148 protein-coding genes and 8 pseudogenes are annotated in these 182899 nt (G+C 70.8%); 85 read left to right on the top strand and 71 right to left on the bottom strand.

Going from position 1 to position 182899, the window contains the following annotated elements:
• Positions 1 to 229 precede the first annotated feature (229 nt).
• From ACWCRJ_RS22285 to ACWCRJ_RS22230, 12 genes are all read left to right on the top strand, one after another.
• Complete coding sequence (locus tag ACWCRJ_RS22285; protein ID WP_450940900.1) at positions 230 to 2665, top strand: amino acid adenylation domain-containing protein; 2436 nt, start codon at positions 230 to 232, stop codon at positions 2663 to 2665.
• 30 nt (positions 2666 to 2695) lie between these two features.
• Positions 2696 to 5887: a non-ribosomal peptide synthetase gene (locus tag ACWCRJ_RS22280; protein WP_450940899.1), complete on the top strand. Its 3192-nt coding sequence runs from the start codon at positions 2696 to 2698 to the stop codon at positions 5885 to 5887.
• A 79-nt stretch (positions 5888 to 5966) separates the two neighbouring features.
• Positions 5967 to 6722, top strand: a complete 756-nt coding sequence (locus tag ACWCRJ_RS22275) for an aspartyl/asparaginyl beta-hydroxylase domain-containing protein (protein WP_450940898.1) — start codon at positions 5967 to 5969, stop codon at positions 6720 to 6722.
• Positions 6723 to 6772: 50 nt separating this feature from the next.
• Positions 6773 to 8002: a cytochrome P450 gene (locus ACWCRJ_RS22270; protein ID WP_450940897.1), complete on the top strand. Its 1230-nt coding sequence runs from the start codon at positions 6773 to 6775 to the stop codon at positions 8000 to 8002.
• Between the two features lie 387 nt (positions 8003 to 8389).
• Positions 8390 to 9895, top strand: coding sequence for an AMP-binding protein (locus tag ACWCRJ_RS22265; RefSeq protein ID WP_450940908.1), 1506 nt, complete (start codon positions 8390 to 8392; stop codon positions 9893 to 9895).
• 138 nt (positions 9896 to 10033) lie between these two features.
• Positions 10034 to 10240: an MbtH family protein gene (locus ACWCRJ_RS22260; RefSeq protein WP_450940896.1), complete on the top strand. Its 207-nt coding sequence runs from the start codon at positions 10034 to 10036 to the stop codon at positions 10238 to 10240.
• Complete coding sequence (locus ACWCRJ_RS22255; RefSeq protein ID WP_450940895.1) at positions 10237 to 11187, top strand: fatty acid desaturase; 951 nt, start codon at positions 10237 to 10239, stop codon at positions 11185 to 11187. Before ACWCRJ_RS22260 ends, ACWCRJ_RS22255 begins: the two co-directional genes overlap by 4 nt.
• 45 nt (positions 11188 to 11232) lie before the next feature.
• Entirely contained in the window at positions 11233 to 12303 is a 1071-nt protein-coding gene (locus ACWCRJ_RS22250; RefSeq protein ID WP_450940894.1) for a class I SAM-dependent methyltransferase, read from the top strand.
• A gap of 3 nt (positions 12304 to 12306) precedes the next feature.
• On the top strand, positions 12307 to 14952 hold the full coding sequence (locus ACWCRJ_RS22245) for an amino acid adenylation domain-containing protein (RefSeq protein WP_450940893.1): 2646 nt from the start codon (positions 12307 to 12309) through the stop codon (positions 14950 to 14952).
• Between the two features lie 43 nt (positions 14953 to 14995).
• Positions 14996 to 16237 (top strand): condensation domain-containing protein, encoded by a 1242-nt coding sequence (locus ACWCRJ_RS22240; RefSeq protein WP_450940892.1) that lies wholly within the window; start codon positions 14996 to 14998, stop codon positions 16235 to 16237.
• Positions 16234 to 17886: a condensation domain-containing protein gene (locus ACWCRJ_RS22235; RefSeq protein ID WP_450940891.1), complete on the top strand. Its 1653-nt coding sequence runs from the start codon at positions 16234 to 16236 to the stop codon at positions 17884 to 17886. The genes ACWCRJ_RS22240 and ACWCRJ_RS22235 overlap by 4 nt, the downstream gene beginning before the upstream one ends.
• 27 nt (positions 17887 to 17913) lie before the next feature.
• Positions 17914 to 18993, top strand: coding sequence for a cytochrome P450 (locus tag ACWCRJ_RS22230; RefSeq protein ID WP_450940890.1), 1080 nt, complete (start codon positions 17914 to 17916; stop codon positions 18991 to 18993).
• 348 nt (positions 18994 to 19341) lie between these two features.
• Here the strand turns inward: ACWCRJ_RS22230 and ACWCRJ_RS22225 are convergent.
• Positions 19342 to 19506: pseudogene (locus ACWCRJ_RS22225) on the bottom strand (IS701 family transposase); the annotation flags it as partial.
• Here ACWCRJ_RS22225 and ACWCRJ_RS22220 point away from each other — a divergent pair.
• From ACWCRJ_RS22220 to ACWCRJ_RS22210, 3 genes are read left to right on the top strand one after another with little or no spacing between them, the layout of a single operon-like run.
• On the top strand, positions 19505 to 20287 hold the full coding sequence (locus ACWCRJ_RS22220) for a Mu transposase C-terminal domain-containing protein (protein WP_450940889.1): 783 nt from the start codon (positions 19505 to 19507) through the stop codon (positions 20285 to 20287). The pseudogene ACWCRJ_RS22225 and the gene ACWCRJ_RS22220 overlap by 2 nt on opposite strands.
• Positions 20284 to 20433 carry a hypothetical protein gene (locus tag ACWCRJ_RS22215; protein WP_450940888.1) on the top strand — a complete coding sequence of 50 codons (150 nt, stop codon included), beginning with the start codon at positions 20284 to 20286 and terminating at the stop codon, positions 20431 to 20433. Before ACWCRJ_RS22220 ends, ACWCRJ_RS22215 begins: the two co-directional genes overlap by 4 nt.
• Positions 20430 to 21104: an ExeA family protein gene (locus ACWCRJ_RS22210; RefSeq protein WP_450940887.1), complete on the top strand. Its 675-nt coding sequence runs from the start codon at positions 20430 to 20432 to the stop codon at positions 21102 to 21104. Before ACWCRJ_RS22215 ends, ACWCRJ_RS22210 begins: the two co-directional genes overlap by 4 nt.
• A 123-nt stretch (positions 21105 to 21227) precedes the next feature.
• Here ACWCRJ_RS22210 and ACWCRJ_RS22205 read toward each other — a convergent pair.
• Positions 21228 to 21383 (bottom strand): annotated as a pseudogene (locus tag ACWCRJ_RS22205) (IS1380 family transposase); the annotation flags it as partial.
• An 88-nt stretch (positions 21384 to 21471) separates the two neighbouring features.
• On the opposite strand from ACWCRJ_RS22205, the gene ACWCRJ_RS22200 reads away from it, so the two are divergent.
• The 5 genes from ACWCRJ_RS22200 (at position 21472) to ACWCRJ_RS22180 (ending at position 25391) form a co-directional block, all read left to right on the top strand.
• Positions 21472 to 21630, top strand: coding sequence for a hypothetical protein (locus tag ACWCRJ_RS22200; RefSeq protein WP_450940886.1), 159 nt, complete (start codon positions 21472 to 21474; stop codon positions 21628 to 21630).
• A gap of 41 nt (positions 21631 to 21671) precedes the next feature.
• Positions 21672 to 22601, top strand: a complete 930-nt coding sequence (locus tag ACWCRJ_RS22195) for a hypothetical protein (protein ID WP_450940885.1) — start codon at positions 21672 to 21674, stop codon at positions 22599 to 22601.
• 88 nt (positions 22602 to 22689) lie between these two features.
• Positions 22690 to 24150, top strand: coding sequence for a helix-turn-helix domain-containing protein (locus ACWCRJ_RS22190; protein ID WP_450940884.1), 1461 nt, complete (start codon positions 22690 to 22692; stop codon positions 24148 to 24150).
• Positions 24137 to 24622, top strand: coding sequence for a DUF2087 domain-containing protein (locus ACWCRJ_RS22185; RefSeq protein ID WP_450940883.1), 486 nt, complete (start codon positions 24137 to 24139; stop codon positions 24620 to 24622). The genes ACWCRJ_RS22190 and ACWCRJ_RS22185 overlap by 14 nt, the downstream gene beginning before the upstream one ends.
• On the top strand, positions 24615 to 25391 hold the full coding sequence (locus ACWCRJ_RS22180; protein ID WP_450940882.1) for a thioesterase II family protein: 777 nt from the start codon (positions 24615 to 24617) through the stop codon (positions 25389 to 25391). Before ACWCRJ_RS22185 ends, ACWCRJ_RS22180 begins: the two co-directional genes overlap by 8 nt.
• A 965-nt stretch (positions 25392 to 26356) precedes the next feature.
• Here ACWCRJ_RS22180 and ACWCRJ_RS22175 read toward each other — a convergent pair.
• Positions 26357 to 29350 (bottom strand): BTAD domain-containing putative transcriptional regulator, encoded by a 2994-nt coding sequence (locus ACWCRJ_RS22175; RefSeq protein ID WP_450940881.1) that lies wholly within the window; start codon positions 29348 to 29350, stop codon positions 26357 to 26359.
• Between the two features lie 357 nt (positions 29351 to 29707).
• On the opposite strand from ACWCRJ_RS22175, the gene ACWCRJ_RS22170 reads away from it, so the two are divergent.
• Complete coding sequence (locus ACWCRJ_RS22170) at positions 29708 to 30043, top strand: ankyrin repeat domain-containing protein (RefSeq protein ID WP_450940880.1); 336 nt, start codon at positions 29708 to 29710, stop codon at positions 30041 to 30043.
• Here the strand turns inward: ACWCRJ_RS22170 and ACWCRJ_RS22165 are convergent.
• From ACWCRJ_RS22165 to ACWCRJ_RS22155, 3 genes and pseudogenes are all read right to left on the bottom strand, one after another.
• Positions 30015 to 30818, bottom strand: a pseudogene (locus ACWCRJ_RS22165) (IS5 family transposase). The gene ACWCRJ_RS22170 and the pseudogene ACWCRJ_RS22165 overlap by 29 nt on opposite strands.
• A gap of 553 nt (positions 30819 to 31371) precedes the next feature.
• On the bottom strand, positions 31372 to 31863 hold the full coding sequence (locus ACWCRJ_RS22160) for a flavin reductase family protein (RefSeq protein WP_450940879.1): 492 nt from the start codon (positions 31861 to 31863) through the stop codon (positions 31372 to 31374).
• Entirely contained in the window at positions 31860 to 33041 is a 1182-nt protein-coding gene (locus ACWCRJ_RS22155) for an acyl-CoA dehydrogenase family protein (RefSeq protein WP_450940878.1), read from the bottom strand. Before ACWCRJ_RS22155 ends, ACWCRJ_RS22160 begins: the two co-directional genes overlap by 4 nt.
• 792 nt (positions 33042 to 33833) lie before the next feature.
• Here ACWCRJ_RS22155 and ACWCRJ_RS22150 point away from each other — a divergent pair.
• Positions 33834 to 34784, top strand: a complete 951-nt coding sequence (locus ACWCRJ_RS22150; RefSeq protein WP_450940877.1) for an AraC-like ligand-binding domain-containing protein — start codon at positions 33834 to 33836, stop codon at positions 34782 to 34784.
• A 195-nt stretch (positions 34785 to 34979) separates the two neighbouring features.
• On the opposite strand, the pseudogene ACWCRJ_RS22145 reads toward ACWCRJ_RS22150, so the two are convergent.
• Positions 34980 to 35149, bottom strand: a pseudogene (locus ACWCRJ_RS22145) (IS110 family transposase); the annotation flags it as partial.
• A gap of 39 nt (positions 35150 to 35188) precedes the next feature.
• On the opposite strand from ACWCRJ_RS22145, the gene ACWCRJ_RS22140 reads away from it, so the two are divergent.
• On the top strand, positions 35189 to 35335 hold the full coding sequence (locus ACWCRJ_RS22140; RefSeq protein ID WP_450940876.1) for a hypothetical protein: 147 nt from the start codon (positions 35189 to 35191) through the stop codon (positions 35333 to 35335).
• Between the two features lie 405 nt (positions 35336 to 35740).
• On the opposite strand, the gene ACWCRJ_RS22135 is transcribed toward ACWCRJ_RS22140, so the two are convergent.
• The 3 genes from ACWCRJ_RS22135 to ACWCRJ_RS22125 form a co-directional block, all read right to left on the bottom strand.
• The gene (locus tag ACWCRJ_RS22135; protein WP_046918944.1) at positions 35741 to 37270 is read right to left on the bottom strand and encodes a helix-turn-helix domain-containing protein; all 1530 of its coding nucleotides are present in this window, start codon (positions 37268 to 37270) and stop codon (positions 35741 to 35743) included.
• A 115-nt stretch (positions 37271 to 37385) separates the two neighbouring features.
• Positions 37386 to 37583 (bottom strand): DUF4236 domain-containing protein, encoded by a 198-nt coding sequence (locus ACWCRJ_RS22130; protein WP_391004308.1) that lies wholly within the window; start codon positions 37581 to 37583, stop codon positions 37386 to 37388.
• Between the two features lie 144 nt (positions 37584 to 37727).
• Positions 37728 to 38450: a VOC family protein gene (locus ACWCRJ_RS22125; RefSeq protein WP_450940875.1), complete on the bottom strand. Its 723-nt coding sequence runs from the start codon at positions 38448 to 38450 to the stop codon at positions 37728 to 37730.
• A 914-nt stretch (positions 38451 to 39364) separates the two neighbouring features.
• On the opposite strand from ACWCRJ_RS22125, the gene acnA reads away from it, so the two are divergent.
• Positions 39365 to 42082, top strand: coding sequence for an aconitate hydratase AcnA (acnA, locus tag ACWCRJ_RS22120; protein WP_450940874.1), 2718 nt, complete (start codon positions 39365 to 39367; stop codon positions 42080 to 42082).
• Positions 42083 to 42193: 111 nt separating this feature from the next.
• Here the strand turns inward: acnA and ACWCRJ_RS22115 are convergent, their stop codons facing one another.
• Together ACWCRJ_RS22115 and ACWCRJ_RS22110 are read right to left on the bottom strand one after the other, a co-directional pair.
• Positions 42194 to 43210 (bottom strand): response regulator transcription factor, encoded by a 1017-nt coding sequence (locus ACWCRJ_RS22115; RefSeq protein ID WP_450940873.1) that lies wholly within the window; start codon positions 43208 to 43210, stop codon positions 42194 to 42196.
• A 59-nt stretch (positions 43211 to 43269) separates the two neighbouring features.
• Positions 43270 to 46965, bottom strand: a complete 3696-nt coding sequence (locus ACWCRJ_RS22110) for a S8 family peptidase (RefSeq protein ID WP_450940872.1) — start codon at positions 46963 to 46965, stop codon at positions 43270 to 43272.
• A 744-nt stretch (positions 46966 to 47709) separates the two neighbouring features.
• Between ACWCRJ_RS22110 and ACWCRJ_RS22105 the strand changes: the two genes are divergently transcribed.
• Positions 47710 to 48198: a hypothetical protein gene (locus ACWCRJ_RS22105; protein WP_450940871.1), complete on the top strand. Its 489-nt coding sequence runs from the start codon at positions 47710 to 47712 to the stop codon at positions 48196 to 48198.
• Between the two features lie 559 nt (positions 48199 to 48757).
• Positions 48758 to 49831 carry a lytic polysaccharide monooxygenase auxiliary activity family 9 protein gene (locus tag ACWCRJ_RS22100; protein ID WP_450940870.1) on the top strand — a complete coding sequence of 358 codons (1074 nt, stop codon included), beginning with the start codon at positions 48758 to 48760 and terminating at the stop codon, positions 49829 to 49831.
• Positions 49832 to 49931: 100 nt separating this feature from the next.
• Here ACWCRJ_RS22100 and ACWCRJ_RS22095 read toward each other — a convergent pair.
• Both ACWCRJ_RS22095 and ACWCRJ_RS22090 read right to left on the bottom strand, forming a co-directional pair.
• Positions 49932 to 50428 (bottom strand): annotated as a pseudogene (locus ACWCRJ_RS22095) (GH92 family glycosyl hydrolase); the annotation flags it as partial.
• A 19-nt stretch (positions 50429 to 50447) separates the two neighbouring features.
• Positions 50448 to 51243 (bottom strand): annotated as a pseudogene (locus ACWCRJ_RS22090) (discoidin domain-containing protein); the annotation flags it as partial.
• 472 nt (positions 51244 to 51715) lie between these two features.
• Here ACWCRJ_RS22090 and ngcE point away from each other — a divergent pair.
• The 9 genes from ngcE to ACWCRJ_RS22045 all read left to right on the top strand — a co-directional run bounded on the left by ngcE (position 51716) and on the right by ACWCRJ_RS22045 (position 63982).
• A complete protein-coding gene (ngcE, locus tag ACWCRJ_RS22085; protein WP_450940869.1) occupies positions 51716 to 53188 on the top strand; it encodes an N-acetylglucosamine/diacetylchitobiose ABC transporter substrate-binding protein in 1473 nt (490 codons plus the stop codon).
• A gap of 136 nt (positions 53189 to 53324) precedes the next feature.
• Positions 53325 to 54254 carry a carbohydrate ABC transporter permease gene (locus ACWCRJ_RS22080; RefSeq protein WP_005481845.1) on the top strand — a complete coding sequence of 310 codons (930 nt, stop codon included), beginning with the start codon at positions 53325 to 53327 and terminating at the stop codon, positions 54252 to 54254.
• Positions 54255 to 54275: 21 nt separating this feature from the next.
• A complete protein-coding gene (locus ACWCRJ_RS22075; protein WP_020114177.1) occupies positions 54276 to 55208 on the top strand; it encodes a carbohydrate ABC transporter permease in 933 nt (310 codons plus the stop codon).
• Between the two features lie 202 nt (positions 55209 to 55410).
• Positions 55411 to 56610: an ROK family transcriptional regulator gene (locus ACWCRJ_RS22070; protein ID WP_450940868.1), complete on the top strand. Its 1200-nt coding sequence runs from the start codon at positions 55411 to 55413 to the stop codon at positions 56608 to 56610.
• A gap of 124 nt (positions 56611 to 56734) precedes the next feature.
• Positions 56735 to 57838, top strand: a complete 1104-nt coding sequence (locus ACWCRJ_RS22065) for a sugar ABC transporter substrate-binding protein (RefSeq protein ID WP_450940867.1) — start codon at positions 56735 to 56737, stop codon at positions 57836 to 57838.
• 210 nt (positions 57839 to 58048) lie between these two features.
• The gene (locus ACWCRJ_RS22060; protein ID WP_078531497.1) at positions 58049 to 58840 is read left to right on the top strand and encodes an ATP-binding cassette domain-containing protein; all 792 of its coding nucleotides are present in this window, start codon (positions 58049 to 58051) and stop codon (positions 58838 to 58840) included.
• Positions 58837 to 60159 (top strand): sugar ABC transporter permease, encoded by a 1323-nt coding sequence (locus ACWCRJ_RS22055; protein ID WP_450940866.1) that lies wholly within the window; start codon positions 58837 to 58839, stop codon positions 60157 to 60159. Before ACWCRJ_RS22060 ends, ACWCRJ_RS22055 begins: the two co-directional genes overlap by 4 nt.
• Before the next feature lie 230 nt (positions 60160 to 60389).
• Positions 60390 to 62309 carry a 1-deoxy-D-xylulose-5-phosphate synthase gene (dxs, locus tag ACWCRJ_RS22050; protein ID WP_450940865.1) on the top strand — a complete coding sequence of 640 codons (1920 nt, stop codon included), beginning with the start codon at positions 60390 to 60392 and terminating at the stop codon, positions 62307 to 62309.
• Between the two features lie 146 nt (positions 62310 to 62455).
• Positions 62456 to 63982, top strand: coding sequence for an amino acid permease (locus tag ACWCRJ_RS22045; protein ID WP_450940864.1), 1527 nt, complete (start codon positions 62456 to 62458; stop codon positions 63980 to 63982).
• A gap of 75 nt (positions 63983 to 64057) precedes the next feature.
• Here the strand turns inward: ACWCRJ_RS22045 and ACWCRJ_RS22040 are convergent, their stop codons facing one another.
• The 5 genes from ACWCRJ_RS22040 to ACWCRJ_RS22020 form a co-directional block, all read right to left on the bottom strand.
• Positions 64058 to 64432, bottom strand: coding sequence for an NTP pyrophosphohydrolase (locus tag ACWCRJ_RS22040; protein ID WP_450940863.1), 375 nt, complete (start codon positions 64430 to 64432; stop codon positions 64058 to 64060).
• A 293-nt stretch (positions 64433 to 64725) separates the two neighbouring features.
• Complete coding sequence (locus tag ACWCRJ_RS22035) at positions 64726 to 66864, bottom strand: 3-hydroxyacyl-CoA dehydrogenase NAD-binding domain-containing protein (RefSeq protein WP_450940862.1); 2139 nt, start codon at positions 66862 to 66864, stop codon at positions 64726 to 64728.
• Complete coding sequence (locus tag ACWCRJ_RS22030; RefSeq protein WP_381197657.1) at positions 66861 to 68087, bottom strand: thiolase family protein; 1227 nt, start codon at positions 68085 to 68087, stop codon at positions 66861 to 66863. Before ACWCRJ_RS22030 ends, ACWCRJ_RS22035 begins: the two co-directional genes overlap by 4 nt.
• Before the next feature lie 216 nt (positions 68088 to 68303).
• The gene (locus ACWCRJ_RS22025; protein WP_450940861.1) at positions 68304 to 69344 is read right to left on the bottom strand and encodes a LacI family DNA-binding transcriptional regulator; all 1041 of its coding nucleotides are present in this window, start codon (positions 69342 to 69344) and stop codon (positions 68304 to 68306) included.
• The gene (locus ACWCRJ_RS22020; protein ID WP_450940860.1) at positions 69341 to 71707 is read right to left on the bottom strand and encodes a glycoside hydrolase family 2 protein; all 2367 of its coding nucleotides are present in this window, start codon (positions 71705 to 71707) and stop codon (positions 69341 to 69343) included. The genes ACWCRJ_RS22025 and ACWCRJ_RS22020 overlap by 4 nt, the downstream gene beginning before the upstream one ends.
• 161 nt (positions 71708 to 71868) lie before the next feature.
• Between ACWCRJ_RS22020 and ACWCRJ_RS22015 the strand changes: the two genes are divergently transcribed.
• The 3 genes from ACWCRJ_RS22015 to ACWCRJ_RS22005 are packed head-to-tail and all read left to right on the top strand — an operon-like array spanning position 71869 to position 75010.
• Positions 71869 to 73185: an ABC transporter substrate-binding protein gene (locus ACWCRJ_RS22015; RefSeq protein ID WP_450940859.1), complete on the top strand. Its 1317-nt coding sequence runs from the start codon at positions 71869 to 71871 to the stop codon at positions 73183 to 73185.
• The gene (locus tag ACWCRJ_RS22010) at positions 73185 to 74156 is read left to right on the top strand and encodes a carbohydrate ABC transporter permease (RefSeq protein WP_450940858.1); all 972 of its coding nucleotides are present in this window, start codon (positions 73185 to 73187) and stop codon (positions 74154 to 74156) included. The genes ACWCRJ_RS22015 and ACWCRJ_RS22010 overlap by 1 nt, the downstream gene beginning before the upstream one ends.
• Complete coding sequence (locus ACWCRJ_RS22005; protein ID WP_450940857.1) at positions 74153 to 75010, top strand: carbohydrate ABC transporter permease; 858 nt, start codon at positions 74153 to 74155, stop codon at positions 75008 to 75010. The genes ACWCRJ_RS22010 and ACWCRJ_RS22005 overlap by 4 nt, the downstream gene beginning before the upstream one ends.
• 36 nt (positions 75011 to 75046) lie before the next feature.
• Here the strand turns inward: ACWCRJ_RS22005 and ACWCRJ_RS22000 are convergent, their stop codons facing one another.
• The 3 genes from ACWCRJ_RS22000 to ACWCRJ_RS21990 all read right to left on the bottom strand — a co-directional run bounded on the left by ACWCRJ_RS22000 (position 75047) and on the right by ACWCRJ_RS21990 (position 78143).
• Entirely contained in the window at positions 75047 to 76348 is a 1302-nt protein-coding gene (locus ACWCRJ_RS22000; RefSeq protein WP_450940856.1) for an HRDC domain-containing protein, read from the bottom strand.
• 176 nt (positions 76349 to 76524) lie between these two features.
• Positions 76525 to 77184, bottom strand: a complete 660-nt coding sequence (locus ACWCRJ_RS21995) for a helix-turn-helix transcriptional regulator (RefSeq protein ID WP_033529424.1) — start codon at positions 77182 to 77184, stop codon at positions 76525 to 76527.
• Between the two features lie 329 nt (positions 77185 to 77513).
• Entirely contained in the window at positions 77514 to 78143 is a 630-nt protein-coding gene (locus ACWCRJ_RS21990; protein ID WP_050398061.1) for a DUF3000 domain-containing protein, read from the bottom strand.
• A gap of 240 nt (positions 78144 to 78383) precedes the next feature.
• Here ACWCRJ_RS21990 and hemE point away from each other — a divergent pair, with 240 nt between their 5' ends.
• Entirely contained in the window at positions 78384 to 79463 is a 1080-nt protein-coding gene (gene hemE / locus ACWCRJ_RS21985; protein WP_450940855.1) for a uroporphyrinogen decarboxylase, read from the top strand.
• A gap of 9 nt (positions 79464 to 79472) precedes the next feature.
• Here hemE and ACWCRJ_RS21980 read toward each other — a convergent pair whose 3' ends face one another.
• Entirely contained in the window at positions 79473 to 80282 is an 810-nt protein-coding gene (locus ACWCRJ_RS21980) for a rhomboid family intramembrane serine protease (protein WP_450940907.1), read from the bottom strand.
• Between the two features lie 138 nt (positions 80283 to 80420).
• On the opposite strand from ACWCRJ_RS21980, the gene ACWCRJ_RS21975 reads away from it, so the two are divergent.
• Positions 80421 to 80759, top strand: coding sequence for a hypothetical protein (locus tag ACWCRJ_RS21975; RefSeq protein ID WP_450940854.1), 339 nt, complete (start codon positions 80421 to 80423; stop codon positions 80757 to 80759).
• Positions 80760 to 80821: 62 nt separating this feature from the next.
• Here ACWCRJ_RS21975 and ACWCRJ_RS21970 read toward each other — a convergent pair whose 3' ends face one another.
• Positions 80822 to 82222 (bottom strand): FAD-dependent oxidoreductase, encoded by a 1401-nt coding sequence (locus ACWCRJ_RS21970; protein ID WP_450940853.1) that lies wholly within the window; start codon positions 82220 to 82222, stop codon positions 80822 to 80824.
• A 44-nt stretch (positions 82223 to 82266) separates the two neighbouring features.
• Positions 82267 to 83280 carry a DUF4349 domain-containing protein gene (locus ACWCRJ_RS21965; protein ID WP_450940852.1) on the bottom strand — a complete coding sequence of 338 codons (1014 nt, stop codon included), beginning with the start codon at positions 83278 to 83280 and terminating at the stop codon, positions 82267 to 82269.
• Positions 83281 to 83493: 213 nt separating this feature from the next.
• Between ACWCRJ_RS21965 and hemG the strand changes: the two genes are divergently transcribed.
• Together hemG and hemQ are read left to right on the top strand one after the other, a co-directional pair.
• Positions 83494 to 84981, top strand: coding sequence for a protoporphyrinogen oxidase (gene hemG / locus ACWCRJ_RS21960; protein ID WP_450940851.1), 1488 nt, complete (start codon positions 83494 to 83496; stop codon positions 84979 to 84981).
• A 4-nt stretch (positions 84982 to 84985) separates the two neighbouring features.
• Positions 84986 to 85717 carry a hydrogen peroxide-dependent heme synthase gene (gene hemQ / locus ACWCRJ_RS21955; RefSeq protein WP_450940850.1) on the top strand — a complete coding sequence of 244 codons (732 nt, stop codon included), beginning with the start codon at positions 84986 to 84988 and terminating at the stop codon, positions 85715 to 85717.
• A gap of 52 nt (positions 85718 to 85769) precedes the next feature.
• On the opposite strand, the gene ACWCRJ_RS21950 is transcribed toward hemQ, so the two are convergent.
• The 7 genes from ACWCRJ_RS21950 to ACWCRJ_RS21920 all read right to left on the bottom strand — a co-directional run bounded on the left by ACWCRJ_RS21950 (position 85770) and on the right by ACWCRJ_RS21920 (position 93603).
• Positions 85770 to 87353, bottom strand: a complete 1584-nt coding sequence (locus ACWCRJ_RS21950; protein WP_450940849.1) for an alpha/beta hydrolase — start codon at positions 87351 to 87353, stop codon at positions 85770 to 85772.
• Positions 87354 to 87458: 105 nt separating this feature from the next.
• Complete coding sequence (locus ACWCRJ_RS21945; RefSeq protein ID WP_450940848.1) at positions 87459 to 88226, bottom strand: TIGR04222 domain-containing membrane protein; 768 nt, start codon at positions 88224 to 88226, stop codon at positions 87459 to 87461.
• 142 nt (positions 88227 to 88368) lie between these two features.
• A complete protein-coding gene (locus tag ACWCRJ_RS21940) occupies positions 88369 to 89142 on the bottom strand; it encodes a DUF4142 domain-containing protein (protein ID WP_450940847.1) in 774 nt (257 codons plus the stop codon).
• A 249-nt stretch (positions 89143 to 89391) separates the two neighbouring features.
• Positions 89392 to 90750 carry a DUF692 domain-containing protein gene (locus ACWCRJ_RS21935; protein WP_450940846.1) on the bottom strand — a complete coding sequence of 453 codons (1359 nt, stop codon included), beginning with the start codon at positions 90748 to 90750 and terminating at the stop codon, positions 89392 to 89394.
• Positions 90751 to 90911: 161 nt separating this feature from the next.
• Complete coding sequence (locus ACWCRJ_RS21930; protein ID WP_450940845.1) at positions 90912 to 91718, bottom strand: DUF4142 domain-containing protein; 807 nt, start codon at positions 91716 to 91718, stop codon at positions 90912 to 90914.
• A gap of 120 nt (positions 91719 to 91838) precedes the next feature.
• Complete coding sequence (locus tag ACWCRJ_RS21925; RefSeq protein WP_450940844.1) at positions 91839 to 92447, bottom strand: DUF4142 domain-containing protein; 609 nt, start codon at positions 92445 to 92447, stop codon at positions 91839 to 91841.
• Positions 92448 to 92862: 415 nt separating this feature from the next.
• The gene (locus tag ACWCRJ_RS21920; protein ID WP_450940843.1) at positions 92863 to 93603 is read right to left on the bottom strand and encodes a peptidyl-tRNA hydrolase; all 741 of its coding nucleotides are present in this window, start codon (positions 93601 to 93603) and stop codon (positions 92863 to 92865) included.
• A gap of 103 nt (positions 93604 to 93706) precedes the next feature.
• Between ACWCRJ_RS21920 and ACWCRJ_RS21915 the strand changes: the two genes are divergently transcribed.
• Together ACWCRJ_RS21915 and ACWCRJ_RS21910 are read left to right on the top strand one after the other, a co-directional pair.
• Positions 93707 to 94633: an ABC transporter ATP-binding protein gene (locus ACWCRJ_RS21915; protein WP_450940842.1), complete on the top strand. Its 927-nt coding sequence runs from the start codon at positions 93707 to 93709 to the stop codon at positions 94631 to 94633.
• On the top strand, positions 94633 to 95304 hold the full coding sequence (locus tag ACWCRJ_RS21910) for an ABC transporter (RefSeq protein WP_450940841.1): 672 nt from the start codon (positions 94633 to 94635) through the stop codon (positions 95302 to 95304). The genes ACWCRJ_RS21915 and ACWCRJ_RS21910 overlap by 1 nt, the downstream gene beginning before the upstream one ends.
• On the opposite strand, the gene ACWCRJ_RS21905 is transcribed toward ACWCRJ_RS21910, so the two are convergent.
• The 12 genes from ACWCRJ_RS21905 to zapE all read right to left on the bottom strand — a co-directional run bounded on the left by ACWCRJ_RS21905 (position 95296) and on the right by zapE (position 105192).
• Positions 95296 to 95487: a hypothetical protein gene (locus ACWCRJ_RS21905; RefSeq protein ID WP_450940840.1), complete on the bottom strand. Its 192-nt coding sequence runs from the start codon at positions 95485 to 95487 to the stop codon at positions 95296 to 95298. The genes ACWCRJ_RS21910 and ACWCRJ_RS21905 overlap by 9 nt on opposite strands.
• Positions 95488 to 95521: 34 nt before the next feature.
• Entirely contained in the window at positions 95522 to 96409 is an 888-nt protein-coding gene (locus ACWCRJ_RS21900; RefSeq protein ID WP_450940839.1) for a polysaccharide deacetylase family protein, read from the bottom strand.
• Positions 96410 to 96460: 51 nt separating this feature from the next.
• On the bottom strand, positions 96461 to 96721 hold the full coding sequence (locus tag ACWCRJ_RS21895; RefSeq protein ID WP_450940838.1) for a DUF397 domain-containing protein: 261 nt from the start codon (positions 96719 to 96721) through the stop codon (positions 96461 to 96463).
• Positions 96721 to 97533 carry a helix-turn-helix domain-containing protein gene (locus ACWCRJ_RS21890; protein WP_450940906.1) on the bottom strand — a complete coding sequence of 271 codons (813 nt, stop codon included), beginning with the start codon at positions 97531 to 97533 and terminating at the stop codon, positions 96721 to 96723. The genes ACWCRJ_RS21895 and ACWCRJ_RS21890 overlap by 1 nt, the downstream gene beginning before the upstream one ends.
• Before the next feature lie 139 nt (positions 97534 to 97672).
• A complete protein-coding gene (locus ACWCRJ_RS21885; RefSeq protein WP_351402464.1) occupies positions 97673 to 98014 on the bottom strand; it encodes a hypothetical protein in 342 nt (113 codons plus the stop codon).
• A 28-nt stretch (positions 98015 to 98042) separates the two neighbouring features.
• Positions 98043 to 98510: an AbfB domain-containing protein gene (locus tag ACWCRJ_RS21880; protein WP_450940837.1), complete on the bottom strand. Its 468-nt coding sequence runs from the start codon at positions 98508 to 98510 to the stop codon at positions 98043 to 98045.
• Positions 98511 to 98664: 154 nt separating this feature from the next.
• Positions 98665 to 100032 (bottom strand): PhoX family protein, encoded by a 1368-nt coding sequence (locus ACWCRJ_RS21875; protein WP_450940905.1) that lies wholly within the window; start codon positions 100030 to 100032, stop codon positions 98665 to 98667.
• A 114-nt stretch (positions 100033 to 100146) separates the two neighbouring features.
• On the bottom strand, positions 100147 to 100983 hold the full coding sequence (locus ACWCRJ_RS21870) for a slipin family protein (RefSeq protein WP_450940836.1): 837 nt from the start codon (positions 100981 to 100983) through the stop codon (positions 100147 to 100149).
• 197 nt (positions 100984 to 101180) lie between these two features.
• Positions 101181 to 102695, bottom strand: coding sequence for a SulP family inorganic anion transporter (locus tag ACWCRJ_RS21865; protein WP_450940904.1), 1515 nt, complete (start codon positions 102693 to 102695; stop codon positions 101181 to 101183).
• A 56-nt stretch (positions 102696 to 102751) separates the two neighbouring features.
• Positions 102752 to 103330, bottom strand: coding sequence for a carbonic anhydrase (locus ACWCRJ_RS21860; RefSeq protein ID WP_450940835.1), 579 nt, complete (start codon positions 103328 to 103330; stop codon positions 102752 to 102754).
• Between the two features lie 81 nt (positions 103331 to 103411).
• Complete coding sequence (locus ACWCRJ_RS21855) at positions 103412 to 103810, bottom strand: hypothetical protein (protein WP_450940834.1); 399 nt, start codon at positions 103808 to 103810, stop codon at positions 103412 to 103414.
• Positions 103811 to 104046: 236 nt separating this feature from the next.
• The gene (zapE, locus tag ACWCRJ_RS21850) at positions 104047 to 105192 is read right to left on the bottom strand and encodes a cell division protein ZapE (protein ID WP_450940833.1); all 1146 of its coding nucleotides are present in this window, start codon (positions 105190 to 105192) and stop codon (positions 104047 to 104049) included.
• Between zapE and ACWCRJ_RS21845 the strand changes: the two genes are divergently transcribed.
• The 7 genes and pseudogenes from ACWCRJ_RS21845 to ACWCRJ_RS21815 all read left to right on the top strand — a co-directional run.
• Positions 105191 to 106021, top strand: a complete 831-nt coding sequence (locus ACWCRJ_RS21845) for a pyrimidine reductase family protein (protein ID WP_450940832.1) — start codon at positions 105191 to 105193, stop codon at positions 106019 to 106021. The genes zapE and ACWCRJ_RS21845 overlap by 2 nt on opposite strands.
• 121 nt (positions 106022 to 106142) lie before the next feature.
• Entirely contained in the window at positions 106143 to 106598 is a 456-nt protein-coding gene (locus ACWCRJ_RS21840) for an indole-3-glycerol phosphate synthase (protein WP_450940831.1), read from the top strand.
• 190 nt (positions 106599 to 106788) lie between these two features.
• Positions 106789 to 108174, top strand: a complete 1386-nt coding sequence (gene murC / locus ACWCRJ_RS21835; protein ID WP_450940830.1) for a UDP-N-acetylmuramate--L-alanine ligase — start codon at positions 106789 to 106791, stop codon at positions 108172 to 108174.
• A 13-nt stretch (positions 108175 to 108187) separates the two neighbouring features.
• The gene (gene msrB / locus ACWCRJ_RS21830; protein ID WP_450940829.1) at positions 108188 to 108595 is read left to right on the top strand and encodes a peptide-methionine (R)-S-oxide reductase MsrB; all 408 of its coding nucleotides are present in this window, start codon (positions 108188 to 108190) and stop codon (positions 108593 to 108595) included.
• A gap of 196 nt (positions 108596 to 108791) precedes the next feature.
• Positions 108792 to 110048 (top strand): MAB_1171c family putative transporter, encoded by a 1257-nt coding sequence (locus tag ACWCRJ_RS21825; protein ID WP_450940828.1) that lies wholly within the window; start codon positions 108792 to 108794, stop codon positions 110046 to 110048.
• Positions 110049 to 110242: 194 nt separating this feature from the next.
• A complete protein-coding gene (locus ACWCRJ_RS21820) occupies positions 110243 to 110905 on the top strand; it encodes a hydrolase (RefSeq protein WP_450940903.1) in 663 nt (220 codons plus the stop codon).
• Between the two features lie 49 nt (positions 110906 to 110954).
• Positions 110955 to 111137 (top strand): annotated as a pseudogene (locus ACWCRJ_RS21815) (DUF1275 family protein); the annotation flags it as partial.
• A gap of 164 nt (positions 111138 to 111301) precedes the next feature.
• Here ACWCRJ_RS21815 and ACWCRJ_RS21810 read toward each other — a convergent pair.
• From ACWCRJ_RS21810 to sigJ, 4 genes are all read right to left on the bottom strand, one after another.
• Entirely contained in the window at positions 111302 to 112174 is an 873-nt protein-coding gene (locus tag ACWCRJ_RS21810) for a helix-turn-helix domain-containing protein (RefSeq protein ID WP_450940827.1), read from the bottom strand.
• Positions 112175 to 112277: 103 nt separating this feature from the next.
• Positions 112278 to 114626 carry a BTAD domain-containing putative transcriptional regulator gene (locus tag ACWCRJ_RS21805; protein ID WP_450940826.1) on the bottom strand — a complete coding sequence of 783 codons (2349 nt, stop codon included), beginning with the start codon at positions 114624 to 114626 and terminating at the stop codon, positions 112278 to 112280.
• Positions 114623 to 117538, bottom strand: a complete 2916-nt coding sequence (locus ACWCRJ_RS21800) for an AfsR/SARP family transcriptional regulator (RefSeq protein ID WP_450940825.1) — start codon at positions 117536 to 117538, stop codon at positions 114623 to 114625. The genes ACWCRJ_RS21805 and ACWCRJ_RS21800 overlap by 4 nt, the downstream gene beginning before the upstream one ends.
• 434 nt (positions 117539 to 117972) lie before the next feature.
• Positions 117973 to 118941 carry an RNA polymerase sigma factor SigJ gene (sigJ, locus tag ACWCRJ_RS21795; RefSeq protein ID WP_450940824.1) on the bottom strand — a complete coding sequence of 323 codons (969 nt, stop codon included), beginning with the start codon at positions 118939 to 118941 and terminating at the stop codon, positions 117973 to 117975.
• A 171-nt stretch (positions 118942 to 119112) separates the two neighbouring features.
• Here sigJ and ACWCRJ_RS21790 point away from each other — a divergent pair, with 171 nt between their 5' ends.
• Positions 119113 to 120117, top strand: a complete 1005-nt coding sequence (locus tag ACWCRJ_RS21790) for an NAD(P)H-dependent oxidoreductase (RefSeq protein WP_450940823.1) — start codon at positions 119113 to 119115, stop codon at positions 120115 to 120117.
• A 422-nt stretch (positions 120118 to 120539) separates the two neighbouring features.
• Here the strand turns inward: ACWCRJ_RS21790 and ACWCRJ_RS21785 are convergent, their stop codons facing one another.
• Positions 120540 to 121082 (bottom strand): GNAT family N-acetyltransferase, encoded by a 543-nt coding sequence (locus ACWCRJ_RS21785; RefSeq protein ID WP_450940822.1) that lies wholly within the window; start codon positions 121080 to 121082, stop codon positions 120540 to 120542.
• Positions 121083 to 121290: 208 nt separating this feature from the next.
• Here ACWCRJ_RS21785 and ACWCRJ_RS21780 point away from each other — a divergent pair, with 208 nt between their 5' ends.
• The 4 genes from ACWCRJ_RS21780 (at position 121291) to ACWCRJ_RS21765 (ending at position 128277) form a co-directional block, all read left to right on the top strand.
• The gene (locus ACWCRJ_RS21780; protein WP_450940821.1) at positions 121291 to 122652 is read left to right on the top strand and encodes an MFS transporter; all 1362 of its coding nucleotides are present in this window, start codon (positions 121291 to 121293) and stop codon (positions 122650 to 122652) included.
• Positions 122649 to 124424 (top strand): glycoside hydrolase family 35 protein, encoded by a 1776-nt coding sequence (locus tag ACWCRJ_RS21775; RefSeq protein ID WP_450940820.1) that lies wholly within the window; start codon positions 122649 to 122651, stop codon positions 124422 to 124424. Before ACWCRJ_RS21780 ends, ACWCRJ_RS21775 begins: the two co-directional genes overlap by 4 nt.
• Entirely contained in the window at positions 124424 to 126844 is a 2421-nt protein-coding gene (locus tag ACWCRJ_RS21770; protein WP_450940819.1) for a beta-galactosidase, read from the top strand. Before ACWCRJ_RS21775 ends, ACWCRJ_RS21770 begins: the two co-directional genes overlap by 1 nt.
• A gap of 353 nt (positions 126845 to 127197) precedes the next feature.
• Positions 127198 to 128277, top strand: a complete 1080-nt coding sequence (locus ACWCRJ_RS21765; RefSeq protein WP_450940818.1) for a LacI family DNA-binding transcriptional regulator — start codon at positions 127198 to 127200, stop codon at positions 128275 to 128277.
• A 142-nt stretch (positions 128278 to 128419) separates the two neighbouring features.
• Here ACWCRJ_RS21765 and ACWCRJ_RS21760 read toward each other — a convergent pair whose 3' ends face one another.
• The 3 genes from ACWCRJ_RS21760 to ACWCRJ_RS21750 all read right to left on the bottom strand — a co-directional run bounded on the left by ACWCRJ_RS21760 (position 128420) and on the right by ACWCRJ_RS21750 (position 130496).
• Entirely contained in the window at positions 128420 to 129235 is an 816-nt protein-coding gene (locus ACWCRJ_RS21760) for an SAM-dependent methyltransferase (RefSeq protein WP_450940817.1), read from the bottom strand.
• A 123-nt stretch (positions 129236 to 129358) separates the two neighbouring features.
• A complete protein-coding gene (locus ACWCRJ_RS21755) occupies positions 129359 to 129619 on the bottom strand; it encodes a DUF397 domain-containing protein (RefSeq protein ID WP_005481932.1) in 261 nt (86 codons plus the stop codon).
• A 1-nt stretch (position 129620) separates the two neighbouring features.
• The gene (locus ACWCRJ_RS21750; protein WP_450940816.1) at positions 129621 to 130496 is read right to left on the bottom strand and encodes a helix-turn-helix domain-containing protein; all 876 of its coding nucleotides are present in this window, start codon (positions 130494 to 130496) and stop codon (positions 129621 to 129623) included.
• A 477-nt stretch (positions 130497 to 130973) separates the two neighbouring features.
• Here ACWCRJ_RS21750 and ACWCRJ_RS21745 point away from each other — a divergent pair, with 477 nt between their 5' ends.
• The gene (locus tag ACWCRJ_RS21745) at positions 130974 to 131432 is read left to right on the top strand and encodes an ATP-binding protein (RefSeq protein ID WP_450940815.1); all 459 of its coding nucleotides are present in this window, start codon (positions 130974 to 130976) and stop codon (positions 131430 to 131432) included.
• A 131-nt stretch (positions 131433 to 131563) separates the two neighbouring features.
• Positions 131564 to 132478, top strand: a complete 915-nt coding sequence (locus tag ACWCRJ_RS21740) for an adenosine kinase (protein ID WP_450940814.1) — start codon at positions 131564 to 131566, stop codon at positions 132476 to 132478.
• Between the two features lie 28 nt (positions 132479 to 132506).
• Here ACWCRJ_RS21740 and ACWCRJ_RS21735 read toward each other — a convergent pair whose 3' ends face one another.
• From ACWCRJ_RS21735 to ACWCRJ_RS21725, 3 genes are all read right to left on the bottom strand, one after another.
• Entirely contained in the window at positions 132507 to 133109 is a 603-nt protein-coding gene (locus tag ACWCRJ_RS21735) for a GTP-binding protein (protein ID WP_450940813.1), read from the bottom strand.
• Between the two features lie 44 nt (positions 133110 to 133153).
• Positions 133154 to 133582 (bottom strand): roadblock/LC7 domain-containing protein, encoded by a 429-nt coding sequence (locus tag ACWCRJ_RS21730; RefSeq protein ID WP_020114192.1) that lies wholly within the window; start codon positions 133580 to 133582, stop codon positions 133154 to 133156.
• A 73-nt stretch (positions 133583 to 133655) separates the two neighbouring features.
• Positions 133656 to 133937 (bottom strand): hypothetical protein, encoded by a 282-nt coding sequence (locus ACWCRJ_RS21725; protein ID WP_450940812.1) that lies wholly within the window; start codon positions 133935 to 133937, stop codon positions 133656 to 133658.
• A 777-nt stretch (positions 133938 to 134714) separates the two neighbouring features.
• Between ACWCRJ_RS21725 and ACWCRJ_RS21720 the strand changes: the two genes are divergently transcribed.
• A complete protein-coding gene (locus tag ACWCRJ_RS21720) occupies positions 134715 to 135956 on the top strand; it encodes an acyl-CoA dehydrogenase family protein (protein ID WP_450940811.1) in 1242 nt (413 codons plus the stop codon).
• 267 nt (positions 135957 to 136223) lie between these two features.
• Here the strand turns inward: ACWCRJ_RS21720 and ACWCRJ_RS21715 are convergent, their stop codons facing one another.
• The 6 genes from ACWCRJ_RS21715 to ACWCRJ_RS21690 all read right to left on the bottom strand — a co-directional run bounded on the left by ACWCRJ_RS21715 (position 136224) and on the right by ACWCRJ_RS21690 (position 141553).
• Positions 136224 to 136808 carry a GAF domain-containing protein gene (locus ACWCRJ_RS21715; protein WP_450940810.1) on the bottom strand — a complete coding sequence of 195 codons (585 nt, stop codon included), beginning with the start codon at positions 136806 to 136808 and terminating at the stop codon, positions 136224 to 136226.
• A gap of 38 nt (positions 136809 to 136846) precedes the next feature.
• The gene (locus ACWCRJ_RS21710) at positions 136847 to 137449 is read right to left on the bottom strand and encodes a GTP-binding protein (protein WP_059079807.1); all 603 of its coding nucleotides are present in this window, start codon (positions 137447 to 137449) and stop codon (positions 136847 to 136849) included.
• The gene (locus tag ACWCRJ_RS21705) at positions 137427 to 137795 is read right to left on the bottom strand and encodes a DUF742 domain-containing protein (protein WP_005481943.1); all 369 of its coding nucleotides are present in this window, start codon (positions 137793 to 137795) and stop codon (positions 137427 to 137429) included. Before ACWCRJ_RS21705 ends, ACWCRJ_RS21710 begins: the two co-directional genes overlap by 23 nt.
• Before the next feature lie 5 nt (positions 137796 to 137800).
• On the bottom strand, positions 137801 to 138235 hold the full coding sequence (locus ACWCRJ_RS21700) for a roadblock/LC7 domain-containing protein (protein WP_046919249.1): 435 nt from the start codon (positions 138233 to 138235) through the stop codon (positions 137801 to 137803).
• The gene (locus tag ACWCRJ_RS21695; protein WP_450940809.1) at positions 138222 to 140027 is read right to left on the bottom strand and encodes a sensor histidine kinase; all 1806 of its coding nucleotides are present in this window, start codon (positions 140025 to 140027) and stop codon (positions 138222 to 138224) included. The genes ACWCRJ_RS21700 and ACWCRJ_RS21695 overlap by 14 nt, the downstream gene beginning before the upstream one ends.
• Before the next feature lie 554 nt (positions 140028 to 140581).
• Positions 140582 to 141553, bottom strand: a complete 972-nt coding sequence (locus ACWCRJ_RS21690) for an AraC family transcriptional regulator (RefSeq protein WP_450940808.1) — start codon at positions 141551 to 141553, stop codon at positions 140582 to 140584.
• Between the two features lie 362 nt (positions 141554 to 141915).
• Between ACWCRJ_RS21690 and ACWCRJ_RS21685 the strand changes: the two genes are divergently transcribed.
• The 5 genes from ACWCRJ_RS21685 to ACWCRJ_RS21665 are packed head-to-tail and all read left to right on the top strand — an operon-like array spanning position 141916 to position 145984.
• On the top strand, positions 141916 to 143292 hold the full coding sequence (locus ACWCRJ_RS21685) for an ATP-binding protein (RefSeq protein ID WP_450940807.1): 1377 nt from the start codon (positions 141916 to 141918) through the stop codon (positions 143290 to 143292).
• Entirely contained in the window at positions 143289 to 143702 is a 414-nt protein-coding gene (locus ACWCRJ_RS21680; protein WP_450940806.1) for a roadblock/LC7 domain-containing protein, read from the top strand. The genes ACWCRJ_RS21685 and ACWCRJ_RS21680 overlap by 4 nt, the downstream gene beginning before the upstream one ends.
• Complete coding sequence (locus tag ACWCRJ_RS21675) at positions 143699 to 144058, top strand: DUF742 domain-containing protein (RefSeq protein ID WP_450940805.1); 360 nt, start codon at positions 143699 to 143701, stop codon at positions 144056 to 144058. Before ACWCRJ_RS21680 ends, ACWCRJ_RS21675 begins: the two co-directional genes overlap by 4 nt.
• A complete protein-coding gene (locus ACWCRJ_RS21670; protein ID WP_450940804.1) occupies positions 144036 to 144644 on the top strand; it encodes a GTP-binding protein in 609 nt (202 codons plus the stop codon). The genes ACWCRJ_RS21675 and ACWCRJ_RS21670 overlap by 23 nt, the downstream gene beginning before the upstream one ends.
• A gap of 50 nt (positions 144645 to 144694) precedes the next feature.
• Positions 144695 to 145984, top strand: coding sequence for a cytochrome P450 (locus ACWCRJ_RS21665; protein ID WP_450940902.1), 1290 nt, complete (start codon positions 144695 to 144697; stop codon positions 145982 to 145984).
• A 23-nt stretch (positions 145985 to 146007) separates the two neighbouring features.
• Here the strand turns inward: ACWCRJ_RS21665 and ACWCRJ_RS21660 are convergent, their stop codons facing one another.
• On the bottom strand, positions 146008 to 147255 hold the full coding sequence (locus ACWCRJ_RS21660; RefSeq protein WP_450940803.1) for a cytochrome P450 family protein: 1248 nt from the start codon (positions 147253 to 147255) through the stop codon (positions 146008 to 146010).
• A 196-nt stretch (positions 147256 to 147451) separates the two neighbouring features.
• On the opposite strand from ACWCRJ_RS21660, the gene ACWCRJ_RS21655 reads away from it, so the two are divergent.
• The gene (locus ACWCRJ_RS21655; protein WP_450940802.1) at positions 147452 to 147865 is read left to right on the top strand and encodes a hypothetical protein; all 414 of its coding nucleotides are present in this window, start codon (positions 147452 to 147454) and stop codon (positions 147863 to 147865) included.
• 80 nt (positions 147866 to 147945) lie between these two features.
• Here ACWCRJ_RS21655 and ACWCRJ_RS21650 read toward each other — a convergent pair whose 3' ends face one another.
• Complete coding sequence (locus tag ACWCRJ_RS21650) at positions 147946 to 148353, bottom strand: DUF6114 domain-containing protein (protein ID WP_450940801.1); 408 nt, start codon at positions 148351 to 148353, stop codon at positions 147946 to 147948.
• The gene (locus tag ACWCRJ_RS21645; protein ID WP_450940800.1) at positions 148350 to 149012 is read right to left on the bottom strand and encodes a DUF6230 family protein; all 663 of its coding nucleotides are present in this window, start codon (positions 149010 to 149012) and stop codon (positions 148350 to 148352) included. Before ACWCRJ_RS21645 ends, ACWCRJ_RS21650 begins: the two co-directional genes overlap by 4 nt.
• A gap of 739 nt (positions 149013 to 149751) precedes the next feature.
• Here ACWCRJ_RS21645 and ACWCRJ_RS21640 point away from each other — a divergent pair.
• On the top strand, positions 149752 to 150402 hold the full coding sequence (locus ACWCRJ_RS21640; RefSeq protein ID WP_450940799.1) for a Tat pathway signal sequence domain protein: 651 nt from the start codon (positions 149752 to 149754) through the stop codon (positions 150400 to 150402).
• A 139-nt stretch (positions 150403 to 150541) separates the two neighbouring features.
• On the opposite strand, the gene ACWCRJ_RS21635 is transcribed toward ACWCRJ_RS21640, so the two are convergent.
• Positions 150542 to 151531 (bottom strand): lytic polysaccharide monooxygenase auxiliary activity family 9 protein, encoded by a 990-nt coding sequence (locus tag ACWCRJ_RS21635; protein ID WP_450940798.1) that lies wholly within the window; start codon positions 151529 to 151531, stop codon positions 150542 to 150544.
• A gap of 402 nt (positions 151532 to 151933) precedes the next feature.
• Between ACWCRJ_RS21635 and ACWCRJ_RS21630 the strand changes: the two genes are divergently transcribed.
• From ACWCRJ_RS21630 to cyc2, 4 genes are all read left to right on the top strand, one after another.
• Complete coding sequence (locus ACWCRJ_RS21630; protein WP_450940797.1) at positions 151934 to 153745, top strand: S8 family peptidase; 1812 nt, start codon at positions 151934 to 151936, stop codon at positions 153743 to 153745.
• Between the two features lie 136 nt (positions 153746 to 153881).
• Positions 153882 to 154538, top strand: a complete 657-nt coding sequence (locus ACWCRJ_RS21625) for a hypothetical protein (RefSeq protein ID WP_450940796.1) — start codon at positions 153882 to 153884, stop codon at positions 154536 to 154538.
• Complete coding sequence (locus tag ACWCRJ_RS21620) at positions 154531 to 155691, top strand: damage-control phosphatase ARMT1 family protein (protein ID WP_450940795.1); 1161 nt, start codon at positions 154531 to 154533, stop codon at positions 155689 to 155691. Before ACWCRJ_RS21625 ends, ACWCRJ_RS21620 begins: the two co-directional genes overlap by 8 nt.
• Positions 155692 to 155824: 133 nt before the next feature.
• Complete coding sequence (gene cyc2 / locus ACWCRJ_RS21615) at positions 155825 to 158032, top strand: germacradienol/geosmin synthase Cyc2 (RefSeq protein WP_450940794.1); 2208 nt, start codon at positions 155825 to 155827, stop codon at positions 158030 to 158032.
• Between the two features lie 36 nt (positions 158033 to 158068).
• Here cyc2 and ACWCRJ_RS21610 read toward each other — a convergent pair whose 3' ends face one another.
• The gene (locus ACWCRJ_RS21610) at positions 158069 to 158833 is read right to left on the bottom strand and encodes a CTP synthase C-terminal region-related (seleno)protein (RefSeq protein WP_450940793.1); all 765 of its coding nucleotides are present in this window, start codon (positions 158831 to 158833) and stop codon (positions 158069 to 158071) included.
• A 111-nt stretch (positions 158834 to 158944) separates the two neighbouring features.
• On the opposite strand from ACWCRJ_RS21610, the gene ACWCRJ_RS21605 reads away from it, so the two are divergent.
• The 4 genes from ACWCRJ_RS21605 (at position 158945) to ACWCRJ_RS21590 (ending at position 162805) form a co-directional block, all read left to right on the top strand.
• Positions 158945 to 159829, top strand: coding sequence for a LysR family transcriptional regulator (locus ACWCRJ_RS21605; RefSeq protein ID WP_450940792.1), 885 nt, complete (start codon positions 158945 to 158947; stop codon positions 159827 to 159829).
• A 79-nt stretch (positions 159830 to 159908) separates the two neighbouring features.
• Positions 159909 to 160526 (top strand): PDZ domain-containing protein, encoded by a 618-nt coding sequence (locus tag ACWCRJ_RS21600; protein ID WP_450940791.1) that lies wholly within the window; start codon positions 159909 to 159911, stop codon positions 160524 to 160526.
• Between the two features lie 170 nt (positions 160527 to 160696).
• Positions 160697 to 161818: a M24 family metallopeptidase gene (locus ACWCRJ_RS21595; protein WP_450940790.1), complete on the top strand. Its 1122-nt coding sequence runs from the start codon at positions 160697 to 160699 to the stop codon at positions 161816 to 161818.
• Between the two features lie 48 nt (positions 161819 to 161866).
• Entirely contained in the window at positions 161867 to 162805 is a 939-nt protein-coding gene (locus tag ACWCRJ_RS21590; RefSeq protein ID WP_450940789.1) for an aminoglycoside phosphotransferase family protein, read from the top strand.
• Between the two features lie 31 nt (positions 162806 to 162836).
• Here ACWCRJ_RS21590 and treZ read toward each other — a convergent pair whose 3' ends face one another.
• Complete coding sequence (gene treZ, locus ACWCRJ_RS21585) at positions 162837 to 164582, bottom strand: malto-oligosyltrehalose trehalohydrolase (RefSeq protein WP_450940788.1); 1746 nt, start codon at positions 164580 to 164582, stop codon at positions 162837 to 162839.
• A 241-nt stretch (positions 164583 to 164823) separates the two neighbouring features.
• Between treZ and ACWCRJ_RS21580 the strand changes: the two genes are divergently transcribed.
• The 3 genes from ACWCRJ_RS21580 to ACWCRJ_RS21570 all read left to right on the top strand — a co-directional run bounded on the left by ACWCRJ_RS21580 (position 164824) and on the right by ACWCRJ_RS21570 (position 167297).
• A complete protein-coding gene (locus tag ACWCRJ_RS21580) occupies positions 164824 to 165375 on the top strand; it encodes a DUF1707 and FHA domain-containing protein (RefSeq protein ID WP_046918062.1) in 552 nt (183 codons plus the stop codon).
• A gap of 195 nt (positions 165376 to 165570) precedes the next feature.
• Positions 165571 to 166893 (top strand): M14 family zinc carboxypeptidase, encoded by a 1323-nt coding sequence (locus ACWCRJ_RS21575; RefSeq protein WP_450940787.1) that lies wholly within the window; start codon positions 165571 to 165573, stop codon positions 166891 to 166893.
• Positions 166890 to 167297, top strand: coding sequence for an SSI family serine proteinase inhibitor (locus tag ACWCRJ_RS21570; protein WP_450940786.1), 408 nt, complete (start codon positions 166890 to 166892; stop codon positions 167295 to 167297). Before ACWCRJ_RS21575 ends, ACWCRJ_RS21570 begins: the two co-directional genes overlap by 4 nt.
• A 4-nt stretch (positions 167298 to 167301) precedes the next feature.
• On the opposite strand, the gene ACWCRJ_RS21565 is transcribed toward ACWCRJ_RS21570, so the two are convergent.
• The 3 genes from ACWCRJ_RS21565 to glgX form a co-directional block, all read right to left on the bottom strand.
• Positions 167302 to 168555, bottom strand: coding sequence for a M14 family zinc carboxypeptidase (locus tag ACWCRJ_RS21565; RefSeq protein WP_450940901.1), 1254 nt, complete (start codon positions 168553 to 168555; stop codon positions 167302 to 167304).
• Between the two features lie 195 nt (positions 168556 to 168750).
• Positions 168751 to 171099 carry a malto-oligosyltrehalose synthase gene (gene treY / locus ACWCRJ_RS21560; protein ID WP_450940785.1) on the bottom strand — a complete coding sequence of 783 codons (2349 nt, stop codon included), beginning with the start codon at positions 171097 to 171099 and terminating at the stop codon, positions 168751 to 168753.
• A gap of 105 nt (positions 171100 to 171204) precedes the next feature.
• A complete protein-coding gene (gene glgX, locus ACWCRJ_RS21555) occupies positions 171205 to 173349 on the bottom strand; it encodes a glycogen debranching protein GlgX (RefSeq protein WP_450940784.1) in 2145 nt (714 codons plus the stop codon).
• Positions 173350 to 173676: 327 nt separating this feature from the next.
• Here glgX and ACWCRJ_RS21550 point away from each other — a divergent pair, with 327 nt between their 5' ends.
• The 3 genes from ACWCRJ_RS21550 (at position 173677) to ACWCRJ_RS21540 (ending at position 176252) form a co-directional block, all read left to right on the top strand.
• Entirely contained in the window at positions 173677 to 174924 is a 1248-nt protein-coding gene (locus ACWCRJ_RS21550; RefSeq protein WP_450940783.1) for an SAV2148 family HEPN domain-containing protein, read from the top strand.
• Positions 174925 to 175050: 126 nt separating this feature from the next.
• Positions 175051 to 175770 (top strand): exonuclease domain-containing protein, encoded by a 720-nt coding sequence (locus tag ACWCRJ_RS21545; RefSeq protein WP_450940782.1) that lies wholly within the window; start codon positions 175051 to 175053, stop codon positions 175768 to 175770.
• Positions 175767 to 176252: a GNAT family N-acetyltransferase gene (locus ACWCRJ_RS21540; protein ID WP_450940781.1), complete on the top strand. Its 486-nt coding sequence runs from the start codon at positions 175767 to 175769 to the stop codon at positions 176250 to 176252. Before ACWCRJ_RS21545 ends, ACWCRJ_RS21540 begins: the two co-directional genes overlap by 4 nt.
• Before the next feature lie 11 nt (positions 176253 to 176263).
• Here ACWCRJ_RS21540 and ACWCRJ_RS21535 read toward each other — a convergent pair whose 3' ends face one another.
• Positions 176264 to 177127 (bottom strand): phosphotransferase enzyme family protein, encoded by an 864-nt coding sequence (locus ACWCRJ_RS21535; protein WP_450940780.1) that lies wholly within the window; start codon positions 177125 to 177127, stop codon positions 176264 to 176266.
• Between the two features lie 143 nt (positions 177128 to 177270).
• Here ACWCRJ_RS21535 and ACWCRJ_RS21530 point away from each other — a divergent pair, with 143 nt between their 5' ends.
• From ACWCRJ_RS21530 to ACWCRJ_RS21510, 5 genes and pseudogenes are all read left to right on the top strand, one after another.
• Positions 177271 to 178218 carry a carbohydrate ABC transporter permease gene (locus tag ACWCRJ_RS21530; protein WP_450940779.1) on the top strand — a complete coding sequence of 316 codons (948 nt, stop codon included), beginning with the start codon at positions 177271 to 177273 and terminating at the stop codon, positions 178216 to 178218.
• A complete protein-coding gene (locus tag ACWCRJ_RS21525) occupies positions 178215 to 179048 on the top strand; it encodes a carbohydrate ABC transporter permease (RefSeq protein WP_450940778.1) in 834 nt (277 codons plus the stop codon). Before ACWCRJ_RS21530 ends, ACWCRJ_RS21525 begins: the two co-directional genes overlap by 4 nt.
• Positions 179048 to 180331: an ABC transporter substrate-binding protein gene (locus ACWCRJ_RS21520; protein WP_450940777.1), complete on the top strand. Its 1284-nt coding sequence runs from the start codon at positions 179048 to 179050 to the stop codon at positions 180329 to 180331. The genes ACWCRJ_RS21525 and ACWCRJ_RS21520 overlap by 1 nt, the downstream gene beginning before the upstream one ends.
• 19 nt (positions 180332 to 180350) lie before the next feature.
• A pseudogene (gene mgt, locus ACWCRJ_RS21515) lies at positions 180351 to 181593 on the top strand (macrolide-inactivating glycosyltransferase).
• A gap of 245 nt (positions 181594 to 181838) precedes the next feature.
• Complete coding sequence (locus tag ACWCRJ_RS21510; protein WP_005481997.1) at positions 181839 to 182783, top strand: CDP-alcohol phosphatidyltransferase family protein; 945 nt, start codon at positions 181839 to 181841, stop codon at positions 182781 to 182783.
• The last annotated feature ends 116 nt before the right edge of the window (positions 182784 to 182899 follow it).

Here is a 182899-nt window from a genome sequence, read left to right as displayed (position 1 = left end):
CTCCTCCGGATACGGAGACTTGCGCCCCACCTGGACATCCCTCCCTGGACCATCAAGATCCACTACCAGGGTGGCCACTCCAAAGGATCATCCTCGGTAATGGTCCGGCCCCCTCCTTGAGCTGCCGGTCTGCTGCCGAACAGCTGCCGACCAATGGGGATGCCGATCCCTAGGCTGGTTGGTGTGTCCCCTTCCGCCGGTGCGGGACGAGCGAACGGAACCCGAGACCATGGCTGTTGCAGAAGTGCTTTCCGACAACGAAGAGATGGCGTCCGTCTTCCCGCTCGGCGGTTCGTGCTCGCTGCGAGGAGAATGCCGGACATTGCGGCGCACCGTTTTCCTGCCAGAGGAGTACGAGCATCGGGCAGCCGATTTGTTGCCTGCGGCGGCACTGGTCCTGGGTCGAAAATACAGCAACAGTGAAGCCTTCCGCATCGGCGTGCGACGTTCCTCGTGGTCTATGGGCGACCGGAGTAGCGCCCTCTCCGTCGCCATGCCGCCGTCAAAGACAGTACGGAAGGTGCGCGAGGAAGTCGCGGAAGCGCTCGTCGGCTTGACCCCGGCGTCTGCCTCGTATCCCGGCGCTGCGCCGGCGACGCTGCAGTGCGTCCTGGACGGACCCGTCGGCGGACGAAACGGATTCGACCTATCCCTTTCCATCGAGTCCCGGCCCGGGCGGCGGACCGCATTGCATGTGGACTGCCATGAGCACGTTTACGGATCCGGCTTCGCGGATCGACTGCTGGCCCATCTCGTCAACATCTTCCGACAATTGGATGCTGAGCCGGATGCGACGATCGCCGGCCTCCAGCTGCTGACTGAACCTGAGCGAACCAGGTTGCGGGAACTGGGCAGGGGTAGCAGCCGGCAGCCGTATCCGAGTGAAAGCTCCATCTACTCGCTCTTCGCCGAGCAGGCCGCCGCTCACCCCGACCGTGAGGCGGTCAGCCACGACGACGGCAACTTGACATACGGGGAGTTGCGAGATCAGGCCAGAGATCTAGCCCTGGCGCTGCACGCCCGAGGCGTGCGTCCGCACGACCGAGTCGCGTTCCTCCTGGGCAAGACCCCGCGACTTTTCATCACTCTCCTGGCCATTCTTCGCCTGGGCGCGTCCTACGTGCCCATCGCCGCTGACATCCCGGAAAAGCGACGCGCCTTCCTGCTTGCCGACAGCGGCGCCTGCCTTCTGTTGTCCGAGGGTCCGGTGCCGGCTGTAGATGTTCCCGTCCTTGACCTGACGCAGTCGTATGTGATCGCTGACACCGCGCACCAGGAGCTGCCGGACCCGACCATCGGCCCGTTGGACGCTGCGTACGTGATGTATACGTCCGGTACCACCGGTCGGCCGAAGGGCGTGCTGGTAAATCAGCGCGCGGTTGTCCGGCTGGTCAAGAACACCGACTATGTGCGCCTTTCTTCCGATACCCGGATCCTGCAGACGGGCGCCGTCGCCTTCGACGCCACCACCTTCGAGTTCTGGGGAGCACTACTCAACGGTGGGACCGTCGCCCTCGTCCCGAACGAGGAGGTCATAAGCGCGGCTGGCCTCGGTGCCGCCCTCAAGCGGCACCGGGCCGATACCCTCTTCCTGACCACGGCCCTGTTCCACCGAGTCGTGGAGCAGGAACCCTCCGTTCTGGCGGGATGCCAGGTGCTCATCGGGGGCGACAACCTCTCAGCGATGCACGTGGCCAAGGCGATCGACGCCTGCCCTGGCAGCGAGTTCGTCAATGGCTACGGGCCTACGGAGAACACCACTTTCTCCACGGCCCATTCCATCACCACGGGGTACAAAGTCAGGGTGCCGATCGGTCGCCCGATCGCCCGGTCCACGGCGTACGTCCTGGACCGAGATGGAAACCCGCAGCCCTTCGGTGTACCCGGCGAGTTGTACGTCGGTGGCGACGGCCTTTGCGACGGGTATCTCAACCGTCCCGAGCTCGACGCTGCCGCCTTCGTGTACGGCGGACTCGGGGAAGAGCCCGAGCGGCTCTACCGCACCGGTGACCGCGCGCTCTGGAGCGAAAGCGGTCAGCTGGAGGTCCTCGGCCGCAGCGACCACCAGGTCAAGATCCGAGGCTTCCGCGTCGAACTGCCCGAGATTGAAGCTCAGTTGACGCAGCTGCCTGGGGTTCGTGAAGCTGTGGTCCTGCTGCGCCGCCGTGACACGGGCCTGTCCGTGCTCTGTGCCTACGTCACCGCCGACGAGCCCGTGAGCGGGGAGGTGCTCCGTGCCCAGCTACTCAAAGAGCTCCCCGCCCACATGGTGCCTGCTGAGTTCACGCAGGTTGACGAGATGCCGCTGAATCGCAACCAGAAGATCGACCGAGCCGCGCTGGCTGAGCTGCTTCCCGTCGTCGCCCAGGCTTCGATGGGGGCGCAGTCCCGCCCCCCTCGCACAGCGACGGAGGTAACGGTGGCCGCCGTATTTGCCGAGGTACTCGGGCTGCCCTCGGTGACCCTGGACGACAACTTCTTTGACCTCGGTGGTCATTCACTGCTCGCGAGCCAGCTTTGGAGCCGTCTCCGGTGCGCGCTCGGAAAGGAGTTCCAGCTTCGGCAGATCCTCGATACCCCGACGGTCGGAGGACTCGCGGCGAGCCTCGAGCGGGGCGATGGGGCCACAGTCGCACGTCCGAGACTGGTCCGCCGGTCGTCTTGACAGCTAATTTCTCGAATTGGAGTGGTAAGCATGTTTCCGTTGTCATTCGCCCAGCAGCGGTTGTGGTTCTTCAACCGGCTTGAAGGACCGAGCCACACCTACAACGTCCCCGTTGTGATTCGAATGTCTGGCGCGCCGGACATCGCTGCCCTGGAGACAGCTCTCGCCGATGTCATCAGTCGGCATGAGAGCCTGCGTACCGTGTTCGGCGAGGCGGACGGCGAGCCATGCCAGCGCGTCCTTCCGGCAGATGAGGCCAGGCTGGTGCTGGAGCGGCGTGATGTCGACCCGGAGAAGGCCGACTCCGTACTGCGCGAACTGGCGGAGCTGCCCTTCGACCTGGACGGAGGTATCCCGCCGGTCCGGGCACACCTGCTGCGGATAGCTGAGGACGAGCAGGTGCTGGCGCTGGTTCTGCACCACATCGTTTGCGATGGATGGTCGATGACGCCACTGCTGCGGGACCTCGGTCAGGCGTACGCCGCGCGAGCCGACGGCCGGGCGCCGGTGTGGGAACCGCTGCCGGTGCGGTACTCCGACTACACCCTGTGGCAGCGTGAACTGCTCGGCAGCGAGGCCGATCCGCAGAGCCTCGTCTGTCGGCAGCTGCAGTTCTGGCGGGACTCCCTGGAGGGGCTCCCGGACGAGTTGGATTTGCCCCTGGACCGGCCGCGCCCGCAGGCTGCGAGCTACCGCGGCAGGGAGATCGGCTTCCGCATCACCCCGATGGTCCACACCGGACTCACGGACGTAGCCCGGCAGACGCACAGCACCCTGTTCATGGTGGCGCAGTCCGCTATCTCGGCGCTGCTCTTCCGTCTGGGCGCCGGTACCGACATCCCCCTGGGTACGGCCATCGCTGGCCGTACCGACAACGCGCTCGACGATCTCGTCGGCCTCTTCATCAACACCCAGGTGCTGCGCACCGACGTGTCCGGCCGGCCGACGTTCCGGGAGCTGATTCAGCGGGTACGGGAAGCCAGCCTGGAGGCGTACGAACACCAGGACCTACCCTTCGAGCGGATCGTGGAGGAACTCAACCCCCTTCGCACCCGATCTCGACACCCCCTCTTCCAGGTCGGCCTCGAATTGCACGGCGGCGCACTGGAGCTGGAGCTGGCTGGCGTGCACACGCAGGTCGAGCTGTTCAAGATGGCACTCTCGAAGTTCGACCTGTCCTTCGTCCTCGTGGAGCAGAAGGCGCCGGACGGCACCCCAATGGGGATCGCCGGCACCCTCGAGTACGCGGCGGACCTGTTCGACGAAGGCACCGCGGCCACTCTCGTGGAGCGGTTCGTCAGCTACCTCGGACAACTGGCAGCCGAGCCGGACAGCGATCTCGCGACCGTCGATATCCTTACTCCGGCCGAGCGCGACACGCTGCAGCAGCGGACCGAGACAGCCTCGGAGCTGCCGGACAAGACCATCGGCATGATCTTCGAGGAACGGGCGGCCGCCACACCCGACGCGCTTGCCCTCGTGGCAGGCGACATCCGGCTCACCTACCGCGAACTCAACGCCTGGGTGAACCGTTTCGCCCACCACCTGCTGGCACTCGGCATCGTGGCCGACGACTTGGTGGCCGTCGCCCTGCCGAGGACCGCCGAGGCGATCGTCGTCTGGCTCGCGGTCATCAAGGCGGGCGGCGTCTACACCCCGATCGACCCACAGAGTCCGGCCGAGCGGATCCGCACCGTCCTCGCTGAAGCCCGTCCTGCGGTGCTCGTCACTACTGAGGACATCTCGGTCGGCATACGTACTGCCGTACGGCTACCGACCCTGGTTACCGAGCACAGGCAGCAAGACCAGCCGGAGCACAACCCGACCGACGCGGACCGTCCTGTGCCGCTCAGCCTTGATCACGCCGCGTATGTGATCTACACATCCGGGTCCACCGGGCGGCCCAAGGGCGTGACAGTGCTCCACCGCGCCCTGACCAATCTGTGGCAATACCACACCGGCGTCACGTTCCCGCAGCCCACTGGCCCCCAGGACCGCCGACGGGTATCTCTTTCGGCCTCGCTCGCCTTCGACACGTCCTGGGAGGGCGTGCTGGCCATGATCGCCGGTCATGAGCTCCACCTGCTGGACGAGCCGACCCGCCGCGACCCCGCCCGTATGGTCGACTACATCGTGCGCCACGGTGTCGCTCAGATCGACGTGACTCCGAGCTACGCGCAACAACTGCTCGCCGAGGGCCTGCTGGACGGCGACACCCCGCTGCGGACGCTGATGCTCGGCGGAGAGGCTGTCAGCCAGGCGTTGTGGAGCGAACTGCGCACCGCACAGACCACCACCGTCTTCAATTACTACGGGCCCAGCGAATTCTGCGTCGAAGCGTCCGGCTGCGCGCTGGCCGACTACGAGAGTGCCAGCATCGGCCGCCCCGTCCACAACACCCAGATGCACGTGCTCGACGAACAGCTCAACCCGGTGCCACCGGGTGTGCTGGGCGAGCTCTACCTCGCGGGCGCAAACCTCGGCCGCGGCTATGTAGGGCGTGCGGCGCTGACCGCGGAGCGGTTCGTCGCCAACCCGTACGGCGCGCCCGGCGAGCGCATGTACCGCAGTGGCGACCTGGCCCGCTGGACGACTGACGGCTCTCTGCACTTCGCCGGTCGCTCCGACGATCAGATCAAGCTGCGCGGCTTCCGCATCGAGCTGGGCGAGATCGAGACGGCCGTCCACGCCCACTCCACGGTGGCGGACTCCGCTGTGATCCTCCGCGAGGACGTACTGGGCGACAAGCGCTTGGTTGCCTACGTTGTCCCGGAGAAGGGCCACACGGTGGACGTGGCCGCACTGCGTGCTGAACTGGCGCTGGTACTACCTGACTACATGGTGCCGGCCGCCTTCGTCCCCCTGGACGTGCTGCCGCTGAACCGCAATGCCAAGCTCGACAAGCGCGCTCTGCCGGTCCCGGACTACGGATCGCTGTCTGCCGGCCGGGCCGCGACCACCGAGCGGGAGAGGGCGGTTGCCGGACTGTTCGCCGAGATCCTCAAAATCGAGTCGGTGTCCTTGGACGACAACTTCTTCGAGCTCGGCGGGCACTCGCTGCTCGCGACCCGCCTGGTGAACCGGATCCGCGCTGTCCTGGGCGCCGAGGCCAATCTGATGAAGCTCTTCGACAACCCCACTGTCGCCGGCGTGGTCGCGAGTCTGGAGCAGGAGCCGAGCGCCGGGGCCGAGCGACCCAAGTTGGTACGCCGCACGACGTGATCGACGGTCACGGGGTGGGTGCGGTAATGCGGCACCCACCCACTTTCATGCAGGACAGACCCGCTCAGTCAGGAGAGTAATGACACCGGAGATCGACGGCCATTTCGCGGCCCTGAAAGCGCGGTACGGGACGGACTCGCTGGACCGAGTCGAAGAGATGCTGGAGCCGCGCCGCCGGACCGACCTCCGCCACCCCCTGCAGCAGGCGGCCAAGTGGGTACTGCCCGGTATCCCACAGCAGCCGTGGCACGACCCGTACGCCTATCCGGAGCTGCTGCCCTTGGTCGTGGCGCTCGAAGAGAACCATCCACAGATCAAGGCGGAACAGGAGCAGGCCTGGGCGCAGCGCCGGACGAGCTTCACGGACTACGAGCACTACCTCGCCCGCCAGCGCGATTGGCAAGCACTCTACCTCTACCGCGACGGCGAACTGGTGGCGAACTCTCAGCCGCTAGCCCCGACGGCCTACAAGGTGCTCAGCGAGAACGCAGTTGACACGGGTGTGATCTGCCCGCTCCTCGAATCGCATTTCTCGACGCTACTGCCCGGCGGGGCCATCAAGCCGCACTGCGACTTGTGGAACTTCAGCATCAACCTGCATCTCGCCATCGACATTCCGGAGGGCGCCGGAATCAGAGTGGCCGAGGAGACCCGGACCTGGGAGGAGGGCAGGACCCTGCTCTTCGACTACTCCTTCGAGCACGAGGCGTGGAACCGCGGAGACCGTACGCGGACCTGTCTGCTCGCCGACCTGTGGCACCCCAACACCACGGTGCCCGAGCGGGCGGCTCTGACCGTACTCATGACCGAGATCCAGAAGATGATGACCGCCTGAACACGACCCTGCCACGCGATTGGTAGACCTGATTCTCATAAGGGGCACCTGTGACGTTGACCTACTCCGCCAAGGCGGCGCTCGACCAGATCGATCTCGCAGATCCTCAGCTATTTTCAGACCCGGGGCACCATCGGGTGTTCCGGCTCCTGCGCGACTATGCCCCGGTGCACTGGAACCCGGAGCAGTCCGAGCCTGGCTTCTGGTCGGTCACGCGATACGAGGACTGCCTCGCGGTGCAGAAGGACGGAGCCACCTTTAGCTCGGCCGGCACCAACACGCTCGGTGCGCAGCGATGGACCGGGGACGAGGGTTCGGGCCGGATGCTCACCCACACCGACGGGCCCCGCCACAACGAGCTGCGGCAACTGGTCAACCGGGCCTTTACGCCGCGCGCGGTTGCCAGGCTGGAGCCGTACATACGGTCGGTGATCCGGCAGTCGCTCGACGAGGCTCTGGAGCAGGGCGAGGTCGACTTCGTCGACACCGTCGCGCTGCTGCCCGTCGCCTCGATCGCGGCGCTGCTCGGCGTACCGCAGGAGGATTGGGTGCTGTTGCTGCGCCTGACCACGGCCGCGTTCGGATCGGCCGACCAGGACCTGCAGACTTCCCCGAGCGCTCGTGCCAGTGCCGCCGCAGCTCACGCGCAGCTGCTGCTGTACTGCCAGGACCTGATGAGCCAGCGCCGGGCTTCGCCGCGGGAGGACATCGTGACCTCTCTGGTCGAAGCACAGGACAGGGGGCTGTTGGATGAGGAGAGCGCCATGCTCTTCTTCGACCTGCTGCTGCTGGGCGGGAACGAGACCACCCGGCACGGCGCCGTTGGCTCACTGATCGCCCTCATCGAGCACCCGGAGCAGTGGCAGCGGCTGCGCGCGGACCGGGGCCTGCTGAACACCGCGGTCGCAGAGGTTCTGCGGTACGTGTCGCCTAGCCAGCACGTGCTGCGCCGGGCGGAGTGCGACGTGGAACTGCACGGCCAGAAGATCAAGGCCGGCCAGGATGTGGCGATCTGGCACTTCTCGGCCAACCGGGACGAGCGCGTGTTCGTGGATGCCGACCGATTCGACATCGCCCGTATGGACAACCCGCACCTGGCGCTCGGATCGGGCCCGCACTACTGTCTGGGGGCCTCCTTGGCCACCATGGAGCTGCGCTTGTTCCTCGACGAGCTGTGCGAACGGGTGGGCTCCGCCGCCATGATCGAGCCGCCGGTGCGGCTCGCGTCCACGGTCATCAGCGGGTTCAAGCACCTGCGTGTCCAGCTGCTTCCCGGATGAGTCCGCAAGGACCGATAGAGGGAACGACTCGGTGACTGCTTCTGTGCCGTCCGCCGGGCCCGTGCTCTTGATCGCTGCCCGCCTGAATCCTCGCCGACCGGGTCGATCAGCGGAAGTTGATGATCGTCGGCCTCTGCAACATCGCGGCGCCCTCGTACCAGCATCAGATCACCCCCACCCACCTGCTCGGGCGGGTCAACGCTGCCTTCATGTGGACCTGTCCGGCTTCCTGATCGGGGCACTGTTCGGTGGCAACCCTGGAAGCAGGCTGGGCCTGCGCACCACGCTGTGGATTTGTGTGTGGGGAACCTGGAGTGCCGCGCTCTTCGTCGTTTTCTCACTGCTGCGGACGATGCGGGACATGCCCGCGGAAGGGGTCTCATCACCGTGACTGCCAAGACACTGCATGCCTGGTTCACGGACAGCGTCCGTCGGGTGCCCGACGAGCCTGCGCTGGTTATCGACGGGCAGAGCCTCACCTACGCCGAACTGGACGCGGTCTCTCGGGACGTCGCGGGCCGCGTGACGGGGGCGGGTCCCCGGGTGAGGCGCGTCGGGCTCTTGGCTTCGCGCAGCGTGGCGTCCTACGCGGGCTATCTCGGCACCCTGTTGGCCGGAGCCACCGTCGTGCCGCTCAACGAGGCGTACCCGGCTGAGCGCAACCGGAAGATCCTTGACATCGCCGGTCTGGACGCCGTCCTGGCCGATGCCGGGGGGGATGCCTCGTTCGCGGACGGAACAGGGATCCCGGTCGTGCGCATCGGCGCCGATGACGTGGGACGGGCTCTGCAGGAGCGGGGTCCGGCGTCGACCCTCGCGGGGGAACCGGGTGATCCCGACGACACCGCCTACATCCTGTTCACCTCGGGATCCACAGGCATGCCCAAGGGCGTGCCCATCCGGCACCGCAATCTCGACGCGTTCCTCCGCCACAACATCGCCCACTACGACGTGGGGCCTGGGTGTCGGCTCTCGCAGACTTTCGGCCTGACCTTCGACCCCTCGGTGTTCGACATGTTTGTCGCCTGGGGTGGCGGGGCGGCGCTTGTGGTGCCCACCATCGAGGAACTCCTCGACCCGGCCTCCTTCGTGGCCGACAACGCGATCACCCACTGGTACTCCGTACCGTCGATCATCTCGCTCGTCCGGATGGGGGGCTTGCTGACACCGGGCAGCATGCCCTCGCTACGCCGGAGTCTGTTCGCCGGCGAGCAGCTGACCCTGGAGCAGGCTCAGGCCTGGAAGGACGCGGCACCAGGGAGCACGGTCGAGAACCTGTACGGGCCGACCGAGCTCTCGGTGACCGTGACGGCGTACGAACTGCCGGGCGACCCATCGCGCTGGCCGACCACGTCCAACGGGACGGTGCCCATCGGCACCATCTACCGGCATCTCGAACACCAGATCGACTCAGATACGGGCGAGCTCCAGGTACGGGGACCGCAGCGGTTCGACGGCTACCTTGACCCGGCGGACAACCAGGGCCGCTTCGTGGAGCCCCGTCCGGACTGCCGGCCGCAGACGCCGAGTACAGACGCCTGGTACCGCACTGGGGACCGGGTAGGACTGGAAGACGGGCAGCTCGTCCATCTCGGCAGACTCGACCAACAGATCAAGATCATGGGTCAGCGACTGGAACTGGGTGACGTCGAGTCGGCCGTCCGGATTTGGGGCGGGCTGGGGGACGTTGTGGTCGTCGCCGTGCCGGGGGCCTCGGGGGATTACCGGCTGACGGCGGTGTACAGCGGCGAAGAGGCAGCGCCCGCAGAGATCCGCGCCCGTCTGCGGGCGCACCTGCCTTCCCACATGATCCCCAAACGCTTCGTCCACCGTCCCGCGCTACCGCTCAATGCGAATGGGAAGTTCGACCGCAATGCGTGCATTCTGTTCTGATGCGCGAGGCCCGCACGTTGGCGGGCGAGGCTGATGACGCCTCCCAACTGCCGGTAAGCCACCGCCTATGGTGCCTGATCTGGGCTTCCTTTCTCTCTAGGCTTGGGGTATTCCAGGAGATTGCGAGAAGGGGATGAAATGGTGAATCCATTCGACGATGAAGAGGGTGTTTTTCTCGTCTTGGTGAACTCCGAGGGCCAGCACTCCCTGTGGCCCGTGACGCGCGCCGTTCCAGTGGGTTGGGAGTCGACGTTCGGGCCTGATTCCAGACAGCGCTGCCTCGACCACATAGAGAAGAGCTGGACCGATCTGCGGCCGGCGAGCCTGGCGCGGTCGGCCGGGTGAGCGAGGTGACAACAGGCACACCGCAGCGCATCTTCGAGCGTTCCCGCGTTACCGCGCGCGACCAGGGGGCCTTCGTCGCAAAACTTGCCATAGCCCTGGCGATGGGCGCGGCCGGCGCTCTCCTGGTGCTGACACAGAATCCTTTTCTGGTAATGGCAGGTATTCTTCTGCTGGGAATTCTCTATACTCATATGGTCGAACTCCAACACCAGTGCCTGCATCATTCCGCATTTCTGACGGTCGGGCTGCACCGCGCGGTCGGCGTCGTACTGGGCCTGCCGATGCTCGTCGCGTATAGCCACTACCGGATTCGGCACCTGCAGCACCACCGTTTCTTGGGAACTGACCACGACACCGAATTCTTCGGCTTCGACACGCGCCAGCCACTGACTCTGGGGGTCATGCTCCGGGCCCTGTTCGACTACCAGCGGCTGGGCACAGTAGCCGCCGAGAGCTACCGCAGTTGGCGGGGCACTTGGCAGTACGGCAACGGCCAGGTGTCCGAGCGGCTTCGCCGCAATAGCGTGATCGAGTACCGCCTGATGGCCATCCTCGCCGGCGCCGCGGTGGTGGCCAGCGCCGCAGGCCACGGTGTGCTGGTGCTGGAGCTGTGGGTGGCGCCCCTGCTGCTCGTCGCGACTCCGATGCACTTCCTCGTCGAACTACCCGAGCACATCAAGTGCGAGAACGACACCACCGACGTGCTGCTCAACACCCGCTCCATCAGCGGCAGCTGGTTCAGCACGTGGCTGACCAACGGCAATAACTTGCACGTCGAACACCACGCTGCGATGACGGTGCCGATCAGCCAGCTGCGTGAACGCCACGACGAGGTGAAGGAATTCGCCAAGTTCGTCGACCGCAGCTACTGGACCTTCTACCGCGCGGTGATCCGCGAGGTGCTGGCCAACGCGGAACCGCGCCGTCGTACCGGGGGCCAGGGGTAACCCTCCCGGACGCCGCAGCTCATCAGGCCCAGGACCACAGACTTCATGAAAGGCAACGCTGCGATGCTCACTGCCCCCGCCAAGGCGGCGTACACGGCGTACCCCCAGGATTCCCTGGGGACCGTGCGCTACCTGCCGTCCCTGTCGCTCGATGCTTACCGGAACGACGTCGTCGCCGACAGCGCGCTCCTGCGCTCGGTGGTCGACTTCGGGCGGTCGGGGTCCGAGCTTGCCCTGGCAGTTCTGGAACGGACGGTCACGGAGTTCGACACCGACGAGACCGGCCGTGGAAACTCGTACCGAATTGCGCAGAGGGACGCGTCGGTCCGCTGGACAGGCGTCGAGCAGCTGCTGGGGCTGTGCGCCCCGGAGGGTCCAGCCGTGGTGCTCGACATCCTCGGCGGGGACGGGACCCTGGCCCGCGCCGTCGCGGAACTGGGCGGCAAGGCCACCTCGGGGATAACCATGCTGACTTCGGACATCTCCGGGGAAATGATCAAGGAGGCGCTGACCCAGGGCCTGCCCGCCGTCAGGCAGGCGGCGGACTTTCTCTTTGTGTGTGAAGGTTCGGTGGACGCGGTCCTCCTCGCCTACGGCACCCACCATATCGCCAGTCAGGACCGCCCGGCCGCGGTTCGGGAGGCGCTTCGGGCGGTCCGGCCCGGCGGACGGGTCGTGCTCCACGACTTCGACGAGGCCAGCCCGATGGCCCGGTTCTTCACACAAGTAGTCCACCAGTGGTCGCCCGGCGGGCACGACTACCCCCACTTCACGCGCGACGGGCTCGTACGCCTCTTCGCCGAGTCCGCCACGCCGGCGCAGGTGCTCGACGTGTATGACCCGCTGATCGTCCGGGCCGACTCCCAGGAGGCCGCACGGGTGGCCATGTGCGACTACATCGGCAATATGTACGGGGTCTCCCGATTCTTCGAAGAGCTGGGCGTCCTGAAGGCCTGGAGTTTGCTGGAGGAGGTCTTCGATCACACCGGGTACCTGGCGGGGCTGGGCCACACCGTTGACTTCCCCGCTGTTCCGCGCATCCGCGAGGCGGGTGGCTCCTTCGTCGCCGAGGTTCCGCGCGCATCTATCGTCGCCGTCGCTCAGAAGGCAGTCTGAGCCATGACCCACTCGAACCTCCTCGACCTGCTCAAAGCGTCGGGCACGCTCGGCGATGAGCGCACGGCGATCGTCAGTGCCGACGGCGAACTGGGCTACCAGGCCCTGTGGCGCCGAGTGGATGAGACCGCCGCTCTACTTGCCCGATCCGGCGTAGGCGCTGGCGACCACGTGGGGCTCTACTTCCTGCGTTCGGCCGACTACGTGACCTCCCTGCTGGCGACTCTGACCGTGGGCGCGGTCGGCGTGCCGCTCGACCCGGAGTACCCGGCCGAGCGCATCGACCAGATTATCGAGGCCGCCGATCCCCGCATCATCCTGCGCAACCGCGCGAGCCGACACGCTGACGAGCTGCTGCGGCCCAGCCGCTGGGTCGACGTCGACAGTCCGGACCCCACTGCCGCATCCCCCGTGCCGGGCACTGTGTCCCGGCTAGCCCGCGCGGACGCGCAGGACCCGGCCCTGATCCTCTTCACCTCCGGGTCGACCGGGAAGCCCAAGGGCGTCGTGCTCCAGCACGGCGGCCTGTCCAACCGCTTGGCCTGGGGCCACGAGCGGTACGGCATCGCTGCTTCCGACCGGGTCCTACACAAGGCTTCGATCGCCTTCGACGCCTCTTTGCACGAGATCTTCTCGCCGCTCATCGCGGGTGGCACGCTGGTCCTTGCTCCGCCGGGGCTGCAGTTCGATAGCCGCGGCCTGATCCGGCTCATCCAGGACGCCGGGATCACCACGGCGCACTTCGTGCCCTCGATGCTTCGGCACATGCTGGAGGAAGTCGACCTGGAGTTCTGTGACGACCTCCGCCGGGTCTTTTGTGGCGGTGAGGCCTTGGACATGGACATGGTTAGCCGCTTCCGCAAGACGCTGCCGCTGTGCGACCTGTTCAACCAGTACGGCCCCACCGAGTGCTCGGTCAGCGTCACGTACTGGGACACCTCGGAGGAGTTCTACGGCGCCATCGCACCTATTGGCCGCGCGGTCGCCGGAGCCGAACTCCACGTGCTGGACGAGGATATGACCCCGGTCGCCGACGGCCAGACCGGAGAGCTGTGGATCGGTGGCACTCCGGTGGCGGCGGGATACTTGGGCGACGACGAACGAACCCGGGAGCGCTTCCTGCCCGACCCGTTCGGTCCGGTCGGCCGGATCTACCGCACCGGCGACCTCGTACGCCGGGCCGCCGCCGGCTACTTGGAGTTCTGCGGGCGCGTCGACGACCAGGTGAAGGTCCGGGGCATTCGCGTGGAACCCGGCGAGGTCGGGGCCACCCTGCGCCGGCACCCGATGGTCCAGGACGCGGCGGTCGTCGCCGTACCCGACGAGGAGAGCGGCGTGCGCCTGGTCGCCTACGTCGCTGCGAAGCGGAGCCACGCGCCCGTCGTCGACGGCATCCAGCGCTTCCAGCTGCCCGGCGGCCTGGCCGTTGCCGCGCCCTCCGCTGACGAGGCGCTCTTTCTCCACCGTCAGATCTTCGAGGAGGACGAGTACTCCCGCTTCGGCGTCTACCTCGGCGAGGGCGCTGTGGTTGTTGACGTCGGCGCCAACATCGGGCTGTTCTCCCTGTGGGCCCATAAGCAGGCCGACGGCGTCCGACTGCTCTCGGTCGAGCCCAATCCGGACGTTTTGCCCTTCCTCCGCTCCAACCTCGAACTGCACTCCGTGGCGAGCGAGGTCGTCCCCGTGGCGCTGACGGACCGCATCGGGAGCGAGGAGCTGACATCCTTCCCGCAGCTCACCTACCTGTCCGGGCTCGGCACCGGCCGGGAGCGAGCCGCGGCCGGACTGGTCCAGTCGCACTACCGGAATACCGTCATCGGCGACGGCGACCTGGCCGATGAAGAGCTGTCGTCCCTTCTCGTGGCCGCCGAGAGCCGACTCGCCGCCACCTCGCACACCGTCGAGACCACAACCCTGTCGACCCTCTTCGAGGAGCACGGTCTCGACCGGGTAGACCTACTCAAGATCAACACCGAAGGGGCGGAACTCGAAGTCCTGCGGGGCGTTCGACCTGAGCACTGGTCCCGGGTCCGCCAGGTGTGCCTGGAAGTCGAGCGCGCGAGCGTGGTCGGTGCGGAGATCAAAACTCTGCTGGCCGACGCCGGTTTCGAGGTGAACGAGGTCAACGACTGGTGCGTCGGGACCGACGCCGATGTCACCTACGTCTACGCGACACGCAGGGCCGACGGAGCCGCCCGGTCCGCTGCCCCAGTGGTGGCTACCGCCGGGGAGCCTGACACCCTGCTCACCACGCGCGCCGTTCGGGCCTACCTGACGAACGCACTGCCGCCGGCCATGTGCCCGGAACAGATCGTCTTCCTGGAGGAGCTGCCCCGCCTGCCCAACGGCAAGGTCTCCAAGCTCGGCCTCCCCGAGCCTCCGGCGCCCCTCCGCGACACCGAGGCGGATACTACGGGGACGGGAAGCACCCCGGACCGGCTACGCGAGATCTGGCGCCGGATCCTCAAGGTCGACGCGGTCACGGATGACGACGACTTTATCGCTCTCGGCGGACACTCTCTGACGGCGCTGCGCATCTGCGGCCGCGTCCGCGAGGAGACCGGCATCCACATAGCCCCGGACAGCTGCCTGCGTGCCCCGACCTTCGCGGTCTGGGTCGCCGAGGCGACCCAGCCGATGGGCGTGTGACGCAGTGTCCGTCATTCCGCAGCGAAGCAGACGGCTCTCGGACATGCAGCAGTCCATGCTGGCCCACGAGTCCATCGGAGCACTGCCCGTCTACAACATGCCGCTGTGCTTCGAGATCAGAGGGGCGGTCGACGCCGCAGCCCTGGAGACGGCGCTGCACAGCGTCATCCGTCGGCATCCGGTGCTCAGCTCCACATACGCGGACGGCCAGGCCATTCCGGACTCCGCACCACTGCCCCTGCTTGATACAGCCGTTGAGCGGTGTCCGGACGGAGCAACCCCGACCTCCCTGTCCCGGCTGTGGGAACAGCCCATGGACCTACGGGCCCAGGGCCCTGTGCGGGCCAAGCTCGTGTCCGCGTCACCTGAGCGCCACTACTTCGGCCTCTGCGTGCACCATGTCGCGGGCGACAGCTGGTCCCTCGCAATGCTGTTGGACGAACTCGGATCCGCGTACGGCGCCCTGCGTCGCCGCACCGAGCCCGAGGCACGGCCGCTGGCGCCGGATTTCTTCGACCACGCGGCCGAGGAGCAGGACCAGAACTGGGACGCCACCTGGTGGCGAGCTCAGCTGGAGGGCGTACGACCGCAGCCCCACCCACGCGTCGATCCGCCGGCCCCGGCTGCACGGGGCATTCTCGTCGAAACAGAACTGGAACTCGATGCTGCGGTCACCCGGGGAGTTCGGGAACTGGCTCGTAGCGCACGAGTATCGCCGACCGCGGTGCTCTTGACCGCTGTCAGCCTGGCCGTCGTGGATTCCGGCACAAGGAACGATGCGAAGCGCTCCTCCACGGTCGGGCTCCCAGCCGTACAACGCGACACGTACGCACTCCAGGCAACCATGGGGCCCCTGCTCACCACTCTTGCGGTGCGCACCGGATGGCAGGACGGGGCGACGAGCAGGGAGCTGGTCCAAGCGCACGCGGAGGCGATCAGCGGGGCGCTCGCTCACAAGGATGTTCCCTACTCCCGTGTCCTCAAAGCGGCTGGCATCCGGCGCAGGCCTGGGAACGCCCCGCTCTTCCTGCACGTGGTCAACGCCGATAACGAGGCGCCACGCCTGCGCCTCTCCGGGGTGCGCACCGTGCTGCGGCCGATTACTCCCAAGTGGGCCATCTTCCCAGCGCAGTGGGAGTTCCGATGGAAATCGGTCGGGAATATCCGCGGTGTCCTCCAGGTCTCGGCAGACTCCTTCACCGCAGAACAGGCAGCAGTCTGCGTCAGCAGGTTCCGTTCGAGCCTCACGCGCCTGCTGAGGTCAGAAACGAAGGGTCTTACGTGAGTTCCTCGCCAAACACCGCATACCCGTCCGCCGTCGAGCGACATCTGGAAGAGGTCCTGAGCGGTTTGTTCGCTGAGGTGCTCGACCTGCCACAGGTCGAGACCGACGAGGACTTTTTCGATCTCGACGGCGACTCGCTGTCGGCCATGCGGTTGATCAGCAGGGTCCGGGCGGTCCTCGGGATGGAGCTGAACATCCGTACCATGTTCACTGCCCCAACGGTGCGTGGCGTTGCCCGCGCCCTGGCAGAGGCTGTGGCTGAGACCTCCCCGGCGGCACCGCCGCCCACCACACCGGAGCGCGGTGTCCGCCCGGAGCGGGTGCCGCTGTCCTTCACACAGCAGGGTCTCTGGTATCTGTCGCTGCTCCAGGGGGCGAGCGCCACCTATAACATGCCCCTCACCGTGCGGCTGACGGGCCGTGTCGATACCGAAGCTCTTGAGATGGCGCTTGGCGACCTGGTAGAACGCCACGAGTCCCTGCGCACCTTGTACCCCGAAGAGCTCGGGGTGCCCTACCAGCAGGTGCTGCCCGCCAAGACGGCGCGCCCCGCTCTACTCAACGTGTCGTGCGAACGGGCGGAATTAGATTCGGCCATCGCCGACGCCGCGCAGGAGGTCATCGACATCATGACCGATGTGCCCCTGCGGACCTGGCTGTTCACCGTCCAGGACGAACCCGACGAACATGTCCTGCTGTTCCTCCTGCACCACATCTCGGGTGACGGCTGGTCCCTGCGGCCCCTGATGCGAGACCTGACCCAGGCCTACTTGGCCAGGCTGGAGGGGTTGGCTCCAGCGTGGGAGCCGCTGCCCGTGCAGTACGCGGACTACGCACTCTGGCAGCGCGATGCACTAGGTAAGGCAAGCGACCCGGTCAGCCGCATGTCACGGCAGATCGCCTACTGGCAGAGGGCGCTAGACGGGCTCCCGGAACGGGTCGAGCTGCCGGCGGACCGCCCGCGCCTCGCCGTCCCCAATTATAAGGGCGATGCTGTCGACGTCGTTGTCGAGGGCTCGGTGCACGAGCGACTCGCGCAGCTGGCCCAAGCGCGCGGCGCCACCCTCTTCATGGTCCTCCAAGCTGCCTTGGCCCTGGTACTCACCCGTTCCGGAGCCGGCGAGGACATCCCGATCGGCACGCCCGTGGCGGGGCGCGGGGACGAGTCTCTCGACGGCTTGGTTGGCTTCTTCGTGAACATGCTTGTGCTGCGCACGGACACCTCGGGGGACCCGACGTTCGGGGAGCTGCTGGAGCGTGTGCGCGCCGTCGACTTGGAGGCGTACGCACACCAGGATGTCCCCTTCGACCAACTGGTTGAGGCGCTGAATCCGAAGCGGTCGGCGGGGCAGCACCCCTTGTTTCAGGTAGTGCTGGGCTTCGGGGGTCGCGGCTCCGCCGCGCTCAAGGCACCGGGACTGCGAGGCATCGCTGGGTTGGCACCCACTCCCGTGGCTAAGTTCGACCTCGGCCTCTACTTGGACGAGGTGCCGCGCGGCGACGGATCCCACCGGGGCATTGTCGGGGTGCTCGAATACGCGACGGACCGGTTCGATCGGGCCACGGCCGAGGCGTTGGTAAGTGACTTCGTGCGGCTGCTGGCTCGGGTGGCCGAGCACCCGGACTCCCGAGTGGGAACGGAGGAATAGGGGATGCAACAGACCTCAGCTACCCCCATGCGCTACTACGCCGAACTCGGCTCGTGGGTGATCGCCGACCGCTTCACGGCCCAGGTGGCCCTCGGGCACCCCGGGCTCTCGTCGCGCACCGCCGAGAAGGGTATCTACCTGCCCCCTGACATGCACGAGGAGTGTGCTGAGCTGCTGGACGTCATAGGCCGGTGGTTCGTGCTGCTCGACGGAGAAGCGCACACAACGGGCCGGCGCGCTGTCCAACGCATGTTCTCACCCGGCAGGATGCGCAGGGTCCAGGATGAGATTCGCGACATCGTGGCGCGCGCCGTCGACGAGTTCCCAGAGGGCGGCACCCAAGACGCGGTCACCTGCCTGGCCAACGTGATCTCCGCCCGCACTATGGCCCACCTCCTTGGGCTCCACGACGTGCCCGTGGAGCGGCTGCACGAGTGGGCCGCAGCTCTGGCGGACTTCCTCGCCGCCTCGTACCGCAGGGACTTCGCGGTGCGCGCACAACAGGCCCTTCACGAGATGGGCCAGGCGCTTAGCAGCGTGGATGACGAGGACAGCATCTGGAACCTGGCTGTGGGCGACGACAGGGACCGCCTCGCCACCTGCTCCATGGTGCTTTTCGGGGGCCTTGAGACGACTGCCTCGCTAATCGGGCTTTGCCTTTGGTACGTACTGGAGAACAATCTGATTGCGCTTGTGAATGACCCGGACGCGGGAGCCGCGACCGACTCCCTTATCGAGCGGGTGTTGGAGCTGTACCCGCCACTAGGCCATGTGGCACGCACTGCGGTCACAGACCTGAAGGTGGCCGGCTGTCCCGTCGCCGCCGGAGACCTCGTCCTCGTGTCACTGACCGGGAACGACCCCTTCGCGACTGGAGCGGCCCGTCCGGATCGCCCGGCTGCGCACGTCCCGGACAGCGCTCGGCCTGACCATCTCGCCTTCGGCCACTCCATGCATTACTGCATGGGCGCCACGCTAGCCAGAATGGAGGCTTCGACGCTCCTCTCCCTATTTTGCCAGCGCTTTCCGACGGCCCGGGTCGGTGAAATGAAGTGGAGCAGGAACCGTACTTACCGCGGTTTCTCGCACCTTCGCATCGAGCTTTGATCTATCGTTCCGTGCATATGGTATGGGATAGGCGGAACGGGATAGTCAGAAATGATGCCGCCCGCGCTGCGGACCATCGAGGCGGCTGACGAGACCGTGACTTCAGACCCAATGCCGTGACTGTTGGTGATCTTCAGGAGTCGGGCCTTGCCCCTTGATCTTGGACACGGGCTCGTACTCCAGCAGCGGTTCGCTATCTGGCCTGGTCAGAGGCGTCGTGGGGAGTGTAGTGGGCTGATGGCGTGTCAGGGGCGGTCTTGCCGGACCGCCCCTCCAACGAGTGGCATCGTCGTCGGTAGTGGCAGTGTCTGGCGACGGCCTGACGCCTGCGCCGCCACCGTGACCAGCTCATTGCGTGGATACGAAGCGGCGGGCAGGGTCGGTGCGCGAGGCCAACTGCCAGCAGCCGGCGGACTTCCGCCACGGTGAGCGGAACCAGGGTGGAACCGTTTCTGCAGCCCCCTCTGCCGCCGCCTGCGCCGCCGTCACCGCGAGAAAGGCGTGCGCAAGCATGGGGCACCGGTTCGGGTTCGCCGAGGACACCGTCCGGCTTGCCGCGGCCTTGCGGCCGGCGCTGTCGGCCCGCCGCGTCCCTGAGTCGATCTACGTCGACAACGGGAGTGCCTTCGTGGACACGTGGCTCTTGCGGGCCTGCGCGTCGCTCGCGATCCGGCTGACCCACTCACGCCCGGGACGGCCGCAGGGCCGGGGCAATATCGAACGATTATTCCGCACCGTTCGTGACCAGTTCCTGGTCGAGCTGGATGACAGGTGGGTTGGTGAAATCACGCATCTCACCGAGCTGAACAGGCTTTTCATCGCGTGGGTGGAGACGGTCTATCACCGCGCGGTGCACTCGGAGACCGGGCAGGCGCCGATCGAACGCTGGCTTTCTTCGATTCCCAAGCCGCTGCCCCTGCCGTCCACGGCGGACCTGCGGGAGGTGTTTTTGTGGTCGGAGTTCCGCACCGTGACGAAGACCGCGACGATCAGCCTGCACGGCAACTCCTACGGAGTAGACCCATCGCTGGCCGGGATGAGGATCGAGCTGGTCTTCGACCCGTTCGACCTGACCGACATCGAGGTGAGGGCCTTGGGCAAGACGGTGGGCAAGGCCCTCCCGCACCACGTCGGCCGTCATGCCCACCCGAAGGCGAGACCAGAGACGCAGGCTGAGCCGGCGCCGTCGACCGGGATCGACTACCTCAAGATCCTCGACGAGACGCACGCCGCGAACACCGGGAAGGGCATCAACTACTCGTCCCTGATGGACGATTCGAGGGGACAGTCATGATCGACCGCGTCCAGGGCTACTACGGATTCACCCGCGTCCCCTTCGGCCGGGACCTGGCCCCCTCGATGCTCCACCAGCACAACTCCACCGCGAAGCCGCGGCCCGCATCGCGTGGTGCATCAACAACCGGGCGATCGGCGTCGTGACCGGCGAGGTCCGCGCGGGCAAGACCGTCGCCCTCAAGGGCGCCGTCGCCTCGATGGACCCGGCGGCCCGCTTCACCGTGATCTACCAGCCCAACCCGGAGGTCGGGATGCGCGGCCTCTATGACCGCATCGTCACCAGCCTGGGCGGCACCCCGAAATACCAGTCCGCCGCTCTCGCAGCCCAGGCGTCTGCCGCGCTGGCCGCGGAGGTCGACGAGCGGGGTCGTCGCACCCCCGCAGTCGTGATCGACGAGTCGCACCTCCTGGACCACCACGAGCTGGACGCGATCCGCATATTCACCAAGTACGGCATGGACTCCACGACGCCGTTCGCGGTGTTGCTGATCGGCCAACCCACTCTGCGGAAGCGGATGAAGCACGGCGTCCTCGCGGCCCTGGACCAGCGGATCGCGATCAGCTACCAGATGCCCACCATGACGAAGGAGGAGACGGCCAGCTACATCAAGCACCACCTGACGATCGCCGGCCGGTCCGACCCGCTGTTCTCCGACGACGCCGTCGACCTGATCCACCTCACCAGCCGCGGCCTGCCCCGCTCGGTCAACAACATCGCCCTGCAGTCCCTCATCGCCGCGTTCACCGACGAGAAGAGCATCGTCGACGAGTCCTCCACTCACCTCGCCATCACCGAGACACACGCGACAGAGTGACCACGAAAGCGACACCATGACCACGAAGACCCCGGCGGCCTGACGGCCGCCGGGGTCCTTTCACACCACTCCGTCGACAACCAGCACGTCGACTTCATGCACATCTTCAGAGTCGCTCAACACACCGCTTCCGTGGTCGACGAAGGCCATCAGCGGGTGGTGCCCGAATGTCTTCTTCCAGGTCGCGGTGGCGTCCTGCTTCTCGGAGTGCGCCAGCACGAGTACCCCGGCGATGCCCACGATCACCTGCCCACTCACGTCCGGAGCCGCCGTCCCGGCGCTGTGGGGGAACGTGGAGGGAACAGCCAGGGAAATACGACGCGCAATGATCACCACGTCAGACAGCAAGTGCGGATTGAGGAGTCCCATGTACAGCATTGCGATCAAGCGTGCGGCGGTAGGCATCGCCGGCCTGTTTCTGCTGGCGATCGTGGCGGTGGTGGGGGAGGACAGCTCCCCGAACTCGCCGACCGTCGGCAGCATGGCCGCCCAGAGTGTGACCCCGCGCGATCCGTCGCCAGTCTGAGCGGCCCGCTCACCCCCATGCCCATCATTCGAAGTGTCCACATGATCGAGCGGCCGTTCGGCCGGATACACGCGGAACAGTTCCGGATAGTGGAGTCTGAAGCTCCGCCGCTAACCCCCGGATCCGCCCTGTTGGAAAATGTGTATCTGCTGATCGAAGCGGACGCGCGTACGCTCTCCGCCGGAGAGTCGTACCTGCACACACCGGTTCTCGGCGGCGCCGCGATCGCGCGGGTGATCGCGTCACGGACGCGCGCACTGCCCGTAGGAGCGATGGTCCAGCACGTCACGGGGTGGAGCACACACAGCGTGGTGTGGGCTGGGCAGCCAGGAGTGCGGATCATCGATGTCGTCGCCGGCCTGCCGATCACCCTGCATCTCTCCGTATTCGGTCCTCCCGGAATGACGGCCTGGCAGAGCGTGCACGAGGCTCTCCAGCTGTCGCCCGGCGAGGTGCTGTACGTGGCTTCCGCTGTCCGTCTCGTGGGCAGTCTGGTCGGGCAAGTGGCCACGCTCACCGGCGCCGTACAACTACTGGCGGGGGTCAGGGGCGAAAACTCCGCATGTATCGCAACCGACGTGTACGGCTTTGACGACGTCTACGACACCCTCGAGTCGGCCGCGCTGGGCCGGCTGGCAGGACCGCTCACCGGACAGATCGACGCCGCCTGGGTGGATCTAGACCGGGACCACGTATCTGTGGTGGCCAACTCGCTGCGCAGGCCAGGCGGGCGGATCGTCCACGTGGGGCAAGGAGCCTACGCGGACGCGGTGGTCCGCCCCTACCGGCCGCAGCCGCTCGGCGTACCGCGAGAAACAGTGGAGGCGTGCCTGAGCCCATACCTCCGGACCGGAGAGCTGGTCGTCAATGAAACATATGTATTCGGGATCGAGCAGATAGTGGGGGCTTTTCTCGGCGTGCTCTCCGAAGAGCTCACCGGTGCGGTCATCGCCCGGATCACGGACATCTGAGCTGACGTATCACCGGGTGTCCTTCGTGCAGCGCGGATACGAGGCCGTGCCCCCGGAATTCCTACGACTGACCTTTAAGGGAGATGCCATGGTCAACCAGATGACGAAATTCCCCAGCACGACTCAGCTCGGTGAACTGCTGCAGCAGTACCGTAGACGCTGCGGATTCACCCAGAGCGAGCTGTCTGGCTTCTCCACGGTCAGCGTAAGGGCCATACGCAACCTGGAGCTGGGGCAGGCCAGGAACCCGCGGCGAGAGACTATCCGGCTGCTCGCTGACGCACTGCGGTTGGGTGACGAACAGCTTGTCGCCTTCCAACTCGCCGCAGGGCAGCGCGTGTACGACATCGCGTTCGAGAGACTGCCGGCGCTCCTGCCGGCCGCCACACGCCCGTTGCGCGGACGGAACGTGGAGCTGGCTCGGATTCTGCGGGCCTATCGCACCGAGCGGCAACGACTTGTCGCAATCACTGGACTCGGCGGAGTCGGCAAGTCACGGCTGGCGCTGGAGACCGCGCTCGTGCTGAGGGCCGAGGACGGCCTTGCGGTGTTGTGGTGGACTCTGCCGGATCCGGGGGGATCCGACGAGCGGGCTCGAGGGCATTGCCAGCCGCCGCTCGTCGGCCTCGATAACCTGCTTTCGACGCATGGCGGCGCGGTGGACGATGCCGTACGGCTGATCGGTGAGCGGCAGGTACTCCTGGTTCTTGACGGCAACGACATGGACCAGATCACGCCACAGTCCCTTGAGAAGCTCCTCGACGGGTGCCGCAACCTGCTTGTTCTTCAGACATCGAGGACAGCGGGCGAAGCCCGCTGGCCCGGATTCCGTCTACCCCTCCACCCTCTGCCGGTGCCGGGCGCGGACACCGGCGAGCATCCCTCGGCCGACGGTGCCGGACCCGCGGTGGCTGTTCTGCTCGACCGTCTCGCCGATCTCCAGGTCGGATTCGGGACCGACTGGTCCGACAGGATTGAGCCGGAGATCCTGGAGATCTGCGCCCGGCTCGACGGACTGCCCCGGGCCCTGGAAGCGGCGGCCTCCTGGCTCGTCACCTCCTCGGCCGCTGATCTCGTCCAACTCGCCCGCTCTGAACCTCATATGATCGCTCAGGCCGCTGATGCCGAATCCCGTGAGACATCCTGGGTCGATCAGGCGCTGGTGCACGCACTTGCGACCCTGACGCCCCAACAGAAGGCTCTGCTGGTGGATCTCGCGGGCTGGGGCCCGGCGTGGACGGTGCAGCAGTTCGCTGATGGACTTGAGGTCGGCTGCCTGGAAGCCGCTGTGGCCGTGCACGCGTATCTCCGGTGCGGGCTGATCCGCAGAATGCCCTCGGCCCAGCAGCCGGTCTTCGTAGTGATGCAGGTGATGCGGGCCCCTATCCGGGCACTGTCGGACAGGCTCGGCAGGACACGAATCGGTCTGCTGGAAAGCGACATGGGAGGGAACCATGACGACAGCCCGGACAGCTATCGGCCTGCTCGCCGATTCGGCACGGCTGCGAGTCTACTGCGCAGTGGTACTCGGCGCGATGACGCGGCATGAGGTGATGGTGGCCGCGGGTGTGAGCGACGCCGAGGCGGGCGTCCACCTGCGGCGACTGGCCTCGGGCGGTCTCGTGGAGGAGTCGGATGGCAGGCTGAGAGCGCGTACAGAAAGCCTGGCGGTCGCCGCGCGCGGTGCACAAGAGGAGACCAGGCCCCGTGAAAAGTTCAGGACCGGCGATGCCCGTCTCGACGCCCTGCTCCGCTCCCATACCCAGGACGGCCGGCTAACCAGCCTGCCAGGCACGCTGCAGCGCCGACGCGACGTGCTACGTCATCTCGCCCTACACTCCTTCGAGCCCAGTCGCCGCTACACCGAGAACGAGGTCAACGATGTGCTGCGACGCTGGTCGGAGCGGGCCCGGACGGACCATGTAGCGCTGCGCAGGTACCTGATTGAGCTCAAGCTGCTCGATCGGGAGGCCAGCATGTACTGGCTGCGTGATGACATCGGAGCTGACTTCCATGTCTGAGCGCTGGACTTCGGTGATTCGCCCCGCGAGCGGCACGAGACTGACACGGCTGGTTGTCCTGCCCCATTCCGGTTCGGGGCCCAACGCACTCCTGCCCTTGCTGCGGCTGTTGCCCCCGACCGTCGAGGTGGTGGGCGTGACCCTGCCAGGCCGCGAGCGGCGGTTCGCCGAGAGCTGTGCCGGGGTCGCTGACGATCCTGGCGGCGTTTTGCGTGAGGTGCTCAGCGAGTTGACCGAACTACTACGCCTGCCCACCTTCTTCTTCGGACACAGTATGGGCGCTGTCTTCGCTGCCGCGCTCGCGGTGCAGGCGCCGGATCTGTGCGGAGGCCTCGTGCTGAGTGCCTACCCCGGAGACCCGCCCGCCGCCCGCCGCCCAGAGATCCTGACGGACGAAGAACTCCTGGACATCGTTTGCCGCGGGGAGCGCACTCCGGACGACGCCCTTAACGACCCCATGGTGCGCGAGCACGTATTGCGGGTGATGCGCTGTGACCTTGCTCTGGAGCATCGCCTCGCCGAGTGGATCGCGGAGCGGAGGCTGCCAGTCGCACCGACGGTGCTCGGCGGGCGTACGGACCTCATCGTGGCGCCGGAGGAACTCGCCGGCTGGACTGCACGTGCTCCCGTCGGGGTACGAGAGCAGGTCTTTCCCGGGGGGCATTTCTATCTGCTGGACGAGCCAAACATGGCGGCCGTCGCTTCGGAAATCGTGGCCGCGATGGCATCCGGGCGGCCACGGGGTGAGGAACGGGAACTGCGAGCGTGACATCATCCACTCAACGGGAGCCGCTTCCGCGGCTCGCGGCCCCGGTCTACCGGTGGTCGCCGGAGAACGGCCGGCTCCCTGTCTGACTACGGCGGCGCCATTTGGTATCACCGAGGCGACCCGAAGCGGGCTCTGGCCAAGGAGCTTCGTGCCTCGGTCGATGAGGTCGCCTGCGCGATCGACGCACTGTTGGCGCACAGGCTCCTTGTTCCGGCCGTGGGCGCTCTCCTCTCCGCGAGCGCGGACGCCGCCTTGGCCGGAGTAGGTCCGATCGAAGCACAGAGCAGGGGCGGGAGCACCACGCGGGTGGCCTCACCGCGCGGGTTCAATCCCTGAAGGCGATGTACTTCGAGAACCGCTGGGCCAACATGTCGACGATCGAGTAATTCCCCCACATCAGCGTCTGCGTCTCCAGGGGAACCACGGGATGGCGACGGCGTCCGGGGTGGGATCTCGGAGTGTGCGGGCCGCGACGGCCTCTGAAGGACGCCTGGCGTCGTCGCTACCGCGATGAGCTGCGCTCATCCTTGACCGTCCGCCCCGTCCCTGAAGACCGGCTGACTGCCGGGCGGCCCGGGAGCTGTGACGTCCCCCTGGTCATGGAGGAACAACTCCTCGATCCCCTTGGGGACGACCATGAACCTTAGGTGGGGGAATATCATCGTCGTTCACACGCACGGCGATCTGGACCCATTGGCCTCCGGGGGAAAGCCTGGGGAGCTCGCGGCGGACCTTGTCGGCTGAACACGGGCAGTCCCGCACGTCCGGGCCGCGTGGGCGTCCGGTTAGGGGCCCCAGCCGGGGCAACGCTTCGTCTGTCCAGTCTCTGCGATCGCCCTCCGTGTGCGATTCGTTCATGGCTCTGCTCCTCTGCACTGTGCAACTGGACGATAGGCTGGCCGCCGTGGAGTCCAGATGTGCCCAGTACCGCCTTCGTCCGTGCGGGTCGGCTCCCCGTCGGACTGTCACGCATGTAGGCAGCTGCTAGCGGGGGATGGCGAAGCTGTCAGCCCAAGGTCACGGAGGATCGTCATCGCCACCGCCGCGTGCTGCTCGGATGATTCGTGATGACCCTGCACCCTCGCGACGTCCGCGAGCCCATCGTGGGCACGGGCGATCTCCAGCGGATACCCTGTCGCTTCCGCGAACTCAAGGGCCGAACTGTAGGCGGCTCCAGCTTGTTCGGCGTCATCGAGCCGCAGATGCACCTGAGCAGCTGTCCGCAGCGCCGCGCACGAGTGGATCGAGGGGCGGCTTCCGCCGTCGAGGCGGATAAGTGCCTCCTCCACATTCTCCAATGCCTTTTGCGTATCACCCAAGGCTAGGTGAGCCTCGGCTAGCAGCACCAGCGAGTGGACCCCCGCTTGGGTGCCGCCTATGCTCCGGTCGAGTTCCAGGGCATCGGTGAGCGGGCGACGGGCCGCATCCGGTTCGCCTTGGCCTGTCAAGGCACTGGCCAGGGCATTTAGCAGATTGATGCGGGTGTTCGTATCGACCGAAGTGCCAAGCCGCAGTGCTGACTCGGCCTGGGAACGGGCGCCCGCGAACTGGCCCCTGATCGCGTAGAGGACGCTCAACGAGGCCCGTGCCGTAGCCTCTTCTTGCGGGGCCGGATGCTCACGCAGTAGAAGCAGGGAGCGCTCCAGTACCCGCTCCCCCTCGCAGTAGCGACCCATCCGCTCGTAGCAGGCACTGAGCCGATTGAGAATGCCCACCTGTCCGGGAACGTCCGAGGCGGTCTCGGCAAGGGCGAGTGCCTCTTGCAGATGAAGCGTCGCCGCGTCGAACCGGCCGGACCTCCATAGGGCGACTCCCATATTGGTCAGACTCATCCTGACCAGAGATTCGTCGTTCAGTGAACGGGCCGCCGCCAGACCGATGGCCGCACTCTCCTGCAACCACTTCGCCATTCCGCGCATATGCAAAAAGAACACCAGATTGCGGGCGCTCCGGCTGGTCAGGGCGTACAGGGCAGCGGCCGCGCCGGCCCGCAGCGCGGCCAGCAGGCCGCGCTGTTCGGTAGCGAACCAGGTGAGTGCCGATTGGGCGTCCACGATGGCGGGCATCTTGTTCAGCCGGTCTCCAACCACCTCTGCATGCCCGGCCCGCCCGGGGAACAGGTGAGCGCAGGCAAGATCGCCGACGCGGACGTGGTGTTCTAGCAGGCGCACCAGAGCAGCGTTCGTGTCGGACTTGTCCTCCTCCGACGGCGAGGTGAGAGCGAAAGCCCGGACCAGATCGTGAAAGGAGTAACGGCCCTGCGCGCGCTGTTGGAGAAGGTGGACGTCGAGGAGTCCCTCCAGGACCGATTCTGTGCTCATCAGGCTTTTGCCGAGCACGGCTGCGGCAGTGTGGCTGTCGAACTCCGGCACGGGCATGCTCCCGAGACGGGTTAGCGCAGTGCGGTAAGGAACGTCGAGTGCCTCGTACGAGGTACTCAGACAGGCACTCAGGCTCCTGTCGCCGGAAGAGAGTTCCTCGATCGTCCGCGACTGCTCGGCCAGTCGGTCGGCCAGCTGCTTCAGGCTCAGGTAGGTCCGGTGCTGCAGCCGCGCCGCGCAGATACGCAGAGCGAGCGGCAAACTACCGCAGAGTACGGCGATACGGTGGGCCTCATCTATCTCAGCCTGTACACGGCCCGGCCCGATGACGCTTTCGAGGAGGGCGATGCTTTCAGCGGGCGAGAGCATGCCAGGCGAGATCGCGACCGCGCCGTCGAGCTCAGGGAGCCGTCGCCGACTGGTGACGATCACCAGGCTTTCGTTGGAGTGCGGCAGCAGCTCTCGCACCTGCGCCGCACTCACCGCGTTGTCTAGCACCAGCAGCAAGCGCCTTCGGCTTGTCACCGATCGCCAACGTGCCGCCCTGATATGCGAGTTTGTCGGAAGCTCCTCTTCGGTGAGGCCGATCGAGCCCAGCAGGATCGCCAGCGCCTCGTGCGCCGGTATGACGCGGGCGCCAGGGGTGAAGCCCTGCAGATCGAGGTAGAGCTGTCCGTCGGGATAGTGCGCGGAGAGCTGGTGGGCGGCATGAATGGCGAGGGCCGACTTGCCCGAACCACCCATGCCATCGATCGCGACGATACGCGGAGCCCCCGCCCGCAGGGTGTCTCCTCCGGGTAAACCGGATGTGGTCAAGCCCTCCGAACCCACGGTCCGGAGGACCTTGAGGGCCTGCTCCCTACCGGTGAAGTCCGGCAGGTCGTACGGGAGGGTATTCACCGGAGCGGACCGCACAACGGTCGCGGTGCGGTCCGCGGCAACAGCAGGGTTCAGGTCGGGGTCACCACGCAAAATGCGCTGGTACAGCATGGCGATTCCGGGACCGGGCTCGATCGCGTGGCTCTCGTCGAGAGCCTGGCGCAGCCGGTGATATTCGTCCAGGGCGTCACTTTGCCGGTCGGCCCGGTACAGGGCGAGCATCAACTGCCCGCGCAGCGTCTCCCGTGCGGGGTTGCGGACGACCGCTTCGCGCAGCTCGTTGAGCACGATGTCGGACCGCCCCAGTGTGAGGTGGATGTCGAAGAACTGCTCCAGCGCGGCGACGTGGCGTTCCTCCAGCCCGGCGGTGATTGCGTGCAGCAGCTGGCCGCCGGATTCGTCGAGGATGGGGCCCCGCCACAAGGCCAGAGCGCTCCGCAGATGGTCCAGTGCCTGGTGTCGCTGGCCCAGCCGCAATGCCTCACGCGCGAGACTGGTGCCGGTCTCGAACAGGCCAAGATCCAGGCAGTCGTCGGCGAGGGTGAGGCGATAACCCGTCCCTGCTACGGTGAGTAGCCTCTTCAGCGGCGGCAATCGCTTGCGTAGGTCGGAGACCATCTTGCGAATCTGGTTCAGGGCTGTCTCGGGGTGAGCCTCGCCCCAGACTATCTCCACCAGGCGGTCCAGGGGGACTACCTGATTGCGCCGCAGCAGAAGGTACGCCAGAAGACGTTCCTGCAACCTCCCGCGCAATCGCACTGGAGCACCATGCAGAGAACACTCCAGCGATCCGAGTATGCGGAAGTTTACGCCTTGATCTGAAGCACTTTCTGGCACTGATCCCCCAATACGGCGCCAAGCTCCGCAGGGGAGCGTCCACACAAGCGTGTGGGGATTGTAGTGCCGAAAAATGATGCGCGCGTAGTCCTCGCCCCACGCCAGGATCTTCGGGCCGCTCGATAGTCGCCGACCATCAGGGCTGGTCAGGGCGGTCAAGGGTGGGCGCATGCCCAGCGCGAAGCGCTGCCGCATACGCCCTTAGACGTCATCTCAATTGGTGGATAATTGTGTAGATAGTCGCTGGCAGACGTGCTGTGGTGGCGGTTGAATGCCTTGGTGAGCGACGACTGGACACCCGCGCATCACGCGGTCGAGCACGAGGATGTGGAGACCCTGGCCCGATTGCTGGCCGACGGTACCGATCCTGATGAGGTCTTCAGCAACATGACGCTGCTGACGCACGCAATCGACGCCGAGGGTGATGGCTCCCTGCAGAGCGGTCAACCGTTGACCGTGCACACCACTGCTGTGCTGCTGGCCTTCGGGGCTGACCCGGAGCTCGCCGATCCAGACGGTCGCACCCCCATGGACATGGCCAAGCACTACGGCCACGACTTGGCGGTGAAGCTGCTGCGGGCCCACATCAGGGGCCGAGCCGCCGGTAACAGATGAGGGTGCAGGCGATACTCGTGAAGGCGAGGAAATGCTCGGCCTTGCGCTCATGACGACGGTGGAGGCGGCGGCAGCCGGCGAGCCAGGACATGGTGCGTTCGATCGTCCAACGGTGTCGTCCCAGCCGCTGGGAGGTCTCAACTCCCCTGCGGGCGATGCGATGCGGTGCCGGATGCCTCGGCAGCATAACCATCGCCGCAGGTGGGCATAGTCATAGCCCTTGTCGGCATGGAGCTTGCCGGGCTTACGACGCCGGGGCCCCGGCGGGACCGGACCGGCGGTATGCCCTTCATGAGCGGGATCAGGGCCTGGCTGTCATGGACGATGGCACCCGAGATCCCCAAGGACAGGGGCAGACCGGTCCGCTCGGTAATCAAGTGGATCTTTGAGCCGTACTTGCCCCGGTCTACAGGATTCGGACCTGTCAGGTCCCCCTTTTCGGGGCGCGCATGTTCACCGAGTCGATCGCACACCGAGACCAGTCCAGTTCGCCACGGGACCCGAGCTCGTCAAGCACCAGGCGGTGGAGCTTGGCCCACACCCTGGCCTTCGTCCACTCGGTGAAGCGTCGGTGAGCCGTCGCGCCGGACGGCCCGAACGACGCGGTCGGCAACTGCTGCCACGTGCAGCCCGAGGTCGCCACGAAGACGATCGCGGCAAGCACTTCGCGGTCACCATGCCTCCGCCGGCCCCCACCCTGGGGCCGCGACGGCGCCTCCGGAACCACCCGCTGGAACAGCTCCCACAACTCATCCGGCACCAGCCGCTCAACGATCCTCACCACGACCGCCAGCTTACCCAGCCAAATGAGATGACCTCTTAGGAGTGTCGTGCCCCTCACCTTCTAGGGGCACGACACTCCGCCGATCAGATGTCCCGGAAGAGACCCGGTGTGACGTGACCGGGGCGGCGTGGCCCTTGGCAGAGCTGGGGCGGCGCTCGACGAAGCCGCGCTGCTCCGGCAGGGCAGGCGTCTCGCTGACGGCCGCGTGGGATCGGCCCAGGGTCTCGGCGAGCCGACGGGCGATCACCGGGCCCTCTGCGTGCCGGAGTCGTACGAGGGCGTCGAGTTCCGGCGCGGTCAGCAGTGCCTCGATGCGCCGGACGGGGCCCACGACGTCCATGGCAGGTGTCGGGTCGGGCCGTACCGCCGTCCCTATGGCGCGGAATTTCCCAAGGAGCTTGCACCAGTCGCTGACTGGTCGATGGTCAGGACGAAGCGGCGCGGCGGTTTCGAGGACGTGCGCGCAGGATGGTTCCGGCGCGGGGCTCCCGCCCCCTTCACGAGCGTGGAGGGGACCAGGTGCTCCCGCGCCGGCTGACGGCCGTCAGGCGGCCAGCTGCCGGAACCGGCTGCCGTGGAACACCAGCGGGGCCCTGTCGTGTTCGGCCCTCAGGCCGTGGACCTCGAGCAGGGCGATCGTGTGGTCGCCCCCGGGAAGCTCGGCGTACACCGAGCAGTCCAGCCAGAGGCTGGCCCCGTGGATGTACACGCTGCCGCTTTCGGCGGCTTCCCACTCGACGCCCGCGAACCGGTCCCCGTCCTTGGCGGCCAGCGACCGGCAGACCGTGTCCTGTCCCTCGGTGAGCACGCTCACGCCCAGGCGGCCCCCCTCGCGCAACCTGGGCCACGTCGCCGAGCCGTCCTGCACACAGACCGAGACCAGGGCGGGTGACAGCGAGACCGGGGTGAAGGTGCTGGCGACCATGCCTACCGGCGAGCCGGAACCCAGTGTGCACAGGGCTGTGACCCCGGAGGGGAAGCAGCCGAAGGCCCGACGCAGCTCGAGGGGATCCATCGTCGTGTCCAGCAGGCTCATCGGACGCCCTCCTGCCCCGACAGGACCGCGCCCAGCTTCCGCATCGAGCCGTTGTTGCCGGCCACGTGCTGGGAGACGCAGCGGACGTCGCGCCAGCGACGCTGCATCGGGTTGGAGCTGTAGAGCCCGGAGCTGCCCGACAGCGTCATGATCTCGTTGAGGATGCGGATGCCCTCGTCGTGGATGTACTCGACGCCACCGGTGAAGGCGAACCACTCGGTGGGGGTGGGCTGCTCGCCCGCGAGGATCCGGCCCATCACGATACGGCCGGTGCTCTCCGACAGGGCCGTCAGCGCCGCCGTGCGCACGTGCAGTTCGGCGAAACGCTCCTGGAACACCGGATCCTCGCCGATGAGCACCCTCGGATCGAACGCCGGCCGCTTGGTGGCGGCGAGCTCGGCGAGATCGTCGAGCGCGCCTTGCAGACAGCCGAGGATGACGGCGTCGTGCGAGGCGCCGGTCGGCGAGTACGGCAGGTCGTAGAAGGGGGCGGGGATGTTGTTGGCGCCCATCAGCGGGCCGGTGAAGTGCTCGGGAACGAAGACGCCGTCCATGGTGAAGTCGGTGCTCTGCGTGGCCCGCAGGCCCACCGCGTCCCAGGTGTCGAGGAAGGTGACCTGCTCGGGACGGATCAGCGCGACGCGCATCTCCGGGGGGCCTTCCGGCCGCGGGGACGCATCCTCGACCACGAAGCCGGCGAGCATCCAGTCCGGGGTGAAGGAACCGCTGGCCAGTGGCCAGCGGCCACTGAGCCGGTAGCCGCCCTCCACCGGCGTCGCCTTCCCCTTCGGGGCGATCGCCCCGCGGAGCATCAGGTCGGCGCCGTCGCCGAAGACCTCGTTCGCCAGTGTCTCCTGGGGCAGCGACCGTACGAAGAACCAGGCCATCGATGCCGCCTGGACGGTCCAGCCGGCCGAACCGTCGGCCCGTGAGATCTCCCGGATCACACGAGCGGCCTCCACGAGGTCCATCTGCTCGCCGCCCCAGGCCTTGGGCAGGGCCATCCGGAACACCCCGGCCTCGCGCAGCGCGGCGATGATCTCCGCGGGGACCGCCCGAGCGGCCTCGGCCTCGGCGGAGCGCGCCGCGATCTCGGGCAGAAGTCCGCAGACGCGGCCGAGCAGGCTGTCGTCGGATTCCCGGTCCAGCGGCGGAGCGGTCTCGAACAATGTCGTCATGATGCGTCTCCTCGTTCGGACGAGCGGGTCTCCTGCTCGTCGGGTACTCGTTGTTCGCGTCCTGCGTCCTGCGTCCTGCGTCCTGCGTCCCGCGTCCTGTCCGCGGGCTCTCGCATCGCGTTCCTGCCGGGACGCGGTGGCCTTGCCGGCCGTCTTCGGCACGCCCGGTCGAGCCGTCGTCGGCGTGTCCGGTCGAGCCGTTGTGCGTCGAGAGCCGCTCAGCCGGGCAGAGTCGGCCCGCAGACGGGCCGGCCCTCCGCGAAAGAGCGGCCGGAGGGCGTACGCAGGGCAGCCCTGGCGGATACGCGGGGCAGGCTCCGGGGTACGGACTGCGCCGGAGCAAGCGCCTCGGTGGCGTTCATGCGTTCCTCCAGACGTGTGGGCTCGCCAGGCGGCAGGGCCGTGTGCGGAAAGCGGTCACGGCGGCCTGAAGGGTGGGACCGCAGCGACGTTCCAGTCGGCCGGGGGTGGGTGTGGTCGTGCTCGTCCTGCACGGACCTCGCCGATGTCCTCCTGCTCACTGCCCCGAATGGTCGGTGCGAGGTAGCCTGTCCCGCTTGCTTTTGTGAGCCCGGGTATTTGGCTGATTGAGAACCGCTCGGGCGGCGGCGATGGGGGCCGTCCTCTCGGCTGCGGTCTCCAGGCATGCGTACCGATCACGGCGGCACGGCGGCAGTGTGATCCCCGACACTCGCGGTTCGGGATCGCTCGCTGGGATCTAAACTCCGGGTAAAGGAGCGGGCTGGCCGAGCACGGCTCCTCGGGGGCAGTATCCGCCGTGAGGGGAGCCGCATGCCCCGGATGACGACGCCGGACGACGGCGACACCACCCGACGACTGGAGAGCTGGCGGGAAGCCGTCAGCCAGAACCTCGTGCCCCTGGAGGTTCTGCCGCGCGCGTGTGCCGACTTCCGTGCCTCACTGCGGTCCGCACAGCTCGGCCCGGTCCAGTTCTCGGCCATCACGGCCGAACCGCACACTGTCGCGCGCACTCGGCGGCACATCGCATCCGACGCGCCCGACTTCTTCCAGGTCACACTGCAGCTCACCGGGCACGGTGTACTCACCCAGAGGGACCGCCAAGCCCAGGTCGGCCCCGGTGAGTTGGTGATCTACGACACCCGCAGTCCCTTCACCTACGACCTCGACCAGCCCCACAGCGGCCTCGTGGTGATGTTCCCGCGCCCCATGCTGCAGTTGTCGGAACGCGATCTGGCGCGGGTCGCGGCGACTCCGGTCTCGTGCCACGACGGGCTCGGCCTGGTCGTGCGCCCCTTTCTCTACGAGCTGGCACGGCAGATGGAACACCTGGAGGAACGCGGCACGTCCCGGCTCGCCGACAACGTGGTCGGCCTCATCGGCACCATGCTCGCGGAGCACGCCGGCGGGGGCCCGGCAGTCGGACACGACGGTCCGGGCCTGCTCACCCAGCGCATCCTCATCTACATGGAGCAGCGGCTCGCCGACCCCGGCCTCAGTCCCGAGAGGATCGCGGCAGCCCACCGCATCTCCCGTCGCTACCTGTACAAGTTGCTTGCCGCACAGGGGCACACGGTCTCGGGCTGGATCCGGGAACACCGCCTCGTCCGGTGCCGGCGCGACCTCACCGACCCGGCCCTGGACCACCTTCCGGTCGGCGCCATCGGCGCGCGCTGGGGGTTCACGGACCCGGCCCACTTCAGCCACGCCTTCAAGGCGTCCTACGGCATGAGTCCCCGGGAGGCGCGCGCGGCCCGTGAGTGACGTAGCAGGTGTTCCGGAGCGACGCAGCGACCTCTGACGGGTACTCCGTTGCCGTGCTCTGCGTCAGCCACCGCCGAGACCCGGGACGGTGCGCTCCCTCGTCCCCGCATGAGGGCCACGAGGCACAGCGGGCCCAAGGGATGGGCGCTGTCGGAGGTCCTGCGCATGCGGAGGGGGGTGCCTCTATGTCTTTCGTCAAGCGAGGCGTGGGGTTCGGGGCTCGTAAAGGTGCCGTCGCGGAGCATCGCGAACAGCATGTTGATCCGCTGGCGGGCCAGGCGGAGGAGGGCTTGGGTGTGGGTCTTTCCGCGCGCTCGGCATTTTTCGTAGTAGATGCGGGAGGCGGGGTCGTGCAGGGCGGCGAACGTCGGCGTCGAGGCTGGTCAGTGACAACAGCGGCCTCGGTGTCCGCGGTGCTGCTCGGTCGGCAGCGGCAGAACGGTGCCGCTTCGGTGAAGGTCACTTCGGCAACGCCAGGTGCCACGACGTCGATCAGCGTGGTGGCGGCCCCCGACGCGGCGGCGATCGGGCAGGGTGACGGCCGCTCGTGACCACCCCCGCACGGCCCGGTCGCCGACCGACGCGTCGAACGACTGCTGTCCTTCCGCGATCACCGACGTCCGGGTCGAAACTGCGAATCCACCGGACGCTTATGTGCTCCCCGTGCCTGTTCTCTTCGCCGTGGGTGCCGATGGTCGACCAGACGCGGTCGGCGTGACACGACCGCGGCGGACGTTGCGAGACCACTTCGGGGACACCCTTTGCATAAGGGCCGGCGGGTACTCAGGTAGCTCTGACGTATCGTCAACCATTCAAGATCATCTTGCATGGGCGTTGCACAAGGTGCTGAAGGGCAATGGTGATCAGTGGAGGGTCGTGAAGGCGAGTATCCGCAGGTCATCTGGCATGTTGAGGTGCCGTGCCCCTTGCTTTTGAGGGCACGGCGCCAGCGTCGCTCAGATGTCCCGGAAGATCTCGATCTGCGCGCCCACCGTGTTCAGGCGCTCCGCCAGATCCTCGTAACCCCGGTTGATGACATAGACGTTGCGCAGGACCGACGTGCCCTCGGCGGCCATCATCGCCAGCAGGACGACCACGGCCGGACGCAGGGCCGGCGGGCACATCATCTCGGCGGCGCGCCAGCGGGTGGGGCCCTCGACCAGCACCCGGTGCGGGTCGAGGAGTTGGAGGCGGCCGCCGAGGCGGTTGAGGTCGGTCAGATAGATCGCGCGGTTGTCGTAGACCCAGTCGTGGATCAGGGTCTGGCCCTGCGCGGCCGCGGCGATGGCCGCGAAGAACGGGACGTTGTCGATGTTCAGGCCGGGGAACGGCATGGGGTGGATCTTGTCGAGCGGCGCCTGGAGTTTCGACGGACGGACGGTGAGGTCCACCAGCCGCGTACGGCCGTTGTCGGCGACGTACTCCGCCGAGCGGTCGTGGTCGAGACCCATCTCCTCCAGGACCGCCAGCTCGATCTCCAGGAACTCGATCGGCACCCGGCGCACGGTCAGTTCGGACTCGGTGACCACGGCGGCGGCCAGCAGGCTCATCGCCTCGACCGGGTCCTCGGAGGGCGAGTAGTCGACGTCCACGTCGAGGTGCGGCACCCCGTGCACGGTGAGGGTGGTGGTGCCGATGCCCTCCACCCGTACGCCGAGCGCCTCCAGGAAGAAGCAGAGGTCCTGGACCATGTAGTTGGAGGAGGCGTTGCGGATGACGGTCACGCCGTCGTGGCGGGCGGCGGCCAGCAGCGCGTTCTCGGTCACCGTGTCACCGCGCTCGGTCAGTACGATCGGCCGGCCGGGGGTGACGGACCGGTCCACCTCGGCGTGGTACAGCCCCTCGGTGGCGGTGATGTCCAGGCCGAAGCGGCGCAGCGCGATCATGTGCGGCTCGATCGTCCGCGTCCCGAGGTCGCAACCGCCCGCGTACGGCAGTGTGAAGTGATCCATGCGGTGCAGCAGCGGGCCGAGGAACATGATGATCGAGCGGGTGCGGCGGGCCGCCTCGGCGTCGATGGCCGCCAGGTCCAGTTCGGCCGGCGGCACGATCTCCAGGTCCACACCGCCGTTGATCCACCGGGTGCGTACGCCGATGGAGCCGAGCACCTCCAGAAGGCGGTACACCTCCTCGATGCGGGCCACCCTGCGCAGCACTGTGCGCCCCTTGTTCAACAAGGAGGCGCACAGCAGCGCGACACACGCGTTCTTGCTGGTCTTCACATCGATCGCACCGGACAGACGGCGACCGCCGACCACCCGCAGATGCATCGGACCCGCGTATCCCAGCGAGACGATCTCGCTGTCCAGGGCTTCACCGATTCGGGCGATCATCTCAAGGCTGATGTTTTGATTACCGCGCTCGATACGATTCACCGCGCTCTGACTCGTGCCGAGCGCCTCCGCCAACTGTGACTGCGTCCAGCCACGGTGCTGCCTTGCGTCACGAATGAGCTTGCCGATGCGTTCGAGGTAGTCGTCTGCCATGCGGCCGAGGTTATCTCAGATATGAGATCACGCCTCTTGGGGGGTCCGTTGGAGTTGTGGCGAGAGGCCGTTCGAGTGACGGGGCGTCAGTCGTACGGCGGCGACGGCGGCGGTCTCAGTGACGCCTGGCACTGCGTGTGCGGCGCCAGCCGAAGGGACCGGGCAGGTCCATCGAGGTCGTACGGCGCCCCGTGCTGCTGTGGGTGTGGCGCGGGCCGTTGTGGCCGCCGGTGGTGATGGACCAGGAGCGCTTGTTGATGTTCAGTCGCACACCCGGCAGGATGCGGAAACTCTTGCGGAACGTGAGCGGCATGTGTGCCTCCTTCCCGATGTACACCGGGTACCCCTCCCGGCGGTTCGCATCCCTCCCACTTGAGGGCAACTGCGAGTTCCGTGTGGGGTGTTGGTCCCGGGTGCCAGGCGAGGCCCGTGGCGCGCCCCGCCCGGACCGCGCGGGTCAGCGGGGCGGCAGTAGGCAGAACTCGTGGCCGTCGGGGTCGGCGAGCACCACCCAGTCGACGTCGCCCTGGCCGATGTCGACGGGCGTCGCGCCGAGGGAGACGAGACGGTCGACCTCCGCCCGCTGGTCGCCGCCGGCGGGTGGGGCGAGGTCGAAGTGGAGGCGGTACTTGCCCGCCTTCGGGGCCAGCGGCGGACCGCCCCAGGTGACCTTCGGGCCGCCGTGCGGCGCGCGGATCGCGGTCTCCTCGTTCTGGTCCCAGACCAGGGGCCAGCCGAGGGCCCGGCTCCAGAAGTACCCGGCCTCCTGCGAGCCGTCGCTCGCGAGCGCGCCGATGAAGCCGCAGTCGGCGAGGAAGGTGTTGCCCGGCTCGATGACGCAGAACTCGTTGCCCTCGGGGTCGGCGAGGACCACGTGCTCCTCGTCCGGGAGCTGGCCGATGTCGATGTGCCGGCCGCCGAGGTCGAGCACCCGCGCCACGATCTGCCGCTGGTCGTCCAGGGACTTGCTGGTGAGGTCGAAGTGCATCTGGTTCGGGACGGTCTTCTTCTCCTGGCTCGGCAGGAAGCGGAGCCGGAAGCCGGTGTCGTCGTCCGGTGCGAGCGCGAGGGCGCCGTAGGGATCGTCGACGGTCTCCCAGCCCAGGACGCCGGCCCAGAAGCGCGCCAGACCGGCGGGGTCGTTCGCGTCGAAGCAGAGTGCGTGGAGGTGGGAGGTCATGCCGGGGGATCTCCGATCCGCTGACTCACGGCCGCGCACCGGGCTCGACCCCGTGCCCATGAGACCCACCATGCTAGGAAGCGCGGGAATCGCCGTGCAACGCAAATACAAGCGCGGCGGTGCGACGTGACGGGCTCGCCGGCGGGGTGGCGGCGGGCCGGCCCGTGCGGTGGTGGAGGGGCTGGCGGGTGGGGCGCCGAAGGGGTCGGGCCGTGCGGTGGCGGGCCGGCCCGTGCGGCGGTGACGGGCGGATCCGTCCGGCGGGGACGGGCCGCCTCGTACGAGGCGGCCGATCGGCGTGCGGCGCGGACGGGCCGCCCTCCTGCGGGCGGACGAAGCGACGACCCTGGGCTCGGGCGGGCCGCCTGTCGGCGGGCTTGCCGCCCCCTGCGGCAGGGAAGGAACCGCGCGGACGGGCCGCCCCCTGCGGGCGAACGAAGCGACGACCCCTGGGCTCGGACGGGCCGCCTGTCGGCGGACGAGCCGCCCCCCTGCGACCGGAAATCAACCGCGCGGCCGGGCCGCCCCCTGCGGGCGAACGAACCGACGACCCCTGGGCCCGGACGGGCCGCCTGTCCGCGGGCGGGCCGCCCACGCCCCCCGTGACGCGAATCGACCGCCCCCGGGACGCACGGACAGACGCCCGGCGTCGTGTCGGGGCGAGCGGTGATCGCCCCCCACGCCCCCTCGTCCCGTCCTCGTTCCGTCGAGATTGGCGCACGCCACATCGGGCCGGGCATGACCAGCCCGCGCCCATGTACTACTGTTATCTCGACATCGAGATATCTGCCGAGGCGCACTGCGGCCGCCACCCCGGTAAGGGGTACCTAACTTAGCCTTACCTTAGCGGATCGGCCAAGAGGGCCTGGCGGCAGGATGCGGTGGTACGCGCACATGGAATGAAGGAGACTGTCGTGTCGGCGAACAGCTTCGACGCCCGCAGCACGCTGCAGGTGGGCGACGAGTCGTACGAGATCTTCCGGCTGGACAAGGTGGAGGGCTCGGCTCGCCTGCCCTACAGCCTCAAGGTCCTGCTGGAGAACCTGCTCCGCACGGAGGACGGCGCGAACATCACCGCCGACCACATCCGTGCCCTCGGCGGCTGGGACTCGCAGGCCCAGCCCAGCCAGGAGATCCAGTTCACCCCGGCCCGCGTGATCATGCAGGACTTCACGGGTGTGCCCTGTGTGGTGGACCTCGCCACCATGCGTGAGGCCGTGAAGGCGCTCGGCGGCGACCCGGCGAAGGTCAACCCGCTCTCCCCGGCCGAGATGGTCATCGACCACTCCGTCATCGCCGACAAGTTCGGCACCAACGAGGCCTTCGCGCAGAACGTCGAGCTGGAGTACGGCCGCAACAAGGAGCGCTACCAGTTCCTGCGCTGGGGCCAGACCGCGTTCGACGACTTCAAGGTCGTACCCCCCGGCACCGGCATCGTCCACCAGGTGAACATCGAGCACCTGGCCCGTACGGTCATGGTCCGTAACGGCCAGGCGTACCCCGACACCCTCGTCGGCACCGACTCGCACACCACCATGGTCAACGGCCTCGGTGTGCTCGGCTGGGGCGTCGGCGGCATCGAGGCCGAGGCCGCGATGCTCGGCCAGCCGGTCTCCATGCTCATCCCGCGCGTCGTCGGCTTCAAGCTCACCGGTGAGCTGACCCCCGGCACCACCGCCACCGACCTCGTGCTCACGATCACCGAGATGCTCCGCAAGCACGGTGTCGTCGGCAAGTTCGTCGAGTTCTACGGCGAGGGCGTGGCCGCCACCTCGCTCGCCAACCGCGCCACCATCGGCAACATGTCGCCGGAGTTCGGCTCGACCGCGGCGATCTTCCCGATCGACGGCGAGACCATCAAGTACCTGAAGCTCACGGGCCGCAGCGAGCAGCAGCTCGCGCTCGTCGAGGCGTACGCCAAGCAGCAGGGTCTCTGGCTCGACCCGGCCGCCGAGCCCGACTTCTCCGAGAAGCTGGAGCTCGACCTCTCCACGGTCGTCCCCTCCATCGCCGGCCCGAAGCGCCCGCAGGACCGCATCGTCCTCGCGAACGCCGCCGAGCAGTTCAAGGCGGACGTCCTCAACTACGTCGACTCCGTGGACGAGTCCGGCAAGGAGTCCTTCCCGGCCTCCGACTCGCCGGCCGTCGCCCCGAACGGCGCCCCGTCCAACCCGGTCACCGTGACCGCCCCCGACGGCTCGACGTACGAGATCGACCACGGCGCGGTGACGGTCGCGGCCATCACCTCCTGCACCAACACCTCGAACCCGTACGTCATGGTCGCCGCCGCGCTCGTCGCGAAGAAGGCCGTGGAGAAGGGCCTGACCCGCAAGCCGTGGGTCAAGACCACCCTCGCCCCGGGCTCCAAGGTCGTCACCGACTACTTCGACAAGGCGGGCCTGACCCCCTACCTCGACAAGGTCGGCTTCAACCTCGTCGGCTACGGCTGCACCACCTGCATCGGCAACTCCGGCCCGCTGCCGGAGGAGGTCTCCAAGGCCGTCAACGACCACGACCTGGCCGTGACCTCGGTGCTCTCCGGCAACCGCAACTTCGAGGGCCGGATCAACCCCGACGTCAAGATGAACTACCTGGCCTCCCCGCCGCTGGTCGTCGCGTACGCCCTCGCGGGCTCCATGAAGGTGGACATCACGCGCGACGCCCTCGGTGTGGACCAGGAGGGCAAGCCGGTCTACCTGGAGGACATCTGGCCCTCCGAGGCCGAGGTCAACGACGTCGTGGCGAACGCCATCGGCGAGGACATGTTCTCCAAGTCCTACTCCGACGTCTTCGCGGGCGACGCCCAGTGGCAGGCCCTGTCCATCCCCGAGGGCGACACCTTCGAGTGGGACCCGCAGTCGACCTACGTCCGCAAGCCCCCGTACTTCGAGGGCATGACGATGGAGACCACCCCGGTCTCGGACATCGCCGGCGCCCGCGTCCTCGCCAAGCTGGGCGACTCGGTCACCACCGACCACATCTCCCCGGCCGGCGCGATCAAGGCCGACACCCCCGGAGGCAAGTACCTCACGGAGCACGGTGTCGAGCGTCGTGACTTCAACAGCTACGGCTCGCGCCGGGGCAACCACGAGGTCATGATCCGCGGCACGTTCGCCAACATCCGCCTGCGCAACCAGATCGCGCCGGGCACCGAGGGCGGCTACACCCGCGACTTCACCCAGGACGGCGGTCCGGTGTCGTTCATCTACGACGCCTCCCGCAACTACATCGAGCAGGGCATCCCGCTGGTCATCCTGGCCGGCAAGGAGTACGGCTCCGGCTCGTCCCGTGACTGGGCGGCCAAGGGCACGGCCCTCCTCGGCGTCAAGGCCGTCATCGCCGAGTCGTACGAGCGCATCCACCGCTCGAACCTCATCGGCATGGGCGTCCTCCCGCTGCAGTTCCCGGAGGGTGCCTCGGCCTCCGCCCTCGGCCTCACCGGCGAGGAGACCTTCTCCTTCACCGGCGTCGAGGAGCTGAACAACGGCACCACCCCGCGCACGGTCAAGGTCACCACCGACACGGGCGTCGAGTTCGACGCGGTCGTCCGCATCGACACCCCCGGTGAGGCCGACTACTACCGCAACGGCGGCATCATGCAGTACGTGCTGCGCAGCCTGATCCGCAAGTAGGCGGACCGGTACGGCAGTCGAGGGCCGCATCCCCGCGTGACGGGGATGCGGCCCTTCGCCGTGCCGCGTGCGACCGTGTCGCCCGCGAAAGGCGCCTCGGGCGTGCGGGCGCTACACCCAGCCCCGCTGGGCGGCCCTCACCCCCAGCTGGAACCTGCTCGCCGCCCCCAGCCGCTCCTGGAGCTCGCTCACCCGGCGCCGCAGGGTCCGAAGGCTCACCCCCAGATGGCGGGCCACCGCCTCGTCCTTCATGCCGGCCGCCAGCAGCCGGATCAACGCCCTTTCGCCTTCGAGGAGTTCACCGTCGACGGTCGGCTGACCGAGCGGCGTGGCCTGCTGCCAGGCCATCTCGAAGAGCTTCTGCAGGGCTTCGGTCACCGCCGAGTGCCACACCACGACGGCGCAGTAGCCGCCCGCCGCCGAGGCGGTCAGTGGCAGCATCGCCCGGCACCCGTCGACCACCAGTAGTTTGAGGGGCACGGACGGCAGCACTCGGGCCTGCTCACCGAGTTCCACCATCTTCCAGGTGCGGGACAGTACCTTCGGGTCCTCCAGGGCCGTCGCCGCGTACACCCCGCGAGAGACGATCCCGCGGCGCAGCAGATCGGCCTGGAGATCCACCTGCGGTGCGGGCGGGGCGAGATACGGCGGCGTGTCGAAAAGGCACACCTCCCGCTCGGCGCGTGCGTACATCTCCTCCAGACGTGCCGCGATGGCGCCCTCGCCGGAGGCGACCTCGATCAGCCGGGAGGGTTCCTCCCGCAGTAGGCCGGCCTCGTACGCGGTGCCCATCTCCTCGGCGGTGGCGGCGAGCAGTTCGGACTCCGTCTCGCGCCGCCGGATCAGCCCGCGCACCGCCACCCGTGGGTCGACCGCCCGTAACCCGCCCATGGAGTCCGGGGGCTGGAGCAGCCCGAGTCCGAGCAGCTGGTTGCAGGCCTCGCGCACCCGGGCGGGGGAGGTGCCGGCCAGCAGGGCCCAGCCGGCCGCACCGGCGTCGGGTTGATGGAGGATCGCCTGGTACACCCGTTCCTCGAAGGCGGACACCCCGACCGCGGCCCAAGGGCTCGCGGCAGGGGTGCGTCCTGCCGTGTTCTGTCCGGCCGTGTCACATGCCGTGTTCACCATGGCTCGGCACGGTAGACGATCTTTGTTAAGGCTGGTGTCGTTCCGGTCCGGGCCGCCGTCTACTTCAGGCCGAAGGCCCGTACCACGGTCTGGTCGACCGCGTTGCCGTCCCGGTCGGCGGCCCGTACGCGCAGGGACACGAACTCGGCGCCCTTCGGGTGCTTGAGTTTCGCCTTGCCGCCTCGGACCTCCACCTCATTCCAGGACGCGCCGTCGTCGTACGACACCCAGGCCTTGAGTTCACGGGCCGTGACGCTCGACTTCTGGTCCCGCACGGAGAGTTCGAGCTTCGCCTTCCGCTTCGAATCCGCCTGGTTGAGCAGGTCGAGTCCGTCCAGGCCGTAGTCGACGGAGAGCAGCGGCAGCGCGGTCTGCTGGTTCGTGTGCGCCGACGCGAAGGACCATTCGGTGTGGGTGCTGGTGGAGTACGTGGCCCAGTCGGCCTTGCGCTGCGCGTCGAGCACGAGGCGGTACGAGGCCTTCGCCGCCGGGACGTCGAAGGTGCCGTAGCCGCCGAGCGCGCTGTTGCCGACCAGCTTCCCGTCCGCGTACAGCGTGCCCTTCGCGGTGTCCTGAGCGCCGTCGACGCTCGCGTAGTGACCCGGTGTCGCGTCACTCAGCTCCGGGACCCTGAGGGCGAGTTTGTCGCCCGTGCGCTGGGAGAGACCGTACCGCTCGCTGGTCGCCGGGCGGACGACCTGCCGCAGCCACTCCTCGGTGGGCGCCTTGCCCGCCTTGCCGAAGGTCCGCAGGTCGTTCCACTGGCCTCTGCCCGCCTGCCAGTTCGGGATGACGGTGTTCCAGATGCGGGTGTCGGGATCCACGTTGTAGTACTCGGTGCGTGTCGTTCCGAGGGGGACGTTCTGGGCGGTCTCGATGGAGGCCGACTGCCAGGGGCGGTACCGGTAGACAGCGTCCTTGCCGACGTCGCCGACCCGGCTCGCGTGGTAACGAACCTTCTGCTTCACGGTGTTGGAGCTGTTCAGCGAGTACGTCTGGTTCTTCGAGATGGCGCCGGTCTGCGGGAACATCACGTTGTAGACGTACGGGCTGACCGCGGTGCCGTCCAGCTTCAGCGTGACCTTCTTGCCGCTCTTCAGCAGCGCGCCAAGCTTCGCGCCGTCCTCGCCGGTGGCGACCATCAGCGGGATCGTCGTGCTGTCCACCCAGGAGATCCAGTACCCCGGCTTCTCCTGGTACGCGATGACGTAACCGGCCCCGGCCTTGGTCGCGTTGGCCAGCGCCTCGTCCGCCGTCTTCCCGGCGGACAGCCGGACGACCGCCACCTTGCCCTTGACGTCGAGCCCTTGGAAGTCGGCCGCGGTGCCACTGCCGGCGTCCACCGCCCGCACCGTGCGCTCACCGCTGAACTTCGCCGGAAGGCCGTCGCTCACCTGCGAGTAGTCGAGGGGCAGCGGGTACTTCTCGGGGCTGCTGACGCTCGCCGTCAGCTCCTTCTCGTACAGACGGAACTTGGAGGTGAACTCGAACAGGCCCTCGGTGACCTTCTCGGTCGGGGCGACATAGATGCGGTCGGTCCACCAGTTCTGGGCGTAGGTCGCCCCGAAGGCGGTCCCGGGCCCTTCCCGGTGCCAGTTGGTGCTGAAGCCCTGGAACTCGGAGTTCTCCTTCGTCCTCGGCTTGATCTCGACGGCCTTGCGGGCGTCGAAGACGACCTCGGTGTCCTTGTCGACCTTGATCTCCGGATCACCGACGACGGAGGTGGCGACCTGCAGTCCGGCCGCGTCCCGCTCCGATATCCAGGTCGCCATGGAGTACGTACCGGCCGGCACCTTGAAGGTGTACCCGCGGCCGAGGAACCCGTGCGAGTCCGGGTACGCGCCGTTCAGCTCCTGCAGGATGAAGAGCGAGGCCGAGGTCGACGGCTGGCCGGCGCGGTCGACCAGCGAGACCTTCAGGTCGTAGGTCTTCGGCAGTTTCTCGAAACCGACGGCCGTGGTGACCTGAATGCCGTCGGCGGTGGCGGTGACGTGACCTGAGTACCGGCCCTCGGCCTCCTCAGCGGGCTCTACCGTGACCGTGACGGTGGCGGTGCCCTTCGCCGGGACGGTCAGGACATCCACGCCCAGGGCGGCCTCGGTGAGCGACGACGCCAGCTTCAACTCCACTGCCGTGTCGGTGGTGTTGGTGTACGTGATGTCCTTGCTCACGGCCTCGGCGTCGTCGTCCTCGTACGTGCCGAAGCTGAGCGCCGGGGTGGCGAAGACGCCCTGCCCGACGGCCCGTACGGCGTCCACGCGGCCGTCGCCCTGCTCGAACACGGAGGCGTCAGGGCTGGTCCTGGCGGTGGTGGCCAGGGCCTGCTTGATCTGCTGTCCCGTCCAGTCGGGATGCGCCTGCGCGACCAGTGCCGCGGCGCCCGAGACATGCGGGGTCGCCATCGACGTGCCGCTCACCTTCGTGTACCTGTCGCCGACGTGCGTGCTCCCCGGCATGCTGGTCCCCGGGGAACGGGCCGCCGTGATCCCCACACCGGGCGCGGTGATCTCCGGCTTGACCGCCGAGTCGCCGAGCCGTGGGCCGCGGCTGGAGAACGGGGCCAGCTTGTCGGACGCGTCGACCGCGCCCACGGTCAGCGCGGAGTCCGCGATGCCCGGGGTGCCGAGGGTCCGCTCGGCCGGGCCGGCATTACCGGCCGCGATTACGAAGAGGGCGCCGGTGGACGCGGACAGCTCGTCCACGGTCTCACTCAGCACGTCGGAGGGGCCGGTCGCGTCACCGCCCAGCGACATCGAGACGATCTTCGCACCGGAGCGCGCGGCCCAGTCCATGCCGTCGAGGATCCAGGAGGTCTGACCGCGGCCGTTGTTCGCCAGTACCTTGCCGACGAGCAGCTCCGCACCGGGCGCCACGCCCTTGAACTTGCCGTCCGAGGCCGCGCCCGAGCCGGCGACCGTGGACGCCACATGGGTTCCGTGGCCGTGGCCGTCCTGCACCGTCTGGTCCGGCACGAAGCTCTTCGTCTCCGTGAGCTTCCCCGCCAGGTCCGGGTGGCCGGTGTCCACGCCCGTGTCCAGGACGGCGACCTTGACGCCCCTGCCGTCGAAGCCCGACTGCCACACCTCGGGCGCGCCGATCTGCGGGACGCTCGTGTCGAGGGACAGCTTCACCTGGGCGTCCAGCCAGATCTTCTCGATGCCGTCGCCGAGTCGCCGTGCTGCCTTCGAGGTGGGCTCGGTGCCGAGCGCGGGGGCGATGTCCGCCCAGAAGGCGGTGGACTTCTTCGCACTCAGCGCGGCGCCGTCGATCCCCGGGAGCGCGAGCGTGCGGCGTGCGCCGTCAGGGGTCGCACTGCCCTTGGTGTATGTCGCGATCACGGGGGTGGTGCCGGTGGCGGCGTCCGTGTACCCCTGCTTCACCAGCTGGGTGATGTTGAAGAGCGCGGGATCGAGGCGGCCCGCCTGTACCAGCGGGATCGCGTCCGCCGGCAACACGCTGACCTCGCCGTCGCGTTCGGTGGACAGGAAGGTGGCGGCCTCCCGTCCCTTGCCGCGTTGGACGTCGACGGCGCTCTTGCCGTCCGGACCGGCGGTGAGCGACACCGTGTCGCCGGTGAGGAGGGTGACGGTCTGTGTGGTCCCGGCGCGGGCTTGTGCGCCGGCTCCCACGACGGTCCTCGTGGTCGCGTCGGTCTTGGTGGCCGATCCGTCGGGACCGGCCGTCGCGGGCGTGACCGCCGCCACGAGCAGTCCGGTCGTTCCGGCCACGGCCCAGAGGGCGTGGAGTCTTCGCATGGGTGGACGTCCTCCCCAGAACACTGACAACGCTTCCGGCCCGGTCGGCGGAAGCCAGTGATCAGAGTGGGTGGCGCACCGAGCGGGGCTCAAGGGATTCCTGTGGCCGGTCCGTGCCAACGCCCTCTTCGGCCAGGGTCGTTGGCGAGTTCCCTCCGTCCCCGTAGGGGGTTCGGCCCATGCCCGCCGACCAGGTCGCACGGCTCCGGCTCGGCCGGAACACAGGGTTCCCCGGGCAACGGCGACACGATCAGGACATGACTGTCCCTCCGCGTCCCGAAACGGCCGAGTCCGTGTCATCGTCGACGACGAGAACCCGGGCTCACCGAACTGCTGTCCATGGCCGTCACGGAGGCCGGCCGGCGCGCCTGTCCGGCGGCCGACGGACAAGCATGCGGCTCGCGCGCGGCCGCGCCACGAGAACCCGAGACCGCCCGTGGTCGTGCTCACCGCCGGAGCGGGCCTGGAACACCGTATCGACGGACTCCCGGCGGGCGCGGACGACTGCGTGACCGAGCCGTTCCCCCTGGAGGAGGTCTTCTGCGGCTGCGCGGCCTCGCCGAACTCGTCCGGGAGGTACGCCGTCTCACCGCGAGCCGACTCCGACACGCCGACGACACGCCGGAAGCCATGCGGAGGCGCATACCGGGCGAGTGAGCCGGGAACCGCGCGAACCGGCGTCACGAACGTTCGCCGGCCCGGCACCCTGGCGATGCCGAGGCCGGAGGGCGAAGACTTGTCCTCATGGATGCACCGATGCGCCGCCGTGACCACCTGCCCTTCGTCGACGAGCACACGATCCTCATCGAGGCGGCCGCCGAGGAGGTCTGGTGGGCCCTGGCCGAGGCGCTCGACTGGGCCTTCTCCCGTCCCGAGGTGGTCCGTTACGCGAAGCTCGTGGGCTGCGCCGACCACACGGCGTCCGGACCACGCCCGCCGGTGGAGGGCTCGACGACATTCCCCGGCTTCCGGGCGGTGACCGCGATCCCGTCCAGGGAGCTGACCCTTCTGGGCCGCCACCGCTTCTCCTCCTACACGTGGTCCTTCCGCCTTGACCCGGCCGCCCCGGGCCGCATCCGTCTCCGGGCCGAGACCCGCGCCACCTTCCCGGGTCCGGCGGGCACCCTCTACCGCCTGCTCGTCCTGGGCACCGGCATGCACGTGAAACTCACCCGCCGTCTGCTCACCACCGTCCGCCGACAGGCCGAACGACCCTGGAGAGGTGAAGGGTGAGACCCGGCCCGCACGAGGGAGGGCATGGCTCACCGTCGCCGCGGAGGGCATGGCTCTCCGCCGCGGCCCCGAGGTGATGCCGATGGCCGGACGTCCGCGTGAGCCGGCCGACCCGACACCGACACCGTGTACGTCGTCCACGACCACGGCGAGATCGTCGGGCTCGATCTCCGTGACGGCCGCGTGCGCGGTCGTTGTCACCCGGCGGCGGCCGCACCGCGCGGCGTGGCGACCGCTCCGACCGTGACGCCACCCAGCCGATCGCCGAGCGGCACCAGAGACGGGCCGGTCCTGGTCCGTTCGATCGGATGACGCCGCGTCAGCCGTTTACAAGCGGGGCGCTCCGCGCTAGCTTCCGGAGTAGGTGGGGGTGGGAGCGCTCCCATATGGGCGCGGCGGACCGGAACCCGCCGTGCCCGGACCCGTTCCCACCCCACACCACTCATCCACGCACGGGCACCGCACACCGGTATCCGCACCGGCACCGCACACCCGCACTTTCGCACCGGCACGCGCACGTCCCCCCACCTCCAAGCCGTACACGCAAGGAGACTATGTCATGCACGTGACAAGTTTACGATTAAGGCTGCCCCGACGCCACCAGGCACTCCTGCTCGTCCTGCTCGCCCTCGTGACCACGATCCCGGCGCTCGGCCTGGTCCTCACGGCCGGCAGCGGCAAGGCGGAGGCGCACGGCACCCCGATGAAACCAGGCAGCCGCACCTTCCTGTGCTGGCAGGACGGGCTGACCGACACCGGTGAGATCAAACCGATCAACCCGGCGTGTCGTTCCGCACAGCAGGTGAGCGGGACGACCCCGTTCTACAACTGGTTCTCGGTGCTCCGCTCGGACGGCGCGGGCCGAACCCGCGGCTTCGTCCCCGACGGGCAGCTGTGCAGCGGTGGCAACACCAACTTCACCGGGTTCAACACCCCGAGCGCCGACTGGCCGTTGACCCATCTGACCTCCGGCGCGACCATCGACTTCTCCTACAACGCGTGGGCGGCGCACCCGGGCTGGTTCTACGTCTACATCACCAAGGACGGCTTCGACCCGACGAAGACGCTCACCTGGAACGACCTGGAGACGCAGCCGTTCCTGAGCGTCGACCACCCGCCGCTGACCGGCAGTCCGGGCACGGTCGAGGCCAACTACTCCTGGCAGGGCCGGCTCCCCGCGAACAAGTCGGGCCGCCACCTCGTCTACATGGTGTGGCAGCGCTCCGACAGCCAGGAGACCTTCTACTCCTGCTCCGACATCGTCTTCGACGGCGGCAACGGTGAGGTGACCGGCATCAAGCAGCCCGGCAACCCCAGCGAGCCGGTGCCGGGCGAGTGCGCCGCCACCCGGCGTACGACGGGCAGCTGGTCCGGTGGCTACCAGTCCGAGGTCGTCGTCACCAACACCGGTGACGTGCCGATGCTCGGCTGGATGGTCGACTGGACCCTGCCGTCCGGGCAACGGGTCGACAGCCTCTGGAACGGCAGCGCGACCTACAGCGGGCAGAACGTCATGGTGCACAACGCCAACTGGAACGGGGAGCTGGATCCCGGTGAGACCGCCTCGTTCGGCTATGTGGTGCAGGGGTCGGGAGGTGATCCCGCGACCACGCTGCCCTGCCGGGTGGGCTGAGGGTCCGATCCGGCGGGGACGGTCACACGTTCGGGCGGACCGGGGCCGCCCCGCCGGTCCGGCCGGGGCCGGGTGCGTCGCAGCACCCGACCCCGGCCGGTCAGGACAGCAGCTCCACCTCCGCCGGCGTCGCCCTGTCGTCGAGGACGAGACGGTAGTGGTCGTACGCCCTCGGGGTGGTGACCGAGAAGGCCCGGGTCTGGCGGTCCAGGCGAAGGATTCGCCGGAGCGCCGGTCGAGGGTCTTCCACGCGGTGCCGTCGGCGGAGCCCTGGAGGGTCCAGCCGGCCGGTGCCTCGGTACGGTCGGACGAGGTCAGCGTGTACTGGACCGCCTTCGTGCGGGCCCGCACCGGGAGCGGCACCGTCCCGGCGGTCGCCTTTGTCGCCGAGGTGTCGTCGAACAGCGCGCCGTCGCCCTCGACGGCGTCCGAGCGGGGCGCCGGAGCCCTGTCGTCCTTCGTGATCGACACCGGGGCAGTGCTCTCCCCGGTGCCCCAGCGGGACGGCTTCGGGCCCATGTCGAACCTCAGCGTGCCGCCCCGGGCGAGGAGCGAGTGCGGCAGCGAAGTCGACGTCCACACCTTGCCGTTGACCTTCTAGGTCACTGAGCGAGTCGTCGGCGGTGTGCCGGCCCGCGTACCGCAGGGCCCGCTTGCCGGGGGAAGCCCATGCCGGCCTTGACGGTCGCCGAGCCGCTCGGGCCCCGGTCGACCAGCGACAGCATCTCCCTCGGCGCGGGTGCCTGCCCGCCGCCCGTCGAGAACCGCACATCGGCGAGCTGGGTGATCATCGAGGCGCCGTTGTTCCTGGTGATGTCGAGCCGGAAGTGCCGGTACTCGGCCACCGCGTCGCCGGGGATGTCGTACGACTTCGTCTCGAAGCGCTCCCCGAAGCCTTCGCCGGAGCGGGTGTCGAGGGTCTTCCACTCCTTGCCGTCGATGGAGCCCTTGAGGGTCCAGTCCCTCGGGTCGCGCGCCTCGACGTCGTTCGCCGAGGTCAGTGCCTAGGTGACCACCTTCGCCGGGCGGTCCAGGTCGAACTCCGCCCAGCCGGTGGGCTGGAAGGTGAGCCACTTGGTGTCGGACTCGCCGTCGACGAGGTTCTCGTTCACCTCCCCGCCGCCCGTGTTCTCGCCGCTGGCCCGGATGTCGGTGACATGGTCGGTGATGTCGCCCGGAATGCCGGTGGTGTAGCCGCCGTCGACGCCGGAGGCCCGGGGGGAGAAGTCCGGTGCCGTGTCGGTCGTACTGAGCCAGTCCGGAGCCGGGTCGTCCGGTTCGAACGAGGAGCTGAACTCCCGCTCCCCGGCCGCCGGCCGGTCCGGTGACGCGACCGCCGCACCCTGCGAGGCCACCACCAGAGCGAACGCGGCGGCGCCGAGCGCCGCCGTGGAACCCCGTCCGTGCCGCATCAGCGAGCACCCTCCCTACGTCCAGCAGACAGTTTTCGATCAAGGAATGATCGAAAGAGGACAACGTTGTCGACCGCGTAGCGCAGGGACCGGTAGGGGTTGAAGTGATGTGTGATGTCTAGGGTGTTGAGTGCGCCATCCGGGACGAATGGCGGGGATTTTCCGGTCAGGTGGCGCAAGGTCGCTCATATTTCCGAGAGGTCTCAACTCGGAAAAGACCGATGGCCAACCTTGCATTCGATCTTGCCCCCCTGGCGGGAAGTGGACTATACCTGTCGGCGTCCGCATAGTGGTCACACAGCCGCGGACAGGCGCTACCTGGGGGGAATTAGCGGTGGTCGCGGACGTGTCCGCATGGCGACCGCCGTCTTGCCCCTGTTGAATCCTCACGCACGACCCCAGCTTGAACCGACCGCGGTGCCGGGAGGATCCGGTTCACCGCCTGAGTCCTGGAGAAGGCGAGGACTTGAGCATGGGATCCACTACCGCTGAGCACGACAACGACCCCGAGGGGGTCGCCGCCACCGACCCCGAAGGTGTCGGCCGCCGCGATCTGATCAAGCGTTCCGCCGCGCTGGGCCTGATCACCGTCCCGACGATGAGCTTCCTGTCCGCGTGTGCCAGTGGGGGCGGCGGCGACGACACCTCCGAGGACAGCCAGGGCAAGACCTCCGCCTCCAACCCCTTCGGCGTCAAGAAGGGCAGCAAGCTCGACGTCGTCATCTTCAAGGGGGGCTACGGCGACGCCTACGCCAGGGCCTGGGAGGCCGCCTTCCAGAAGAAGTGGGGCGTCAGCTCCACCCACACCGGCACCCAGGAGATCACCGGCAAACTCCAGCCGCGGTTCAACGCGGGCAACCCGCCGGACATCGTCGACGACTCCGGCGCCCAGCAGATCCCGATCGACGTCCTCTACAAGAACGACCAGCTCCTCGACCTCGCCGAGGTCCTGGACGCCCCCTCGATCGACGACCCGGACAAGAAGGTCCGCGACACGCTGATCCCCGGCACGCTCGACGCGGGCATGCAGGAGAACAAGGTCGTCGCCCTGAACTACATCTACACGGTGTGGGGCCTTTGGTACTCCGGCAAGCTCTTCAAGGAGAACGGCTGGGAGGAGCCCAAGACCTGGGCCGACTTCCTCACCATCTGCAAGGAGGCCAAGGCCAAGGGCATCGGCGGCCTCGCCCACCAGGGGAAATACCCGTACTACATCAACGTCGCCATCATGGACCTGATCGCCAAGACGGGCGGTCTGGAGGCCATGAAGGCGATCGACAACCTCGACCCCAAGGCGTTCGTCGGCTCCGACGCCGCGAAGGCCGGCGTCGAGGCGATCTACGAGGTCGTCGAGAAGGGCTATCTGATGCCCGGCACGAACGGCCTGACCCACACCGAGTCCCAGGCCCGCTGGAACCAGTACAAGGCCGTGTTCATCACCTCCGGCTCCTGGCTGGAGAACGAGCAGCTGAAGCAGACCCCGGACGACTTCGAGATGACGTTCATGCCGATGCCGGTGCTGCCGGACAGCGTGATGCCCTTCGAGGCGATCCGGGCCGGCTCCGGGGAGCCGTTCATCATCCCCTCCAAGGCGAAGAACCTGCCGGCCGCCAAGGAATTCATGCGGATGATGCTCTCCAAGGAGTGGTCGACGCTGTTCGCCAAGGAGGCGAACTCCCTGACGATCGTGAAGGACGGGGTCGACACCGGCGTCTCCCTGCGGCCCGGTACCCAGTCGACGGTGGAAGTGTCCAAGGCCGCCGGTGACAACACGTTCCGTTACCTGTACACCGAGTGGTACAGCGAGATGGACACCGCGATCCAGAACGCGTCGAACGAACTGATGGCCAAGCGGATCCAGCCGGCCGAGTGGCTCAAGCGGGCCCAGGCCGCCGTGGACAAGCAGGCCAAGGACCCCGACTCCAAGAAGAACCACCGGGACTAGGGGGGCGTCGGAGCGCCGGGGGAGCTGCGCACTGTGGTGAGCTGCGGGTTCGTGGCGGCTCGCCGCGCAGTTCCCCGCGTCCCTGAAACACGGGGCGCGCCTTTCGTCTCATGGAAGCCGAGGCAGGGAAACGCCAATGCGTAAAGGGCAGAACCGGTTCGTCGCGGGGTTTCTACTCGCCCCCGTGGCGCTTTATCTGATCTTCGTGATCTGGCCGTACATCCAGACGTTCGGCTATTCGCTGACGGACTGGAAGGGGCAGTCGCAGACGTTCTCCTTCATCGGCCTGGACAACTACACGGCGTTGTTCCAGGACGACATCTTCCTCCAGGCGATCTGGCACAACATCCTGTTCCTGGTGTTCATCCCGGTGATCACCATCCTGCTCGCCCTGTTCTTCGCCTTCATGCTGAACGCGGGCGGCCGCGGCCGGGCCGGCGGGGTCTCGGGGGTCGCCGGGTCGGGGTTCTACAAGATCGTCTACTTCTTCCCGCAGGTGCTGTCGCTGGCGATCCTCGCCGTGCTGTTCGGGGCCGTGTACCGCAGCGACAGCGGAGGCATGCTCAACGGCCTGCTGCTGAAGCTGGGGCTGGTCGACGAGAGCAGCCCCGTCGAATGGCTCAACGAGCCGAACTTCGTGCTGTGGGCGCTCATCCTGGTCGTCGTCTGGCACGGCGTCGGCTTCTACCTCGTGCTGTTCTCCGCCGCCATGCAGGCCATCCCGAGGGACATCTACGAGGCCGCGCTGATCGACGGCGCCGGCCGCGCCCACACCTTCTTCCGCATCACCCTGCCGCTGCTGTGGGACTCCGTGCAGACCGCCTGGGTCTACCTCGGCATCGCGGCGATGGACATGTTCATCCTGGTCTCCACCATGACCGCGGGCGAGTACGGGGGCGGCCCCGACCACCACAGCGAGGTCATGGCGACCGTGATGATGCGGAACTTCCTGCTGTACGGCAGGAGCGGCTACGCCTGTGCGATGGGCGTCGTGATGCTGCTCCTCACCCTGATCGTGTCGGTGGTCATGCTGCGCGCCACCCGTCGCGAACGCGTCGAGTTCTGAGCGGGAGAGACGACAGAAGTGATGAGTGCACCCCTCAAGACCGCCTCGCGCGGCGACTCGGTCCCCACCGGCCCGACGGTGGACAAGGGCAGGACCGGTCCGGGCGACGAGCGCGGCGAAGGCGTCGTCCTGAACGTCTTCTCGCACGGCTTCCTCGCCCTGTGGGCCCTGCTGATCGTGCTGCCGCTGCTGTGGCTGGTGCTCAGCGCCTTCAAGACCGACGCGCAGATCGGCGGCTCGGCCTTCGGCTGGCCCGAGAACTGGTCCCTGGAGGTGTTCTCCCGTGCCTGGGACAAGGGCATCGGGGACTACTTCGTCAACACGGTCATCGTGCTGGTCTTCTCCGTGCCGCTGACCATGCTGTTCGGCTCCATGGCCGCGTACGTCCTGGCCCGCTACCCCTTCACGGGCAACCGGCTGCTGTACTACTTCTTCGTCGCCGGGGCGATGTTCCCGGTCTTCCTCGCCCTGGTGCCGCTGTTCTTCATGGTCAAACGGCTGGACATGCTGAACACCTACCAGGGGCTGATCCTGGTGTACGTCGCCTACTCGCTGCCGTTCACGGTGTTCTTCATGCACGCGTTCTTCCGGACGCTGCCCACCGCGGTCTTCGAGGCGGCCATCCTGGACGGGGCCTCGCACACCCGGACGTTCTTCCAGGTCATGCTGCCGATGGCCAAGCCGGGTCTGATCAGTGTGGGGATCTTCAACACCCTGGGGCAGTGGAACCAGTTCATCCTGCCCACGGTCCTCATGCAGCCGCAGAGCGGCGACGACCCGGAGCGGTACGTCCTCACCCAGGGCCTCATCCAGCTCCAGCAGCAGCAGGGCTACGCCTCCGACCTGCCCGTCCTCTTCGCCGGTGTCACCATCGCCATGATCCCGATGCTCGTGGTCTATCTCTCCTTCCAGCGCCAGGTGCAGGCGGGCCTCACCTCGGCCACCCTCAAGTAGCCCGTTCCGGGACCTCAAGTAGCCGCAGAGTGACATTTAGTGGTCACTCGGCGGTCCCAGTTTCCCTCAAGGACTTGACTGCGGTAACCCGTTCAGCGGAGCTTGGAGTTCACAACTTGTAAGTGACCCGGGTTCCGTGGCAGTGACCTGGGTCACGGGCGGCGTGCGGGCCGTCCGTCCTGGGACGGGAGTGGATGAGTCGATGGAGACTCCGGGGTCGCAGTCGTCGCTGCACAGAGCAAATCTCGAACGCGTCGTCCGGGCGGTGCGGCTCGCCGGGTCGCTGACCCAGGCGGAGATCGCCAGGACGACCGGTCTGTCCGCCGCCACGGTCTCCAACATCGTGCGTGAGCTGAAGGAAGGCGGAACCGTCGAGGTCACGCCCACGTCGGCCGGCGGCCGGCGGGCGCGCGCGGTCTCGCTCAGCGGGGACGCCGGGATCGTGATCGGCGTGGATTTCGGGCACACCCATTTGCGCGTCGCGATAGGGAACCTCGCCCATCAGGTGCTCGCCGAGGAGGCCGAGCCGCTGGACGTGGACGCCTCCTCGACGCAGGGCTTCGACCGGGCGGAACAGCTGGTCACCCGGTTGATCGAGGCCATCGGGGTGGATCGCGCGAAGATCGCCGGCGTGGGCCTCGGCGTGCCCGGTCCGATCGACGTGGAGTCCGGCTCGCTCGGCTCCACGGCCATCCTGCCGGGCTGGACCGGCACCAAACCCGCCGCCGAGATGCGCGACCGTCTCGGTGTGACCGTGCACGTGGACAACGACGCCAACCTCGGCGCCCTCGGTGAGCTGGTCTGGGGCAGCGGCCGGGGGGTGCGGGACCTGGCGTACATCAAGGTGTCCAGCGGCGTGGGGGCCGGACTGGTGATCGATGGCAAGATCTACAGAGGCCCGGGTGGCACAGCGGGAGAAATCGGGCATATTACTCTTGATGAATCCGGCCCAGTCTGCCGCTGCGGCAACCGTGGCTGCCTGGAGACCTTCGCGGCCGCGCGCTATGTGCTGCCGCTCCTCCAGTCCAGCCATGGCACCGACCTGACCATGGAAGGGGTCGTACGGTTGGCGAGGGACGGGGATCCGGGCTGCCGTCGGGTGATCGCCGACGTCGGCCGACACATCGGAAGTGGAGTCGCCAATCTCTGCAATCTGTTGAACCCGAGCCGCGTGGTTCTCGGTGGCGATCTCGCCGAGGCCGGAGAGCTGGTTCTCGGACCCATAAGGGAGTCGGTCGGCCGGTACGCGATCCCGAGTGCCGCACGTCAACTCTCGGTGTTGCCAGGGGCACTTGGCGGCCGAGCCGAGGTCCTCGGGGCCCTGGCCCTGGCCCTCAGTGAGATGGGTGATTCGACCCTTTTGGACGGTACCCTCTCCGCAGCGACTCCTGTCTTCACTTAGAGAACGAAACACGCCGTTGCCAACCCGTTAAGGATTTACTTCTTGACGTCGCACGTGTGGCCGAGTTGACTTCCAGCCACCTCGGCCGCAGTGCTGCGGCCCGTGTCAGGGAGGCACAACCCAAATGAACGCAACGATGCGTAGAGTCGCGATCGGCGCCACCGCGATCTCGCTGGCGCTGTCCGTGGCCGCCTGTGGCAAGGCCGGCGACGACAAGGACTCGGACAGCGGCAGCGACAGCGGCTCGGGCAACAAGACCATCGGTCTGCTCCTGCCCGACAACGTCACCGCGCGCTACGAGAAGTTCGACCGGCCGTACTTCGAGGACAAGGTCGAGGAGCTGTGCTCCGACTGCAAGGTCGAGTACGCGAACGCCGCCGCCGACCCCACCAAGCAGGCTCAGCAGATGAGCACCATGGTGACCAAGGGCGTCAAGGTCATCGTCGTCTCCGCCCAGGACTCCGCCGCCATCAAGTCCTCCATCCAGTCCGCGGTGGACAAGGGCGTCAAGGTCGTCGCCTACGACCGTCTCGCGCAGGGCCCGGTCTCGGCCTACGTCTCCTTCGACAACGTCAAGGTCGGTGAGCTGCAGGGCCAGGCCCTCCTCGACGCCCTCGGCGACAAGGCCACGCCCAAGGCCAAGGTCGTCATGATCAACGGCGACGACGCCGACCCGAACGCCGGTCAGTTCAAGGAGGGCGCGCACAAGGCCCTCGACGGCAAGGTCGACATCGCCTACGAGCAGTCCGGCCTGTGGAAGGACACCGTCGCCGCCCAGAAGATGTCCGCGGCGATCACCCAGCTGGGCGCCAAGAACATCGCGGGCGTCTACGCCGCCAACGACGGCATGGCCGGTGGCATCGCCAACACCCTCAAGGGTGCGAAGATCAGCGGCATCCCGCTGACCGGTCAGGACGCCGAGCTGGCCGCCATCCAGCGGCTCGTGGCCGGCACGCAGTCCTCCACGGTCTACAAGGCCTACAAGCCGGAGGCCGACACCGCCGCCGAGCTGGCGGTCAACCTGCTGGAGAAGAAGGACATCAAGTCCCTGGCCGACACCGAGGTCACCAGCGGCTCCGGCGACAAGGTCCCGGCGAAGCTCCTGACCCCGGTCTCCGTCACCAAGGAGAACATCAAGGACACGGTGGTGAAGGACGGCCTCTACACGGTCGCCGACATCTGCACCCCGGAGTACGCCAAGGCGTGCAAGTCCGCCGGCCTGGAGTAGTCGCTCCGGCCCACTGAGCCTGTCCGGCGCCCGCCCCACCCATACCCCGCTTCCGGGGCGGGCGCCGGACGGAACCGCCGCCGAAAGAGCGGCGGCCACTCGCATGTTCACCTTGTAAGCCTTGTGCGAGGGCCCCCGTCGACGGGGCCCGCACATTCCTCCGCGCCTGGTTCCCAGCGCGGCATCCCCGCCGGTCAGGCGGCGAAGGAGATGGTTCACGTGTCCGCTACGCCCGTGCTGGCGTTGCGCGGAGTCTCCAAGCGATTCGGTGCGGTTCAGGCACTCACCGACGTCGAGCTGGAGGTCCACGCCGGAGAAGTGGTCGCCCTGGTGGGCGACAACGGCGCAGGAAAGTCCACCCTGGTCAAGACGATCGCGGGTGTCCACCCCATCGATGAGGGCGTCATCGAGTGGCAGGGTGAGCCGGTCAGGATCAACAAGCCGCACGACGCCCAGGGACTCGGCGTCGCGACGGTCTACCAGGACCTCGCGCTCTGCGACAACCTCGATGTCGTCGGCAACCTCTACCTCGGGCGCGAGCTGCTGCACCGCGGTGTCATCGACGAGGTGTCGATGGAGAAGAACTCCCGCGAACTGCTGTCCACGCTCTCGATCCGCATCCCGAGCGTCCGCATCCCGATCGCGAGCCTCTCCGGCGGTCAGCGCCAGGTCGTCGCCATCGCCCGCGCCCTCATCGGCGACCCCAAGCTCGTCATCCTGGACGAGCCCACCGCCGCCCTCGGTGTCGAGCAGACCGCGCAGGTCCTCGACCTCGTCGAGCGGCTGCGCGAGCGCGACCTCGCCGTCATCCTCATCAGCCACAACATGGCCGATGTGAAGGCGGTCGCGGACACCGTCGCCGTCCTGCGCCTGGGCAAGAACAACGGCTCCTTCTCCGTGAAGGACACCAGCCACGAAGAGATCATCGCCGCGATCACGGGTGCCACGGACAACGCCGTGACCCGTCGTGCGGGGCGGCGCACCACGGAGGCGGCAAAGTGAGCGACACGTCCAAGACCCCCGTGAAGAGTGATTCCGTGCAGGGCCAGACCACGGTCGCGCCCGCCGACGACCCCACGGCCGCGCCGGTCTCCGTCGTCGACCCGCGTCTGCTGGTCCGCGAAGAGGGCCTCAAGGGCTACGTCACCGAGTTCAAGCGCAAGGTGAAGGGCGGCGAGCTGGGCTCGCTGCCGGTGGTCATCGGTCTGATCGTCATCTGGACGATCTTCCAGCTCCAGAACGACCGCTTCCTGAGCGCCGACAACCTCTCGAACATCAGCTACTTCCTCTCGGCCACCGGCATGCTCGCCATCGGCCTGGTGTTCGTGTTGCTGCTCGGCGAGATCGACCTGTCCGTGGGCTCCGTCAGCGGTCTGGCCTCCACCCTGTTCGCCGTGTTCGCGGTGACCCACGGTGTGAACGCCTGGCTGTCGCTGGTCCTCGCGATCATCACCGGTGTCGTCATCGGCGCGCTGCAGGGATGGTTCTTCGCCAGGATCGGGGTGCCGGCGTTCGTCGTCACCCTGGCCGGCTTCCTCGGCTGGAACGGCCTGATGCTGTGGCTGCTGGGCGACAGCGGCACGATCAACATCCCGTCCGACACGGGTCCGGTCCACCTGCTCGGCCAGAGCTCCTTCTTCATGGACCAGGCCATCATCGGCGCGTACATCCTGGCCGGTGTCGCCGTCGTCCTCTCCCTCGTCGGCAACCTCAACGAGCAGCGCCGCCGCCGGGCGGCGGGCGTGCCGTTCCGGCCGACCAGCGAGATCCTGCTGCGGGTCGGCGCCCTCGCCGTCGCGTCCTTCGTCGCCGCCGCCGTGCTCAACGACGCCTCCGGCGTCTCCAACGCGCTGGTGATCTTCCTCGTGGCGCTGGTGGTTGTGGACTTCGTGCTGCGTCGCACGACCTACGGCCGCAAGGTGTTCGCGGTCGGCGGTGGCATCGAGGCCGCCCGCCGTGCCGGTATCAACGTGCCGATGATCCGGATCTCCGTGTTCGCCATCTCGGGTGGCTTCGCGGCGGTCGGCGGTATGTTCTTCGCCGGCCAGACCGCGAGCGCGACGCTGTCCGCCGGTGGCGGCAACACGCTGATGCTCGCGATCGCCGCGGCGGTCATCGGCGGCACCAGCCTCTTCGGCGGCCGGGGTTCGGTCTGGTCGGCGCTGCTCGGCATGCTGGTGATCCAGTCGATCCAGACCGGTCTCGACCTGCTGAACATGAACACCTCGATCCAGTACATGATCACGGGTGCGGTTCTGCTGGGTGCGGTCGTCATCGACTCCGTCAGCCGTAAGAGCCAGAAGGCGGCAGGTCGCGCGTAGCGGCCCTGAACGCCTCACGCCCTCGCAGGGCGCACAAGTGCCCGGTGCCTTCAAGGTGCCGGGCACTTCTGCTCGTTCTCGGACGTTTCGTGCAAGTACGTCCGCGCAGGACGGTTTACGCCGTTCGCGTGACGTGACAGTCGACCGCCCGGCCGTCGGCCGTCCGCGCGGAAGATTAGACTTCGACGAGCCCGGTAACGCTCGAACAGCACTATCGCAAGGAGGCACGGGTGCCGCTGCTGACCCGCATCAGGGGACCGCGCGATCTGGACCGGCTCAGCCTGGAGGAATTGGACCAGCTGGCGGAGGAGATCCGGACCTTCCTCGTGGAGGCGGTGTCGAAGACCGGCGGTCACCTCGGCCCGAACCTCGGCGTGGTCGAGCTCACCATCGCGATGCACCGTGTCTTCGACTCGCCCCGCGACAAGGTGCTCTGGGACACGGGACACCAGTCCTACGTCCACAAGCTCCTCACCGGTCGTCAGGACTTCTCCCGGCTGAAGATGAAGGGCGGCCTGTCCGGCTACCCCTCGCAGGCCGAGTCCGAGCACGACGTCATCGAGAACAGCCACGCCTCCACGGTGCTGGGCTGGGCCGACGGCCTCGCCAAGGCCAACCAGGTGCTCAAACGCGACGACCACGTGGTCGCGGTCATCGGCGACGGCGCGCTCACCGGCGGTATGGCCTGGGAGGCGCTCAACAACATCGCCGACGCCAAGGACCGCCCGCTGGTCATCGTCGTCAACGACAACGAGCGCTCGTACGCGCCCACGATCGGCGGCCTCGCCAACCACCTGGCCACCCTGCGGACCACCGACGGCTACGAGCGGTTCCTGGCCCGCGGCAAGGACCTGCTGGAGCGCACACCCGTCGTCGGCCGCCCCCTCTACGAGACGCTGCACGGCGCCAAGAAGGGGCTGAAGGACTTCATCGCCCCGCAGGGCATGTTCGAGGACCTGGGCCTGAAGTACGTCGGCCCGATCGACGGGCACGACATCGAGGCCCTGGAGTCCGCGCTCGCCCGCGCCAAGCGCTTCGGCGGGCCGGTCATCGTGCACTGCCTCACCGAGAAGGGCCGCGGCTACCAGCCCGCCCTCCAGGACGAGGCGGACCGCTTCCACGCCGTCGGCAAGATCCACCCGGACACGGGTCTGCCGATCGCCTCCTCCGGCGCCGACTGGACCTCCGTCTTCGGCGAGGAGATGGTGAAGCTCGGCAAGGAGCGTGAGGACATCGTCGCCATCACGGCGGCCATGCTCCAGCCGGTCGGCCTCGACAAGTTCGCCAAGGCCTTCCCCGAGCGCGTGTACGACGTCGGCATCGCCGAGCAGCACGGCGCGGTGTCGGCGGCGGGCCTCGCGACGGGCGGCCTGCACCCCGTCTTCGCCGTCTACGCCACCTTCCTCAACCGTGCCTTCGACCAGGTTCTGATGGACGTCGCCCTGCACAGGTGCGGGGTGACCTTCGTCCTGGACCGGGCCGGCGTCACCGGCACCGACGGGGCCTCGCACAACGGCATGTGGGACATGTCGATCCTCCAGGTCGTGCCGGGGCTCAGGCTCGCCGCGCCGCGTGACGCCGACCAGGTCCGCGCCCAGCTGCGCGAGGCCGTCGAGGTCACGGACGCGCCGACCGTGGTGCGCTTCTCCAAGGGCGCCGTCGGCCCCGCCGTACCGGCCCTGCGCCGTGTCGGCGGCATGGACGTGCTGCGCGAGCCGGGCACCGACACCCCGGACGTGCTCCTCGTCTCCGTCGGTGCCCTCGCGCCGATGTGCCTGGAGATCGCCGGTCTGCTCGACAAGCAGGGCATCACCACGACCGTCGTCGACCCGCGCTGGGTCAAGCCGGTCGACGAGCACATGGCGCCCCTCGCGGACAAGCACCGCGTGGTCGTCACCGTCGAGGACAACTCCCGCGTCGGCGGCGTCGGCTCGGCCGTCGCCCAGGCGCTGCGCGACGCCGGCGTGGACATCCCGCTGCGCGACTTCGGCATCCCGCCGCGCTTCCTCGACCACGCCTCCCGCGCCGAGGTCCTGGCCGAGATCGGGCTCACCGCGCCCGACATCGCCCGCCAGGTCACCGGCCTGGTCTCCAAGATCGACGGGCGGTTCGGCGAAACCACGGCGGAGGTGGAACCCGCCCGCGACTGATCGGTCCGGTTGGGCCGTCCGGGCCGGTTTCGCCATTCTTTACGGTGGTGAGACCGGCCCATTCGCGTGAAACCGCCCGCGCCGGGGCATACGGACCACGCCCCCTCTCGATCATGTCGAGGACGACAAGCGTGGGAGGTCCGCCTGTGAGCAGCACACTCTTCCGGACGAAGAAGGTCGAGCAGTCCATCCTCGATACCGAGGAGCCAGAACACGCGCTCAGGAAATCCTTGTCCGCGCTGGATCTGACGGTCTTCGGCGTCGGTGTCATCATCGGCACCGGCATCTTCGTCCTCACCGGCACGGTGGCCAAGAACAACGCCGGTCCCGCCGTGGCCCTCGCCTTCGTCGTGGCCGGCGTCGTCTGCGCGCTCGCCGCCCTCTGCTACGCGGAGTTCGCCTCCACGGTCCCGGTCGCGGGGTCCGCGTACACCTTCAGTTACGCCTCCCTCGGCGAACTGCCCGCCTGGATCATCGGCTGGGACCTGGTGCTGGAGTTCGCGCTGGGGACGGCGGTGGTGGCCGTCGGCTGGTCCGGCTACATCCATTCGCTGCTGGCCAACGCCGGCTGGGAACTGCCGGCGGCGCTCGGCACGAGAGACGGGGCCGAGGGCTTCGGCTTCGACATCCTCGCCGCCGCGCTCGTCCTGATCCTCACCGCCATTCTCGTGATCGGCACCAAGCTCTCCGCGCGTGTCACCTCCCTCGTCGTCGCCATCAAGGTGACCGTCGTCCTCACCGTGATCATCGCGGGCGCCTTCTTCGTCAAGGGCGACAACTACGACCCGTTCGTCCCGAAGGCGCAGGCGGTCGAAGCGGGGGACGGCCTCCAATCGCCGCTCATCCAGCTGATGTTCGGCTGGGCGCCCTCCAACTTCGGTGTGATGGGCATCTTCACTGCCGCCTCCGTGGTCTTCTTCGCGTTCATCGGCTTCGACGTCGTCGCCACGGCGGCCGAGGAGACGAAGAACCCGCAGCGGGACATGCCCCGGGGCATCATCGGCTCGCTCGTCATCTGCACCACGCTGTACGTGGCGGTGTCGATCGTCGTCACCGGCATGCAGCACTACACGAAGCTGTCGGTGACCGCGCCGCTCGCCGACGCCTTCAAGGCGACCGGGCATCCGTGGTTCGCGGGCTTCATCAGCTTCGGCGCCGCCGTCGGCCTGACGACCGTGTGCATGATCCTGCTGCTCGGCCAGACCCGGGTGTTCTTCGCGATGAGCCGCGACGGGTTGCTGCCGCGCTTCTTCTCCCGCGTGCACCCCCGGTTCAAGACCCCGCACCGGCCGACCATCCTGCTCGGAGTGGTCATCGCGGTCCTCGCGGGCTTCACCCCGCTGAGCGAGCTGGCCGAGCTGGTCAACATCGGCACGCTGTTCGCCTTCGTGGTCGTCGCGATCGGCGTGATCATCCTCCGCCGGACCCGCCCCGACCTGCCCCGGTCGTTCCGCACCCCCTGGGTTCCGGTCATCCCGATCCTGTCGGTGTGCGCGTCGCTGTGGCTGATGCTCAACCTGCCCACGGAGACCTGGCTCCGCTTCGCCGGCTGGATGCTCCTGGGCTTCCTCGTCTACTTCGTCTACGGCCGCTCGCACAGCCGGCTCGGACGCCACGAGGAGACCCTGACGGGTGACCCGGGCGGGCCGCCGGGACGCGGCGACGCCTCGTAGCCGGTCCGCGCCCGGGGATGTGCCCTCCGGCCCCGTACGCCCCCTTTCCGTGGGGCGTACGGGGCCGGACCGCGCTCAGGACTCCCCGCGCACCGCCCTCGGCCCGGTCACCTCGGCACCCAACTCGCCGACCCGGCGCCGTAGTTCACGGTCGGCTGTGACGACGAGGCAGGCGCGGTCGCGGGCCTCCTCGGCGACCAGTTCCACGATGCGGTCGTCGCCGCTGCGCGGGGCCGCCTCGACCCGTACGCCGGGGGCCGGCTCCACGCCTCGGGCCGCGCCCTCGACCACCATCACCAGCTCGACGGGTTCCCGCCGGCCGGGGACCCCGTCCCGGGCGAGGCGGTCGCGCAGACGTTCCGCCGCGCCGCGCCGGTCGCGCCACCAGCCGTCGGGCACGGAGCCGATGACGTTGGCGGCGTCGACGATCACGAGCAGCGGGGCGTCCATGCGGACAGGGTCGCACGCCGCTCGGTCCCACCGGGCCGGTGAAAACGGTCGTCCTATGTTGGGGCCGCTCGGTCATTCGTGCGTCCGTGCGAGAAAAGCGGTCGGGCAGCCGTGCCGGGCGCCAGGGGAGGTGGTGCTCGGGGCGGACGGCACGCTGCGGACGTCCCGGCTGGGGACACCGGACTTCAGGTTCGCCGAGGACATATGACAGGAGGGCCTCCGCCGTGCGGCGGAGACCCTCCTCAGGTCCGTACGGCCGTCATGGCCGGGACCGTGTCATGCCGGTGCGAGCGTCACGCGGGGACCGAGGCGACCCCGGCCTCCAGGAACTTCTTTCCGTTCACCCGCTCGCTGACGCCCTCGCGGTCCAGGTACGGCGTGATGCCGCCGAGGTGGAAGGGCCAGCCGGCGCCGGTGATCAGGCAGAGGTCGATGTCCTGCGCCTCGGCGACGACACCCTCGTCGAGCATGAGCCCGATCTCCTGGGCGACGGCGTCGAGCACGCGGGCCCGCACCTGCTCCTCGGACAGGACGACGTCGCCCTGCTTCAGGAGCGCGGCGACCTCGGGGTCCAGCTCCGGCTTGAAGTTGTTCTCTGCGGAGTAGACGTAGAAGCCGCGCTTGCCGGCCTTGACGACGGCGGCGAGGTTCGGGGAGACCGTGAAGCGGTCCGGGAAGGCGCGGTTGAGGGTCTCGGAGACGTGCAGACCGATGGCCGGGCCGACCAGCTCCAGGAGCACCAGCGGCGACATCGGCAGACCCAGCGGCTCGACCGCCTTCTCGGCGACCTCGACCGGCGTGCCCTCGTCGATGACGTTCTGGATCTCGCCCATGAAGCGGGTCAGGATGCGGTTCACGACGAACGCCGGGGCGTCCTTCACCAGGACCGCGGTCTTCTTCAGCTTCTTGGCGACGGCGAACGCCGTGGCGAGGGAGGCGTCGTCCGTGGTCTCGCCCCGGACGATCTCCAGCAGCGGCAGGATCGCGACCGGGTTGAAGAAGTGGAAGCCGACGACCCGCTCGGGGTTCTTCAGCTTCGACGCCATCTCGGTGACCGACAGCGAGGAGGTGTTGGTGGCGAGGATCGCGTGCGCCGGGGCGACGGCCTCGACCTCCGCGAACACCTGCTGCTTGACGCCGATCTCCTCGAACACGGCCTCGATGATGAAGTCCGCGTCCGCGAAGCCCTCGGCCTTGTCCAGGACACCGGTGACCAGCGCCTTGAGGCGGTTGGCCTTGTCCTGGTTGATCCGGCCCTTGAGCAGCAGCTTGTCGATCTCGGCGTGGACGTAGCCCACACCCTTGTCGACGCGCTCCTGGTCGATGTCGGTCAGGACGACCGGCACCTCCAGGCGGCGCAGGAACAGCAGCGCGAGCTGGGAGGCCATCAGACCGGCGCCGACGACACCGACCTTGGTGACCGGGCGGGCGAGGTTCTTGTCCGGGGCGCCGGCGGGGCGCTTGCCGCGCTTCTGCACCAGGTTGAAGGCGTAGATGCCGGAGCGCAGCTCGCCACCCATGATCAGGTCGGCGAGGGCCACGTCCTCGGCGTCGAAGCCCTGCTGGAGGTCGCCGTTCTTCGCGGCGGCGATGATGTCCAGCGCGCGGTACGCGGCCGGGGCCGCCCCGTGCACCTTGGAGTCCGCGATGAACCGGCCCTTGGCGACGGCCTGGTCCCAGGCCTCGCCGCGGTCGATGACCGGGCGGTCGATGACGATCTCGCCCTTGAGGACGGACGCCGTCCACAGCAGCGACTGCTCCAGGAAGTCGGCGCCCTCGAAGATGGCGTCGGCGATGCCGAGGTCGTAGACCTGCTCGCCCTTGAGCTGCTTGTTCTGGTTGAGGCTGTTCTCGATGATCACCGAGACGGCCTTGTCGGCGCCGATCAGGTTCGGCAGGATCGTGCAGCCGCCCCAGCCCGGGACCAGGCCCAGGAACACCTCGGGGAGCGAGAACGCCGGGAGGGCCGCGGAGACGGTCCGGTAGGCGCAGTGCAGACCGACCTCGACGCCACCGCCCATCGCGGCACCGTTGTAGTACGCGAAGGTCGGGACGGCGAGCGCGGACAGGCGCTTGAAGACCTCGTGGCCGCCCTTGCCGATGGCGAGCGCGTGCTCGTGCTCCTTCAGCAGCTCGACGCCCTTGAGGTCGGCGCCGACGGCGAAGATGAACGGCTTGCCGGTGACACCGACACCGACGATCTCGCCGGCCGAGGCCTCCTTCTCGACCTGGTCGATGGCGGTGTTCAGGTTCGCCAGCGACGCCGGGCCGAAGGTGGTCGGCTTGGTGTGGTCGAAGCCGTTGTCCAGCGTGATGAGCGCGAAGCGCCCGGCGCCGAAGGGCAGGTCGAGGTGGCGTACGTGCGCGGACGTCACGACCTCGTCGGGGAACAGCTCCGCCGCGCCCTTGAGAAGCTCGGTGGTGGTGGTCACTTGTCGCCTCCGGCGTCCTTGTGGTGCGGGTTCTCCCAGATGACCGTGGCGCCCATGCCGAAGCCGACGCACATCGTGGTCAGGCCGTAGCGGACCTCCGGCTGCTCCTCGAACTGGCGGGCGAGCTGCGTCATGAGACGCACGCCCGACGAGGCCAGCGGGTGACCGAAGGCGATGGCGCCGCCGTACTGGTTGACGCGCGCGTCGTCGTCGGCGATGCCGTAGTGCTCCAGGAAGGCCAGCACCTGGACGGCGAAGGCCTCGTTGATCTCGAACAGACCGATGTCGTCGATGGACAGGCCCGCCTGGGCGAGCGCCTTCTCCGTCGCCGGGATCGGGCCGTAGCCCATGACCTCCGGCTCGACACCCACGAAGGAGTACGAGACGAGGCGCATCTTGACGGGGAGGTTGTTCTCGCGGGCGAAGTCCTCGGAGGCGATGAGCGAGGCCGTCGCGCCGTCGTTCAGACCGGCCGCGTTACCGGCGGTGACCCGGCCGTGCACGCGGAACGGGGTCTTGAGGCCCGTCAGGTTCTCGATGGTCGTGCCCGGCCGCATCGGCTCGTCGGCGGTGACCAGGCCCCAGCCGGTCTCGCCGGCCTCGGCGTTGGTGCGGCGGACCGAGATCGGTACCAGGTCGGCCTGGATCTTGCCGTTGGCGTACGCCTTGGCGGCCTTCTCCTGGGAGCGCACGGCGTACTCGTCGGCGCGCTGCTTGGTGATCGTCGGGTAGCGGTCGTGCAGGTTCTCGGCGGTCATGCCCATGAACAGGGCGGACTCGTCGACCAGCTTCTCGCTGACGAAGCGCGGGTTGGGGTCCACGCCCTCGCCCATGGGGTGGCGGCCCATGTGCTCGACACCGCCGGCGATGGCGACGTCGTACGCGCCGAAGGCGACGGAACCGGCGACCGAGGTGACGGCGGTCAGGGCGCCGGCGCACATGCGGTCGATGGAGTAGCCGGGCACCGACTGCGGCAGGCCGGCGAGGATGCCCGCCGTGCGGCCGATGGTGAGGCCCTGGTCACCGATCTGCGTGGTCGCGGCGATGGCGACCTCGTCGATCTTCGCGGGCTCCAGACCGGGGTTGCGGCGCAGCAGCTCCCGGATCGCCTTCACGACGAGGTCGTCGGCGCGGGTCTCGTGGTAGATGCCCTTCGGGCCCGCCTTGCCGAACGGGGTGCGGACGCCGTCGACGAAGACGACTTCCTTGACGGTACGAGGCACGATGGCTCTCCTCCAGAGGTGCGGGACGGCACTGCTGCGATGCGCAACCGCTGAGCGGGCGCTCAGCCCCATGCTACTTGCGGGTAACTGTGCTGCACACCCCTGGACGGGGGAGCGGCGAAGGTCACACGGGTTTCACGGGTTACCGGCGGTTACGTCTCCCTACCTTAGGGGCGCGGGGAACCGTGCGACCAGCCACGACGCACCCGTTGTCCCCTAAGGCACCCGAGGGGCGGTCGCGGTGGACCCCCGGGGAACCAGTACGGGCGTGGCCACCGGATGCGACACCCCGACCTCCCCGTCCCCGTCGATCACCCCGAACAGCGTTCGCGCCACATCCGCCCCGAACCCGTGCACGTCATGACTCATCGCGGAAAGAGTCGGCCGCGTCAGCCGGCAGAGCTGTGAATCGTCCCAGGCCAGCAGGGACAGGTCCGCCGGCACCCGCACCCCCATCTCGGCGGCCACGGACAACCCCGCCACCGCCATGATGTCGTTGTCGTAGACGATCGCCGTGGGCCGGTCGTCCCCCGCCCCGGTCAGCAACGCCCGCGTCGCCCGCGCCCCCGCCTCCCCCGAGAAGTCGGTCGCCACCTGCCAGACCCGGACCGGCGTCAGCGACCCGGCCGCCTTCGCGAACGCCGCCGTACGCAGGGCCGAATGGCCCAACGACCCCGCGCCCCCCACCCGCGCGATCCGCCGGTGCCCCAGCGCCGCCAGATACCGCACCGCCTCCGTCACGGCGGTCGCGTCGTCCGTCCACACGGAGGTCAGTCCGCCGGTCAGGGAGGGATGCCCGACGGCCACCACCGGCATCCCCAGCCGCTGCGCCGCGGCCACTCTCGGATCGTCCGCGCGGAAGTCGACGAGGATCGACCCGCTGACCTGCCGCCCCCGCCACCACGCGTCCTGGAGCCCCACCTCCTCCTCCAGGTTCCGCACCAGCCGCAGCAGCAGCGAGCAGGACCGCTCGGCCAGCACGCTCTCCACCCCGGAGATGAACTCCATGTAGAAGGGTTCGAGCCCGAGCAGCTTCGCGGGCCGGCAGACCGCGAGACCCACCACGTCGACCCGGCGGTTCGACAGTGACCGCGCCGCCAGGTTCGGCGCCCACCCCAGCTCCCGTGCCGCCGCGAAGATCCGGTCCCGGGTGGCGTCGGCCAGCCCCGGCTTCCGGTTGAACGCGAGCGACACCGCGCCCTTGGACACCCCGGCGAGCGCGGCGACGTCCTTGATGGTCACGCGGGAGGTCGTCATCGGCTGGGCTCCAGGCAGTACAGGGCTGATCGGGCGGCTTCCGCACCGGGAGTCTTCCAGCCGCTGACACCGATGGTCACCTGTTCCCCGGGGAGCAGGGTGACCAGCCCCCGGTCCGCCCGCGCCCCGGGGTCCAGCCGGTCGGCCTGCAGCAGCAGGTCCCGTACGAGGGTGCGGGCCGTCACCGTGACCGAGTCCGGCGTGACGCTGACGTCGAACTCCGGCCGGGGGTAGGGGATCTCGTGGTCGGGGCTCGGGAAGAGCAGGGCCCGCAGCCCGTCCGCGTCCGCGACGAGGAACTCCTTCGGCCCGACGGGCTCCAGCTCCCGCGGTACGCCCACCCGGGCCACCGCCCGCCCCGCGGCCACGAATTCGACCCGGGCCTGACCGATCACGGCCCCGTCGACCGAGACCCGCCGCAGCCGCACGGAGCCCGTCCACTCCCCGGCCGCCTGGTTGACCACGGCCAGCACCCGTGGCGACAGCGTCAGCAACCGGTCCGCGTACAGCCGCCGCAGCTCGTGGTAGAGCGGCTTCTCCCGGCCGTCCCCGTCGATCGCCGCCCAGGAGGTCACCGGCCAGCAGTCGTTGAGCTGCCACACGATCGTGCCCGCGCACACCGGCCAGTGCGATCGCCAGTGCTCGATCCCGGCGGCGACCGCCCGCGCCTGGTTGACCTGCGTCAGATAGTGCCAGCGGTCGAAGTCCCCCTCGGGCAGGGTGAAATGGCGCGCGAGCCCCCGCTCCAGCTTCCCGTTGCCGTCCTCGGCCTTCTGGTGGTGCAGCATGCCGGGGGAGTCCGGCGCCGGCTCCTCGCCCGGCAGCGCCCGCCGCAGCGTCGCGTACGCGGGCGGCGCCTGCCAGCCGAACTCGGCCACGAAACGGGGCACGTTCGCCCGGTACCCCGCGTAGTCCTCCCGGTTCCACACCTCCCAGGAGTGGTGCGTGCCGTGCGCGGGGTCGTTCGGATGCCGGTCCCAGGACCCCGACCACGGAGAGCCCGCCGTGTACGGCCGCGTCGGGTCCGACTCGGCCACCACGCGCGGCAGTACGCCCAGGTAGTACCCCTCGCCCCACGACTCCCCGGCGAGCCGCTCCTCCCAGCCCCAGTCCCGGAACCCCCACAGGTTCTCGTTGTTGCCGTTCCACAGGACCAGCGAGGGATGCGGCATCAGCCGGACGACGTTCTCCCGCGCCTCGGCCTCCACCTCGCCCCGCAGCGGCTGTTCCTCCGGGTAGGCCGCGCACGCGAACGGGAAGTCCTGCCATACCAGCAGGCCCAGTTCGTCGCAGACGTCGTAGAAGTCCTCGCTCTCGTAGATCCCGCCGCCCCAGATCCGTACGAGGTCGACCCCTGCCTCGGCCGCCCGCGTCAGCCGCGCGCGGTACCGCTCGGGTGTGATCCGGGACGGGAACACGTCGTCCGGGATCCAGTTGACCCCGCGCGCGAACAGCCGCTCACCGTTGACGACGAGGGTGAACCCGGTGCCGTGCTCATCGGCGCTCCGGTCCAGCCCGACGCTCCGGAACCCGACCCGCCGCCGCCACACGTCCAGCGCGTCGCCCTCGGCGTACAGCGACAACTCGACCTCGTACAAGGGCTGTTCGCCGTACCCGCGCGGCCACCACAGCTCCACGCCCGGCACCTCCAGGCGTACGGCCCCGCTCGTCCCCCCGACCTCCGCGACGGCGGTGACACCCCCCACGCGCGCTTCCAGCCGCAGACCCGCCTCCACGGCCGCCCGCTCCACGTCGACGAGCAGCTCCACGTGCCCGGTCGTGCCGTCGACGGTCACCAGTGGCCGTACCCGCGCGATCCGGGCCGTCGACCACCTCTCCAGCCGGACGGGCCGCCAGATACCGGCGGTCACCAGCGTCGGCCCCCAGTCCCAGCCGAAGGAGCAGGCCATCTTCCTGATGTACTGGAAGGGTTCGGGATAGGCGTTCGGCCGGTCGCCGAGCCGCTCGCGCACCGCCTCCGCCTCGGCGTACGCGGAGGCGAAGCGCACCGAGAGCAGGCCGCTCAGACCGGTGATGTCGAAGCGGTACGAGCGGTGCATGTTCCGCACGGAACCGAGGACCCGGCCGTCGAGCCGGATCTCGGCGGCGGTGTCGAGCCCGTCGAAGACCAGGTCGGTCTGATCGTGCCCGCCGGCCGCGCCGACCCCGGGCAGCTCGACCTCGTACGTCCACTCCCGGCGCCCCACCCACGCCACCTCGGTCTCGTTGCGCCCGAGAAAGGGGTCCGGGATCAGCCCCGCCGCCAGCAGATCGGTGTGTACGCACCCGGGCACCTCGGCCGGGAGGGCATCTCCCCCATGGCGCAGGATCCAGCCCTCGACGAGCGGTGTGGCGTCCAGCATGCGCACTCCTAAACCGGTCCAGTCAATTCCCCGACACCATCGCGAAACTATTTCGACAGCCTTGGCGCAATAGGGACTTTACCGGTTCAGTAACAGCCTGCCAGAGTGCCGAACCAGCCATCCCACTCGTGCTCGTCCGTCCCAGAACGGAGCTGGTGCACATGAACCACCGGAAGACGCTCACCGGAACACTGCTGGCGGCCGCGCTCCTCGCGTCGGGCTGCACCGGCGGCGGGGGAAGCTCGAAGGGCGCCGACGCCGAGGCGGCGGACGACCCGACGCAGGTGTCCGGATCCATCACGGTCCTCACCCACCGGACGGACATCGTGCAGGACGGCACGATGAAGAAGTACGCCGACGCCTTCAACAAGACCTACCCGAAGGTGAAGGTGAAGTTCGACGCGATCACCGACTACGAGGCCGAAGTCAAGATCCGTATGAACACGGACAACTACGGCGACGTGCTCATGATCCCGGCCGTCATCAAGAAGAACGACTACCCCAAGTTCTTCGCCTCGCTGGGCACCCAGAAGGAACTCGGCAAGAAGTACCGCTTCACCGACTTCACCACCGTCGACGGCAAGGTCTACGGCCAGAGCCCGATGGGCGCGGCCCCCGGCTTCCTCTACAACAAGCGGATCTGGGCCGAGGCCGGCGTCACCGACTGGCCCACCACCCCGGCGGAGTTCCTCACCGCGCTGAAGGCCATCAAGTCCAGGACCGACGCCGTGCCGTACTACACCAACTTCGCCGCCCAGTGGCCGCTGAGCCAGTGGACCGCCGTGAACGGCTCGGTGAGCTGCGACACCGGGGCCACCACCAGACTCGCCGAGGGCAACCCGTGGGGCGAGGACGGCGAACTGCGCGTCGCCGACCGGCTGTTGTACGACATCGTGCACCAGAAGCTGATCGAGAAGGACCCGACGACCACCAACTGGGAGAACTCCAAGCCGGAGTTGGCCAAGGGCGAGATCGCGACGGCCTGGCTCGGCAGCTGGGCGGTCATCCAGTTCCGGCAGGCCGCCGAGAAGGCCGGCGCCGACCCCGACGACATCGGGTTCATGCCGTTCCCCGCCCGCGTCGACGGCAAGGCCTGCGCGACCGTCAACCCCGACTACAACCAAGCGGTCAGCATCCACTCCGAGCACAAGGCGGCGGCCCGCGCCTGGGTCGACTGGTTCACCGACAAGTCGGGCTACGCGCAGGACAACCTCTCGATCTCCACGCTCAAGGACGCCCCCCTGCCCGAGGTCCTGCAGCCGTACGAGGAACAGGGCGTCGAACTCATCGAACTCGACGACGCCGAGGGCGGAACGGTCAAGGAGATCGACAACGCCTCCGAGGTCGGCATCAACGCGCCCGCCTACCGACAGGAACTCGTCGACATCGCCCGGGGCGCCAAGGACGGGGACGTCGACGACTTCCTCGACGGCCTCGGCAAGCGCTGGACCGAGGCACAGAAGACCGTGGGGTCCTGATGCCCCCCGCGCGTACGACGGACTCCTCGCACGCGGTGAAGAAGGTGGCGCGGCCCTCCACGGCCGCGCCCCGGCCCCCCGCGCCCCGGCGCGCCCCCCGCGAGGTGCGCCTGTGGCGCGGGCTCACGCCCTGGCTCTTCCTGGCCGCCCCGCTGGCCCTGCTGATCACCTTCACCTACGCGCCGGTCGCCAACATGCTGGCGTACAGCTTCACCGACTGGGACGGCGTCAGCCCCGAACTGCACTACACCGGCGCCGACAACTACGTCGAGATCTTCACCCGCCCCGAGCTGTTCCAGGTCTTCTTCGTCAGCGGCTACTACCTCGCCGCGTCGGCCGTGCAGATCGTGCTGGCCCTCTACTTCGCGACGATCCTCAGCTTCAACGTCCGCTTCCGGAACCTCTTCAAGGGCGTCCTGTTCTTCCCGTACCTGATCAACGGGGTCGCGATCGGGTTCGTCTTCCTCTACTTCTTCCAGGACGGCGGCACCCTCGACTCGGTGCTGGCACTCTTCGGCCACGAGTCCGACCGCGCCTGGCTCGGCACGCAGACGTCCGCGAACATCTCCCTCGCGAGCGTCTCCGTCTGGCGCTACATGGGCCTGAACTTCGTGCTCTTCCTCGGCGCGATCCAGTCGATCCCGGGGGAGCTGTACGAGGCCGCCGAACTCGACGGCGCGGGCCGCTGGCACCAGTTCCGCTACATCATCGCGCCCGGCATCCGCCCGGTCCTGAGCCTGAGCGTGATCCTCTCGATCTCCGGCTCCCTGTCGGTCTTCGAGATCCCGTACATCATGACGGGCGGCGCCACCGGCACCGAGACCTTCGTGATCCAGACGGTGAAGCTGGCCTTCCAGTTCAACAAGACGGGCCTCGCGTCCGCCGCCGCGGTCGTCCTGCTGCTGATCATCCTGGCGGTGACGTGGCTGCAGCGCCGCCTGGTCCCCGACGACAGGGTGGACCTCGTATGACGACTCTGACGACCCCAACCCCGGTGACCCGCAGGCGAGTTGCCCGCACCCTCACCTATCTGTCCCTGGTCGGCGCGTCGGTCGTGGTCCTGCTGCCGCTCCTGGTGGTCCTGCTGACCTCGCTCAAGACCGAGCGGCAGATGGCGGACGACAGCGGCGCGCTCACCCTGCCCGACAGCTTCCTGAACCTCGGCAACTACGCGACGGCCTTCCGTGACGGCGAGATGCTCGCCGCCTTCGGCAACACGGCCCTCATCCTCGCCTTCGCCGTCACCGGCACGGTCGTCATCGGCTCGATGGCGGCCTACGCGATCGACCGCTTCACCTTCCGCTTCCGGAAACTGGTCGTCGCCCTGTTTCTCGTCGCCACCCTCGTCCCCGGCGTCACCACCCAGGTCGCGACCTTCCAGATCGTCGACAGCTTCGGCATGTTCGACACCCTCTGGGCCCCGATCGCCCTCTACATGGGCACCGACATCGTCTCGATCTACATCTTCCTGCAGTTCGTGCGGTCGATCCCGATCTCGCTGGACGAGGCCGCCCGCCTGGACGGCGCCAACGCCTTCACGATCTACCGGAAGGTCATCTTCCCGCTCCTCAAGCCCGCGATCGCCACGGTCGTCATCGTCAAGGGGATCACCGTCTACAACGACTTCTACATCCCCTTCCTCTACATGCCCTCCGACGACCTGGGCGTGATCTCCACGTCCCTCTTCCGCTTCAAGGGCCCCTTCGGCGCCCACTGGGAGACGATCTCGGCAGGAGCGGTCCTGGTGATCCTGCCGACCCTGATCGCCTTCCTGCTGCTGCAGAGGTTCATCTACAACGGCTTCATGAGGGGCGCGACGAAATAGCCACCGAGCGGGAGAGGGCCGCTCCCCGGGCGGCGCCTAGGCCTCTTTCGCCTTCGCCACCGCGGACATCGCCCCCACCAGCACCGGCGTCACCAGCTCCACCTGCCAGGCCCGCGCCCCGTACCCCGTGAGCACCGCGCTCACCGCCTCCGCGTCCAGCGACCTCGGCGGCTCCCAGCAGAGCCGCCGGACGGTGTCCGGGGTGATGAGGTTCTCCTGCGGCATGTTGAGCTGCTCGGCGAGCGCGGACACCCCGGCCCGCGCGGCGGACAGCCGGGCCGCCGCCGCGGGATCCTTGTCGGCCCAGGCCTTCGGCGGGGGCGGCCCGGTCACGGGCTGCCCGTGCGCCGGCAACGCCGAGTCCGGCAGCGCCCTGGCCCGGTCGACCGCCGCCTGCCACTGCTCCAGCTGACGCCGCCCCATCCGGTGGCCGAACCCGTTCAGCGCGGCCAAGGCCTGCGCGTTCACCGGCAGGGCCAGGGACGCCTCGACGATCGCCGCGTCGCTCAGCACCTTGCCCGGTGACACGTCCCGCCGCTGCGCGATGCGGTCCCGGGCCTCCCACATCTCCCGCACGACCGCCATCTGCCGCCGGCGCCGTACCTTGTGCATCCCGGACGTACGCCGCCACGGGTCCTTGCGGGGCTCCGCCGGCGGCGCGGAGGCGATCGCGTCGAACTCCTGGCGGGCCCACTCCAGTTTCCCCTGCCGGTCCAGCTCCTTCTCCAGGGCGTCCCGCAGGTCCACGAGGAGTTCCACGTCGAGCGCGGCGTACCGCAGCCAGGGCTCGGGCAGCGGGCGGGTCGACCAGTCGACCGCGGAGTGGCCCTTCTCCAGGACGTAGCCGAGCACGCCCTCGACCATCGCGCCGAGGCCGACCCGGGGGAACCCGGCGAGCCGCCCGGCCAGCTCGGTGTCGAAGATCCGGGTCGGGACCATGTCTATCTCGCGCAGACAGGGCAGGTCCTGCGTGGCCGCGTGGAGGACCCACTCCACGCCGGAGAGCGCCTCGCCGAGGCCGGAGAGGTCGGGGCAGGCGACGGGGTCGATGAGCGCGGTGCCCGCGCCCTCGCGGCGCAGCTGCACCAGGTAGGCGCGCTGACCGTAGCGGTAACCGGACGCGCGTTCGGCGTCCACGGCGACGGGGCCGGAGCCGGCGGCGAAGGCCGCGATCACCGCGGCGAGCGAGGACTCGTCGGCGATGACGGCCGGAATGCCGTCCCGGGGCTCCAGCAGAGGGATCGGCGCCCCCGCTTCAGAAGATCCGCCGTCGTCCGGAGGGGCGCCTCCGGTGGTTCGCAGGGTCTCGTCTGCTGCGGTCTCTTGGGCGTCGGTCACCTGTCAAGGGTATCTGTGTATGGACGAGGCCCGCCGACGGAACGTTCCGCCGACGGGCCGAGCAGGGGCGTAAACCAGTCACGTATCACACGTGTCAGTGAATGTTTCCGGCGAACCGGGAGAGGCCGGACGCCGGGCGACGATTCCGGTCCTTTCCGGCCGGGATGTCCTCGGTATCAGTGGATGATCCCGGTGCGCAGGGCCACCGCCACCATTCCGGCGCGGTCGCCGGTGCCGAGCTTGCGCGCGATTCGGGCCAAGTGGCTCTTGACCGTGAGCGCGGACAGGCCCATGGAGACGCCGATCGCCTTGTTCGACTGTCCCTCCGCGACCAGGCGCAGCACCTCGACCTCGCGGCCCGACAGCTCCCGGTAGCCGCCCGGGTGGCTCGGGGCTCCCGGGGGGCGGCGGTGCATACGGGCGGCGGAGCCGATGGGGGCGGCACCCGGGCGGGTGGGCAGTCCGATGTTGGTGCGGGTGCCGGTGACGACGTATCCCTTCACACCGCCCGCGAGGGCGTTGCGTACGGCGCCGATGTCGTCGGCCGCGGAGAGGGCGAGGCCGTTGGGCCACCCCGCCGCGCGGGTCTCGGAGAGGAGGGTGAGGCCGGAACCGTCCGGCAGGTGAACGTCCGCGACACAGATGTCACGGGGGTTGCCGACGCGGGGACGGGCCTCGGCGATGGACGAGGCCTCGATGACATCGCGGACCCCGAGGGCCCACAGGTGCCGGGTGACGGTGGACCGAACCCGTGGATCGGCCACCACCACCATCGCGGTCGGCTTGTTCGGACGGTAGGCGACCAGGCTTGCGGGCTGCTCGAGGAGAACGGACACCAGGCCTCCTGGGTGCGGGACGGGGGGCTGGTTCGCCGGACTCGTGGGGTCGAAGCCGGGACGAACCGTGCTTTCAAGGTCACAGAGGTCTTCGGCACCAAACCTCTGCTCCTTTAGAGAATGATCACGATTTAGTGAGTAACAATCCGTGCAATTCGGACACGTCTTCGATCATTCGAAGATCGAACGGGGTCGCTTCACGTCGATACAAGGCCGAAAGTGGCCGTATCGACAAAGTGATGGTTTCGATCGGCGTGGCGACGCGCACGGAAGAGGACCGTGCGCCCATGGCGCACGGTCCTCGGTTCCGCGAAGGGTCCTGGGGGCTCTCAGCGGGTCTGCGGCCCCCGCCGCTGCGGCAGCGTCACCACCGCCGCGTCCCCGGGGTCGACCGCCGGAGGCAGTCCCGCGATCTGGGCGAGCAGATCGCACCAGGAGGCGAGGTGCGCGGCGGTGTCGGGCACCCCGCCCAGCACCTCGCGCGGGGTCCATGACGCCCGGATCTCGATCTGCGACGCGGCCGGCCGCGTCGCCAGCCCGCCGAAGTAGTGCGAACTCGCCCGCGTCACCGTCCCGCTCGGCTCGCCGTACGACAGGCCCCGGGACTGCAGCGCGCCGGTCAGCCACGACCAGCAGACCTCCGGCAGCAGGGGGTCCGCCGCCATCTCGGGCTCCAACTCCGCCCGGACCAGCGTCACCAGCCGGAAGGTGCCCTGCCAGGCGTCGTGCCCGGCGGGGTCGTGCAGCAGCACCAGGCGCCCGTCGGCCAGGTCCTCGTCCCCCTCGACGACCGCGGCCTCCAGGGCGTACGCGTACGGGGCGAGCCGCTGGGGCGGTTTGGTCGACTCGATCTCGATCTCCGGCCGCAGCCGTGTGACCCGCAGCGCTTCGACGGCGGAGCGGAAGGGCTCCGGTGCCGCCTGACTCCCATCGCGCTCCCCCTCCTTCGCGTCGTCCATCCCGCCAGCGCCGTCCGACAGTCGTCCCTGAGCCGCAGCCATGCCGGAACAGTAAGGGGAACCGGGCCCCGGCGCAGGGCAAGACACCCGTGCGCTGGGTCACTGTCGCATCGCGCTCAGCGAACGGAGGCCGCCCCGCAGGCCGGGCGCGGTGACCGTGCGAGCGGGGGTCCCGGCCGGTGTCCCGGTTGTCCACAGCCCGGGCCGTCGGCGTCGGGGAGGCGTGCGAGACTTTGCCTCGTGAGTGCCAACGCCAGCCCCTCGGGCCACCAGCCGACCGCCACCCGCGACGCCGTCAAGGACTCCGCCTTCCTGAAGGCGTGCAGGCGTGAGCCCGTGCCGCACACACCGGTGTGGTTCATGCGGCAGGCGGGGCGCTCGCTCCCCGAGTACCTGAAGGTGCGCGAGGGCATCGGGATGCTGGACTCGTGCATGCGGCCGGAGCTGGTCACCGAGATCACCCTCCAGCCGGTCCGCCGGCACCACGTGGACGCGGCGATCTACTTCAGCGACATCGTCGTCCCCCTCAAGGCCATCGGCATCGACCTCGACATCAAGCCCGGCGTCGGCCCGGTCGTCGAGAAGCCGATCCGCACCCGCGCCGACCTCGCCCAGCTCCGCGACCTCACCCCCGAGGACGTCTCCTACGTCACCGAGGCCATCCGGCTGCTCACCGCCGAGCTGGGCGAGACCCCCCTCATCGGCTTCGCCGGCGCCCCCTTCACCCTCGCCAGCTATCTCGTCGAGGGCGGCCCGTCCCGCACCTACGAGAACGCCAAGGCGATGATGTACGGCGACCCCGAGCTGTGGGCCGACCTGCTCGACCGCCTCGCCGGGATCACGTCCGCGTTCCTCAGGGTCCAGATCGAGGCGGGCGCCTCGGCCGTCCAGCTGTTCGACTCCTGGGCCGGCGCCCTCGCCCCGGCGGACTACCGCCGCTCGGTGCTCCCCGCCTCCGCGAAGGTCTTCGAGGCCGTCGCCGGGTACGGCGTCCCGCGCATCCACTTCGGCGTCGGCACCGGTGAGCTGCTGGGCCTCATGGGCGAGGCCGGCGCGGACGTCGTCGGCGTCGACTGGCGCGTCCCGCTCGACGAGGCCGCCCGCCGTGTCGGCCCCGGCAAGGCGCTCCAGGGGAACCTGGACCCGACCGTCCTGTTCGCCGGCACGGAGGCCGTCGAGACCAAGACCCGCGAGGTCCTCGACGCCGCCGCCGGTCTGGAGGGCCACGTCTTCAACCTCGGCCACGGCGTCATGCCCAGCACGGACCCGGACGCCCTGACCCGCCTCGTGGACTACGTCCACACGCGGACGGCGAAGTAGTACCCCGGCTCACCAGCCCGGCCGCGCCCGCCTGCCGAACAGCAGGCCGCGCGGCTCGGGCGGGGGCGGGGTGCCGGGGCGCAGCGGCCAGGCCAGCAGCATGCCCGCGACGAAACCGACGAGATGGGCCGCGTACGCCACCGTGCCGATGTCGGAGACGCCCTCGCCGGAGGAGTAGAACGCCTGGAGCATGAACCAGAAGCCCAGTACCAGCCAGGCGGGCAGTCTCAGGGGCAGGAAGATCAGGAAGGGGACGAGAACCCACACCCTGGCCTTCGGATAGAGCACGAGATAGGCGCCGAGCACGCCGGCGATCGCCCCGGAGGCGCCGATCAGCGGGTCCGCCGAGTCGGGGTGCGCCAGGGCGTACCCGTAGGTGGCCGCGTATCCGCAGGCCGCGTAGAAGAGCGCGAAGCGCACGGGGCCCAGCCGGTCCTCGATGTTGTTGCCGAAGATCATCAGGAACAGCATGTTGCCCAGCAGGTGCAGCCAGCCGGAGTGCAGGAACAGCGCGGACAGGACGGACAGCGCGGGCGACTTGTCGTAGCCCGGCGGGCCCAGCGCGCAGCCGCCGGACGGGGCGAGTTCGCCGGTGGGCACCAGGCGCGGCAGCTGATGCCGGATCAACTCCTGCGGCATCGCCGCGTACTGCTCCAGGAACGCCTGGGTGTGGCACAGCCGGGCCGGCTCGCCGTCACCCGGCATGGAGCCGGCCAGCGCCGGCATGAAGACGAAGACGAAGACGTTCGCGGCGATCAGCGCGTAGGTCACGTAGGGCGTGCGGCTCACGGGGTTCACGTCGTGCACGGGGATGACCACACCGGACTTGTGCCCGGGATGGGGGGCCGGAATCAGTGCCACCGGCGGCGACGCGCCCCTCGGCCCCGGTGCCGGTGAACGTGCGGGGCGGGTGGTGCGTATGACTCCTCAACCGCGGATCTACGTGAGGAACAGGCGATGAACGACCGAGTTACCCCGGCGATGCACGCCACCCCCGATGGTGAGGCCGAGATCTCGCTGGTGGTGCGGCTGCCCTGGGAAGACGTCGCGGCGCTCGGCCAGGAGGCCGGGCGGCTGGCGGCGCGGATGCAGCGGCCGGTGACCCTGGACGAGGCGGTCAGTCATCGACTGCGCTCGGCCCGGCCGGCGGCCGCGCACGCGAAGCCGGCCACGGCGCAGGCCACCGCGCCCGCCGCGATGACGTCCTCCGCCTCCGTGTCCTCCCTGCCGGCCCGGCCGCCGGCGGAGCAGGCCCGGCAGGCCATCGACCGGATCACCGGCACGTCGGCCGTGTGACGGGATGCCCGCTCCCCGGGAAGCAGGGGGCGCGGCCCCGCCGGCCCGGGGCGCTCATCGCCTCAGGCGCTCGACCTCACCGCCGTCACGGCCTTTCTCGCCGCCACCAGGATCGGATCCCACACCGGCGAGAAGGGCGGGGCGTAGCCGAGGTCCAGGGCGGTCATCTGCTCCACCGTCATCCCCGCCGTGAGGGCCACCGCCGCGACGTCGACGCGCTTTCCCGCGCCCTCCCGGCCGACGATCTGGACGCCGAGGAGCCGCCCGGTGCGGCGTTCGGCGAGCATCTTCACCGTCATCGGGGCGGCGCCGGGGTAGTACCCGGCGCGGCTGGTGGACTCGATGGTGACGGCCACGTACCGCAGGCCGGCCCGGTCGGCGTCCTTCTCGCGGAGGCCGGTGCGGGCGATCTCCAGGTCGCAGACCTTGCTGACGGCGGTGCCGACCACGCCGGGGAAGGTGGCGTAGCCGCCGCCGGCGTTGGCGCCGATGACCTGGCCGTGCTTGTTGGCGTGGGTGCCGAGCGGGATGTGGCGCAGGCTGCCGGAGACCAGGTCGAGGACCTCGACGCAGTCGCCCCCGGCCCAGATGTTCTCGTGCCCCCGGACCCGCATGGCCAGGTCGGTCAGCAGGCCGCCGTGGTCGCCCAGCGGCAGGCCCGCCGCCTTCGCCAGCTCCGTCTCCGGGCGGACGCCGATGCCGAGGACCACCACGTCCGCCGGGTACTCGGCGTCCTTGGTGGCGACCGCGCGGACCCGGCCGTCGGCGCCGGTGCGCAGGGCGGTGACCTCGGCGTCGTCGACCATCGTGATGCCGAGGCCCGTCATGGCCTGGTGCACCAGCCGGCCCATGTCCGGGTCGAGGGTGGACATGGGCTCACCGCTCCGGTTGACGACCGTGACCTCGTACCCCCGGTTGATGAGGGCCTCGGCCATCTCCACGCCGATGTAGCCCGCGCCGACGACCACGGCCCGGCGGCCCTCGGTGGCGGACAGGGTGTCCAGGAGGGCCTGGCCGTCGTCCAGGGTCTGCACGCCGTGCACTCCCGGGGCGTCGACACCGGGCAGACCGGGGCGGATCGGCCGGGCGCCGGTCGCGATGACGAGCTTGTCGTACGAGGTCCATGACTCGGTGCCCGAGTCCAGGTCCCGCGCACGCACGCGGGCGCCCTCGACATCGATCTCCACGACCTCCGTGCGCATCCGCAGATCGATGTCGCGGGCCCGGTGCTCCTCGGGCGAGCGGGCGATGAGCCGGTCCCGTTCGGGGACGTCGCCGCCCACCCAGTAGGGGATGCCGCACGCCGAGAACGAGGTGAAGTGGCCCCGCTCGAACGCCACGATCTCCAGCTCCCCGGGCCCCCGCAGCCGACGGGCCTGCGACGCGGCGGACATGCCCGCCGCGTCGCCCCCGACGACCACCAGGCGTTCCCGTGAACGTTCCTCAGTACGGCTCATGTTCATGGGAACACGCTACGGGGGCCCGGCATTTCGGCATCGCGCGGTCGTCAGTCCTGCCCCTGTCCCTCCCTCCGCCCCGGCTCCTGCCCCGGCTCCTCCTTCGTGTCCGGCGCCGCGGCCGGGAGCGAGCCTGCGGTGCCCGCCGACGCCGCCGCCGGAGCGGGCCGGCGGGAGCGGGTGAGGCGGAGCCACAGGAACACCAGGACGGCGGTGGCCACCGCGAAGGGGAGGATCGCGGCGAGGGCCATGGCCAGCCAGCGGAACACGGCGACGAACGCGTTCCAGCCGCCCGCGAGCGCGTCCAGGAAGCCGGGCTCGTCGTCGGCCTTGTCGGCCTTCTTCACCGCGGTCTCGGACAGGGACAACGTGATGGTGGCGAGGCTCGTACGGTCCTTCAGCGACTTCTGCCGGCCCAACAGGGACTCCAGGTCGGCCTGCCGGCTGCTCAGCTCGCCCTCCAGGGTGACCACGTCGCTGAGCTTGCCCGCCCGGTCCATCAGCTCACGGATCCGGGCGACGCTCGCCCGCTGCGTCCTGATCCGGCTCTCCACGTCGACGACCTGGTCGGTGACGTCCTCGGCCTTCGTCTTCCGTTCGACCAGCGTGCCGGTGCCCTCCAGTTCGCCGAGGACCTGCTCGTACTTCTCGGACGGCACGCGCAGGACGACCCGGGTGCGTTCACGGTCCTTGCCGTCACGGGTCGTGGACTCGCTGCCCACGAACCCGCCCACGGTCTCCACGGCGGTACGGGCCTCGTCCAGGGCCTTCGGTACGTCCTTCACCCGTACGGTCAGGGTGGCGGTGCGGATGATGTGGCTGGGCGCGATCTCGACCGGCGCGTCGGCGGCGCCTCCGTCGCTCTGGCTGCGGGCGCCGCTCTCGTCGTTCAGGGCGCCCTCCTGCCGGGCGGACGTGTCCATCTTGCTGTCGGAAGCCGCCTCGCCGCCGGAGGCGCTGTCCCGGGCGTCGGAGCAGCCCGTGAGCGCCAGGGCTCCCGCGAGGAACAGCGCGGCGAGAGCCCCCGCGGGCCGCCGGGAACGTCGTACGTGTGTGTGGGCCATTGCGGCGTACCCCCCGAGGGTCGTGGCAGGCGTGGGTCCGCCCGCACTGCTGACGACTCTTCGACGCCGGAGGGGCCCGGAACGTTGGGGGGCGTCGGTCCCGAAGCGGTCACGGTCGGGACTCGGCGGGGCCACAGGGGCGGACGGGCCCGGAACGGGGGCGGGGTCGGGACCGGCGCCATGACTGTCAGTGACATCTGAGAGGGTGGAGCCATGAGCGGATCACGGACGGACGTCGGGCGCGACGCCGGGCATGTCGTCGTCATCGGGGCCGGGATCGCGGGGCTGGCCGCGGCGCACGGGCTGCTGGACCGGGGCGCGAGAGTGACCGTCCTGGAGGCCACGGACAGAGTCGGCGGCAAGCTGCTCCCCGGCGAGATCGCGGGCGCGCGCGTCGACCTCGGCGCCGAGTCGATCCTGGCCCGCCGCCCCGAAGCCGTCGCCCTCGCGCGTGAGGTCGGTCTCGCCGACCGGCTCCAGCCGCCGGCCACCGCCTCCGCCGCCCTCTGGACCCGGGGTGCCCTGCGGCCGATGCCCAAGGGACACGTCATGGGCGTCCCCGGCACCGCGTCCGCGCTCTCCGGGGTCCTGTCCGACGAGGGCCTCGCCCGGATCGAGCGCGACGCCGACCTGCCCCGCACCGAGGTCGGCGACGACGTGGCGGTCGGGGAGTACGTGGCCGCCCGCCTCGGCCGCGAGGTCGTCGACCGCCTGGTGGAACCCCTGCTCGGCGGTGTCTACGCGGGCGACGCGTACCGCATCTCGATGCGCTCGGCCGTCCCGCAGCTCTTCCAGGCGGCCCGGACCCACACCTCCCTCACCGAGGCCGTCCGGGGCATCCAGGAGCGCGCCGCCGCCGCCGGGCAGACCGGACCGGTGTTCATGGGCATCGAGGGCGGGATCGGGCAACTGCCGCTCGCCGTCGCCGAGTCGGTGCGGGCGCGGGGCGCCGACATCCGCACCCGGACGCCCGTGGCGGAGCTGCGCCGGGAGGCCTCCGGCGGCTGGCGCGTCGTCACCGGCGGTCCGGGCGGCGGCGGTGAGGACCGCGTCCTGCGCGCCGACGCGGTCGTCGTGGCGGTCCCCGCCCCGGCCGCCGCCGGGCTGCTCCGCGCCGAGGCCCCCGAGGCCGCCGCCGAACTGTCGGGCGTGGAGTACGCCTCGATGGCCCTGGTCACCCTCGCCTACCCCCGGGCCGGCCTCACCCTCCCCGCGGGCAGCGGCTTCCTGGTGCCGCCGGTCGACGGCCGCACGATCAAGGCGTCGACGTTCTCCTCCCACAAGTGGGGCTGGATCGCCGACGAGAACCCGGACCTGCTGATCCTGCGCACCTCGGTCGGCCGGTACGGCGAGACGGCGATCCTGGACCACGACGACGACCGTCTCGTGGACGTGTCGAGGACCGACCTGCGCGAGGCCACCGGCCTGACCGCCACCCCCGTCGCGACCCGCGTCACCCGCTGGGACGACGGCCTGCCCCAGTACCCGGTCGGCCACCACGCGCGCGTGGCCCGCGTCCGCGAGCACCTCGGCAAGCTGCCCGGCCTCGCGGTCTGCGGCGCGGCGTACGACGGCGTCGGCATCCCGGCCTGCGTCGCGAGCGCATCCGCCGCCGTGGACCAGATCCACGGCGACCTGCGCGCGGTGCGGGACCTCACCGCCGACCCGGTGCAGAGCCTGCACGGCGGAGCGGGAGAATAGGGCCATGAGTGACGTCGCCCCCTCCACCGAGCCCGGCCGGATCCCCAACAAGGGCAAGCTGGCCAAGGACCTCAACGAGGTCATCCGCTACACCCTGTGGTCCGTCTTCCGGCTGAAGGACGTGCTGCCGGAGGACCGCACCGGTTACGCCGACGAGGTCCAGGACCTGTTCGACCAGCTCGCCGCGAAGGACGTGACCGTCCGCGGCACGTACGACGTGTCGGGCCTGCGCGCCGACGCCGACCTCATGATCTGGTGGCACGCCGAGACCGCCGACCAGCTCCAGGAGGCGTACAACCTCTTCCGCCGCACCCGGCTGGGCCGCGCGCTCACCCCGGTGTGGTCGAACATGGCGCTGCACCGCCCCGCCGAGTTCAACCGCTCGCACATCCCGGCGTTCCTCGCCGACGAGACGCCCCGCGACTACGTCAGCGTCTACCCCTTCGTGCGCTCCTACGACTGGTACCTGCTGCCCGACGAGGACCGCCGCCGCATGCTCGCCGACCACGGCAAGATGGCCCGCGGCTACCCGGACGTCCGCGCCAACACGGTCGCGTCGTTCTCGCTGGGCGACTACGAGTGGATGCTCGCCTTCGAGGCCGACGAGCTGTACCGCATCGTCGACCTCATGCGGCATCTGCGTGCCTCGGAGGCCCGGATGCACGTCCGCGAGGAGGTCCCGTTCTACACGGGCCGCAGGAAGTCGGTGGCCGAGCTGGTGGCGGGCCTGGCGTAGGTCCCGCGAGGAGCGCGGGGCCGTCGCGGCGGTGGCCCCGCGGCGCGGGCGGTCAGCCCCTGACGGCCCGCGGTGTCCCGGCGGCCCGGCCCCGCGAGGCGCTGGGCTCCGGACGCGGCGCGCAGGCCGCGCGCCGCTCCGGCAGCCGCCCCTCCAGCAGATACGCCTCCAGATGGCCGTTGACGCACTTGTTGGTTCCCCAGGCCACCCCGTGGTTACCGGCGTCCCGCTCGGTCACCAGCACCGACCCCCACAGGCGCCGGTGCAGTTCGAGCGCCCCGTCGTACGGCGTCGCCGCGTCCCGCTCGGCCGCGAGGATCAGCGTGGGCGGCAGCTCACCGGGCCCGGTCCGCACGTCGAGCGGCTGCTGACGCGGCCCCTTCCAGTACGCGCACGGCAGGTTCGTCCACACGTTGTCCCAGGTCTCGAAGGGCGCGGTGCGCGCGAGCCGCGTGTTGTCGCGGTCCCAGACCTGCCACTCGGTGGGCCAGGGCCCGTCGTTGCACTCGACGGCCGTGTAGACGGCGCTCGTGTTCTCCTGCTCGACGGCCGCCTCCGGATACGGGCCGGCGATCTGCACCAGCGGCTTCGGGTCGCCCTTCAGATACGCGGAGAGGGCCAGGGCACGCTGCGGCCAGAGGTCGTCGTGGTACGCGGCCTGGAGGAACGCGCCCTGCAGCTGCCCCGGTCCCACCTTGCCGCCGGCGGGCCGGGCCGCCAGCCGCGCCGCCGCCCGCTCGTAGCTCCGCAGCACCTTCTCCGAGGTGTCGCCCAGCCCGTACACCGTGTGGTGCCGGGCGGCCCAGGACCGGAAGTCCGCCCAGCGACCCTCGAAGGCGGCCGACTGATCGAGGTTGTTGCGGTACCAGATCTGCTCGGGGTCCGGGTTCACCACCGAGTCGAAGACCATCCGGCGTACGTGGGAGGGGAACAGCGACGCGTACAGCGCGCCGAAGTACGTCCCGTACGACGCCCCCACGAACGTCAGCCGCGGCTCGCGGAGCGCGGCGCGCAGGACGTCGAGGTCCCGGGCGTTGTTGAGGGAGTGGTAGTGCCGCAGCGCGCTTCCGCCCCGCCGCGCGCACTCCCGCGCGAACTCCTCGGCCTGTGCGATCCGTTCCTTCTTGTACGCCTCCGAAGGGTGCGTCGGCGCCGGTGAGGGCCCGTAATGCAGCCGCTCGGGGTCCCGGCAGGACAGCGGCGCCGACCGGCCGACCCCGCGCGGGGCGTACCCGACGAGGTCGTACGCGGCGCCGAGCCGTTTCCATTCCGGGAGGTGACCGAGGAGCGGGAAGAACATCCCTGAGGCGCCGGGGCCGCCGGGGTTGAAGACGAGCGCCCCCTGCCGGGCGACCTTCTTCCCCTGGGCGTCCTTGCCCGTGGCCCGGATCCGGCTGACGGTCAGCGCGATCCGTCTGCCGTCGGGGTGGGCGTAGTCGAGCGGCACCTCGACCGTCCCGCAGCGCACCCCGTCCGGCAGCCCCTCCACCGCCGGACACTTCCCGAACCGGATGCCCTCGGCCGCGGCCCGCTCCGCCACCCGGCCGGTGAGCGTGTCCCCCGCGGCCGGGGGAGCGGCGAGGCCGCTCAGCAGCAGCACCGCCGCGGCGGTCACGTGGAGAACGGCAGCCCGCATGGCGAATCCCTCCGAAGCACGACAGCGACACAGGGATGTTTGGTGCGAAAGAGGGTGAATGTAAAGCACCGTCGGACGGTGTCGGCGAGGCGTGCCCCTACGGTGTCACCGCTGTTCGAACGCCGCCCGTAACTCGGGGGACTCCACGGCCCCCACCCCCCGGACGGCCACCGAGACGAGGTCCGGGACGTCGCTCCCGCCCCGGCCCACCACGGCCTTCAGCACCCGCATCCCCTCCGGCGACGCCCACCGCGTGCCCGACGGCCCCTCGACCCGGGCGATGACGAGGCAGCTGAGCGTCAGCACCAGCGGCAGCGCGAACCACAGCGCCACCAGCGCACGGTGTTCGGCGAACTCCTGCGCGGGCAGCGTCGACGCCAGCGCCCCGAGGCCGCACACGCCGAGTGCCGCGCCCCGTACCTGGGTGACCGCGTCGGCGACCCCCGTCCGCGCGGCGTCCGGCACGGCCAGTCCCGCCGCGACGAGCCGGTCGGAGAGGTGCCGTACGGACTCGGCGGCCGCGGCTCTCCGGCGTACGGGCGCGATCCGGGACTGTCCGCCGGGGCCTATCGCGCCTATGACGGCGCGTTCCATCTCGTCCCGGCCGTCCGGGTCCACGACGGTCGCCCAGCCGGTGTGGGCCAGCAGGATCCGGCGCCGGCAGGCCATGGAGACGAGGGTGAGGTCGGCGACGCGCGCCGGGCCGCCGGACAGGAACGCCGCTTCGTACAGCGTGAGCCGGTGGCAGTGGTGGACGCGGTCCGCGGGGACGTCGTCGACGGCGGCCGCCGCCCGCAGCGAGGCCAGGCACAGTCGGGCACAGGACACGCCGGCGGCGGCCCAGGCCAGGAGGAGGAAGAGAACCCAGAGCATGGCGTGTTTCTACGCGCCGGCCCGGACCCGCGGCGGGCGATGTACGGAATCCGGAGGGAAGCTTCCCGGTCTCGTTCGTTCGTACGCCGTTACGGCCCGCAATTGCCAGGCCGCCGGTGGCATCCCGGAGCGATCCGGGGTGCTAGCCGTCGTCCGACGGCCCGTTGGCGGCCGGCGGCAGGGTGTAGACCGACGGGGACGGGGAGGGCGTCACCGGGATCGGCGAGCCTGGGTCGTTCGGTGCGGCGGGCGGGGCCGGGGAGCCGGTGAGGGGCGGGGCGCTCGCGGAGACGGTGTCGCGGGCGATCGCGTCGTAGTCGACGAGCCCGGTGGCCTCCAGGACCGTGATGTGGTCCAGGACGGTGGTGTTGGCGTCGTCGGCGAGGGCGCGGACCAGTGAGTTGCGGGTGGTGGCGCGGACCTGGGCGACCACGGAGAAGACCCTGCCGTGCGCCAGGCGCAGGATGTTCGCGAACTCCCGGTCGTAGGTCTCGCCCCGCGCCGCGTCCAGGGTGGTCAGCCACGCCTTCTGCTGGTCGTTCGGCTGGTTGGGCAGCGGCAGGTTCAGGCGCGCGGCGACATCGCGGACACGGGCGTCGAGGAAGGTGTGCCCCTCGATGAGGTGCTCACCGGCGGTCCGTACGGCCGCGGTGGTGCCCTTCGTCTCGGCCTGCTGTCCGGCGGGCAGCTCCCACAGGCCGGCCAGCCTGACCTTCGTGATGAAGTCCCGGTCCAGGGCGGACAGCGGGCCGTACCGCGTCGTCATGGTGGTCGCGTTGAGCACGCTGACGTCGGTGCCGGAGCGGTCCGCGTACGACCAGACCGGGAAGACCAGTGCGATGAGCGTCGCCGTCAGTCCGGCGACGATGAGTCCTGTGCCACTGAAAAGTCCCCCTCTGCCCCTGGTGGTTCGCATGGTGCCTCCTGCTCGCGGCACCGCGCGCTCATGCGCGACGGGTGCTGCTCGGCCTACGCACCGGTATGTTACTGCCCGGTCGCGTCAACCGCCGTATGCGGAGGAATGGTTGAGTAGGGTGCAAAGCGCTGCGGACGGGACGGGTGAAGCGGTGGATCAACCGGGGCGAACAGGGCGCAAACGACGGCAAACCCGTGCGAGGGGAACGGGTTTGTTAATCGCAGCACATGTCGGGGTGAACGCCCCGGGTCAGCGGCGAAGCAGCACCCTGCGGGTCGCTCGGGCCAGCCGGGCCGTGGGGCGCCGGGACAGCGGGGCGGGGCCCGAGCGCTCCAGCCACCACCGGCGCACCTCGCGCTGGACGTCCGCGTCGCCCGGGCGGCCGGTCAGCAGCACGTGCTCGGCGAAGGACAGGGCGTCACGCCGGTAGCCGTCGGTCATCGGGTGGCCCTGCGCGTACGCCACGAACGTCGGCCGGTACGACGGGCCGAGGATCTCCGGCAGCTCCGGCGCCACCTTCGCCACGACGTCCGCCCGCTTGGCCGCGAGGGACCGGGCCTGCACCCCCAGCCGCACCCGGTCGAACCCCTCGGGCACCGGCGTCCCCGCGATCAGCGCGGACAGCAGCGCGGCCTGCGCGAGCCCGAGCCGCTGCCGGGCGACGGGCTCGGCCTCGGACTCGGACTCGGCGACGAGCTCGGCCTCGGCCTCCGCGGCGGGCGCCGTCCCGGTGGCGGGCACCGTCGTCGCGGGTCCGCGCACCTCGGCCTTCTCCAGCACGCCCCGGATCGACTCCAGCTCCCGCTCCAGCTCGTCCGGCTCGGGGAAGTTGTCGTCGCGCTCCAGGAGGACGCCCGGCGGGGTCACGCGGGAGGCGAGGTCGGCGAGGACGTCGAGGACCTGCCGGGGGACGGGGTGGGCGTGGCTGTCGTGCCAGACGCCGTCCCGTTCGAAGCCGCCCGCGACATGGACGTACGCGATGGCCTCGACCGGCAGCTCGTCGAGCGCCTTCGCGGGGTCCTCGCCCCGGTTGACGTGGTTGGTGTGCAGGTTCGCCACGTCGATGAGGAGCCGGACGCCGGTGCGGTCGACGAGGTCGTAGAGGAACTGTCCCTCGGTCATGTCCTCGCCGGGCCAGTTGATCAGGGCGGCGATGTTCTCCAGGGCGAGCGGCACGGGCAGCGCGTCCTGGGCGATGCGGACGTTCTCGCACAGCACGTCCAGGGCGTCCCGGGTGCGCGGCACCGGCAGCAGGTGCCCGGCCTCCAGCCGCGGCGACGCGGTGAGCGCGCCCCCCGCCCGGACGAACGCGATGTGCTCCGTGACGAGGGGGGCGCCCAGTGCCTCCACGCGCTCGGCGAGGGAGCGCAGGCGCTGCTCGTCGGGGCGGTCGGCGCCGCCGAGACCCAGGGAGACGCCGTGCGGCACCACCGTCACGCCGCGCTCGCGCAGGCGCAGCAGCGACTCGTGGACGTGTCCGGGGCAGACGTTCTCGGCGACGACCTCGACCCAGTCGACACCGCCCGCCCGCCCGGCCATGCGCTCGACGGCGTCGGCGATCTCCGGCCGCCAGCCGATCCCCGTCCCCAACTGTGCGATCTGCTCCATCGTCCCCTCCACGGTCACATCGGCCACGGCTTCACCAGCCCCTGTGCGTCTCCTCACGGCGGACCTGTGCTGCGGTGTGACGGAGTCATGGCCCCGGGACACGGGACCGAACCCCGGGGAGGGGACCTTCAGAGCAACATTTGAGCTTTCCGTCGAGCTTTCTACTGGACCGCCGGCTGACCCTGGTCCTTGTTGATCTCCTCCGGGTCCGGACGGCCGGTGGGGACCTGGTTGCCCGGGAAGGGCGACGGGCGCGACTTCACGTCCGGGTTGGTGGACGGCTCGGCGGGGGGCGCCGCGGGCGGCACCTGACCGGCGACGGGCGGCGGCGGGCCGGTCGGGCTCGCGGTACCGGTGACCGAGTTCTGGGCGATGGTCGCGAAGTCGACCTCGCCGGTGGCCTCCAGGATCGTGATGTGGTCCAGCACGGTCTGGTTGGCGTCGGAGGCCAGCTGGCGGATCAGCGTGTTGCGGGTGGAGTTCCGCACGGAGGCGATCGCCGGGAAGATCTTGCCGTGGGCGGTCCGCAGCAGGTTCGCCCAGACCTTGTTGTAGTCGGCCTCGGTCTTCGCGGCGGTCATCTGGTCCAGGAAGCCCTGCTGCTCCGCCGTCGGCTGGTTGGGCAGCTCGACGCCCAGCTTCGCCGCGATGATCCGGGACCGCTTGTCCAGGTCGGTGTGGCCCTTGATCAGGTGGTCCGCGGCCTCCCTGACGGACTTGCTGCCGCTTCGCTCCAGGGCCTGCTGCCCGGCCGGCAGCTCCCACAGGCCCGCCAGCCGCACGCGGATGAGCAGGTCGCGGTCGCCGGGGGTGAGCGGCCCCCACTGCGTGGTCACCGTGTCACCGGTGAGCGCGGCCGCGGCCGTCGCGTTGCGGTTGGGGTACGAGTAGAAGATGGGATAGGCGACCGCGGTGAGTGTGCCGGCGATCGCCAGGGCGACGAGGACTGAGCCCTTGGAGCGTCGCAAAAGAGCCTCCCGGAGGAAACCAACTGATCGTTGGGGTCTGACTGTTGCTTGGGGTGCGGCGGGTGACCGCCGGGTGTGCCTGGTCCGTGGCCGCCGCTCGGGGGCGGGTCCGGGGCCGCGTCAGATCGTGCCGTTGGCGATGGCGTCGAAGTCGACCTGGCCGGTCTTCTCCAGCATCGTGATGTGGTCGAGCACGGTCTGGTTGGTGTCCGAGGCCAGCTGGCGCACCAGGGTGTTCTCGGTCTGGTTCCGGATCGTCCCGATGGCCGGGAAGATCTTGCCGTGGGCGGAACGCAGCAGGTTGGCCCACACCCGGTCGAACTGGTCGTCCGTGGCGTTGTCCATCTGCTGGAGGAAGCCCTGCTGCTGCTCGTTCGGCACGTTCGGCAGCTCCACGCCCAGCTGGGACGCCACGGCCCGCACCCGTTCGTCGAGGTCCTTGTGACCCACGATCAGGTGGTCCGCCGCCTCCTTCACCTGGGGGCTGCTCGACCGCGCCATCGCCTTCTCGGCGGCGGGCAGTTCCCACAGTCCCGCGAGGCGTACGCGGATGATCAGGTCCCGGTCGGAGGCCGTCAGCGGCCCCCACTGGGTGTTCACCGAGCCGGCGGCCATATTGGCCTGGGCGGTGCCCGAGCGGTCGGCGTAGGACCATACGGGGAACGCCAGCGCGCCTACGGTGACGACGAGAGCCAGGCCGGCGATGAGCGAGCCGTTGAAACGCGGCAAGATGATCCTCCCGGATGATGCCAACTGGTCGTTGGGGCAGTTACTTGGCCAGTGCCGTCAAGTACGTGCGGGGCCGCGGAGTTGTTCAACGGGCTTTGAACCGGCTGAGGAGATGCGGTTCAGGCGGACACGATTCAGCGGGGCGCGGGCCGGGTGCGGGGTGGGTGTCCGGTGCCGGCGGCGAGGGGCCGGCTGTTCGGCTGTGGGTGGGTGGGTGGGTGGGTGGGGGCGGGCGCGCAGTTCCCCGCGCCCCTGAAAAGCAGGGGCTGCGCCCCGTGCTTTTCGCCCCTGAGCGGCCGTAGGCCCGCAAGGGGCGGGGGGAACCGCGCGAGAAGCCCCCACCGGACCCGCGGCCGGGGGCGAAGGGGCGCAGCCCCTGGGACGGGTAGGGGCGGCGGGCCGGTGGGCCCGGGGCTCAGGTGCGCAGGGAGCGGTGGTCCGCGACGACCGTGCTGGAGCCCGGAGCGACCTCGGTGAAGCCGGCGTCGCGGACGAGGGGGAGGCCGGCGGTGGTGAGGGTCCTCCAGTGGGCCGGGGTGGTGGTGCGGACCGCGAGAGGGAAGCCCGCGTCCCGCCAGGTGGCGCGGGCCGGGGCGTCGAGGTCCCACCAGGCGAGCTGGGCGCCGTGGCCGGCCTGGGCCATCGCCTTGCCCGCCGACATCTCGACCTCGGGGTTCAGCCAGAGCACCGGGGCGGCGGGGTCGGGCTCGGCCGGCGGTTCGGGGTCGTCGAGGTCCGTGCCGGAGACCTGGAGGCGGGCCAGGTCCTTGGGCCACCCGTCGAGGGGGACCGGCGGGAAGACGCGTACCTCGGCCGACCCGCCCGCCACGGTGATCCCCGGCAGCGCCTCGGCCCGCCGCCACTCCGCTCCGCGTGCCCGCCGGACCACCTTCCGGATCCGGGCGTCCTGCCAGTTCCGCATCGCCTCGGCCCATTCCCCGTCGCCCAGTGACCGCGCGTCGCTCAGCATCACCAGCACCGCCCGCGCCGCCGTCTCCAGCGCGTCCGTACGCGCCGGGGGAGCGCCCCGCTCGATGCGCGCGACCAGGGGCAGCACGAACTGCGGCGCCTCGTCGCGCGCGGTCCGCTCGTCCCGGAAGGGGCTGTCCCGGGGGGCGGTGGGGGCCGGGGCGGGGATCGCGTCGCTCGTGGTCACCCGCCCAGTCTGCCAGGCGAAAAGGGCCGGGCCCCGACCCGTACGCACCCCGTGCTGACTCCGAACCCGCCCCGCGCTCGTTCGCCTGTACGAGGATGGGGGCATGGAACGTGAGTTACCGCTGAGGCTGGAAGGAGTCGGCCGCCGCTACGGTTTCCGGGGACCCTGGGTGCTGCGCGGCGTCGACCTGGAGATCGCCCCCGGCACGCTGACCCGGGTCGAGGGCGCGAACGGCACCGGCAAGTCGACGCTGCTCCGCGTCCTCGCCGGGCTCGACGCGCCCACGGTGGGCCGGGCCACGGGGCGCCCGCGCACGGCGTACGTCCCCGAACGCTTCCCCGCCGCGCTGCCGTTCACCGCCGCCGAGTACCTCACCCACCTCGGCGCCGTCCACGGCCTGGACCGCCCGGCCGCCGCCCGCGCCGCCGCCGGGTGGCTGGAGCGCTTCGGGGCCGCCGAGTACGCCCGTACGCCCATGGGGGAGCTGTCCAAGGGCAGCAGCCAGAAGGTCGCCGTGGCCCAGGCCCTGCTCGCCGCACCGGAGTTGCTCGTCCTCGACGAGGCGTGGACCGGCCTGGACGCCGACGCTCGCGAGGAGCTGGAGCGCGCGGTGGTCGAGCGGACCGCCGCCGGGGCCGCGGTGGTGTTCGTCGACCATGACCCGCGGCGGCTCGCGGGGGCGGCGGACGCGACGTACGCGGTGGTCGGGGGCGCGCTCGCTCTCCTGGAGGGGACGGGGACCGCGCGAGCGGAGGCGGCGGCGGACGAGGCGCCGGCCGCCGCCGCTGCCGTGGTCGAGGGGCGTGGGCCTTCGGGGCGGCACGTCCCGCAGTCGGCGCGGACGTTGGCGACCCTCGTCGAGGAGACGGGCTCCGGGACACACCGCTTCACCGTCCCGGCGGCGGCCTCGGACGCGCTGCTCAGGGCGTTGCTGGAGGCCCGCCCCGCGTGGCACGTGGTGAGCGTGGGCCCGGCACCCGCGGCCACCCCGTCCGAACCGGAACCCGCGCTTGAAGGGGAACGCTCCTGATGACCGCCCTCCTCCGCTACCAGGCGGCCCTTCTCGTCCGCTCCCAGCGCTGGCTGCCGCCCGTCATCCTGTACGCGGCGTTCCTCGCCGTCGGTGTGCAGCGCGGGCAGCCGGTGCTCGACTCGCTCGGCTACACGGCCGCCGCGCTGCTGCCCGTGTCCGCCTGGCTGATGCGGATCTGTGTCACCAACGAGCCGCCCGCCGCCCGCAGTTGTACGAGTGCGGCGGCCGGACCGGGCCGGGCGCACCTGGCCTGTGTCCTCGTCGCGTTCGGGGCGGCGGCGCTGCTCGGGACGGCGGCCACGGTCCTCGTCACGCTCATCAGCGCCCCCACGAGCACGGACCACCAGACCCGTGTCGAGGCGCTTCCGGCGGGCGGCGCGGGCCTCCTGGCCGCCCTCGTCTGCGCCCTCCTCGGCACGGCCGTCGGCGCGCTCACCAACTGGCCGCTGCTGCGCTCGCCGGGCCGGGCCGTCCCCGCCCTCCTGCTCGGCGCGCTGCTGGCCCTGGTGGTGGCCGGTTCCCCGGCCCGGGCGGCGGTCACCGCCCTGGTCGACGGCTCGCAGCGCGCGACGATCCCGGTGCCCGTCCTGCCGCTGCTCGCCGCCGGGCTCCTCACGGCCGCCGCCACCGCCGTGGCCTGCGCCCTGACCACCCGCCGCTCAGCCTGAACAGGCGGTCCGCTCGGCCTCCCGCCACTCGCACACCGGGCACAGGGTGATCCCCTTGTGGGACTCCGGGTATTCGGTGGGCTTCTGGCACAGGACGCACTCGGCGAAGGGCGGGCCGTCGGGCGTGCCCTGGGCGGACGCCTCAGCCGCGGTCGGGTGCTCGGTGCCGCAGTAGTCGCTCATATGTCCAGCGTAGGGCGAGCGGGTGGAGGCCGGCTCAGGGCGCTTTCGCCGGTCTCGCCGCTCTGGCCGCCGTCGCCGCCGTGCTCCCGACCAGCTCCGACACCTTCACGAACCGGAACCCACGCTCCCGAAGCGCCGGCACGATCTTCCGTACGGCCATCTCCGTGACCGGCGCGGCACTCCGTGTGCAGTGCATGACCACGATGGATCCCGGCCGCACCCCGCCCAGCACCTCCCGCACCACGTCGTCCGCGTCCGTCGCGAACGCGTCCCCGCTCACCACGTCCCACTGCACCGCCGTCACCCCGGACGCGCTCAGGTTCCGCAGCGCGCGACGGTCGTAGCAGCCGCCGGGGAACCGGAAGTACGGCATGGGATCCCGGACCCCCGCCTCCCGGAACACCCGGTAGGCCCGCTCCAGGTCCGCCCGCATCCGCCCCGGCGCCATGGTCGGCAGGCCGTGGCATTCCTCGGTGAAGGCGTGATGGCTGTACGAGTGGTTCGCCACCTCGAACAGGGGGTCCCGGCCGATGGACCGCGCCTGGATCGGGTACTCCTCGACCCATCGCCCCGTCATGAACACCGTGGCCGGAACCTTCAGCTGCCGCAGCGCGGCGATCAGCTCCGGATTGTCGAACCGTTCCCCCTCGGCGGCCCGCGCTCCCTGGTTCGCGGTCATGTCCGCGTCGAAGGTGAGCGCGACGGTCTTGTCCCTACGGCTCCGCAGACCGTGCTCGAACACCGGGGTCAGCCCCGCCGGACCCGGCGCGAGCGTGGGCGGCCGGGACGACGACACGGCCGTGGGGCTCGCGGTGGCATTGACGATGCGCGTGGAGGCGTGCGGCGCGCCACAGGCGGTGAGGGCGGCGCCGAGCGCGCCGAGTGCGCAGAGCGCGGTGATTCTTCGTACAGGGCTGATCACCGTACGAAAGTACGGTGATGGGGTCAGTGGACAGTCGAATTGGCTGCCGGATTACAAGGAGTCCGGCACGAAGTCACCCACCTGGGCGATGAAGGGGGCCCAGGCGACGGGGGAGAGGGACAGCTCCGGGCTGGCGGGGAGCTTGGAGTCACGGACGTGGATGGTGGAGGGGCGGGTGGCGACTTCTACGCAGTCGTCGCCTTGAGTGCCGCTGTACGTCGACTTTCGCCAGGCGAGCGCGATCTCGACGCAGCTGTCGCCCTGAGTGCCGCTGTAGCTGCTCTTGAACCAGGCGAGTTCGGACCTGCTCATTACGCTCCTCGCATTCGCTCCAACAGGCCCTCCGAGTCGGCCGGGCTGAGGGCCTGCGAGCGCAGTGTCGCATACCGCTGGTTGAGTAGGCTGACCTCTTTCACGTCAGAGATCAACCGTCCGTTCTGTTGGCCTTCGGAGTATGCGTGACGCCGTCCGTCAGGCAGTTCAAGGAGCCGTAGCGAGCCGTCGAGACAGGCGTGGTGCTTGCTGCTCAGAGGCATGATCTGAACCACGATGTTCCGGAGCCGCATGTGCTCCAGGAGGTGTTTGAGCATCGCGCGCGTGACCTCCGGACCGCCCAACTCCCGCCGGATGACAGCCTCCTCGATGATGAAGCTGAAAGAGGTGTTGGGCCGCTCGCGGAACAGCCGCTGCCGATCCATGCGAGCCGTCACCTGGGCTTCGAGTTGCTCGTCGGCCAGAGGCGGAATGCTCTCCCCGAACACCGCCCGCACGTACGGCTCCGACTGCAACAGCCCCGGCACCAACCGGCACTCGTACGTACTCAGACTGACCGCTTGACCCTCCAGCCGCGCCCACTTCCGGAACCATGACGCCAACCCCGGCTGTCGTGACAGGTGCTTCGCCGCCCTGAGCAACGCCCCCATGTCCCCCAGCACCCGATCCGCCCGCTCCACGAACACCTCGTCCGCCATCCGCCTCCCCAGTTCGATCAAGGCGACCGTGTGCACACTGAACGCCACCAGCGGCGCGAACTGCTCCCTCGTGTACCCGTGATGCTCGCGCAGCGCCTGCACGAACGCCCCGAACGTCTTCAGGCTGTCGGACGGGTCCGGCTCCCAGTCCACACTCACGCTCGGCCACCTCCAGATGAGTCGGATCTCCCCACCACCAACTCACCCAAAGTCACCAACGGTTACGCGTACTGTCCATCGAACACACATGTACGGCCTGGAGCCGTACATGTGGTGGGCCCCGCGAGAGGGCTCAGTTGACCACGTAGGTCAGTTCGTACAGCGCGCCCGCGCCCTCGAACCGCTTGCGGATCTTGCCGTTGCCGGCCTCGTTGGCCTTGAGGGAGACGGTTCCCACGAGGCTGGCCGGCATGCCGGAACCCGCGTCCACTTCGTGCAGTGCGAGTTTTGCGTCGCTGTCGAAGATGGGGATGAAGATGTTCAGCTCCTCCGTGGTGCCCTCGGACATGGACACGGTGCCGCTCGTGGGGAAGAACTGGACGCCGCCGACCCGGCTCATGACTATTTCGTCCTGCCCGTCGCTGTCCTGGGCCGTGGCCGCGGTCAGCTCCAGAAGCTTGGCGAGAACCGACATGGAAATCCTCCGGATGATCTCGAACGGTTTACGGGGACGCGAGGGGAGCGTTTCTCCTGAAGCATGCGGACTGGAGTTCCGCGGGAGTGTTCACCCGCTCGGCGAAGAGATGGAAGTCCCGGTGCCGGAGGAAACGGTCGGGGAATCTCACGGAGCGGAAGGAGAACTGGGCAGGGTCGATCTCCGCCGGTACGAGAGTGAAGGTCGAGTCCGCGCGGACCTCGGCCGCCACGTCGGGGTCGATGATCCCGGTGAAGAACTTGCTGTCTATGCGGAATTCGTCGAACGACATGATGCGCAGGCAGAATCCCAGCGGCTCCTTGGCTCGCAGCAGTTGTCCGGTCTCACCGAGACTCATCTGGGGACCGGTCCACTCGAGCGTGGCGTCCCTGCGGTCTTCGTCCGAATCGATCTCGGCGATGTCGACAGAACCGTCCTGGTCGATGATGAAGAAATCCGGGAAGTTATTCGAGAAGAGTGAGAGTTTGACAGACATGGTGCCCCTCGAGGTGGGTCCATTTGTGTGTCAGGGCCGAATGCGGCGGCACTTTCTCCCATGATGCGCCGCCGGGAGAGCGCACGCCACCGTTGCACAAGGGAAGGGTGGACGCCCCGGCCTGGCGTCCACCCTTCCTTGTCTCAGGTCATGGTCAGGCGCGACGCCATGGGCCCGTCACCGCGAAAGTGGTGCCCGGGACATAGCAGTTGACGTACATCGTCCGGCCGTCGGGGGAGAAGGTGACGCCGGCGAACTCGCCCCATTCGGGGTCGGTCGGGGTACCGATGTTCTGGGCGTTGCGGGCCATGGCATAGACCTCGCCGCGGCGGGTGACGCCGTAGACGTGCTGGGCGCCGTTGCCGTCCTCACAGACCATGAGGCCGCCCGAGGGGGCGAGGCAGATGTTGTCGGGGGACTCGCCGGGGAGCTGGAGGTCGGTGTCGGGGCCGAAGGCGATCACCAGCGTGAGGGTGCGGTGGTCGGGGTCGTAGCGCCAGATCTGGCCGTAGTGGTCGGCGGCCGAACCGTCCGCGCTGCGGGCGAAGGACGAGACGAAGTACACGCAGCGGCCGCCCCAGTAGCAGCCTTCGAGTTTCTGCGCGTGGGTGATGCCCTTGGGGCCGAAGTCCTGGTGGCGGATGGCCGTCGTCCTGGCCAGGGGGTCGGGGACGTCGACCCACTCGATGCCGTCGAAGCGGGCTCCGGGCTCCTGGATGGGGGAGAGGTCGGGTACGCCCGGGACCCGCATCGCCTGGAGGCGGCCACCCGCGCGGAGGGAGCCGAGGCCGCCCTTGGGCTTGTCGGGAAGGAAGCGGTAGAAGAGGCCGAAGGGGCGCTCGAAGGCGTCCTCCGTCTCGTAGACCACACCGCGCTTGGGGTCGACGGCGATCGCCTCGTGCTGGAAGCGGCCCATCGCGGTCAGGGGCACGGCACCCGAGCGGCGCGGGTCGGCCGCGTCCACCTCGAAGATGAAGCCGTGGTCCTTGGTGTAGCCGTTGGTGCCCGCTCTGTCCTCGGTCTCCTCGCAGGTCAGCCAGGTGCCCCAAGGGGTCGGCCCGCCCGCGCAGTTGACTGCCGTGCCGGCGATGGCGACGCCCTCCGCGAGGACCTTGCCGCGGGCGTCGAGCGTCAGGGACGTACAGCCGCCCTTGCCCATCGGGTCGTAGGTCAGGCCCTCGACCGTGGGGACCGGGATGCGGCCGGTGTGCCGGTTCTCGTGGTTGCGGACGAGGTGGACCCGTCCGTGTCTGCCGGGGAAGGCGGACATGCCGTCGTGGTTGCTGGGGACCAGGCCCTCGCCGGAGCGCAGGGCGTCGCCCTCGCGGGAGAGGACCTGATAGCGGAAACCTTTCGGCAGGTCGAGCAGACCGTTCGGGTCGGGGATCAGGGGGCCGTAGCCGGAGTGGCCGAGGTCGCTCTGCGCGGCGGCCGAGCCCGCGAAGAGTTCGGAGAGGGCTCCAGTGAACGCGATTCCTGCGATGCCTGCGCCGGAACGGGCGAGGGCCTGACGACGGGTCACTGACACGGGACTACCTTCCTGTTGGCGGACAGGATGTGACCCGCCTGTGTGTATCACGCGGTCACGGCCACGTGAACCACGCGCGTAGAAGGAAGCGGAGGAGTCGCCGCCGTGTCACTCGGTCGGAGGGGGAGCGGACGCGGGGGGCGGGGAGGGTGGCCGGGCCCGCCCCGGCGGGTCCGGCGGGGGGCCCGCCTGGGCTCGCTCCAGGAAGCGCAGGAGTTCCACCGGGAAGGGGAGGACGAGGGTGGAGTTCTTCTCCGCGGCGACCGCCACCACCGTCTGCAGCAGGCGGAGTTGGAGGGCGGCGGGCTGCTCGGACATCTGCTGGGCGGCTTCCGCGAGCTTCTTGGAAGCCTGCAGCTCCGCGTCGGCGTTGATGATGCGGGCCCGGCGTTCTCGGTCGGCCTCGGCCTGGCGGGCCATGGAGCGCTTCATGGTGTCGGGGAGGGAGACGTCCTTGATCTCCACGCGGTCGATGGTGACGCCCCACTCCACGGCGGGGCTGTCGATCATCAGCTCCAGGCCCTGGTTGAGCTTCTCGCGGTTGGAGAGCAGATCGTCGAGATCGCTCTTGCCGATGATCGAACGCAGGGAGGTCTGGGCCATCTGGGAGACGGCGAAGCGGTAGTCCTCGACCTGGACGACCGCGTTGGCCGCGTCCACGACCTGGAAGTAGACGACCGCGTCGACGCGTACGGTGACGTTGTCGCGGGTGATGCCCTCCTGCGCCGGGACGGGCATCGTCACGATCTGCATGTTGACCTTGCGGATGTGGTCGATGCCGGGGACGACCATGGTGAACCCGGGGTTCCTGGGGGTGCCCCGCAGCCGGCCGAGGCGGAAGACCACGCCTCGCTCGTACTGCTTGACGACCCGGGCCGCGGCGGCGACGTAGACGACCGCGGCGGAGCCGACCGCCGCGGCGGTGATGAGCAGCGTCTCGACCATGACGACCCCCTTGAGTCGTCCGCTATCGGTGCGACTACCACGATATGCCGGAGGCGGGGGCGGGGCGACTGTCGGCCGGGGGTGGGTTTCACTCCCCGGCGCCTGCCGGGTGGGCGGGGTGGGGTGCTGCGCAGGGGGCGGACGGAGCCGCCCGGTGCCCCGGCGGGTAGGCCGGGGCACCGGGCGCCGGGGCCGGGTCAGGATGTGCCCGAGGTCGCCTTCTCCAGTTCCGGCACCGTCATGCGTACCGGTTCCGTGCCCGTCGCGCTGTGGCGGGAGGCCCAGTTCTCCAGGGCCGTGCGGCAGGCGTGGTCGAGGTGGTGCAGGCCGGTGAGGTGGAGCTCCACCGGGCGGTCCTGGGGGAGGGACTCCAGGTTGTCGAGGATCTTCGGCAGGCGCAGGAAGGTCGCGTTGCCGGAGAGGTGGGCCTGGACGGGCCCGGCACCCTTGTCGATGACCTCCAGCTTGATGTGCGAGGCCTCCCAGGCGGTCTTGGCCACGGAGAGGGCCAGACCGATCAGCACACCCTCGAACATGTTGACCGCGACGATCGCCACCGCCGTGGCCACCAGGATCAGCGCCTCGCCCCGGTGGGTGCGCCACAGGGAGGCGACCTCACGGAACGGGATCAGCTTGAAGCCCGCGTGGACGAGGATGCCGGCCAGGGCGGGCAGCGGGATCAGGGCGAGGGCGCCCGGCAGCAGGGCCGCGAAGAGCAGCAGCCAGACGCCGTGCAGAACGCGGGACGCCTTCGTCCTCGCGCCGGCCTGGAGGTTGGCGGAGCTGCGCACGATCACGGCTGTCATCGGCAGCGCGCCCAGCAGCCCGCACACGGTGTTGCCCGCGCCCTGGGCCATCAGCTCCTTGTCGTACGCGGTGCGCGGACCGTCGTGCATCCGGTCCACGGCCGCCGCGCTGAACAGGCTCTCGGCGGAGGCGATGAGGGTGAACGCGAGGATCGTGCCGAGGATCGCCACGTCCGCCAGTTGGCCGAAGGCGTCGAGGCCCGGGGGCTGGATGGCGTCCAGCAGCCCCTTCACCTCGACGTTCGCCACCGGCAGGCTGAAGGCCAGCGTGGCGAGCGTGGCCAGCAGGACCGCGACGAGGGCGCCGGGGACCAGCTGGGCCTTCTTCGGCAGGCGCTTCCACAGCACCATCACGGCGACGGTGCCCGCGCCGATCGCGAGCGAGGCGAGCGCGGCGGTGGAGCCGAGGGCGTCGGCGGCGGCACCGGGCAGGCCCGTGATCTTGTCGATGCCGGAGGCGGGTGCCTTCAGGCCGGCCGCCGCGTAGAGCTGGCCCGCGATGATCACGAGGCCGATGCCGGCGAGCATGCCTTCGACGACGGAGACCGAGATCGCGCGGAACCAGCGGCCCAGCTTCAGCGCGCCCATGGCGAGCTGGAGCAGACCGGCGGCGAGCACGATCACTCCGAGGGCGGGCAGCCCGAACTGGCGCACCGCCTCGAAGACCAGCACGGTCAGACCGGCCGCCGGGCCGGAGACCTGGAGGCTGCTGCCGGGCATCAGACCGGCGACGAGACCGCCCACGATGCCGGTGACCAGGCCGAGTTCGGCCGGGACACCGGAGGCGACGGCGACGCCCACGCACAGCGGGAGGGCGATCAGGAACACGACGAGCGAGGCGCCGAAGTCCTGTCGCAGATGGGGGAACCTGGATATGAGGGGGGACGCGGACGAGGTGGGGGGCATGGAGGTCCTGGAACTCTCGGAGGGCTGTTCGGTCGTCTCGGACATCTGGCCGTCGCTCACAGGGTCTCGAACCGGTCGGTGTCCGCGCGGTGTTCGCGCACCGCACCGGTGTGGACCTCGTAGTACCAGCCGCGCAGCCGCAGCCGGCCGTCCGCGAGGCGCTTCTCCACGCAGGGGTAGGAGCGCAGGCGCAGGAGCTGGCTGAGGACGTGGTTCTGCACTCCGTCGGCGACGGTCGGGTCCTCGACGGCCCCCTCGGGGCGCGGGGTGGCCTGGGTCAGCCAGTCGCGTACGGCCGGTACGGCGTCCAGGTCGTCGCCGCGCACCAGGGCGCCGACGGCGCCGCAGTGCGAGTGTCCGCAGACCACGATGTCGGTGACGCCGAGGACCTCCACGGCGTACTCGATGGTGGCCGTCTCACCGGTGGGGCGGTCGGGGGTGTACGGGGGGACGATGTTGCCGGCGGTGCGCAGCTCGAAGAGCTCGCCGGGGCGGGCGCCCGTGATCAGGGCCGGGACGACCCGCGAGTCGGAGCAGGTGATGAACAGGACCTCGGGGGACTGGCCTTCGGCCAGCCTGGCGAACTCCTCAGGGCGCTGTCCGAAGGTACGGGCGTTGTCGATGAGGGGCTGCATGATGTGGTGACTCCTCCTGGCGCGCCTCGGTGGCGCGTCGGGCTTGCACGGCAAGGTGTGGGGGGAACGGGCCGACGTGGCTCAGCAGCGGAAGACCTGGAGGGCGGCCGGGGTGTGGGCCGCGCGGGATCTCGCCGCCGGGTGGTGCCGGGGCGAGGGCTGTTCGGGCCGGCTCGCGGCCGCCGGGTCCTCCTCCCGCGACGGACGCGCGGGGGGCCCTGGAACGGTGTGCGGTGCCGCGCGATGCCGGTCGCGGGTGCGGAGCGGACCGGTCGGGTCCTGGGCGGGTGCGCACGAGCGGTGGGTGGCCGCCTTGTCACGCACCGGCTTCGCGGTGGGGGTGTTTCCGGGCTCGGCTTTGGCCTTGGTGTGACCAGGTGTGTGCGCGGCTGCGAAGGAAGCCGCGGGAGCGAAGAACGTGAGGGTGAGCAGGACGGCGGCTAGGGCCGAAAGGACGGTCCGGGTCGTCGTACCACGCAATAGGGGCCTCCTCCCTGGCAGTTCTCGGTGTCTCCCACGCGTCGACAGTTGCCCGACTTGGTCAACCGTTGGTCAACCGCTGGTCAAGAAACACGTTAACCCTGCGAAGTTGTTTGCAGGGTTAACTTAACGTTGCGAGCTGAAGAGAGCCTGAAAAGCGAGGGCGGGTTGGCCGGAATCGACCCTTGACCTGGGGGAGTTCGTCAGGGGCGGTTCGTGATCGGCGCCGGTTGGGGTCAGTGCTTCACGAGTCGCCCGGCGTCGCGCGCGAGAGCGGTGAGGCGCGATATGGCGCGGAAGTACTTCTTGCGGTAGCCGCCGTTCAGCATCTCCTCGCTGAACAGCCGGTCGAAGGGCAGCCCCGAGGCGAGCACGGGCACTTCGCGGTCGTACAGCCGGTCGGCGAGCACCACGAGGCGCAGGGCCGTGGACTGGTCCGGGACCGGCTGGACATCGGTCAGGCAGACCGCCTTCAGGCCGTCCGTGAGGGCGCCGTACCGGCTGGGGTGGACGCGCGCGAGGTGGTCCAGCAGATGAGGGAAGTCGTCGAGCGAGGCGCCCTCGGTGGCGTACGCCGCCTTGGTGACCTCCTCCTCGGAGTACGGCGCCGGGGCCTCGGGCAGGCCGCGGTGGCGGTAGTCCTCACCGTCGATGCGCAGGGAGCGGAAGTGGGCCGACAGGCCCTGGATCTCGCGCAGGAAGTCGACCGACGCGAACCGGCCCTCACCGAGCTTGCCCGGCAGTGTGTTCGAGGTGGCGGCCAGCGCCACGCCCGCGTCGACCAGCTTGCCGAGCAGGGTCGACACGAGGACGGTGTCGCCCGGGTCGTCCAGCTCGAACTCGTCGATGCACAGCAGGCGGTGCCCGGAGAGCGTCTGGACCGTCTTCTGGAAACCGAGGGCGCCGACCAGGTTCGTCAGCTCCACGAAGGTGCCGAAGGCCTTGAGGGAGGGCTCGGCCGGGGTGGCGTGCCAGAGGGAGGCGAGGAGGTGGGTCTTGCCGACGCCGTAGCCGCCGTCCAGGTAGACGCCGCGGGGGCCCGCCGGGACCTTGGGGGCCTTCGCCCTGCCGAGACCGAGGAAGCCGCGCCTGCCGGCGCCGGTCGCGTGGGCCCCGCCGAGGCCCGCCGCGAAGCCGCTCAGGACGCGGACGGCCTCGGTCTGGCTGGGCTGGTTCGGGTCCGGGAGGTAGGTGTCGAAGCGCACCGAGTCGAAGCGGGGTGGCGGCACCATCTCGGCGACGAGCCGGTCCGCGGGGACGTGGGGCTCGCGGGTGCACAGGGACGAGGGGGCCGCTTCGGGTATCGGGCCGATTCCGGACACGGTGGCTGAGGACGACGACACGGTTACCGAGTCTAAGGGTCGTGCCACACTGCACGACATGCGACGCCTGTTCCCTGTGACCGAAGAGACAGCGGCCCCGACGCGCGAAGTGGCCGGTGGTGCGCATGCGCCTGAGGTGCGAGCACCTGACTCCGCCGACCGGGAGTGGAGTCTCGGTGAGCTGGCCGCCGCGTACGCCTATCCCGAGTCGGCGTCCGGGGGGAGCGAGCCGTGGATGCGGGTCAACATGGTGTCCACGCTCGACGGCGCCGCCCAGCACGGCGGACGCTCGCAGCCGATCTCCGGCGACGCCGACATGCGGATCTTCGGCACGCTGCGGGGACTCGCGGACGTGGTGGTCGTCGGCGCGGAGACGGTACGCCGGGAGGGGTACCGTCCGGCGCGCGCGCGCGAGGCCTTCGCCGAGGCGCGCCGGGCGGCCGGACAGACGCCCGCGCCGGCCGTCGCCGTGGTGAGCGCGAGCCTGGACCTGGACTTCTCGCTGCCGCTGTTCAGCTCGCCCTCGGTCCCCACCCTCCTGCTGACCGGTGCCGCCGCCGCCCCCGACCGGGTCGCCGCCGCCGAGAAGGCCGGTGTCCGGGTCGTCGTCGCCGGGGACGGCACGGGGGTCGACCCCGCGCGGGCCGTACGGGCCCTCGCCGGTCTGGGACTGACCCGGCTGCTCGGCGAGGGCGGGCCCCGGCTGCTGGGCCGGCTGATCGCCTCCGACGTACTCGACGAACTGTGCCTGACCGTGTCGCCGACGCTCACGGCCGGAGACGCCCAGCGGATCGCCGGGGGCCCCTCCGTGCCGGTGCCCAGGCGCTTCGCGCTGGCCTCGCTGCTGGAGGAGGCCGGGTTCCTGTTCGGTCGTTACCGTCGCACGTGAAAGCGGGCGGAACCTACCGTTCCGTTCAGCTTTCGCCGGGCACACTAGAACCCTGAGGAGTGAGGGCCCGCGGGGCCCTCCGATGAGAAGGGCGCCTGTGGTGTCGTTCACGAGCGTATTGATGATCGAGAAGGCTCTGACGTCGGCGGACGTGGAGTTCGTCACGACCCTGCACGGCGACGAGCGGGCCTTCTTCCATGTGCTGCTCCAGCCGCGGGGCAATCAGGCCGACCGGTTGCTGCGGGCCATCGACGACCTCGCCCTCGGCGAGCTGGACGAGGCGGCGAAGGAAGGGGAGACGCCGGAGGGGGAGCGGGCGCTGGACGCCGGGGAGCGGGCACTGGAGGTGTCGTTGCAGGCGCTGCGCGGGGCGGGGAGTCCGGCGGAGGGGCGGCTGATCGAGGATCACCCGCTGGACGCGCTGAAGTCGCTGGTGGAGGAGGTGGGGGCCGATGAGGTGCTGGTGCTCACCGATCCCCACTACGTGGAGGAGTTCTTCCACCGGGACTGGGCGTCCCGGGCTCGGCACAAGGTCGGGGTGCCGGTGTTGAAGCTGTTCTCGCACAGTCGGGCTTGAGGGCACTCGGCGCCGTAGGGGGCTGCGTCGGGTGCGGTCCGTCGTGGCTGTGCGCGGTTCCCGCGCCCCTGAACGGCGGCTGCGCCGCCTGCCGGGGGCGCGGGCCGCGAGCGCCTGCTGTAGGGGGCCCCTACGGCAGGCAATAGGCTGAGGGGGTTCATCGGCTTCGTACGTCACCTGGAGAACAGACATGGCACCCGGACTGCCTTCCGCCATGGATCGGCCGCACTTCATCGGGATCGGTGGGGCCGGGATGTCCGGGATCGCCAAGATCCTCGCGCAGCGCGGGGCGAAGGTCGCCGGAAGTGACGCCAGGGAGTCGGAGACGGCCGAGGCCCTGCGGGCGCTCGGGGCGACCGTGCACATCGGCCATGCCGCCGGGCATCTCGCCGACGACGCGACCGCCGTGGTCGTGTCGTCGGCGATCCGGGCCGACAACCCCGAACTGGCCCGCGCCGCCGAGCTGGGCATCCCCGTGGTCCACCGGTCGGACGCGCTCGCCCGGCTGATGGACGGGCTGCGGCCGATCGCCGTGGCCGGGACGCACGGCAAGACCACGACGACGTCCATGCTGGCGGTGTCGCTGGCGGAACTGGGCCTGAAGCCGTCGTACGCCATCGGCGGCGACCTCGACGTACCCGGGTCCAACGCGGTGCACGGGGACGGGGAGATCTTCGTCGCCGAGGCGGACGAGAGCGACCGGAGCTTCCACAAGTACGCGCCCGAGGTGGCGATCGTCCTCAACGTCGAGCTGGACCACCACGCCAACTACGCCTCCATGGACGAGATCTACGAGTCCTTCGAGGCGTTCGCCGACAGGATCGTGCCCGGCGGCACCCTGGTGATCTCGGCCGACCAGGAGGGCGCCCGGGAGCTGACCTCCCGGCTGTCCGGCGTGCGCATGGTGACGTACGGCGAGCGCGAGGACGCCGACGTGCGCGTGCTCTCGGTCGTCGCGCAGGGGCTCAGGAGCGAGGTCACGGTCCTGCTGGACGGCCAGGAGATCACCTTCACCGTGTCCGTGCCGGGACGGCACTACGCGCACAACGCCGTGGCCGCGCTGGCGGCCGGCGTCGCCCTCGGGGTGCCGGCGGCCGAGCTGGCGCCCGCGCTGGCGGCGTACACCGGCGTGAAGCGGCGGCTGCAGCTGAAGGGCGAGGCGCGGGGCGTGCAGGTGATCGACTCCTACGCCCACCACCCGACCGAGATGACCGCCGACCTGGAGGCCATGCGGGCCGCCGCCGGCGACGCGCGGATCCTCGTGGTCTTCCAGCCCCACCTGTTCTCCCGCACCCAGGAGCTGGGCACCGAGATGGGGCAGTCCCTGGCGCTGGCGGACGCCTCGGTCGTCCTCGACATCTACCCGGCCCGTGAGGACCCGGTCCCGGGAGTGACCAGCGAGCTGATCATCGGGGCGGCGCGGAGCGCGGGCGCGGACGTGACGGCCCTGCACGACAAGGCGGAGGTCCCCGGCACGATCGCGGGAATGGCGAAGCCGGGTGATCTCGTTCTCACCATGGGCGCGGGTGACGTGACGGACCTGGGCCCGAAGATCCTGGACCGTCTCGCAGAATGAGGGGCTGAGGCACATGTCGTACGACGTCGAGAAGCCGGACGAGCAGTGGCGCGCGGAGCTGACACCGGCCGAGTACGCCGTGCTGCGACAGGCCGGCACCGAGCCCGCGTTCGTCGGTGAGTACACCGACACCAAGACCAGGGGCGTCTACTCCTGTCGCGCCTGCGGCGCCGAACTCTTCACCTCCGACACGAAGTTCGAGTCGCACTGCGGCTGGCCGTCCTTCTACGACCCGAAGGACACCGACGCGGTGGAGCTGCTCTCCGACCGGTCGCACGGCATGGTCCGCACGGAGGTGCGGTGCGCCCGGTGCGGCTCGCACCTCGGGCACGTCTTCGAGGGCGAGGGGTACGCCACCCCGACCGACCAGCGGTACTGCATCAACAGCATCTCGCTGACGCTGACCGCCGACGAGAGCTGACCTCGGCCGTCGGCCCCCTTCACCCGCGGTCGCCCGGGGCCCGCGCGCCCCGGGCCCCCGCGCCCGTCGCCAGGGTTGACCATGTGGCTATTGTGTGAAGGGTGTTGACGGGGGCGGATCGAGCGGAAGACGACGCGGTCGGGCGGCCGGACGGTCACCGGCGAGAAGGCTTCCGGACAGGGGCCGTGGGCCTGACGTGAACGGACTGGTCTACTACGTGGCGGCCGCCGTCGTGTGGACCGGCCTCGCGGTCCAACTGCCCGGCCTGTGGCACGACTGGCGCGACCCGCTCAAGCGCGCGCTCTGCACCGTGATCCTCCTCGCCGGGTGCTGCTTCGTCCTCGGCGCCCCGCCCACCGTCGGCTTCGTCAACGACACCCTCGGCGTGCCCAACGCCGCCGCGTGCCTCACCTACGGGGCGGTCAACGCCTTCTCCGCCGCCTCCCTCGTCCTGATCGTCCACTGGCGCGGGGCGGACGACCCCGCCCGGCTGCGGCGGGTCTCCCGTGGATGGCTGCTCGCCTACACCGTGATCATCGGGGCGCAGACCGCGCTCTTCGCCGCCGGGGACGCGCCGGTCGAGCGACGCGCGGACTTCGACACCTACTACGCCGGCACACCGTTCGTCCGCGAGATGATCGTCCTCTATCTCCTGGCCCACCTGGCGGCGGCCCTCACCACCACGATCCAGTGCTGGCGCTGGACCCTCCAGATCAGCGGCTGGACACGGCGGGCCCTGGCGGTGCTCGCCGTCGGGTGGCTGTGCAGCAGCGCGTACGGCGTCGTCAAGATGACCGCCGTCGCCGCCCGCTGGGGCGGCCACCACTGGGACCCGCTGAGCACCCGGCTGGCCCCGATGCTGGCCACCGTCGGCGCCGTCCTCACCTCGGCCGGCTATGTCCTGCCGCTGCTCGGCCCGCGCATCGACAGCCTTCTCGCCTTCCTGCGGCTCGGGCCGCTCTTCCGGCTCGTCGGCGCCAGGAGCACCGGCCGCATCAGGCGCAACATGCTGCTGTCCTGGCGCTCCCTCGGCGATGTCGAGCTGCGCCTGACCAGCCGTACGACGGCGATCCGGGACGGACTGCGGGCCGTGTCCGTCCACTTCGACGAGGCCGTCCGGGAGAGGGCCTACCGCCAGGCCCTCTCCCGGGGCTCCAGCACCGGCGAGGCCGAGGCCATCGGGGACGCGGCGATGGTGGCCGTCGCGGCGCTGTCCGGCACGGGCGGCCCCACCGGGCGGCGGCATCCGGACGCCCTGGATCCGGCCTTACTGGACAGCGTCGCCTTCGACGCCCTCGTGGGACTCGCCGCCGGCCACGCGCAACCCCCGGCCGGCGAACAGGGCCTGGACACCGGCCAGCCCTCCCTGATCCGGATGTCGCGAGCGGTACGGGCGGGGGTCGTGGAGGGGGCGGTGCGGGCGGAGCGTGCGAGGAGTGGGCGGGTGGGGTGAGGCCGGCCCGAGTGCGCTGTAGGGACCATCGCGGTGCGCTGCCGGAACACGGAGGCGGTCGCGCCCCGCATAGCTTCGAGAGCGACGCCGGTCGGACGTTCTCGCCGACCGGAACGCGGCAGCCCGTCCCGTGAACACGGGCGGAAACGCGCGCATCCCACTGATCCGTCCGCCCTCCGCAGAAAGGCATGCCCATGGTCGACATCAACGAGGTCACCGCGACCCCCGGCCCCGGCCTGCTCACCCCCGACAACTGCGCGGTCCTGTTCGTGGACCACCAGCCGCAGATGTTCTTCGGCACCGGCAGCGCCGACCGCACCGCGATCATCAACGCGACCGTGGGCCTGGCCAAGGCCGCCAAGGTCTTCGACGTGCCGGTGGTCCTCAGCAGCGTGGCCGCCGAGTCCTTCTCCGGACCGCTCCTGCCGCAGCTCGCCGACGTCTTCCCCGACCGGAGAATCGTCGACCGTACGACCATGAACGCCTGGGAGGACGTCCCGTTCGTCGAGGCGGTGAAGGCCACCGGACGCGGGAAGCTCGTCATCGCGGGCCTGTGGACCGAGGTCTGCGTCGTCCTGCCCGCCCTGTCCGCCCTCGCCCAGGGCTACGAGGTGTACGTCGTCACCGACGCGTCCGGCGGCGTCAGCCCCCAGGCCCACGAGCACGCCGTGCAGCGCATGGTGCAGGCCGGCGCCGTACCCGTCACCTGGCTGCAGGTACTCCTGGAGTTCCAGCGCGACTGGGCGCGTACGGAGACGTACGGCCCCACCACCGAGCTGGTCAAGGAGCACGGCGGCGCCTACGGTCTCGGCATCGTCTACGCGCAGGCCTTCATCGGCGAGCACGCGGCGGGCTGACGACCTGGCGACGGTGCTCCGCCGGCGGAGCGGAAGGGGCGGGCGAGTGGTGCGCGGGCTGTTGACCGACCTCACCCACACCCTCGCACCGCCGCGCGGAGACCGGCACGGGCCGCTGCCGCCGCTGATAACCGGCCCTGACGGTGGTGACGGGGGTGGTGGACGCCGTCAGCCATCTGGGCCTCGGGCATGTCTTCGTGGCCACATGACCGGCAACGTGGTCTTCCTGGGCTCACCCCCACCCTGACGGGACTGGCTGCGGACACCGCCTCGGCCGGTGGGCGGCGCCCTCTGCTCGCGGCGACCACCGTGGCCGCGTACCGGCTCTCGGCCGTGGACGAGGCCTGGACCGGGCAGCCGGACCGAGCCCGGGCGGACGGGCCGTGCGGCCGGGTGTCACGTCCTCCTGCCGGGGCGCCCCGCCGTGTCCCGCCACTCGCTCGGAGACATGCCGTACGCCGCCCGGAACACCCGGCTGAAGTGGGTGGCGCTCAAGAAGCCCCAGCGGCCGGCGACCGAGGCGATGGTGCGGCGGTTGCGGAGGCCGAGCACGAGGTCGCGGCGGCACTCCTCCAGCCGGCGGCGCTGGATCCAGCGGCCCACGGTCGTGCCCTCGTCCCGGAACAGCTTGTGCAGATAGCGCACCGAGATGTGGTGGGCCCCCGCGATCACCTCCGGCGACAGGTCCGGGTCGGCCAGGTGCTCGTCGATGAACCGCAGGACACGTGCCACCATCGGCGAGCGGGTGCCCGGTGCGTCCGTCACGACCCGCCCCGACCGCTCCGTGGCGAGGGTGGCGAGCAGGTTCACGGCGTTGCGGGCGAGCATCTCGCCGACCGGGGGCCCGGCGGAGACCACCGTGTCGGCCAGCTCGGACAGGAACGGCGACAGCAGCGTCCCCAGCCGGGAGGACCGGGCGACCGGGGTCGCCACGACGCGCCGCAGATCGTCGTCCTCCAGCCCCAGTTCCTCGTGCGGGACGAGGAAGACCTTCAGCCGGCAGCGCTCGGGTAAATCGGGCACCGGCGGGTGGTTCGCGTCGTAGAAGCAGATGTCGCCCGGTCGCAGGGAGACGTCCGGCATCCGCTCGGCGAGCGGAACACCACTCCCGCGCACCCCCACGAGCAGATACGCGCCGCCGGTCCGCCCCGTCAGCCGGTACGCATCCGGCGCGGGCCGTCCGTCCCCGGGCAACGCCACGGCCGCGCCGTCGAGGACGCGGATGCGAAGACCCGCCTCCTCCACGACGCCGGTGCCGGACCTCGTCATCTCTTTTCTCCTCCACGGCAGTTCGAGCACACCGTCGACCAGTGCACTCGGAGCGTAGGAAGGAGGATGTGAAAAAAGAGTGACCGTGAAGTGACGGTGGCCGCTACGGGGTGCCCGGGGGTGAGCCGTGGTCGAGCAGGCGGCGGTGGGCGGCACGGCGGTCCTCCGGCGTGTCGTACGTCGCGGCCAGCTCGGCGGCGAAGGCACGCAGCAGCTCGTGCTGCGTGTAGAGGCCGGGCGCGCGCTCGGCGACGAGGTGGGCGTCGGCGAGGCCGTCGAGCAGCAGCCGGGCGCGGCGGACCGGGACCCCGGCCAGCGCCGCGGCCGACTCCGGGGTCAGGTCGGGCCCGGGGTCCAGGGACAGCAGCCGGAACAGCCGGGCGCTCTGAGGGGCCAGCCGACGGTAGGAGCGGGCGAAGGCGGTGCGGAGGTCGGGCGGATCGCTGGGGTGGGTGTCGGGTTTCGGGCCGGGGTGGGCGGGCCCGGTGTGGATGTCGGACCCTTGGCCGGGGTCGGCGGGCCCGGTGTCGGGTGTCTGCTCGGTGTGGGCGGGGCCGGAACTGGCCCCGGGTGTGTGCCCGGGGACGGCGGGGCCCGGGTGGGTGTGGGGAGTCGCCGTCGTGCCGGTGAAGGCGTCGAGGGTGTTCCCCGCGTGCCGCAGTTCGCTCGCCAGGACCGAGAGCGGGAGGTCCGGACGGGCGGTGGCGCGGGTGGCGACGAGCGTCAGGGCCAGGGGCAGCCGGCCGCACCGGACGACGATCTCGTCGGCCGCCCCGGGCTCGGCGGCCGAGCGGGCGTGCCCCGTGCGCGCCGCCAGCATCGCTCGCGCGTCCGCCGCCGACGGCAGGTCCAGGCGTAGCGGACGGGTGCCCGAAGCGATCAGACCGGACAGGGCGTTGCGACTGGTGACCAGGGTCAGACACCCTGGCGAGGCCGGCAGCAGCGGCCGTACCTGTTCGGTGTCCGCCGCGTCGTCCAGCACCACCAGCAGCCGCCGGCCGGCCAGCAGACTCCGGTACAGCCCGGCGAGGGAGTCCGTGCGGACCGGCATCCGCCCGGCGGGCACCCCGAGCGCGGCGAGCATCACGCGCAGCGCCGCCGCCGGGTCCAGCGGTGCCCGGACGGGGTCGAACCCCCGCAGCCCGACGTGGAGCCGGCCGTCGGGGAAGCGTCCGGCGACCTGGTGGGCCCAGTGCAGGGCGAGGGCGGACTTCCCGACGCCGGGCATCCCGCTGATCAGCACGGTCGCCGGTGCGTCCGGAGAGGGGGCGTCCGCGGTCGGGGCCGTCCCCTCGCTGCGGGTGGCCGCGTCCGTGATCTCCGCCAGCCGGCCGAGTTCGGTCACTCTGCCGACGAACGCCCCCGACCCGAGAGGCGGTCGGGCGCCGACGCCCGGGAGGGCCGTGTCTCCCGTCGACGACAGGGCGGACAGGGCGAGTACCGGTGCGGGGTGCGGTCCGGGCAAGGGGTCTGCCCGATCCCCGCCCGGACCGACAGCCGGGTGAGCCGGTGGACCGGCCTGTGGCGCGCTCGCGGAAGGCCCGGGCAACATGGCCGACCGGGTGGTCGCCGGGCCCGAACCCGTCGCCGCCAGGGGGCCTGCCGGCCCCCACTCCTGGCGGAGCACCCTGGTGTGCGCCGCCGCCAGTTCCGCGCCGGGTGCCACCCCCAACTCCTCGGCCAGCAGCCGTCGTACACGCTCGTACGCGGTCAGCGCCTCGGCCTGGTGGCCGGACGCGGCCAGCGCCAGGACGAGCGCGGCGTGCAACGACTCGTCGAGCGGGTCGCGTTCGAGGGCCTGTCGCAGCCGGGGCAGCACCTGCTCACTGCTTCCGCACAGGAGCGCCGCGTCGGCGGCCATCCGGGCCGTGCCGGCCAACTCGCGCTCCACTTCGGCGAAGACGGCGTGCTCCCGTACGGCGGCGGGCATCCCCATGCCCACCGGGCCCCGCCACTCGCTCAGCGCGTGTCCGAAGTGCCGCGACGCCACCGCGGACCGCCCGGTGGCCGCCGCCCGCTTGCCCCGCTTGGCGAGCGCGCGGAACCGCAGCAGATCGACCTCCTCCTCGGCCGCCGCCAGCAGATAGCCCCCGGCGCGGCGCAGCAACCGGTGCCCGGGTGCCCGGGGTGGCAGCCCGGGTTCGAGCAGCCGCCGCAGTGAACCGGCGTAACGGCGCACCACGTTCCTGGCGCTGGCCGGTGCCCGCTCCGGCCAGAGCACGTCGACGATCTCACCGGCCGGCACCGGCCGGCCGGCCCGCACCACCAACAGAGCGAGCAGTGCCCGCTGTTGCGGGAAGCCGAGGTCGAGGTCCTCCTCGCCCCGGCGGACCCGCAGGGGCCCCAGCACCTCGAACCGCAGTGACGCCCCCGCGAAGGCGGGCCGGTCGGTGGCGGTCCCGCCCCGCCCGCCCCGGCCCGGCGACCCCGCGACACCCGGGCCGCCGGTCATCCGCACCGCTCGCTCGCGGCGATCCGCTCCCGTACCCCGTCGGCGTCGGGGTGGCCGAGGGTGATGAGGAGGGTGAGGGCCTGCTGCCGGACCTCGTGGGCGGCGCCGTGGTCGCCCATCGCGGCGTGCGTGTCACCGATGTGGACGAGGGTGCAGGCCTCCAGGTACGGCACGCCCAGCTCCCGGTAGAGGGCGAGGGAGTGGCCGTAGCCCACGAGGGCGTTCGGGTGGCGGCCCAGGTGGTGGTGGGCGTACGCGAGGGTGTGCCAGGTGGCGGCCTGGCCGTAGCGGTCGCCGAGCCGCTGGAGCAGGACCAGGGCCTCCTGGCAGCGGCGCAGGGCCTCGGGGTGCTCGCCGAGCAACGCGTGGTACCAGCCGACGGAGTTGAGGACGCTGGCGTACGCGGCGCCGCGGCCACTGTCGCGGAACAGTTCCATCGCCAGCCGGTTGTGGCGCAGGGCGCCGGACAGATCGCCCTCCTGGTCGCGGGTCCAGCCGATACTGCGGTGGGTGTCGGCCCGCCCGACGTCGTCACCCAGGTCGGTGAACAGCTCCAGCGCGCGATCGAGGCGGGGGCGGGCGGAGCCGTGCAGTCCGAGCCGGCCCTCGGCCCGGGCCAGCGCGCGCAGCCCCCGGGCCTCGTAGGCGGGCTCGGCCAGCCGCAGGGCCGCGTCGAGGGCGATCCGCTGGATCGTCGCCCAGTCGTGCCAGTGGCCCCGGCGGTCGAGGAACGGCTCCAGCGACCAGGCCAGCAGACACGCCGACCGGTCGCGGCCGGACCGGGCCGCCGCCCCGACGACGGCGAGCAGCACCGGATACTCGGCGGTCAGCCAGGCGAGCGACTGCTCGTGGCCGACGAGCGGCTCGGCGCGGACACCGGCCGGCAGCGGGCCCGGGGGCATCGGGTCGGCGTACGGGGCGAGGAGCGGTTCGGTGAGGTGCGCGCTGTGCACGTAGTACGCGTAGAGCCGCTCGGTGGCCGCCTCGCGCCCGGCCTCCGGGACCTGGTCCTCCAGGAGTTCGGCCGCGTGGGCGCGCAGCAGGTCGTGCAGGGCGTACCGGCCGGGGGCGGGCTCGCCCGCGAGGTGGACGTCGGCCAGCTCGGCGAGGAGCGACCGCGTCCGGCGCACGGGCAGTTCGGCCAGCGCGGCCGTCGCGGACACGGAGAAGTCCGGCCCGGGGTGCAGGGCGAGCAGGGGGAAGAGGCGTGCCGCCTCTTCCGACACCGCGCCCAGCGACCAGGAGAACACCGCGCCGACGTTCGCGGAGGCGTCCGTCCGGCTGAACGCGTCCAGGCTGCCGTGCGCCGCGCGCAGCTCCGCCGCGATCGCCGACAGCGGGAAGTCCGGGTGGGCGGCGGCCCGCGCGGCGACACAGGCCAGCGCCAGCGGAAGCCCACCGCACAGCGTCGCGATCTCCGCAACCGCCCGCGCCTCGCCCGTGAGCCGCGCGGCGCCCAGCCGGCGTTCGAGGAACACCCGCGCCTGTGCGGCGTCCAGCGGCCGCAGTGCCAGGGTGTGCGCGCCGTGCGCGGACACCAGGCCCGACAACCGGTCGCGGCTGGTGACGATGGTGAGGCAGCCCGGGGTGCCCGGCAGCAGCGGCCGCACCTGCTCGGTGTCGCGCGCGTTGTCGAGCAGCACCAGGAACCGGCGCCCCGCCAACAGGCTGCGGTACAGCGCCGCCTGGGCGTCCACTCCGTGCGGTACCCGCTCCGGCGGTACGCCCAGCGCGTCGAGGAAGACCCGCACCGCTTCCCCCGCCCGCATCACGGCACCCGACGGCGCGAACCCGCGGAGGTTGACGTAGAGCTGGCCGTCCGGGTACCGGTCCGCGACGCGGTGGGCCCAGTGCACGGCGAGGGTGGTCTTGCCGATGCCGGCCATCCCGCCGATGGCGCTGATCACGACGGTGCCGGTGGGCGGCACGGCGTCGCCGGGAGCGCGGTCGTCGCCGGCATCGCCGGGGCCGTCGAGGAGGGCCAGTACCCGTTCCAGCTCGGCGCGGCGGCCGGTGAAGGTCGGCAGGTCGTGGGGGAGCTGGGCGGGGACGGCGGCGACCGGAGCGGGCGGTGCCGACGAGGCCACGGCGGTCACGTGCGCGGTCTCGGCCCGGGAGGGAGCGGGCGGGGCCGAGTCGGCGCCGCGTACGACCACCGCGTGGGCGTCGCGGAGTTCCGCTCCGGGGTCGATGCCCAGCTCGTCGGCGAGCCTCGCGCGGGCGGCCCGGTAGGTGCTCAGCGCCTCCGCCTCGTGCCCGGCGGCGGCCAGTGTGAGAACGAGCCGGGCCAGCAGCGGTTCGTCCAACGGATCGTCCGCGGCGGCCTGTCGGAGCAGGGGCAGGACGGCGGCGGGGGTGCCGGCGCGCAGCGCCGCGTCGGCCGCCTCCCTCAGGGCCGCCGGCCGTTCACGGTCGACCGCCGGGAACCCGGCGCGCTCTCGCACCTCTTCGGGCAGCCCCGCCCCGACGACCGGCCCCCGCCACAGGCCGAGAGCCTCGGTGAGGAGCTCCACGACCCGGCCCGGCGACGGGGGACCGTCGGCGCCCGTCCGACGCGCTTCGTCCCGTAGCCGGCGAAACCGCAGCAGGTCCAGGGAGTCGGCGTCGACGACGAGCCGGTAGCCGCCCGCGTCCCGTATCAGCCACCGCCCGGCCGCCCGGTTGGGCAGCCCCGGCTCCAACAGCCGCCGCAGCGAGCCCACATGGCGCCTGATCACATTCACCGCGCTGTCCGGCGGCCGTCGTCCCCACAACACGTCGACGATCTCGCTCACCGCCACCGGCTGCCCCGCCCGCACCAACAGCAGCGCCAGCAGCGCCCGTTCCTGCGGGCGCCCCGACGCCGCCTCCGCCCCCGCCCGTTCCACCCGGACCGGCCCCAGGACCGCGAACCGCACCGGTACCGGCGCCAACCGGCCCTCCTGATATCTCATATCTCGTATCTCGCCCGCACCCCATGACGATACGTCCCGTGCCGACTCACCCGGAGACGCGCGCCGGTCGTCATCGGCGCGACCGCTGGAATCCCCCGCCTTTAGGCGGGGGAGGAAGTCAACGAAGTGATCTCCGGAGAAAAGGAGGTGCGGTCGGTGAACTCGGTACGGACACGGGGCCGTTTGGTCTCACGGGGGGCGGCCGGAAGGGCCGGGCGGCACGTGGTGATCGTCGGGGTGGACGGTGTCGCGGCCATGCGTTCGAGCTTCGCGATGAGGAGCCCACGCGTCGGCGACCGCGTCGTGCGGGCCGCCGAGCGCCTGGTTGCGGGAGGTGTCGCGCTGGACGCCCCCGTGAACCCTGGCCCGCCCGCCCGCCCCGGGTGCCGTGCCCGGCTGGCAGGTCCAGCCGGTCAGCCCACCGTCCACGGGCGGAGCTTGTCGGGGTTGCGCACTGCCCAGATGTGCGTGATCCGGTCGTCCGCGACGTCGAACGCGTACACGGCCACGGTGACGCCTTCGTGCTCGATCACCAGACCGGCCCGGCCGTTGACCGCGCGCTCCAGGACCGTCAGGCCGCCGGACGCGCGGACGGCGAGGTCGGTGAGGTAGCGCGCGATCCCTTCGCCGCCCTCGATCGGGTGGAGCGCGGCGGCGACCACGCCGCCGCCGTCCGCCGTGAGCGTCGCGCCGGGGGCGAGGAGTCTGACGAGGGCGTCGATGTCCTGCGCGTCCCACGCCTGCTTGAAGTCCCTGACGAGGCCCGCCTGGTGGGCTGCCGGGGCCGCGGGGGGCAGGGAGGCGCGGACGCGGCGCCGGGCGGAGGAGGCCAGTTCGCGGCATGCCGCCGGGGTGCGGCCGGTGATCCCGGCGATCTCGGCGAACGGGTAGCCGAAGACATCGTGCAGGATGAGTGCGACGCGCTGCGCCGGGGTCATGGCTTCGAGGGCGACGAGAAACGCCATGCCCACCGACTCGTCGAGGGTGACCCGGTCGGCCGGGTCCGCGGGATCGGTCGCGGCGGTGCCTGGGCGCCCGCTGATCCAGTCGGTCCGCTCGGGCAGCGGCTCCGGGATCCATTCGCCCGTGTAACGCTCGCGCCGGACCCGCGCCGAGCCGAGGAGGTCCAGGCACACGCGGGTGGCGACCGTCGTCAGCCAGGCGCCGGGGCACTCGATGGCGTCCTGCCGCTGCCGGGACATGGCGTACCAGCGGGTGTAGGTCTCCTGGACCGCGTCCTCGGCCTCGGCCAGGGACCCGAGGAGCCGGTAGGCGAGGCCGACCAGCCGCCGCCGCTCGCTGATGATCCCGTCCAGGCCCGCGTCGATTCCGTCCAGGCCCGCGTCGGACTCGTCGTGCCGTGACTTCGTGTGATCGGTCATGGTTCCGGTGGCTCCCTGATCTCGGATCGTCTCCCTCGGCGGTCCGACGAGACAGCACGTCCGATTGTCAGGTCTTCGACTCTCCCTGACGTTCCGCGGGGTTGTGTCGTCGTACCGCTCAGAGACGCCACCGGCCCGGAGAACCCGGGTGCGACACCTCAGGAGACAGCGATGACCAGGATCGGAATACTCATCGGCAGCACCCGCCCCGGCCGCAAGGGCGACCAGGTCGCCCGGTGGGTCCACGAGCGGGCGGTCCGCCGCGGCGACGCCGTATTCGAGGTGATCGACCTGCTCGACCACCCGCTGCCGCATCTGGACGAGCCGCTGCCCGCGCTCGCCGGGCGGTACCGGCACGGGCACACCCGGACATGGGCCGACACCATCGCCCGCTTCGACGGACTCGTCATGGTCACCCCCGAGTACAACGCCTCCATCCCCGGCGTGCTCAAGAACGCGATCGACTACCTGTACGCGGAGTGGACCCACAAGGCCGTCGGGTTCGTCTCCTACGGTGCCGCCGGCGGCGCCCATGCGGCCCGGCAGCTGCGGGCACTGTGTGAGCTCCTCCGGATGGGCGCGGTGACCCCGCAGGTCTCGCTGTCCCTGCACACCGACTTCGAGGACCAGACGACATTCAAGCCGGGTGCCCACCACGTCGGCGCCCTCGACACACTGCTGGATCACGTCGTCGCCCAGAGCACGGGAGGCCAGAGCACGGAAGGACGGACGGCCGCCCCCACACAGCGCGAGACGGACGAAGCCGCGATCCGCCGCCTCATCGACGGGATCATCGACGCGATCCAGGCCAAGGACCTTGAGGTTCTGAGGCGGCTCTACTCGACGGACGTCGTGTCCTTCGACATCGATCCGCCGCTCCAGCACGTCGGGATCGACGCGAAACTCAAGAACTGGGCGAACGTGTTCACCTTCTTCCAGGAGGTGAACTACGAGGTGCGCGACCTGATGTCCACGGTGGGCGAGGACGTGGCGTTCACACACGGCTTCGGCCGCCTCAGCGGCACGCTGCCCGACGGGACGGCGGCGGGCGGCATGTGGGTCCGGGTCACCTTCTGCCTCCGGAAGATCGACGGCGAATGGCTGATCACGCACGACCAGGTCTCCGTGCCGCTGGACATCCTGGGAGGCAAAGGGGTCGTCGACCTCGAACCGTGACATCAGCGGGCCCTGCGCCGCCCCGCCCCGCCCGGCGGGGCGGATGCGCGGCTCCGGTGGAGTCTGTGCTGGAGAGCCGAAGTCCAGAACCCGACGGTCACCAACCCGTCCCTCAGGGAGAGCCCGCGGCGAGATCACCACCATCCGCGACCACCGCCCGGTCGACAGCGCACAGAGCATCCGCTGACCGGTCCGCCCGCGGGGCGTGCCCGGCATCGGCTGACCGGTCCGCCCGCGGGGCGTGCCCGTCATCCGCTGACCGGTCCGCCCGCGGGGCGTGCCCGTCATCCGCTGACCGGCTCTCCCGCGGGGCGTGCCCGTCATCGGCTGATCGGTCCGCCCGCAGGACGTGCCCGGCACCCGCTCCCGGGCGCGTCCGCCCTTTCGGCGCCGCTCGCCGATCGCCGTCGCGCGGCGGCCGGTCAGGGGGACGCCGCCGCGTAGCACCGGACGGTCACTGTCCGGTCCGGGCCCCAGCGCTGCTCGACCGTTGCCAGGAACTGCCGGCCGAGCCGTTCGTAGAGCGCCGCCGCGGCGGTGTCGGACGCCACCACGTCGAGCACCGGCTGCAGGCCGCGCCGTCGCGCCTCGGCGCCGGCGCGGGCCAGCAGCGACGCGCCCAGCCCCCGGCCCCGGGCCGACGGAGCCACGAACAGGCGGCCGACCACGGCCGTCCGGTCGACCCCCATCCCCGTAACGCCGCTCCACAACCCGGGCGCCGCGTCGCCCGCGCCGCTCCGGGCCAGGCCCACATGACCGGCGATCCGGCCGTCGAGTTCCGCCACCCAGGCGGCGACGAGCGAGGGCGGAGTCAGCCAGGCGCCGGAACGCTCGGGCCAGTCGACCGGATAGCCGTCGCGGTCGTGGACCTCCGCGAGCACCTCGGTACAGTCGCCGAGATCACGATCGGCGCGGTACCGGACACTCGGGGCCGCGCTTCCGGCGGACTCGTTCCCACTCTCCATCGCGGCATCGAAGCACGTGGCGAAGGCGGGCCGCCATCCACTTTCCCCACGGGCCTCTCGGTGCTCCGAGCACCGCCCCCAGCTGCTCCCGCATCCCATGCGTCACTCCCGCACCGCCCCCGCCGCACCGCCCTGCGGGGGATCTTGACGGCGGGGATGTTACCGGTAACACTTCGAGGGTCCCAGTCACGGAGAGGCGGATTCCGGCGTGCCCGCATCATCGACCGCGCAAGAGGTGAAGCCCGGCCGGCCGGCCCCGGACAGCAGGGTGTTCAGCCCCGCCGCCGTGGTCGCCTCCTGCGTCGGATTCGTCCTCATCGGCGCGCTGCAGGCGCTCTACGGGCCCGCCGTCCCGGCCTTCCGCGACGACTTCGCGCTGTCGCCCTCGGCCGCCGGTCTGGGGCTCAGCGCCCACTTCGTCGGCGGGGTCGCCGGCGTCCTGCTCTTCGACCGGCTGTACGGGCGGCTGGGCAACCGGCGGCTGCTCGGCGGCTCCCACCTGCTGATGGCGCTCGGCGCGGCGGGGTTCGCGCTCGCGCCGAACTGGCCCGTCGCCCTCGTCGCCGCACTGCTCGCCGGACTCGGCTTCGGTGGTATCGACTACGGCCTCAACCAGCTCTTCTCCGTCGGCTTCGGCCACCGCTCCACCGCCATGCTGAACATCCTCAACGCCCACTTCGGTGTCGGCGCGATCCTCGGTCCCGCCCTGGTCGCCGTCGTGGGCGCCGAGCACTACCCGGCGCTCTTCCTCGCCTTCGCCGCCGCCAACCTGCCGCTGCTGCTGTGTCTGCGCGGCGTACGCGACCAGGTGCCCCAGCCGGCCTCCGCCGCGACCGAGGTGTCCGACGCGGTCGACGCCCCCGGCCCGGCGGCGGGCGGCTCGCCCCTCACCCGCAGCCTCGGCTCGGTGCTCGCCGTCTTCGTCGCCCTGTACGTCCTGCACGTCGGCATCGAGGCCGGCGTCGGCGGCTGGGAGCCCACGCACCTGGAGACGGTCGGATACGGCGCCGGTGCCGCCGCGACCGCCACCTCCGTGTACTGGCTGATGATGACGGCCGGCCGCTTCCTGGTGGCCCCCCTCGCCCTGCGCCACGCACCGCAGACGATCATCACCGTGTCCTGCGCCGGCATGACGGTCTGCCTGCTGCTGGCCTCGGTGCCCCCGCTCGCCCCGTACGCCTACGCCGGAGTCGGCCTGTTCATCGCCCCGATCTTCCCCACCGGCCTGCCCTGGCTGAACGCGGCCGCACCCCGGGCCCGCCGGGCCGGAGCGCTCGTCATCGCCGCCTCCATGACCGGCGGAGTGGCGGCCGGCCCGGCGCTCGGCAAGGCCATCGAGTGGTCCGGCGTCCGCGCGGTCCCGCTGCTGCTCGGCGCCGTCTCCGCCCTGTGCCTGCTGGCCACGCTGTGGCTGATCCGCGCCACCCGCTCCGACCCGCCCTCCCCGTGGACACGGTGCGGGCGCCCCTCGCCCGCCCCGCCCCGGACACCCGGGGCCGCCGTCCTCCCCGCCCGTACGCCGGAACCGCCCTGCCACCCCGTACACCCCGCCGAAGGGAAACAGCCTTGAGCACGCCCGCTCTGACCACGACGTCCGACGGTTTCCTCCTGCACGGTGAACCGTTCCGGATCATCTCCGGCGCGATGCACTACTTCCGCATCCACCCCGACCTGTGGGCCGACCGGCTGCGCAAGGCCCGGCTGATGGGCCTGAACACCGTGGAGACGTACGTCCCCTGGAACCTCCACCAGCCCGACCCCGACAGCCCGCTCGTCCTCGACGGGCTGCTCGACCTGCCCCGCTATCTGCGCCTCGCCCGCGCCGAGGGCCTGCACGTCCTGCTGCGCCCCGGCCCGTACATCTGCGCCGAGTGGGACGGCGGCGGCCTGCCCTCCTGGCTGACCTCGGACCCCGACATCCGGCTGCGCTCCAGCGACCCCCGCTTCACCGCCGCCCTCGACGGCTACCTCGACGTCCTGCTGCCCCCGCTGCTGCCGTACATGGCGGCGAACGACGGCCCGATCATCGCCGTCCAGGTCGAGAACGAGTACGGGGCGTACGGCGACGACACCGCGTACCTCAAGCACGTCCACCAGGCGCTGCGCGCACGGGGCGTGGAGGAGCTGCTGTTCACCTGCGACCAGGCGGGCTCCGGCCACCACCTGGCCGCCGGCAGCCTGCCCGGTGTCCTGTCCACCGCCACCTTCGGCGGGAAGATCGAGGAGTCGCTGGCGGCACTGCGGGCCCACATGCCCGAAGGGCCCCTGATGTGCTCGGAGTTCTGGATCGGCTGGTTCGACCACTGGGGCGAGGAGCACCACGTCCGGGACGCGGCCAGCGCCGCCGCCGACCTCGACAAGCTGCTGGCCGCCGGCGCCTCCGTCAACATCTACATGTTCCACGGCGGCACCAACTTCGGCTTCACCAACGGCGCCAACCACGACCAGTGCTACGCCCCGATCGTCACCTCCTACGACTACGACGCCGCCCTCACCGAGTCCGGCGACCCCGGTTCCAAGTACCACGCCTTCCGCGAGGTCATCGCCCGCCACGCGCCGGTCCCCGAGGAGCCGGCCCCGGCGCCCGCGCCGAAACTCACTGGCATCACCGTGGAGTTGGACCGCCGGGCACCGCTGCTGCCGTACGCCACCGGTCTCGGCACCGCGGGGGAGCGCACCGAACACCCCGTCACCATGGAGGAGTTGGGGCAGCGCTCCGGCTACGTCCTGTACCGCACCACCCTTCCCGAGGCGGGCGACAGCCTGCTGCACTTCGACGGCGGGGTGGGCGACCGCGCCCAGGTCTTCGTGGACGGCGCCCCCGTCGGCGTACTGGAACGCGAACGCCACGACGAGACCCTGCCCCTGCGCGTCCCGCACGCCGGTGCCACGCTCGACGTCCTGGTCGAGAACATGGGCGGCGTCAATTACGGCCCCCGCATCGGCGCCGCCAAGGGCCTGCTCGGCCCGGTCACCTTCAACGGCACCGCCCTGCTCGGCTGGGACACCCACCGCCTCCCGCCGGCCGACCTGTCCACGGTCCCCTTCGCCCCGGCCGACGCGGCCCCGGTCACCGTCCCCGCCTTCCACCACGGCACCTTCGAGGTCGACACCCCCGCCGACACCTTCCTCTCGCTGCCCGGCTGGACCAAGGGACAGGCCTGGATCAACGGCTTCCACCTCGGCCGCTACTGGAACCGGGGCCCCCAGCGCACCCTCTACGTCCCGGGTCCCGTCCTGCGCCCCGGTGCCAACGACCTGGTCCTGCTGGAACTCAACGCCACGACCAGCTCCCGCGCCGCGTTCACGGACACACCGGACCTGGGGCCGGTGAAGCCCTGATGACGCCGCCGCACCGGGTGCGCCTCCCGGCACCCGGCGCCCCCCCGCCGCGCGGCCGGCTCCCCTTCGCCGACGCCCCGGACGCGCCCGACCCCATCGAGGTCAACAGCCGTTGGCTGACCCGGGGCGGCCGTCCGTGGTTCCCCGTCTCCGGAGAGTTCCACTACAGCCGCTACCCGGCCGGGGAGTGGGAGGAGGAGCTGCTGAAGATGAAGGCGGGCGGGGTCACGGTCGTCGCCGCCTACATCATCTGGATCCACCACGAGGAGACCGAGGGCCGCGTCCGCTTCGACGGCGACCGCGACCTGCGGCGCTTCGCGGAACTCTGCGCCCGCCACGGCCTGGACCTGATCCCCCGCATCGGCCCCTGGGTCCACGCCGAGGTCCGCAACGGGGGCCTGCCCGACTGGGTCCTCGACCGCACCGACGCCCCCCGCACGGACGACCCGGCCTACCTCGCCCCCGTACGCACCTGGTACGCGGCGATCGCCGGGCAACTGCGGGGCCTGGACCGCGCCCACGGCGGTCCGGTCGTCGCGCTCCAGATCGAGAACGAGCTGTACGACCAGCCGGGCCATCTGCTGACGCTGAAGCGGACGGCCCAGGAGGTCGGCCTGTCGGCCCCCCTGTGGACGTCGACGGCCTGGGGCGGGGTGCGGTTGCCGCCGGACGAACTCCTGCCCCTGTACGGCGGTTACCCCGAGACCTTCTGGACCGAGGCGGACGGCGGCTGGCCCGACACGTGCCGCAAGCACTTCTTCTTCACCCACCAGCGCGACGACGAGGGCATCGGCGCCGACCTCCGACCGACGACGGCACGCGACGGTGACCGGGCTGAGCCGACGGACGGATTCCCCTGGGCCACCTGCGAACTGGGCGGCGGCATGGCGGTGGCGTACCACCGTCGGCCCCGCGTCGACGCCGCCGACGTCGGCGCCCTCGCCCTCACCAAGATCGGCTGCGGCTCGGTCTGGCAGGGCTACTACATGTTCCACGGCGGCACCAACCCGCCGGGGGAGCGCACCACCCTCCAGGAGTCCCACGCCACCGGCTACCCCAACGACCTCCCCCTCCTCACCTACGACTTCCAGGCCCCCCTCGGCGAGTACGGCCAGTACCGCCCCTCCTACGACGAACTCCGCCTCCAGCACCTGCTGCTGGCCGACTTCGGCCATCTGATCGCCCCGATGGCCTCCGCCCTGCCCGAGCGGCAGCCGGCGAGCCAGGACGACCGGGAGACCCTGCGGTGGGCGGTCCGGGGAGACGGCCGGTCCGGCTTCCTCTTCGTCAACAACCACCAGCCGCACGAGCCGTTGCCGGACCGTCCGGGGACGACGTTCACGGTGGAGTTCCCGGACGGACCCGAGGGGTCGCCGTCCGGGGCGCTGACCCTGCCGAGCGAACCGGTCACGATCCCCCGAGGGGCCTACTTCTGCTGGCCGTTGCGGCTCGACCTCGCCGGGCTGCGGCTGGACTGGGCCACCGCCCAGCCTCTCTGCACGGTCGACGACGGCCGTGGCCGTACGATCCTGGTCCTGGCCGCGACGGACGGGATCACCCCCGAACTCGCCCTGGACCTCCGTACCGTGGCCACGGTCTCCGTGCCGTCGGGCGAGGCCACGACGGTGGGCGACCGCGTCCTGGTGACCGGGCTGCGCCCGGGCACGGACGCCCTGGTCGAGGTCGACACCACCGACGGCGGCTGGGTCGCCCTCCTGGTCCTGGACGCGGCCACGGCCCGCACCGCGTACCGGGGCCGGGCCTGGGGTGCCGAGCGGCTCGTCCTCGGTGAGGCCGGCGGCGGGGTGGTCTTCGACGCCCACGTGGACGAGGTGCGGGTCCACAGCACGGCCTCGGAACCGTCGTTCGCCGTACTGCCCGCCCCCGAGCGCGCTCCGGTGGCGACCGGGACGGTGGTGAAGGAGGCGGCCGACGGGGTCTTCGTCCGTTACACGGTGGTGGCGGACGACGAGGGTCGGCGCGGGTCCGGCGCACTTCCGGTCACGCTGATCCGGCCCCCGGGCGAGGCACCCCCGGTCACGACGGGTGTGCAGGGGCGGGCGAGCGTGCCGGCCGACGAGCACTTCGACTCGGTGGCCGCCGAGTACGGCATCGCAACTCCGGACGACGCGCCGCCCGGCACCCTCCTGCGCGTCCACTGGACCGGTGACGTCGCCCGCGCCCACGTGGGCGGCCGTCTCGTCGCCGACCAGTTCTACTCCGGCCGCGTCTGGGACATCGGCCTCGACCGGCTGCCCGCGGACGTGGCGCGGTCGGAGGGACTGCGACTGCGGGTGTTGCCGTTGCCGGCGGGGGCCCCGGTACACGTACCGGGCCGAACGGGTGCCTGCGCCATCCCGGCGGAGATCACCCGAGTCGAGTACGTCACCCCCCGAACCTGGCCGCTGCGCCCCGGCTGACCTCGTGGGGTCCGTGGTCGGGTGCGGGCGAGCGGGGGCTGCTCGCGCGGTTCCCCGAGCCCCTGAAGGACACGGCCCCTGCGGGCCGGAAAGACGATGACCGCGCGGGCCTGGACGACGACGGCGGGGCCTGAAAAGCAGCGGGCGCAGCCCCTGCTTTTCAGGGGCGCGGGGAACTGCGCGACAAGCCCCCACCGGACCGGCAGCTGGGGGTCGAAGGGGCGCAGCCCCTGGGGGCTGGGACGGGTAGGGGCGGCGGGGGCGAAAACCCCGGGCCCCCCGGACCTATCCTGTGGCCCACACAGAACACGACAGACCGGACGACAACCCTCCGCAGACAAGGAAGAAGCCGCATGCCCCGCAGCACCACGGACGGCAACGCGGCCGAACCCCCCGCCAAACCCACCCGAGGCCGCAGCCGCCGCAACTTCGCCGGCTCCCGCCCGGTCATGGACGACGTCGCCCGCCTCGCCGGCGTCTCCAAACAGACCGTCTCCCGCGTCCTCAACGACAACCCGGCCGTCCGCCCGGAGACCAGACAGGCCGTGCTGGAAGCCATGCGCACACTGGGGTACCGCCCCAGCCGCAGCGCCCGCTCCCTGGCCAGCGGCCGTACCCGCATGCTCGGCGTCATCTCCTTCGACGCCGCCCGCTACGGCCCCGCCTCCACCCTGACCGCGATCAACACGGCGGCCCAGGAGGCGGGTTACCTCGTCAGCTCCATCGCCCTCGACACGGCGGACCGGGACACCGTCGTGGAGGCGGTGGACCGGCTGTCGGCCGAGGGCGCGGACGGCATCATCGCCATCGCCCCCCAGCGTCCGGTCGCCACCGCGCTCGCGCGGGCACGCCCGGACACCCCGCTGGTGATGCTGGACAACGGCCTCGGCGACGGCACCCCCGTGGTCTCCTCGGACTTCACCGCGGGAGCCCGGCTGGCGACCGGCCATCTGCTGGGTCTCGGCCACCCCACGGTCCGGCACATCGCGGGCCCCACCGGCTGGACCTCCGCCGACCGCCGCGCCGAGAGCTGGCGCGAGACCCTGGCGAGGGCCGGCGCGCGTGTCCACGAGCCCCTCGTCGGGGACTGGAGCGCCGACTCCGGCTACGCGCTGGGCCGGCGGCTGGCGGCCGACCCGGATGTCACCGCCGTCTTCGTCTCCAACGACCAGATGGCACTCGGCCTGCTGCGCGCCCTGCACGAGGCGGGGCGCCGGGTCCCGCAGGACGTGAGCGTGGTCGGCTACGACGACATCCCGGAGGCGGCGCATCTGCTGCCGCCGCTGACGACGATCCGTACGGACTACTCCGCGATCGGCACGATGGCGCTGCGCCTGCTGGTGCGGCAGTTGGACGAGCCGGGGGTTCTGGGGCGGGACTCGGTGATTCCTGTCGAGCTGATCGTTCGGGACAGTACGGGGGCGGCGGGGTAGTTCTCGGTCGCCTGGGGGGCCTTCGTGGGTCTTCGGGCGGCTGCGGGTGCGGTGGGGGCCGGCCGCTCAGTTCCCCGCGCCCCTGACGGGGCGCGCCCCTGGACCGGCGTCGAGAGCCGAGCCAGGGGCACACCGTCCTACCTCAGGGCTTGCGTGCGATCGCCCCGTACATCGCGATGTCCTCGTCGCGGATGTTCTCCTCGCCCGTGCCGTCCGGGTGCCACTTGTGGACCTGGACGATGCCGGGCTCGACGAGTTCGAGGCCGTCGAAGAACTCCTGGGCCTCGTCGATCGTGCGCAGCCGCATGGGCATGTCGCGCGCGGCGTACTCGCGGGCGACGCGGCCCACCTCCTCCGGGGCGAACTCGGCGGTGCCGATGGTCATCGCCAGGTAGCTGCCCGAGGGGAGGGGTTCGAGGAGGCGGCGGACGATACCGACCGCGTCGTCCTCGTCCAGCACGAAGTGGACGATCGCGATCACGGTGAGCGCGACCGGCTTGCCCAGGTCGAGGGTCTCCGCGAACTCGGGCGAGCCGAGCACGGTCTCCGGGTCCTGGAAGTCGGCCTCGATGTACGCGGTCCTGCCCTCGGGGGTGCTGGCCAGTAATCCCTGGGACAGGGTGAGGACGATCGGGTCGTTGTCCACGTAGACGACCCGGGACTCGGGGGCCACCGACTGGGCTATCTCGTGGAGGTTGGGGGAGGTGGGGATGCCGGTTCCGATGTCGAGGAACTGGCGCATGCCCGCCTTCTCGGCGAGCCAGCGCACCGCGCGGTTCATCCAGTCGCGGTTGGCGCGCATGTGGACCGGCAGGGCCGGCCACTCGTGCGCCATCGCGTCACCGGCCTCCTTGTCGGCCGGGTAGTAGTCCTTGCCGCCGAGGATGTAGTCGTAGATACGCGCGGAGTGCGCGTGCTCGGTGTCGATCCGGTCGGCCGGCCATCCGTTGTCGGGCAACGCCGTCCCTCCCATCAGGTCGTGTCGTACAGATAAACGGTCGGACAGGGCCAGGGGTTCGACGGACGACAGAACCCGACGGCCACACAGGTGGTGCGTCAACGAGGCGCGGCAGCAAGCAGGTCAGAGCAGGAAGTCGGCCTCGCCCGCCTTCACACCGGCCAGAAAACTGGTCATCTCACGGGGGGTGAACAGTAGCGCCGGCCCGTCCGGGTCGGTCGACTGGCGTACGGCGACCCGGCCGTCGGCGAGCTTCTTCACCTCCACGCAGGCACCGCCGGCGTCGTCGCTCCAGGGGCGGTGCCAGTCCTGCTTGCCGAGTTCGCGGGCGGGCATGCCGTTGCGGACGCCGTTGTGTACTCCGTCGGGTATGGGGTGGTGCACGTCAGAGCTCCTTGCGTAGCGCACCGAGGAGGGCCTCGGTCTTTCGGGCGGGCGCCGACTGCGCGCCCAACCGGTCCAGGGCCTCGCGGTAGACGACGACGTCGTCGCCCTTGTCGAGATAGACGGCGCCCACCAGACCGTTGAGGTAGACGATGTCCGGCAACTCGGGTGCCCTGAAGCGGAAGAGGTGGAACGCACCGGCCCGCATCGCCGGATGCGGGCCGTTGTGGAACGGCATGATCTGGACCGTCACATGGGGCAGCCGGTTCAGCTCGATCAGGTGGTCGATCTGGGCGCGCATCACCTCCGGTCCGCCGACCGGCCATCTGAGCACGGTCTCGTCCATCACCACCCACAGCCGGGGTGGCTGGGGCCGGGTGAGGAGTTCCTGGCGCCGCATCCGCAGCGCTACCCGCCGCTCGGTGTCCTCGGTCGCGGCGTGCGGATTACCGGCGCCGAGCAGGGCGCGGGCGTACTCCTCGGTCTGGAGCAGGCCGTGCACGAACTGCGCCTCGTACGCGCGGATCTGGAGCGCCGCCTGTTCCAGGCTGAGGTAGGCGGCGAACCAGTCGGGCAGTACGTCGCGGTAGGTGTGCCACCAGCCGCGTTTGTTGGCCTCGCGGACGGACTTCAGGAAGGTTTCGATCTCCTGCTGGTCCCGCACACCGTAGATCTGGAGCAGTTTCTCGACGTCCGGGAGGCGGAGCCGGCCGACCTTGGCGGCTTCCAGGCGGCGGATCGTGGAATGGCTGACTCCGATCGCCTCACCGGCCTGTTCGAACGTGAGTCCGGCGCGCGTGCGCAGCTCCTCCAGCTGTCTGCCGAGGATCATGCGCAGGACGGAGGGGGCCCCACCCCACTCGGTCTCCCCGGTCACGCCCACCACCCCCTCACGCCGAGCACTGAGGTCATGTCGCACTGCCTTACAGGTCTTGCGCGCTTTCCTTCAAGGGTTGCGCGTTGTTGTGCGAGTCGCTTCGAGAGCGCAGTCTGACACGATCTTGGCTCGATCGGTGACGACATGCGACCCGCAAAATGCAAATTTCAACTTGCTGGTTGCGAGGTGTTGTTCGCGGATGCCACAGTGGACGTACCGTCACGGCTTCGGCGAACACCGGAGCCGCGCGGCCAGGTTGGGGGAGATGTGGCCGCAACTCAGCGCTGTCCGTCATGAGTTGCCACAGCTCGCGGCGTACGGCGAGACGGCCGTGGCACCGGCTCCCCTCCGGTGCGAAGGGCCAACGAAAGGCTTACGGCGATGGCTCCGCCCACTCTCCCCCCCTCCACGGACCGGTTAGCCCCGACCATGTACCCACCCCTTGGAACAGAGACGTACGAACCGCACAGAGCGGGCGTGTTCGGACTGCCGGCGGTGCCCGCGTCGGCGGGCGAGGCGCGCAGAACCGTGCGCGAGCTGCTCGGTGAGTGGGGGGTGCCTCCGGAGACGGCTGAGGACGTCCTCCTGATCACGTCCGAGCTGGTCACCAACGCGTTGACCCACACGGACAGCGAGTGGATCGTGTGCCGGCTGCAGTACACCGGCCGTCGGCTCCGCATCGAGGTCGAGGACCAGAACAGCGGTCACGCACAGCCTGCCCGGCGTCGTCCGGGCCCCGACGACCAGAACGGGCGTGGGCTCATGCTGGTCGGCATGCTCAGCAGCGACTGGGGGGTGCGCGACACCCCACAACGGTCCGGTCGTGTCGTCTGGGCAGAACTGCCGTCGGAGGGCCGGGAAACCCCCGAGCCCGCCCCTCCGACGGCTCCGCACGAGAACGGGGGTTTCCCCATGGCCGACCCGTCCTGGACCTAGGTCCCGTCCCGCCGCGAGGCTCCCGGCCCGCTCCCACCCGCGCCGGCGGGTGACCGGCGTCCCGCTCCGGTCACCCGCCGGCCTGCCCGCACGTACGCTGCCTCCACAGTCAACCCCTCGCCGCTGGAGGCATGTTGCGCACCGAGTCCGAGATCGACGTCCTCGTGCTGGGCGGCGCGGGCGTCGACACCATCGTCTACGTCCCCGAGCTGCCGCTCCCGTTCGCCGACAGCCATCTGGTACCGGCCATCGAGACCCGGGCGGGGCAGACCGGCGACTTCCTGGCGGTGGCCGCGCACAGCCTGGGCCTGCGGACCCACCACCTCGACCTCCTCGGCGACGACCACGAGGGCGACCTGGTCCGCGCGCTGCACCGGGAGCGCGGCATCCCGCTCACCGAAGGGCCCCTGCCCGGCGGCACCCGGCGCGCGGTGAACCTGGTCGGCCCCGACGGCCGCCGCTGCTCGCTCTACGACGGCAGCCGGAGCCAGGAGGTGGACGAACTGCCGCCGGACACGGTCCGGGCCCTGGCCGGGGTCAGCCGTCACGTCCACGTGTCCATCAGCCGGCCGTGCGCGGCCTCGCTGCCCCTGCTGAACGAGCTGGGCGTGCCCGTCTCGACCGACCTGCACGACTGGGACGGCGTCAACCCGTACCACGAGACGTTCGCCCACGCCGCCGACCTGGTCTTCCTGTCGGCGGCGGGGCTCGCGGACCCGGAGCGGACCATGCGCCGGATCACCGAGCGGGGACGCGCCCGCACGGTTGTCGCCACGGACGGGGCCCGGGGCGCGTACCACCTGGTCGACGGCGAACTGAGCCATGTCCCGCCGGTGACCCCGCCGACGCCGGTCGTGGACTCCAACGGCGCCGGGGACGCCTTCGCGGCGGGCTACCTCTTCGGCCGGCTCACCGGCGAACCGCCGCGCCGCTGCGGTCTCTACGGCGCGATCGCGGGCGCCTTCGCCTGCACCGTCCCCTCGACCCGCACCGACGCCATCGGCCGTGCGGACCTCCTCGCCCGAGCGGGGGGACCGGTTCGCTGAGCCCGGGCCCGGCTCCCCGGCCGGCCCCTCAGCCCGGCCGGAGGCCCGCCGCCACCAGCCGGGCCTCCATCTTCCGGCGGGCCGCCCCGAGCACGGCCAGCAGGAGTTCCCTGCTGGACTGGCGCTGGCGGACGTCGCAGAGGAGGACCGGCACGGTGGGCGCCAGGTCGAGCGCCTGGCGGACCTGCTCGACGTCGGCCTCGCGACGGCCGTCGAAGCAGTTGACCCCGACCGCGAAGGGGATGGAGCGCGACTCGAAAAAGTCGACCGCGGCGAAGGAGGCGTCCAGCCGCCGGGTGTCGGCGAGGACCACGGCCCCGAGGGCGCCGCTGCACAGGTCGTCCCACATGAACCAGAAACGGTCCTGGCCGGGCGTACCGAAGAGATAGAGCACCAGTTCGGGGGAGACGGTGATGCGGCCGAAGTCCAGGGCGACGGTGGTCGAGACCTTCTGCTCCACACCCCTGAGGTCGTCCACCCGCCGGCCGGCCGCGCTGATGTGCTCCTCGGTCGCCAGCGGGGTCACCTCGCTGACCGCGCCGACCATGGTGGTCTTGCCGACCCCGAAGCCACCCGCGATGAGGATCTTCAGGGCGGTGGGTACGACGGTCTCGGAGCTGACGGACACCATCCATCACCCTTTCGACGAGTTCCGGGCCCGGCCGCAGCGGCGGCTCACGCGTCCTGCACGTAGTCGGACGGGGTCTCCGCACGGGGCGCGGCGCTCAGGTACTTGCCGACCTGCTTGACCAGGGTGCCCATCTCGAACGCCATCATCCCGACATCCACCTCCTCCGAGGCGATCGCGGCCAGCCGCGCGCCCCGGCCCGCGGCGGTGACGAAGAGGAACGCCCGCTCCATCTGGATGACCGTCTGCTGGACCTCACCGCCGTGGAAGTGGCGGGCCACACCCCGGGCCAGGCTGTACATGCCCGAGCCGACCGCGGACAGATGCTCGGCGTCGTCGAACCGGATGTCCTTCGACTTGCCGATGAGGAGGCCGTCCCCGGACAGCACGATGGCGCAGCGGATCTCGGGTATGCGTTCCACGAGCCCGTCCAGCAGCCAGTCCAGTTGGGGACCGGTTCGTACCTGCTCTGTCATGTCCTGCGTGTTCCTCACGGTCGGTCGGCGCCGGGGTGGGCGCCGGTTCGTCGGGGCGCCGGGGAAGCGCCCGTCAGGCGGCGTCGGGGCCGGGCCGTGGTGCCGGTCGGCCGTCGGTGCTGTCGGTGTCGTCCGGTCCGGCGAGCCGGGCGCGGTCCGAGCCGTGCCGGATCGCCACCATGGCGCGCGCCAGGGCGGCCGGGGAGAGGGTGTCGTCCGTGTCGTCGTGCGTTCCGTGGACCTCGGCCGTGTCCTCGACGGTCCGGGGCGCGGAAGGGGTGCTCCGGGGCCGGCGGGGCAGGCTTTGGTGGAGGGGCGGGGCGGCGGCCTCGGTGCGGGGTGTGTCACCGCTCATCGTGGCCACCGAGTCGTGTCGCGCGTGGCGCCGATGCGGGGGAGGGTGCCTGGCATCTGCTTCCTCGTACGACAGCGAACGTCCGATGGCGGTGGGGGCGCCGCGAGCTGTCCGGCGGCCCCCGTGCTCCGGCTGGACACACCGTCGGCGGATGTCAGCGGGCGGACGGAACGGTATCAGGACCCGAGCCCCGTCGTCAGCATCCGCCGGACCGTGACCTGGCGTCAACTCGGCGGCCGGTAACGCTGATTGGCGGTGACTTCGGAGTCGGCCGGGGCGGGCTCGGGGAGGTCCGGCGGAGCCGCCGCTTCCGGAGGCTGCGCCGAATGAATACTTGTCGACACGGCAGAGCCTCCGAATCAGCACGGTCCGGCCACATTCGTCACCTGCTGAAGTGGCTTGAAATGTATGGCACCCTGATCAAACCTGCCCGGACGGCGTGTCAGTTTGGTATTTGGGGGTGCACAGCGTGGAGGGAAGGCCTGTCTCGGCGGGTGTGCCTGGTGATCTGGCCGATGCGTGCCCGAGTTCGGGTCGGGGCAACCGTGCAAGTTCGGCTTGGAAAGTATCAAAATGTGGACAACACCCCTTTCCTATCTCACATTTACGTTCAGATTTCAACGGTCAATCTTTCGGCCAAACCCTCTAAACGATCTTGGCGTTAGAGGTTGATTTGTAGACCATGTTGCAGGTCGGCCCGTCTCCCACCGGAACCACGGCTGACGCACAGCCACCGCGTCTCCCCCGGGCGCGGGGTAACGCTCAGAAGGGCACGGCGTGGAACACGTCTTCACCACCCAGGAACACGAGGATCTACGGCAGCGCGTACGGGAGTTCGCCGAGCGTGTGGTACGCCCGCTGATACCCGAGATGGAGGCCTCCCGCACCGCACTGGTGGGGCTCTCCCGGCAGATCGCCCAACAGGGCTGGATCGGCGCCACGATCGACCCGGTCTACGGCGGCATGGGCGCGGGCCACCTCGCCAAGACCGTCATCATCGAGGAACTGTCCCGTGTCAGCGGCGCGATGGGGGCCATGGTCCAGGCCTCCCAGCTGGGTGTCGCGAAGATCGTCCACTTCGGCGACGACAGCCAGAAGAGGCACTGGCTGCCGAGGATCGCCGCGGGAGAGGTGCTGCCGACCATCGCGGTCACCGAGCCGGGGTCGGGGGGCCACGTGGCCGGCATGGAGAGCAGCGCGGTCCGGGACGGCGACGACTACATCCTCAACGGCCGCAAGATCTTCGTGGGCAACAGTCATGTGGGTGACGTGCACGGTGTCGTGGTCCGCACCGGTCCGGGCTCCCGAGGCATGACGGCGTTCCTCGTCGAGTCCGACCGGCCCGGCTTCTCCCTCGCCGAGCAGGTGCCCTCCATGGGGCTGCACGGGTTCAGCTTCGGGGAGCTCGTCTTCGACAACTGCCGGGTGCCGGCCGCCAACCGCCTCGGCGAGGAGGGCGAGGGACTGGCCGTCGCCTACTCCTCGTCGGTCCTCTACGGCCGTCTCAACCTGACGGCGGTGTCCCTGGGCATCCACCAGGCGGTGTTCGAGGAGACCGCCCGGTACTGCGGCGAGACACAGCGCTACGGCAAGCCGCTGGGACACCTGCCCAACATCAAGATCGAGCTGGGGCGCATGCTGCAACGCCTCACCCTCGCGCGGCAGAGCGCCTATCTCGCCGCGCATCTGCTGGACCAGGGGCGGCCCTGCGACGTCGAGCTGATGTCCGCGAAACTCTTCAACGTCGAGTCGTCCATCGAGTCCGCCCAGGCGTCCGTCAAGATGCACGCGGCCTGCGGCCTGTTCACCGACCGCCCGTTGGAGCGCTACCTGCGCGACGCCTTCCACATCTACGCGCCCGCCGGCACGTCGGAGATCCAGGGCCTGAGACTGGGCGAGTTCGCCCTCGGCGAGAACAAGGGCCAGTGGTCCGAACGCCTCGCCGACCTGGTCCGCACCCCACCGACGGAAGCACGGGAACCGGCACCGGACCCGGTCCCGGTCGGCGAACTGGTCTGACTCCCGGCCGGTGGGTCCCGGGATCGCCGGCGGGGGTACATCCGTGATGGTCCGGGCCGGGTGCCGTCGAGGTACCGTCTGCGCTCGGTTGCGCCCCGGCCTCGGTCGCGCCCGGGCCTCGGTCGCGCCCGGGATCTCCGTCCCGTCCGGCCCCGTTCGCGTCCGGGACGGAGAAACCGCGGACACGATGGCGTGTCCGCGGCTTTTCGTCGGGGTGGGTGCTCGGCGGTCCGGACCGACTCGACCCGGTGGACCGCCGGCCGGGGCTCAGTGGCCGGCGGCGATGGCGTGGATCTGGTCGGACATCTCCTGGGCCATGTGCTTGATGATCTCCAGCCGCTGCCGGCCCCACGTACGGGAGTCGGTGTCGACGACGCAGATCGTGCCGAGGTTGATCCCCGCAAGGGTGTCGACCAGCGGCGCGCCCATGTAGGAGCGGATGCCGATCTCGTCCACGACCGGGTTGCCCGCGAACCGCGGGTAGTCGCAGACGTCGTCGAGCACCAGCGCCGCGGTCCGCTTGACGGTGTGCGGGCAGAAGCCGTGGTCCAGGCGCATCTCCCGGCTCATCGAGCTCTCGCTCACCAGCCCCTGCGCGATGTTCACGGGTCCGGCGTCCGGCGTGTAGAGCCCGGCGAAGAACTGGCGCTTGTCGTCGACGAAGTTGACCATCGCGTACGGCGCGTCCAGCTCCAGGGCCAGTCGGCGCGCGAACGCGTCGAACTCGGCCCGGGGGGTGTTGGCGAGCCCCAGCTGGGCGAGCCTGGCGGCGCGTTGCGGGCCGCCCGGATCCTCGGGGGTGAGGAGCAGGCGGTCGAGCGGTGGTTCATAGGAGGAATAGGGGCTGTTCATCGGGACTCCGTTCGAGGTCGGCCGAGTCGGGGGAAGGATCAACGGAGCACGGGTGGCTCGTACGTCGCCACGCCGGGTGTCATGCCGAGCAGATGCTGCACGAGTTCGACGAGCACACCCGTACCCGAGCTGCAGTGCCGGGCGTCGCAGAACACGATCGGCGCGTTGGACTTCAGGCCGATGGCGTCGCGTACCTCCTCGACGGAGTACTGGTAGGCCCCGTCGAACTCGTTCACCCCCACGACGAACGGGATGCCGCGCACCTCGAAGAAGTCCACCGCGGGGAAGCACGCGTCGAGCCTGCGGGTGTCGGCGAGCACCACCGCGCCCAGTGCCCCGTCGGACAGCTCGTCCCACATGAACCAGAACCGTTCCTGCCCGGGGGTGCCGAACAGATACAGGACGTGCTCCGAGTCGAGGGTGATCCGTCCGAAGTCCATGGCCACGGTGGTGGTGGACTTCTCCTCCACCCCGTCGAGACTGTCGGTGCGGACGCTGGCCGTGGTGATGACCTCCTCGGTGCTCAGCGGAGCGATTTCGCTGACCGCCCCCACGAAGGTCGTCTTGCCCACCCCGAACCCTCCCGCCACCAGGATCTTCAGGGCGGTCGGGAAGGGGTCAGAGCCGTGCGCGTAGGCCATTGAGCACCGCCTCCAAAACATTTCGGTTGGCGGCGGAGGCCGCCTCGACAGCACGGGGCGCCCGTGCGGTGAGCGCCTCGTGCTGCACCAGGTCGGACAACAGGACTTTGGTGACGGCGATCGGGAGGTTCATCCGCGCGGCGACCTCGACCACCGGCACCGGCCTGAGGCACAGGCCGAGCACCAGGTCGTGGTCGGGGCCGAGGTCGGCGACCGGCCGGACGCCGGTGGCCATCACCAGGGTGAGCAGGTCGAACGACGTCGAGGGTCGAGTGCGCCCGTTGCTGACGGTGAACGGCCGGACTAACCGTCCGGCCTCCTCGTCCAGGAACAGCTCGTCCGTCATTCGCGTCACATCCCCGCGCCGGACGGCGCGTTGGGCCGGCGGGCAGGTGTGGCGAGGAACGGCTGCACGGCCCGGATCAGCATGCCCATCTCGTAGCCGAGCGTCTCGGTGTGCGTGGTCGCGTCCGCGGTGACCGCCAGCACGGCGCCGTGGCCCGCCGAGGCCACGATGAGGATGCCGTTGTGCAGCTCCACGATGACCTGCCGGACGGTGCCGCCGTTGCCCAGCACCCTGTCGTGACCGAAGGAACGGCCCAGGGAGTTGAGCCCGGAGGATATCGCCGCCAGCCGGTCGGCGTCGTCGGCGCTCAGGTCGACGTGTGCCTTGCTCAAGCCGTCGGACGACAGCAGCAGCACCTGCCGGGTGCCGGGCACGGTCTTCTTGAGGTTCTCCAGCAGCCAGTCGATGTTCTGTCCGGTGGGGTGGCTATCGCTCACCATGGTGGGGTTCTTCTCCTTGCGGTCGGGGCGGGGCCCAGCGCGCGTCGTCGACGGGGATCGCGTCGGAGGTCGCGCCGGCGAGACCGAAGCCTCGGTTGATTCCGGCCAGGAGGCCGGGACTGAAGGTGAGGTCCTGCTCGTGGGTCTCGGGACGCGGCGGGGGCCCCTGACGCAGCTCGGGCGCCAGGTGCTCCATCGCCCGGCGCTTGGGCAGTACGGGCCGGGCGGGCCCACCGGACCCGTGCGGGGCGGCGACCGGACGCTCGTAGCCCGACGAGGGCCGGTACTCGGACCGTACCTCGGAGACGGGCTGCGTCCGCTCGTGCCGGGCGGCCGCCGGGGGCGGCACGGGGGCGGCCGCCCGCTGCGGCACACCGGCCGGGGGACCGGCGTGGGCGGCCGGGGCGGGCATCGGGCGACCCGCGTGCGACGGTACGGCGCCGGGCGGCGTCGCGTGGGACCGGGCGTCCCAGGCGGGCCCGGACGGCTGCCCCGGGTGCGGTGCGGCCGGACGCGCCTGGACCGGTGTCTGCACGGGCGCCTGGACGGGTATCTGCCCCTCCTCCTCGCCCAGCAGCCCCTGCGGGAGCACCAGGATGGCCTGGACACCGCCGTAGATGTTGCCCTGCAGCTGGACCGCGATGCCGTGCCTGCGGGCCAGGGAGGAGACCACGAACAGTCCGATCCGGCCGTCGGCGAGCAGCTTGGCGACGTCGATGCGGGCCGGGTCGGCGAGCAGCGTGTTGATCCGCTCCTGGTCCTCCTGGGGGATGCCGAGGCCGCGGTCCTCGACCTCGATGGCGATGCCGGCGGTCACCCGGCGGGAGCGCAGGAGGATCTGGGTGTCCGGGTGGGAGAACATGGTGGCGTTCTCGACCAGTTCGGCCAGCAGGTGGATGACGTCGGCGACCGCGTGGCCGCGCAGGGTGCCCTCGATGGGCGGCACCAGCTTGACGCGGGAGTACTGCTCGACCTCGGCGATGGAGGACCGCAGCACCTCGGTCAGGGTCACCGGGTTGGTCCACTGGCGGCGGGAGATCGCGCCGCCGAGCACCGCGAGGTTCTCCGCGTGCCGGCGTATTCGGGTGGCCAGGTGGTCGATGCCGAAGATGCGCCGGAGCAGGTCCGGGTCCTCGACCTGGTTCTCCAGATCGTCCAGCTCACGGATGGTGCGGTGGACGAGCGACTGCAGCCGGCGGGCCAGGTTGACGAAGACCTCGACCTTGTCGCTGCTGTCGTCGGAGGCGGACTGGAAGTAGCTCGCCGCCCAGACGAGGGCCTCCCGGGCGCGGTGCTGGGCCTCGGTGACCTCGTACTCCAGCTTCTGGTACGGGTCCTCGGCGCGCGACGCCTGGTAGGCGAACCCGCGCGAGAGCAGGGACTCGCCCCGCTTGAGCCTGGTCAGGTCCTCGTCGAGGGCCCAGTTGCCGGTCGTGATGGTCTGCCGCAGCTTCTCGGCCCGCTTCGCGTCCGACCTGGCCCGTGACCTGGCCGCCATCACGGCACCGGCCAGACAGCCGCACCCGAGGACCGCGCCGCCCGCCAGCACACCCCAGGTGGCGGCGTCGGCGGTGCCCTCCTGCAGTCGCAGGACCGTGCCCGTGACGGCGGTGGATATTCCGGCCATGAGGGCGGCGGGGAGGACGGCGAGGCGGGTCAACCGTGGCTGGGTGGCGGAGGAGTTCGCGGAATCCGACGCCCCGGTCTTTCCGTGCCGGTGACGAGACGGGGGAGTCGTCGTGTCCGGCCGACCGTGTTGCGGGGGCGTCGCGAAGGGTGGGGGTTCAGGCATCGGAGTCCTCTCGATCAGCCAGTACGCGACAGAGTAGCGAAGAACGTCAACCAGCTGACCAGCGGTCCTGGACGCTCGGGGATGGTCTGTCACCTGAGATGCCGTCAGTGGCGGCAAGGGTCTGCGACGCCTTTTTACCGTCAATTCACGAGGCGGCGCCCCAGCAGTTCTTCACACCCCGGCCACCGCCCGGCGCGGTCTGTGAAAGCGGGCCGCCGGGCGGCGGGCCACCTGCGGGTTCCTTGTCCCGACGGTCCGGCGGGGGTGCGCGCGGCGAACAGTTCACGCCATTCGGCCGGGATGTTGTCTCGTGTCAACTTTCTTTGTGGCATGGACAACCGGTGGCGAAGCGGGCCCGGTCGCACAGGGCGTGCACGACGAACCCGAGGAACATTCACACCAGGTGGGCCGGAAAGTGACGGAGGTCGCGGGCGTCGCGGGCCGGACATGCTTTGACTAAACTTTAGATTTCAACCGACCGGTGGTCCGGGCGGATGTGGGACGCTGTTCGCGAGTCGCCCTCGCCGAAATGTTTTCGCCGAACTCCCCTGTGTTCATGTGTAGTTGGGCTGCCGTATGCTCCGGCGCATCTCCCGTGGACTCACGTCGTAGCGTCGGCGGAAGGCCGTGCTGAGGGCGCTCGCGGACGAGAAACCGGCGGCGTAGGCGAGATCCGTGATCGTCAGGTGCTCGCACTCCGCACACGCCAGACGGTCCCGGACCAGACGCAGCCGCTCCTCCCGGATCAGCTCCCGGGGCGTGGTCCCCGCCTTCTGCAGGGCCAGTTGGATCTGACGCAGCGACCAGCCGAGCGCGCGCGCCACCACCGTCCCGTTGAGGTTCGGGTCGGCCGCGTGGTCGCGCACATAGCGGCGGACCAGGGCCTCCACCTCGCCCAACTGTCCGGGGGCGTCGGGACGGTCGTCGCCGGCGGCGAGCATGCACACCAGCTCCACGATCCGGTCGGTGACGGCGTTGAACTCCGGGTCGGTGAGGTGCTCCCGCTCCTTGTGCAGTCCGGTCAGCATCGAGCCGACGATCCGGCCGAGGCCGGATCCGAGGTCGAGGCCGCTGGCGACCGGTGACCTGGTGTTCAGCCGCCCGTCCACCTCGCGGGCCGGGATGGTCAGGATGAACGCGTCGATGGCATCGCTCTGCAGGCACTGGAAGGGCGCCGCGAAGGTGACCAGCGCGGCCGTGCCCGGGGTGAGCCGGGCCTCCCCGCCGTCCTGCCGCAGGATGATCTCGCCGCTCGTCGGCAGCAGCAGCCGGTAGTCCTCGTCCGGGTCCTGGCGCACCTGGCGCATCGTGCGGGTGTACTCGATCTCGTCGGAGCGGTACTTCACCAACTGGTACGTGTCGGTGCGCTGCCGGACGGTCTCCCCGCAGAAGTCGTCCGGCTGGGCATACCTGAATCCCATCCGGGACTGGTACGAGCCGATCCGCTCGGCCCAGAAGTCGGCACGCTCGCGCGGGTTCACCTCCTCGGTGGTCAGCGCCTCGACGCTGTAGCTTCCCGCGGGCAACGCCGCTCCTCCCTGGTGCCGGCCCCCGAACGCGTGCTTGTGGTCCTTTACGGTCCCCGATGGGAAAATCTTCAATCTCTGATTGACCGAAGGCAGTTACCGACCGGTCGAACCCGGAAGGCACCCTAGCGTGGCAAGCGATTGCCGTGCCGCCGGGCCGAAGGTGGCCGAATATGCCGCGGGAAGAGTCACGGCTTCCTCCGCGCCCCTTGCGTCCCTCGTGCGCCCTGTGACAACTTCCCTGCGCGTCACGGAAAGTACTCGCGCGGCCCCGCCGCTAGCGTCGGGCGCTCCGTCAACTCCCGTCCGGCGTCCCGCACCCGCCGACGCCAGGGACTTGAGGACGTAAGGACTCGTACTTCATGACCGAACCGATACCGCAGGCGGTGACCTGGGCGCTCGCAGCCGCTCTCCTCACCACCGCCGTGCTCCTGCTGCGCCAGCAGGGCATCACCCGGCGGCAGCGCAGAAGGAACGCCGTCCTGGCCGACGACGTGCGGGTCCGGGAGGAGGAGCTGCGTCATCTGCTCACGGTCCGTCTGCCGGCCCTCGCCGACCACTCCGGCCGGCCCGGCCCGGCCGTGGGACCGCTCGACGGGCGGCTCGCCGAGACGGAGTTCGGCAAGAGCCTCGACGAGGTGCTGACCCGCTTCTCCGGGGCCGTCGAGCACGCGCGGACCCGTGCCGACCGGTCCGCCAAGGCCGCCCTGAAGGCGTCCATGCGCTCGGTCCAGGCCCTCGCCAACGAGCAACAGGTCTCCATCTCCGAGATGCAGGACCGCCACGACGACCCCGACGTGCTGCGCGACCTCCTCGAAGTCGACCACACCAACGCCCAGTTCGGCCGCCGCGCCCAGGCCATCGCCGTACTCTGCGGTTCCTGGCCGGGACGGCAGCGCGCCACCTCCCCGCTCGTCGAGGTCGTCCGCGGCGCCACCTCGCGCATCCGCGACTACCGGCGCGTACGCGTCCACGGCCAGGCCGACATCGCCGTGGAGAGCCGCGCCGTCGAACCGGTCGTCCTCGCCGTCGCCGAACTCCTCGACAACGCCGCCCGGCACTCCCGGCCCGACACCAGGGTCGAGGTCGACGTCCAGCACGTGCACAACGGCGCGTGCGTCGTCGTCGACGACGCGGGCGTAGGCATGGACGCCCAGGCCGTACGACGCGCCACCGAGCTGCTCGACGGACACGGCGAGGTGGACGTCACCCGCCTCGGCGACCCGCCCCAGTTCGGCTTCGCCGTCATCGGGATGCTCGCCCGGCGCTACGGGTTCACCGTCTCCGTGGACACCCGCTCGCCGTACGGCGGCGTCCGTGCCGTGGCGTTCCTGCCGACCGCTCTGCTCACCCACCCGGAGCCCGCCGCCCCGGAGCCGCCGATCGGCCTGACATCCGGGAGCGAGCCCGCCCCCCGCGCGACCCGCTCCGCCGACGCCCCCAGGACCGCCCCCGAGGACACCCCTGCGGACACCACAGAGGGCGGACTGCCCCGACGGCGCCGGCGCACCCCCCGGCGCACGGCCGCCCCCGAACCGCTGCCGGAGCACGCGACGGCCGAGGAGATCCCCGGCCGCTCACCCGAGGAGAACGCCCGCGTCATGGGCGCCTTCGCCCGCGGCACCCGCTTCGGCCGGGCGGCGGGACGCATCCTCGACGAGGACGAGTACGCCCCCGACACCGCCCCGGACACCGGGCGGCCCACCCCCCACGAGAACGAAGGGACCCCCCGCGCATGATCGAGCCCACGACCAACGAGCTGGGCTGGATGCTCGACGACGTGCTGAAGGTCCCCGAGGCCCGCCACGCCATCCTGCTCTCCGCCGACGGCATGCTCCGCGCCCACTCCGCCGACATCGGCCGCGACGACGCCGAGCGGCTCGCGGCCGGGCTCTCCGGACTGCAGTCGATCAGCCGCAGCACCGCCGAGTTCTGCGGCCCGTCGGAGAGTCCCTGGCGGCAGACCCTGATCGAGTTCGGGCACGGCTACGTCTTCCTCGTCGCGGCCGGCGAGGGCGCCTACCTCGCGGTCTCCACCGGCGACGAGGTCGACATGGAGTCGGTGACGTACCGCATGCACAAGCTCGTCGACCGGCTCGGCAAGCAGCTGTCCAGCCCGGCGAGGCTGGACACGGGCAGCAGGGCATGACGCCCCGCCGCCGGCCCGCGGGACGTCTGGTGCGGTCGTACGTCGTCACCGGCGGCCGCTCCCACCCGACCCGCAACACCCTCGACCTGGTCACCCTGCTGATCGCCACCGGCGACCTGCCGCTCGCCGGTCTCACCCCGGAGAAGCGCCGGGTGGCGGAGCTGTGCCTCCCCGGCGCGCTGTCCCTCGCCGAGGTCGCCGGCCGGCTGTCCCTCCCGGTCAGCGTGACCAAGGTGCTGGTCGCCGACCTCATGGACAGCGGCCACCTCGTCACCCGCGCCCCGGTACCGGCCGCCCGGCCGTCCGACGCCGGCATCCTCCAGGAGGTCCTCGATGGGCTCCGCGCCCGCCTCTGACCACGTCTACCTGCGGCCGACGGTGCGGACGGCGGCCAAACTGCTCGTCGTCGGCCACTTCGCGGTCGGCAAGACCACGTTCGTCGGCACGCTCTCCGAGATCCGGCCGCTGCGCACCGAGGAGGTCCTGACCGAGGCGGGTGCCCTGGTCGACGACCTGGCCGGCACCCGTGACAAGACCACCACCACGGTCTCCATGGACTTCGGCCGGCTCACCCTCGACGACTCCCTCGTGCTCTACCTGTTCGGCGCGCCCGGCCAGCAGCGCTTCACCAGGCTCTGGCAGGACATGACCCGCGGCGCGCTCGGCGCGCTCGTCCTCGCCGACACCCGGCGGCTGTCCCACTCCTTCGAGGTGATGGGCGTCCTGGAGGACCTGGGCCTGCCGTACGCCGTCGCCGTCAACGACTTCGACGGCGCTCCCGTGCACGGGCTGGACGAGGTGCGCGAGGCGCTCGACCTGCTCGACGAGACCCCGCTGGTGCGCTGCGACGCCCGCGACCCGGACTCCTCCACCCGGGCCCTGATCGCCCTCGTCGAGTACCTGCTGAGCCGCGACACCAAGACCGAACCGGAGCCCGCGTGACTTCCCCACCGCCGTCCGGGCCGCCCCCGGGCTGCCCCGCCCACCAGCCCATGTACGGACCGGAGTTCGCCGCCGATCCCGCCGCGTTCTACCGGCGGGCGCGCGCCCACGGACCCACCGCACCCGTCGAACTGGCCCCCGGTGTCCGGGCCACCCTCGTCACCTCGTACGACGCCGCGCTGCACGTGCTGCGCGGCACGGAGACGTTCGCCAAGGACGCGCGCCGCTGGAACGACCTCGCCGACGGCACGGTCCCCGCGGACAGCCCCGTCGTCCCGATGATGATGTACCGGCCCAACGCCCTGTTCTCCGACGGCGAGGAGCACCGGCGGCTGCGCGGCGCCATCACCGACAGCCTCGCCCGAATCGAGCCCCACACCCTGCGCGGCTACGTCGAGCGCAGCGCCGACACCCTCATCGACCGGCTCGCGCCCATCGGCACCGCCGACCTCCTCGGCGAGTACGCCCAGGTTCTGCCCCTGCTCGTCTTCAACCACCTCTTCGGCTGTCCGGCCGAGCTGGGGGTCAAGCTGGTCGAGGGCATGTCCGGCATCTTCGACGGGGTGGACGCCGAGCGGGCCGACGCGCTGCTCACCGCCACGCTCCTGGAGCTGGTCACGCTGAAGCGGAAGAGGCCGGGACCGGACGTGACCTCGTGGCTCACACTGCATCCGGCGGGGCTCACGGACGAGGAGATGATCCACACCCTCGTCGTCCTCATGGGCGCGGGCACCGAACCCCAGCAGAACCTCATCGCCAACGCCCTGCGCCTGCTGCTGTCCGACGACCGCTTCGCCGGTGACCTGTCCGGCGGCAGCCTCCCCGTCGAGGACGCGCTCGACGAGGTGCTGTGGACCGACCCGCCGATGGCCAACTACGCCGTGCACTACCCGAAGCGGGACGTGCTCTACGAGGGCGCGTCGCTCAGGGCCGGAGACCCGCTCGTCGTCTCCCTGGCCGCCGCCAACACCGACCCGGCCCTGAGGAACGACCGGCGGAAGGGCAACCGGGCCCATCTGGCGTGGAGCGCGGGCCCGCACAACTGCCCCGCCCGGAGCGAGGCCCGGCTGATCGCCTCGGTGGCGGTCGAGAAGCTCCTCGACCGCCTGCCGGACGTCGAACTCGCCGTACCCGCAGATGAGTTGGAGTGGCGTCCCGGCCCCTTCCACCGCGCCCTGGCCGCGCTCCCGGTGACCTTCCCGCCCACACCGGTACTCACCACCCCCGCTCCCCCCACCCGCCCCGCCCCGGCCCCGAACGCCCCCGCCCCCCGGCCCCCGGCTCCCGCCCACCCGCCGAGCGGCTGGACCCGGCTGCTGTCCTGGTGGCGCGGAGAGTAGGGGGACGCGGGGGCGAGAGCCCGTCAGCCCCGGCGGACCGGCAGGCGGCGGTGGCCGTTGGAGATGAAGGACTCCACGTGGCCCAACTCCTCGTCCGGCACTCCCAGTTCGAGGGACGGAAAACGCGCGAAGAGGGCCGGGAGTGCGATGCGGGCCTCCAGGCGGCCGAGCGGAGCGCCCAGGCAGTGGTGGACGCCGTGGCCGAAGGCGAGGTGCTCCTTGTCGGCGCGGGTGACGTCGAAGACGTCGGCGTCCTTCCCGTGGCGTCCGGGGTCCCGCCCGGCGGCCGCGTAGGCGGCCAGGATCGGCTCGCCCTTGGCGATCACCACCCCCGCCGGGCCCCCGAACTCGGCGAGGTCGAGGTCCTCCACGGCGTAGCGCAGGGGCAGGCTGGCCACCGGTGCCTCCGCCCGCAGCGTCTCCTCGATCACGTCGTCCCAGGTCGCGCGGCCCTCCCGGACGTGGGCGAGCTGCTCGGGGTGGGCCAGCAGGGAGTGCACGGCCCGGTCGAGCAGGTTGACCGTGGTCTCGTGCCCGGCGCTGACCACCAGCACCAGGGTGTCGAGGAGTTCCTGCTCGCTGAGCCGGCCGTCGTCCTCGTCGCGGGCGGCGATCAGCCCGCTGGTGAGGTCGTCGCCCGGTGACCGGCGCTTGGCGGCGACGAGTTCGCCCAGCACGCCGTACATGCGCTCGTACGCGGCGGTCATCTCACCCGGCTCGGCGGAGGTGTCGAACAGCTTGTCCACCAACTCCCTGAGCACCAGCCCCTTTTCCTCCGGCAGACCGAACAGCTCACTGATCACCTGGATCGGCAGCGGGTAGCAGAACTCCTCCCGCAGATCGACCGTCCCGCCGCGCCGGAAGCCCTCCTCGACACGGGCGAGCAGTTCCTCGGTGATCTCCTCGACGCGCGGGCGCAGCGCGACCGTCCGGCGCGCCGTGAGCGCCTTGGAGACCAGGATCCGCAGCCGTTTGTGGTCGCCGCCGTACGCGGTGAACATGTTCTGCACGGCGACCCAGGTGAACAGCGGCCACTGCGGGGTGATCTCGCCGGAGGCGAGCCTCGGCCAATGCTGCCGCGCGTCCTTCGACACCCGAGGGTCGGTGAGCAGCCGCTTGAGCAGGTCGGGGCTGCTCACCGCCCAGGCCTCGACATCGTGCGGCCCCGGAAGCACGACCCGGGTCGCCGGGCCCCGTTCGCGGATCCGGGCGGCCTCACCGTGGATGTCACGGCCGGTCGGGTCGATCACCAGGGGGCTGGGGTGGCCCATGGGGGTCCTCCTGCGGTCGAAAGGAGTCCAACAGCGCAACGTACGAGCCCGGTCACGCTACGGCGCGGTGGCGTGGCCCGGCGAGATCCCGCACCGCGGGCTGCGTCCACGGGCAACTTCCCTGCGCGTACCCGCAAGTCGGGGTCCGGGCCGGCTCCTAGGATCGGGCGCACCCCATGAAAAGCCGGTGAGTGCCATGACTGTCAGCAGGTCCCCGCGCTGGATGTGTTCCTACAGCCGCGAAGTTCGCACCGTGCCGGCCGGTCGTTGGTGGACCGCCGTGCGGGTGCCGGCCGCTCTCGGCGCCCTCGCTCTCACGTCCCTGGGGGACGGGACGGGCGCCGTCATCGAGGACGGCTACGGCGGCATCATGTACTGGCTGGTCCCGCCGGGCGACGCGGCCGGCTGGCTCCTGCCCGGCGTGCAGGTCCTCGACCGCGGCAGCCATGTGGCCGTCCCGCCCCTGCGCCGCACCTCGGGCCCCGGCCTCTACTGGCGCGTCCCGCTCTCCCACGACAGCTACTGGACGGACGCCGAACGCCTGCGCGCGGCCCTGACGGGGGCGGCGGCCACGGCCCCCCGGAACAACAGAACCCCGCGTCCCGCCTGAGGGGACGCGGGGAACCGCGCGAACGATCACGGACGGGCACGCACCGGCGCGCACCGTCCCTGCACGCCGAACAGCCGGGACTAGCCGAGCTCCAGGGCGTGCTTCTCACTCTGTTTCTCAGCCCGCCTGGCCGACCGCTTCTGCCGGGGTTCCTGATCCGGCAGCCAGCCGAAGGCCAGCGTGCTGCCCACGGCCCCCATCAGCAGGCCCACCATGAAGCCGCCGACGTTGGACGTGAGCCAGGTGCCCAGTGAGAGCATGATCCCGAGGATGGAGTAGAACAGCCGCTGCGTGGGGTTGAAGAGGATCAGCAACCCGCACACGATCATCAGCGAGGGCAGGAGGTAGCCCGCCAGACCCTGCATTCCGATCCTCAGCATGACCGGCAGCGGTGCCTTCATGGTCAGCAGGATCTCGGCGCCGCCCAGCACCAGCAGCACGCCACCGGCGAACGGCCGGTTCCCCCTCCATTCCCGGTATCGGCTCACTGCGGGCAGCCCCCACTCGTGAAGCTCATGTGCAGGTCGGGGAGCTTGAAGACGGCGGCCGTGGAGGCGTAGTTGTGCTGGTACAGGTCCGTGATGGTGACCGAGTCGGCCTGCTGGCCGTAGACACCGGGAGGACCCTGCTGGCCGACCTTGTCGAACGTGCTGGAGTCGCGGCCGATCTCGATGTTGTTGAACGAGGCGTTGCCCGAGATGTCGTCGGAGTCGATCGCCAGGTTCTTCACGCTCACCGGCGTGCCCTTGTTGCCGGCCGTGAGGACCAGCTGGATGCCGCCGAGGTCGACGCTCTGGCACAGGTTGGTCAGCGTGCCGTTCTTCACGACCGAGGTCACGACCAGCACCTGACCGCCGGTGTCACCCTCGTTCGGGCTGTTCTCGATCATGTGGTCGAGGGCGCCGAACTGGGCGAAGCCCTGGCCCTCCAGCTTGTCCGCGGTGACCACGAACGGCATGCCGGAGATGGCGAACTGGACACCCAGAGCGCCCTGCGCGGTGAGGATCATCAGACCCGCGGCGACCGCCGTGGCCGGCACGGCCATCACGGCGGCGCGCTTCAGACGGACCCGCCCGCGTCTTCCGGACGCTTCGGGACCCTCGGGTCTTTCGTTGGTGGACGCCGTGGCGTCCGAGGACGAGGCCATGTGTGCTCCCTGGACTTCCATGTCATTGCAGGTGGGGCTTCGACGGCACGTTGTCCTGGCGCGGACAGCGGTTGCGGCGCGACGCCCCGGAGCACCTCCCGTAGGTGCAAGGGCTTACTTGCTACGCCGCAGTAGCCATTTGGGAAGTTACCGGTGGTTACATTCAAGGGTCAAGGCGCTTGTGGCAAAAGGATGTTGGTTGTGCCGCCCCTGTGAAACATGAACATCTCTCACCTTTGGTTTTACCGCCACGGCCCGCGAATTTCGGCCAACCTCGCGACGATCAGGGAACAACAACTTGCCTACGACGCCTTGACGTTGACTCTTCCTCAGGTCTACAACTCATCGGGGTTTCCCCCACGGATCCGTGGCGCCGGATCCGACGCGCAGCGCATGCCACCGTCCCGAACTCCCCGTCGCAGGCGGGGAGTGGGTGGTACCACCTGAACGCGCTGCGCGGCCCGACGCAGCACCACCCCTCGCCGCGGTGCCGGGCACGGTCGCCTTCCCCTCCACTGGGCCGTGTCCGGACCCCGGCTGTCGCTGTCGATCCGTCACGTACGGAGAAGGCGTGTCACGGATCGGCAGCGACCGTACGGCGTCGTGCGGCATCGCCGCGTCACCCCCGCGCGAACGGTGTCATCCCGCGCCCCCTGTCCAGCCCCCTTCCTGAGGGCTGTCACCCGCACCTTCCGAGTGCCGTCACCCGCGGCCTCACTTCATGAGAAGAGGCACCCCCATGCGTACGCGATCCCTCCTTGCCCTCGCCGCCGGCACCGCCGCCCTGATGGTGTCCGCCGTCAGCCCTGCCTCCGCCGCCGACACCGTGCTCACCACCGGCGGCCCTGCCGGTGACGCGGTCGCGGTCGGCGACGTCCTCAACGCGTCGCTGGCGGCCGGCACGACCGGCAAGTTCTACTCGACCGCGACGGGCACGAGCGGCGTCAGCTGCGGCACGTCGAACTTCACCGCCACGGTCACCGAGAACCCGGCCGCGCCCGGCACCGCCACCGAGCAGGTCGACGCCCACACCTTCGGCAACTGCACCAGCAACGTCTTCGGTGTCACCGGGGTCAACAGCGTCACGGTCAACAACCTGCCGTACACCACCACAGTGACCTCGGACGGCGTCGTCACGGTCAGCCCGGCCGAGGGCTCGGTCCTGCAGACCACCGTCGTGCTGCGCACCCTGCTCGGCACCATCAACTGCGTCTACCAGGCCGCCAGCATCACCGGCACCTCCAGCAACGACGACAACAGCATCAACTTCACCGCCCAGCCGTTTGCGAAGACGTCCGGTTCGTCCCTGTGCTTCGCCACCGGTTACTTCACGGCGAAGTACGCGCCCGTCACGGACACCAACACCGGCGCGACGGTCTTCACGAACTGACCCGTCCCACAGGACGTCGGTTACCGGTCCGGCGGCCGGTAACCGACTCGACCGGGCCGGTCGGTCCGTCGGACGCCCGAGCGGCGGACCGACCGGCCGGTCCGCCGGACGCCCGAGCGGCGGACCGACCGTTCACCGATCAGATGTCGATACGGGAGCGGCGCCTGCGTCCGCGGAGGAACAGGGCGGTGCCCACGGCGAGTACCAGTGCCGTGGCGCCGCCCGCCACCAGCGGCACGGAGGTGCCGTTCTCCTCCGTCGTGGAGGCGACGGGACTGCCGGGATCAGCCGCCTGCGCGTCGGTGCCGGAGGCCGGAGCCGACGCGGGTGTCGTGGGCGTCGCCGTGGCGGGCCCGGACGTCCCGGCGGCCGGCTTCTCGGCCGCGGCCTCGTCGCGCTTGTCGCGCTCGTCGGGCGTCTTCTGCGAACTCGCCCCGCCCGTACCGGAGTCGGCCCGCTTCGCCGCCGGGAACACCACGTCCGAGCACGAGTAGTACGTGTCGACCGTGCTCGTGTTCTGCCAGATCGTGTACAGCACATGGTGCCCGGACCGGTCCGCCGGCAGCTTCGCCGAGAACCGGTACGAGCCGTCCCGCAGCGGCGGGTCGGTGACCGAGGCGAACGGTTTCTCGGGCAGATCGGACCAGGTCAGCGGCTTCGTGGGGTCGTACCCCGGTGCGGTCAGGAACAGCTTGAAGGTGCCGGTGTGCGGGATCGTCGACCTGTACGTCAGGTTCAGCGTGCTGCCGGGGGAGAGGCGGGTCGAGGGCCAGTCGGCGCGGGCCAGGTCGAGCCCCTTGTAGGCCGCGAGCCCTCCGCTGCACAGCTGCCCGTCCGGGACGACCTCCCGGTCCCGCCCGTTCACCCCGGCGACGCGCAGGTTGTCCCACGCGGTGAAGGGGGCGCCGTTCGCGCTGACCGCCGCCCTGCACGCCGCCGAGCCCTGGGCCTCGCCCTCGGGCGAGCACGCCGAGACCCGGCTCACCGGATCCGTCGGCGCGCCGTGCGCCCGGGCCGGGGTGACGGCGACCGCGGTGAGGAGCAGCGGGGCCACGACGACGGCGGCGGCCTTCGGGACCGCGGCGCGGCGGCGACCGGTGCCACGGCGGCGGGCGGACAAGCGGTGCATCCGATACGTCCGATCCATGGGGGGCGAGGGCTGACGGTCCACCGTGTCGTACGGGACCCGGGGGTGCCGCGTTCAACACGGCGGCCCTGTTCGACCGGTCGGATCCGGCCAGGTGCCGTGCGGCGGCCGTGCCTCGGCAAACCCGGCGAAGCGACACATCGGGGCCCGACTTCCCCCTGGCATAGGGGAGTTCCCGAGGGGTCGAGGGTTTTCCCCGTATCCCCATGACCTGGGCTTTGCCTAATGTCATCGCACAGCCGAACCATAGGTAACCCCTGGTGGACGGCTCGCGCTCGGCCGGTCTTCAGCGCCGCCCCTTTCTGGACCCCCCGCCGCTTCGATGAAGAAGCGTTTCACTGCCGCTCCTCCCCTGACATGAGCAGGCCACGAAAGGCGAAGCCCTTGCGTTCCTCCACCACCCGTACCGCCGGACGGAAGCTCATATCCGCCGCCGCGGTCTCCGTCGCCCTCGTGGCCGGTATGACCTCCTCGGTCGCCGTCGCCCAGGCCCCCTCCGCCAAGGCGGACGCCGCGCCCGCCGTCGCCGGTGCCACCGAGGCCGCGCCCGGTACCACCGCCGAGCGTCTGATCGTCGGGTACAAGTCCGGCGCCGCCGAGGCCACGTCGAACAAGGCCGCAGACGCCGACGCCGCGGCCAAGGGCAAGGAAGCCGGTGAGAGCCTCGACTTCCAGCGCCGGCTCGGCAGCGGCGCGGCCCTGGTCGACCTGGGCGAGGACGTCACCAAGGCGGACGTCGCCGACGTCATCGCCGAGTACCGCTCCGACCCGCAGGTCGCCTATGTCGCCCCGGACCGCCTGAACAAGGCGCTGGCCACCCCGAACGACACCGAGTACAGCAAGCAGTGGGACCTCTACGAGGCCACCGCCGGCATGAACGTGCCGGGCGCCTGGGACAAGGTCACCGGCACCGGCGTGACGGTCGCCGTCATCGACACCGGTTACGTCGCCCACTCGGACGTCGCCGCGAACATCGTGGGCGGCTACGACTTCATCGCCGACACCACCGTCGCCAACGACGGCAACGGCCGTGACAGCAACCCGGCCGACCCGGGCGACTGGACCGCGGCCGACGAGTGCGCCGCGGGTGAACCGGCCACCACCTCCTCCTGGCACGGCACCCACGTGGCCGGCACCATCGCCGCCGTCACCAACAACAGCAAGGGTGTCGCCGGTATCGCCTACGGCGCCAAGGTCTCCCCGCTGCGGGTCCTCGGCAAGTGCGGCGGCTACGACTCCGACATCATCGACGCGATCACCTGGGCGTCCGGCGGCACCGTCTCCGGCGTGCCCGCCAACACCAACGTCGCCAAGGTCATCAACATGAGCCTCGGTGGCGGCGGCGCCTGCACCTCCGCGACCCAGAGCGCGATCACCGCCGCCGTGAACCGCGGCACCACGGTCGTCGTCGCGGCGGGCAACAGCAACGCCAACGCGGCCAACTACTCACCGGCGAGCTGCGCCAACGTGATCTCGGTGGCCGCCACCAACCGCGCCGGCTCCCGCTCGTACTACTCCAACTTCGGCACGACCGTCGACATCGCGGCCCCCGGCGGCGAGACCCGTACCACCGAGTCGGGCGGCATCCTGTCCACGCTGAACGCCGGCACCGCCGGCCCGGGCACGGAGTCGTACGACTACTACCAGGGCACCAGCATGGCCGCCCCGCACATCGCGGGCCTCGCCGCGCTGGTGAAGTCGGCGAACTCCGCGCTGACCCCGGCCCAGATCGAGTCCGCGATCAAGACCAACTCGCGTGCTCTGCCGGGTACCTGCTCGGGTGGCTGCGGCGCCGGCCTCGCCGACGCGGCCAAGACGGTGCAGGCGGTGACCGGTGGAGGAACCACGGGGGGCACCACCTTCACCAACACCACGGCCGTCTCCATCCCGGACAACGGCGCCGCGATCGAGTCCTCGATCGCCGTCACCGGCCGCACCGGCAACGCGCCCTCGACTCTCCAGGTCGGCGTGGACATCACCCACACCTACCGCGGTGACCTGGTCCTGACCCTGGTGGCCCCCGACGGCTCGACCTACCCCCTCAAGGCCTCCAGCTCCGACTCCGCCGACAACCTGGTCACCACCTACTCGGTGAACGCCTCCAGCGAGGTCGCCAACGGCACCTGGAAGCTGCGCGTCCAGGACGTCGCGGCCTCGGACACGGGCCGCCTCAACAACTGGAAGCTGACCTTCTGATCCTCGGCCCCCGGGCCGAACCCCCGGCCGGACGGCCGGACCGCAGGACCGCCACCCCCCACTGCCGGCGGCCGACCGATGCGAGCGGGCATCGGCCGGCCGCCGGCTCCTGTACGGCGGGCGTTAGCGTATGCGTATGCCGACAGAGAAGCCCGAGGTGTCCGCCCACGTCCCGGCCCCGGCGGTGTGCCCCCGCTGCGGGGCCACGGGGCCGTCGGTGCGCACGGTCCCCGACGCCTGCGCCGATCCCGACTCCCGGCGCTCCGGTCTGTCCGACCGGCTCGCGAAGTCCCCGGGGGCGCATTCGAGGTTCGACAGCTTCACGCACTTCCTGGAGGGCATGGTCCTCGCCGGCATCGGCGCGGGCCTCGCCTACAGCGGTGTACAGAACGACAAACCCCTCTACACGGTCGGCGGCGCGGTCCTCGCCGTCCTCCTCTTCGCCGGCACCCTCTGGGTGATCCGCGGCGAGTCCCGTGAACGCGCCACCGTCACGGCGGGCGGACCCCGCGCCGAAGCCCTCTGGCGGCCCGCCCACCACTGTGCCTCCTGCGACCGCGTCTTCTACCCCGGTGGCAGCCCGTGGCCCGGCCCCCTGACGACGGACCAGTTCCGGAAGTACGTCTGGACCGAGGCCGGCTTCGAGCAGCACATGGACGCGAGACTGGCCGAGGTGGAACTTCCGCCCCGTGACCTCGCCCACCCCACGCACCCCGCCCACCCCACGCACTCCGCCCACCCCACGCACTCCGCCGGACCCGCCGACCCGAGGGGCACCCACGGCCATGCCTGACGCCCCTGTCGTCCACAGCGACGACCCGGCCTCCTTCCCGCACAGCGTCCTCGCCGAACGGCACCCCGCCCTCCTGCGCAAGGTCCGGGACGCCACGCCCTACGGCCCCGAACAGCGCCACGCCCTGGACGAGTTGCTGCACAACACGCTCCACGGCACCGTCGAACCACCGGCGGACGACGACTGGTGGGACACCTGGAACGTACGCCGCCACGCCGGCCGCTCCTGGTTCACCCTCCCCTTCCTCGTCGCCGAGAGCTGCTTCTACCGCCAACTCCTGCGCGCGGTCGGCTACTTCGGCCCCGGCCCCTGGCAGGGCGTCGACCCGTTCCGCCCCTTCAAGCTCGCCGAACTGGACACCCCCGAAGCGGCCGCCGAACTCGCCGCCCTCGGCCCCCTGTCGAGCCGGCCCGCCCCGGACCAGCTCAAGGCGCTCCTCCACGGCTCCCTCTGGGGCAACCGCGCGGACCTGGGCTTCCGCCTCCAGACCGAGGGGGACGGCGAGGCCACCGCCGCGTCCCCCCTGGTGGCGGACGACACCGAGCCACTGCTCTCCCTGCTGACGGACGGGACCGGAGCCCTGGCCGGGCGCACCCTCTGCCTGGTCGCCGACAACGCGGGCCGGGAACTGATCCCCGACCTCCTCCTCGTCGACCATCTCCTCGCCCACGGCCATTTCGCCCGGGCCGTCCTGCACCTCAAGCCGTACCCGTACTTCGTCTCGGACGCCACCACCGCCGACACCCTCGACGCGGTGCACCACCTGGTCGCGGCGAAGACCGACGCGGGACACCGCCTCCACGCCGCCCTCACCGAGGGCCGCCTGACCCTGCGCACCCATCCCTTCTCCTGCGCACCCCTGCCCTACGCGGACATGCCGCCCGACCTCCACGACGACTTCGCCTCCGCCGACCTCACCCTGATGAAGGGCGACCTCAACTACCGCCGCCTGGTGGGCGACCGCCTCTGGCCCCCCACCACCCCCTTCACCGAGGCCACCTCCTACTTCCCCGCCCCGGTGGCAGCCCTGCGCACCCTCAAGTCCGACGTCATCACCGGCCTGACCCCCGAAACGGAAACGGCCCTCGTGGCCACCGAGGGACAGCGCTGGCGCACGAGCGGGACGAGAGCGCTGATCCAGGTCCGGGTCTGACGGCGCCGTGGCTCCCGCCTCCGGGTGGTCCCTCGCTGCGCGGCGCGCTCGGACTCACGTCCGGATTCACGCGATGGTGTGATCATGTGCCTCTGTCCGGATGCCCGCCGCAGGCCACGGGTAGGGCCCGGCCATGACGCAGCCGTTCGTACTCCCGCACTTCTACATGCCGTATCCCGCGCGGCTGAACCCCCACCTCGAAGAGGCCCGTGCTCATTCCTCCGGGTGGGCGCGGGAGATGGGCATGCTGGAGGGCTCCGGTGTGTGGGGCCAGGCGGACCTGGACGCGCACGACTACGGCCTGCTGTGCGCGTACACCCATCCCGACTGCGACGGTCCGGCGCTCTCGCTCATCACCGACTGGTACGTGTGGGTGTTCTTCTTCGACGACCACTTCCTGGAACTCTTCAAGCGGCCCCAGGACCGCCCCGGAGGCAAGGCCCACCTCGACCGGCTCCCGCTGTTCATGCCGCTGGACCTCTCCACCCCCGTGCCCGAGCCGCGGAACCCGGTGGAGGCGGGTCTCGCCGACCTCTGGGCCCGTACGGTGCCGTCGATGTCGATGGACTGGCGCCGCCGCTTCGCCGTCGCGACCGAGCACCTGCTCAACGAGTCGATGTGGGAGCTGTCCAACATCAACGAGGGCCGGATCGCCAACCCGGTCGAGTACATCGAGATGCGCCGCAAGGTCGGCGGCGCCCCCTGGTCGGCCGGGCTGGTCGAGTACGCGACCTGCGAAGTCCCGTCCTCCGTCGCGGAGTCCAGGCCCCTGAGGGTCCTGATGGAGACCTTCTCCGACGCCGTCCATCTGCGCAACGACCTGTTCTCGTACCAGCGTGAGGTCGAGGACGAGGGCGAGAACAGCAACGGCGTGCTCGTCCTGGAGACCTTCTTCGGCTGCGGCACCCAGCAGGCCGCCGAGACGGTCAACGACATCCTCACCTCCCGGCTGCACCAGTTCGAGAACACCGCGCTCACCGAAGTCCCCGGAATCGCCCTGGAGAAGGGCCTCACCCCGGCCGAGACCGCCGCCGTCGCGGCGTACACGAAGGGCCTCCAGGACTGGCAGTCCGGCGGCCACGAGTGGCACATGCGCTCCAGCCGCTACATGAACGAAGGGGCCATCGCCGCGCGCGGCCCGCTCGACCTAGGCGGCACGGTCCTCTCCGGCCCCGCCCTGGTCGCCCGGGCCGGGTTCGGCACGTCCGCCGCCGACGTGGGGGCACTGCTCGCGACCGCCGCCGCGGAACGGCTGCGGGCGCACACGCATCAGCCGTACCAGAAGGTCGGACCGTCGCGACTGCCGGACTTCTTCATGCCCTTCCAGGTGGAACTCTCCCCGCACCTGGACGGCGCCCGCCCCCGCCTCACCGCCTGGGCGCACGCGACGGGCATCCTCGGCGAGGGCGTCTGGGACGAGGAGCGGCTCGCCGCCGCCGACCTGCCGCTCTGCTCGGCCGGCCTCGACCCGGACGCCACCCCCGAGCAACTCGACCTCAGCTCCCAGTGGCTTGCCTGGGGCACTTACGGCGACGACTACTACCCCCTGGTCTTCGGCCACCGCCGCGACCTCGCCGCCGCCCGGCTGACCACGGCCCGGCTCTCCGACTGCATGCCCGTCGAGGGCGAGCCGGTCCCCGTCCCGGTGAACGGCATGGAACGGGGCCTGATCGACCTCTGGGCGCGGACGACGGCGGGGATGACCCCGGACCAGCGGCGCGGCCTGAAGGCATCCGTCGACAAGATGACGGAGAGCTGGGTGTGGGAGGTGTTCAACCAGATCCAGCACCGTGTCCCCGACCCGGTCGACTATCTGGAGATGCGCCGCGCCACCTTCGGCTCCGACCTGACCCTCAGCATGTGCCGGATGGGCCACGGCCCGCAGATCCCGGAGGCGGTCTACCGCAGCGGCCCCGTCCGTTCACTGGAGAACGCGGCGATCGACTACGCCTGCCTCGTCAACGACGTCTTCTCCTACCAGAAGGAGATCGAGTACGAGGGCGAGGTCCACAACGCGATCCTCGTCGTGCAGAACTTCTTCGGCTGCGACTACCCGACCGCGCTCGGTGTGATCCACGATCTCATGACCCAGCGCATGCAGCAGTTCCAGCACGTCGTGGCCCATGAACTCCCCATTGTCTACGACGACTTCGGGCTGTCGGACGAGGCGCGCGGCATCATGGGCGGCTATGTGACCGACCTGCGGAACTGGCTGTCCGGCATCCTCAACTGGCACCGGGCGGTGGACCGTTACAAGCCGGAGTTCCTGGCCCGCCGGGCCCACGGCTTCGTCCCGGACCGGCCGCCGGTCCTGTCCTTCGCGCCGGCGCACGCGGGCTGAGCCCCACCGGGTCGGGCCGGGGCCGAGCCCCGACGGTCAGGCCGCGTGGGGCGCCACCGCCCGGGTCGCGTGCTCGACCGCGGCCCGGGCGAACGCCCGCAGGACCGGGTGCGGCCGGCTGCCGTCGCCGGCCAGCTCCGGCTGGAAGAGCGTCGCCAGGAAGAAGGGGTGGCCGGGCAGTTCGGCGATCCGGACGTGCCCGTCCTCGTCGTGCCCCGAATACCGCAGGCCGTGCGCGCGCAGGGTGTCGAGGTGACGGGTCGGCCCGTACGCGCAGAAGTACCGTTCCACCGACCGCTCGGTGTTCATCACGGACTGCGCGAGCGAACCGGGCTCGACGACGACCGTCGCCTCGTGCCCGATCAGGGAACACGCGAGCGGTTCGATGAGGAAGTCCTCGGCTCCCGGGTCGCTCTCGGCGTGCGCGACCCGGGTGAGCCCGCACACATGCCGGGCGTACTCCAGCAGCGCGTGCTGGAAACCGCCGCACGTCCCCAGGAACGGGATGCCCTCCTCCCGAGCCGTCCGGATCGCGGACAGTACTCCGGCCTCGCTGCGGTACGGGCTGCCCGGCACCACCCACACCGCGTCGAAGCCCCGCACGGCCCCCGGGGCGGCGGCGGCGTCCTCCGAAGGGATCCAGTACGCGTCGAGGACGAGCCGGTCGCGCCCGGCGAGGGCGTCCAGGAGCAGCGGAACGCGGCTGTGGGAGACGACATCGGGGGAGCGGTCGCCGACCAGGGCGATCCGCGCGATGCGGGCGGGAGCGGAAGGGACGGGCCGAGCGGTGTCGTTCGTCATGCCCGTCATCCTCGGCGCGCCCCCGACTTCACGTCCAACGATGATCTCTGCATCCCCGATAAGCGTCACTGATGGGCGGGCGGGTGATCCACCTGCGCGATCCTGTCCGCCATGGATCCGCATCTGCTGCGCACGTACGTCACCGTGGCCCGGCTCGCCTCCTTCTCCGAGGCGGCCCGCGAGCTGGGCTACACCCAGTCCGCGGTGTCCCAGCACATCGCCGCGCTGGAGCAGGACCTCGGGGCCCCGCTGCTGACCCGGCGCCCCGTCCTGCCCACGGCCGCGGGCGAGCGGCTCCTCGAACACGCCGGCCCCCTGCTGCTGCGCCTGGACGCGGCCCGCGCCGACGTCGTACGGATGGCGACCGCCCCCGAGCACGGGCTGACGCTGGCGGCGACCCCGACGGCACTCGGCCCCCGGACGGTCGCCGCGCTGCCCGCCGCCGGGGTGACCCTGCGGACCCTGGCCCGCGACGACATCCCGGCGGCCGTCGCCACCGGCGCGGCCGACCTCGGCCTGGTCGACGGGCTCGCCGCCCCCAGCGACCCCCTCCGGCTCCCCGACGTGGCGCCCCTGACCACCCGGGGCGTCGGCGAGGAGGCCGTCTGCGTGCTGCTCCCCGCGGGTCACCCCCTCGCCGGCCGCCCCGGACTCCGCCTCACCGACCTCGTCGACGCCCGGTGGCTCGACGCCCCCGCCGCGGGCCTCCCCCTGGACCGGCTCCGCGCCGCGAGCGGCACCGGCGGCGTCCGCACCGCCCTGCGCTACGAGGGCACCGACCTGCGTACCCTCACGACCCTCGCCGCCGCCGGCCACGGCCTGACCGTCCTGCCCCGCGGCTTCGCCGCCGACGTCCCCGGCGCGGTCGCCGTCCCGCTGGTCGGACCGCGCCTCGTGCACCGCACGGAGATCGTGTACGGCGGCACGCCCGGGGGAGCCGCCGCGGCCCTGGTCCGGGAGCTGACCCGGCCGCAGCCGGTTGCGGGGCCGATGTGACGGGGTGTCAGTCTCACTCTTTCGTGGCTCGTCGGGCCGGGACGGCCCGGGTAGATGTCCGGCCGGAGGTGGCGACACCATGGAACAGACCGCGTTGAGACCCAAACCCCTGCCGGGCCGGGAGCCCGGTGACGACCGTCCGTCCGGCACCGCCCGGCGCCCGCACGCCGCACCCCGCCGCGCCCGGCAACGACTGATCACCCTGCTGTTCGCCCTGGTCATCTGTGTGGCCCTCGTCCTGTCGGGCGTGGGGCTCGGCACGATGGGCGCCACCGTGATCGGTATGAGCCGACTCGCGGAGCTGCGGGCGGACGCGCAGGAGGCCGCCGCCCGGTCCGACGGCGGCCGGTCCCGGCCGGGACCTGTCTCCTCGACCCCCGGACAGGGGAGTTCGCTGCCCGCGAGCCCCGTGGCCGCCGTGCGCCCCGCCCTCGGTGTCGACGTCGTCGACGCCCCCGCGGACGCCCGCGGCCGAGGGGCGCTCGTGGCCGGGGTCCATGTGCCCGGCGCCGGCCACCGCGCGGGCCTGGTCCGCGGCGATGTCGTGCTGGCCCTGGGCGGCACCCGGACCGGCACGGCGGCCGACCTCGCGCGGGCGATCGCCGCCGCCCGCCCCGGTACGGCGCTCAGGCTCGCCGTACGCCACGCGAACGGCACCCGGCAGGACCTGGTGGCCGTACCGGGAGTGACCACCTGACCGTGGCGCGTCGCCCGGACAGGGGCCCACGGGGCCGGATCGCGCCCGAGAACCGAGGCCGGGCCTCAACGACAGCGGACGCCATGACGCAATCGGGCTCGCGTGCGCGGCGGCGGAGGGGCAGGATGCTGCCCGTAGGTCCAGGGAGCCCCGAGCAGACGGAGGCAAGGATGACCGGCCCGCCCCCGCCCTTCACCGCCGACGACCACCGGGCCCGCATGCGGCGCGCGGCACGGGCCGCCGCGGACGCCGGGCTCGACGGACTGCTGATCGCGCCCGGCCCGGACCTGGTGTGGCTGACCGGGCACCGCCCGCCGGAGACCGAGCGCCTGACGATGCTGGTGCTGCGCGACGGCGAGGACCCCGTGCTGGTGGTGCCCACGCTGGAGGCCCCGGACGCCGCCGGGGCACCCGGCGGGGCCGCGCTCACGCTCCGCGACTGGACCGACGGCAAGGACCCCTACGAGGCGGTCCACTCCGTCCTGGGGCCGCGCGGCCACTTCGGTGTCAGCGACAACACCTGGGCGCTGCACCTGCTCGGTCTGCGACGGCGGCTGCCCGGGACGACTTACACCGCGCTCACCGAGGCCCTGCCGATGCTGCGGGCCGTGAAGGACGCGGCCGAGCTGCGGCGGATGGCGGCGGCGGGCGAGGCCGCGGACCGGGCGTACGAGGAGATCCAGCAGGTGCCCTTCGCCGGGCGCCGGGAGGCCGAGGTCGCGGCCGACCTCGCCGGGCTGCTGCGTCGGTTCGGGCACTCCCAGGTCAACTTCACCATCGTCGCCTCCGGCCCGAACGGCGCCAACCCGCACCACGAGGCCGGCGACCGCGTCATCCGCGACGGCGACATGGTCGTCCTCGACTTCGGCGGCCTCAAGGACGGCTACGGCTCCGACACCTCCCGGACCGTCCACGTCGGCGAACCGTCCGCCGAGGAGCGTGAGGTGCACGACCTCGTACGGGCCGCGCAGGAGGCCGGGTTCCGCGCGGTACGGCCCGGCGCGGCCTGCCAGGACGTCGACCGGGCCGCCCGCGCCGTCATCACCGACGCCGGGTACGGCGACCGCTTCGTCCACCGCACCGGGCACGGCATCGGCGTCACCACCCATGAACCGCCGTACATGGTCGAGGGGGAGGAGCGCCCCCTCGTGCCAGGCATGTGCTTCTCGGTCGAACCCGGTGTCTATCTGCCGGGCCGGTTCGGGGTCCGGATCGAGGACATCGTGACGGTCACCGAGGACGGCGGCCGACGCCTCAACAACACCGCGCGCGAGATGGCGGTGGTCGAGTGACCGAGCGCGTACCCTCGCTGCTCTGAGCCCCCGGACGACGGCGCGACCATGACCCAGGCACCGACACCCACCGCGGACAGCGTCCGCCTGCTGGTCCGTTCCCTGCTGCGGAACGGGGCGGGCCGGAGCGGCGGCGAGCGCTCCGACGGACCCGACGTACGGCCCGTCGCCGGGGACGACCCGCACCGCACCTGGTGGGTCGGCACCCGCCATGTGCTGCGCCTGACGACCGACCGCCACGCCGTCGTACGGCAGAAGCGCGAGCTGCGGCTGCGGGACCTGGTGCGTCCGCACATCGGCGTGGCCGTCCCGGTGAGCGTCGCGCACGGGGAGTGGTCCGGTGCTCTCACCTACACGCTCGACACCAGACTGCCGGGCGGCTCGGCCGAGGACCACGACGTGTCCGCGGTGGGCGAGGCCGATCTGGCGGCGCTCCTCACGGGTCTGCGCGAGGTGCCGCCGCGGCAGGCCGAGGCGCTCGGGGTACCGCGGCTCGCCCCGCGCTCGCTGGAGACGTTGCGTACGGCGGCGGGGCGGGCGGCGCGGGTCCTCGCCGAGGCGGACGAGTTCGACGCGGGGCGGCTCGGGCAGCTGACCTCCGGGAGCGCCGCGCAGCTGACGGCGCCGGGGGCGGTGCTGGTCCACCACGGGCTGACGGGCGACCACCTCGTGGTGAGCGCGGACGGCCGGGTCCGTGGGGTCCTCGGCTGGAGCGACACGGCCGTCGGTGACCCCGCCGAGGACATCGCCGGGCTCGCCACGGCCGTGGGTTCCCCGGCCGCCGTCCGCGCGGCCACCCTCGCGGGGTACGGTGCCCGGCCCTGTCTGCGTGGTCTCTGGCTGGCCCGCTGCGACACGGTCATCGCTCTCGCGGAGGGCCTGCGGGGCCGGGGCCGGGCCCCGCTCCCGGTCCTCCGCCACCGCCTGCGGCGCACCTGGGAGGCGATCCTGCTGGAGAGGGTGACGGATCTGCGGGGCGAGGACTGACGGGACCCTGTCCTGCCGCCGGGTGCCGTGCTCACGCCACCGTCAGCACCACGCACGACTCCCCGCCCAGGGTCAGCACCCCGTCCGCGCCCGGTGCCGCCACCGGGTCCCAGGACGCCAGTACCCGGGCGTGCGGGACCCCGACCGGAATCGAGGCGGTCTCCTTGCCCAGGTTCAGTGCCACGCGCACGTCACCCCGCCGGAAGCCGAACCACCGGGCCTCCTCGTCGTAGGCGACCTTGACGTCGGAGAGATCGGGGTCGGACAGGTCGGGGAAGGTGCGGCGGAGGGTGACGAGGGTGCGGTACCAGGCCAGCATCCGGGCGTGCGGCTCGCGCGCCGGCTCGGACCAGTCGAGGCAGGAGCGGTCGCGGGTCGCCGGGTCCTGGGGGTCGGGCACGTCCTCCTCGGCCCACCCGTGCGCCGCGAACTCCCGGCGCCGCCCCCGCCGTACCGCCTCCGCGAGTTCCGGATCGGTGTGGTCCGTGAAGAACTGCCAGGGGGTGGAGGCCGCCCACTCCTCGCCCATGAAGAGCATGGGGGTGAAGGGGCCCGCGAGGACGAGCGCGGCCGCGCAGGCCAGCAGGCCGGGGGAGAGGGTCGCGGCGAGGCGGTCCCCCTCGGCGCGGTTGCCGATCTGGTCGTGGGTCTGGGTGTAGCCCAGCAGCCGGTGCGCGGACAGGCTCGTACGGTCCAGGGGGCGGCCGTGGCGGCGCTCCCGGAAGGACGAGTACGAGCCGTCGTGGAAGTAGCCGCCCGTCAGGGTCTTCGCCAGACCCGCCAGACCGGCCCGCGCGAAGTCCTCGTAGTAGCCCTGCTCCTCACCGGTCAGGGTGGTGTGCAGGGTGTGGTGGAAGTCGTCGTTCCACTGGGCGTGCAGCCCGAGCCCGCCCTGCGCGCGGGGGGTGACCAGACGCGGGTCGTTCAGGTCCGACTCGGCGATCAGGAACAGCGGGCGGTCCACCTGCTCGGCGAGCGCGTCGACGGCCGTCGACAGCTCCTCCAGGAAGTGCAGGGCACGGGTGTCCTTGAGCGCGTGCACCGCGTCCAGCCGCAGTCCGTCGAGGCGGTAGTCGCGCAGCCAGGCGAGCGCGCTCTCCAGGAAGTACGCCCGCACCTCGTCCGAGCCGGGCGCGTCCAGGTTGACCGCCGCGCCCCAGGGCGTGTGGTGCCGCTCGGTGAAGTACGGGCCGAAGACGGGCAGGTAGTTGCCGGAGGGGCCCAGATGGTTGTGCACGACGTCGAGCACGACCCCGAGGCCCAGCTCGTGCGCCGCGTCCACGAACCGCTTCAGCGCCTCGGGACCGCCGTACGGCTCGTGCACGGCCCACAGCGAGACGCCCTCGTAACCCCAGCCGTGCGTCCCCGGGAACGGGCACAGCGGCATCAACTCCACGTGTGTGACGCCCAGTTCGACCAGATGCGCGAGGCGCCCGGCGGCCGCGTCCAGAGTGCCCTCGGGGGTGTAGGTGCCGATGTGCAGCTCGTACAGCACCGCGCCCGGCAGCCCGCGCCCGGACCACGCGGCGCGCCACGCGTACCGCCCGTGGTCGACGACCGCGCTCGGTCCGTCGGGGCCGTCGGGCTGCCGGCGCGAGCGTGGATCGGGCAGGACCGGGCCGTCGTCGACGGCGAAGCCGTAGCGCGTGCCGTCCGATCCCTCCGCCTCGACCGTCCACCACCCCGGCCGCCCGGGATCGCGCTCCATCGCGTGTGTCGCGCCCTCACGGTGGAGCGTCGAACGGTCGGCCTGCGGTGCCCACACCTCGAACTGCACGGAACGCTTCTCCCTCGGCTGCCGGTGGTCCTTCTGGGTAGTCAGGGGCCGAGCCGCTCCGGGACGTACCCACACGTGCCGGAACCGCTCGCCTCCATCGTGCGCCAAACGGGATCTCCGCGCGGTCGGATCGCCGCTTTCGCCCCGTGAGTCGCACCACCGGTCAGGCATGTGTCCGGGGATGGTCACCGTTTACGGCTTGTCTGGACACCCCAGGCCCCCCTGACCGACAATCACACGCGTGACGTCGTCCTTCGAGTTCCACACGTACCCCGCGCGACTGTCGGACGCCGAGCGCGACCGCGCGCTGAGGGCGCTCCGTGACGGCGTCGCCCTCGGCCGTCTGTCGCACGACACGTTCATCCGGCGGATGGAGCTGGCGCTCACCGCCCGCCGCTCCGACGAACTCGCCGTGCTCGTCGCCGACCTGCCCGTCGAGAAGCGCTGGTCCCGGCTGGTGCTCGGCACCGTCGGAGCGGTCTCCGGTTTCGGTGTGAAGCTGCGCCGGGCCTGGCAGGCCGAGCGGCTCCCCAAGCTCCAGCTGCCGCACCCCGGGAGGGAGCACGCCCTGCGCATCGGCCGAGACCCCGGCAGCGGTCTTCGGCTCAGCCACGAGACGGTCTCCCGGGTGCACGCCGAGCTGAGCCGCCAGGGCGGCCTGTGGATCCTGCGCGACCTCGGCTCCACCAACGGCACCACCGTCAACGGCCGTCGGGTGATCGGCGCGGCCGTCGTCCGTGACGGCGATCAGGTCAGTTTCGGCCGCATGAACTTCCGTCTCTCCTCGGAATGACCTTCCGACCGATCCCACGGCAAAGCTCTGGCCTGGGATTTACGCAGCGAGTTTGTCAACTTCCCTTCCCTTCCAGGGTGTTGACGTGCGTTCTCGGCCGTGACTGACTGTGTGTACACCATGCACACCAGGTGAACCGACGGCACCACATTCGTGGAGGTGTGTGCCCTGCCGCCACTCCTCCGCTATCCGACCGTGGACGAGTTGTCCGCCCGTGCGGCGGCCCTCGTCGACCGGCATCCGCACCGCGCCCGACTGCGCCGCGTGGGCACCTCACGGGCGGGCACCCCGATGTGGCTGCTGTCCGTCGGACGGGGCGGCCGCCACACCCTCGTCGTCGCCGGCCCGCACGCCAACGAGCCGGTGGGCGGGGCCACCGTCCTCCGGCTCGCCGAACGGGTTCTGGCCGACCCCCGGTTGAGCGAGGGCGCCGACACCACCTGGAACCTGCTGCTGAGCCTCGACCCCGACGGCTCCCGCCGCAACGAGGGCTGGCTGTCCGGCCCGTACACCCTCGGGCACCACTTCCGGCACTTCTTCCGCCCCGGTTTCCTGGAGCAGCCCGAATGGCTGCCCGACGGCGCCGCCGGCGCCGTCATGCCCGAGACCCGCGCCCTGCTCGACCTCCAGGACGAACTGCGGCCCTTCTTCCAGTGCTCCCTGCACGGCGTCGACGTCGGCGGTGGCTTCGTCGAGCTGACCCGTGACCTGCCGGGCCTCGACCGGCGCGTCGCGTGCGCCGCGGCCCGTCTCGGCATCCCGCGCGAGCTGAGCCCGTACGACACCCTGTACTGGCCCCGCCTCGGCACCGCCGTCTACCGCATCCCGCCCCCGCGCCGCGGCGACCTCGCCGCCGCCATCACCGAGGCCGCCGTCGAGTCGACCTGGTACCACCCCCACCGCTACGGCACGGTCACCGCCGTCGTCGAGGCACCCATGTGGGGCGTGAGCGCCGTCGAGGACGCCTCCCCGTCGCCCGACGCCGACGCCGTGCTGCGCCGTGTCAGCCGCGCGCTGCGCCGCGACACCCGCCTTCTGGAGGGCATCCTCGGCCGCGTCCGCACCTCGGTGGGCGGCGGCCCGGACGCCGCCCGGTTCCTCGCCCCGGTCGACGACTACCTCCTGGTCGGGCCGGGCCTCGCCGACTCCTGGGACCCCGACGTCCACGACGGCGCCGCCCGGCCGCTGCCCCCGCTCGACACCGCCCGCCTCACCACCCTCGCCATCTCCGGCCGCCGGGTCGCCCTGCGCACCGCCGGGCTGCTGCACCAGCTGGTGACCCGCGCCGGACGCGACCCGGCGGACGCGCTGCCCGAGCTGGACCGGCTCGTCGAGGAGTGGTGCGCCGACTACCGCGACGGCTACCGGGCGCGCTGGATCCCCGTGGCCCGCCAGGCGGAGTACCAGACCCGCGTGGTCCTCGCCGCGTTCGACCTGGCGGCCGGGCGCCCGGACGGCTCCCGTTCGGGTGAGCCGGGATGGAGTTCCGAGCCCGCCGTGCCGATGCACCGGGAATGACGAACCCCACCCGCGCGGTACGCGCCGGCCTGCTCGCCGCCCTCGCCCTCCTCAGCGTCGCCGCCTCGGCCCCCGGCCGGGCGACCGCCGTCCAGGGCGACTGGCTCTACGTCTCCCTCACCCGCGGCGACGCCCGCTCCTCCGACACCCGGGGCACCCTGCTCCTGTGCGACCCGCCCCAGGGCCACGGCCGCGCCGCCGAGGCCTGCGCGGAACTCCGCCGCTTCGACGGCGACATCGCCCGCATCCCCCACCGGCCCACCCTCTGCACCCAGATGTACGCCCCCGTCCGCGCCACCGCCGAGGGCCAGTGGAACGGCCGACAGGTCGCCTACGAACGGACCTTCGCCAACGCGTGCGTGATGGCGGCCCGCACGGGAGCGGTGTTCGCCCTGTCGGACTGACCCGTCAGGTCCCCGTGGCCCCCCGCGCACAGGACGCGGCCGCCAGCACCGTGCGCACCTGATGCTCGACCTGGTCACCCAGCGGCACCGGCCGGGCGCGGAACCGGTCGGCGAAGGACTCGCACCACTCGGCGACGAGCCCTTCGAGGAGGGGCGCCCCCGGGGCCTCGGCTTCCACCAGGGCGCGCCGCAGCATCGCCGCGGCCCGCAGCGGCAGCCGGCGCCCGAAGGCGTCCACACTGCCCACATACGCCGTCGACAGGTCCGGCGGCGGCCCGTCGGTCCAGTCCCGGGCCAGCCCCGGCACCAGGGCCAGCGCCCACCGGGCGGCCCGCAGCAACGGCCCCTCGGGGCCCGGCAGCCGGGGCAGCGCCTGAGCGAGCACCCGCTCCACCTGGCCCGCGTCCGCGAGGAGCCGCCGCGCCAGATGGCGCAGCGCCGCCGCCGGGGCCGGGTGCGGGGCGATGTCGTCCACCAGGTCGCTCGCCCACATCGGTACCTCGACGACCGCCGTCAGGCCGCCGTACCGGTGGGCGTGGTACCAGGTGCTGTGCCGGGCGTCGTCCGGCATGCTCGGGTAGGCGGCGTGGCCGCCGGGCCGGGGCATCACGAACACCCCCGGCCCGGACACGGGCCAGCCCGCGGCGTCCGAGGCGCCCCTCTCCACCGGTATCCCCAGCTCGGCCGCGGACTTGGCGAACGGCTCGGCCAGCCCCGGCACGTCCTTCGTCAACTGCACCCAGCTGCCGCCGAGATCGGTGCCGTGCAGGGTCACCTGGAGGTAGGGCCGCAGCTCGTCCAGCACACCGAGCAGGGCGTGCGTCTCGGGCGGCAGCCGGTCCGGCGGCAGTACCGACGGCGACCACTCCGGCTGCTCGGGACCGGCCGGCCGGAAGAACCCCAGGTGGTAGTCGAACAGGGTGCGCGGCGCCGGGGTCGTGTGCAGACTCGCCCCGTCCGGGTCGGCGCAGAGCACGAAGTGCCAGGAGACACCGGCCCGCAACTCCCGGTCCCGCAGGACCCGTTCGGCCAGTGCGAGCACCGTGGAGCCGCCGGTCGGCTCGTTCGCGTGGGCGCCCGCGACGACCAGGACCGCCCGTCTCGCGTGGCCCACGGACAGCAGCCGCAGCGGCCGGCCCGCACGGGACACACCGATCCGCCGCAGCGCGCACAGCCCCGGCCGGCGCGCCGTCAGAGTCCGTGCCGCCGCCTCCAGTTCCGCCACCGTGGGATAACCGAGCTCCGACAGCAGACCCACCCCCGTCCAGTCCACCTGGCATCAGCATCCGCACACCCGGCACGGCCGAGTGGGGGATATGCCCAGTGTCCGCCTTTATGGGGGGCGGCGCCCAGGGGCGCCCGAGCGCACTCACCGATTCCCCGCACGAGAGCCACCGCTCCCCGCCCGGCACCGGGTGACGCCTTACCCGTCACCCCGGCGGGGGAGCCGCCCTCAGGCGCCGACCCGCTCCAGGAGCGCGACCGGCAGCGTCCCGAAGAGATCCGCCACCCGCACGTCGCCCGTGAACTCCCGCTCCCCACCGAGCACCTCGGCCCACCGGCCCTTCGGCAGCGTCAGCCGGGTGTCCCGCCAGCCCCCGGCCTCCGCCAGCCGCAGCGACAGCCGTGTCACCGCCGTGACCACCTCCCCGGACCGGGCGAAGGCCACACAGTGCCCGGCCCCGGGCCCCTCCGCCGACAGCGGCGCGTACGTCGCCGAGTCCCCGAACACCTCCGGCCGCCGCGCGCGCAGCCGCAGCGCGGCCGAGGTGAGCCGGAACTTCTCGGACGCGTCGGGGCCCGCGTCGCGCGGCGCGAAGGGCCGGCGGTTGTCCGGGTCCACCAGCGCCCGGTACTCGTCCTCCGTTCCCTGGTAGAGGTCCGGCACCCCCGGCATGGTCAGCTGCACCAGGGCCGCGCCGAGGCGGTTGGCCCGCACGTACGGCTCCAGCTCCTCCCGCAGCGCGGCGACCCGGGTGTCCATGGCGGGGCCCCGCGCGACGAACTCCGCCACCGCCCCTTCGTACGCCGGGTTCTGCTCGGTCCAGGAGGTGTGCAGACCGGCCTCCCGGACATGCTTCAGCAGGGCGTCCCGCAGCCGGTCGCCGTCCGCGGGCCCGAGCCCGAACGCCGTCTGCCAGGCCGCCCACGCCAGCTGCGGATCCGGCACACCGGCCCCGTCGCCGTCTTTGGCCCCCGTCACCTCCGCCAGGACGTCACCCCACCGCTGCGGGCACTCCGCGAGTACCGCGATCGCCGCCCGCACATCCGCGCTGCGCTTGGTGTCGTGCGTCGACAGCACGGTCCCCGTCGCCGGCCAGTCGCGCTGCACCCGGGCGCAGTAGGCGTGGAAGTCCTCGGCCGACACGGCCGGGCTGCCCGGATCGCCCCCCACCTCGTTCGCCGAGAGCAGCGGCACGTAGCGGTAGAACGCCGTGTCCTCCACCGACTTCGCCCGCAGCGCCGACGAGGTCTGCGCGAACCGGGCCCGGAACTCCGCGTGCTCCGGCCCGTCACCGACCCGGCCCAGCACCAGATCCCGTACGGCGTCCACCGACCGGGCCTCCTCGGGCACCACGAACAGCGCGCGCGCCTCGGCCGCGGCCTCCTCGGTGAGGACGAGGGAGGCGTCCTCGGAGGTGTACGGCCGGTACACCTCCATCCGCGCGAGCAGCTCGCACAGCGCGGTGCGCAGCGCCCACGGCGCCTGGTCGCGCAGCGAGAGCAGAGGGGAGCGCTCGCACAACCGGTGCGCCACCCGGGTGAGCCGCTCCACCTCGGCGACCAGCTCGTGCGTGAGCACCCGGTACGCGGCCCGCCGCACGGTCGACTCCCAGTCGCCGCCCCGGTCGGTCTGCGCGGCCGTGAACCGCCGGTACCGGTCCACCAGTTCATCGGCCCCCGCCGGGTCCGTGAACAGCCCGTCGACGTGCCGCAGCGCGTCGTAACCGGTCGTCCCCGCGACCGGCCAGGCCGCCGGAAGCGGCTCCCCGTCCGCCAGGATCTTCTCGACGACGGTCCACCGCCCGCCGGTCGCCCCGTGCAGCCGCCGCAGATAGGCGTCCGGGTCGGCGAGCCCGTCGGGGTGGTCGACCCGCAGCCCGTCGACGACTCCCTCCGCCAGCAGCCGCAGGATCTTCGCGTGGGTCGCGTCGAAGACGTCCGGTTCCTCGACCCGCACCCCGATCAGCTCCGAGATGCTGAAGAAGCGCCGGTAGTTCAGCTCCGTCCGGGCCAGCCGCCACCACACCGGCCGGTACCACTGCGCGTCCAGCAGCTGCGGCAGCGGCAGCTTCTCGGTGCCCTCCCGCAGCGGGAACACATGGTCGTAGTAGCGCAGCTCCCGCCCGTCGACCACGAACTGGTCGATCTCCGCGCCCAGCGGCCCCCCGAGCACCGGCAGCAGCAGCCGGCCGCCCTGTGCCTCCCAGTCGATGTCGAACCACCGCGCGTACGCCGACTCCGGCCCCTCCCGCAGCACCTCCCACAGCGCCCGGTTGTGCCGAGGGGCCATGGCCATGTGGTTCGGCACGATGTCCACGACGAGGCCGAGTCCGTGGTCCCGCGCGGTGCGGGCCAGCGCCCGCAGTCCCTCCTCGCCCCCGAGTTCCTCCCGCACCCGCCCGTGGTCGACCACGTCGTAGCCGTGCGCGGACCCGGGGACGGCCTCCAGGACGGGGGAGAGGTGCAGATGGGAGACGCCGAGGGAGGCGATGTACGGGACGGCGGCCGCGGCGGCGGCGAAGGGGAAGCCGGGCTGGAGCTGGATGCGGTAGGTGGCGGCAGGCACGACAGAGGTCATGCAGTCCTACGTACCCGCCCCACGACATTTGGAGCACCGTGACACGCGACGACACGTATCGCTTCCGGGGACGCGGGGGTCCTCGCGCATCACGGGGCACTCCACCTAGGCCGGCCTTCGGAAGACCACCAGACTCCGGTCCACCAGACTCACCCTCTCCCCGGCCGCCACCTTCGGCCCGTCCACCGGAACCGCGTCCTCGCGCCCCGTGTCCACCACCATCTGCCACTGCGGCCCGTGATTGACCGGCACCACGAACTCCAGCGGCTCGGCCGACGCGTTCACCATGAGCAGGAACGAGTCGTCGCCGATCCGCTCACCGCGCGCACCCGGCTCGGAGATCGCGTTGCCGTTCAGGAACACGCTCAACGCCCCGGCCTGCGCCGAGTCCCAGTCCCGCTGCTCCATCTCCTGGCCCTGCGGCGTGAACCAGGCGATGTCCGACAGCTCGTCGTGCGTCCCCTCCACCGGCCGCCCGTGGAAGAACCGGCGCCGCCGGAAGACGGGGTGGTCCTTGCGCAGCCACACCATCGCGCGCGTGAACTCCAGCAGGTCCCCGTAGACCCCGCCGTCGTCCCCGTCCCCGTCCTCGCCGCCGCCGTCTGACGGCCAGGGCACCCACGACAACTCGTTGTCCTGGCAGTACGCGTTGTTGTTGCCGCCCTGCGTACGCGCGAACTCGTCCCCGTGGCTGAGCATCGGCACGCCCTGCGACAGCATGAGGGTGGCGATGAAGTTCCGCATCTGGCGGACGCGCAGCGCGGTCACCCCGGGGTCGTCGGTCTCGCCCTCGGCCCCGCAGTTCCAGGACCGGTTGTGGCTCTCCCCGTCCCGGTTGTCCTCGCCGTTGGCGTCGTTGTGCTTCTCGTTGTAGGAGACCAGGTCCCGCATCGTGAATCCGTCGTGGCAGGTCACGAAGTTGATGGAGGCCAGCGGGCGTCGCCCGTCGTCCTGGTACAGGTCGGAGGAGCCGGTCAGCCGGGACGCGAACTCCGCGAGCGTGCGCGGCTCGCCCCGCCACAGGTCGCGCACGGTGTCGCGGTACTTGCCGTTCCACTCGGTCCACAGCGGCGGGAAGTTCCCCACCTGGTAGCCGCCCTCGCCGACGTCCCAGGGCTCGGCGATCAGCTTCACCTGGGAGACCACCGGGTCCTGCTGGACGAGGTCGAAGAACGACGACAGCCGGTCCACCTCGTGGAACTGCCGGGCCAGCGTCGCCGCGAGGTCGAAGCGGAAGCCGTCGACATGCATCTCGGTGACCCAGTACCGCAGCGAGTCCATGATCAGCTGCAGGACGTGCGGCGACCGCATCAGCAGGGAGTTGCCCGTGCCCGTGGTGTCCATGTAGTAGCGCGGGTCGTCCGTGAGCCGGTAGTACGACGGGTTGTCGAGGCCCTTGAAGGAGAGCGTCGGCCCCAGGTGGTTGCCCTCGGCGGTGTGGTTGTAGACCACGTCGAGGATGACCTCGATCCCCGCCTCGTGCAGCGCCCGCACCGCCGACTTGAACTCCAGCACCTGCTGTCCCCGGTCGCCCCAGGAGGCGTACGCGTTGTGCGGGGCGAAGAAGCCGATCGTGTTGTAGCCCCAGTAGTTGCCGAGGCCCATGTCGGCGAGCCGGTGGTCGTTCACGAACTGGTGTACGGGCATCAGCTCCAGCGCCGTGACGCCCAGCGCGGTCAGATGCTCGATGATCGCCGGATGGGCGAGCGCCGCGTACGTGCCGCGCAGTTCCTCGGGCAGCCCCGGGTGGCGCATGGTGAGGCCCTTGACATGGGCCTCGTAGATCACCGTGTGGTGGTACTCGGTGCGGGGCCGCCGGTCGTCGCCCCAGTCGAAGTAGGGATTGACCACGACGGACGTCATCATGTGGGGCGCCGAGTCGAGGTCGTTGCGCTCCTCGGGCGCCCCGAAGCGGTAGCCGTACACCTCCTCGCCCCACTTGACCGCGCCGCTGATGGCGCGCGCGTACGGGTCGAGGAGCAGCTTCGCGGAGTTGGAGCGCAGCCCGCGCTCCGGCGCGTACGGGCCGTGCACGCGGAAGCCGTACCGCTGTCCCGGCATCACGCCGGGCAGGTACGCGTGCCGCACGAACGCGTCCGTCTCGCGCAGTTCCACCGCCGTCTCGGAGCCGTCGTCGTCCAGCAGACACAGCTCGACTCGATGCGCGGCCTCCGAGAAGACCGCGAAGTTGGTACCGGCGCCGTCGTACGTGGCACCGAGTGGATACGCCTGTCCAGGCCAGACCTGCATGGATACGACTCTTCCAGTTGTCGCGCGCCGCTGGGGGCGACTCCGAGGGGAGTCTCCCCCAAACTGATGGAACCTCCTAGGACATACGTCCCTCCTGCCCAGTGCGGGACACTTCGTGACGCTCCGGAGGCCGCCAGTGTCGGGTCCTCGCCGCCGACCACCTATGAATCAGCTCACTCCCGGCCCGGCGACGGGGCGGAACAGGGCCGTCACGTGCGGTAGTTGGGAAACGACCTGTCCATCCGGCTGTATCGTCATCCGCTACCGGAGTACCCTCCTTGATCGTTGAGTAGGGGTCGGCTCAGGGGAGCGGAAGGCGGTACGCGGGTGGGCTCGGGAGGGCTGGAGCTGCCTCCTGGTGACACGGGCGACACGGGTCACGAGGGGAACTCCACGGATGTCCCGCCCGGCGCGGTGTCCCTGGCACGGCCGATGGAGACGGGATCCATCGGCCCGGAACTGGACTGGAACGCCGATGCCTGGCTCGAAGTGCGCACCCGCGCCCAGCGGGCCGGCCGCGCCTACATCTGGCTGAACCTCGTCGAACAGCGGCTGCGCGCCGTGGTGGCCGCCGTGCTGCGGCCCGTCTACGAGCCCGTCCACGGCGACGACTGGGTGGTCGCCGCCGCCGGACCCGCAGGTCAGGAGTGGGTGCAGCGTGCCGTCGCCGTACGCGAGGTCAGCCGTCGCAAGGGCTATCTGCTCGACCCCGCCGACGACAACACCCTGAGCTTCCTCACCCTGCCCCAGCTGCGCGAGCTGATGGTGCAGCACTGGCCCTGCTTCGAGCCCTACATCGACGAGCGGCGCGACGTGGAACTGGCCCTGGACGAATTGGAGGTCACCCGGAACGTCGTCTCCCGCAACCGGGCCCTGTCCGAGGCCGTCCTCGCCCAGGCCGAGCGTGCCTCGGCGAAGCTGCTGGAGATCCTGGGAGCGGGCAGTGACGTGCCCTCCGCGCGCCGGCTGCCCGTTGACGCGGTCGAGGAGCTGGTCGGCGACCGGTACGCGGACGTCGTCGGCGTCCACCCCGACCGGGTGCGGCTGCTGCGGCAGTTCCCCGCCGAGGACCTCTTCGGCGGCGCCCGCCGCCTCGACGCCATCGGCATAGGCCTGAACCTGCTCGTGCAGAACTTCTCCGGGCGGCGGCTCGTGCGGCTCGCCGAGTCGGGCTGCCGGGCGCGGCTGCTCTTCCTCAACCCGGCGTCCAGCGCGGTCAAGCGGCGTGAGCGCGAACTGGGCATAAAGAGGGGTGAGTTGAGCCGGGCGGTGGAGATGAACATCCTCCATATGCGCCGGGTCCGCTCGCGGCTGCGCGACCCCGACGCCTTCGAGATCCAGGTCTTCGACGAGACGCCCCGCTTCACCGCCTACCTCGTGGACGGCGACGGCTCGGACGGGGTCGCGGTCGTCCAGACGTATCTGCGCCGCACCCGGGGCATGGAGGCGCCGGTCCTCGTGCTGCGCGGCGGCAGCCGGGTGCTCAAAGCCGGCGACAACGGCGAAGTCGGGCTTTTGGACACCTACCGGGAGGAGTTCGAAGTGGCGTGGGCGGACTCGCGACCGGTGTCGTGAGCCGGGCGTGACGCGGGCCGTGACACGGTGGCGCGGCGTCAGGCGGAATGCGGTCCTCGGATTGTCAGTGGCCCATGCGATGGTGGTGGTCACTGGGGGAAAGCACCACCAAGAAGGGGGGCCAGCATGGGTTGGCACCGGCAGCTGCTGATCGGCTTCGACCTGGAGACCACCGGGACGGACCCGCGCGAGGCGCGTATCGTCACGGGCGCGGTGATCGAGGTCAGGGACGGGGAGCCGGTCGGACACCGGGAATGGCTGGCCGATCCGGGCATGGAGATCCCGGAGGAGGCGGTGGCGGTGCACGGCATCACCAACGCCCGCGCGGTCGCCGAGGGCAGACCCGCCGACCAGGTCGCCGACGCCATCGCCGACGTCCTCGTCTCCTACTGGAGGACGGGCGTCCCGGTCGTGGCGTACAACGCGGCCTTCGACCTGACCCTGCTCTCCGCCGAGCTGCGCCGGCACGCCCTGCCGTCCCTGCGCGACCGGCTCGGCACCGACCCGGCGCCGGTCATCGACCCGTACACGATCGACCGTTCCGTCGACCGCTACCGCCGCGGCAAGCGCAACCTCGAAGCGGTCTGCGGGGAGTACGGCGTCGCGCTCGACAGCGCGCACGACGCCTCCGCCGACGCCCTGGCCGCCGCCCGGCTCGCCCGCGCGATAGCCCAGCGCCACCCGAAGGTCGCCGCCCTCGGCCCGGCCGAGCTGCACCGCCGCCAGATCGAGTGGTACGCCGAATGGGCCGCCGACTTCCAGGCCTTCCTGCGCCGCAAGGGCAACCCCGAGGCGGTCGTGGACGCGACCTGGCCGCTGCGCGAGTCGGCCGAGGAGACGGTATGACGGCCGCCGCGATCTCCCTGCGCGAAGTCCGGGACGGCGACCTGCCGTTGTACTGGGAGTTCTCCTCCGATCCGGAGGGCCGGCGGATCGCCGCCTTCACGGGGGCGTACCACTACGACCGCGCGCTCTTCGACGCCCACTGGGCGAAGGTCCGTGCCGACCCCGACGTCCTGGCGCGCACGGTGCTCGCCGACGGCGAGGTCGTCGGCACCGCCGCCGTCTACGGGCCGCCGGACGAACGCGAGGTCACGTACTGGATCGACCGCGCCCACTGGGGCCGGGGCCTCGCCACGGCCGCGCTCGGCGCCCTGATCGACCTGGTCCCCACCCGGCCCCTGCACGCCCACGCGGCCGCCGACAACACCGGCTCGATCCGCGTGCTGGAGAAGTGCGGCTTCGTCGTCACCGGCCACGACCGGGGCTTCGCCCGGGCCCGTGACGCCGAGATCGACGAGGTGGCGCTCATCCTCCGGGCCGTCTGACCGGGCCCCGCTCAGAACGGATACCAGCGGACCGTCTCGTCCCCCTCGCGCAGCGAGGCGACACGGCGTGCGAACTCGGCCGCCGCCGCCGGGTTGCCCGGCGCGTGCTGCGCCACCCAGGCGCAGCTCGCCGTCTCGCGGGCGCCCCGCAGCACCGAGCAGCCGTCCCACTCCCGCACGTCCCAGCCGTAGGTGGTCGTGAAGGCCTCGTAGTCCCGCGTCGGCAGCCCGTAGCGGTCGTGGGAGAGGGCCATGACGACGAGGTCGTGCTCGCGCAGGTCGCCGGAGAAGGTCTCCAGGTCGACGAGGACGGGGCCGTCCGGGCCGACGTGCACGTTGCGGGGGAGGGCGTCGCCGTGGATCGGGCCCGGGGGCAGCCGCGGGGTGAGGACGGCCGCGGCCGCCGCGAAGCCGTCGCGCCGCTCGCGGAGGTAGGCCGCGTCCGCCGGGTCGATCGCGTCGCCGGCCAGGCGCAGCCAGCGCTCCACGCCGCCCAGCAGTTCACGGCGGGGAAGTGCGAAGGGCGGGGCGGGGAGGTCGTGGACCAGTCGTAGGAGTTCGGCCAAATCGCGGGGACCTGCGGGGCGTACGGAGTCGGGCAGGCGGTGCCACACGGTCACCGGGTGCCCCTCGACGAGCAGCGCCTTCGGCTCGGCGGCCCGTACGGCCGGGAGGCCCGCCTCGGCGAGCCAGGCCGCGATGCCCAGTTCGCGGCGGGCCCGGTCCAGGAGTTCGGCGTCGCGGCCCACCCTGACCACCAGGTCACCGGCCGCGAACACCGCGTTCTCGCCCAGCGCGAGCAGCCGCGCGTCCCCGGCCGCACCGGGCAGCACACCGGCCGCGTCCAGGACGTCCCGCGCCCGTGCCTCGTCCATCCGTCGCCTCCGTGTCCGTACGGCCGCCGCTCCCCTCGGGGGCGTCGGGTTCACGCCATTCGGAGCCAGTCTCGCATTCGCACAGGTCGGAGCCTGTGCGCGCTGCCTTGACGCCCTGTCATGCCCTCAGGACCATGACGGACATGACCTTGGCGACCGCGAAGCCGAAACGCACGCGACCGGCCAAGCGGCGCACCCCGGCGGACGGCCGGGAGCGGCGCCCGATCGACCACGGCGCCTGGTTCCTGGTGCTGCCCGCGCTGATCCCCATCCTGGTGCTGAGCGTCGGACCGCTGCTCTACGGGATCGCGCTGGCGTTCACCGACGCCCAGTCCGGCCGGACCGCACCCACCCGCTGGATCGGCACCCTCAACTTCCAGGACCTGCTGCACGACACCCTCTTCCGGGAGTCGTTCCGCATCGGCCTGCTATGGGCGTTCGGTGTCACCGTGCCGCAGTTCCTGCTGGCCCTCGGTCTCGCCCTGCTCCTGAACCAGCCCCTGCGGCTGCGCTGGGCGGCACGGGCGCTCGCGATCGTCCCCTGGGCGATGCCCGAGGTGGTCGTCGGCATCATGTGGCGGCTCGTCTACAACCCCGACGCGGGCATTCTCAACGAGACCCTCCGCGACCTGGGCCTCGGCGACGGCCGCGACTGGCTGAGCGGACTGGCCACGGCGCTCCCCGCCGTCATGGTGGTCGGCGTCTGGGCGGGCCTGCCCCAGACCACCGTCGCCCTGCTCGCCGGGCTGCAGAACACCCCGCGCGAACTGCACGAGGCTGCCGCCATGGACGGCGCCGGCGCCTGGCGCCGCTTCCGCACGGTCACCTGGCCCGCCCTCAGACCCGTCGCCCTCGCCATCTCCGCGCTCAACCTGATCTGGAACTTCAACTCCTTCGCCCTGGTCTACGTCCTGACCAACGGCGGCCCCGGCGGCCGCACCCGCCTGCCGATGCTCTTCGCGTACGAGGAGGCGTTCCGCTATGGGCAGTTCGGGTACGCGGCGGCGATGGGATGCGTGATGGTCGCGGTGATCTCGACCGTCCTCGCCTTCAGTCTGGCCGGCCGGCTGAGGCGGGGTGGTGAGGCATGAGGTCCAGCGGGACCGCGCGCACCGGCCAGTACCTGGCCCTTCTCGCGTATCTCGTCTTCCTCGCGTTCCCCTTCCTCTGGCTGGTCTCCACCGCCTTCAAACCGGCGCGCGAGCTGGGAAGTCTCCATCCGACCTGGATCCCGGGGAACCCGACCCTCGCCAACTTCCGCCAGGCCTTCGACGAACAGCCGCTGCTGGAGGCCGCGCTGAACTCACTCCTCGCGGCGCTCGGCGCGGCGCTCGTCGCCGTACTCGTCGCCACCCCGATGGCCTACGTCATGGCCCGGCACCGCACGACGCTGTCGCGCATGGCGACCGGGTGGGTGGTGGTCAGCCAGGCGTTCCCGTTCGTGCTGGTGATCATCCCGCTGTTCCTGGTGCTGAAGAACCTGCGGCTGATCGACTCCGTGCCCGGGCTGGTCATGGTCTACGTGGTGTGGGCGCTGCCGTTCGCGCTGTGGATGCTCGTCGGCTACGTCCGGGCCGTGCCCGTCGAGCTGGAGGAGGCGGCCGCGGTGGACGGGGCCGGGAGGCTGCGGACGCTGGTGTCGGTGACGGCGCCGCTGCTGGCCCCGGGCATCGTGGCGACGGCGCTGTTCGCGTTCATCACCGCGTGGAACGAGTTCTTCTTCGCGCTGGTGCTGCTGAAGACCCCGCAGAAGCAGACTCTCCCGGTCGTCCTCACCCACTTCATCGGCGCGGAGGGCGCGGCCGACCTCGGCCCGCTGGCCGCCGCGGCGTTCCTCGCGACGCTCCCCTCGCTGGTCGTCTTCGCGGTCATCCAGAAACGGATCACGGGCGGCATGCTCGCCGGGGCGGTGAAGAGCTGATGCGCGCCCGATGGCCCGTCGCGGCCCTGCTGCTGTGCCTCCTGGCAGGCGGCTGCACGACCGGCGACGGTGACCCCGCCGACGGCCGGGTCACCCTCCGCTTCCAGTCCCTGGCCTGGCAGAAGGAGTCGGTCGCCGTCAACAAGGAGCTGGTGAAGGAGTGGAACGCCACCCACCCGGGCGTCGAGGTCGAGTACGTCCAGGGGAGTTGGGACAGTGTCCACGACCAGCTGCTCACCTCCTTCGAGGGCGGTGAGGCACCGGACATCATCCACGACGCCTCCGACGACCTCGCGGACTTCGCGTACGGCGGCTACCTCGCCGACCTGCGTGAGCTGCTGCCCGAGCGGCTCAGGACGGACATTCCGGGGCGCAGTTGGGAGACGACGACGTTCGGGGACGGGATCTACGGGGTGCCGTTCCTCCAGGAACCGAGGGTGCTGATCGCCAACGCGACGTGGTTGCGGAAGTCGGGCGTGCGCGTTCCGACCCCCGGGGACCCGTGGAGCTGGGCGGAGTTCGGCGAGGTCGTCGAGAAGCTGAGCGGCGACGGCGGGTACGGGGTCGCCTGGCCGCTGAAGGAGCCGGTGTCGGCCACCCTGAACCTCTCCCTCTCGGCGGGCGGGCGGCTGTTCCACCGGGACGCGGACGGCCGGGCCGAGGTCCGCTTCGAGGCGGCCGACGCCGTCGTCCCGAGGACCGTGCGGGATCAGGTGAACACCGACGGGAGCGCGCCCCGCACCACGCTGGGCATGGGCGGCTCCGACACCCTGCCCGGTTTCTTCGGCGGCAGGTACGCGATGGTCCCGCTCGGCTTCTCGTACCGCCAGCAGATCGTGCAGCAGGCCCCCGAGGGCTTCGACTGGCAGGTGCTGCCCGCCCCGGCCGGCGCCGACGGCCTCACCCAGGGCGTCAGCCCGCAGACCCTCTCGGTCGCCGAGGACAGCCCGCACAAGAAGGAGGCCGCCGAGTTCATCGACTTCCTGCTGCGCCCGGAGAACATGGTCCGCCTCGCCCTCGGCGACTGGATGCTTCCGACCGGCACCGAGGCCCTGAAGGACCCGGCGCTGCGCACGAGCGAGCACGACTGGGCCGTCGGCACGGCTCTCGCCGCCCACCTCCGCTCCGCCCCCGCCCAGTCCGTGCGCGGCTACCCGGAGTGGAAGGACAAGGTCGCCACCCCCGCCTACCAGGAGTACTACAGCGGCGCGATCGGCCTCGACGAGCTGCGCGACCGGCTGGAGGACGACGGGAACCTGGTGCTGGCCCGCTACCAGCGATGAGCCGTGGGCCGGAAACAACTTGCACGAGACGTCTCGTCTCTCATACGGTCATGGTCATGCCCTCCCACATCGCCATGTTCTCCATCGCCGCCCACGGTCACGTGAACCCCAGCCTCGAAGTGATCCGCGAGCTGGTGGCCCGCGGGCACCGGGTCACGTACGCGATCCCGCCCGCCTTCGCCGAGAAGGTCGCGGAGGCCGGTGCCGAGCCGAAGCTCTGGCACTCGACACTGCCCGGCCCCGACGCCGACCCCGAGGCCTGGGGCACCACCCTCCTCGACAACGTGGAGCCCTTCCTGGACGACGCGATCCAGGCCCTGCCCCAGCTCGTCGAGGCGTACGAGGGCGACGAACCCGACCTGGTGCTCCACGACATCACCTCCTACCCCGCGCCCGTTCTCGCCCGCCGCTGGGGCGTGCGGGCCGTCTCGCTCTCCCCGAACCTGGTCGCCTGGACCGGCTACGAGGAGGAGGTCGCCGCGCCCATGTGGGCCGAGCCGAAGAAGACCGAGCGGGGCCGTGCCTACTACGCCCGCTTCCAGGCCTGGCTGGACGAGAACGGGATGGACACGGACCCCGACTCCTTCGGCGCCCGCCCGGACCGCTCGCTGGTCCTCATCCCGAAGGCCCTCCAGCCGCATGCCGACCGGGTCGACGAGAGCCTCCACACCTTCGTCGGTGCCTGTCAGGGCGACCGTGCGGCACAGGGCGACTGGACGCGGCCGGCGCACGCCGAGAAGGTGCTGCTCGTCTCGCTCGGGTCGGCCTTCACCAAGCAGCCCGACTTCTACCGCGCGTGCGTGCGGGCCTTCGGTGACCTGCCCGGCTGGCACACGGTGCTCCAGGTCGGCAGGCACGTCGACCCGGCGGAGCTGGGTGAGATCCCGGCCGGTGTGGAGGTGCGGGACTGGGTGCCGCAGCTCGCGATCCTCAGGCAGGCCGACGTGTTCATCACCCACGCGGGCGCCGGCGGCAGTCAGGAAGGGCTCGCCACCGCCACGCCCATGGTCGCCGTACCGCAGGCCGTCGACCAGTTCGGCAACGCCGACATGCTCCAGTCGCTCGGCGTCGCCCGTCACCTCCCCAAGGAGGAGGCGACGGCGGACGCCCTGCGCGAGGCGGTCCTCTCCCTCGTCGACGACCCCGACGTGGCCCGCCGGCTCAAGGAGCTGCAGCGGGAGATGGCGGCGGAGGGCGGCACCCGACGCGCCGCAGACCTCATCGAGGCGGAGCTGACCGGTGGTTCGGGGCGGCGCGGATAAGTGGCGGATAGCGGGGCAAGCCATCAGGTTCCACGTTTACCGTGAAGTCCCGGCACATTTTAGGTAACGGTCCGGTCGTTTCATAACGTTGGGGTAACGCCGGTCCCGCGAGGTGGACGCATTGACTCTGTTGCCGGGTTGGACCGTTACCCCCTGCGAAAGGTTGTGGTCGGCGCTTCTTGTTCCTCGGATGAACGAAACCCAAGCTGGGTGTGAATTCATTTCGAACGCCAGGAAGTTGACCCATGCGCCGAGACATACCCGACCTCGCGGAAGTGCGCCGCGTCACGCAGAAGAAGCGGGACGCCTGGTGGACCGTGCTGCTCGTCGACCCGGTCGCCACACCGTTGGTGCGGCTGACCGCGAAGTACACGAGGATCACACCCAACCAGCTGACCTGGGGTGCCTTCGTACTGGGTCTGGTCTCCGCCGCCTTCTTCGCGCTCGGCGACTGGCGCTGGCTGATCGCCGGCGCCGTCGTCTACCACCTGAGCTTCATCCTCGACTGCATGGACGGCAAGGTCGCACGGCTCACCGGCCAGGGGTCCGTGTTCGGGGCCTGGCTCGACTTCGTCTTCGACCGCGTCCGGGTCGCAGCCTGCTCGGTGGCCCTGATGGCAGGGCAGTACCACCGCACCGGCGAGACCTTCTACATCTGGCTCGCCGCCGCCGTCATCGGCTGCGACGCCCTGCGCTACATCAACTCCCTGGAGACCTTCAAGGTCCGCCACACCATGCGCAAGCAGATCAAGGCCCGGCTGCGCGAGGCCCGCCGCGCCGAGAACGAGCGGGAACTGGCCTTCATGGAGGACCTGCTGCGCGAGAACCCCGAGGCCGACATCGAGCAGGACCTGCGCACGGCCACCGCCGAGGTCACCCAGGCCGCGCCGCAGACCCAGGTCGTCGACCTGCACCAGGAGTTCCGCCGCCGCTTCCCCGCCTATCTGCGCGTCCGGTCCTTCCTGCTGCGCCACCGGGTCCGCCCCCACCTGATCAGCGGCATCGAGTTCCAGATGGGCGTCTTCATGATCGGCCCGTTCATCGACTCCGTGATGATGGCGACCATCGTCTCCGGCGCCCTGCTGCTCGTCTTCGAGCTGGCCATCGTCTACAAGCTGCTGCTCTCCACCCGCGACTTCACCCGCACCCTGGACTCCTTCGACCGGGGGGACATGGCCGCGGCCGCCTGAGCCGGTCGGCCCGACGGGGACACGCACGGGGGTACGGACGGGGCCGGAGGCGATGACATCGCCTCCGGCCCCGGCCCGAACCCCCCCCCCGGGGCGAGGGGGAACCACACGTACAC

It is taken from the genome of Streptomyces sp. NPDC002324 (genome assembly GCF_053593335.1).
The sequence above is the reverse complement of the archived record's forward strand: the minus strand, read 5'-3'. Positions and strand labels throughout refer to the sequence as shown.

What these genes read in the sequence shown, in the direction of transcription:
- ACWCRJ_RS21715 (WP_450940810.1), bottom strand. Translation starts at nt 136,808, where the DNA reads ATGAACAGCCCCTATTCCTCCTATGAACCACCGCTCGACCGCCTGCTC.
- ACWCRJ_RS21605 (WP_450940792.1), top strand. Translation starts at nt 158,945, where the DNA reads ATGGATCCGCATCTGCTGCGCACGTACGTCACCGTGGCCCGGCTCGCC.
- ACWCRJ_RS22215 (WP_450940888.1), top strand. Translation starts at nt 20,284, where the DNA reads ATGATCGACCGCGTCCAGGGCTACTACGGATTCACCCGCGTCCCCTTC.
- ACWCRJ_RS21625 (WP_450940796.1), top strand. Translation starts at nt 153,882, where the DNA reads ATGCCGACAGAGAAGCCCGAGGTGTCCGCCCACGTCCCGGCCCCGGCG.
- ACWCRJ_RS21735 (WP_450940813.1), bottom strand. Translation starts at nt 133,109, where the DNA reads ATGGTGTCCGTCAGCTCCGAGACCGTCGTACCCACCGCCCTGAAGATC.
- ACWCRJ_RS21915 (WP_450940842.1), top strand. Translation starts at nt 93,707, where the DNA reads ATGGAACGTGAGTTACCGCTGAGGCTGGAAGGAGTCGGCCGCCGCTAC.
- ACWCRJ_RS22005 (WP_450940857.1), top strand. Translation starts at nt 74,153, where the DNA reads ATGACGACTCTGACGACCCCAACCCCGGTGACCCGCAGGCGAGTTGCC.
- ACWCRJ_RS21530 (WP_450940779.1), top strand. Translation starts at nt 177,271, where the DNA reads ATGACCTTGGCGACCGCGAAGCCGAAACGCACGCGACCGGCCAAGCGG.
- sigJ (WP_450940824.1), bottom strand. Translation starts at nt 118,941, where the DNA reads ATGACCGATCACACGAAGTCACGGCACGACGAGTCCGACGCGGGCCTG.
- ACWCRJ_RS21705 (WP_005481943.1), bottom strand. Translation starts at nt 137,795, where the DNA reads ATGACGGACGAGCTGTTCCTGGACGAGGAGGCCGGACGGTTAGTCCGG.
- ACWCRJ_RS21545 (WP_450940782.1), top strand. Translation starts at nt 175,051, where the DNA reads ATGGGTTGGCACCGGCAGCTGCTGATCGGCTTCGACCTGGAGACCACC.
- ACWCRJ_RS21870 (WP_450940836.1), bottom strand. Translation starts at nt 100,983, where the DNA reads ATGGTCGAGACGCTGCTCATCACCGCCGCGGCGGTCGGCTCCGCCGCG.
- ACWCRJ_RS22065 (WP_450940867.1), top strand. Translation starts at nt 56,735, where the DNA reads ATGAACGCAACGATGCGTAGAGTCGCGATCGGCGCCACCGCGATCTCG.
- ACWCRJ_RS22105 (WP_450940871.1), top strand. Translation starts at nt 47,710, where the DNA reads ATGGATGCACCGATGCGCCGCCGTGACCACCTGCCCTTCGTCGACGAG.
- msrB (WP_450940829.1), top strand. Translation starts at nt 108,188, where the DNA reads ATGTCGTACGACGTCGAGAAGCCGGACGAGCAGTGGCGCGCGGAGCTG.
- hemQ (WP_450940850.1), top strand. Translation starts at nt 84,986, where the DNA reads ATGAGTGACGTCGCCCCCTCCACCGAGCCCGGCCGGATCCCCAACAAG.
- ACWCRJ_RS21645 (WP_450940800.1), bottom strand. Translation starts at nt 149,012, where the DNA reads ATGGCCTCGTCCTCGGACGCCACGGCGTCCACCAACGAAAGACCCGAG.
- ACWCRJ_RS22245 (WP_450940893.1), top strand. Translation starts at nt 12,307, where the DNA reads ATGACCCACTCGAACCTCCTCGACCTGCTCAAAGCGTCGGGCACGCTC.
- ACWCRJ_RS21820 (WP_450940903.1), top strand. Translation starts at nt 110,243, where the DNA reads ATGGTCGACATCAACGAGGTCACCGCGACCCCCGGCCCCGGCCTGCTC.
- ACWCRJ_RS22135 (WP_046918944.1), bottom strand. Translation starts at nt 37,270, where the DNA reads ATGGCAGACGACTACCTCGAACGCATCGGCAAGCTCATTCGTGACGCA.
- ACWCRJ_RS22060 (WP_078531497.1), top strand. Translation starts at nt 58,049, where the DNA reads ATGGTTCACGTGTCCGCTACGCCCGTGCTGGCGTTGCGCGGAGTCTCC.
- ACWCRJ_RS22025 (WP_450940861.1), bottom strand. Translation starts at nt 69,344, where the DNA reads ATGACGACCTCCCGCGTGACCATCAAGGACGTCGCCGCGCTCGCCGGG.
- ACWCRJ_RS22160 (WP_450940879.1), bottom strand. Translation starts at nt 31,863, where the DNA reads ATGAGCCTGCTGGACACGACGATGGATCCCCTCGAGCTGCGTCGGGCC.
- cyc2 (WP_450940794.1), top strand. Translation starts at nt 155,825, where the DNA reads ATGACGCAGCCGTTCGTACTCCCGCACTTCTACATGCCGTATCCCGCG.
- ACWCRJ_RS21725 (WP_450940812.1), bottom strand. Translation starts at nt 133,937, where the DNA reads ATGAGCGGTGACACACCCCGCACCGAGGCCGCCGCCCCGCCCCTCCAC.
- ACWCRJ_RS22180 (WP_450940882.1), top strand. Translation starts at nt 24,615, where the DNA reads ATGTCTGAGCGCTGGACTTCGGTGATTCGCCCCGCGAGCGGCACGAGA.
- ACWCRJ_RS21950 (WP_450940849.1), bottom strand. Translation starts at nt 87,353, where the DNA reads ATGCGGGCTGCCGTTCTCCACGTGACCGCCGCGGCGGTGCTGCTGCTG.
- ACWCRJ_RS21770 (WP_450940819.1), top strand. Translation starts at nt 124,424, where the DNA reads ATGACGCCGCCGCACCGGGTGCGCCTCCCGGCACCCGGCGCCCCCCCG.
- ACWCRJ_RS21620 (WP_450940795.1), top strand. Translation starts at nt 154,531, where the DNA reads ATGCCTGACGCCCCTGTCGTCCACAGCGACGACCCGGCCTCCTTCCCG.
- ACWCRJ_RS21810 (WP_450940827.1), bottom strand. Translation starts at nt 112,174, where the DNA reads ATGACGAGGTCCGGCACCGGCGTCGTGGAGGAGGCGGGTCTTCGCATC.
- ACWCRJ_RS21640 (WP_450940799.1), top strand. Translation starts at nt 149,752, where the DNA reads ATGCGTACGCGATCCCTCCTTGCCCTCGCCGCCGGCACCGCCGCCCTG.
- ACWCRJ_RS21595 (WP_450940790.1), top strand. Translation starts at nt 160,697, where the DNA reads ATGACCGGCCCGCCCCCGCCCTTCACCGCCGACGACCACCGGGCCCGC.
- ACWCRJ_RS21525 (WP_450940778.1), top strand. Translation starts at nt 178,215, where the DNA reads ATGAGGTCCAGCGGGACCGCGCGCACCGGCCAGTACCTGGCCCTTCTC.
- glgX (WP_450940784.1), bottom strand. Translation starts at nt 173,349, where the DNA reads ATGCAGGTCTGGCCTGGACAGGCGTATCCACTCGGTGCCACGTACGAC.
- ACWCRJ_RS21845 (WP_450940832.1), top strand. Translation starts at nt 105,191, where the DNA reads ATGCGACGCCTGTTCCCTGTGACCGAAGAGACAGCGGCCCCGACGCGC.
- ACWCRJ_RS22100 (WP_450940870.1), top strand. Translation starts at nt 48,758, where the DNA reads ATGCACGTGACAAGTTTACGATTAAGGCTGCCCCGACGCCACCAGGCA.
- ACWCRJ_RS22200 (WP_450940886.1), top strand. Translation starts at nt 21,472, where the DNA reads ATGTACAGCATTGCGATCAAGCGTGCGGCGGTAGGCATCGCCGGCCTG.
- ACWCRJ_RS21970 (WP_450940853.1), bottom strand. Translation starts at nt 82,222, where the DNA reads ATGAACATGAGCCGTACTGAGGAACGTTCACGGGAACGCCTGGTGGTC.
- ACWCRJ_RS21765 (WP_450940818.1), top strand. Translation starts at nt 127,198, where the DNA reads ATGCCCCGCAGCACCACGGACGGCAACGCGGCCGAACCCCCCGCCAAA.
- ACWCRJ_RS21885 (WP_351402464.1), bottom strand. Translation starts at nt 98,014, where the DNA reads ATGTCGGTTCTCGCCAAGCTTCTGGAGCTGACCGCGGCCACGGCCCAG.
- zapE (WP_450940833.1), bottom strand. Translation starts at nt 105,192, where the DNA reads ATGTCGTGCAGTGTGGCACGACCCTTAGACTCGGTAACCGTGTCGTCG.
- ACWCRJ_RS21975 (WP_450940854.1), top strand. Translation starts at nt 80,421, where the DNA reads ATGAACGACCGAGTTACCCCGGCGATGCACGCCACCCCCGATGGTGAG.
- ACWCRJ_RS22110 (WP_450940872.1), bottom strand. Translation starts at nt 46,965, where the DNA reads ATGCGAAGACTCCACGCCCTCTGGGCCGTGGCCGGAACGACCGGACTG.
- ACWCRJ_RS21510 (WP_005481997.1), top strand. Translation starts at nt 181,839, where the DNA reads ATGCGCCGAGACATACCCGACCTCGCGGAAGTGCGCCGCGTCACGCAG.
- ACWCRJ_RS21880 (WP_450940837.1), bottom strand. Translation starts at nt 98,510, where the DNA reads ATGTCTGTCAAACTCTCACTCTTCTCGAATAACTTCCCGGATTTCTTC.
- ACWCRJ_RS22240 (WP_450940892.1), top strand. Translation starts at nt 14,996, where the DNA reads ATGCAGCAGTCCATGCTGGCCCACGAGTCCATCGGAGCACTGCCCGTC.
- ACWCRJ_RS21570 (WP_450940786.1), top strand. Translation starts at nt 166,890, where the DNA reads ATGACGAACCCCACCCGCGCGGTACGCGCCGGCCTGCTCGCCGCCCTC.
- ACWCRJ_RS21940 (WP_450940847.1), bottom strand. Translation starts at nt 89,142, where the DNA reads ATGCGAACCACCAGGGGCAGAGGGGGACTTTTCAGTGGCACAGGACTC.
- ACWCRJ_RS21660 (WP_450940803.1), bottom strand. Translation starts at nt 147,255, where the DNA reads ATGGGCCACCCCAGCCCCCTGGTGATCGACCCGACCGGCCGTGACATC.
- ACWCRJ_RS22155 (WP_450940878.1), bottom strand. Translation starts at nt 33,041, where the DNA reads ATGACGACATTGTTCGAGACCGCTCCGCCGCTGGACCGGGAATCCGAC.
- ACWCRJ_RS21670 (WP_450940804.1), top strand. Translation starts at nt 144,036, where the DNA reads ATGGGCTCCGCGCCCGCCTCTGACCACGTCTACCTGCGGCCGACGGTG.
- ACWCRJ_RS21860 (WP_450940835.1), bottom strand. Translation starts at nt 103,330, where the DNA reads ATGCAGCCCCTCATCGACAACGCCCGTACCTTCGGACAGCGCCCTGAG.
- ACWCRJ_RS22190 (WP_450940884.1), top strand. Translation starts at nt 22,690, where the DNA reads ATGGTCAACCAGATGACGAAATTCCCCAGCACGACTCAGCTCGGTGAA.
- ACWCRJ_RS22220 (WP_450940889.1), top strand. Translation starts at nt 19,505, where the DNA reads ATGGGGCACCGGTTCGGGTTCGCCGAGGACACCGTCCGGCTTGCCGCG.
- ACWCRJ_RS22070 (WP_450940868.1), top strand. Translation starts at nt 55,411, where the DNA reads ATGGAGACTCCGGGGTCGCAGTCGTCGCTGCACAGAGCAAATCTCGAA.
- ACWCRJ_RS22075 (WP_020114177.1), top strand. Translation starts at nt 54,276, where the DNA reads ATGAGTGCACCCCTCAAGACCGCCTCGCGCGGCGACTCGGTCCCCACC.
- treY (WP_450940785.1), bottom strand. Translation starts at nt 171,099, where the DNA reads ATGACCTCTGTCGTGCCTGCCGCCACCTACCGCATCCAGCTCCAGCCC.
- ACWCRJ_RS21895 (WP_450940838.1), bottom strand. Translation starts at nt 96,721, where the DNA reads ATGAGCAGGTCCGAACTCGCCTGGTTCAAGAGCAGCTACAGCGGCACT.
- ACWCRJ_RS22130 (WP_391004308.1), bottom strand. Translation starts at nt 37,583, where the DNA reads ATGCCGCTCACGTTCCGCAAGAGTTTCCGCATCCTGCCGGGTGTGCGA.
- ACWCRJ_RS22285 (WP_450940900.1), top strand. Translation starts at nt 230, where the DNA reads ATGGCTGTTGCAGAAGTGCTTTCCGACAACGAAGAGATGGCGTCCGTC.
- ACWCRJ_RS21655 (WP_450940802.1), top strand. Translation starts at nt 147,452, where the DNA reads ATGACTGTCAGCAGGTCCCCGCGCTGGATGTGTTCCTACAGCCGCGAA.
- ACWCRJ_RS21680 (WP_450940806.1), top strand. Translation starts at nt 143,289, where the DNA reads ATGATCGAGCCCACGACCAACGAGCTGGGCTGGATGCTCGACGACGTG.
- ACWCRJ_RS21710 (WP_059079807.1), bottom strand. Translation starts at nt 137,449, where the DNA reads ATGGCCTACGCGCACGGCTCTGACCCCTTCCCGACCGCCCTGAAGATC.
- ACWCRJ_RS22115 (WP_450940873.1), bottom strand. Translation starts at nt 43,210, where the DNA reads ATGGTGAACACGGCATGTGACACGGCCGGACAGAACACGGCAGGACGC.
- hemG (WP_450940851.1), top strand. Translation starts at nt 83,494, where the DNA reads ATGAGCGGATCACGGACGGACGTCGGGCGCGACGCCGGGCATGTCGTC.
- ACWCRJ_RS21935 (WP_450940846.1), bottom strand. Translation starts at nt 90,750, where the DNA reads ATGGAGCAGATCGCACAGTTGGGGACGGGGATCGGCTGGCGGCCGGAG.
- ACWCRJ_RS21740 (WP_450940814.1), top strand. Translation starts at nt 131,564, where the DNA reads ATGTTGCGCACCGAGTCCGAGATCGACGTCCTCGTGCTGGGCGGCGCG.
- ACWCRJ_RS21790 (WP_450940823.1), top strand. Translation starts at nt 119,113, where the DNA reads ATGACCAGGATCGGAATACTCATCGGCAGCACCCGCCCCGGCCGCAAG.
- ACWCRJ_RS22020 (WP_450940860.1), bottom strand. Translation starts at nt 71,707, where the DNA reads ATGCTGGACGCCACACCGCTCGTCGAGGGCTGGATCCTGCGCCATGGG.
- murC (WP_450940830.1), top strand. Translation starts at nt 106,789, where the DNA reads ATGGCACCCGGACTGCCTTCCGCCATGGATCGGCCGCACTTCATCGGG.
- ACWCRJ_RS21535 (WP_450940780.1), bottom strand. Translation starts at nt 177,127, where the DNA reads ATGGACGAGGCACGGGCGCGGGACGTCCTGGACGCGGCCGGTGTGCTG.
- ACWCRJ_RS22010 (WP_450940858.1), top strand. Translation starts at nt 73,185, where the DNA reads ATGCCCCCCGCGCGTACGACGGACTCCTCGCACGCGGTGAAGAAGGTG.
- ACWCRJ_RS21610 (WP_450940793.1), bottom strand. Translation starts at nt 158,833, where the DNA reads ATGACGAACGACACCGCTCGGCCCGTCCCTTCCGCTCCCGCCCGCATC.
- ACWCRJ_RS21910 (WP_450940841.1), top strand. Translation starts at nt 94,633, where the DNA reads ATGACCGCCCTCCTCCGCTACCAGGCGGCCCTTCTCGTCCGCTCCCAG.
- ACWCRJ_RS21965 (WP_450940852.1), bottom strand. Translation starts at nt 83,280, where the DNA reads ATGGCCCACACACACGTACGACGTTCCCGGCGGCCCGCGGGGGCTCTC.
- ACWCRJ_RS22150 (WP_450940877.1), top strand. Translation starts at nt 33,834, where the DNA reads ATGCCCCGGATGACGACGCCGGACGACGGCGACACCACCCGACGACTG.
- ACWCRJ_RS21695 (WP_450940809.1), bottom strand. Translation starts at nt 140,027, where the DNA reads ATGCCTGAACCCCCACCCTTCGCGACGCCCCCGCAACACGGTCGGCCG.
- ACWCRJ_RS22040 (WP_450940863.1), bottom strand. Translation starts at nt 64,432, where the DNA reads ATGGACGCCCCGCTGCTCGTGATCGTCGACGCCGCCAACGTCATCGGC.
- ACWCRJ_RS21805 (WP_450940826.1), bottom strand. Translation starts at nt 114,626, where the DNA reads ATGACCGGCGGCCCGGGTGTCGCGGGGTCGCCGGGCCGGGGCGGGCGG.
- ACWCRJ_RS22015 (WP_450940859.1), top strand. Translation starts at nt 71,869, where the DNA reads ATGAACCACCGGAAGACGCTCACCGGAACACTGCTGGCGGCCGCGCTC.
- ACWCRJ_RS22260 (WP_450940896.1), top strand. Translation starts at nt 10,034, where the DNA reads ATGGTGAATCCATTCGACGATGAAGAGGGTGTTTTTCTCGTCTTGGTG.
- ACWCRJ_RS22080 (WP_005481845.1), top strand. Translation starts at nt 53,325, where the DNA reads ATGCGTAAAGGGCAGAACCGGTTCGTCGCGGGGTTTCTACTCGCCCCC.
- ACWCRJ_RS21905 (WP_450940840.1), bottom strand. Translation starts at nt 95,487, where the DNA reads ATGAGCGACTACTGCGGCACCGAGCACCCGACCGCGGCTGAGGCGTCC.
- ACWCRJ_RS21665 (WP_450940902.1), top strand. Translation starts at nt 144,695, where the DNA reads ATGTACGGACCGGAGTTCGCCGCCGATCCCGCCGCGTTCTACCGGCGG.
- ACWCRJ_RS21635 (WP_450940798.1), bottom strand. Translation starts at nt 151,531, where the DNA reads ATGCACCGCTTGTCCGCCCGCCGCCGTGGCACCGGTCGCCGCCGCGCC.
- ACWCRJ_RS22230 (WP_450940890.1), top strand. Translation starts at nt 17,914, where the DNA reads ATGCGCTACTACGCCGAACTCGGCTCGTGGGTGATCGCCGACCGCTTC.
- ACWCRJ_RS22250 (WP_450940894.1), top strand. Translation starts at nt 11,233, where the DNA reads ATGAAAGGCAACGCTGCGATGCTCACTGCCCCCGCCAAGGCGGCGTAC.
- ACWCRJ_RS22275 (WP_450940898.1), top strand. Translation starts at nt 5,967, where the DNA reads ATGACACCGGAGATCGACGGCCATTTCGCGGCCCTGAAAGCGCGGTAC.
- ACWCRJ_RS21840 (WP_450940831.1), top strand. Translation starts at nt 106,143, where the DNA reads ATGATCGAGAAGGCTCTGACGTCGGCGGACGTGGAGTTCGTCACGACC.
- ACWCRJ_RS21730 (WP_020114192.1), bottom strand. Translation starts at nt 133,582, where the DNA reads ATGACAGAGCAGGTACGAACCGGTCCCCAACTGGACTGGCTGCTGGAC.
- ACWCRJ_RS22185 (WP_450940883.1), top strand. Translation starts at nt 24,137, where the DNA reads ATGACGCGGCATGAGGTGATGGTGGCCGCGGGTGTGAGCGACGCCGAG.
- ACWCRJ_RS22125 (WP_450940875.1), bottom strand. Translation starts at nt 38,450, where the DNA reads ATGACCTCCCACCTCCACGCACTCTGCTTCGACGCGAACGACCCCGCC.
- ACWCRJ_RS21945 (WP_450940848.1), bottom strand. Translation starts at nt 88,226, where the DNA reads ATGCTCTGGGTTCTCTTCCTCCTCCTGGCCTGGGCCGCCGCCGGCGTG.
- ACWCRJ_RS21990 (WP_050398061.1), bottom strand. Translation starts at nt 78,143, where the DNA reads ATGGACGACGCGAAGGAGGGGGAGCGCGATGGGAGTCAGGCGGCACCG.
- ACWCRJ_RS21785 (WP_450940822.1), bottom strand. Translation starts at nt 121,082, where the DNA reads ATGGAGAGTGGGAACGAGTCCGCCGGAAGCGCGGCCCCGAGTGTCCGG.
- ACWCRJ_RS21700 (WP_046919249.1), bottom strand. Translation starts at nt 138,235, where the DNA reads ATGGTGAGCGATAGCCACCCCACCGGACAGAACATCGACTGGCTGCTG.
- ACWCRJ_RS21590 (WP_450940789.1), top strand. Translation starts at nt 161,867, where the DNA reads ATGACCCAGGCACCGACACCCACCGCGGACAGCGTCCGCCTGCTGGTC.
- ACWCRJ_RS21540 (WP_450940781.1), top strand. Translation starts at nt 175,767, where the DNA reads ATGACGGCCGCCGCGATCTCCCTGCGCGAAGTCCGGGACGGCGACCTG.
- ACWCRJ_RS21520 (WP_450940777.1), top strand. Translation starts at nt 179,048, where the DNA reads ATGCGCGCCCGATGGCCCGTCGCGGCCCTGCTGCTGTGCCTCCTGGCA.
- ACWCRJ_RS21600 (WP_450940791.1), top strand. Translation starts at nt 159,909, where the DNA reads ATGGAACAGACCGCGTTGAGACCCAAACCCCTGCCGGGCCGGGAGCCC.
- ACWCRJ_RS22280 (WP_450940899.1), top strand. Translation starts at nt 2,696, where the DNA reads ATGTTTCCGTTGTCATTCGCCCAGCAGCGGTTGTGGTTCTTCAACCGG.
- ACWCRJ_RS21685 (WP_450940807.1), top strand. Translation starts at nt 141,916, where the DNA reads ATGACCGAACCGATACCGCAGGCGGTGACCTGGGCGCTCGCAGCCGCT.
- ACWCRJ_RS21675 (WP_450940805.1), top strand. Translation starts at nt 143,699, where the DNA reads ATGACGCCCCGCCGCCGGCCCGCGGGACGTCTGGTGCGGTCGTACGTC.
- ngcE (WP_450940869.1), top strand. Translation starts at nt 51,716, where the DNA reads ATGGGATCCACTACCGCTGAGCACGACAACGACCCCGAGGGGGTCGCC.
- ACWCRJ_RS21865 (WP_450940904.1), bottom strand. Translation starts at nt 102,695, where the DNA reads ATGCCCCCCACCTCGTCCGCGTCCCCCCTCATATCCAGGTTCCCCCAT.
- ACWCRJ_RS22195 (WP_450940885.1), top strand. Translation starts at nt 21,672, where the DNA reads ATGATCGAGCGGCCGTTCGGCCGGATACACGCGGAACAGTTCCGGATA.